Consider the following 181863-nt stretch of genomic DNA (forward strand, 5'->3'; position numbering starts at 1 on the left):
CGCCGCTGGTGTGCTGGAGCAGCATTCGTACGGTGATCCGCGGATCGAGGTCGAACTGGGTGAGCCGGTCGGCGACTTGGTCGTCCAGGGCGATCAGTCCGTCGGCCACCAGTTGCAGCATCACGGTCGCGGTGAAGGTCTTGGTGTTGCTGCCGATGCGTACGTGCCCGTCGGCCGGCGGCTCGTCGCTGCCGCCCAGCTCGCCGAGCCCGGCTGTGCCGACCCACTCGCCGTGCTCGTCGTGCACGCGCAGCTGTACGCCGGTGAAGCCGGAGTCGACGATCTCCTGGATGACCTTCTGCAGCTCCGGACGGTTCGACATCGTGGGCTCCTTCATCTCGGTGCGTTGTTGTTTCTGATGATGGAAACGCTACGTTGCGTTCGATGATGAAGCAAGATTGTCAGTGGGTCAGAATCGCTTAAGTGCAGTTCAGTGGCGTGTAATTGGTGCAATGAGTCTGCAAGGTAATGCAATGATGGGTGGGTGAGTGTTGCAATGGAGTGGAGGTGAACGCCATCTCCCGGAGCGGAAATTCGCGTGCGTCCCCGTGCCCACCCCCACTACGGTCCCCGCATGGCCCATGGAGACGACGGAAAAGACGGCTACTTCCCGGAATCCATTGCTGCGGACTACGACCGGTCCGCCGCCCGCATGTTCACCCCCGAGGCCCTCGACCCCACCCTCGACCTCCTCGCCGAACTCGCGGGCAAGGGGCCCGCGTTGGAGTTCGGCATCGGCACCGGCCGGGTCGCGCTGCCGCTCCGCGCGCGCGGCGTCGACGTGCACGGGATCGACCTGTCCAGGGCGATGGTCGCGCGGCTGCGCGCCAAGCCGGGCGGCGAGCAAGTGCCCGTAGAGATCGGGGACTTCGCCACGACGCGGGTCGACGGGGGCGACGGGGCGGGCGGCTTCACGCTCGCCTACCTCGTCTTCAACACGATCGGCAACCTGCTCACCCAGGACGCGCAGGTCGACTGCTTCCGCAACGCGGCCGCGCATCTCGCCCCCGGCGGCACCTTCGTCGTGGAGCTGGAGGTGCCTGCACTGCGACTGCTGCCGTACGGGCAGGAGGCCGTGCCGTTCCAGGTCAGTGACACGCGCTGGGCGTTCGACCGGTACGACGTGGCGACCCAGGCCATGAGCTCGAACTACTTCACCGTGGACCCCGGGACCGGGCAGGGCTCCTGCTGGACCATCCCCTTCAGGTACGCATGGCCGTCCGAGCTGGACCTGATGGCGCGGATCGCCGGGCTGCGGCTGCGTGAACGGTGGGACGGATGGACCCGGGAGCCGTTCACGAGCGACAGTCGGCAGCACGTGTCCGTGTGGGAGAAGGCCGGCTGAGTCGCGGAGCGGCCGCTCACACCACCCGCGCCGCCCCCGCGAACGGCATCTGGTCGATCGGCGCGACCCGCACCGGCGCGCTCGGGTTCGGGGCGTGGATCATCTGGCCGTTGCCGATGTACAGACCGACGTGGCTGATCCCGGAGTAGAAGAACACCAGGTCACCCGGCTGGAGTTGGGAGCGTGACACGCGCTGCCCCGCGTTGATCTGCGCGTACGTGGTGCGGGGCAGCGAGACGCCCGCCGCCCGGTACGCCGCCTGGGTGAGGCCCGAGCAGTCGAAGGCGTTCGGCCCTGTCGCGCCCCAGACGTAGGGGCTGCCGAGGGCGTTGCGCGCGTACGCGATGGCGGCCTCGGCGCGGGAGTTGGGGGCCTTGGTCGTCAGACCCGCGCGGTCGGCCGTGGAGCGGGAGGCGCGGGAGGCGCCGTCGGCGTCCTGGAGCGCGGAGCGGTCCGCCGGGTCGAGCCGGCCGAGGAGGTCGCGGGCCTCGGCCAGCTTCCCCGTCACCGTCTTCTTCTGCTTCTCCAACTCGCGCTGTTTGACGCGGAGTTCGCGGACCTTCGTATCGGCCTCGTCGTGCAGCTGGTCGATCCCGCGCAGCGCGTTGCGGACCCGGGTGATCGTGGCGGCCTGACGGGTGCCGACCCGGTCGGTGAGGGCCGCCTCGTCGAGGTAGCGGTCCGGGGTGGAGGAGAGCAGGAGCTGCAGGGACGGATCGACGCCGCCGGTACGGTACTGCGCCGCCGCGGCCGAACCGAGGCTCTGCCGGGCGGAGTTGAGGGACTCCTCGCGCCGGGCCGCCTCGTCCTGCAGCGTCTTCATCTTCTTGCGGGCCCTCTTGGCGTCTTCCTTCGCGCCGTTGTACTTGTCGGTGGCGGCCTCGGCCTCCTGGTAGAGCCTGTCGACCTTCGCCTTCACCTGAGCGGGGGTGAGCCGCGGCTCCGCGTACGCCGTGCCGCTCTCGAAAGCGGTGGCGCTCGCCGCGGAGGCGAGAGCGATGGTGGCCGCGGTACGGACCGTATGGCCACTGAGCGAACGCTGCTTGGGCTTGCGATGCGCTGCCGGCACGAAGTGCCACGTCCTTCCGGGTCGTACTACCGCCTGCCGCGCTTCTTCGCGCGTCCGGCGGCGGCCCGCACAGGGGGAGCGGACCGCCGCCGGACCTTTCTCGGCGGTGGTGTCCGACTGCCGCCCCTGGCCCGGGCGGCGGTGGGGAGCCGGTCACCTGAGGAAGGACGCTAAACCTAGGCGTAACGGGTTGGTGCCGGATTGTTCGTAACTGGCCCCTTTGTTACGAGTGATGGCAGAGCGTGACCGATGGGCGTTCGCGGGGGATCGGTGACGGCGGGCGATGACCGTCCCGTTAGGCTCACAGATCATGGACGTACTCATCCATCTCTTCGTCGGCCTGCACATCATCGGCATCGCTTCGCTGCTCGGCGGCTTCCTCACGCAGATGTCGGCGATGGGGCAGGGCACCGCCCGCTTCAACAAGGCGATGCTGCACGGCGCCCTGACCATGCTGGTGACCGGTGTCGCCCTGGTCGGCCTCAATCAGGCCGACGGCGCCACCGTGAACAACATCAAGATCGGCATCAAGCTGGCGATCCTGATCGTGATCCTCGGCATCGTGTACGTGAAGCGGGACGAGGAGAAGGCGGAGAAGGGGCTGTTCGCGACGGTCGGGGCGCTCACCGTGGCCAACATCTTCATCGCGGTGCTCTGGACCTGACCGGTCACGCCCGGGCGGTGTCGCGCCGCCCGGACGGCCCCGGCCGCGGGTGGGATCAGGCCGGTCGCACCACGCTGTGGATCGACGACGTGCCGTCGTAGTAGATGGACTCCTCGCGGACGTACGCGCCCGGCTTCGGCGCGTGGATCATCATGCCGTCGCCGAGGTAGAGGCCGACGTGGCTGATGTCGTCGTAGAAGAAGACCAGGTCACCGGGCTGGATGTCGGAGAGCGGGACCGTCGTGCCGACCTCGACCTGGTCCCAGGTGGTGCGCGGCAGCGAGATGCCCGCGGCCTTCCACGCGGCCTGGGTCAGGCCCGAGCAGTCGTAGGAGTCGGGGCCCGTGGCGCCCCACACGTACGGCTTGCCGATCTGGGACTTCGCGAAGGCGAGGGCCTGGGCGGCCTTGGTGGCGTAACCGGAGGACGAACCGGAGGAACCCGACGATGAGCCGGACGAACCCGAGGACTCGTTCTCCTTGGCCGCCGCCTCGGCCTCCTGCCGCTTCTTCTCCTCCGCGGCCTTCTGCTTCTCGGCCAGCTCGGCGGCCTTCTTGCGGGCCGCCTCCTCCTTGGCCTTCTCGATCTTCGCGAGCCGCGCCTTCTCCTCGGCCGTGAGCTGGGAGAGCAGCCGGCGCGCGTCGCCCAGCTTCGTCTGCACGTCCTGCTTGGACGTCTGCAGCTCGGTCTGCGAGGAGGAGAGCTGGCGCAGCGTCTCCTGCGCCTCGGTGCGCTTCTTCGCGGTCCTGCGCTGCTGCTCCTGGAAGTCGTCGACCGCCTTCTTCTGCTCCGACGTCATCCGGTCGAGCAGCTGGTCCTGCGCGAAGTAGTCCTCGGGGTTGTCGGCGAGGAACATCGTCGCGGTGTTGCTGACCCCGCCCGAGCGGTACTGCTCGGCGGCGTACCGGCCCAGCTCCTGGCGGGCCTTGTTCATCTGCTCGGTGCGCTGCGCGATGTCGTCGAGCAGCTGGTCGACCTGCTTCTTCTTGCCGTCGGTCTGCTCCTTGGCCGCGTTGTACTTCTGCGTGGCGACCTCGGCCTGGCGGTACAGCGTGTCGACCTTCTTCTGCACCTCTTCGAGGCTCGGTTTGGCCGGGGCCGCGGGGGCGGCCTGCGCCGTCTGCGAGAGCAGGGCGACCGAGGTGAGCGCGGCGGTCGTGATGCCGAGCGCGGGGGTCGTGCGAAGGCCACCGGTCATCCGGGAGCGGGTACGCGGCTTGCGGTGCGACGCCAAGACAGGCGACTCCTTCCGTGGTCCGCCTACCGGGTTAGCTGTCGGGTTCGGGCGTACAGCTCGCGCTGCGTACGGAAGGTGCCCTACGGTCAACTGCCCGGTGCTGCCGGGCCGTCGGCCGATTCACCCCAAGGTCGGTGGGTCCCCGGTTCCCTGCCTCGCGGCGTACGGAACTCAGCGGGGGCTGCCCGCTCGCCGCGTTGTTCGCGGGCGGGGGGACGGGCTGCCCGCGCAGCACCGTAGCCAACTCGTGTTGCTGCTGTGAAGGTTGATGTTCGATATGCCCGATACATTTTCGTGACCTTGTCGCCGGGCGCCTTCCGTGTCGCTTTCTGTCCTCCGCCGTGCGCGATGAGTCACGTATGTGAAGACGGCGGCGGGTTGTCAGTGGGGCGGCCTAGACTCGTATGGCGATGAGCAGCCTCTTTGACGACAACTTCCTGGCCAGCCTCCAGAGCGGTGCGGAGCAGCCCCCGCCGCCGCCCGAGGACTCGGATCCCGCTGGGCACGACAGCCCCCCGGAGCCGATCCCGGACGACCTGTTCGGCGGGAAGTTCGACGTGCCCCCGGCCAGGGACGCGTACTACCGTGACGGAGCCCCGCGCCCGGCGATCGACCCGGCGACCCTCCTGGACGGGTTGAACGAGAACCAGCGGGCGGCCGTCGTGCACGGTGGCTCGCCCCTGCTCATCGTCGCGGGTGCCGGCTCCGGCAAGACCCGCGTCCTCACGCACCGCATCGCGTACCTGCTCGCCGAGCGCGGCGTGCACCCCGGCCAGATCCTCGCGATCACGTTCACGAACAAGGCCGCGGGCGAGATGAAGGAGCGCGTCGAGCAGCTGGTGGGCCCGCGGGCCAACGCCATGTGGGTCTCGACCTTCCACAGCGCGTGTGTGCGCATCCTGCGCCGCGAGTCGAAGAAGCTCGGCTTCACCTCGTCCTTCTCGATCTACGACGCCGCCGACAGCAAGCGCCTCATGGCCCTGGTCTGCCGCGACCTGGACCTGGACCCGAAGAAGTTCCCGCCGAAGTCCTTCAGCGCCAAGATCTCGAACCTGAAGAACGAGCTGATCGACGAGGAGGACTTCGCGGCCACCGCGGCCGACGGCTTCGAGAAGACCCTCGCCCAGGCCTACGCGATGTACCAGTCGCGGCTGCGCGAGGCCAACGCCCTCGACTTCGACGACCTGATCATGACGACGGTGAACCTGCTGCGCGCGTTCCCGGACGTCGCCGAGCACTACCGCCGCCGCTTCCGCCACGTCATGGTCGACGAGTACCAGGACACGAACCACGCGCAGTACGCGCTGGTGAAGGAGCTGGTCGGCCCGACCGAGGGCGAGGGCGCCGACCCGGCCGAGCTGTGCGTCGTCGGTGACGCCGACCAGTCGATCTACGCCTTCCGCGGCGCCACGATCCGCAACATCCTCGACTTCGAGGAGGACTACGCGGACGCGACGACGATCATGCTGGAGCAGAACTACCGCTCCACGCAGACCATCCTGTCGGCGGCCAACGCGGTCATCGAGCGCAACGAGTCGCGCCGCCCGAAGAACCTGTGGACGAACGCGGGAGCGGGCGCCCAGATCACCGGCTACGTCGCGGACACCGAGCACGACGAGGCCCAGTTCATCGCCGACGAGATCGACCGCCTCACGGACGGGGGTGACGCGAAGCCGGGCGACGTGGCCGTCTTCTACCGGACGAACGCCCAGTCCCGTGTCTTCGAAGAGATCTTCATCCGGGTCGGGCTCGCGTACAAGGTCGTCGGCGGCGTGCGCTTCTACGAGCGCAAGGAGGTCCGGGACGTCCTCGCCTACCTGAGGGTCCTGTCGAACCCCGAGGACTCCGTCCCGCTGCGCCGGATTCTGAACGTGCCGAAGCGTGGCATCGGCGACCGCGCCGAAGCGATGATCGACGCGCTGTCGCAGCGCGAGAAGATCTCGTTCCCGCAGGCGCTGCGCCGCGTCGACGAGGCGTACGGGATGGCGGCCCGCTCCACGAACGCCGTGAAGCGGTTCAACACGCTCATGGAGGACCTGCGCACGATCGTCGAGTCGGGCGCGGGCCCGGCGACGGTCCTGGAGGCGGTCCTCGAACGCACCGGATATCTCGCCGAGCTGCAGGCCTCCACCGACCCGCAGGACGAGACCCGCATCGAGAACCTGCAGGAACTCGCCGCCGTTGCCCTGGAGTTCGAGCAGGACTCCGCGCAGGGTTCCCAGGAGGAGGGCACTCAGGAGGTTCCGGAGGACGGCGCGGAGGCACCGGTCTCCGGTGGCACGCTCTCCGACTTCCTGGAGCGCGTCGCCCTCGTCGCCGACTCCGACCAGATCCCGGACGAGGACGAGGACGGCAGCGGCGTCATCACCCTGATGACGCTGCACACCGCCAAGGGCCTCGAATTCCCGGTCGTCTTCCTGACCGGCCTGGAGGACGGCGTCTTCCCGCACATGCGCTCCCTCGGCCAGGCCAAGGAGCTGGAGGAGGAGCGCCGGCTCGCGTACGTCGGCATCACGCGCGCGCGGGAGCGGCTCTACCTGACCCGTTCCACCATGCGCAGCGCCTGGGGCCAGCCCTCGTACAACCCGCCCTCCCGCTTCCTGGAGGAGATCCCGGCCGCGCACCTGGACTGGAAGCGGACCGGCCCTTCGACCCCGGCGGCCTCGACGAAGAGCATCGGCGGCGGCATCGCGGCCTCGCTCTCCTCGTCGCGCTCGCGCTCGGGCTCGACCCCCGCCTTCGCCACGCGCCGGGCGAACGAGAAGCCGGTGGTGTCCCTGGCGGTCGGCGACCGCGTCACGCACGACCAGTTCGGCCTCGGCACGGTGGTGGGTGTCAACGGCTCGGGGTCCAACGCGGAGGCGACGATCGACTTCGGAGACCCGAAGCCGAAGCGGCTGCTGCTGCGGTACGCGCCGGTGGAGAAGTTGTAGCGGTCTTTTCTCTACGTCGGGTCCAGGCCGTGGCTGCGCAGCCACGGCAGGGGGTCGATCGCCGAGCCGCCCCCGGGCCGTACCTCGAAGTGAAGGTGCGGCCCGGTCGAGTTGCCGGAGTTGCCGGACCGCGCGATGACGTCCCCGGCCTTGACCGGGCCGCTCATCACGGTGTGCGCGGAAAGGTGGCAGTACCAGGTCTCGGTACCGTCCTTGGCGGTCACTATCGCCATGTTCCCGTACGCGGTGTTGTACTGCGTGCGCACGGTCCCGTCCGTCGCGGCCATGACCTCGGTCCCGTACGACACGGGGAAGTCGATGCCGGAGTGCACGGACATCCAGTTGATTCCGGCCTGCCCGTAGTACGCGCTCAGCCCGTGCTGCTTCACCGGCAGCGCGAACTTCGGCCGCAGGGCCTCCTTGCGGCGGGCCTCCTCGGCGGCCTTCTTGCGGTCCGCCTCCTGCTTGGCCTTCAGGTCGATGCGTTCCTGGGTGCGGCTCGCCCGGTCGGCGAAGTCACCGGCGTCCTGGGAGAGATCGGCGAGCTGGGTGTCCAGCTTGTTGTTGGCCGCGGCCGGCTTCACGGCGCTCGCGTCGGGCGCCGACGCGGCCTGCGTCTCCTTGGCGTCGTCGCCTCCGCCGACCCCGACCGAGGCCGCCGCGATCCCGGCGACTCCGACCACGCACACCGACGGCACGGCGACGGTCAGCAGCGCGGAGCGCTTGGCGGGGGTGCGGCGCCGGGACCGGCCGCGGGACGCCGCACGCGGGGTGAACTCCCGCTCGTCGAGCGCGGGTTCGTGCTGGGGCTCGGGTTCGGTCTCGGGTTCGGCTTCGGCTTCGGGCTGAGGCTCTGACCCCGGTTGCGGCTCCGGCTCGGCCGGGCTGAACTGATCCGGTACGTGGACGTGCTCGTGCACGGCTTCCGGGTCGAGGGGGTCGCCGCCCGCGGAGTTCCACTGCGTCGCGTCGTAGGCGCCCGTGTCGTACGCCGCCAGGTCCCACTGCCCGGTGTGCTGCTCGGGGTGCGTCCCGAGTTGTGCTCCGAGCTGCGGTCCGGCCTGTGTCCCGGCCTGCGCCGGGATGTCCGCGAACTGCTCGTAGCCGGGGGCCCCGGGCGCCGCGGTCGGCCAGGCGGCGGTCGTGTCGTAGCCGCCGGTGTCGTACGAGGACGCGTACGGGTCGGCGTACTGCTGCTGGAAGCCGGGATCGCTGTACCAGTGGCCGGTGTCGTAGGACCCCGTGTCGTAGGACCCGGTCTCGTAACTACCGGTGTCGTAACTGCCGGTGTCGTAGGTGCCCGTGTGGTGGGCGGGTTCGGCGACCGCCGTGTACGAACCGGTGCTGTACGCGTCGTCGCCAGGCAGGTCACCGAAGAGCGGATCGGCGGCGAAGCTGGTCGTGGAGTAACCGTCGTACGCCGCGTAGTGCGCGGTCCCCGACGGATGACGGTCGTTCACCAACTTCTCTTTCGCCTCGACAACAGGGGCTGCCAGAGCAGTGCGGTGACTGTACCCGGCGGTACGAGGGCACGACAATCTTCAACAGGTTTCATGCCTTGCGGAATCGGGCAATCGGCCGCCTTTCGGTGAACTGTGGGCAGAGCTTTGGCGCTGAGTTCGAGATGTGTTCGACCTCAGCGCCGTCCCAGGGGCCTCGTGGAGCCTCCCAGGCCCCCTCAGTGTGTGGTCACGCCACCGTCAGGCCGCCGACCGAGTCGGCGGCATGCGCTCCTTCCCCCGCGGGGTCGGCGTCCAGCGCCTGCCGGACGCCGGTCGCGACGGCGGGGTGCACCGGCAGCGCCAGGTGTCCGATGCCCGTCACCCGCACGTTCTGCACGAGCAGGTCGGGGTGGTCGACGCAGGCCGTCTCCAGCGGAACCATCAACTGGTCGAGGTCGCTCCAGAAACTCACGAAACGCGTACGGCAGCCGGGGGCGGGCGCCTTCAGTTCCTCCATCACCGCGGAGTCCGGGCGCATCTGCCGCACGATCGGGTGCGCGTCCGCGAGCGGCGCGATCCGGGTGCCCGCGTGCGGCGTGCCGAGCGTGACGAGCGTGCGCACCCGTGCGTCGCCGCCGAGCCTCTGCACGTAGTAGCGGGCTATGAGGCCGCCCAGGCTGTGCCCCACGATGTCGATCCGGTCCTGGCCCGTGCGCTCGCACAGCTGCGTCACATGCCGGGCCAGCAGCGTGGCCGCGGTGCGGATGTCGCACGTCAGGGGTGAGTAGTTGAGGGACTCGACCTGGTTCCTGCCGTGCTGGGCCAGTGAACGGCGCAGCAGGACGAAGACGGAGCGGTTGTCGATGAAGCCGTGCAGCAGCAGAACCGGAGGCTTCGTCGGAGCCGGCAGCCGGGGTGCCTCGGCCAGCTCCTCCAGATCCTCGGCGACCGGGCCGGCGTCCGGCGCAGTGGCGGCCGGGAGGGGGTGCGGGTGCCGTCGTTCCGGGAGGATGCCCGAGGGATAGAGGAGCAGATGCCCGGCCAGGATGGCCAGTTCGAGCGCGGTCGCCTTCAGCAGGGTGAGGGAGAGACCGGCCAGTCTCGTGGGCAGCAGGTGGCAGCGCGGACGAAAGGGCAGCGCCCTTGTGACCTTCATCGGTCGACCTCCCGTCGGCACAGGGAGGGCGCCTCTGTCCCCCGTGTGCACTCATGGAGAGCCGGTCGAGCGGGCGGTGCCAGGTGGTCCGGCGTGCCGACCCACGGGTCCGAGCGAATCGGCCCGTGCGAGCCGGCCCGTACGAGTCGGTCCGCGCGACGACGAGAACACCGTGCCACCGTGCCGTGCGGCTGTCGGCGCGGTGGCGCGGCGATCTCGTAGCGGCTCCCCTCGCGCCTGCCCCGGGTGTGGCGGATGAGCCACCCAAGAGGGGTACGGCGCGCAGCGAACGTGTCCCACCGTGTGATTTCCCCCTCGGTACGCACCGTGAAACGGCTCGTTGCGGGATGCTGTCGATAACGTTCGTTCACTTCGGTTATCCGCGATGGGATATCCGGAACCCCGGGAGGTGCCGGGTACCAGGTACCGGGTACGAAGGCTCCGGGGTCAGTCACTTCAGGGAGGCAGTGATGGGTGTGGCAGCCGGACCGATCCGCGTGGTCGTCGCGAAGCCGGGACTCGACGGCCACGATCGCGGGGCCAAGGTGATCGCGCGGGCACTGCGCGACGCCGGTATGGAGGTCATCTACACAGGGCTGCACCAGACCCCCGAGCAGATCGTGGACACGGCGATCCAGGAGGACGCCGACGCGATCGGTCTCTCCATCCTCTCCGGCGCGCACAACACCCTCTTCGCGCGCGTCATCGAGCTGCTGGGCGAGCGCGACGCCGCGGACATCAAGGTCTTCGGCGGAGGCATCATTCCCGAGGCCGACATCCTGCCCCTGAAGGAGAAGGGCGTCGCGGAGATCTTCACGCCGGGTGCGACGACCGCGTCGATCGTGGACTGGGTGCGGGCCAACGTCCGTCAGCCTGCCGGGGCGTAGCCCCTCCGGGGGTTCCGCGGTGGGGAGTTCGTGGTCGGGTGCGGCTTTCGTCGTGGCTGGTCGCGCAGTTCCCCGCGCCCCTTACGGGGCCCGTGCGAGCCTTGGGCAGTCTGCCGCCATGGGCGGCAGGGTGGGCAAGGCGGCACCCCGGCGCGGGGTGAGCGCTCCGGCAGGCCCCCGGCGCGGCGCCGCCTACCCGGCATCCGGCGCCAGTTCGTCGCGCATCGCCCGGCGCAGCCGCAACGTGCCGGACAGGCGCTGGAACGCCTCCGCCCAGTACCCTCCGGCCCCGGGCGCCGCTCCTTCCGGATCCTCCACGGTGGCCGTCAGCCCTTCCAGGCGTATCGCCTCCGCCGGATCCAGGCACCGCTCCGCCAGCCCCATCACCCCGCTGAAACTCCACGGATAACTCCCCGCGTCCCGCGCGATGTTCAGCGCGTCGACGACGGCCCGCCCGAGCGGCACCGCCCACGGCGTGGCACACACCCCGAGCAACTGGAACGCCTCGGACAGACCGTGCGCCGCGATGAACTCGCCGACCCACGCAGCCCGTTCGTCCCCCGGAAGCGCCGCGAGCAGCTTGGCCCGCTCCGCCAGTGACACCGCGCCGGGACCCGCCGCCCCGGCCGCCGTCGCGGATCCGAGCAGCGCCCGGGACCATCCGGTGTCGCCCTGCCGCACCGCGGCCCGGCACCAGGCCGCGTGCAGCTCGCCCTGCCAGTCGTCGGCCACCGGCAGGCCCACGATCTCCTGCGGCGTGCGACCGCCGAGTCTGGCGGGCCAGCGGTCCAGGGGAGCAGCCTCCACCAACTGGCCCAGCCACCACGACCGTTCGCCCCGGCCCGCCGGGGGCTTGGGCACGACCCCGTCGCGCTCCATCGCCGCGTCGCACTCGTGCGGCGCCTCGATGGTGATCGTCCCCGTCGCACGGTCGAGCGCCACGCAGGACAGGGCCCGGTCGGCCATGCGCGCGGCGAGCGCGGAGTGCGGCAGGGTGGAGAGCAGTTCGGCCGCCGTCGCCCGTACGTTCCTGCTGCGGTCGGTGAGGGCCTGCTCCAGGAACGGCTCGTCCGCGTCGCCGAGTCCGGCGCGCAGGGAGTCGAGGAACATCAGGCGGTCCTCGGCGCGCTCCGTGCTCCAGGTGCCGGCCAGGAGCGTGCGGGCCACCTCCGCGTCGTACGCGCGGACCGTGGCGAGCAGCGCCACCCGCTCCGCGAACAGGCCCTCCTCCCACAGGAGTCGCACCTTCTCCGTGTCCTGCGGCGCGGGCAGCGCGGTGCCCGCGCCGGGAGTGGCCCGCAGTGCGAACTTCCAGTCCGGGTTGAGCCGGGCCAGCCACAGGGCGCGCGGACCGGCGAAGGTGAGGGCCTGGGGGCGCAGGTCGGTGCGGCCACGGGCGGCGTCGAGCAGGGCGGGCAGCAGCTCGGGCGGCGGCGCGTAACCGTACGCGTTCGCGGTGGCCAGCCACTGCGGGAGCAGTTCGAGGAGGTCGGGCGTGGAGCCGCGGCGGGTGTTCCCGGTGCCGGGGCGGTCCGTGAGCAGCGTCGCCAGGCGGCTGCGGGCGGCCGCGGGCAGCGGCGGGCGCGGGTCGGCGGCGGCGGGCTCGGGCTGGGACGCGGCCGGGGCCGGGCGCAGGCCCGCGCGGCGGCGGACGGTCTGTACGGCGGCCTCGTCGAGCAGGGCGCGCGGGGTGGTGGACGAGCGCCGCTCGGTGCCGAGCAGCGCCGTGCTGACGAGGTCGTCCCAGGTGGTTGCCGTCATGCCGGGTCCCTTCCGAAGGGCTTGGTCGTGCCGGACGCCGTGATCGCGTTCGCTCGGCACAGCGGTGTTCAGCACGGTGGTGTTCAGCACGGTGGTGTTCAGCACAGAGGTATGAGGTCGTTCGACCCGCCGGCCCATGTCGACAGCGGGCGGAATCCCTGGTGCCCGCATTCCCCGAACACCGTCACCGGTGCCCCGCCCGACACCGAGGCCAGCCGCCACACCCCGGAGGATGCCGCCGCGCGCTCGGTGAGCGGGAGTGCCGACTTTCCTTCCGCGTCCGCCAGTTGCCAGCCTCCGCCGTCGGCGTCCTGCGCCGGTACGACGTCCACCAGCGTCACCGGCCACGACTCCAGCCACGGGTCGTCCGCCAGCGCCTCCCCGTACGCGGACAGCGCGGTCGGCACGTCGACTCCCGCGGGGCGTACGCCTCTTCGGGACGGTGCCCCGAACTGCTCGCCCAGGTCCACCCGCAGCGCCCGCGCCCCGGGATGAGCCGAGACCGCGGCGTCCAGGGTCAGGCCCGCGGGCAGGGCCAGGGACGGGGCGCGGCCCGCCGCCCCGTAGGAGAGGAGCAGCGCGGTGCGGCGCGACTCCGTGCCGTACAGCCATATGCGGCGCGTGGTGAGGTGGCCGTCCGCCGTGTCGTACTGGGAGAGCACCAGCCAGTCGTCGCGCAGCGGCGGCTCCGTGGCCGGCGTGGGCAGGCCGATGCGGGAGCGGACCGTCGCCGCCAGGTCGTCGGGCAGCTCGGAGCGGTGCAGCCAGCCCTGGTCGAGGAGATGGAGCAGGGCGCACTCCTCCAGGAGTCGCACCGGCCAGCCGGGTCCGGAACCGGGGATGGCCCCCAACTCCCTTACGCGCGCGGCGAGTCCCGGCGCCTGCGCGTCGACCATGCGGGCCGCCGTCTCCTCCCACAGCCCGTACCCCGACTGCTCCGCCTGGGCCAGGCCGCCGCGCAGCAGGTCGGTCAGGCGCTGCTCAAGCTCCGTGGCGCCCGCGGTGATGCGCTGCGCGCGTCGCTCGGCTCTGCGCCGCGCCGCCTCCGGATCCGCCGGCGCGGCGCCGGTGTCGGCAGGGGACCGCGCCGCACCCTTCGCCTCCGACCGCTGTCTGCGGCCGGCCAGCCACTGCTCCGCCCAGTCCGGCGGCGTCTGCCCGGCGGGCACCTGCTGGTCCCCGCCCGCCCAGAGCAGCAGCAGTCCCAGCGCGTGCTTGCACGGGAACTTGCGGCTCGGGCAGCTGCATTTGTACGCGGGCCCGCTCGCGCTCCCGGCGCCGGTCGCCCCGATGTCGACGAGCGTCTGGTACGGCTTGCTGCCGCTTCCCTTGCACAGTCCCCACACCGCCCCCTCGTTCGAACTCCCGCTCAGGGACCAGGGTCCCGCTGTCCCGAGCTTGCTTCCCGCCTTGCGTGACGCTGCGTCAGGCGCGAGTGCAAGCACCTGATCCGACGTCCAGCGCACCCCCTGCTGAGTCATGTCTCCGACGGTAGGTCCCGCCACTGACAATCCGTTGGGAGACCATCCTGACCTGCGGTGATCGAGAGCGCGAGGGTGATTGTCAGTGGCGTGGTGCACCGTGGAACACATCACGCGGCGAGAGCGGACACCGTCTCGTCGTGCTGGTTCGAGCTGGGCGAATCGAAGCGATTCAGCGTGCGCTGGACGTGAGTTGGAGGGGGACAGCCATGACCGTTTCTGTCGAGGAGCAGGCCGGGGTCGGGTCCGCGGACGAGGCGCTGCGGCCGCACGCGGAGCACGCGTTCGCGGACGAGCTCGCCGCGCTGGCCGCGCAGGACGACCGGCCGCGGCCGGCCCGCTGGCGCCTGTCGCCGTGGGCGGTCGCCACGTATCTGCTCGGCGGCACGCTGCCGGACGGCACGGTGATCACGCCGAAGTACGTGGGACCGCGGCGCATCGTCGAGGTCGCCGTGACGACGCTGGCCACCGACCGGGCCCTGTTGCTGCTCGGCGTTCCCGGGACGGCGAAGACCTGGGTGTCCGAGCATCTCGCCGCCGCGGTGAGCGGCGACTCCACGCTGCTGGTGCAGGGCACGGCCGGCACGCCGGAGGAGGCGATCCGGTACGGGTGGAACTACGCGCAGCTGCTGGCGCACGGTCCCAGCCGGGACGCCCTCGTGCCGAGCCCCGTCATGCGGGCGATGGCGGAGGGGATGACGGCGCGGGTCGAGGAGCTCACCCGCATTCCCGCGGACGTGCAGGACACGCTGATCACGATCCTGTCCGAGAAGACCCTGCCCATACCGGAGTTGGGGCAGGAGGTGCAGGCGGTGCGCGGGTTCAACCTCATCGCGACCGCCAACGACCGGGACCGGGGTGTCAACGACCTGTCGAGCGCACTGCGCCGACGCTTCAACACGGTGGTGCTGCCGCTGCCCGCGAGCGTGGAGGCGGAGGTCGACATCGTGTCGCGGCGGGTGGAACAGATGGGCCGGTCCCTGGAGTTGCCCACCACCCCGGACGGCATCGACGAGATCCGCCGCGTCGTCACCGTCTTCCGCGAGCTGCGCGACGGCGTCACCGCCGACGGGCGGACGAAGGTGAAGTCCCCGAGCGGGACGCTGTCGACCGCCGAGGCGATCTCCGTCGTCACGAGCGGGCTCGCGCTGTCCGCGCACTTCGGCGACGGCGTGCTGCGGCCCTCCGACATCGCCGCCGGGATCCTCGGCGCGGTGGTGCGCGATCCCGCCGCGGACCGGGTGGTCTGGCAGGAGTACCTGGAGGCCGTGGTCCGTGAGCGCGACGGCTGGAAGGACTTCTACCGGGCCTGCCGCGAGGTGAGCGCATGAGGGGACCACTGCTGTTGGGGGTGCGCCATCACGGGCCCGGATCCGCACGGGCCGTGCGGCGCGCGCTGGACGCGGCGAACCCGGCGGCCGTACTCATCGAGGGGCCGCCGGAGGCCGACGGGCTCGTGCCGCTGGCCGCCGAGCCGGACATGCGGCCACCGGTCGCGCTGCTCGCCCATGTCGTGGACGAGCCGGGGAAGTCGACGTTCTGGCCGTTCGCCGAGTTCTCGCCCGAGTGGGTCGCGATCCGCTGGGCCCTGGAGCACGGGGCGCCCGTCCGCTTCATCGACCTGCCGGCCGCGCACACGCTGGCGATGCGCACCGAAGACCGCACCGAGGCGGAGGGAGTGCCCGAGGACGCGGAGGACGCCGACGCCGTACGCATCGACCCTCTCGGAGTGCTCGCCGAGACCGCCGGGTACGACGACGCGGAGCGCTGGTGGGAGGACGTCGTCGAGCACCGCGAGGGCGACGCCTTCGCCGCGCTCGCCGAGGCGATGGGCGCGCTGCGGGAGTCGTACGGGGACGGCGGGCACAGCCGTGACCTGGTGCGCGAGGCATACATGAGGCTTCAAATCCGGTCCGCCGAGCGTGAGTTCGGGTCCGGGGGAGAGGTCGCGGTGGTGTGCGGGGCGTGGCATGTGCCCGCGCTGCGGCAGAAGACGACCGTCACCGCCGACCGCGCCCTCCTCAAGGGCCTGCCGAAGGCGAAGGTCGACCTGACCTGGGTGCCCTGGACCCACCGGCGCCTGGCGCGCACGAGCGGCTACGGAGCGGGGATCGAGTCACCGGGGTGGTACGGGCATCTGTTCAGCGCCCCCGACCGGCCCGTGGAGCGGTGGCTGACCAAGGTCGCGGGCCTGCTCCGCGACGAGGACCGCATCGTGTCGTCCGCCCACGTCATCGAGGCCGTACGGCTCGCGGAGACGCTCGCCGTGATGCGCGGGCGGCCGCTCGCGGGCCTCACCGAGACCACCGACGCCGTGCGGGCCGTGCTGTGCGAGGGCTCGGACGTTCCGCTGTCCCTCATCCACGACCGGCTGGTGGTCGGCGACGTGCTGGGGGAGGTTCCGGAGGGAGCGCCCGCCGTGCCGCTGCAGCGCGACCTCACCAAGCTGCAGCGCAGCCTCCGGCTCAAACCGGCCGCTCTGGAGAAGGAGTTGGACCTCGATCTGCGGGGCGACACCGACGCCGCGCGCAGCCGCCTGCTGCACCGGCTGCGCCTGCTCGGCATCGCCTGGGGCGAGCCGGCGGGGTCCGCGCGCGGCTCCACCGGCACCTTCCGCGAGAGCTGGCGGCTGCGCTGGGAGCCGGAGCTGTCGGTGCGGGTCGCCGAGGCCGGGGTGTGGGGCACCACCGTGCTCGGCGCCGCGACCGCCAAGGCAGAGTCCGACGCCGTCGGCGCGTCCGCGCTCGCCGACGTCACCGCGCTCGCCGAGCACTGTCTGCTCGCCGGCCTCGGGGACGCGCTGCCCACCGTCATGCAGGTCCTCGCCGACCGCGCCGCCCTGGACACGGACGTCGGCCATCTCGCCCAGGCCCTGCCCGCCCTGGTCCGCGCCCTGCGCTACGGCGACGTGCGCGGCACCGACACCGCGGCCCTCGCCGGGGTCGCGACGGGCCTCGCCGGGCGGGTCTTCGTCGGGCTGCCCCCGGCGTGCGCGGGCCTCGACGCGGACGCCGCCGCCGAGCTGCGCGGGCATGTCGACGCCGTGCACGCGGCGGTCGCCCTCCTGGAGGACACCGGGCTGCGTGACCGCTGGCGGACCGTGCTGCGCACCCTTGCCGGGCGCGACAGCGTGGCCGGGGTGATCCGTGGCCGCTGCGCCCGGATCCTGCTCGACGAGGGCGAGCTGACCGACGACGACACGGCCCGCCTGATGGGCCTCGCCCTCTCCCGGGGCACTCCGCCCGGGGAGGCCGCCGCCTGGGTCGAGGGCTTCGTCGGGGGCGGCGCGGGCGGCGGACTGCTCCTCGTCCACGACGAGCGGCTCCTCGCGCTGGTGGACGGCTGGCTGACGGGGGTGTCGGGCGACGCGTTCACCGACGTACTGCCGTTGCTGCGGCGCACGTTCTCGGCGTACGAGCCCGGGGTGCGGCGCGCTCTGGGGGAGCTGGTCCGGCGTGGCCCGACGGTGTCGGCGTCCGCCGGGGCCGGGGTGGTGTCCGGGTTCGCCGAGGAGCTCGATGCCGAGCGGGCGGACGCGGTGGTGCCGGTTGTCCGATTGCTGCTCGGGGCCGGGGCCGGGGCCGGGGCCGGGGTTGGGGTCGGGGGCGGGGGCGGCGGATGAGGGGTGGGGTGGTGGGCGTGCGGTGCCGGGTGCGAGTCCGGTGGGGGCTGGTCGCGCAGTTCCCCGCGCCCCTGAAGGCATGCGCTGCGCGCAGCCTTCCCCGAGGGAGGCCGCGCACGAAGTGCGCACCTCCAGGGGCGCGGGGAACCGCGCGAGCAGCCACCCACGACCTTCAGCCGCCCGACAAGGAACCCCGGCGGACGCGAAGGCGAAAGGGGCCCGGGGAACCGCACGACCAGCCACGACGGGGGCCGCACACGCCGGACGTGCGCACCCGGCAGACGACACGGATCACCAACGACCAAGCGGAGGCGGCGAGATGACGGACACGACCACCGGCGACGATGAGCGGCTGCGGCGCTGGCGCATGGTGCTGGGCGGGGACAGCGCGGACGGCACCGGCCACCAACTCACCGGCCAGGACGCCGCGATGGACGGTGCGCTGGCCGCGCTGTACGGCTCGGGGCAGGGCAAGGACCGGTCGTCCGGCGGCAGCCGAAGCGCGGGGCTCGGAGGTTCGGCTCCGTCGGTCGCCCGCTGGCTCGGCGACATCCGCACGTACTTCCCGTCGTCCGTCGTCCAGGTCATGCAGCGCGACGCGATCGACCGCCTCGGCCTGTCCACGCTGCTGCTCGAACCGGAGATGCTGGAGGCCGTCGAGGCGGACGTCCACCTCGTGGGCACCCTGCTCTCCCTCAACAAGGCGATGCCCGAGACGACCAAGGAGACGGCGCGGGCCGTCGTCCGCAAGGTCGTCGAGGACCTGGAGAAGAGGCTCGCCACCCGCACCCGCGCCACCCTCACCGGCGCCCTCGACCGCAGCGCCCGCGTCAGCCGGCCGCGCCACCACGACATCGACTGGAACCGCACGATCGCGGCCAACCTCAAGCACTACCTGCCCGAGTACCGCACGATCGTGCCCGAGCGGCTGATCGGGTACGGCCGGGCCGCGCAGTCGGTGAAGAAGGAGGTCATCCTCTGCATCGACCAGTCCGGCTCGATGGCCGCGTCGGTCGTCTACGCCTCCGTGTTCGGCGCGGTGCTCGCCTCCATGCGCTCGATCCAGACCCGCCTCGTCGTCTTCGACACGGCCGTGGTCGACCTCACCGACCAGCTCGACGACCCGGTCGACGTCCTCTTCGGCACCCAGCTCGGCGGCGGCACCGACATCAACCGGGCGCTCGCGTACTGCCAGTCGCAGATCACCCGCCCCGCCGAGACGGTCGTCGTCCTCATCTCCGACCTCTACGAAGGAGGCATCCGCAACGAGATGCTGAAGAGGGTCGCCGCGATGAAGGCGTCCGGGGTCCAGTTCGTGACGCTGCTCGCGCTCTCCGACGAGGGCGCGCCCGCCTACGACCGGGAGCACGCGGCGGCCCTCGCCGCCCTCGGCACGCCGGCCTTCGCCTGCACTCCCGATCTGTTCCCCGACGTCATGGCCGCGGCCATCGAGAAGAGGCCCCTGCCGATACCGGACGCCTCAGCGGAAACCGGAGGAAGCGGGGGAGGAGCGGCGAACCGGATATGAGTACCCATCGGTAACAAGGGTGTACACGGGGCTTGCGCAGCCTCCCGCGTCCCGTGCGAGGATCGCCCGACCGTGACGTCTGCCATCGCTCCTTCCGCCCCCGCCGCCCGCCTGTTGCGCGCGGCGGCCGGGCGGCGTGCGCTCCAACTGGCGCTGCTGTGCGGTGGGTTGCTCGCCCTCGGTCTCCTGTGCGGAGGCCGGGCCCACGCGGCCGACTCGTCCGACGGCCCCCTTCCGGCCGCGCGGGCCACCGCGGGACCGCTCGAGCGGGTCTCCGGCGGGCTGCGTCTGCCGACTTCGGGCAGCACGGGCGACCGGGTCGCGCACGGGGACGGCGTCGGTTCCGCACAGAAGTCCGCACAGAAGTCCGTACGGAAGTCCACGCAGGAGCCCGCACAGGAGCCCGCGAGGGAACCCGTGCGGGAGTCCCCACAGCGGCCCGCGCGGGAATCCCTGCAGCAGTCCGCACGCAAGCCCGTTGAGGGGTCAGCACAGAAGCCTGTACAGAAGCCCGTAGAGAAGTCCGGAGAGAAGTCCGGAGAGAAGTCCGTACGCACGTCCGTGCAGAGGGCGGACGCCGTGGTCTCCGAGGGCGTGAACCGCGTACAGGGCGGGGCTGTTGAGTCCGTGTCCCGCCGAGCCGCCGGATCTGCCGTCACGTCCGTACGCGGGCACCTCGTGCGGCCGCTCGCCGACACGGTGCGCTACACGGTGCGCCAAGTCGTCGAGCCGGTCGTCGAACCGGTCGTCGCGCCGGTCCGGGTGTTGGTCGGGCAGGTGCGGGAGGCCGGTGGCGAGGTCGTCACCGCGGTGGTGCGGCCGTTGCCGTCGGGGGACGCGGTGCTGCCGCGACTGCCTGGGGTGCCCGGGCTGTCCGGCGATGCCGAGGCCGAGGTGCCGCCCGCGTCCGCCGGGCCCGCCGCGCCGCGGCCCGCGGAGCACGAGGCGTCGGAGCACGCCGAGGGGCCGCGGTCCGGCGAGGCCGCGGTGTGCGGCCCCGTCTGGTTCGGCGACGCGGCCGGAGCGGGCGCGAACCGGGAAGCCGCCGCGCGGCACAGCGCGGTGCGGCCCTCGGCGCCCTCCGCCCCGGCCCGCCCCGACGGCGTACCCGCGGCGAACGCCTCCGTGAGCGACGGCGGTTCGACGCGTCACGGTGATCTGCACGCGGCGGCGTTCGGCAGCCGCGTGCCCGTACTGCTGCCGCCCGGCGCCACGGCGTCCGGTGGCGGCGCGCCGGTGGCCGACCGGCAGCGCGAGATTCCTGAGTTCCCCGGCTAGGGCAGCCCTTTCCCCGCTCGCGACCTGCCGCGCGGGGGCGGAACAGGTCTGCCCGACTCCCGGAACCCACCCGGCCATCGCCGGAATTCGAAGGAATCACGTACGCATGAACAAGAACATCCGCCGTTCCATCGTCATAGCCGCCGGCGTCTCCGGTGCCTGGGCCCTCGGCTCCGCCGTGGCGAGCGCCGACGAGCTGCCCGCGCACTCGGTCTCCGTACCGGACGTGGCCGCCGACAGCGTCTCGGACACCGTTTCCGACACCGTCGGCGATGTGCGGGACACCGCGTCGCAGGTGACGCACGTCGCCCAGGCGACGGACAAGGCGGGCGACACCGTCAAGGACGCCAAGGCCCACGCCACGACCGAGACCCGGACCGCGACGAAGGCCGCGACCAAGGCCGCGACCAAGGCCGTGACCAAGACGGCCGCCGCGACGACGGCTGCCACCAAGGCCGACGCCGCCAAGACGACCGCCGCGCACCTGAGCGCCCCGGCCACGTCCGTCGACGGCGCCCAGGCCCGCCAGTACATCGAGGGCGCGCACGCCGCGGCCGCCGACGCCGGAACCCAGGCGCAGGCCCGGACCCGGGCCCAGGCCGAGGACACCGTCGACTACCTCTTCGGCCCGCTCTCCGCCTTCGCGCCCGAGCTCCAGGAGCAGCTGCGCGACCAGGTGACCACCACCGAGCAGTTCGTCCAGGTGTACGCGGAGCACCCCGAGAACGTGCTCGGCCTCGTGGGCGGGCTCGAGGGGCAGCACGCCCAGCAGGCCACCGCGTACGCGCGGACCACCGCGACCGGCGCGGCCCCCGTCGTCGACGAGACGGCGACGGCCGTCCTGCCGCCCGTCGCCGCGACCGCGGTGCACGGCGTGCTGCCGGTCGCGGGCCAGGCCGTCGGCGACGTGACGGTGCTCGCGGACGGCGCGGTCGTCGGCGATGTCGCGCCGTTCGCGACCACGCTCGTCGGTGACGACGTCGCACCCTTCGCCACCGGCGTCACCGGCCGGGTCCAGCCGCTGGCCGGCGGGGTCGTCGGCGAGGTGTCCCCGCTCGCGCAGGGGCTGGTCGGCGACGACGTGGCGCCGTTCGCGGGCGGCGTGGTCGGCGCCGTGCAGCCGCTCGTCGAGACGGTCGCCGAGCACGTGCGGCCGGTCGTCGGCGGCGTCGCCACCAGCGCGCACGGCCTGACCCAGGGCGTCACCGGTGACGTGACCCCGTTCGCGTACGGAGTCGTCGGCGAGAACGTGGCGCCCTTCGCGCGCACCGTCGTCGGCGACGACGTGGCGCCGCTCGCCGCCGGGGCCACCGGCCAGGTCGCCCCGTTCGCCCAGGACCTGACCGGCACCGTCGCCGCAGACGCCCAGCCGCTCGCGGGCAACGCCGTCACCGGCGTCCAGGGCGTCACGGACTCCGTCGCTCCCAGCTACGTGACGGGCATCTGACCGACCGAACGAACAGCACCGACAGCACCGACAGCACCGACAGCACTGACAGCACTGACAGCACCGACAGCACCAACAGAACCAACAGAACCAACAGAACCAACAGAACCAACCGAACCGACGGGATCGGCGGACCCGTCACCCCGAAAAGGGTGAACCAGAAGACCGACGCCGCACTGGACCCGGACGGCCGAAAGCCATCGGCCGGGCCGGGTTCGCAGCCGGCGGACAGGCGGGCGCCCCGTGGGGACGGGACGCCCGTCGTGGGCCCGGGCCGGCACCACCGGGCCCTTCGGGTGGTCTCACCGTGCGTACCCCCGCACGGTGAGACCGCGAAGAAAGCCGCGACACCGAGAAAAACGGCCCGTGAGGGCCGACCGGGAACGCGCTCTGTGACAGGTATCACCGCTCAGGTGTGATCTGCGATTTAGAAGGCATCGCTGAGCGGCGATAACCTGCGAGACGGACATGCCGCGTACCCGGCCACTGTGTACGCCTCGTACGCCTCCCTTGTGACAGCGGAGTCACGTTGCCCTTCGCGGCACGCCCACGCAGATAGACAGACCGCAGAGCGGCGAGATCACTGATAGGGACGGACGCGCGTGGACCTGTTCGAGTACCAGGCGAGGGACCTCTTCGCCAAGCACGGTGTACCGGTGCTGGCCGGTGAAGTCATCGACACGCCTGAGGCGGCGCGCGAGGCCACCGAGAAGCTGGGCGGCAAGTCGGTCGTCAAGGCGCAGGTGAAGGTCGGCGGCCGCGGCAAGGCCGGCGGCGTGAAGCTGGCTGCCTCCACCGACGAGGCCGTCGAGCACGCGACCAACATTCTCGGGATGGACATCAAGGGCCACACGGTCCACAAGGTGATGATCGCCGAGACGGCTCCGGAGATCGTGGAGGAGTACTACGTCTCCTTCCTCCTGGACCGCACCAACCGCACTTTCCTCTCCATCGCCTCCGTCGAGGGCGGCATGGAGATCGAGGAGGTGGCGGCCACCCGTCCGGAGGCCGTCGCCAAGACGCCGATCGACGCCAACGAGGGCGTGACCCCCGAGGTCGCCCGCAAGATCGTCGCGGACGCCAAGTTCCCGGCCGAGGTCGCGGACCAGGTCGCCGAGATCCTCCAGACGCTGTGGAAGACCTTCGTCGCCGAGGACGCCCTCCTCGTCGAGGTCAACCCCCTCGCCAAGGTGAAGTCCGGCAAGGTCCTCGCCCTCGACGGCAAGGTGTCGCTGGACGAGAACGCCGAGTTCCGTCACGCGGACCACGAGGAGCTCCAGGACAAGGCGGCGGCCAACCCGCTCGAGGCCGCTGCCAAGGAGAAGGGCCTCAACTACGTCAAGCTCGACGGCGAGGTCGGCATCATCGGTAACGGTGCCGGTCTGGTCATGTCGACGCTGGACGTCGTCGCGTACGCCGGTGAGAACCACGGCGGCGTGAAGCCGGCCAACTTCCTCGACATCGGCGGTGGCGCCTCCGCCGCCGTCATGGCGAACGGCCTGGAGATCATCCTCGGCGACCCGGACGTCAAGTCCGTGTTCGTCAACGTCTTCGGTGGCATCACCGCCTGCGACGAGGTCGCCAACGGCATCGTCCAGGCGCTGGCGCTCCTCGAGGAGAAGGGCGAGAAGGTCGAGAAGCCGCTCGTCGTCCGCCTCGACGGCAACAACGCCGAGCTGGGTCGCAAGATCCTCTCCGACGCCAACCACCCGCTGGTGCAGCGCGTGGACACCATGGACGGCGCGGCCGACAAGGCCGCCGAGCTCGCGGCCGCGAAGTAAGGGACGAGGGACAGAACAGCCATGGCTATCTTCCTCAACAAGGACAGCAAGGTCATCGTCCAGGGCATGACCGGTGCCACGGGCATGAAGCACACCAAGCTCATGCTGGCCGACGGCACGAACATCGTCGGTGGCGTGAACCCGCGCAAGGCGGGCACGTCGGTCGACTTCGACGGCACGGACATCCCGGTCTTCGGCTCGGTCGCCGAGGCGATCGAGAAGACGGGCGCCAACGTGTCCGTCCTCTTCGTCCCGCCGGCCTTCTCCAAGGCCGCGGTCGTCGAGGCCATCGACGCCGAGATCCCCCTCGCCGTCGTGATCACCGAGGGCATCGCCGTCCACGACTCCGCCGCGTTCTACGCGTACGCGAAGTCCAAGGGCGACAAGACCCGCATCATCGGCCCGAACTGCCCCGGTCTCATCACCCCGGGCCAGTCGAACGCCGGCATCATCCCGGGCGACATCACGAAGCCGGGCCGCATCGGCCTGGTCTCGAAGTCCGGCACGCTGACGTACCAGATGATGTACGAGCTCCGTGACATCGGCTTCTCGTCGGCCGTCGGCATCGGTGGCGACCCGGTCATCGGCACCACGCACATCGACGCGCTCGCCGCGTTCGAGGCCGACCCCGAGACCGACCTCATCGTGATGATCGGCGAGATCGGCGGCGACGCCGAGGAGCGTGCGGCCGACTTCATCAAGGCCAACGTCACCAAGCCGGTCGTCGGTTACGTCGCGGGCTTCACCGCCCCCGAGGGCAAGACCATGGGCCACGCCGGCGCCATCGTCTCCGGTTCGTCGGGCACCGCCCAGGCGAAGAAGGAGGCCCTGGAGGCCGCGGGCGTCAAGGTCGGCAAGACCCCGACCGAGACCGCCAAGCTGGCGCGCGAGCTGCTTTCGTAGTTCGTCCCACGCTGCTGAAGAGGGCCCGCACCGAGCACGGTGCGGGCCCTCTTCGGTGCTCGCGTCACTCCGCGACCGGTGCCAGCCGCTCCGGTCCGCCGCTCAACCGCTCCCGCAGCTCCCTGCGCAGCTGCAGGTCGTGCTCCGTCAGATGCGCGGGCCCGGTCAGCGGAGGGACGCCGCTGATGGGCGACCCGGGCGCGGGCGTCGGCTCGTAGTGGGTGGGCGCCACCCGTACGGTCAGCGCCGTCACGCCGACGATCAGGGCGGTGACGGCGATCGCGGTCCGGGTCCAGAAGCGGATGCGCTTCTCGCCGACGTTGCGCACGAGCGTGGACTTCGGGGCGTCCAGCTTCTCGGCGCTCGCGAGCTCGGTGAGGCGCCGGTGCAGCTGCTCGGGCACCGCCAGGTCGGGCAGCTCTTCGGCGACGGCCGCGCGCGCGTGCAGGATGCGGTTGGCGGCGGCCGGGGTGCTGGCCTCCGTCTCGGCCGCGGTCTCCGGCAGATCGAGGCCCACGCCGTCGTAGAGCAGCAGCGTGCGCCGGTAGGCGGGCGGCAGGCTCTGCAGGACGTCCATCAGCTTGCGGTCGTCCGCGTCGGCGGGCGGCGCGTCCGGCTCCCGGTGGCTGGGCCGCAGCCGGTGCCAGGGCGACATCGCGTACTCGTACGCGGCCGCGCGCACCCAGCCCGCCGGGTCCGGGTCGACCGCGACCTCCGGCCACCGCTGCCAGGCCAGCTGGAAGGCGCGCTCCACGGACTCGCGGGCGAGCGTGCGGCGACCGGTGAGCAGGTAGGTCTGGCGGACGAGGTGCGGGGCGCAGTGCGTGTACAGGGCGTCGAAGGCCTGCGCCGGGGTCAGTGCCCGGTCCTGGTCCTCCGGGTCCTGGTCGTGATCCTGGTCCTGGCCGTCCCTGGGTTCGGGCTTCTCCAGTACGGCCACGGCCGCGGGCCGCTCCTTCTTCGGCGGCTCTTTCGCGGCGCTCCGGGCGGCGCCCTTCGGGGCGCTCTTCGCCAGGTCCACCGCGGGCTGCTCGCCGGTGGGCTCCGGTTTCGGCAGCTCCGCCCTCAGCTCGGCGAGGAGCCGGGCGTACACCTCCCGCTTACGGCCTCTCGGGGCCGTGCGGCCGGTCTCCCAGGAGCGGACCGTTTCGCGTGTCACGCCGACGCGATCGGCGATCTGGGTCTGTGTCAACGACCTCGCCACGCGGAGCCTGCGGCGCTCGGTGGGCGTCGGCAGCGGTGTCGCAGGGCTCTGCGTCATGGGGAACTCCACACACCCTTTCGCGCGAAAAAGTACATAAACGTATCTTGAGCGACACATCCGTAGTTCGCCTGTTACGCAGGGAAAGCGCGTGTCGTTGGGAGCATGGTCCGGTGACCCAAATGACCGGCCGTGGACTGTCGTTGCCCCTGCTCCTCACCCGGGCGCGGGAACGGGCGCCGGGGCCCGCCGCCGGGGTGTTCGGTGGGGCCCTCGCGGCGGGGCTCGGGCTCGGGGCCTGCGCCGTCCTGGTGATGGTGCTGTGGATCAGCTCGCCCTACCCCGACAGCGGCCCCGGCGCCGCGCTGCACACCGCCGCCGCGCTGTGGCTGCTCGCGCACGGCGCCGAGCTCGTCCGCACGGACACGCTGTCGGGGGTGCCGGCCCCCATGGGGCTCACACCCCTGCTGCTGCTCGCGCTGCCGGTGTGGCTGGTCCACCGGGCGGCGCGGGACGCCACCGAGGACACCGAGGGGGCGGAGGCGGCCGGCGTCTGGGGCGGGGCGGTGGCCGGGTATCTGCTGGTGGGGGCCGCGGCGGCGTACTACGCCGCGGGCGGCGAGATGCGGCCCTCCTGGGTGAGCTGCGGGGTGCATCTGGCCCTGGTCGCGGCGGTGGCGGCCGCGACCGGCGTGTGGACGGCGCACGGGCGGCCGCGCGGGCCGCTGCCGGGCGGGCTGCGGCGGTGCGCGGACGTGCTGCCTCAGACGTTCCTACGAGAAGTGCTGCCGGTCGCCGCGCGGGCGGCGGCCGCCGGGCTCCTGGTCCTGGTGGCCGGGGGCGCGCTGGTGGTGGCCGCGGGGCTGGTGTGGCACGGCGGGGACGTACGGGAGTCGTTCCTCCGGCTGACGGGGGCGTGGTCGGGCCGGTTCGCGGTGCTGCTGCTCTGCGTCGCCCTGGTGCCGAACGCCGTGATCTGGGGCGCCGCGTACGCGCTCGGTCCCGGTGTCGTGCTCGGGGCGGGCCAGACGGTGGGGCCGCTCGGCAGCTCGGGCGGTGCTCTGCTGCCCGCGTTCCCGCTGCTGGCGGCGGTGCCGGAGGCGGGGCCCGGGACGCCGTTCACCTGGGCCGTGGCGGCGGTGCCCGTGGTGGCGGCGGCGACCGTGGCGTGGTTCGTGGTGGGCGCGGAGTCGCAGACGCGCGGCCGGGTCGCGTACGGGGTGCTGACGGCGGCCGGCCTGTGCGGTGCGGCGATGGCGTGTCTTGCGGTCGTCTCCGGCGGGGCGCTCGGTGTCGCGGCGCTCTCCGCGTTCGGGCCGGCGGGGTGGCTGACCGGGGTGGCCGCGGTGGTCTGGATCGTGGGGGCCGGGCTGCCGATGGCGCTGACGGTGCGGTGGTGGCGGGGGCGTGAGCCGGTGCTCCGGGGCCGGGTGTCGGAGTGGGCGTCGTCCGTGGTGGCGGCCCGGCGCCGGGGGAGTACGGCGCCGGCGCCCGAGCCCGTCCGGGAGGACCCGGCGGCTTTCGAGCCGTACGACTTCTTCGACGAGACGTCCCGGGACGAACGCTGGGCCCTCCTGAAGCAACTCTCCACGGACCCGAAACCGGAGACCCCCGACCGGGACTGAGCCCCGTAAGGGCGCGGCCCCGTCAGGGGCGCGGGGAACTGCGCGCTCAGCCCCACCGGGCGATCACCCGCGAACGGCGCCGTACCGGCCGCCCGCTGAAGCGCTCACCCCGCGCCGGGGTGCCGCGGGACTACTTGGTGCCCAGGAGCGGCCTGAGTTCCTTCGGGAGGAGGGTCTCGCAGGACTGCTCCGCCGCGTTCGTCAGGGCGTCCGCGCGGCACTCGTAGTAGTCGCTGTAGACCAGCTTCGCCGTGAACATCGCCGCCACCATCCCCAGCGCGAGCACGCCCGTGACCAGGCCGCTGATCGCCGCGGTCGTCTGCGGGCGGCCGACCGGCTCGGGGGTCGCGGGCGCCGGGGCGTCCGGGTTCGGTGTGCGGGGCTTGGCGCGCAGGGCGCTGACGGCCCAGTACAGGGCGAGCGCGCCGAGCAGCAGTGCCACGTACGGCCAGCTGAACAGGGCGAAGAAGAAACCCCACATGCCGGAGAGCAGGGCGTAGCGCGCGCGGCGCTGGGCCGGGTCGGTCGGGTCCCAGCGCATGCCGCCGGGGCCGGGGCCGCCCTGGCCCTCGGGTCCACCCTGGCCGGGCCCGACGCCGGGGCGCTCGCCGAAGCGGCCGCCCGGGGCGCGGCCCGGCTGGCGGTCGCTCCACTGATTGCCCCAGGGGGCGTCGCCCGAGGGCTCCTCGGAGGAACCCTCCGGACGGCGCGGCTGCCACGGGCGGTCCGGCGCGTCCTCGGGCGGCGGCGCGAACGGGTTGTCGGCCTTGGGTTCGGTCGTCTCCCCGGACGGGGATTCCTTGGAAGGAGATTCCTGGGAGGGCGGCGGCGTGGGGCGGCCTTCGCGGAGCAGGACGGCGCCGACGGGCAGCGTGTGGCGAAGGCTTCGGTCCGGCATCAGGTGTGCGTCTTCCCCTAGGTCGATGGCCAGGTTCGTTCTCGGTGGCTTGGTTCGTTCTTTACGTCAACGTCCCATGGCCGCTCAGCGTTCCGCCGCTGACGCTACCCGCCTCCTGATCCCCCGTCCCGAGGGGGCCGCCGGGCGTGCCGGTATCGTTGCTGGCGGTCGGCCGCTTCGTAGGGTTCCCCGTATCGGGGACGGCGAAGCCTTTGTACGACCGCACAAAGACATGCAGGACATGCAAGCCGCGCAAGACGCACAGCTCTCCCAGAAAGGCCCCCGCCGTGGCCAAGGCCAAGCGCCTCGTCGTGCTGGTCTCCGGATCAGGTACGAATCTGCAGGCACTGCTCGACACCATCGAGGAGCGGGGAGCGCAGGCCTACGGCGCCGAGATCGTCGCCGTCGGGGCCGACCGCGACGGCATCGCGGGCCTGGAGCGCGCCGAGCGTGCGGGCCTGCCCACCTTCGTGTGCCGCGTGAAGGACCACGCCGCGCGCGAGGACTGGGACCGGGCGCTGGCCGAGGCGACCGCCGCGTACGAGCCGGACCTGGTGGTCTCCGCGGGCTTCATGAAGATCGTGGGCAAGGAGTTCCTGGCCCACTTCGGCGGGCGGTTCGTGAACACGCACCCGGCCCTGCTGCCCAGCTTTCCCGGTGCGCACGGCGTGCGCGACGCTCTCGCGTACGGCGCCAAGGTCACCGGATGCACCGTCCACTTCGTCGACGACGGCGTCGACACCGGCCCGATCATCGCTCAGGGCGTGGTCGAGATCCGTGATGAGGACGACGAGGGCGCTCTGCACGAGCGCATCAAGGAAGTCGAGCGCACGCTGCTCGTCGATGTCGTGGGGCGTCTGGCCCGTAACGGCTTCAGCATTGAGGGACGAAAGGTAGTCATCCCGTGACCGCGGAAAACACCGCCGGAAGCAACAAGCGGCCCATTCGCCGGGCGCTGGTCAGCGTCTACGACAAGACCGGTCTGGAGGAGCTGGCGCGCGGGCTCCACGAGGCGGGCGTCGAGCTCGTGTCGACGGGCTCCACCGCCGGGAAGATCGCCTCCGCCGGGGTGCCGGTCACCAAGGTCGAGGAGCTCACCGGGTTCCCGGAGTGCCTCGACGGGCGGGTGAAGACCCTGCACCCGAAGGTGCACGCGGGCATCCTCGCCGACCTGCGTCTGGAGGACCACCAGAAGCAGCTGCGGGACCTCGGCGTCGCGCCGTTCGACCTCGTGATCGTGAACCTGTACCCGTTCAAGGAGACCGTCGCCTCCGGCGCGACCCCCGACGAGTGCGTGGAGCAGATCGACATCGGCGGCCCCTCCATGGTGCGCGCCGCCGCCAAGAACCACCCTTCGGTCTCGGTGGTCGTGAACCCGGCCGCGTACGCGGACGTGCTGAAGGCCGTCGTGGACGGCGGGTTCGACCTGACCGCCCGTAAGCGCCTGGCCGCCGAGGCGTTCCAGCACACCGCCTCGTACGACGTGGCCGTGGCCTCCTGGTTCGCCGCCGACTACGCGGCCGCCGACGACAGCGGTCACCCCGACTTCCTCGGTGCCACGTACGAGCGCAAGAACGTCCTGCGCTACGGCGAGAACCCGCACCAGGGCGCCGCCCTCTACGTCGACGGCACCGGCGGTCTGGCCGAGGCGGAGCAGCTGCACGGCAAGGAGATGTCGTACAACAACTTCACGGACACGGACGCCGCGCGCCGTGCCGCGTACGACCACGACGACCCGTGCGTCGCGATCATCAAGCACGCGAACCCGTGCGGTATCGCCGTCGCCTCGGATGTCGCCACGGCCCACCGCAAGGCGCACGCCTGTGACCCGGTCTCCGCGTACGGCGGTGTCATCGCGGTGAACCGTCCGGTCACCAAGGAGATGGCGGAGCAGGTCGCCGACATCTTCACCGAGGTCATCGTCGCGCCGGACTACGAGGACGGCGCCCTCGAAGCCCTCACCAAGAAGAAGAACATCCGCGTGCTGCGCGCCCCGAACGGGCCGTCCGCGCGCGTGGAGACGAAGCAGATCGACGGCGGCGCCCTCCTCCAGGTCACCGACCGTCTCCAGGCCGACGGCGACAACCCGGCGACCTGGACCCTCGCCACCGGCGACGCCCTCTCCCAGGGCGAGTTGGACGAGCTGGCGTTCGCCTGGAAGGCGTGCCGCGCGGTCAAGTCCAACGCCATCCTGCTCGCCAAGGACGGCGCCTCGGTCGGCGTCGGCATGGGCCAGGTCAACCGCGTCGACTCCTGCAAGCTCGCCGTCGAGCGGGCCGGTGAGGAGCGGGCACGGGGTTCGTTCGCCGCGTCGGACGCGTTCTTCCCGTTCCCCGACGGGCCGCAGATCCTGATCGACGCCGGCGTGCGGGCGATCGTGCAGCCGGGCGGCTCGATCCGTGACGAGCAGGTCGTCGAGGCCGCCAAGAAGGCGGGCGTGACGATGTACTTCACCGGGACGCGGCACTTCTTCCACTGACCCCGGACGGCACAACGGGCGAGGGCCCGCCGGTCAATGACCGGCGGGCCCTCGCTGCGTGCGGGTCAGCCCTTGACGTTGACGGCGATGGTGCCCGCCGCCTTGTCGTGCCAGCCCTGCTGGCGGCCGGAGTTGTCGAAGAACGGCGACAGGTAGACCAGGAGCATGCCGATACCGCAAGCGAGGTAGCCGGCGTACGGAATGACCCAGCGCAGCAGTCCCTTGCCGAGACCGGGCTTCTGGCCGTTCTCCAGGCGCAGCACGCGGATGCCGACGGCCAGCTTGCCGAGCGTGGCGCCCACGAAGGAGATCATCAGGACCTCGTACAGGAGCGTCACGGCCAGCATGCCGAGCGCGATCGGGATGATCTTGCCGATCATGTCCGAGCTTGCGTTGTTGACGCAGGTGTCGTACGTGCTCGACGCCGGGTCGCAGTCGGTGGCGGACTTGACGCTGTCCACGAACATCGGGCCGATCAGCACGAAGTAGATGATCGAGTACAGGACACCGTCGATCGCGCGGGCGCCGAGCCGGCGGCCCATGCCGGCGATCGGCGGCATACCGGGCTGCATCCCGCCCTGCGGATACGGCGGCATGCCGCCCTGCGGGGGGTAGGCCCCGGGCTGGCCGGGAGCCTGCGGGTAGCCGTAGCCCTGCGGCGGGACACCCTGCGGCGCGCCCTGGGGCGCCTGCGGGTAGCCGTAGCCGGGCTGGCCCTGGGGCTGGCCGTACGGATTGCCGCCTTGCGGAGGCTGCTGGCCGTACGGATTGTTGGGTTCGCCGAAACTCATGGCGGGATCCTCCGGTGACGGAATCGGGGACGTCGCGGACCTGCGGAGGATCACCACGGCTTTGCGGTCGCACGACCGGCAGTCCCCCCTGCCGCCGATCCGCGGCACTGCGGAGATCATGGTCGTGAACCAGCCACGCTTTTGTCCAGCGGGCGTTCAGGGCTGTTGTGCAAGTGCAACTTGGGTGAATCCCGGCCGCCCTGAAACAATGGCTCCATGACCGCCCAGATTCTCGATGGCAAGGCCACCGCAGCCGCGATCAAGTCCGATCTGACCGCCCGCGTGGCGGCGCTGAAGGAGAAGGGGGTCACGCCGGGACTCGGCACGGTCCTCGTCGGGGAGGACCCCGGCAGCCAGAAGTACGTCGCGGGCAAGCACCGCGACTGCGCGCAGGTGGGCATCGCCTCCATCCAGCGCGAACTGCCCGCCACGGCCTCCCAGGAGGAGATCGAGGCGGTCGTCCGCGAGCTGAACGAGGACCCGGCCTGCACCGGCTACATCGTGCAGCTGCCGCTGCCCAAGGGCATCGACGAGAACCGCATCCTGGAGCTGATGGACCCGGCCAAGGACGCGGACGGCCTGCACCCCATGAACCTCGGCCGCCTCGTCCTGAACGAGCCGGCGCCGCTGCCCTGCACCCCGTTCGGCATCATCACGCTGCTGCGCGAGCACGGCGTGGAGATCAAGGGCGCCGAGGTCGTCGTGGTCGGCCGCGGCGTCACCATCGGCCGCCCGATGCCGCTGCTGCTCACCCGCAAGTCGGAGAATGCGACCGTCACGCAGTGTCACACCGGCACCCGTGACCTCTCCGCCCACCTCAAGCGCGCCGACATCATCGTCGCCGCGGCCGGTGTGCCCCACCTGATCAAGCCCGAGGACATCAAGCCGGGCGCCGCCGTGCTCGACGTCGGTGTCTCGCGCGACGAGAACGGCAAGATCGTCGGCGATGTCCACCCGGGCGTCACCGAGGTGGCCGGCTGGATCTCCCCGAACCCGGGCGGTGTGGGCCCGATGACCCGCGCCCAGCTCCTGGTGAACGTGGTGGAGGCCGCGGAGCGCGCGAGCCGGAACGCCGACGGTGTTCGCTGAGGCCTCGGGGGGCACGGCGGGCGGCGCCTCCGACGCGGCGTCCGGCGGGACCCCCGACGACGCCTCCGCCGCCCCGGACGACGCCCAGCGGGGCGGCAGGAAGCGCGGGACGCGGCGGTTCCCGCTGTGGACCCGCGACACCGCGCGCCCCGAGGGCGGGGGCCGTGCCGCCCCCGGTGACGCCCCGGCCCCCGCACGCCAGTGGCCGCTGATCTCCGTCCTCGCGCTGACCGGCCTCGGCCTGCTGCTCACCGCGTTCGACGTGTTCCGCGTCGGCACGATGCTGGTCGGCGTGGCCCTGCTCGCGGGCGCCGTCATGCGCTGGGTGCTGCCGGGCGTCGGCATGCTCGCCGTGCGCTCCCGCTTCACGGACATGCTCACGTACGGGATCCTCGGCCTCGCCATCGTGCTGCTCGCGATGATGGCGCAGCCCGATCCGTGGCTCACGATCCCGTTCCTTCAGGACACCTTGCACTTCACCGTGAGGTGAGCGGCGACGGACGTCGCTTCGAGTGACGGGCGGGGCTCCGGTGCCGGAGCCCCGCCGTCCTTGTGTGGTGATGTGCGGGCAGGTTGAAGGATTTTGTCGTACGAGGGTGGACAGCGCACATAGCCTGGGAAATCGGGACCGACCCGGAGAACCGGAGAAGTCGGGTCGTCCCGGGCCCGGAGTTGTGCGAGGGGGCACATTCCGGAGCCTCTTGCCTGTCGAACGCTGTCGAATGCCCCCGTGCGCCCCTGCCCGGGGAACTGACATCCTGGCTACTCGCATCCCATTGGGTAACCAGTGGGGGGCCGATGCGCGGGCGCAGCGCAGGGGAATTCAGGCACGTATGGGGGGAATAGGGGGAAGGCAATGCCTCGTTGGAGGGCGCTACCGGACGAACTCGACCCGCAGGTCAAGGAGTTCGCCAGCCAGTTGCGTCGGCTGGTGGACCGCAGCGGGCTCGGGATCGCCGCGTTGGCGGACCGCACCGGGTACAGCAAGACCTCGTGGGAGCGATATCTGAACGGACGACTGCTCGCGCCCAAGGGCGCGATCGTCGCGCTCGCCGAGGTCACCGGAACCAATCCCGTCCACCTGACCACGATGTGGGAGCTCGCGGAGCGCGCCTGGAGCCGTTCCGAGATGCGCCACGACATGACCATGGAGGCGATACGGATATCCCAGGCGCGCGCGGCGCTCGGGGAGTTCGGCTCGCCCGCCACCCAGACCAAACCGGCCAAGAACGGCAGCGCCGCCGCTCAGTCGCCGCCCCGGCCCACCGGGGTGGCGGGTCCCGCCGGAGTCTCCCCGACCGTGCCGCCGCAGGGCGGGGCGCCGAGCCTGGACCAGTTCGGTCCGCCGCCCACCCCGTCGACGTCGGGCCCGCAGGGCTCCGGCGGCAGACGGCGTCTGTTCATGTTCCTCGCGGGCGTCGTCGGCGCCGCCCTCGTCGTCCTCATCGCCTACGTCATGACCAGCGGCGGCGGTGACAAGGGCGACCGGGCCGAACCGTCGAAGTCGCCGACCACCAGCGCGCCCCAGCTGCCCGCGGGCGTGCAGTGCGTGGGCGCGAGCTGCACCGGCAAGGACCCGGAGGCCATGGGCTGCGGCGGCGACCTCGCGGACAGCCCCGTGAAGACCGCCCTCGGCACGGCCAACGTCGAGATCCGCTACAGCAAGACGTGCAAGGCGGCCTGGGCGCGGATCCAGTTCGCGACGCCCGGCGACAGCGTGACGCTCGCCGTCGGGTCCAAGAAGTCGAAGAAGGGCCTGGTCGGCGACGCGGACACGGACGCGTACACCCCGATGATCGCCGTGGGCTCGGCCGCCGAGGCGAAGGCCTGCGGCACGCTCGTGTCCGGGCAGAAGGGCTGCACCGAGTAGCCGCGCCGAGCGCTCCCCGAGGTCGTGTGCATAAGGCGGTGACTTCGGGGAAGCCGACTGAGTACCCCCACGGGAGTGGTCACACAGTGGCACCCCCGGCGGCCGCCGCCCCCTTCTCTCCCGGGGCGGCGGCCGCCGTCGTGTTCGGGTGGCTCGCCCCTCCTTCCGCTCTGTGGGGTGAGCCACACGAACCCGGGGGTCCGGTGCGGGCGAGAGGCGATAGCCTGACGAGCGGATCTCTTGATGCCAAGAGATCGATCAAAAGCCTCGCTGTCATACGGAGAACGCCATGACCCGCACTCCCGTGAACGTCACCGTCACCGGCGCCGCCGGCCAGATCGGCTACGCACTGCTCTTCCGCATCGCCTCCGGCCAGCTGCTCGGCGCGGACGTGCCGGTCAAGCTGCGCCTCCTGGAGATCACCCCCGCGCTCAAGGCCGCCGAGGGCACCGCGATGGAGCTGGACGACTGCGCGTTCCCGCTCCTCCAGGGCATCGACATCACCGACGACCCGAACGTCGCCTTCTCCGGCGCCAACGTCGGTCTCCTCGTCGGCGCCCGCCCGCGCACCAAGGGCATGGAGCGCGGTGACCTCCTGGAGGCCAACGGCGGCATCTTCAAGCCGCAGGGCAAGGCCATCAACGACAACGCCGCGGACGACATCAAGGTCCTCGTCGTCGGCAACCCGGCCAACACCAACGCCCTCATCGCCCAGGCCTCGGCCCCGGACGTACCGGCCGAGCGCTTCACCGCGATGACCCGCCTCGACCACAACCGCGCGCTGACGCAGCTCGCGAAGAAGTCGGGCGCGACCGTCGCCGACATCCAGCGTCTGACGATCTGGGGCAACCACTCGGCCACCCAGTACCCGGACATCTTCCAGGCCACCGTCGCCGGCAAGCCCGCGATCGAGGCCATCGGCAACGACGAGAAGTGGCTGGGCGAGGAGTTCATCCCGACCGTCGCCAAGCGCGGTGCCGCGATCATCGAGGCCCGTGGCGCCTCGTCGGCCGCCTCCGCCGCGAACGCCGCGATCGACCACGTCCACACCTGGGTCAACGGCACCGCCGAGGGCGACTGGACCTCGATGGGCATCCCGTCCGACGGTTCGTACGGCGTGCCGGAGGGCCTCATCTCCTCCTTCCCCGTCACCTGCAAGGACGGCAAGTACGAGATCGTCCAGGGCCTGGAGATCAACGAGTTCTCGCGTACGCGCATCGACGCGTCCGTCGCCGAGCTCGCGGAGGAGCGCGAGGCCGTGCGCGGTCTCGGCCTCATCTAGGTCCCGGCTCAGGCAGTCAGCTCTCCGCCCGCGGCGGGTCGTTTCCCGACCCGCCGCGGGCGGTTTGTCGTCCGGCGGCCCCGACCCCCGCTCCGGCGGCAGTATCCGCTTTCTCCTTGCAGCCCCGGCGCCCTATGCTGCTTCTTTCGCAACTGCCCCACCAGTGACGGCAGTTCGAACAAGCATCATCGATGGGAACGTCGGGGGAGTGGTGTGAGCACCGCCTATGTACCGCAGCAGTCGTCATCGGAGACCGGCGGCGGTGGCGTGGGCCCACCGTCGTCGGCGAAGCCGCCGTACGCCAGTGAGGCCACCCGGCTGCTGTGCGCCGGCACCTATCTCGACCAGGACTACCGGAACCGGGTCATCGAGCAGCTGCACCTGCACGAGCAGCGCATCGTGGCCCCGTCGCTCGGCTTCGACGCGGCCCGTGTCCTCGCGCACGCCTTGCGCGCCCGGCGCATCGAAGTGGCGTGGGCCTGGGCCGTGCTCGGCCTGTGGGTGGTGGCCCTGCCGCTGACCGACTACTGGATCGTCGTGTTCCTGCTGCCGTCCGCGCTGCTCGCGCTCGGCGTCTGGATCCGCGGCCCGCAGAAGCGGCCGCCGGTCTACCGCCGGGTGTTCGCCTGGTACGTGCGCTGGTGGGCGCGGCTCCTGCTGGCCTTGCTGCTGCTCTCCACCGTGGCCATGGTCACCGGTGACGGCGAGGACTACGACAGCCCCTCCTACGAGATGCGTTCGGGCCTGCGGGACGGCCTGCCCGACGTGGTGAGCTGGATGATCCCCGAGGGCTCCGGGTCCGGCGACGCCCTGCACGGCTGGCTCACCCTGCTCCTGCTCGTCCTGATCGCCGTGTGCGTGGGCGCCCAGCGCAGCCAGTTCGCCCGCGCGCTCGGGGACGAACTCTGCGAGGCACGGTTCGCGAACGCCGCCACCGACCCGGCGGAGAGCGCCGAGGGGGCCCGCTTCCAGCGGGTGATGCGGCGGATCAGGACCGAGCAGCACGCGCCGCTGATCATGTATCACGCGCTCCGCCCGTTCTGCGGCGCGGGCGAACCGGTCGACACCTGGACCCTGGCCGTCGAGCTGCGGCCCGACCGGTCGAAGAAGCAGCAGCCGCTCAACAACCGGGGCATCCTGGAGAAGATCCGGCCGCTGCTCGAACAGCTGCGGCTGCCCGCCGAGTTCGCGGGCACCACCGTGCGCGACCGGCTGCGCTGGCTGGAGATCGACGAGTGCGTCTTCCTGCCCGCCGAGGGCCTCGCCGAGCGGGCGGACGCCCCCTACCGGGCGGAGGCGTTCGAGGAACACCGGGAGCGGTCCGTCGAGGAGGGCGCCGAGAAGCGGCGGCACTTCCTGCGGATCCGGGTCGGCGGCTGGGAGGAGGAACTGGTCGTCACCGTCTTCGTCCGGGTCCACACCCAGGGCCGGATGCTGATGCTGGAGATCGCGCCGCACGTCCTCGCCCCGGTGCTGGAGCCGTTCCGCGACGCGGAGCGCACCGCCCACCAGTTCCGCCACAACAACCCGTTCGGCAAGGCCGTCTGGGCCGTCGCGCGCGTGCCGGGATCTCCCGCGCGTTCCCTGGTCACCATCGGCCGCTGGGTCGGCTACGGCTGGCAGGTGCTCACCGGCGGGCACAGCGGCGCGCTGCCCGACGGCCCCGCCCTGTCGGTGCGCGAGCTCGGCTCGGAAGGACCGGGTTCGCTGTTCCAGCGGATGGACGTCGAGCGGTACCTCAAGTCGGTCCAGGACCGCATCGCGGGCGGGGTGAGCCAGGCGCTCGCCGAATCCGGCTACCAGACCGGCGAGTTCGTCCAGAAGATCGTGAACATCAGCAGTGGTGGCGTGAACATCGACCGGGTCGAGGACTCCACCTTCGCCGTCGGCAGCCACGCCAGCGCGACGTCGGGCAAGGCCGACGACGCTCCGGCCAAGAAGGGATCGGACGATCATGGCAGCGAATGACGAGCCCTCGGTCAGCATCGGCGACGTCCACGGCAGCACCTTCGCCATCGGCAGCCACGCCCGCGCGGAGAGCCACACGCACAGCGCGCCGCAGCGCGACGAGGCGATGCGGGAACTTCTGGAGGCGGTGCGCGAACTGCGTGCCGACCTGACCCGGCTGCGCGACGACGGGCAGCTGCGCGTCCTCGACGCCGAACTCGCCGAGACGGAGGGCGAGCTCGTCCGCACCGGCAGCGCCCCGGCGACCCGGCTCGACCGGCTGCGGGCGCTGCTCGGCGACTCGCAGGCGGTCGTCTCGCTGCTCGCGTCGGCCGGCACGGTGGCCGGGATGCTGGGGAACCTGAGATGAGCGGGCGCCAGTGGAACGAGGAGACCCAGCGCTGGGAGGCGGCGGGTTCGGGCCCCGCGACGCTGTCGTCGCCGCCCCCGCCGCGGCCCGATTTCGCGCCGCCGACGCCCTGGCCGGAGCCGGAGCTGCCGGGACCGGCCTCGCCGCCGCCCGGCCGCGGCCGGCGCTTCGCCGTCGTGGTGGTGGCCGCGGCCGTGCTCGGCGCCGCCGTCGCGTCAGCGGTGGTGCTGGTCGGCCGCGGGGACGACCCGCGGCCGGACCCGAAGCCGACCGGCACATCCGCCTCTCCCACCGCCACCCCCACGTCCACTCCTACGCCCACGCCCACTGCGACCCCCTCGCCGACCGGCGGTGAACTCCCCTCGGACTACCGGGAGGTGACGGACGTGGCGGGCTTCACGATCGCTGTGCCCGACGGCTGGGACCGCAGCGAGAGCGAACAGGGTGTCTTCTACAAGTCCTCCGACGAGTCCTCGCTCATCCAGGTCTTCACCATCACGGAGCCGGACACCGCACCGCTCGCCTCGCTCCGGGCCGCGTCCAAGACCCTTTCGGGCAAGAACCCCGGGTACGAGGAGGTCTCCCTCGCGGAGACGACCGCGCCCGACGGGGCCTCGGAAGCGGTCACCGACGACGCGGCCGAACTCGTCTACGCGTACGACAGCGAGAAGCTCGGCGCCCGCAGGAAGGTGATCGACTTCGCGTTCACCGCGCAGGACGGAACGCAGTACGCGGTGCTCGTCGCGGGCCCGGACGCCGAGTGGCCCGCCCAGCGGGACCGGCTCACCACCGTCCTGTCCCGGTTCCGCCCTTCGGGCTGAAGCTCTCGACATGCTCAAGTGCCGTTTCGCCGTCTCCGGGCGCGCGCATCATGGAGGAATGATCTTCAAGTCGAAACCGCCGCGGGAACTGGGTGTCGTCGTCGTGCGTGACGTCGACCGCATCGCCGAGGCCGTGGACGCGGCGCTCGCGCGGGCGACCGATGCCGAACGGCCGGGTCTCGAGCGGGCCGCCGCGCTGATCGCCGAGACGCCGCGGCCGAGCGAGGCGGAGCTGCGCGTGCGATGGGTGCGGGAGCGGTTCGCCGCGGCGGGCTACGAGGGTCCTGCGGAATCGGCGCGCGCGGTCAAGGTGCTGCGGGACGCCGAGCCGTCACTCTCCCTGGTCGCGGCGGTACGGCTCGTCAAGGAGGCGGCGGCGGCCCCGGAGGCGTAGGGGCCGGGTGACGCAGCGCACTTTTAGGTCCTGCTTACGCATGCTTTCCGGACCCCAGGGCAGGGGCTTGCGACATCACCGCGGAGATTGCCGAGAGGCTGCCGCGGTGCTCGGGGGACAGATCCGGAACGGAAGGCAAACCAGGACGTGTCAGCGCAACAGACCATCCATGTCGGCGGAGAGTGGCGCGGTGCCGCCTCCGGCGCGAGCCGCGAGATCCTCGACCCCGCGGACGCCGCACCGTTCGCCGTGATCGCCGAGGGCGGCGCCGAGGACGCGGACGCCGCGATAGCCGCCGCCCGCGCGGCCTTCGACCAGGGCCCGTGGCCGCACACCCCCGTCGCCGAGCGCGCCGCGCTGCTGCGCCGGGTCGCCGACCTCCTCGTACGGGACCGGGAGAAGATCGGCCTCCTGGAGAGCCGGGACGCGGGCAAGACCGTCGAGGAGGGCCGGGTCGACGTCGACTGCGTCGCCGACGCCTTCCGCTACTTCGCCGACCTCGTGGTCGGGGAGGGCGCGGGCCGGGTCGTCGACGCCGGTTCCGACGAGATCCACAGCGTCGTCGTGCACGAGCCGGTCGGCGTCTGCACGATGATCACGCCCTGGAACTACCCTCTCCTGCAGGCGAGTTGGAAGGTCGCCCCGGCGCTCGCCGCGGGCAACACCTTCGTGATCAAGCCGAGCGAGATCACCCCGCTGACGACCGTCGTGCTCGTCGAGCTCCTGGTGGAGGCCGGGCTGCCGGAAGGTGTCGCCAACCTCGTGACCGGTCCGGGCGCCACCGTCGGCGCGCGCCTCGCCGACCACCCCGACGTCGACCTCGTCTCCTTCACCGGCGGCCTGGTCAGCGGAACCTTGGTCGCGCAGGCCGCGGCCGCGACCGTGAAGAAGGTCGCCCTCGAACTCGGCGGCAAGAACCCGAACGTCGTCTTCGCCGACGCCTGCGAGACGGAGGAAGGCTTCGACACCGCCGTCGACCAGGCGCTGAACGCCGCGTTCATCCACAGCGGCCAGGTCTGCTCCGCCGGTTCGCGGCTCATCATCGAGGAGTCGGTGCGCGAGCGCTTCGTCGCCGAGCTCGCCCGCCGCGCCGAGAGGATCCGCCTCGGCCGCGGCACCGAGAAGGGCGTCGAGTGCGGCCCGCTGGTCAGCGAGCAGCAGCGCGACAAGACCGAGTCCTACGTCGCCTCGGCCCTGGCCGAGGGCGCCGTGCTGCGCAGCGGCGGCAAGCGCCCCGCGGCGAGCGACGTGCGCCCCGCCACCGGCTGGTTCTACGAGCCGACCGTCCTCGACCAGTGCCACCGCGAGATGCGGGTCGTGCGCGAGGAGACCTTCGGGCCGATCCTCACCGTCGAGACGTTCCGCACCGAGGACGAGGCCGTCGCCCTCGCCAACGACACCGAGTACGGCCTCGCCGGCGCCGTCTGGACCGCCGACGCGGGCCGCGCCCGCCGCGTCGCCGGACGCCTGCGCCACGGCACCGTCTGGATCAACGACTTCCACCCCTACCTTCCGCAGGCCGAGTGGGGCGGCTTCGGGAAGAGCGGCGTCGGCCGGGAGCTCGGCCCCGCCGGGCTCGCCGAGTACCGCGAGACCAAGCACGTGTACCAGAACCTCGCGCCGAAGCCGGTGCGCTGGTTCGCGGGCTGAGCCCGCCCCGTACCCGCACGCACCCCCCACTCATTACGCGAAGTACCTTGCGACACCTTGGAGTTGACGCATGCCTGAACACGACAGCGCCCTCTACGACTACGTCATCGTCGGCGGCGGCACCGCAGGATCGGTGATCGCCTCCCGGCTCACCGAGAACCCGGACGTCACCGTCGCCGTCATCGAGGGCGGCCCCAGCGACATCGACCGCGACGACGTGCTCACCCTGCGCCGCTGGCTCGGTCTGCTCGGCGGCGACCTCGACTACGGCTACACCACCACCGAGCAGCCGCGCGGCAACTCGCACATCCTGCACAGCCGCGCCAAGGTCCTCGGCGGCTGCTCCTCGCACAACACCCTGATCTCCTTCAAGCCGCTGCCCGGCGACTGGGACGAGTGGGCCGCGGCCGGCGCCACCGGCTGGGACCACAAGGCGATGGACCCGTACTTCGGCAAGCTGCGCAACAACATCGTGGCCGTCGACGAGAAGGACCGGAACGCCATCGCCCGCGACTTCGTCGAGGCCGCGCAGGCCGCGACCGGCGTCCCGCGCGTCGAGGGCTTCAACAAGGCGCCGTTCAAGGACGGTGTCGGCTTCTTCGACCTCGCGTACCACCCGGAGAACAACAAGCGGTCGTCCGCCTCGGTCGCGTACCTGCACCCCCACATGGAGGCGGGCGACCGCCCCAATCTCGCGCTGTTCCTGGAGACGTGGGCGCACAAGCTGGAGTTCGTCGACGGCACCCGCGCCAGTGGCGTGCACGTGCGCGGCAAGGACGGCGCGGAGCGGCTGATATCCGCGCGCCGCGAGGTCATCGTGTGCGCGGGCGCCGTCGACACGCCCCGCCTGCTGCTGCACTCCGGCATCGGCCCCAGGGCCGACCTGGAGAAGCTCGGCATCCCCGTCCTGCACGACCTGCCGGGCGTCGGTGAGAACCTGCTCGACCACCCCGAGTCGGTCATCGTCTGGGAGACGGACGGGCCGATCCCCGACAACAGCGCCATGGACAGCGACGCGGGCCTGTTCGTCCAGCGCGACCCCGAGGCCGCGGGCCCGGACCTGATGTTCCACTTCTACCAAATACCGTTCACGGACAACCCGGAGCGGCTCGGCTACGAGAAGCCCGAGCACGGGGTGTCCATGACGCCGAACATCCCCAAGCCGAAGAGCCGTGGGCGGTTGTACCTGACCAGCGCCGACCCCGAGGTCAAGCCCGCCCTCGACTTCCGCTACTTCACCGACGAGGACGACCACGACGGGCGGACCCTCGTCGACGGCATCCGCATCGCGCGCGAGATCGCGAAGACCCAGCCGCTGGCCGGCTGGCTGAAGCGTGAGGTGTGTCCGGGCCCCGACGTCACCGGCGACGAGGAGCTCAGCGAGTACGCCCGCAAGGTCGCGCACACCGTCTACCACCCGGCGGGCACTTGCCGAATGGGTGCGGTTGACGATGAACTCGCCGTGGTCGACCCCGAGTTGAGGGTCCGCGGGCTGCAGTCCATCCGTATCGCCGACGCGTCCGTCTTCCCGACGATGCCCGCGGTGAACCCGATGATCGGGGTGCTCATGGTCGGGGAGAAGTGCGCCGAGATGCTGGGTGGTGATGCGTGATGAGTACGCAGACTGTGACGCCGGAGAAGCCGGGCCGGGAGACCGCCGACGAGCCGGTCTTCTCCGTGCGCAACCTGTGGAAGGTCTTCGGGCCGAAGGCCGAACGTGTGCCGGACCAGGCCGAGTTGGCGGACCTGAGCGCCGCCGAACTGCGCGCCCGCACCGGCTGCACCGCCGCCGTGCGCGACGTCTCCTTCGATGTGAAGCGCGGCGAGGTCTTCGTCGTCATGGGCCTGTCCGGCTCCGGCAAGTCCACGCTCGTACGGTGTCTGACCCGCCTCATCGAACCGACCTCCGGGTCCCTGTCCATCGACGGCGAGGACGTCCTCGCCATGGACCGCTCCCGGCTGCGCTCGCTGCGCAGACAGCGCGCCGCGATGGTCTTCCAGCACTTCGGCCTGCTGCCGCACCGCACGGTCCTCGACAACGTCGCGTACGGCCTGGAGATCCAGGGCGTGGGCCGCGCCGAGCGCCGCGCGAAGGCGGCCGAGGTCGTGGCGAAGGTCGGCCTGGAGGGCCTGGAGTCACGCCGCCCCGGCCAGCTCTCCGGCGGCCAGCAGCAACGCGTGGGCCTGGCAAGGGCGTTGGCGGTCGACCCCGAGGTCCTGCTCTTCGACGAGCCGTTCAGCGCGCTCGACCCGCTGATCCGGCGCGACATGCAGGAGGAGGTCGTGCGGCTGCACCAGGAGGAGGGCCGCACGATGGTCTTCATCACCCACGACCTGAGCGAGGCACTGCGCCTCGGTGACCGCATCGCCCTGATGCGCGACGGGAAGATCGTCCAGCTCGGCACGCCCGAGGAGATCGTGGGCGAGCCCGCCGACGACTACGTCCGCGAGTTCGTCCGCGACGTGCCCCGTGAACAGGTCATGACCGTGCGCCGCGCCATGCGCCCGGCCGACGCCGACGAGGCCGAGCGCGGCGCGGCGATCGCGCCGGACGCGACGGTCTCGGAGGCGATCGAGGCCGTGGCCCGCACCGGGTTCGCGGTGCGCGTGATGGAGGACGGCCGCTGCCTGGGCATCGTCGACCACGAACGGCTGATCGCCGCCGTGGGCGGCACCGTAGGCACCGCAGGCGCCACCGGCGCCACCGCCACCGGCACCGGCGCCCCGAGTGCTCCCGCGCCGCGCGCCTCCGCGAGCAGTGAGGAGGCGGTATAGATGACCGCCGCCGTCTCCACCGCCCCGCTCGACCAGGACGGCGCGGGCACCCTGAGAACCCTGCACCGGCGCCACCGCGTCCTCGGCAAGCTCCTGCTGCTCGCCGTCGTCGCGGGAGTGCTCGTCCCGCTCGTCACCGCACGCTGGTCCGGCGCCGCCTGGCCGCACGCGCTCACCGTCGACGTGTCCGAACCGCTCGGCAAGGCCAGCGACTGGATCATCGACAACCGTGACACGTCCCCGCTGTTCCTGTACTTCCTCGGCTACGTCAGCGGCGCCGTCATCGCCGCCATCCACGTTGTGTACGTGGTGCTGCTCGCCGCCGGCTGGGCGGGCGTCACCGCCGGTGCCGGACTGATCGCCTGGCGGGTGGCCGGAGCGCGCCTCGCCGCGTTCGCCGTCGTCGCCCTGCTGGCCTGCGGCGCGCTCGGCATGTGGGTGCCGACCATGCAGACGCTGGCGCTGATGGTCGTCGCCGTCCTCGTCTCGGTCGTGGTCGGCGCGCTGCTCGGCCTCGCCGCGGGCCTGAGCGACCGCATGTTCCGCGTCCTGCGCCCGGTCCTCGACACCATGCAGGTGCTGCCCGCGTACGCGTACCTGCTGCCCGTCGTGCTGATCTTCGGCATGGGCGTACCGGCCGCGGTCCTCGCCACCGTCGTCTACGCGGCCCCGCCGATGGCCCGGCTCACCGCGCTCGGCCTGCGTTCCGCCGACGGCGGCGTCATGGAGGCCGTCACCTCGCTCGGCGCCACGTTCCGCCAGCGCCTGTTCTCGGCGCGCCTGCCGCTGGCCCGCAAGGAACTGCTCCTCGGCCTCAACCAGACGATCATGATGGCCCTGTCCATGGCCGTCATCGCCTCCGTCATCGGCGCCGCCGGTCTCGGTGACCGCGTGTACCAGGCGCTCGCCTCCGTCGACGTCGGTGCCGCGCTCGCGGCCGGCATCCCGATCGTGCTGCTCGCCGTCGTCCTCGACCGGGTCACCGGCGCGGCGGGCGAGCGGGTCGGCGCCCACGAGGCCCCGGCCCGCTGGAAGTGGGGCGTCGTCGTGGTGGGCACCGTCGTCGTCGCGCTCGCGGCCCGCTTCGCCGACCGCCTCGACTGGCCGGACGCCTGGGTGGTCAACATCGCGACGCCCGTCAACGACGCCGTCGACTGGATGACCGACCACCTCTACACCGGCGTCCCGGTCGTCGGCGGCACCGCCGACTGGGCCGCGCACTTCACCACCTGGATCCTCGACCCGGTCCGCTCGGGCCTGACCTGGCTGCCCTGGTGGTCGGTGCTGCTGATCGTCGCCGCGCTCGCCTGGCTGATCGGCACCTGGCGCACCGCGCTGACCGCCACCGCCGCGATGGCCGCGATCGGCGTCCTCGGCGTGTGGAAGGCGTCCCTCGACACCCTCTCCCAGGTCCTCGCCGCGGTAGCGGTGACCCTCGTCCTCGGCTTCGCGACCGGCATCGCCGCCGCCCGCAGCAGCCGCTTCGAACGCCTGCTCCGCCCGGTCCTGGACGTCTTCCAGACGATGCCGCAGTTCGTGTACCTGATCCCGGTCGTCGCCCTGTTCGGCGTCGGCCGCGCCCCGGCCGTCGCCGCGGCGGTCGTCTACGCGCTGCCCGCCGTCGTCCGCATCACCACGCAGGGTCTGCGCCAGGTCGACCCGGCCGCTCTGGAGGCGTCGAGGTCCATGGGCGCGACGGCGGGCCAGCAACTGCGCCAGGTCCAACTCCCGCTCGCCCGCCCGGCGTTGCTCCTCGCCGTCAACCAGGGCGTCGTCCTCGTCCTCGCCGTCGTCATCATCGGCGGCCTGGTCGGCGGTGGCGCGCTCGGCTACGACGTCGTGTTCGGCCTCGCCCAGGGCGACCTGGCCACCGGCCTGGTCGCGGGCGCCGCGATCGTCTGCCTCGGTCTGATGCTGGACCGGGTGACGCAGCCGACGCAGCGCCGTACTCGTACGGGAAAGGAGGCCTGACATGACGCGCACTCGTAAGTCCTACGCGGCTGTCGCGGCCGCCGGGGCCCTGCTCGCGGTCACCGGCTGCGGCGCGGCCGACATGACCAAGCAGGCCTCGCCGTTCGCCAACGCGCGCGGCGCCAAGACGGTGACGCTCTCCGTCCAGTCCTGGGTCGGCGCACAGGCGAACGTGGCCGTCGCCCAGTACCTCCTGGAGCACGAACTCGGCTACCGCGTCGACACCGTCCAGGTCGACGAGGTGCCCGCCTGGGACGCCCTCAGCCAGGGCCGCGTCGACGCGATCCTGGAGGACTGGGGCCACCCCGACCAGGAGGCCCGCTACATCAAGGACAAGAGGACGATCGTGAACGGCGGCGGCCTCGGCGTCACCGGTCACATCGGCTGGTTCGTCCCGACGTACTTCGCGAAGCAGCACCCGGACGTCACGAACTGGAAGAACCTCAACAAGTACGCGGATCAGCTCAAGACCGCCGAGAGCGGCGGCAAGGGCCAACTCCTCGACGGCTCCCCGTCGTACGTAACGAACGACAAGGCCCTCGTGAAGAACCTGGACCTGGACTACCAGGTCGTCTTCTCGGGGTCCGAGGCCGCGCAGATCACGCAGATGAAGCAGTTCGCCAAGAAGAAGAAGCCGTTCCTGAGCTACTGGTACACCCCGCAGTGGCTCACCGAGCAGGTGCCGATGACGGAGGTGAAGCTGCCGCCCTACAAGGAGGGCTGCGACGCCGACCCGAAGAAGGTCGCCTGCGCCTACCCGAAGACGCCGCTGCAGAAGTACCTCAACGCGGACTTCGCGAAGTCGGGCGGTGAGGCGGCCCGGTTCCTGAAGAAGTTCCAGTGGACGACGGAGGACCAGAACGAGGTCTCCCTCCTGATCGCCGACCAGAAGCTGTCGCCGGAGGCGGCGGCGAAGAAGTGGGTCGACGGCCACCGGTCCGAGTGGAAGGCGTGGCTGGGGGAGTAGCGGCCCGGCTCAGCCACTGCCCCGGCAGCCCCGGCACAGCCCGCCCGGCAGCGCCTCGGCCCGCCCCGGGCGCCCGCAGTCCGTGCACTCCATGAGTGTCCGGGGTGCGGGCGCCTGTGTGCGTGTGACCGGGATGCGTTGTGGCGGGAGCTTGTCGCGCAGGCGGCCGGCGAGGAAGGCGCGGGGTGAGTGGACGACCGCGGGCAGGCCGGTGGTCATCGCCCGGGTGAAGACCTGGGGATCGGGTTCGCGGGCCAGCCATTCCGCGGCGGCCGCTTCCAGCGTGGCGCAGTCGGCCGCCGAGAGGGTCAACCGGGGTTCTCGGAGACCGAGTTGGGCGAGGCGGTGGTACGCGTCGGAGCGGGTCCTCGGCCGCTCCGGGGCTTCCTGTTCGAGCTCCGGTACGTCACCGTCGAGGAACCGGGCCCACCAGTCGTCCCCGCGTGCGATGCGGGACCAGTAGGTGTGGAACACCCAGCGGGTCGTGCCGTTCCCGGTGCCGAGGTCGCGGAGCCGCCGTACGCGGCGCAGGTGCCCGGCGGCGGACAGCTCGTTGAGCGCGCTGCGCACGGCCGCCTGCCCGTAGAGCGGCTGGGCCTTGGCGAGCGTCTTCGCGTCTATGGCGGCGTGCTCGGGGAGCGCGTCGATGAACCCGGCGAGGTAGCGGGCCCGCAGCGGGAGATGCGCGAAGGAGTCGCGGCGCAGGGGGCCTTGGTCGGGTGTGCCGCGTTTTCCGTAGCCGGGACTGGCCATGGGGTGTGCGGGGGAGGGCAGGGCGAAGCTAAGGTCTTCGGTAGCCATGGGATCGCCGTTTCGATCTTGTTGGTGAGACCTCGGTTCGGGTGTTCCAGCACCCGGCCGAGGTCGCTTCTTGTCGCGAACGGTAAGGGTTCGCAACGGTGCGTCGCAACCTGATCGCGGAAGGTCATGTCGCCTGGCAGTGGCGGCAGTTGAGCGCGCCGAGTCTGCGCGGTGGGCAGGGTGGGAGGGTGGGTCGAGACCCGACCACCCATTCCTTGAAAGCAGCGCTCGGGTTTCGGGGCTCGAAGCTCAGGCGGTGCGGGTGGCGCGGCGAGAGGCGCTGGGGGCGGCGCTGCGGGCGTGCGCCAGGAAGGCGTTCCAGGCGGGCGCGGCGGCACTGAAGCTGGGACTTTGGGACCCGAGCTTCGAGTCGCGGATGTGGATGAGGGTGGGGCAGGCGGCGACTTCGAGGCAGTTGCTGCCCTCGCTGTCGCTGTAGCTGGACTTCCGCCACTCCAGGGCGACTTCGAGGCAGTTACTGCCCTGGCTGTCGCTGTAGCTGGACTTCCGCCACTCCAGGGCGACTTCGAGGCAGTTGCCGCCCTGGTCGTCGCTGTAGCTGGACTTGAACCACATCAGGCTGGCGTTCACGGTTCCTGCGCCACCTTTCTGATGAACTCGGCCGAATCCTCGGGGCTGAGAGCGTGCATGAGGATCATGCCATGGGCCCGGGTGAGCGCACTGACCTTGTCCGCGTCGGCGTACAGGGTGCTGGTCTCCGGCCCTTCCACGTACGCGTAGCGCTCATGGTCGACCGTCTCCACAAGGGCAACGGCGCCTCGGAGCGCGACACCGTAGGCCCGCCCGAAGGGCAGTACCTGAATCAACACGTTCCGCAACTCACCGACATTCAGTAGATGTTGGAGCTGCCGCCCCATCACCTCGGGCCCGCCCACCTGTGACCGCAACGCCGCCTCGAACATCACGAAGCTGAACATGACGCCCGTACGCGCGCTCAACGCCTCCTGCCGCTTCAGTCGCCCGGCAACGCGCTCCTGGACGGTCTCGTCGTCGAGCGGCGGGGAACTGGCGCTGATCAGCGCGGTCGCGTACTCCGGCGCCTGGAGCAGCCCGGGGACGAGCAGCGGCTCGTACGAACTGACGGCGATGGCGTCCTTCTCCAGCGCCATGAACTCCTGCGACCGCTGCGGATGCGGCTCGGGCTTCAGGTACTCCTGCGCGGCGACGATCTTCCCGCCCGCGCCGCAGAGTTGGTCGGCGATCTGGAGGAGCCGGAGGGTCGGCTTGCGCCGCCCGTTCTCCATGGACTTCACGTACTCGCAGCCGTACCCGGCTTCCTTGGCGAGTATCTCGCGGTCGACCCCCGCCTCGGTGCGCCACAGCTTGATCTGGCTACCGCAGTAGCGCCACGCGGGATTCATCTCGGTCGACATCGGCACGCACACCTCCACCAAGGGCCACGACGGGTACAACTACCCCGAGTACATGCGCCGTTACTCCCGAGCGTACGCGCGAACCGGGACGGTGAACGCATGCAGACGAAACCGCCGACGCAACTCCCCCGGGACATCGAGTGGCGCCTGCCGCGTCACGCACGAAGCGTGGGCCGGGCACGCCACCTGTTCCGGGAGCAGGCCGCATCCTGGGCGCTGCCCCAAGAGGTCGCGGAAACGGCGGAGTTGCTGCTCAGCGAACTGATGACGAACGCCTACCGCCACGCGAAGACCCCGGCCGGCCGGGAGATCTGGGCCCGAGCGATCCTGACGCGGGACCGCCTACGGGTGCAGGTGACGGACGCGAGCGACGTACTCCCGGCGCCGCGCACGGCGTCGTCGGAGGAGGAGTCGGGGCGGGGGCTGGCGCTGGTGGAGATGCTGGCGGGGGAGTGGGGCGCGGAGCCCCGGCAGGAGGGGGTGGGCAAGGTGGTCTGGTTCGAGCTGGGACTCGGATCGCCGAAGTCCCCTACGGCCCCGGCCGGAACTTGGGCCGCCCCCAGGAAGCCGTGAGGAAGTAGGCCCACCACACCGGATTGATGAGCTTGAGCCACTTCCCCCGATCGGACAAGTACCGCTCCCAGTAGGCATCCTGCTCCTCGACGGAGCCGACGAGGCCGGGCTCACAGTGGTCGAAGGTGGGAACCAGGTCCCGCACGGTAACCGGCCGCCACCGGTGCAGGACGTAGATCATCCAGGATCCGTACGAGGAGGCGAACCCGGACGGCCGGACATTGGCCCGTGCCCCGTTGCAGCAGATCTTCACGGCCCGGGGCGCGAGTTCCGCACGCAGGACGCGCAGGACGTCGAAGACGTCGTCCCCCTGAGCGGAACACTCGTTCCCCGCCGGGGACCGCAGAGTGAGGACCCACGGCCCGTCCCCTTCGACAAGCAGCTTCCACTCGACGAGCCGTCCGTCGACCTGTACGCGGACGGGCAGTTCCTCGTTCAAGTGTCACAGCTCGATGGGGCAGTAGGCGAGAGCCTGCTGCACCACTTGCTCGGCGGTGAGTTCAGGGGTGTTGTAGTAGATCAGGTCGGTGATGCGTGGATGCGGGACGCTAGATCTCAGCTCCTCGACGAGCCGGTCCTCGCGGCCCTCGGGGAGGCGTGCGTCGATGAGCAGTTGGACCATGCTCACCAGTTCCTCGCGCGACTTGCTCACGTCAGAGGGTCCGGTCGGGAGAACGCCTCGGCCAACGCCAGCCCTTCCCGCGCGGCAACGACCTGCCGCGCCCGCAGATCGGCTCGTGTGCGCGGGCGGTACCGGGGCTCCCGATCGCACCCGCAGGCCGACCGCCCTTCGTAACGCAGCCCCGCCGCCAGCACGGCGGCCACTACGGACCAGCCACGCACGTCACGTCTGCGCGGCGGCGCGAAGTCATGACCGGCGCACACGAGGGGCCGGGCGCAGTTCGGGCACGGGTGCTCCTGATGCGCGTAGGCGTGCTGCTTGAAGCTGACGCGACACGAGACGCACACGTAGTGGAGCTTGTAGGAGACCTCCGCGTAGAAGCACACGCCGTCACCGTACTGAGCCTTCGCGCGACGGTCCATGCAATTTCACGCGGAGGAGCATCGGCGGAGGAGCGCGTCAGCACGCCGTTTCAAAATTTGGGCGACCGTGTTGGCCAAGTGGATGAATGTCAGTCTGATGACACACGCCAACGGTCAACAGCTTTCTGGCTGACATTCAGTGCGTATGTTCCAAAATTCTGGCCCAATACTTCACTGTCGTTCAGGTCTGTGTCTCCCGGGTTCCAGACGCGAATGGGATACTCGCCTTCGGTGTCCCTACTCGAAGTGTCGAGAACAATCAGACCTCCCATTCCATCGAACATTACGACGATGAACGCTGTGGGTAGGCCATGGCTTCGTGCATCCAGTGTTTCAGACACCGAACCCAGAAGCTTCTCACCCATGCCTGGGGTCTGATAGAGGCCGATAAATTCCTCTCCCGCAATATCACAGGTTCCGACGACTGAGAGGAATTTGCGATATGAAGGCGGGAAATTCAGGCCGATCTGCTCTTCTGCTGTCGTGATCATCTCCTCGCTGCATCCGTCGGCGAAGTGTGCAATGTCATCGTTCTCGCGCATCAAGGCGATGAGCCGTTCGGTTGCTTCAGGTCCATTCATTGATCCGTGAATCCTTTTGCGCGCGTGACCATGGCTGTCCGGCTCTGCTTGGTCCTGCTCTCGATTCTCGGACCGGTCGTCGCGATCAGGCTGAGCGCTCCATTTTCCGCCCCGGGTGGATGTGAGATGGGGAATCTCGGTGATACTCAGGCAAATTCATGTGTCACCACCCAGTATTCATCCTCTTCCAAGGTGACGGCGCACAGGCGGCGCCCATCGGTCGAGATGGCAACGAAATCCGTATTGCCGGTTGCTGCAAAAATGCGAGACGGTAGACTGTGTCCGACTGGATCCTTTACTTTGACCCAACCGAAGGAGCTTCCGCCACTTCCAGGTGGGATAATTAGGAACGACTGGTCATCTGCATACAGTGAGTGGTGAAGCGCTTGCTCGTGCCATTCTTGATCTAGCTCCTCCGGTGGGCGAGAAGAAGTCGCGGGGATTCTTGCGGTTGGTTTAACGTCGACCCCGGTGGCAGCGTAAATGGCTGTCATTGTAGAGGTGCGCACCTGGGTTTCGAATTCGGATACGAGTTGGAGTCCACAATGCGTGATCGTGTCACGCCAGCCTTCCGTGGGTGATTTGTGAGCCATGCCTGCACTCCCTTCCTTCTTTTATGTTCATGAGCCCCATCCGTCGCGATAGAAGAGATGGTGATCGCCGCCGGGCTTATTTATCTTGGCGTACCGTTCCATATCTTCCGGATAGCCTGCCGATCCGTCGGATCGAAATACTCTCTGGTTATCCCATCCAAAGTTGACGAAGCTGCGACTGTCGTCGACCTTAGGTTTTCCTGCGTGGAAATGTGGTCCAGCCTTGTCGAATGTGTGCTCGACGATTACGCGGGATCCCTGGTCGGTCTCAAATTGGCGAAAGTGGCCCCAGTGCTGCCATTGGCTCGAATAAGTGTATCCCGGCACGTGTTTGAGCTGTTCATTTCCAGTGACAGTCCATTCTGCCACTGGCTTCTCGCCATACGGAACCCCAGCAAGGTCGTAAGCCGCCCTTTCTGCGTCTTGGCGATTCTGGAAGGGGTTGCTGCGCTCGCCCAGAGGGCACGGGGTGAGCCCGTGCGGATCGGCCGAGGTGTGCGGGTTGCGGACGTACGTGCTGGGGTTCGGTGCGGGCGTCAGTCCCAGCGGATCAGGCGTGAGGTATCGGGCAGTCGCAGGGTCGTAATGACGGAATAGGTTGTAGTGGAGCTGAGTTTCAGGATCGAAATACTGCCCTGGGTAGCGTATAGGCGTGTGGGTGGTCGCGGTTCGCGTCCAGACCGTGGCCCCCCAGAGCGTATTTCGGGTGCGTGCGGCAATAGTGCCGCCCTCGTCCAAGAGCTCGGTGGGGGCACCGACTAGATCGGTGACAATCGTGAAGAAGCGTTCGTCGATTTCATGCTGAGCGGCACGGGGCGCATATATTCGCTCTCGCTGCAGGAGAGGCTCGAGAGCGTTGTAGTCCCAGGTGGTTGCAAGCCCGGTGTTGCTGTCCGAGCCATGCGTAGTCTGCTCGCACAGAGTCGTACCGTCCCACGCGAACTCCACCCGCTCCAGAACCACTTCGCCGTCCCCGGCCAACCGCAGCTTCGCGATCCGCCGCCCCAGCGGGTCGTACAGATACCGCCACACCACGCCGTCAGGCGTCACGCACGCGACGAGTCGGTCCTCCGCGTCCCACGTGTAGCACCACGTGTCCGGCTTGCGGGACAAGCGCGTCTTCTGGCGGAGCGTGGTGCGGCCCGCCGCGTCGTACTCGTAGCGGATGGCGCCCGCGCGGGTGATCCGGGTGCCGATGTACTCGCGGGCGCCCGTCGCCTCCTGGCCCGGCATCGACTCCGGCCAAGTGGCCTGTGTCTGGTTGCCGGCGGCGTCGTACGCGTAGGACTCGGACCAGTTGTGGGCCGTCACCGCCGTCACGCGACCCCGTGCGTCGAGGGTGAAGCGGCGCGGGCCGTTGAGCGCGTCGTCGATCGCGGTGAGGTTGCCGTCGGCGCGGTAGGTGTACGCGCGGTGCTGGAGGGGTTGCGCGGCGGGGCCCGTGACCTGGTGGGTCGTGAGGCGGCCCAGGGGGTCCCAGGTGCTGGTCAGGGTCAGGGCGGGGCCGAGCGTGCGCGTCAGTTCCTGGCCGAGGGCGTCGTGCGTGAAGGAAAGTGTGCGGCCGGACGCGGTCAGGGCGGTGCGGTTGCCCGCCGCGTCGTAGGACCAGGCGCTCCCGGCGCCCGTGGGCGTGGTGCGAGAGGTGCGGCGGCCGAGGGCGTCGTACGTGTAGGAGACCGTGCGGCCGTTCGTCGACTCGGAGAGTGTGCGGCCCGCCGTGTCGTACGTGTACGTGAGGACGGCGTCCGGGCCGCTGATGCGGGTGGGGCGGCCGGCCAGGTCGTACGAGTACTGGGTGACGGCCCCCGCCGCCGTCTTGGCCGTGAGGTTGCCGAGCGGGTCGTGGGTGAACTCGATCGTGTCGCCGAGCGGGGTGGTGCGGGTCGTGAGGCGGCCGGACGCGTCGTGGGCGTAGTGCTGCGTGCGGCTGTCGAAGTCCGTCTCCGCGATCAGGCGGCCCGCCGGGTCGTAGGAGTAACTGATCGTTTCAGAATGAACGCTTGGCCAGGCGGTTGTTCGCTGCGAATATGCGCTTTCGACTCGGCGGTGATGGGCAGGACGCATGATGACGCGGTGGCATCTCTTGCGAGGGGACATCCTGATCGGCGAACTCAGTGAGTACGGTTGCGATCAGCCGTTCTTCCTGGCGCGCTTCACTCCGGGGCCAGGCTGGGAGAGTGTTACTGATCGTTTCAGAATGAGTTGAGCCGCGGGTCTTGCACTGGACGATCTTGGTCGGCAGGGTGTCCGGGTGCGTACTGATCTCGTTTCGGACGACATGTGGGAGCGGGTGGCCCCGCTGCTGCCACCCACTCCCGAGCGGCGCCGCCGGTATCCCGGGCGGTTGCGTGTTCCTGACCGAACAGCGCTTGCCGGAGTCCTGTTCGTGCTGCGGACCGGTGTCGCTTGGCGGGACGTCCCGGCGGAGACCGTGGGCTGTTCCGGGGTGACGGCCTGGCGTCGGTTGCGGGACTGGACGGAGGCTGGCGTGTGGCCGCGCCTGCACGCAGCCCTGCTGACCGAACTGCGCCGCGCCAATCTGCTGGACCTGGACGACTGCTCCGTGGACGGGTCGCACATCCGGGCACTCAAAGGGGGGACCACGTAGGCCCCTCGCCCGTCGACCGCGCCCGCCCTGGCTCCAAGCACCACCTGATCGTCGACCGCCACGGAATCCCACTCGCCGTCACACTCACCGGCGGCAATCGGCACGACGTAACCCAGCTTCTGCCCCTGCTCGACGCGGTCCCGCCAATTCGGGGCCGGCGGGGACGTCCCCGCCGCAAGCCACGGCGTCTGTATGGCGACCGGGGCTACGACTTCGACAAATACCGTCGCCTGCTGTGGAAGCGTGGCATCAAGCCGTTGATCGCGCGACGCGGCGTCGCCCACGGGTCCGGACTGGGCAAGGTGCGCTGGGTGGTTGAGCGCGCCTTCGCCTGGCTGCACCAGTTCAAACGGCTCCGCATCCGCTACGAACGACGCGCCGACCTCCATCGCGGACTGCTTCAACTGGCTTGCAGTCTCATCTGTCTGCGGCGGCTCCTGCAGGCGCGCCAACCACCGCGTCAGTAGCGGAGGCGAGCTTCGAACCCGTCGATGCGCAGCATGCAGTTCTTGAGAACCTGCAACGAGGGCTGGTGGCCATCAACCGGAACGAGTCTGAGCTCCAGATCCTGCAACGGCTTGAGCACAGCGAAAGTTCGAGCCCCGTCCGGGTCCGGCCCGCTGAGGGCCGCCGATGCCTCGAACAACGCCCTAACACTCTCCCAGCCTGGCCCCGGAGTGAAGCGCGCCAGGAAGAACGGCTGATCGCAACCGTACTCACTGAGTTCGCCGATCAGGATGTCCCCTCGCAAGAGATGCCACCGCGTCATCATGCGTCCTGCCCATCACCGCCGAGTCGAAAGCGCATATTCGCAGCGAACAACCGCCTGGCCAAGCGTTCATTCTGAAACGATCAGTTATCAGCCGTTCTTCGGGCCCATGGCGGAGGGGTCACCCCGGACCCGTTCAGTGACGCCCGCGCGACCAACCGCGGCCGGAGATCAGCCCGTCGCGCCGGAACTCCTGCGTCGGCCGACCTGGAAGCGGGCCTTCCGGCCCGGCACGGTGACCGATCCGATCTCCCGGCGCCGGGCTCCGGGCGCCGGGCTCCGGGCGCCGGGCCCCGGAAGAGCGGGTGGCTCCGCTGCTCGCCGCTACAGCAACCCCTCCGCGATCTCCCGCACCGCCGCGACCGCCCGCCGCTGAAGCCCCGGTCCGAACGTGATCCGGGTCGCCCCCGCCTCGCCCCACTCCCGCAGTGAAGGACCGTTCGGCGGTGCGCCCACGTTGATCGGGCCGGTGATCTCGGCGCGCAGGCGGGGGAGGGCCTCGATGGGGGCGCCGATCGGGTACACGCAGTCCGCGCCCGCCGCCACGTACAGGCGGGCCCGCTCGATCGCCGCCGTGATCGGGTCGGCGGCGGTCCTGATGAACGTATCGATACGCGCGTTCAGGACGACGGCGCCGCCCGCCTCCGCCCGCACCTCCGACAGCCAATCGGCGTGCGCGCGGGGGTCCTTGAGGCCGCCGTCGCGGGTGGAGTCCTCCAGATTGCAGCCCACCGCGCCCGTCTCCAGGAGGCGCTCCACGAGTTCCTTCGGGGCCAGGCCGTAGCCGTCCTCGATGTCCGCGCTGACCGGCACCGACACGGACCGCACGATGCGGCGCACCGCCGCGAACATCTCGTCGGCGGGCGTGGCCCCGTCCTCGTAGCCGAGCGACGCCGCGACCCCCGCGCTCGGCGTCGCGAGCGCCGGGAAGCCGGTCTCCTCGAAGACGCGGGCGCTCGCCGCGTCCCACGGGCCCGGCAGGACGAGCGCATCGCCCGGGGAACGGTCGTGGTGCAGGGCGCGGAACGCGTCGGCCTCGGTGTTCACCACGCGGGTCCTCCCGGTGCGATGCGGCGGCTGACCATCAGCCGGTTCCAGCTGTTGATGACGGTGATCACGCCGATGAGATGGGCGAGCTCGGTCTCATTGAACTCCTTGGCGGCGGCCGCGTACACGTCGTCCGGCACGAATCCGTCCGTGAGGACCGTGATCGCCTCGGTCAGCGCGAGCGCCGCCCGCTCCCGCGCGCTGTACAGGTCGCCGGCCTCGCGCCAGGCATTGAGCAGGGCGATCCGCTTCGCGCTCTCGCCGTTCTTCTCGACCGCCACGTCCACGTGCATGTCGAGGCAGAACGCGCACTCGTTGATCTGCGACGCCCGGATCATCACCAACTCGGCGAGGACCGGATCGTCGAGGCCCTTCTTGGCGGCGGCGGCCAGTCCGCTCATCGCCTTGAGGACCCCGGCGTCCAAGTAGCTGGTCCTGGCGCTCACTTGGCACCGACCGGCTTGTAGTGGCCCGCGACCATGCGCGCGGTCACGCCGAACCGGTTCCAGGCGTTGATCGTCGTGATCGCAGCGATGAGCTGGGTCAGCTCCTTCTCGTCGTACAGCCGCGCCGCCTCCTCGTACACGTCGTCCGGCACGAAACCGTCCGTGAGGACCGTGATCGCCTCGGTCAGCGCGAGCGCCGCGACCTCCTTCTCCGTGTAGAAGTGCTTGCTCTCGTCCCAGGCGGCCAGCTGCACGATCCGCTCCACGCTCTCACCGGCCGCCAGCGCGTCCTTGGAGTGCATGTCCACGCAGAACGCGCAGTGGTTGATCTGCGAGGCCCGGATCTTCACCAGCTCGTACGTCACCGGGTCCACACCCTGCCGCGCCGCCGCGTCGAGCCGGACCATCGCCTTGTAGACGTCGGGGGCGTGCCGCGCCCAGTCGAGGCGGGGCGTGTGTTCGTGCACGTACTCCGGGGTGCCGCTGTTCGTGTTCGTCGTCATGCTTCGAGACTACGAAGGCATTAGCCCAGGAGTATGGTCCATTTCCATGTCAGGATCTTGGGCCACTTCACCGTCCGGGCAGGCGCTCGGCATCGACCTGCACATCGCGCCCGCAGACGGCTCCGGCCTGCGGCGCGGCCTGACCGACGCGCTGCGCGAGGCGGTACGCGGCGGGCGCCTCGCCCCCGGAACCCGGCTGCCCTCCTCGCGCACCCTCGCCGCCGATCTGGGCATCGCCCGCAACACCGTCGCCGACGCCTACGGCGACCTCGTCGCCGAGGGCTGGCTCACCGCGCGGCAGGGCTCCGGTACGCGCGTCGCCGAACGGCCGGTCGACGCCCCGTGTCCGGCCTCCGCCCCGGCCCGCCGCGCCACCGGTGCCCCGGCGCACGACCTGCGGCCGGGCAGCCCCGACCTCGCCTCCTTCCCCCGCGCCGCCTGGCTCAAGGCCGCCCGCCGCGCCCTGGCCGCCGCCCCGAACGACGCCCTCGGCTACGGCGACCCGCGCGGCCGCCCCGAACTGCGCACCGCGCTCGCCGGGTACCTCGCCCGCGCCCGCGGTGTGCACGCAGACCCCGACCGCATCGTGATCTGCTCCGGGTTCGCGCACGGCCTGCAACTCCTCGGCGACGTGCTGCGCGCGCGGGGCGGGAGCCGTGACGTGGCCGTCGACTCCCTCGGCCTGCCGCCCCACTGGGACATCCTGACCCGCGCGGGCCTGCGCACCCGCCCGCTCCCGTACGACGAACTCGGCACGTGTGTCGGCGAGTTGGGTGACGCGGGCGCCGTACTCCTCACTCCCGCGCACCAGTTCCCGATGGGCGTCCCGCTCCATCCCGACCGGCGCGCGGCCGTCGTCGACTGGGCCCGGCGCACCGGCGGCCTGGTCCTGGAGGACGACTACGACGGGGAGTTCCGCTACGACCGCCAGCCCGTCGGCGCGCTCCAGGGCCTCGACCCCGAACGCGTCGTCCACCTCGGCACGACCAGCAAGTCCCTGGCCCCGGGGCTCCGGCTCGGCTGGATGGTGCTGCCGGCCGGGCTCGTACCCGAGGTCGTCGCCGCGAAGGGGGTCAGCGACTGGTCCTGCGGCGTCCTGGACCAGCTCACCCTCGCCGAGTTCCTCGCGTCCGGCGCCTACGACCGTCATCTGCGCGCCGCCCGCCTGCGCTACCGGCACCGCCGCGACCAGCTCATCGCCGCGCTCGCGGAGCGGGCACCTTCGGTGCGGGTCACCGGCATTGCGGCCGGTCTGCACGCGGTGCTCCGGCTGCCGCCCGGCACCGAGCAGTCGGTGGTGCGGGCGGCCGCCTGGCAGGGTCTGTCGCTGGTGGGGTTGTCGTCCTACCGGCACGGTGACGCGGGGGGCGCTCCGCTCGATGCCCTGGTAGTGGGGTACGGGACGCCCGCGGATCATGGGTGGGTGGGGGCGCTGGACGCGTTGTGCCGGGTGCTGCCTTGACGTGTTTCGGCTGCGGGCCGGTGGGGGCTTCTCGCGCCCCGCGGCGGAGCGGCTGAGCGATACAGCCCCGCGCCCCTGAGGCATGCGCTGCGCGCAGCCTCCCCTGAGTGAGCGGAGCTCACTTCAGGGGCGCGGGGAACTGCGCGACCAGCCACGACGCAACCCGCACCCGGCAACGCACCCCCAAGCCACCCCGAGCCCCCAAGCCCCCCGCACCAACTCACCCCGAACCGACGGAGTCAGGCGGGGCCTCTCCGAAGCGGGCCAGTGCCAACGCCCCCGCCACCGCCACCACGAACCCCAGCACCGCCAGCCACCCGAGCCCCTCCCGCGTACGGTCCCCGAGCCACACCACCCCCACCAGCGCGGGCCCGACCGTCTCCCCGACCACCATCCCCGCCGTCGCCACGGTCACCGACCCGCGCTGCAACGCCGACGTCAGCAGCAGGAACGCCGCCCCGCCACCCACCAGCAGCGCGTACACCGCCGGATTGGCGAACAGCGCCCCCGGCGACACGTCGTCGACCAGCCGCACGCTCACCTCCACCACCCCGAACCCGAACCCCGCCCCGAGCCCCAGCGCGAGCGCCCGCGCCCGCCCCGGCAACCGGCCCGCCACCACCCCGACGAGCAGCACCCCCACCGCCACCCCGAGCATCGCGAACCGCAGCGCGTCCGACCCGGCCCGGTCCCCCTCCGCCCCCGACGCGAGACCCAGCATCGCGAGCCCGGCGCACACGGCCCCCACCGCACCCCACTCGACCCCGCTCAACCGCACCCGCAACAGCCGCGCAGCGACCACCGCGGTCACCGCGAGACTCGCGGCGAGGGCCGCCCCCACCGCGTAGATCGGCAACGACCGCAACGCCACGACCTGCAGCACGAAACCGACCCCGTCGAGCCCGAGCCCCACGACATAACGCCACTGCCCGAGCGCCCGCACCAGCAGCGCCGGATCGACCCCCGACCCCGTACCCGGCTCGGCCGCCCGCGCTGCCATCGCCTGGAGCACGGACGCCGTGCCGAAGCAGACGGCGGAACCCAGTGCGCAGAGCATTCCAAGAGTCACAAAGGGAATCTTGGGGTACTCGGGTCTACGGCCGTGGAAGGCGCTCTCTACGCTGGGCGCCGACACACGCACCACTCACGCCACATCACACATCACACATCACGGGACACACGGGGGAACACCAATGACGGACAGCACTGTCCAACGACGCCTGCGCTCCGGCACCGTCGTGCTCGGCGGCGTCGGACTCCTCGCCGCCACGCTCACGGCCTGCGACTCCGACCCGGACAAGCGCTGCGTCGACCGCGACAGCTACACCACGAGCAAGGGCTACAAGGTCGTCGACGACAAGTACTGCAAGAGCGGCTCGTCGGGCGGCAACGCCGGCTGGTACTACGGCGGCTCGAAGAGCGGCAGCCGGGTCAAGAGCGGCTCGTTCACGAAGTCGTCCGGCGGCTCCGGCGGTTCGGGTGTCTCGCGCGGCGGCTTCGGCGGCGGCAAGGGCAGCTCGGGCGGCTGAGGCATGCGCAGACACGTCATCGCCCCGCGCCCCGGCTGGCAGCGGACCGTCGAGGAACAAGGCCTCATCTACCCCCTGACCCGCTACCCGGACGACTCGCTGCGCCCGTACTGGGACGAGAGCGCCTACTACGAGTTCTCGCTGCCCGAGGTGGAGGCCCTGGAGGAGGTCGTCGAGGAGCTCCACGCCATGTGCCTGGCCGCGGCCGCGCACATCGTGGACGATAACCGCTTCGCCGACCTCGGCATCACCGACCCGCGCGTCGTGCGGGCGGTCACCGAATCCTGGCGCCGCCGGGACGAACTCCCCTCCCTCTACGGCCGGTTCGACCTCCGGTACGACGGCACGGGCCCGGCGAAACTCCTGGAGTACAACGCCGACACCCCCACCTCCCTCGTCGAGGCGGCGAGCCCCCAGTGGTTCTGGATGGAAGAACGCTTCCCCGGCGCCGACCAGTGGAACTCCCTCCACGAACGCCTCGTCGACGCCTGGAAGAAGCAGGCGCCCCTGCTGCCGCCCGGCAGCCCCCTGTACTTCGCGCACTCCTCCGCCGACGAACTCGGCGAGGACCTCATGACGGTCGGCTACCTGAAGGAGACCGCGGAACAGGCGGGCCTTCCCACCGACTGGATCTCCATGGAGGAGATCGGCTGGGACCACCTCGCGGGCCGCTTCGTCGACAACCAACTCCGCTTCATCCGCAGCTGCTTCAAGCTGTACCCGTGGGAGTGGCTGACCACCGACGAGTTCGCCGAGCACGTCCTCGACACCCTCGACAACGGCGGCGGCACCGGCAGCACCCTGTGGATCGAGCCCGCCTGGAAGATGCTGCTCAGCAACAAGGCGCTGCTCGCCGTCCTGTGGGAGCTGTACCCGGACCACCCGAACCTGCTGGCCGCCTACGTCGACGGCCCGCGCGACCTCGCCACCACCACCGGCTACGTCGCCAAGCCCCTCCTGGGACGCGAGGGCGAGGGCGTCACCCTGCACGAACCGGGTTCACCACTCGTCGCGGCGGGTGAAGAACCGTGCTGCTACCAGGAGTTGGCGCCCCTGCCCGACTTCGACGGCAACCGCACGGTCCTCGGCGCCTGGGTCGTCGACGGCGAGTCGGCGGGCCTCGGCATCCGGGAGTCCGCGGGGCCGGTCACGGACGAGTACGCCCGCTTCCTGCCCCACGTCATCCTCTGAACTTGCTCAGTCCGCCGCTGCCCGGGGCTCAGGCCCCGAGCACGGCCCGCAACTGGTCGAGCCCCCAGTCCAGATCCTCCTTGCTGATCACGAGCGGCGGCGCGATCCGGATCGTCGACCCATGGGTGTCCTTCACCAGCACCCCCCGCGCCATCAGCTTCTCGGAGATCTCCCGGCCCGTCCCGAGCGCGGGATCGATGTCGACGCCCGCCCACAGCCCACGGCCGCGCACGGCGCTCACCTTCCCCGTCCCCACCAACAGCCCCAGTTCGGCGTGCAGATGCTCGCCGAGTTCGGTGGCGTGCTGCTGGAACTCCCCGCTCCGCAGCATCGCGACGACCTCCAGCGCCACCGCGCAGGCGAGCGGGTTCCCGCCGAACGTCGACCCGTGCTCACCCGGCCGGAACACCCCGAGCACGTCCCGGTCGGCCACCACCGCCGACACCGGCACGACGCCGCCGCCGAGCGCCTTGCCCAGCACGTACACATCGGGCACCACGCCCTCGTGCTCGCACGCGAACGTCCGCCCGGTGCGCCCCAGCCCCGACTGGATCTCGTCCGCGATGAACAGCACCCCGCGCTCGCGCGTCAACTCCCTCACGCCCGCGAGGTATCCGGGCGGCGGAACCAGCACCCCCGCCTCGCCCTGAATGGGTTCGAGCAGCACCGCCACCGTCTCGTCCGTGACCGCGGCCCGCAGCGCGTCCAGATCCCCGTACGGAACGATGTCGAACCCCGGCGTGTACGGTCCGAAGTCGGCCCGCGCCTCCGGGTCGGTGGAGAAGCTGACGATGGTCGTCGTCCGCCCGTGGAAGTTGTCGCTCGCCACCACGATCCTGGCCCGCCCGTCCGGCACGCCCTTGACCCGGTACCCCCACTTCCGGGCGGTCTTCACAGCGGTCTCCACCGCCTCCGCCCCGGTGTTCATCGGCAGCACCATGTCCTTGCCGCAGAGCTCCGCGAGCTGCGTGCAGAACTCGGCGAACCGGTCATGGTGGAAGGCTCGCGAGGTCAGCGTGACCCGCTCCAGCTGAGCCTTCGCGGCGTCGATGAGCCGCCGGTTGCCGTGCCCGAAATTGAGCGCGGAGTACCCGGCGAGCATGTCCAGATAGCGCCGCCCCTCGACATCCGTCATCCACGCCCCCTCGGCCGTGGCGACGACCACCGGCAGCGGATGGTAGTTGTGCGCGCTGTGCGCGTCGGAGGCGGTGATGAAGTCCTGCGTGGCGTGGGCGGGAGTCACAGAAGTCACGGGATCTCCGTTCGTACGGCTCTGTCCGGGACGGGCTTGTGGCCCGTTCCTATCGTGGCTTGCATCGTGGACAGGGAAACCTCGCCCGTCGACGCGCCCGGTAATGTGAGAACCGAGCCGTGACTGGCGCGCTGGGATGGGACCGACCATCGGGGAGCGGCTCGTGAACTGTGTGCCGTGCGCCTGGGCCGACCGAGAACCGACCGCTCATCAAGCGACGACCGCGTCCGGAGGCAGCCCCCATGTCCCAGCACGACCTCACCCCCGAATCCACCGCGTACCGCGCGGCCCTCGACGTCGTACGCAGCGTCGAGCCCCGCATCGCCGACGCCATCGGGCAGGAGCTCACCGACCAGCGCGAGATGCTCAAGCTGATCGCCTCCGAGAACTACGCGTCCCCGGCCACGCTGCTCGCCATGGGCAACTGGTTCAGCGACAAGTACGCCGAAGGCACCGTCGGCCGCCGCTTCTACGCCGGCTGCCGCAACGTCGACACCGTCGAGTCGATCGCCGCCGAGCACGCCCGCGAGCTCTTCGGCGCCCGCCACGCCTACGTCCAGCCGCACTCCGGCATCGACGCCAACCTGGTCGCCTTCTGGGCCGTCCTCGCCGACCGCGTCGAGGTCCCCTTCCTCGCGAAGACCGGGGTCCGGCAGATCAACGACCTCACCGACGCCGACTGGGCCGAGCTTCGCCAGGCCTTCGGCAACCAGCGCATGCTCGGCATGTCCCTCGACGCGGGCGGCCACCTCACCCACGGCTTCCGCCCGAACATCTCCGGAAAGATGTTCGACCAGCGTTCCTACGGCACCGACCCCGTCACCGGTCTCGTGGACTACGAGGCGCTGCGCGCGCAGGCCCGCGAGTTCAAGCCGGCCATCATCGTCGCCGGCTACTCCGCCTACCCCCGTCTGGTGAACTTCCGGATCATGCGCGAGATCGCCGACGAGGTCGGTGCCACGCTCATGGTCGACATGGCGCACTTCGCCGGTCTCGTCGCCGGCAAGGTGCTGACGGGCGACTTCGACCCGGTACCGCACGCGCAGATCGTCACGACCACCACCCACAAGTCGCTGCGCGGCCCCCGCGGCGGCATGGTCCTGTGCGACGACTCCCTCAAGGACCAGGTCGACCGCGGCTGCCCGATGGTGCTCGGCGGCCCGCTGCCGCACGTCATGGCCGCCAAGGCAGTCGCCCTCGCCGAGGCCCGGCAGCCCGCCTTCCAGGACTACGCGCAGCGCATCGTCGACAACGCCCGCGCCCTGGCCGAGGGGCTGACGCGCCGCGGCGCGACGCTGGTCACGGGCGGCACGGACAACCACCTGAACCTGATCGATGTCGCCACCTCCTATGGTCTGACCGGCCGCCAGGCCGAGTCCGCGCTGCTCGACTCCGGTGTCGTCACCAACCGCAACGCCATCCCGGCCGACCCGAACGGCGCCTGGTACACGTCCGGCATCCGCATCGGCACCCCCGCCCTCACCACGCGTGGCCTGGGCGTCGCCGAGATGGACGAGATCGCCGCCCTCATCGACCGGGTCCTGACCTCCGCCGAGCCGGGCACCACCAAGTCCGGCGCCCCCTCCAAGGCGAGCCACGTCCTGGAGCCGAAGGTCGCCGACGAGGTCGCCCACCGCGCCACCGACCTGCTGGCCGGCTTCCCGCTGTACCCGACGATCGACCTCGGCTGAGATCCCGGCCCCGACCGAGATCCCGCCCGGCCCGCGACGCGCGTGGGCCGGGCGTTCGGCTCTCGCCCTCCGTTCACAGGTCCCGCAGTTCCTGTCGCGGGCCGGGCTCCCGGTGGCGCAGCCGCATCGACGCCACGGCCCGCGGCACCCGTGCCACCAGCGGCCGCACCAGCAGGGCGAGCGCCGCCCCCGCGACCAGCCCGGGTATCGCCCACCACCAGTCGACGCCGTCGTGGTCGCGGGCCGGTACCGCGCTTCCGTCGGTCACGCTGCCGGCGGCGGCCGGTGCCGGGTAGACGGGAGCCGCACCGCCGGGCGACGTCCTGCCCATCACACCCAGCTTGTGCAGCAGGGTCCGCAACTGGTCCGGGTGCCGGGCCCGGTGCCAGTAGCCCTCCGTCTTCGGGAGGTCCGTGGCCGTGTGGATCCAGACCTCCTTGCTCTTCGGGGTGTCCGGATAGACGCGGTCCACCCGCCATTCCTGTATGTCGTGGATCAGCCACGTCACGCTCAGCTGCCGGCCCGCTCCGACGCTCAGGCCAGGCGGCAGCTCGCTCTGTCCCGGTGCCGTGTCGCCGAGCTGTTCGCTCAGCTCCCCGTACTCCTTGTCCGTGAAGTAGAGAGCCCTGCTCTCCTTGCTCTCCGGCGACACGACGAGGGCGCTCGTGGGCCCGCCGGCCAGCGCTTGCGGCGCGCCGAGCAGGAGCAGGGCGAGGGCCGCCACCGGTGCCGTGACCAGTGCGGCCATCCTGCGAACCGTACGCATCCGAACCGTACGCATCCGAACCCCCAGCCGATCCTCGGTGCGGCCTCTCCGCACCGACTCACCTCTGGTACACCGCCCGGGCCGCCCGGGTTCCCACTTCACCGGGCCCACTTCACCGGCCCCACGTCAACGGGGGTCACCTTCGGGCACCGACCGCGCGATGCGCAGCGCCTCGGCCTCCGAGCCGACGCCTTCGAGGCGCAGGGTGAAATCACCGTGCGGCCACAGCAGCGTGGGGCCCGCGGTGCGCTCCGACCGGGTCCAGCGGTCTCCGTCGTCGCCCAGCATCCAGAAGCTCAGCCGGTGGTCCCGCACGAACCACAGCCCGGTCTCCCGCCCGACCTCGACCCAACGCGGCGGCACCGGGACCGTCTTGGCGAAACCGACGTCGAGCCGCGCCGGGAACTCGTCGAGCCGGATCGTGCGGCCCTCGTCCCGCCAGCACAGGCTGAGCAGGGTGCGGTCGTGCGGCTCGCGCGCGACCGAGACCGTGTCCGGCGGCCCCAGCCCGGTCGGGATCAACGGCTCGAAACCGGCCCGGCGCGCGGCTTCCTCCAGGGACAGGGACGTGCCGCAGCCGGGCACCCGGGCACCTGCCGAAGGGGCGCTCGACGGGTCGTGACGCACCTCGACCCCGCCGAAGCCGAACCAGTCCGCGACGGCCGCCCGCACCGGTGACGTCAGCACGGCGACCGCCGCCACCCCGCACACCACCGCGGCGAGCACCCGCCGGCGCATCCGCGCCCAGCACCCCGCCCGGCGCAGCCACGCGCGCGGCCCTCGTGGCTCGGCCACGGGGGTGGGCACCCGCTCGGCGACGATCTGGGCGAGGACCCGCTCCGCCATGGTCGGGCCCGCGCCGTCGGGGCCCTCCATGAGGCGGCCCAGCGCCCGCAGCTCGTCGGGCAGGCCGCGCTCCTCACCGTCCCGCTCGCGCTCACTCATGTCCGGCACCCCCTCTCCCGAGCCTGCCGGACGCGCCGAGCCGCTGGGCCGGCATCGGCGCGGGCCCCTGCGCCGCGGGCAGCAGCTGCCCCAGCTTGCGCAGTGCGCGGCTCAGCCGGGACTTGACCGTCCCGCGCGGCCAGCCGAGTGCCTGTGCCGTCTCCACCTCGTCCATCTCCAGCAGATAGCGGCACGTGACGACGAGCCGATGGTCCTCGCTGAGCAGTTCGAGTGCGGCGAGCAGCTCGGCCCGGCGCTCCACCGCGAGCGCCGCGACCGCGGGATCCGCCGACTCGGGTATCCGTGGCTCCGCCTCCACCAGCGCGGCCTCTCGGCCGGCGAGGGCGCGTCGCCGACCCGCCGATCTGATTGTGTTCCTCGTCTCATTGGCGACGATCCGCAGCAGCCACGGCTTGAACGCCGAGCCGTCCCTGAAGCGTCCGAGCCCGCAGTACGCCTTGAAGAACGACTGCTGCACCACGTCTTCCGCGTCCGCCCCCGCGCCCAGGGCGCGCGCCGCGCGCAGAGCGATGCCGGTGAAGGCGCGGACCAACTCCGCGTACGCCTCCGGCTCTCCGGCGCGCACACGGGCGATCACCGCCCCCTCGTCGACGACGCGGCCCCCCTCCAGGCCCTCTGCCCCGGCGTCCCGCAGGCCTTCCCCCTGTGCCCTCACACCCTTGATACACCGGTCGTCAGCGATCGGTTCCCACCCGTCACCAGCCGATTCCACACTTGTCGTGGACGCGTCCCGATCCTGTCCACGGTCCATGAGGGACACCTGAGACAATGAGGAACATGGCCTCTGAACGTCCCCGTGTGCTTTCCGGAATCCAGCCCACCGCAGGCTCGTTCCACCTCGGCAACTACCTCGGCGCGGTCCGCCAGTGGGTGGCGCTGCAGGAGTCCCACGACGCCTTCTACATGGTGGTGGACCTGCACGCGATCACCGTGCCGCAGGACCCGAAGGACCTGCGGGCGAACACCCGGCTCGCCGCCGCCCAGCTGCTCGCCGCGGGTCTGGACCCGGACCGGTGCACGCTGTTCGTCCAGAGCCATGTGCCCGAGCACGCGCAGCTCGCCTGGGTCATGAACTGCCTCACCGGTTTCGGCGAGGCGTCCCGCATGACGCAGTTCAAGGACAAGTCCGCCAAGCAGGGTGCCGACCGCGCGAGCGTCGGCCTGTTCACGTACCCGATCCTGCAGGTCGCGGACATCCTCCTGTACCAGGCCCACGAGGTTCCGGTCGGTGAGGACCAGCGTCAGCACATCGAGCTGACCCGTGACCTCGCCGAGCGCTTCAACGGCCGGTTCGGTGAGGCGTTCACGATCCCGAAGCCGTACATCCTCAAGGAGACGGCGAAGATCTTCGACCTTCAGGACCCGTCGATCAAGATGAGCAAGTCGGCGTCGACGCCGAAGGGGCTCATCAACCTGCTCGACGAGCCGAAGACGACGGCCAAGAAGGTCAAGAGCGCGGTCACCGACACCGACACCGTGATCCGTTACGACGCGGTGAACAAGCCGGGTGTCAGCAACCTCCTCACCATCTACTCCACCCTCACCGGCACCGGTATCCCGGAACTGGAGCAGAAGTACGAGGGCAAGATGTACGGTGCGCTCAAGACGGACCTGGCCGAGGTCATGGTCGACTTCGTGACGCCGTTCCGGACCCGCACCCAGGAGTACCTGGACGACCCGGAGACGCTCGACGCGATCCTGGCCAAGGGCGCGGAGAAGGCGCGGGCCGTGGCCGCGGAGACCCTGGCCCAGACGTACGAGAAGGTCGGCTTCTTGCCCGCCAAGCACTGAGGCCGCTCGCGCTTCCCGTGGCCCGTACGACCGCCCGCCCACCACTCGACGACAGGAGTACGACGTGGGGACCGTAACGATCGGTGTCTCGATCGCGGTCCCGGAGCCTCACGGCAGCCTGCTCCAGGAGCGGCGCGCGGGCTTCGGCGACGCCGCGGCGCACGGTATCCCCACGCACATCACGCTGCTCCCGCCGACCGAGGTGGACGGCGGGCAGCTGCCCGCGATCGAGGAGCACCTCGCCGAAGTCGCCGCCTCCGGGCGGCCCTTCGCGATGCGTCTTTCGGGTACCGGCACGTTCCGCCCGCTGTCACCGGTCGTGTTCGTGCAGGTCGTGGAGGGCGCCGAGGCCTGCACCTGGCTGCAGAAGCAGGTCCGCGACGCGTCGGGGCCGGTCTCGCGCGAGCTGCAGTTCCCGTACCACCCGCATGTGACGGTCGCGCACGGCATCGACGAAGAGGCGATGGACCGTGCCTTCGAGGCGCTCGCCGACTACGAGGCGGCGTGGCCGTGCACCGGTTTCGCGCTGTACGAGCAGGGCGCCGACGGGGTGTGGCGCAGGCTGCGCGACTTCACCTTCGGCACCCCGCCCCTTCCGGCGCAGCCGAGAGGGCGGGGAGCCGCGCGCGCGGCCACCCGCACCGACCGGACGGACACCTAGAACCGCTACACCGGCAGGCGCCGGAACAGCGGTCGCGGCACGTGCCGCAGCCCCGCCATCACCACGCGGAGCGCTCCCGGCACCCACACCGTCTCCGAGCGGCGTCGCAGCCCGGTCTCGATGGCGACGGCCACCGCGTCCGGAGTGGTGGCCATCGGCGCCTCGGCCATCCCGGCGGTCATCTTCGAGCGTACGAATCCGGGACGTACGACCATGACGTGCACGCCCGTGCCGTGCAGCGCGTCGCCGAGGCCCTGCGCGAAGGCGTCGAGGCCCGCCTTGCTCGACCCGTAGATGAAGTTGGAGCGGCGGGCCCGCTCGCCCGCGACCGACGAGAGCACGACCAGTGAGCCGTGGCCCTGGGACTGCAGGGCCCGCGCGCAGACGAGTCCGGCGGAGACGGCGCCCGTGTAGTTGGTCTGCGCGACGCGGACCGCGGCCATCGGGTCGCCCTCGTCGTGGGCCTGGTCGCCGAGGACGCCGAAGGCGAGCAGCACCATGTCGATGTCGCCCTCGGTGAAGACCTTGCCGAGCGCCTCCTCGTGGGACTCGGCGTCCAGGGCGTCGAAAGCGACGGTGCGCACGTCGGCGCCGATGTCGCGCAGCCCGGCCGCGGCCTTGTCGAGCGCGGGGGAGGGGCGGCCCGCCAGCCACACCGTGCGGGTGCGGCGGGTGACGAGGCGGCGGGCCGTCGCGAGGGCGATCTCCGAGGTGCCGCCGAGGATGAGCAGGGACTGGGGGATGCCGAAGGCGTCCTTCATGGGAAGCGAACTCCAGGGAGAGGTCAGAGGGAGAGGCGGCGCGACAGGTCCGAGCGGAACACGCCTTCGGGGTCGAGGCGGGCCCGCAGGGAGCGGAAGTCGGCCAGGCGCGGGTACATCGCGTCGAGCAGTTCGGGGCGCAGCCGGGAGTCCTTCGCGAGGTAGACGCGCCCGTCGGCGGCGGCGACCTCCCCGTCGAGTTCGTCGAGGAACGGGCCGAGCCCCGGCAGGTTCGCGGGGATGTCGAGCGCGAGGGTCCAGCCCGGCATCGGGAACGAGAGCCAGCCCGGGTCGCCGTCGCCGAACCGCTTGAGGACGGCGAGGAAGGAGGGGCAGCCGCGCTCCGAGATCCGCCGCACGACCCTGCGCAGGGCCTCCTCCTTCCCGTGACCGACGACGAACTGGTACTGCACGAAGCCGCCGCGGCCGTAGACGCGGTTCCAGTGCGGGACGCCGTCGAGGGGGTGGAAGAACGTGGACAGTTTCTGGATCTCGCCGGTGCGGGACCTGGGGGCCTTGCGGTACCAGAGCTCGTTGAAGAGGCCGACCGTGGTGCGGCCGAGGAGCCCCTCGGGGACGAAGGAGGGGGCCGCGGGCAGTCGGCCGGGGCGGAAGGCGAGCGGGGCGCGGCGGGTCCTGCGGGGCAGGGCGTCGAGCGGGGCGTGGTCGCCGCGGGTCAGGACGGAGCGGCCCGTCGCGGCGCCGCGCGCGAGCAGGTCGATCCAGGCGACCGAGTAGCGGTAGCGGTGATCGGTGGCGGTGAGGCGGGCCATCAGGTCGTCGAGGTCCGTGGCGCGTTCGGTGTCGACCGTCATCAACGACGTCTCCACGCGGTGCAGTCGGATCGTGGCGGTGAGGATGACGCCGGTCAGGCCCATGCCGCCCGCGGTGGCGTCGAAGAGCTCGGTGCCCTGTTCGACGATGCGTACCTCGCCGTCGGCGGTGAGGAGTTCGAGGGCGCGGACATGCCGGGAGAAGGATCCGGCGACGTGGTGGTTCTTGCCGTGGATGTCGGCGCCGATCGCGCCGCCGACCGTGACGTAGCGGGTGCCGGGGGTCACCGGGACGAACCAGCCGAGCGGCAGCAGTACTTCCATCAGGCGGTGCAGGGAGACGCCCGCGTCGCACAGGACGGTGCCGCCGGCGACGTCGATGGCGTGGATGCGGTCGAGGCCGGTCATGTCGAGGACCGCGCCGCCCGCGTTCTGCGCGGCGTCTCCGTAGGCCCGGCCGAGGCCCCGGGCGATGCCGCCGCGTCGGCCGGTGACGGCGCACTCCCTGACCGCCGCCACCGTCTCCTCGTAGGACCGGGGGCGCACCAGATGCGCGGAGGTCGGAGCGGTGCGGCCCCACCCGGTGACCGGCACGGTGTCGTAGCCGGGGCCCGGGCGGACGGAGGGCGATGCGGTGGGTGACGCGGCGGGCGGTGCGGGGGTCTGTGCGGGGGACTGTGAAGGGGCGGCAGGCATGAATGCGACCGTATCGCCCCATGAAGGGCGGTTTGCCCTGAATCTCATATCTCCTCACCGAAATGGGTGATTGATGGGGTGTCATCCGAAATGGTGCGAGCTGCTGGCGCATCGGCCCCCAGAGTGAGGCCACATGGACGACATGGACCGCCGACTTCTCTCGGCACTGCGCGACTGCGGCGACGCCCCGCGCGTGGCCGCCGCCGCCCGTGCGCTGTCCTGGGCCGGGGAGCACGGGGCGCTCTGGCTGGCGGCCGGGCTCGTGGGGGCCGCCGCCGACCGGGAGCGCCGCTCGGCCTGGCTGCGCGCCACGGCGCTGACCGCCGGGGCGCATCTGGCGAGCATGGGCGTGAAACGGGCGGTGCGCAGGCCCCGGCCCGCGCAAGGACTCGGCGTCGAACCCCTGGTGCGCACCGCCGGCCGGCACTCCTTCCCCAGCTCGCACGCGACGTCGGCGGCCGCCGCCGCGGTCGCGTACGGGGCGGTGCGGCCCGTCGGCGCCCATCTGGTGCCGCCCCTAGCCGCCGCGGTGTGCGTCTCCCGGATGGTCGTCGGCGTGCACTACCCGTCCGACGTCGCGGCGGGCGCGGCCCTCGGCGCGCTGACCGCGCGGCTCGGGGCGCGCTGGGCGAGCGGGGGAGCGGCGCGATGACGGAGGGCACCGAGAGCACGGCCGTACTGGACCGCCCGCGCGAGGAGCGGCGCGGGCCCACCCCGCTCGGGCTGCCCGCCGGACTGCTGCGCACGGCGCGCCCCCGGCAGTGGGTGAAGAACGTCCTCGTGGTGGCCGCCCCCGCGGCGGCGGGCGAGCTGTTCTCGCGGCACGCGCTGACCCAAGTGGCGCTGGTCTTCTGCCTGTTCACGGCCGCCGCGTCGGCGGTGTACCTGATCAACGACGCGCGGGACGCCGAGGCCGACCGCGCGCACCCCGTGAAGCGGAACCGTCCGGTCGCCGCGGGGCAGGTCCCCGTACCGGTCGCCTACGCGGTCGGAGCGGTCCTCGCCGCGCTCGCGCCCACCGCCGCCGCGGCGCTGTGCAACCCGATGACCGCGGCGCTGCTCACCGCGTACGTCGGCATGCAACTGGCGTACTGCGTCAGCCTCAAGCACGTCCTCGTCGTCGACCTGGTCGTGGTGACCACCGGCTTCCTGATGCGGGCGATGATCGGCGGAGTCGCGCTCGGGATCCCGCTGTCGCGCTGGTTCCTGATCACCACCGGGTTCGGGGCGCTGTTCATGGTCTCGGCGAAGCGGTACTCCGAGGCCGTGCAGATGGCGGACAGGGACGGCGCCACGCGGGCCCTGCTGTCCGAGTACACGACCGGGTACCTGCGCTTCGTCTGGCAGTTGGCGGCCGGGGTCGCCGTGCTCGCCTACTGCCTGTGGGCGATGGAGGAGGGCGGCGTCGCCCGCAGCAGCCTGCTGCCCTGGCGGCAGCTGTCGGTGGTGGCGTTCGTCCTGGCCGTCCTGCGCTACGCCGTCTTCGCCGACCGGGGCACGGCCGGCGAGCCGGAGGACGTGGTGCTCAGGGACCGGGCGCTCGCCGTCATCGGCCTGATGTGGCTCGCCATGTACGGGCTCGCGGTCGCCGACTGGTGAGGCGCGCACGGGAGCTGGCGCCCGAGCTGGCCGGGTTCGCGGCCGTCGGGATCTGCGCGTACGCCGCCGACCTCGGACTGTTCGTGTGGCTGCGCGGACCGGTGGGGCTCGACCCGCTCACCGCCAAGTCGCTGTCCTTCGTGGCGGGCTGCTCGGTGGCGTACGCGGGCAACGCGCTCGGTACGTACCGCCGCAAGGCCGCGGAGGTCTCGCGGCTGCGGCAGTACGGGGTGTTCTTCGCGGTGAACGTGGCGGGGGCGGTGGTCCAGCTGTTGTGCATCGCCGTGTCGCACTACGGACTTGGGCTGACCTCGCGGCGCGCGGACACCGTATCCGGGGCGGGAGTCGGCATGGCACTGGCCACGGTGCTGCGGTTCTGGGGTACCCGGACTCTGGTCTTCGGAGCGGGTGCGATCCGTACGAGAACGGTTGAAACGGCCGAACAGGGCAGGCTTGGATCATGGACTGGCTGAAGAAGCTCCCCGTTGTCGGCCCCTGGGCGAGCCGGCTGATGCAGACGCACGCCTGGCGGGCGTACGAGCAGCTCGACGCGGTGCACTGGGCGCGGCTCGCCGCGGCGATGACGTTCATCAGTTTCCTCGCGCTGTTCCCGCTGCTCACCGTGGCCGCGGCGATCGCGGCCGGCACGCTCTCCACCGCCCAGCAGCACACACTGCAGGACAAGATCAGCGATCAGGTGCCCGGCATCTCCGACCAGCTGGACATCCAGGCGCTGGTCGACAACGCGGGCACGATCGGCCTCGTGGCCGGTGCGCTGCTGCTGTTCACGGGCATCGGCTGGGTCGGATCGATGCGGGAGTGCCTGCGGGCCGTGTGGGAGCTGCCGGACCAGGAGGAGAACCCGGTCCTGCGCAAGCTCAAGGACGCCGGGGTGCTCGTCGGCCTCGGCGGAGCGGGGCTCGCCTCGCTCGCGGCGTCCACGGTCGCGTCCACCGCGGTGGGAGCGACCGCGGACCAGCTCGGGATCGACAAGGAGGGCTGGGGCGGCTTCCTGCTCCAGGCACTGGCCTTCGCGATCGCGGTGCTCGCGGACTTCCTGCTGCTGCTCTACGTACTGACGCTGCTGCCCGGGGTGGCACCGGAGCGCCGCGACCTTGTGATCGCGGCGCTCATCGGGGCCGTCGGCTTCGAGCTGCTGAAGCTGCTGCTCGGCGGCTACATGAAGGGCGTCGCCGCGAAGAGCATGTACGGCGCGTTCGGTACGCCCGTCGCGCTGCTGCTGTGGATCAACTTCACGGCGAAGCTGCTGCTGTTCTGCTCGGCCTGGACGGCGACCGGGGTCAACTCCGCTTCTGAACGGGCCACTTCTTACGAACAACGAACACCGCACCAGCCAGCACCACCAGCACACCGCCAATGATGGCGAGCGCGATGCCCATGCCGCTGGAACCGCCGGACGTGGAGACCGCCGCGTGGGCGGCCGGCTTCGCGGGGCCCGCGTCACCCTTCGGGCTCGTCGTGGCGCTCGGGGCGGTCTGCGACTTCGGCAGGACGAGGTGGCCGACCGGCGTCACCTTCCCGTCGGCGGCGAACCCCCAGTCCAGGAGGCGGGCGGTCTCCTTGTAGACCGCGTGGGACTCCTTGGCCTCGGGGTTCATGACGGTGACGAGCAGCACCTTGCCGTCGCGCTCGGCGACACCCGTGAAGGTCGCGCCCGCGTTCGTGGTGTTGCCGTTCTTGACGCCCGCGATGCCCTTGTACGGGGACAGGTCGCCCTCGCCGGTGAAGAGCCGGTTGGTGTTCTGGATCTCGAAGGTCTCGGTCGTCTTCCCCTTCTTCTGCTTCTTGGGCAGCTTCGCGGTGACCGTCGAGCAGTACTCGCGGAAGTCGTCGTTCTGCAGCCCCGCGCGGGCGAAGAGGGTCAGGTCGTACGCGGACGAGTGCTGGCCCTTCTCGTCGTAGCCGTCGGGGGTCACCACGTGCGTGTCCTCGGCCTGCAGCTCGTCGGCGTGGGCCTGCATGTCCTGGACGGTCTGCGGCACTCCGCCGTTCATCGCGGACAGCACGTGCACCGCGTCGTTGCCCGAGCGCAGGAACACACCGAGCCACAGGTCGCGGACGGTGTACGTGTAGTTCTCCTTGATGCCCGCGATGCTGGAGCCCTGGCCGACGCCCTGGAGGTCGGAGAGCTCCACCTTGTGCTTCTGCGTCTTGAGGAACTTGTGCAGCAGCGTGTCCGCGAACAGCATCTTCAGGGTGCTCGCGGGCGGCAGCTCCCAGTGGGCGTTGTGCGAGGCGAGCACGTCACCGGACTCGGCGTCCGTGACGATCCACGACTTGCCCGTCAGCTTCTCGGGGAGCACCGGGGCCCCCGCCCCCAGATTGACCTGGGTTCCCGGCTTGGCGAGCTGGTCGCCACCGATGTTCGACATCTTCGCCGGCGGCTTGTCGTCGCCCGCCCCGTCCGCCGCCACCGCGGGGGTGATCCCCACGAGCGACAGCGAGCAGGCCGCGAGGAGCAGCGCGGATTTCTTCACGTACGACGTCAAGTACGACTCATGGGTGGCAGGCACGGACGAGAACGTACATGTACCGGGCCCGTAAGTCTCCGCCGAGGTGTTCTGTGTCTCCCCGGCCCCACCCCGGCGGCGGTGCGGGAGAAGCGCTGGCGATACTGAACGTATGAAGCTCAGTCGCCCCGTCTCCTGGTTCCTGCTCGCCTTCGGGGTGTGGTCCTGGATCATCTGGGTCACTTTCGCCAAGAATCTGTGGAAGGACGGCAGCGGCCTCGCCTTCGACGACGCCGGGGATCCGACCGCGTACTTCTGGGTGCACCTGACCCTCGCCGTCGTCTCCTTTGTCTTGGGGACGGTGGTAGGGGCCATCGGGTTCCGTGGCGTCCGGGCCCTGCGCGGGAACGCATAGCGGCCGCGGGCATGGTCGTCGTCCTCGTACTGATCGCCGTCGCCGTGCTCGCGGCGTTCGCCGGACTGCACCACTACGCCTGGCGGCGCCTCGTCCGGGACACGACGGCCGGGCCCGGGTGGCCCAGACGGCTGGGTACCGCCGTGTTCGTGGCGGGCCCGGTGCTGATGTTCGCGGCGCTGATCGCGGAGCGGGCCGGTGCGCCGTTCCCGCTGCAGCAGGTGCTGGCGTGGCCGGGGTTCCTGTGGATGGCGTTCGCCCTCTACCTGCTGCTCGCGCTGCTGGTGGGGGAGGTCGTACGGCCGCTGCTGCGACGTGTGCTCGACCGGCGCACGCCCCCCGAGCCGAAGCCTGAGCCAGAGTCAGACCCTGAGGCGGAACCGGAACCGGAACCGGAACCGGAAACGGAACCCGAGCCCGCCCCCGTGGCGGCCCCCACCCGTCGCCTCGTCCTCGCCCGCACCGTGGGCGCCGCCTCCGCCGTCGCCGCGGCGGGCATCGTGGGCAACGGCGCGTACGGCGTGCTGCGCGGTCCGAAGGTGAAGCGGGTCACCGTCCCGCTGGCCAAACTGCCGCGCTCCGCCCACGGGTTCAGGATCGCGGTGGTCAGCGACGTCCACCTCGGGCCCGTGCTCGGCCGGGGCTTCGCCGAGCGCGTCGTCGACATCGTCAACGGCACGCAGCCCGACCTGATCGCGGTCGTCGGCGACCTCGTCGACGGAAGCGTCGAGGACCTCGCCCCGGCGGTCGCCCCGCTGGCCCGGCTGCGTTCCCGGCACGGCACCTACTTCGTCACCGGCAACCACGAGTACTTCTCCGGCGCCGACCCGTGGGTCGAGCACGTCCGCGAGATCGGCATGCGGCCGCTGGCCAACGCCCGGGTGGAACTCGGGGCGTTCGACCTCGCGGGCGTCAACGACATCACCGGCGAGAACCACGGTGAGGGACCGGACTACGCCAAGGCGCTCGGCGGCCGCGACACCTCCCGCGCGGCCGTGCTTCTCGCCCACCAGCCCGTGATGATCCACCAAGCCGTCGAACACGGTGTCGACCTCCAGCTTTCCGGCCATACACACGGCGGCCAGCTGTGGCCCGGCAACTTCGTCGCGGACGCGGCCAACCCGACCCTCGCAGGTCTGGACCGCTACGGCGACACCCAGCTCTACGTCAGCCGCGGCGCCGGCGCCTGGGGTCCTCCGGTGCGGGTCGGCGCGCCCTCCGACGTCACCGTGGTCGAGCTGGCCTCCCGCAAGGCCTGACCGGATACCGCCCTACCTCCCGTGACGACTGTGACACGCACGGTGTCCGTGCCGCAGCATCATGTGACGGACTTGTGTTCGCGATGTGTGCGAACAGGGTTCGAGACCCCGACGAAACGGATGAGGAGGTGGCTACGTGTGTTGCGGCGCAGTGCGTTCCGACTGCCCCGGCACCCGGCCTCGGTGGGGCTCGCGCGGCTGCGGGTGCGCGATCACCTGGCGGTCTGGGGGCACGTGGGACCGGCCGATGCGCTCGACATCGCCGTGCTGCTCGTGTCCGAGCTGGCGACGAACGCGATCCGGCATGGTCCCGTGCGTGAGCGGGAGTTCGAGGTCGCGGTGACGGTCCTCGCGGACGGCTCGTGCTTCATCGAGGTGTCCGACGAGTCGTCCGCGGACCCCGAACTCAGACCCCCGCGCACGGTCGACGACGAGAACGGCCGCGGCCTCCACCTGGTCGACGCGCTCTCCGAGGCGTGGGGGGTGTGGCACCGGGGTCGTTACGGCAAGACGGTCTGGGCGCTGGTGCGTTCCTGACCGGGATCAGCAGCTTGTCCGAAGGAGTCGGGCCCTGTCCCCGCCCTCTCCGAAGTCCCGCACCCGGGCTCAGGCCCGCCGCCGCCCCGACGGCCGTGCCCGGCGCCGCAGCGCGACCAGGCCGCCGCCCGCGAGTGCCGCGAGCGCCGCCGAACCGCCGAGCGCCCAGCCCTCCCGGTGTTCGGTGCTCCCGGAGACCGCGGACATGGCCGCCGCCCCCGCCGCCCCCGCCGCCGGAGAGGCGGACGACTTCGGCCGCTCGCTCAGCGGCACGACCAGTTCACCGACCGCGCTCACTTTGCTCCCTGCCCGGAAGCCCCAGTCGAGCAGCGCGGCCGTCTCCTGGTAGACCGCCTCGTAACCGGACTTGGGGTGCATGACGGTGACGAGGAGAGTGCGTCCGTCGCGGGTGGCGGCGCCGGTGAAGGTGTTGCCCGCGTGCGAGGTGTAGCCGTTCTTGACGCCGATCAGGCCCTCGTACGGCGTGACGCCCTGACCGGTGAGCAGGCGGTCGGTGTTCTGGATCTGGAAGGTCTTGGAGCCGCCCGCCGGGAAGTCGGCGGTCTTCGTGGCGCAGTAGCCGCGGAAGTCGGCGTTCTTCAGCCCGGCCCGCGCGAAGAGCGTGAGGTCGTACGCGGACGAGACCTGGCCCTTGTGGTCGAAGCCGTCCGGGCTGACGACATGGGTGTCGTTCGCCTGGAGGTCCTTCGCGCGGGCCTGCATCTGCGCGACGGTCTCGTCGACACCGCCGTTCATGTGCGCGAGGACGTGCACCGCGTCGTTGCCCGAGCGCAGGAAGACGCCCTGCCACAGCTGGTGCACGGTGTACGTCGTGCCGGCCTGGATGCCGACGAGGCTGGAGCCGAGCGGGATCCCGGCCAGGTCCTCCGCCGTCACCCTGTGCTTCTCGGCGCTGTCGAACTTCGGCAGGACCGTGTCCGCGAACAGCATCTTCAGCGTGGAGGCGGGCGGCAGCGCCTTGTGCGCGTTGTAGGAGGCCAGCACCTCGCCGCTGTCGTTGTCGGCGACGACCCACGCCCTGGCGTTGAGGCCCGGCAGCTGGGGCGCCCCCGAGCCGCGGCGCACCTGCACCCCGGACGCGCCGAGCCGGGCACCGCCCACGGCGGTCGCCGCGGAGGCCGACTGTGCGGGCAGGGCGAGAGCGGCGGCCGCACCCATGCCGAGGCCGAGGGCCGCACGGCGGCTCAATCGAGGGAGCTGCTGCGACTGCGGGGGCTGCGGGGACTGCGGGGACGAGGCTGTGCCGGGCATCCCGCGAACGTACAGGCCCAAGCTGAGGCAAAGGTAAGAGGGGCCCGGCTTACGCGTCCCTGGGCCGGGTCATCCCCGGCAGGAAGTCGGTGAACAGTTCGTGCACCTCCAGGACGAGCGGCCGCAGCACCCGGAACCGGGCGAGCGAGACGCCCCGCGTCGTCAGCCTGGCCCCGCGCTCGGCGAGCCGCCGGCTGCGCTCGCGCCCCTCCGACGAGTCGAAGACCCAGTACAGGACGAGCCCCATCTGCGACAGCCACATCAACTCCGGGAGGATCTCGGCGAGTTCGGCCGGCACCTTCGCCTTCGACCCGGCGAGCACCTCCCGGTGCACGGAGATCGCGGCCTCCCGGGCGTGCTCCGACTCGGGCGAGAAGGGGCTGAGCGGCGACTCGGGGTCGGCCGCGTTCTTGAAGAACTGGGCCGCGAACTCGTGGTACGGCGTCGCGATGTCCAGCCACACCCGCAGCACGCCCGCGATCCGCGCCTCCAGATCGGTCTCCGTGTCGAGCACCGGCCGGACCGCTGCCTGGTGCTCGGCGGCGATCCGGTCGTAGAACCCCTGGATGAGGTGTTCCTTCCCGGCGAAGTAGTAGTACGCGTTGCCGACCGAGACCCCGGCCTCCTGGGCGATGGCCCGCATCGTGGTCTTGTCGTAGCCCCGTTCCCGGAACAGCCGCATCGCGGTCTCCAGGATCAGCGCCCGCGTCTGCTCGCTCTTCACGGTCTTGTCTGCTGCCACGCCGTCGAGCCTAATCGGCCGCCCGGCAGCCGCCGTCACAGGCGGCATCCCGCGCCGGGGCCCCGCCTCGGGAGGCGGCGCCCCCGTACCCGTACGCCTCGTGGAACCAGCCGTGCTTCGGGTCGTACGTCCAGCCGTCCGCCCGCCGGTACGCCCCGCCGCCGGCCCGTGCGCCCCACTGGGCCTCGCGGTACTTGGCCGCGCCGAGCACCACCTGCTTGGCGATCTTCATCCCGGCGGGCGTGGCCATCCGGTGGGCGGTGGGCCGGTACTCGCGCAGCGCCCACATGCACACGACCCAGGCTGCCTGGCCGCGGTAGATCTGCCCGCCGTCCGCGATCACGGTGATCTCGCTGAGCGTCGCCGAGTGATCGAGGTCCGGGAAGAGCGCCCGGGCCCGGGAGTGCCCGGCGGGCACGAGGTCGAGCGGCACCAGCTGGCGCTGCTTGACCAGCCAGTTCCGTACGAACGTGCACAGCGAGCACTCCGCGTCGTACAGGACGGTGAGCCGGCGGACCGGGGCCACCCCCGTGCCCCGGTCCGCTTCCCTCGTGACTCCCACCGCTGTCACGCCCCGGCCACCGGAGCGGCCCAGCCCTGCGGCGGGACCGGCGGCTGCAGCTCGCGTTCCATGACGCCGCGCCGCCGGATCTTGTTGAGGACGTAGACGTTGCCCAGGTGCATCACACCGAGCACGAGGAGCACGACGCCGAGCTTGGTGGAGAGCGCCTCGAAGATCTCGCGCGTGCTGCCGATGGTCTCGTCGCCGCTCAGGTACAGGGCCACGAAGCCGAGGTTCACCAGGTAGAACCCCACCACCAGGAGGTGGTTGACGGCGTCGGCGAGCTTCTCGTTCCCGTGCAGCACGTCGGCCAGGAAGATCCGGCCGTTACGGCTCAGGGTGCGCGCCACCCAGATGGTCAGCCCGATGCTGACGACGAGGTAGACGGCGTATGCGACGACTGTGAGGTCCATGCCCCACCCTCCTTGAACGCGTTCAAAAACGCTGACAGGGGTGAATCTAGCCCTGTTTTTGAACGCGTTCAAGCGAGAGTCGTCGTGCGGGGCCGAAGGTGACGCGGGTCTCAAGTGCGGGCGAGTTCGGGCCTCTTGAGGTAGTCGGTGAAGCCGATGACATTGCCCCACGGGTCGGCGAACTCCACGACGTACCCGGTGGAGGTGGAGAAGGGCGGGTCGAGCGGCTCGATCCCCGCGGCCCGCAGTGCCCCGGCCGCGGCCTTCGCGTCCGGCACCTCCAGCCACAGCCGCACCGCGGGCCACGCGGGCGGCCGCTGCCCGAAGCCGTCCTCGGCGCGCAGCAGCAGCCCCGGCGTCTCTTTCCCCACTCCGAGCAGGGCGATCCCGGCCTCGTCGAGCCGGAACGTCACGGGGAACCCGGCGCGCTCGTAGAAGGCGACGGCCTCGGGCAGGTCCCCGACGGGGAGCAGGGCGTTGTCGAACCCGCGGATGTCCAGCTGGTCAGATGACATACCGTCAGATTAGGCGTGCATCAGGCAAATACGGCTCATTCCGGCCCGTCCGCGACGGTGTCAGATCCGTGGCGCCCCGGTCACCGCGGTCATCAGGCAGTACAGGGACGTCGACGCGGCGAGGAACATGAGGTTGTTCTTGGGGCCGCCCCAGGCGATGTTGGCTACCGGTTCCGGGGTGAGCATGCGTCCGAGGAGCGTGCCGTCGGGGTCGTAGCAGTGCACGCCGCCGTCCATGGCCGCCGCCCACAGCCGCCCGTCGTCGTCGAAGCGGATGTTGTCGAACCGGCCGAGCCCGTCCCGCGTCTCGGCGAACACCTTGCCGTCGGAGAGCGTCCCGTCCTCCCGTACGTCGAAGACGCGCAGGACGCCGCCGCGCGTGTCGGACACGTACAGCTGACGCTCGTCGGGCGAGAACACGAGCCCGTTCGGCGCCCCGAACCCGTCGGCGGCCAGCCGCACTTCACCGCTACCGGGGTCGATCCGGTAGACGTGGTTCGCCCCGATCTCGGACTCGGCGCGAAAACCCTCGTAGTCGCTGGTGATCCCGAAGTCCGGGTCCGAGAACCACACCGAGCCGTCCGAGCGCACCACGGCGTCGTTCGGGCTGTTGAACCGCTTGCCCTGCCAGCGGTCGGCGAGCACGGTGATCCGCCCGTCGTGCTCGGTCCTGGTCACCCGCCGGTTGCCCTGCTCGCAACTGATGAGCCGGCCCTGGCGGTCGAGGGTGTTGCCGTTGACGTGCCCGGCGGGGGAGCGGAAGACGCCGACGGCGCCGGTGGCCTCGTCCCAGCGCAGCAGCCGGTCGTTGGGGATGTCGCTCCAGATCAGCTGGCGCCAGGCGGGCAGATAGACCGGCCCCTCCACCCAGCGGCCCTCGTTGTGCAGCACCTGGAAGAAGTGGTCGCCGCTCGCGCAGCGTTCGGTGCGGAAGCGGTCGTCCAGGATGTCGTACGAGACGGGGACGCGCTCGATGGACACGGTCAGCCTCCAGAAGTTCGATGCCGAATCTCATTCGCCTGAACTCGACTATGGCAGAACGAGATACGGTTGCGCCATGGAGATCGTGGACGACATCGACCGGAAGCTGATCGCGGCGCTGCAGCGCGACGCGACGACGGCCTACGCGGCGCTCGGCAAGGAGGCCGGCCTCTCGGCGGGCGCGGCCCACGAGCGCGTACGCAAGCTGCGTGAGCGGGGCGTCATCCGGCGCACGACCGTCGACGTGGACCCGGCGGCGCTCGGCCAGGACGTCCTCGCGTACGTGATGGTCGAGTCCTCGGCCTGGATGGGCGAATCGGCGGCGGCCTTCGCGGCGATCCCGGAGATCGTGGAGGCCCACGTCATCGCGGGCAGCGCGTCGCTCCTGCTGAAGGTGCGATCGGCGACGCCCGGCCGACTCCAGGACGTGCTGCGGCGGTTGTACGCGATCGAGGGCGTGAGCGGGACGCAGGCGACGGTGGTCCTGGAGACGTTCTTCGAGCGGGGTGTGGCGGTGGAGGGCGGCCTGTCCGGCTGAGGGTCCCGGCCGATTGTCAGTGGTGGCCCGTACCGTCTTCGGCATGGGGATGGTGACGTTCGTCGACGAGACGACATCAGGGGACAGGGGCGCGGCCTTCGGGCTGGAGATCGCCGAGGAGCGGCTCACCGTGCGGGAGTTGATCCGGCGGCGGGTCTTCCAGGAGGTCGCGGAGTTCAACGCGCGACCGGCTTCGCAGGTGTTCCAGGGCCTCGTGCGGCCCGAGGACACGGAGCGCGTGCTGAACGGGTACGCGCTGCGCACACCGCGCCGGATCGACCCGGAGGCGCAGACCGAGCGAGCCCTGGCGGCGTTCGCGGGGAACGGCTTCCTGGTGCTCGTCGGCGACCGCCAGGTGACGGAGCCGGACGAGGAGATCGAGCTGGCGCTCGGCGTCGAGGTGACGTTCCTCAAGCTCGTGGCGCTGGTGGGTGGCTGACCATGGAGATGCTGATCAGTCCGGACAAGGTGCAGGGCCACGTCGCCGCGCGGGAGGCCGGTCCGCTCGCCTACGAGGCGCTGCGCGCGGCGATGAACCAGGAGGGGTTCCGGGGGTATGTGTGGGGCCAGGTCCTCGTCGTGCTGGAGAGACTCGATCCCGCGCTGCGCGCGGACGTCGCGGGGGAGTTGGGCCGGCTGTACGCCGCGTCGCGCTCCGACCGGCCGGTGAGGGTGGAGGTGCTGCGGTTGCTGCAGGAGGTGGGCGCCGATCTGCCGGGTGATCCGCTCGCGGCCGAGCGGATCACCGAGCTGGAGAAGCTCGGACTGGAGGACTCCATCTGGTGGGCCGCCGGCCTGGAGGCCGTCGCCGAGCACGAACTGGCCGCCGGCCGCCCGCTGTCCGCGCCGGTGGTGGCGTTCCTGCGCCGGTGCGCCCTGGAGGCGTACCGACGTCCGGAGATGGCGGCCCTGGCCAAGCGGCTGACGGACCCCGTGCTGAACGTGGGAGAGGCCTGGGCCGAGCGGGCCATGGAGGAGGCCGCCGAGGAGCCGTGGCGGGCCCTGCTCGCACACGCCGCGACCGCGACGGCGGCCAAGCCCACGGCGAAGTGGGACAAGGCCGCCCTCGCGCTCATCGACCCCCTCGGCCCCGACGCCGTGCGGGCGGCGGTGCTCGGCTGGCTCCCGCTCGTCGGCCGGCCCCGCACCTTCGAGTTCACCACCGCGCGGCACGGGCCCGACGCGAACCGCACCTTCGACCCGTACAACGCCAACGCGCTGCGCGGTCTGACCTGGATCCTCGCCCTGCTCCCCGCCCACCCGGAGACCGCCCGCACGCTCGGCGCCCTCGTCGAGACGGCGCTGAAGAAGGTCGCCGGGCTCGGCCCGGTCAACCCCAAGGTGGCCAACGCGGGGGTGAACGCGCTGGCGAGGATCGACGGCGATGCCGCGCTCGCCGAGCTGGCCCGGCTCACCACCCGCGTCACCTACAAGGCGACCGCCAAGCTGCTCGGCGCCGCCCTCGACGCCCACGCGCGGGCCCTCGGGCTGACCCGCGAGGAGGTGGAGGAACTGGCAGTGCCCGCCTACGGACTGACCGAGGTGGGTGGCGCGACCCTCCAACTGGGCGACACCACAGCTCTGTTGGAGGTCCACGGCACCGCGGCGGTCCTGCGCTGGCGCACCGCGGCGGGCAAGGAGATCAAGTCGGTCCCGGCCGCCGTCAAGCGCGACCACGCCGACGAGCTCAAGGAACTCAAGGCCGCCGTCAAGGACATCGGCAAGATGCTCGGCGCCCAGGTCGAGCGCCTGGACCGGCAGTTCCTCGCCCGGCGCGTCTGGACGTACGACGCCTGGCGCGAGCGCTACCTCGACCATCCGCTGGTCGGCACTCTCGCCCGCCGCCTGCTGTGGGTCGTCGACGGCACCCCGGCCGGGTACGCGGACGGCGCGCTGCGCACCCTGACGGACGACCCGGTCGAGGCGGGCCGGGAGGTCACCCTCTGGCACCCCGTCGGCCGCGAGCCCGCCGAGGTGGTCGCCTGGCGCGACTGGCTGGAGCGGCACCAGGTCACCCAGCCGTTCAAACAGGCCCACCGCGAGGTGTACCTGCTCACCGACGCGGAGCGGGCGACGGGCACGTACTCGAACCGGTTCGCCGCGCACGTCGTGCGCCAGCACCAGTTCCACTCCCTCGCGGCGGTCCGCGGCTGGCGCAACAAGCTGCGGCTCTGCGTCGACGACGAGGCGCCGCCCGCGACGCGCGAACTGTCGCAGTGGGGCCTGCGCGCCGAGTACTGGATCGAGGGCGACGGCGAGGAGTACGGCGTCGACACCACCGAGTCCGGCAGCTATCTGCGGCTGCGCACCGACCAGGTCCGCTTCTACCCGATCGACGCCCCGCAGAACTCGGCGCACTGCTACGGCGGCGAGTACCGCATGTGGCTGCGCGACGGCGCGGACCCCGTCGAGCCGCTGCCCCTGGAGGACATCCCGCCGCTCGTCCTCTCCGAAGTCCTGCGCGACGTCGACCTGTTCGTCGGCGTGGCCAGCGTCGGCAACGACCCGACGTGGCAGGACGGCGGCCCCGGCGGCCGCTTCCAGGCGTACTGGTCCTCGTACAGTTTCGGCGAGCTGAACCAGAGCGCCGAGACCCGCCGCGTCCTGCTGGAGCGCCTCGTCCCGCGCCTGGCGATCGCCGACCGCTGCACCATCGAGGGCCGCTTCCTGCACGTCAAGGGCGAGCTGCACACGTACAAGATCCACCTGGGCTCGGGGAACATCCTGATGACGCCGAACGACCAGTACCTGTGCATCGTCCCGAAGTCGGGCACCGGCGCGGGACCGCAGACCGGCTACCTGCCCTTCGAGGGCGACCGCACCCTGGCCGTCGTCCTCAGCAAGGCGACGCTGCTCGCCGACGACACGAGGATCACCGACCCGACGATCCTGAGCCAGATACGCCGGTGAACGCACGTGGGCCCCGCTCCCTCGTGCGGAACACGAGGGAGCGGGGCCCACGGACAGGCGTGACCCGGAAGGTCAGAAGCGGCGCGTGATCAGCGCGCGCTTCACTTCCTGGATCGCCTTGGTGACCTCGATGCCGCGCGGGCAGGCGTCCGTGCAGTTGAACGTCGTGCGGCAACGCCACACACCGTCACGGTCGTTGAGGATCTCCAGGCGCTGCTCCCCGGCCTCGTCGCGCGAGTCGAAGATGAAGCGGTGGGCGTTCACGATGGCGGCCGGACCGAAGTACTGGCCGTCGTTCCAGAACACCGGGCAGGACGACGTGCACGCGGCGCACAGGATGCACTTGGTGGTGTCGTCGAAGCGGGCCCGGTCCTTGTCGGACTGGAGGCGCTCACGCGTCGGCTCGTTGCCGTTCGTGACGAGGAACGGCATGACGTCGCGGTACGCCTGGAAGAACGGGTCCATGTCCACGACCAGGTCCTTCAGGACCGTCAGGCCCTTGATGGCCTCGACCGTGATCGGCTTCTCGGGGTTGATGTCCTTGAGAAGCGTCTTGCAGGCCAGACGGTTCTTGCCGTTGATCCGCATCGCGTCGGAGCCGCAGATGCCGTGCGCGCAGGAGCGACGGAACGTCAGCGTGCCGTCCTGCTCCCACTTGATCTTGTGCAGCGCGTCGAGAACCCGCTCCTTGGGGTCCATCTCCAGCTGGAAGTCCTGCCAGGTCGACTCGTCGGAGACCTCCGAGTTGAACCGGCGCACGCGCAGCGTGATCGTGATGTACGGGGAGTCGGCGAAGCCGGGCTCGGGTGCGCCTGCCGCTTCCGCCTTGTCCATGGTCGGGGTAGCCATCAGTACTTACGCTCCATCGGCTGGTAGCGGGTCTGGACGACCGGCTTGTAGTCGAGACGGATCGACTCGGAGCCGTCGTCGCCGACCTCGCGGTACGCCATGGTGTGGCGCATGAAGTTGACGTCGTCCCGGGTCGGGAAGTCCTCGCGGTAGTGACCGCCGCGGGACTCCTTGCGGGCCAGGGCGGAGGTCGCCATGACCTCGGCCAGGTCGAGCAGGTTGCCCAGCTCGATGGCCTCAAGCAGGTCCGTGTTGAACCGCCGGCCCTTGTCCTGGATCGAGACGTTCTTGTAGCGGGCGCGCAGCTCGGCGATCTTCTCGACGGCCGTCTTGATCGTCTGCTCGGTGCGGAACACCATCACGTTGGCGTCCATGCACTCCTGCAGCTCGTTGCGGATGACCGCGACGCGCTCGGTACCCGTCGAGTTGCGCAGCCGCTCGACCTGCTCGACGACCAGCGACGCCGGGTCCTCGGGCAGCTCGACATAGCCGGCCTTGTGGGAGTACTCGGCGGCCGCGATGCCCGCACGACGCCCGAAGACGTTGATGTCGAGCAGCGAGTTGGTGCCGAGGCGGTTGGCGCCGTGCACCGAGACGCAGGCGACCTCACCGGCGGCGTACAGACCGGGGACGACGGTGGTGTTGTCCGCGAGGACCTCACCCTCGACGTTCGTCGGGATGCCGCCCATGGCGTAGTGCGCGGTCGGCTGGATCGGGATCGGGTCCGTGTAGGGCTCGATGCCGAGGTACGTGCGCGCGAACTCGGTGATGTCCGGAAGCTTGGCGTCGAGCTGCTCCGGCGGGAGGTGCGTGAGGTCGAGGTAGACGTGGTCGCCCTCGGGACCGCAGCCGCGGCCCTCACGGATCTCCGTGTAGATGGAGCGGGACACGACGTCACGGGACGCGAGGTCCTTCATGACCGGCGCGTACTTCTCCATGAAGCGCTCGCCGTCCTTGTTACGGAGGATGCCGCCCTCACCACGGGCGCCTTCCGTAAGGAGGATGCCCATGCGCCAGATGCCGGTCGGGTGGAACTGGAAGAACTCCATGTCCTCCAGCGGGATCCCGCGCCGGTAGCAGGCGGCCTGACCGTCGCCGGTCAGGGTGTGCGCGTTCGACGTCACCTTGAAGAACTTGCCGGTGCCGCCGGAGGCGTAGATGACCGCCTTGGCCTGGAAGACGTGGATCTCACCGGTCGCGAGCTCGTAGGCCACGACACCGGCGGACTTCTTGACGCCGTCTTCCTCGACGATCAGCTGGTCAAGGACGTAGAACTCGTTGAAGAACTCCACGCCCTCCTTGACGCAGTTCTGGTACAGCGTCTGGAGGATCATGTGGCCGGTGCGGTCCGCGGCGTAGCAGGACCGGCGGACCGGGGCCTCACCGTGGTTGCGCGAGTGGCCACCGAAACGGCGCTGGTCGATCGTGCCGTCGGGCGTCCGGTTGAACGGCAGGCCCATCTTCTCCAGGTCGAGGACCGAGTCGATGGCCTCCTTCGCCAGGATCTCGGCGGCGTCCTGGTCGACCAGGTAGTCGCCGCCCTTGATCGTGTCGAAGGTGTGCCACTCCCAGTTGTCCTCCTCCACGTTGGCCAGCGCGGCGGCCATGCCGCCCTGCGCGGCGCCCGTGTGGGAGCGGGTGGGGTAGAGCTTGGTCAGCACGGCGGTGCGGCTGCGCTTCGTCGACTCGATGGCCGCGCGCATGCCCGCGCCACCGGCGCCGACGATGACGGTGTCGTACTTGTGAATCTTCACGGTTTCGCTCGCCTCGGCTTTAACGGATGTTGGGGTCGAAGGTGAAGATCACCAGCGTGCCCAGCAGGACGGTGAAGACCGTCGCGGCGTACAGCAGGCCCTTCAGCCACATACGGGTGGTGGGGCGCTCGGCGTAGTCGTTGATCACGGTACGCAGGCCGTTGGCGCCGTGCAGCATCGCGAGCCACAGCATCAGCAGGTCCCAGCCCTGCCAGAACGGGGACGCCCAGCGGCCGGCCACGAAGGCGAAGCCGATCTTGGAGACGCCGCCGTCGAGCACGAGCTGGATCAGCAGGTGGCCGAGGACCAGGACGACGAGGACGACACCCGACAGGCGCATGAACAGCCAGGCGGCCATCTCGAAGTTGCCGCGCGTGGAGCGCGGGGTCTTCGAGGTGCGCTTGCGCGGGGCCTCGATGTACGGCGCGGGGTTGTCGACGTCGTAGAGGGCGACGCCCTCGACGGGGCCGACGCCGCTCGTCTTGGAGAGGTTGGTGTCAGCGGTCATGTCTGGCCTCAGCTCCCGAAGAGTTCACGGACGGCGTGGCCGAGGACGGGGTACAGGGCCCCGACCATCAGGACGACCCAGATGCCCACGACGGACCAGAGCATCTGCTTCTGGTAGCGCGGGCCCTTCGACCAGAAGTCGACGGCGATGACACGCAGGCCGTTGAGCGCGTGGAAGAGGATGGCGGCGACGAGGCCGTACTCCAGCAGCGCGACGATCGGCGTCTTGTAGGTGGAGACAACATCGTCGTACGACTCGGGCGAGACGCGGACGAGAGCGGTGTCCAGGACGTGTACGAACAGGAAGAAGAAAATGAGGACACCGGTGACTCGATGAGCCACCCACGACCACATGCCTTCCCGGCCGCGGTACAGCGTTCCAGCCGGCACGGAAGAACCCTCCGGGAGCGGGGACTGAGGGCCGCGCCGGCTTCACTGTCGGTCGGGCCCGGCCGGGTACGGTCCACCGGCCGCTCGTCATCGTATCGACGAGTTGTCGGGACACCCGCACGGGGGCCTTATGTGTGATCAAACAGGCAATCAAACAGGCACGTACGGGCTATTGCCGACGGTTTCCCGGGGTGCGGCGTCCGGGGTTCCGGTTCTGCTCGCCGGAAGATTCCGGACAAGTCGCGCGATCCGGCCCCGGGCGAGTCGCCGCAGTTCCTCGGCGGCGAGCACCCGCTCCTCTTCCTGGTCGTTGCCGAGGCGGTCGCGCAGGGCGCCGAGCACGTGGTTGAGCGCCTCGCCGGGTGCCGTCTCGTCCAGGCAGACGACGAAGTCGCGGCCGAAGCGGGACCGGTAGGCGGCGTGCGCCGCGGCGAGGGCGGTGTACGCGGCGGTGTAGGCGGCCGCGTCCGGCAGCAGCGGCAGCTCTTCCCGGGTCAGGGCCTCGACGGTGTCGTCCAGCGCGAGGTCGTACGACGCCTCGTCCGCGGCCGCGAGCAGCGCGTCCAGGTCCGGGTACGGGCGGTGCGCGGCGAGCCGGTGCGCCCAGGCGTGACTGCCGCAACAGGTGAGCAGCGCCTTCACGGCGAAGTCCTGCGGCAGTGCGTTGAAGTGGGTGAGTCCCCCGTGCGGTCCGGACTGGACCGGTATGGCCTGGTGTCCGGGTGCGTGAGGGGGGTGGTGCGCGGGCAGCGGATGCCTCCGGCGGCTGGTGGATGTTGTGCGGAGTTTGTGTGGTGCGGCGTTTTGTTTGTGGCGTAACGCTAGCGAGGGCTGATTGCGGGTGTCCGACGGATGCGCGAATTTCACCCGCACGGGGAGTTTGGCGGCCCGGGGTGGACAGGTGTGGGTGGGTGTCGTTGCGGGGTGCGCCTTTGCGGCGTAGCGATGATGAGCGTCGGCGGGTGCGGGTTTCGTCGTGGTAGCTCGCGCAGTTCCCCGCGCCCCTAGGGAGTTGAGGTGTACGTGGAGCGAGAGCGGAAGGTCCTTCTCGGTGGGGCCCTGGTCGTCGCCGGTGGAGCCGTGGTGCTCACGGCCGTGCTGTGGCCCGATGGTGAGGGCGGCTCGACGGGGGAGGCGCCCTCCGACGGGAAGTCGGCGGCGTCGGCCACGCCGTCGCCCAGCCGGTCGTACCCGCTGTCCTCGCCCCCGCGCACGATCCCCTCGGTGCGGGACTTCGCACCGGCGCACGGCCCCGGCTGGAAGCCGGGCGAGGGCGGGCGGGTCGTGGTGCGGGACGGGGAGCTCGACGACGAGGGGCGGCTGATCGCCGACGAACTGGGGCTCGCCTATGAAGGGGAGTCCGGCCGGGAGAGGGAGGCCGGGCCCGGGGACGTGGAGCTGGCGCTCGGCGGCGCGGACGGCGGGAACGGTGAGGACCCCGAGTCGTACCGGCTGACCGTCGGCGACGGGCGGGTGCGGATCGTCGCGCCGAGCGACAGCGGGGTGTTCTACGGGACGCGGACCCTCAAGCAGGAGGTGCACGGCGGGGCCACCGCGCCCGAGGGCGTCGTCGAGGACGAGCCCGCCAAGCCGCAGCGCGGGTTCAACCTCGACATCGCGCGCAAGCACTTCACGGCCGACTGGATCAAGGACCGGATCCGGGAGATCGGCGACCTCAAGTACAACCAGCTGGGTCTGCACTTCTCCGACGACCAGGCGTTCCGGATCGAGTCCGACACGCATCCCGAGATCGTCTCCGCCGACCGGCTGAGCAAGGCGCAGGTCCGGGAGATCCTGTCGCTCGCCGCGCAGCGGCACATCACCGTCGTGCCGGAGATCGACTCGCCCGGGCACCTGGGCGCCGTCATCAAGGCCCACCCCGATCTGCAGCTGCGCGACGCGGGCGGACTGCCGGCCCGCGGTGCCGTCGACATCTCGAAGCCGGCCGCCGCGGACATCGTCGACGACCTGCTGAAGGAGTACGCGCAGCTGTTCAAGGGCGCGTACTGGCATCTGGGCGCCGACGAGTACCGGGCCCTGATGAAGACGAACCCGGAGGCGTCCTACCCGCAGCTGGCGCGCGCCGCGCGGCAGAGGTACGGGGCGAACGCGCGGGTGCAGGACCTCGCCACGGGATGGCTCAACGACCGGGCGAAGACCATGGCCCCGTACGACCGGAAGCTGAAGGCCTGGAACGACGGGTTCTTCACGGGCGGGGTCGTCGACGCGGACAAGGATGTCGAGGTCGCGTACTGGACCGGCAAGGAGTACAGCGCGCGGGAGCCGGTCTCGTACCTGAGCGCGGGCCGCAAGGTCACCAACTACAACGACGAGTACCTCTACTACGTGCTCGGGCAGCCCAACACCTTCGTCTATCCGACCGGGCAGCGGATCTACGAGAGCTGGACGCCGCTCGTCCTGCGCGGCACGACGCCGGTCCCCGCCAAGTACGACGACCAGATCCTGGGCGGCTCCTTCGCCGTGTGGTGCGATCTCGCGCAGTCACAGACCGCGGAGCAGGTCGCGCGGGGGATCCGGATGCCGCTGCGGGCCACCGTGCAGAAGCTGTGGGACGCGCGTGAGCCCGAGCCGACGTGGGCGCAGTTCGTGGACCTCGCGGACCGCCTGGGCTGAGGTAAAGTCCGCAGGTCGCGCGGCCGGGGGGCCGGAGGGAACGCGGCGGTCCCTGGGGAGGGTGCGCGGCCGTGCTGTGCAGAAGATGCGGGAAGAATCGGGCGCTGGTCGAGGACGGGCTGTGCTCGCGGTGCGCGGACGCCGCGTTCGCGGAGCTGACGCCCGCGCCGGGGCGCGAGCCGGTCGCGGACGCGCCGCTGCCGCCGCCGGTGCCGTCCGCGCCGTACGACCCGACGGCCCGGTGGGCGCTGCTGCGCTCGCCGAACCGGCTCGCCACGGTGGCCGTCGCGCTGCTGTGCCTGGTCGTCGCGGCCGATCTGGTGGCCGTCGCCGCGGGCATCGGGGAGTACCGGCTGGCGTCCGACGCGACGGCCGGTGACTGGTCGGTCCTCTACGACAGCGACGCGCGGCGCCTCGACGACCTGTACGTGTGGTCGGGCCGGATCCAGCTGCTGACGCTGGTCGCCTCGGCGGTCGGCTTCATCGCCTGGTTCCTGCGGGTGCGGGACAACGCCCATGTGTTCGTCCCGTCCGGGCAGAGCAAGGCACGGGCGTGGGTGATCTTCGGGTTCGTCGTGCCGATCGTCAGCCTCTGGTTCCCGCGCCGCATCGCGCTCGACACCTGGCACGCCAGCGCCGGCGAGCCCGAACTCGGCCGCGCGCGGACCTGGATGGTCGAGCTGTGGTGGTTCCTGTGGCTCGGGGACCTGTTCGTGGGGCGGTTCGCGAGCCGTATGGACGGCCGTGCCGAGACCCCCGACGAGATCATGTCGGGCATCGGGCTGCTGGTCTTCAGCGACGTGCTCGACATCGTGGCCGCCATCGCCGCCATCGCCTTCGTGCGGTCCCTGACGCGGCTGCAGAACGAAAAGGTGCAGGGGTCGACCGTGCCCGGTCCGGTCGCCGCCTAGTTCGGGCCTTTTGGTGGCGAAGTCCCGTACAGCTGTGGTCTATTCGGCCTGAGTCGCGAAGAAGTACGGGGACGGGGGCACGGGCATGGGCTACTGGGGCTATTACGTGGTGGCCAGAAGCGAGCACCCACTGAAGGGGCTCGACGCGCTGGGCGGCGTACGGGACGAGCTGGCGCTCCTGGAGGAGCGGGCCGACAGATGGCAGGTGTGGGAGTGCCCCGGCGGTGGCGGCGAGGGGCAGCAGACGCCGGACGTGGGGAGCATGAACACCCTTGCGGCGGAGACGGGTTCGCCCGCGCTGTTCGCCTACGTCATGGACAGCCGCTGCGCCGTCGTCGAGGCGGCCGCGCCGCACAGCGGGGCCTGGACGACGTGTCTGGGCCGCGCCGAGATGGCCGGATACCTCGGCGGGGACGAGATCGCCCTGGAGGACTACTTCCTGCCGCCGGGCGACGCCGCCGAGCGTGCTGTCGCCTGGGCCGCCGAGGGTGGGCGGACGGTCGGCGGGGCGCCGCTGCTCGACGTGCTGCGGGCCCGGCCGGAGCCGTCGGCGGAGGAGCTGTTCTTCCGCTTCCTCGACCGGCTGGGCGTGGTCGCGAGGTGAGGAGCTGTGTCACGACCCCGTGTGGTGACACAGCTGCTGATCGCCGCCCCGTGACCGGCCGCGCACGTGGCCCGGACCCGGCCGCCCCCTCCTGCGACCGGGGCCGTGCCCGTGGGAGGTAGTGAGTAACCCATGCGCGGGCGCCGGCGCAAGCGGGGGCGCAAATCGGGCGGGCGGGCCGGTCAGCCGATCCAGCGGGCCAGTGCCTCCGGCAGCCCGTCGCAGGTGTCGGTGTCCGCCGCCCACGCCACACATCCGTCGGGCCGCACGAGCAGGGCGGCCGGCGTCGGGTGACCGGGGCTCGTCGTCGTCACGACGGTGAGGCGGCCGGGGTCGTGGTCGGCCGCGTGCTTCCGTACGGCCGCCGAGTCCGCGAGGTCGAGCAGGAGCGCGCGGCCGGTGTGCAGGTGGTCGGCGAGCCGGGTGCCGTCGGCGAGTTCGAGGTCGGGGGCGCTGCGGCCGACGAGGGGATGGTCGACCGCGTCCGGCAGGGGGCAGCGCTGCTCGACACCGGAGATCTTCTTGACGAAGTACGTGGTGCCGGTGACGGTGCCGAGCAGGTCGCCGACGACGGCGCGCAGCGCGCGGGCGTGCCGGTCCGGGCGCATGACCGCGATCTGGGCGCGGGTCCACTCCAGGACCCAGGCGCCGATGGGGTGCCGTTCGGCGGTGTACGTGTCGAGGAGGCCGGCCGGGGCGGTGCCGCGGACCGTGGCCGCCAGCTTCCAGCCCAGGTTCATGGCGTCGCCGATGCCGAGGTTGAGGCCCTGCCCGCCGAACGGGGAGTGGACGTGCGCGGCGTCGCCCGCGAGCAGGACGCGGCCCTTGCGGTAGGTGGTGGCCTGACGGGCGTTGTCGGTGAAGCGGGTCGCGGAGCGGATGGCGGTGACGGTCACGTCGACGCCGGTGACGCCCCGGATGCTCGCGGTCAACTCGGTCTCGGTGACGGGGGATTCGCGGTCGGCGGGCGGTCCGTCGAACTCGACGGTGAGGATGCGGCCCGGCATCGGGCCGTACGCGTACACGCCGGTGCAGGTGGTGTTCCAGCCGGGCCGCAGGGCCTCGCCGCCGGTCATCTCCACGAGTGCCTGGTGGCCGGTGATCTCGGGTGGGGTGCCGGGGAAGTCGAACCCGGCGAGCTTGCGCACCCGGCTGCGGCCGCCGTCGCAGCCCACGAGCCAGGACGCGCGCAGGACGGATCCGTCGGAGACGCGCACGGTGATCCCGTCGGCGGTCTCCTGAAACTCCGTCAATTCCCTTCCCCTGTACATCAGTACGCCCAGTTCACCGGCCCGGCGCTCCAGCAGCTCCTCCAGCTGGGCCTGGGCGAGGAAGCCGACGTCGGCCGCGGGTCCCTTGCCCTGGAACTCCGGGTCGCCCTCGTCGAGGAGCGCGCCGTCCAGCGGGAGCCCCGCGAAGTGTCCGGCGAACTTGGGCGGCACCTTGCGGCCGTGCTGGCCGTGCCGGTCGGAGGCGCCCCCGCTCTCGCGCAGGAACGCCCGGAAGCGCTCCATCGCGGCGTGCTGCACGCGCTCCATCTCGGGCAGGAAGCCGCGCCGGTAAAGGGCCTCGGCGGACGGGGAGTTGATGGCCCCGGCCTTGATCGTGTGATCGATCGCGGTGAGGCGTTCCAGTACGGCGACGCTCGCGCCGCCGAGCCTCAGTTCACAGGCGAGCAGCAGGCCGACCGGCCCGCCGCCGCACACGACTACGTCCACAGGTGCGTCCGTGATGGCGTCCATGCATTTCACTATAGTCACTAAAACTTTGTAGTGGCTATAGTGAACTCCGTGAGCGGCTTGAGAGAGCAGAAGAAGGCACGGACCCGGCAGCACATCACCGACACGGCGACCCTGCTGTTCAGGGAGCGCGGGTTCGACGAGGTGACCGTCGCGGAGGTGGCCCGGGAGGCCGGCGTCTCCACGATGACGGTCTTCAACCACTTCCCGCGCAAGGAGGACCTGCTGCTCGACCGCATCCCGGAGACGGTCGACCTCGTGACGCGGGCCGTCGAGGAGCGCGCCGAGGGCGAGACCCCGCTCGCCGCGCTGCGCCGCCTGATGCTCGAACTCGTCGACCAGCGGCACCCGTTGGGCGCGATCGGCGACACGTTCGTCTGGCTGTGGCGCGTCGTGCTCGGCTCGGCGGCGCTGCGGGCGAGGGCGCGGGAGGGCGTGGAGGAGGTCGAGGCCGCGCTGGCGGGCGCCCTCGACCGGGCCGGTGAGCCGCGGGCGCGGCTGACGGCCGCGCTGGTCGTCGCGGGGTGCCGGGTGGCGTACGTGGAATCCGCCGGGCGGCAGCTGGCGGGGGAGCGGGCCGATGACGTGGTCGCGGACCACAGGGCGGCGGTCGGTGAGCTCTTCGACGTACTGCAGGGGGTACACGACAGGGCCGCGGGGGACTGAGCGGCCCCCACGGCCCTGTCGGTCGATCGGTGTGAACTGCCGGGTTACGGCGCCAGGTTGGTGCCCAGGCGGGCGCCGGCCTTTGTGCCGAGCTGGGTGACGCCGTAGTACTTGGACGTCGACAGGCCCAGGCCGCTGCTGTTGCTCGGCACGTACAGCAGCGTGCCGTTGCCCGTGTCCTCGCCCGCGGCGCCGATCACCAGGTCGGCCCGGCCGTAGCCGGACAGGTCGGCGAGAGCCACCGAGGAGCCGAAGTTGTCGTCCGTCTCGGTCGAGCCGGGGACGCCCGGCTCGTCCTGCGAGATCGCGATCGCGCCGGTGCCGGTCAGGCCGCCGGACGAGCCCTTCAGAAGCAGCGACGTTCCGGCGTTGGAGCGGTTCGAGGTGCGGGTGATGTCCTCGTTCGGGGCGCCGGTCAGGACGTCCGCGTAACCATCGTTGTTGTAGTCGCCGACCGCGACCGAGGCGCCCATGGCGTCGCCGGCCTCGGACGCGCCGGGGACGCCGCTCGTGGACTGGTGGACCGTCGTGACGCTGGTGCCGAGGCCCGTGCCGGCCACGCCGTAGACCGCGGTGACCTGGCCGCCGGAGTGGGCGGCGGACTCGGAGGTGTAGGGCTGGCCGATGACGATGTCGTCGACGCCGTTGCCGTTGATGTCGCCGGCGGCGATGGAGCGGCCGCCCTTGACCGACAGGGTGGCCACCTTGCGCAGGCCGCCCGCGCCGCCCTTGTACCAGACGACCTTGCCGAGGCCGGCGCCGTCGCGGTAGTTGAGGGCGACGTCCGCGTAGCCGTCCTGGTTGAAGTCGCCGGACGCGGCGTCCGCGTAGGACAGGTTGTCCTCGCTGGTGGTGAGCATGCCGTCGCTGTCCCAGCCGTCGCCGTAGCGGGCGCTCCACGTGCCGCCGACGCCGGTGGACGCGGCGAACACGTCGGCCTTGCCGTCGGCGTTGAAGTCGCCGACCGCGACGGCCGAGCCGAAGCGGGCGTTCGTCAGGTCGTAGCTGCCGTCGAGGTTCACGCCGGTGCCGGTGGTGAAGTCCGGGCCGTACACGATGGTGTAGGCGCCGCGGTTCGTGTGGCCGGTGGTGTCGTCCTCGCCGGGCTGGCCGATGGCGATGTCGGCGTAGCCGTCACCGTTGATGTCGCCGGTCGCGGTGGACGCGCCGAACTCGTCGCCGCTCTCGCCCGCGCCGGGGATGTCCCCGCTGGACTGCGAGATCAGCTTCTTGCCGGTGGTCGTCGGACCGGACGCGCTGCCCGGGACGAGGGCGACCTGGCCGCCGCTGGAGCCCTTCGGGATGCCGGCGACGATGTCGGAGGTGGCGTCGCCGACGACGTTCTGGGAGGGCAGGGCGTGCGAGATGCCGGGGGTGGCGGCGAGCGTGGCGACGCGGCTCAGCTTCGGGTACAGGTTCGCGCCGGGGCACAGCGTGGAGTTGGTGTCCTTGTGGCCGAAGACGCGGGGCAGCGTGATGGACTTGCCCAGGGCGACCTTGTTGCCGTCGACGCCGAGGTCACCGTTGGACTGGAGGGTCACCGTGCCGGCCGGCGAGACGCCGTACTGGCCGAACTTCCAGGCGACGACCCGCGCGATGGCGTCGAGCGCGGCCTTGGTCGGCTTGGCCGACTCGAAGTTGCCGATGTAGGAGATGCCGACCGTGTCGGTGTTGAACCCGTAGTCGTGGGCGCCGTGCACCGGCAGGTCCATGCCGCCGCTGCGGCCTTCGAAGATCTGGCCGCAGCGGTCGACCACGAAGTTGTAGCCGATGTCGTAGTAGCCCTTGGATATGTGGTCCTGCTGGATCTCGCGCAGTCGCTTGGCGGACTGGGAGCAGGGCACCTGGTTGTCGGAGTCGACACCCGTGTGGTGGACGACGGCGGCCTTGATCTCCGTGTCGTACGAGGGCGTGCCGTCGTAGTTGGTGCCCGCGCCCCACTGGGCCTGCGTGATGATCCTCGGCTTGACGACCGTCGACGGGCGGGGCTCGGGGACCGTCTCGGTCGGGGTGGGCGAGGCGGTGTCCGCGGGCGCTGAGGACGCCGGTGCGGAGCTCGCCGGTGCGGTGGTCTCCGGCGCGGTGGTCTCCGCATCCGTCGTGGCCGAGGCCGTGGCCGTGGCGGAGCCGGTGGTGGCCGGGGCCGTCGTCTCCTCGGAGTACGCGGCCGGCTCGATGCCGGTGCTCTTTCCCTTGGCGGAGCCGGTGCCCGGGTCGATCAGCTTGACGTCCATGCCGGACGGCAGGTCGGACGCCTTGCCGTCGGCGTCGACCACCCGCACCTCGACGCCGTCCGCGTCGGCCTTGGTCGGCACGGACGCGGTACCACCGCGGATCGCGGAGCGCTCGCGCTCGGCGCCGTCGGTGTCGTTGGTCTCCTTCGGCAGCGTCGTCCACGCGCTCCAGTCGCCCGACTCCGCGTCGCGCGAGCGGAACTGGGCCGTGCCGTCGATCTGGTCCTTGGGGTCGGCCCACGTCACCGACACGGCGCTGAAGAGCTCCGTCGACTTCTGCGGTACGACCTTGCGGTCACTCTTCGTCCGCAGGCTCACCGAGTGCACGGCCGCTGCGCGGGCCTCGGCGGGGTGGCCCGCCGAGCTGCCCGGGTCGGCCATCGCGTACGTCACCACGCCCGCCCCACCGAGCGCGACCGCGCCGACCGTGATCCATGCCCTCCGCTTGAGACTCAGCGGCTTGTACGCATGCGTAGCGCGTGCGTCCTGCGCTTTTCCTCGCGAATGTCGCGGGCTCAAATGCCCCACCCCTTGAAGAAGTTCACAAATGCCCCCCGCGTCACGCGGGTCGTTGTCCTATTCAGCGAAAGACCTTCGAAGAACGTCACACGTTGTGCGGATGTGCTGTAGGTCACTGGGTGAGCTCCGAGCCGAGTCCGGTGCCGGATGTGGTGCCCGTGGCGAAGGAACGACGGTGGTGGTCGGGCACGGGTTCTGGTCGGGGGCGTGAGATTCGCCTTCATGGGTGTCCGTTGCGTCCGCGTGGGGGCTGGCGTGGGGGCTGGCGTGCGGGCGTCTCGCGGGGCGGAGCGTGTGGGGCGCCGTCGGTGTCGCAGTGGTGGCGACCTTCGGATGCTGGTGGGTGGCGGTGGCTGTGTGCGGTGCCCCTGCGGGCTATCCCGTGAGCGTTCCGGAGTGCGCTCCGGACAACGTGCCGGGGTGGTGGCCTGCGTGGCTGCCGGTGTGACTCGGATGCGGGGCGTCGCAGCGTCACCCTTGTGCGGGATGTTCCGGGGAACCCTCATAGTTCTCGTGGCTGCATCGCTAGCTTTGCAGCCATGGAGATGAAGACGGTCACGATAAGGCTCCGTGCGGATGAGCTCGATGCGGTGCGGCGGCGGGCGGAGGCACAGGGGAAGAGCCTTCAGGCGCACATGCATGACACCTTGCTCGCCGAGTCCGTGGAGGCTGACCGGTTGCTGCGGAGGTCGGTGCGGGATGGTGTGGCTCGGTACGCGGAGGCGTTCGCGGAGGCCGATCGTGAGAACGACCGCCGTCTCGCCGCGCGGCGGGCGGCGGACTGCGATGCGGAGTTGGAGCCCGGCGAGTGGTGATCCGCATGGAACTGCCCCAGCTGCTGACCGTCGCCGAGACGCTCCCGCGCGACCCGCAGATCGACGATCTCGGCATCCTGACAGCTGCCTGCGACCGGGCGTTCGCCGTTGCGCTGGAGCGCGAGGTCTACCCCACGCTTCGCTATAAGGCGGCCGCGCTGCTGGAGCAGTTGGCACGTCACGACGCGTTGGAGCACAGCAATCTGCAGTTCGCCTGGCTGGCCGTGTGCGAGTTCGCTCGGTTGAACGGGTACCGGCTGGACGCGGAGCCCAAGGATGCCCGGGATCTGGTGGTGGGGATCCGCGCCTACGAGGTTGATGTTCGGGACGCGGCCAGGGCGATCTCCTCCTGGTGGGAGCCAGTCGGCTGAGTCCCTGGCGGCACGTCAGGCCGGGGCGTTTCATCCGGAATGTGTCGAGGGTCGCGGGCGCATCGCGGCCCGTTGTATAACCGGGCCGCTGCCGGACGCCCTGGTCCGGTGTGCCCCCGGTCCTGTCGAAGGGATGCTTCGTGCTGCCCGAAATACCCTGCCCCGTGGATCCGGTGGTGCGGCCCGTCGTCGAGGCGATCGTCGCGGGTGCGCCGGACGGCTGGACGGACGCCGTGCTGCACGGTCGTACGGGGCGCGGCGGGACGTCCCTACAGGGTGGTTACAGCGCCCGGGGTACGCGACTGACGGGTGCCTTCCTGCCCAACTCCTTCGCGGAACTGATGCGGTTGGGGGAGGTGTTGCGGTCCGCGTACGGCTGGGAGCCGGTCAGCTTCGAGCTCCGCTGCACGCCGTCCGGCACGTACCGCTTCGTCGCCTTCGACGAATCGGTGACGTACGAGAACGGGGACGGGTTCCAGGTGGTGCTCGACCCGGAGTACCGGCTGCCGCAGCCGGGGGAGCGGCAGGAGGCCGGGACCGCCGGGCCCGCGGGTGACCCGGGGCTCGCCGTGGCCCGGATGCGGGAGCTGCTCGCGCGGCGGGCCGCCCTCCTCGGGCGCCCCGACCAACTGCCGCCGCCCGCAACGGAGTCCGCGCTCCTCGACGCCGAACGCCGCATCGGGCGGCCGCTGCCCGCCGACCTGCGTGCGCTGTACGGGCAGGTCGCCGACGGGGACGACCATGCCGGGGTGTTCCGTGACGGCGACTGGCTGCCGCTCAGGAGCCTTGTCGCCGACTCCCAGGAGGGTGTGTGGGAGGGCGAACGCCCTTGGTTCGGCTGGGATTTGGAGTGGAACGCGGTCGTCCTGGACGCCGTTCCCACGGACACCGTGCGCCGCTGCGGGCACCACCGGGGCTGGCTGCCCTTCCTGACCCACTACGACGGCAACTTCGTCTCCGCCGACACCGTCCCCGCCCGCGACGGCCGCCCCGGCCAGCTCATCGGCACCGGCCGTGACCACGACGGCGGGCCCGCCTACATCGCCGACTCGGTCACCTCGCTCCTCGGCCACTATCTGGAACTCCTCGACCAGGGCGCGTACGAGCACGAAGCGGCCGGAGCGGACGGTACGGGCGGGCGGCTGACTCTGCGGCACCCGCACCACGAGGAGAGCCCGGTGCAGCACATCGGCGGCGGCATACCGGCCGAGGTGCCGGCCGGCCTCCAGGCGATCCACATCAACGACCAGGCCGAGCCCGTCGACCTCGCCCCGCTCGCCGCAGCCCCGGCCCTGCGCCTGCTGCACCTCAACCGTTCCACCGCGCTCGGTCTGACGCCCGTACGCGCCCTGCCGGTCGAGTCCCTGCGGGTCACCCTCGCCGACGGCGATCTGAGCGCGCTCGCGGGGCATCCGTGGCTCGCCGCGCTGGAGGTGACCTGCGCGGCCCCGACGGACGTGGCGGTGCTGCGCACGCTGCCCGAGCTGCGCGGACTCGACCTGTCCGGCGCTGACGTACGGCAGTTGCCCGCCCTCGGTGAGCTGTCCGGCCTGCGCTATCTCGCCCTCGGCGCGGAGCAGTGGGCGGCCCTTCTCGACGAGGGGAAGGCACCGGCCGGGCTCGCCGCCGCTCAACTGGTCGGTGCGGACGTCACGTTCGAGGAGGCGCTGCGCTGGGCCGCGCGGCTCGGACACGACACCGGCGCCGCGCTCGTGGCGGTGTCCGAGGGCTGAGGGACCGGCGCCGCGTTCTTGGAAGCGTACTTCTGGGAAGTGCACTTCTGGGAATGACGGTGGCGGTGGTCGGGGCACGGGCTCCGGCCGGGGAACGTGGGACTCGCCTTCCTGGATGTCCGTTGTGTTCGGGTGGTGGCGGCTGATCGAGCGGTGCGCTCAACTCGCCGGTCAGGACGGTCGTGGGTGGGGAGGGGCTGCGGTGCTGGGGCTTTCGTCGGCGGGTGGTGATCTGAGCCCTCGCCGCCCGTTGATGGTCCGCTGGTGTGGGGCGGCTCGATAGACGGGGACGCGTTCTTTTTTTAGCCGTACGGGTTGAGTGCCCAGAAGCGAACGGTGTCGCTGCGACGGTCGAACCACAGTTTGGTGAGGTGGCCGCTGTCGGCGCGGTCGAGTTCGTGTGACCGGACCCATTGAGGGTTCTCCGGTCCCTCGCCCTGGAGCGGTTTCTCGAACCACGAAGAGAAGCCATCGGCCTCCTCGGAGAAGAAGGCGTGGGCCGCCGTCAGCTCGGCGAGTTTCCCCGGTCTCAGCCGGGCGAAGCCCGAGATCACCAGTTCCGACGACGGGACGCCCCGGTCATTGTCGCGGCTGCTCACCCACTGGGCGTCGGTGAGCGGGCCCAGCAGCGGGAACGCCCGCTCCAGTGGAGTGGTGTCGGTGTGCCAGTCCCCCTCGTCGTGGGTCGTCGCCCTACGCAGGGCCCACCAGGCGGGCAGGACCGCCAGCCCCGCCCCGATCCCGAGCAGCTTCCGCCGCGTCGACCCGGCCCCGGCCACGTACATGCCCTACGCCGCGTCGCTCGTGACCGCCGCCACGAACGCCGTCCACGCCCCGGCCCCGAACACGATCGCCGGACCGGTCGCGTGCTTGCTGTCGCGGACGGGGACGTGGGTGGGGCGGGCGGTGTCGTTGACCTCAAGGCAGTCGCCGCTGTCGCCGCCGCTGTACGTGGACTTGCGCCAGGCGTCGCTGACTTCGAGGCAGTCGCCGCTGCTGCCGCCGCTGTAACTGGACTTGCGCCACATCGTCAGGGCGGAGGCGTCCGGGATCGTCGCGGGCTGCTCACTCACGTTGCTCATGCTCGTAATCCTTTGCGATGGAACGGATCAGCGCCAGGGACTTCTGGTGCGACAGGGCGTCGCCCATGGCGTGATCGTAGGCCGCCTGGCATTGCCGTACCACGGACGGGACTTCGAGCACCCGGCCCGTCTTCAGTCCCTCCACGTACGCGACGGGTGGCAGGTCCTCGAACCACATCAAGGAGACGAAGCCTTCCATCAGCGCGTGGTAGCCCACGGAGAAGGGCAGTACGTGCACGCGGATGCGGTGGCTTTCGCCCAATCCGACGATGTGACAGAGCTGCTCGCACATCACTCCCGGGCCACCGACCGGGCGGCGCAGTACGGCCTCGTCGAGGAGTGTCCACACCACCGGGCTCTCGAAGTCGTCGAGAACGCGTGCGCGGCGGAGGCGTGTGACAAGGAGCTTGTCACGTGCCTCCGGGGTCTTGGGCGGGAAGCCCGACGCCAGCACTTCCCCCGCGTAGGCGGGGGTTTGGAGGAGGCCCGGGACGAGCTTCGGCCCGTAGACCCTGATCGTCGTCGCCTGCTCCTCCAGGCGCAGCGCCTCCTCGAAGTGCTCCGCCACCGTGCCCTCGCCCTGCGTCGGCAGGAACGTCTCGAAGACGCCGCCCGTGTCGAGCACCTTGTCGAGGCGCCGGGCGTCGTCCAGGGCCGGTCTGCGCCGCCCCGCCTCGATGTGTGCGATGTGCGTGCGCGACATGACCGCGCGCACGCTCAGCTCCTCCTGCGTGAGTCCGGCCGCCTCGCGGCGCCGCCGCAGTTCCTCGCCGTAGCTGGTACGTGATCCGGGGTTGTCCTCGACAGCCATACGTAACTCCCGTATGTGACAGATCAGTTGTCACGCGCGAACCTCTGGCGAGCCTAGCTGCGACGACGCCACGCTGTGACCGTTTCCATGCGGAAAGTGAGGAGCGGTGCGATGGGAGTTCCGTACGGCGAGGGCGCGTACGTCGCCCATGCCGAGACCGATGTCTACGGGCCGGGCAGAGTGCTGGCCGTGGAGGGCGAGTTGAGGCGGGTGCGGTTCGTGTACTTCGTCGCCACGGTGGGGGTCGAGGTGCTGCGGGCCGCGAGTGACGGCGAGGAGGCGTGGGTGCGGGCCTGGATCGCGGAGCGGCGGCAGCGGTACGGCAACCAGTGGTGATTACGGTAAGTGGCCATCCCGTGACGGAAGTTGCGCTACGGTTGCCGAAACTTAAGCGGCCCAAGACGCCGGTAGCAGCCAGCGTCGAGGGCCTTCATCCTCAGTGGAAATGAGTCCACCGGAATGCTCCGCCATGCTATCCCTCCGACTGGTTCCTTCAGTCAGGTTCCGAACCACCTCATCCGGCATCCCCGGCTGAGCGCCGACGCGCTGCGGCTGCTCCTCTGGCAGCTCTCCCTTCCGGCCGACGCCCGTGACTCCCTCTCCAAGACCGCCGAGAAGGCCGGCCTCGGCAAGTGCGCCTTCCTGCGCGCCAAGCGGCAGTTGAAGGCCGAAGGGCATCTGCACGAGTGGCGCACGCAGGGGGACCGGGGGAGGTGGGAGACCGTGCAGCTCGTGTCCAGTACGCCGCTGAGCGCCGAGGAAGCCGTCGTCGTACGGGACGGGGAACCGGCGGGCGGCAACCCGGCGGGCGCCTCTCCGGCCGTCGGTGAGCCGACCCGCCGGGCCGTCGGCCGTCATCCAGGGCAAGATCCTGGGGACAACACCTCCAACCCTCCGGCGCCCGAAGCGGGCGAGGCGGGCGAGGTGGGCGACGGTGACCCGGCCGCTCAATTCGTCGCGGGGCTGCCGGAGTTGGACGCGCGCCTGCGCATCCCGCGCTCCATGGTCGCCGAACTCGCCGCCCGCGTGAGGGACTGGTTCGGGCGCGGGCACACGGCCGCCAGCCTGTGGCAGCACATCCGCCGCAACCTGCCGGGTCGGCTCGGCTGGATCGAGCGGCCCGGCGGACTGCTGAGGTACGTACTCGCGGACGTTCCTCCGGTCGCCGTCGCCGAGGCCGTCCATATCCCCGTACAGCGGCAGGCTCCCGTCCCGCGCGTCTCGCGGATGCGGGAGTGCGAGGGGGACGGGCATGTGCAGGCCACGCTGTTCCTGCCGGGCGGGGACGACGAGACGCTGTGCGGGGCCTGCCGCGCGTGAACGTGGCGCCTGGCGGGTGGGGCAGGGATCGGACATAAGGGCGGCGTAGGCATATGCCTATCGCGGGGTAAAGCACCTCAATCGATCAGCAAAGTATGTGTTTAACCTCGGTATTCCCTCCCTCGCATGGGTGAATTCGCGCAGGTCACGGGGGTGGTCGCCGCTCTAGGTTCGGCAGTGATCGGCTGATGCCGCCGTCCGCCCTGGAGAGGTCATGTCCTACACCTCCGTCCCCGTTCCCTCCGCTCCCGTTCCCTCCGCTCCCGCTCCCGTCGCTCCTCCCGCCGAGACCGCGTTCCCCCGCGACGAGTCCGCGCCTCGCGCCGTCTACGAAGCCATCCGCGACGAGCTGCTCCTCGACGGCCGCAGCCGCCTCAACCTCGCCACGTTCGGCACCACGTGGATGGAGGACGAGGCCCGGCTGCTGATGACCGAGACCGCCGACAAGAACCTCGTCGACACCGACGAGTACCCGCAGGTCGCCGACATGGAGGCGCGGTGCGTGCGGATGCTCGCCGACCTCTGGCACGCCCCGGACCCGGCCCGCGCCACCGGCTGCTCCACCACGGGGTCCAGCGAGGCCGCCATGCTCGCCGGGCTCGCGCTCAAGCGGCGCTGGGAGCAGCGGCGGCGCGCGGCCGGTCTCGACACCGAGCGCCCCAACATCGTCGCGGGCGCCAACGTCCAGGTCTGCTGGAAGAAGTTCTGCTCCTACTTCGACGTCGAGGCGCGACTCGTCCCGCTCGCGCCCGGACGGCTGCACCTCACCCCGGAGATGCTCGCCCAGTACTGCGACGACCGCACCGTCGGCGTCATCGGCATCCTCGGCTCCACCTTCGACGGGTCGTACGAGCCGATCGCCGACCTGTGCCTCGCCCTCGACGGCATCCAGGACGCCACGGGCCACGACATCCCGGTCCACGTCGACGGCGCGTCCGGCGCCCTGGTCGCCCCCTTCCTCGACCCCGACCTCCTCTGGGACTTCCAGCTCCCGCGCGTCGCCTCCATCAACACCTCGGGGCACAAGTACGGGCAGGTCTTCCCGGGGCTCGGCTGGGCGCTGTGGCGGGACGCGGCCGCGCTGCCCGCCGAACTCGTCCACCACGTCGACTACTTGGGCGGCGAGATGAACACCTTCTCGCTCACCTTCACCCGCCCCGCGTCCCACGTCGCCGCGCAGTACTACACCTTCCACCGCTACGGGTACGCGGGCCTGCGCCGCCTGCACCTGGAGTCACGGCGTACCGCGCGCGGACTCGCCGCCGGGATCGCCGACCTCGACCTCTTCGAACTGCTCACGGACGGCAGCGAGTTGCCCGCCTTCGCCTTCCGGCTGACCGACCGCGCACACGCCCTCGGGCTGCACGAGCGGGGCATCGCCCTCGCGATGCGGGCCCGCGGCTGGCAGGTCCCCGCGTACCCGCTGCCGACCGGCCTCACCGACACCTGGGTCCTGCGCGTCGTCGTCCGCACCGGCTTCACCCCGCGCCTGGCCGCCCTCTTCCTGGACGACCTGCGCAACGCGGCACGCGTGGTCGCCGGGGCCACCGTCTCCGTACCCGTCGAAGTGGAGGAGGTGCAGGTGCTGACCGTGGGGTGACGGCTTCCGCCTCGGCTGCGCTGCACCAGTGGGCCGTTCATGGCCCGGGACCACCCGTGCGAACCCGAGAGGTGCCTCCGTGTCCGTCTGCCTCAGCCTGCGCCGGTTCAGACCGGGCGACCCGCACCTGTGCGGGGACGTCGAGCTCCTCATCGGCGCCGTGCCCATCACGTCCCGCGTGGAGGAGGACGCGGGACTGCTGGTGAGCCTCGGGGAGGAGTGGGTCGTGGTCCTGGCGGCCCTGGCCGGGGACGACACCAGCACCGCCACCGTCGGCCACCGGGCCGTGCTCGGCGGGGAGTTCCTCGGACGCACGGAGACCGAGGTCGCCGTCCTCCTCACCCCGGACGCGGTCCGCCGCGTCGCCGCCGAACTGGCCTCGGACTCCGTCGGCGGCGACGGCGAGGCCCGGGTGCTCCGGCACCTGGACGCGGTGGAGGCCGCACACGGCGCGACGGCCGGCGACGGCCTGCGGCGCAGAGTGGCGGCCCAGGTGGAGGCCCTGGCGGGCTTCTACGCCGTCGCCGCCGCGCAGGGGGACGTGGTGGTGAAGGTGGCGTACTCGTGAGCCGGGGGAGGGGTGGAGGGGCGGAGGGGCGGAGGGGTGGCACCCGGCAGAGGGGGCGGACGCATCGGACAGCTGAAGCCCCGTCAAGGTTGTACGCCCGCATGCAACTAGTGATGTGAGAAGCGACATGTGAGAAACCCGTGACGGTGGCGTGTGTCCGTCCGCTGGTGAAGTGCCTAAGGAAAAGAGGGGGCTCACCATGCCTGAGGGCGGGAAACCAGCGGTCGCCGCCGAGATGCGGCAGCACGCGGCGGCGTTCGTCGCGAGGGTCGCCTCGTCGCGGCTGCCGCTGGACTACTCCGTGGCCAGCCTGCGCGTCGTCGACTTCCTCATCGACGGTCTGCGCAAGGGGAGTGCGGAGCGGGCCCGGATCGATGTCGTGCTCTTCGGGCTCGGCGCCTACGTCGGAGAGGTGCTGGCCCGCCGGGCCGGAGCCGTGTGGGTGGACCTGGACGAGGCACAGCGGGCGTACTTCGGGCAGCGGGTCGGCGTGCGCATGCCGGACGGCCGGGTGTGGAGCCCGCTGGGCAAGGTCGTCAACCGGTACGAGGTCGGCGCCGAGGAGTCGCTGCAGACCTTCTACCTGACGCTGCCGGGCCGGGTGGCGACGTCGCGGCCGGTCACCGAGCGAGGGAGCCGCGCGTGCGCCGCTCGGTGATCACCGGAGCCGCGGTCGCCGTGGCACTGCTCGCGGCGGGCGCTCTCACGCACCCCGTGACCGCTCCGGCCGGGGCGTCCCGCGTCGCCGCACGGGAGTCCGGCGGTGACTGGCTCCTGCGGATGGCCGAGCGCGCCGCGCAGCCGCCGCGCCCGGCCGAACAGGCCCGCGGGGAGCGCCTTCTGACGGAGGCGATCTCGCTGCTGCGCGCGACCCCCTCGGTGCGGATCGCGGAGGACATCACCGTCACGAAGGGGCAGCGGATCCGCGTCGACCTGCGCATGAACCGTCACGGCGACTGCGCCGGCACCTTGGACGCCGGGGTCGGCAAACGCGGCGACATCATCTTCATCGCCGCCCGCAAGGGGCACGAGGCCGAGGGCTACCTGAAGTACACCGACACCGCGCTGAACGAAATGCGTGCGCTGGCCCTGCGCGCCGACCCCGACACCACGGAGCGGGTCCTGCCGCGCCTGACGCAGGCGCGGGGCAAGTACGTGAAACTCCCTCAAGGACCCCGCGGCACCGACCCCTTCGCGAAGCAGTGCCGCATCGGGCAGACCCTCGGCTCCATGGCGAGCGACGTGGCGGGCACTCGCGCCCGGCCCGCCGTGCGCCGCGCCGGACACCGGCTGATCCCCCTCGTGCCGCCGGCGGACTCCGCGAACTCGAAGGACACCGGCACCGTGTACGTGGACGCCGACGGAAAGCCGTATCTGCGCTCCATGGAAGGGACTTCGGGCGGAAAGCCACTGTCCCTCACCTTCTCCGCGTACGGCGAACCGGTGCCCGCCCACCGCCCCGACCCCGCGCTCACCGTCGAGTTCCCGCCGGACGAGGACTCGGTGTTCGCGGTCTGAGGCGACGCGGTACCGGGGCCTGTGACGTTTCTGTGGGCCCGGGCGCAGATCACCTAGTAGGGAGTTCGGACGGCTGCGGATCCGCCGTCCCCGGTTACGTACACAGAGGACAGCGGTTGGGCCAGGGAGGGGAGCAACGTCGTACGCAGGTGTACGACGAGGAGTTGGGCGCGGCCGTCGCGCGGGCCCAGGAAGGCGACGAGGCCGCGTTCGCCGTGGCCTTCCGGCTGGTGCAGCCCGGACTGCTCGGCTATCTGCGCGGGATCGTCGGCGAGGAGGCCGAGGACGTCGCCGCCGACGCCTGGCTGGAGATCGCCCGGGACCTCGGGCGCTTCCGCGGCGACGGCGCGGGGTTCCGCGGCTGGACCGCGACCATCGCCCGGCACCGCGCGCTCGACCTGCTGCGCCGCCAGAAGGTACGGCCCCGCGCCAGCACCACGGATCTGGACGTGCTCGACCTGCCCGCCGCCCACAACACCGCCGAGCAGGCCTTGGAGACCCTCTCCACGGAACGCGCCCTCGCCCTCATCGCCGACCTTCCGCGCGACCAGGCCGAAGCGGTGCTGCTGCGCGTCGTCGTCGGGCTCGACGGGCCCGCCACCGCGCGCGTCCTCGGCAAGCGGTCCGGCGCCGTGCGCATGGCGGCGTACCGAGGCCTGAAACGGCTCGCCCGGCAGCTCGGTGTGACGGAAGACGGGCAGCACACGCTGGGGGAGTCGAGATGACTGACAACCACGTGCACGCCCTGGGTGAGGCGCTGGCCGAGGCGGTCCGGCAACCGGACGAGGCCGGGGAGCGCCGGGCGCTCGCCGCGTTCCGGGCCGCGCGCGACTCCGGCGCCCTCGTCGCGGAACCGCGGCGGCGGGACGACTGGCGGCCGCGCCGGCGCCGGGCGCGCTGGTCCGTGCGCACCATGGTGGGGGCGGCCGTCGGCGGCCTGATGGTGGGCGGCGTCGCCGTCGCCGGGATCGGCACCGTGGCCACGCCGGACGAGCCCGGCGAGCGGGTCAGGCCCACCCGTACGGTGTCGCCCCCGGAGTCCTCGGCGCCTCCGTCACCCGTACGGAACCCGGCGTCCGCGGCGCCGACCGGCACACCCACGCCCACGCCCACGCATCCGGAACAGGCCCGGGACGACGAGGCGCGGTGCAAGGCGTACGAGGACGGGCACGGGACGAACCGTTCGGAGCGGGCGGCACAAGGGTGCGAGTCGCCTTCGGCGGATGCCGCCGTGGGGTCCGGCGCCGCGAAGACGCCGCCCGGCACCGCGCACCGGCACGACGAGAAGTAGTCGCGACGAGAAGTAGTCACGACAAGCAGTAGTCCGGGGCCGGAAATACGGGACGGCCGAGGTCGCCACCCCCCACAGGAGAGACCCCGGCCGCCGCGCGGTACGGGTCGCGAGCGGCCCGTACTCCCTTCAGCGCCGTAGGTGCGTTTTCTGTCACACCCCGCTGTGTGACCCAGTAGTTGCCCGTTGTACAAACATGGACGCAGGGCGATTCAGGCCGTAGCGTGCTGATTCGCGCCAGGGGCGCGCCGGGGGCGCACGAGACCAAGTGGGCAGGGACTGGGAGTGCTGGGGGACGACGCGGAGTTGACCGCCGCGGTGCTTGCGGCACAGGACGGGAACGAGACCGCGTTCCGGACTGTGTACCGCGCCGTGCACCCGAGGCTGCTCGGATACGTACGCACGCTCGTCGGCGATCCCGAGGCCGAGGACGTCACGTCGGAGGCATGGCTGCAGATCGCCCGGGACATCGACCGGTTCGAGGGTGACGCCGACCGGTTCCGCGGCTGGGCCGCCCGGATCGCCCGCAACCGCGCCCTCGACCACATACGCATGCGGGGACGCCGGCCCGCCATAGGCGGTGACGAGACCGAACTCACCGGCCGACCCGCGCTCTCCGACACCGCCGACGAGGCGATGGAGTCCCTCGCCACCGGCGACACCCTGGCACTCATCTCCCAACTCCCGCAGGACCAGGCCGAGGCGGTCGTGCTGCGCGTCGTCGTCGGGCTCGACGCGAAGAGCGCCGCGCAGACCCTCGGCAAGCGGCCGGGCGCCGTCCGCACCGCCGCACACCGGGGCCTGAAGAAGCTCGCCGAACTGCTCGGCGCGGACCTCGTCGAGCCGCCGAACGACCCCGGACCCCTCGGCGCGGTGCCGCAGCCGAGGCAGCCGAGACCCCGCACGGTGACGTCCGCCGGTGTGACGCAATCGCGTACGCGGACGCAGAAGGACATGTGATGGCCGACGAGCACTACAGGTGGCTGGACCGCGACGCGGCGGAGCGTCTGCTGCGCGGGGAGCCGCTGGAGGCCGTCTCCGACGACGCCGCGCGCCAGGCACTGGAACTCGTCGCGGCGCTCGACGCGCTCACCGCGCTTTCCGCCGGACCCGAGGGTGAACTGCCGGGCGAGGACGTCGCGTTGAAGGCGTTCCGCGAGGCCAGGGCCGTCTCCGCGGTGGACGGCGCCGTGACCTCCATCGGCGCGACCGGCAGCACCGGCCGCTCCGGACGCCACCGCGTGGGCCCGCCCGCGGAACCGGACCGCCGCGGGCCGCGCTGGGGCCGCCCCGTGCGCTTCGGACTCGCCGCCGCCGTCGCCGCGTGCATGGTCGGCGGGGTCGCCGCCGCCGGGTCCGGGGTGCTCCCCTCGCCGTTCGGCGGCCGGGACGATCCGGCGCCCGCCTCCTCCGTGTCCGCCGTCGCCAGCCCCGACCGGCCGCTCGCCCCACCGTCGCCGAGCACCACGGCGGGCGGCGACGAGGCGCTGCCCGACGGCTCGGCGAGCCCCGACGACGGCACCGGCTCCACCACCCCCGACCGGAGCGGCTCCGCGGGGAACAAGGGCTCCCCGTCCGCGCCCGACTCCAAGGCGACCGGGAACGACCGGGGATCCGTACTGCTGCGCCGCGAGATCGCCGAGGCCTGCGCCAAGTACCGGGGCGGCCGCCTGTCCGCCGACGAGAAGCAGCGACTGCGGGACTCGGTGGAGGCGTCGGGGCGCAGCGCCTCCGACATCGCCCGCTTCTGCGACCGCGTCCTCGGCCGCTCGGACGGCTCCGACGGCCCCCGGGAATTCGGCGACTCCGACGGCTCCGGAGACTTCGGCGACGGCGACGGCCGCGGCGGCACTCAGGACGGCGACAGCGACGGGGACAGTGACGGGGACGGCCGGACCGGCGGCGCGAGCGGCAACGACACCAACGGGTTCGGCAACGGGAACGGCGACACCGTCGGCTTCCACACCCGCACGCCCGGCGTCTCCCCGAGCCGGACCTACAGCGCGTCCCCCGAGCTGCCGACCGCCGGGCCGTCGCCCTCCGCCACTGCCTCCGCCTCCGCCTCGCCTTCCGCCCCGACCTCTGCCTACTGATCGTCGATCAGTGGCCTGAACTGCGAAAACACCGCTGTCGGAAGGCGCGTAGAAGAATCTACGGAACGGGTGTGACGTTTTTGGAGCATGAGGCGCAGTACTGAGTGAGCCGACTGGTCATCGGCCGTGCACGAGCCGGGGTTCCCCCCGTACCTTCGGTTCAGTGCCACCGGCGTGGGTGGGACACGTTCCCCCGGTCCCACCCACGCCCCTAAAACACTCCGGTAAGCACTCCGGGTCACCAGTAGATGACGACCTTGTCGCCGTTGCGCACCTGGCCGAAGAGGCTCGCGATCTTCCCCTCGTCCTTCACGTTCACGCAGCCGTGCGAGGCACCGGCGTAACCGCGGGCCGCGAAGTCCGACGAGTAGTGCACCGCCTGGCCACCGCTGAAGAACATCGCGTACGGCATGGGCGTGTGGTAGATCGTCGAGACGTGGTGGCGGGACTTGAAGTAGACCTGGAAGACGCCCTCACGGGTGGGCGTGTACTGCGATCCGAACCGCACGTCCGTCGTCATCAGCCGCTTGCCGTCCACCATCCACGACAGGGTGCGGCTCGTCTTGCTGATGCACAGCACCCTCCCCTGCATGCAGCGCGGATCGGGCTTCGCCGGGGGCTGCCCACCGGACGCGTACAGCTCGTCCCGGTTCGGCTCGTGCGTCATCTTCAGCAGCCGCTGCCAGGTCACGGTGTCGGTCCTCCCGGTGCGCGGCAGCCCGCGCTTGCCCTGGAACCCCTTGACCGCCTCGGTGGTCGATTCCCCGTACGTGCCCGTCGGCCCGTCGAAGAGCCAGGCCACCTGACGCAGCCGCGCCTGCAGCTCCCGCACCTCCTCGCCCCGGTCGCCCGACGCCCACAACGTCTTCGGCGGCGCGGCCGTCGCCGACGCGGAAGGGGCGGTGGAATCGGCGGGAGCAGAGGGCTCGGCGGACCCGGAGGGCTTCGCGTCGTCCGGTGCGCCGGCGCTCGACGCGGGTGCCGACGGCGGCCGCGCCGAACCTCCCTCGACCGCCTGCGCCGTACAGCCACAGGCCAGCGCGAGCACCCCGAATGCCGCTACCGATCTCCTCATGACAGCTGTCCGCATGATGTCCCCCGTCCCTCGTGTCGTACCCCTTCTCTCTACTGATGCTTCCCGCGCCCGAAACGTTGCGAACTGCCGCAGCTCAGCGGGTAGGTCTGTGAGCAAGGTCCCAGCGTGGGCCCCTCCACTCACCGAACGGCCGCCGCTACAGTCCGTCGCGAGGGTCGATGACTACTGGCAAGTAATCGCTGGAGGCACAACCATGGCGCGCGAATCCGAGTCCGGACTGCCCATCGAGCCGGTGTACGGCCCATCGGCACTCGATGGCTGGGACCCGGATCAGAAGCTGGGCGAGCCCGGCGCGTATCCCTTCACGCGCGGTGTCTACCCGTCCATGTACACCGGCCGTCCGTGGACGATGCGCCAGTACGCCGGGTTCGGCACGGCCACCGAGTCCAACGCCCGCTACAAGCAGCTCATCGCCAACGGCACCATGGGCCTCTCGGTCGCCTTCGACCTGCCGACCCAGATGGGCCACGACTCCGACGCCCCGATCGCCTCCGGCGAGGTCGGCAAGGTCGGGGTCGCCATCGACTCGATCGACGACATGCGCGTCCTGTTCGGCGGCATCCCGCTGGGCAAGGTGTCGACGTCGATGACGATCAACGCCCCGGCCGCGCTGCTCCTGCTGATGTACCAACTGGTCGGCGAGGAGCAGGGCGTGCCCGCCGACCAGCTCACCGGCACGATCCAGAACGACGTGCTCAAGGAGTACATCGCCCGCGGCACCTACATCTTCCCGCCCAAGCCCTCCCTCCGGCTGATCGCGGACATCTTCAAGTACTGCAAGGCCGAGATCCCGAAGTGGAACACCATCTCGATCTCCGGCTACCACATGGCCGAGGCCGGTGCGTCCCCCGCGCAGGAGATCGCCTTCACGCTCGCCGACGGCATCGAGTACGTGCGCACCGCCGTCGCCGCCGGCATGGACGTCGACGACTTCGCCCCGCGGCTCTCCTTCTTCTTCGTGGCGCGCACGACGATCCTCGAGGAGGTCGCCAAGTTCCGTGCCGCGCGCCGGATCTGGGCCCGGGTGATGAAGGAGGAGTTCGGCGCGAAGAACCCCAAGTCGCTGATGCTGCGCTTCCACACCCAGACCGCGGGCGTGCAGCTCACCGCGCAGCAGCCCGAGGTGAACCTGGTCCGCGTCGCCGTCCAGGGCCTCGGCGCCGTGCTCGGCGGCACCCAGTCGCTGCACACCAACTCCTTCGACGAGGCGATCGCCCTCCCGACCGACAAGTCCGCGCGCCTCGCGCTGCGCACGCAGCAGGTCCTCGCGTACGAGACGGACGTGACCGCCACCGTCGACCCGTTCGCCGGGTCGTACGTCGTCGAGAAGATGACCGACGACGTGGAGGCCGCCGCCCTCGAACTCATGGAGAAGGTCGAGGAGCTGGGCGGCGCGGTCAACGCGATCGAGCACGGCTTCCAGAAGTCCGAGATCGAGCGCTCCGCCTACCGCATCGCGCAGGAGACCGACTCGGGCGAGCGTGTCGTGGTCGGCGTCAACCGCTACCAGCTCGACGCGGAGGAGCCCTACGAGCCGCTCCGCGTCGACCCCGCCATCGAGGCCCAGCAGGCCGAACGGCTCGCGAAGCTGCGTGCCGAGCGGGACCAGGAGGCCGTCGACGCGGCGCTCGCCGAGCTGAAGAAGGCCGCCGAGGCCGACTCGGACACCGCCAACGTCCTCTACCCGATGAAGGACGCCCTGCGCGCCCGCGCCACCGTCGGCGAGGTCTGCAACGCGCTGCGCGAGGTGTGGGGCACCTACGTCCCCTCCGACGCGTTCTGACCCGCTGACCTGCTCTTTCCGCCCTGTGGGGCCCCGGCGCGGAGTGTCGTACTCGTGTGCGACACTCCGGTCATGCTGGGTGTCATCGATCTTCCGACCTATCTCGCGGGTCTCGTCCTCATCATCCTTCTCCCGGGGCCGAACTCGCTGTACGTACTCTCCGTCGCCGCCCGCCGCGGCATACGCACCGGCTACAAGGCCGCAGCCGGTGTGTGGTGCGGCGACACCGTCCTGATGACCCTGTCCGCCGCCGGTGTCGCCTCCCTCCTCCAGGCCAACGCGGTGATCTTCGGGATCGTGAAGTACGCGGGCGCCGGATATCTCACCTGGCTCGCGATCGGCATGATGCGCGCCGCCTGGTCGATGTGGCGCACCCGGCGCGAGCGGCTCGCCGCCGAGCCCACCGGGGACGCGGCCGTCGAGGCCCAGGAGCGGCCGTTCCGCCGCGCCTTCGTGATCAGCCTCCTCAACCCCAAGGCGATCCTGTTCTTCATCGCCTTCTTCGTCCAGTTCGTCGACCCGTCCTACGCGTATCCCGCCCTTTCCTTCGTGGTCCTCGGCGCCTTCGCGCAGCTCGCGAGCGTGCTGTACCTGTCGGCCCTGATCTTCAGCGGCACGAAGCTGGCGGCCGCCTTCCGCCGCCGCAAGCGGCTGTCGGCCGGGGCGACCTCGGCGGCCGGCGTGCTGTTCCTCGGCTTCGCGGTGAAGCTGTCGCTGGCCAGCGTGTGAGGCTTCGGCGGGGCGGTACCGATCGGGTGACTCCGGGCGGAGCCGCTGCGGCGGTGGTTACGCTCTTGGAGAGTGCTCCCTGAAGGAGGATGCCGTGGCTGTTCTGCAACACGAGCTGACGTTGGGCGGGGCCGCCGAGATGCTCTCCCGTGCACTGCCGCCCGGGCACCGCGTGGAGATTCTCCAGGGGAGGCTCACTGTGACACCGCCGCCGGACGGCTCGCATGCGTTGTCGTTGACGAAACTGGGCCGCAGGTTCGACCGCGCCGGTATCGAGGACACGGACGCGGAATTCGTCCAGGGCATCGGCCTCTGGCTCCCCGCCCTGCCCGAGGACTACGCGATTCCTGACTTCTCCGTCGTCGACGAGGACTTCCGTGACGCCCGGGTCCAGAAGAACTGTTACGCGGCCAACGTCTTCCGCCTGGTCCTGGAAGTAACGTCGTCGAACTGGGCCGACGACCTCGGCCCCAAGGTCGAGTGCTACGCCGAAGCCGGTGTGCCCGTCTACATCGTCGTCGACCGCAAGCACGGTGAGGTGCTCCTGTACCAGGAACCGGTGGACGGGCGGTATCCCGCACCGGAGCGTTACAAGCGCGGCCAGACCGTGATCGTGCCCGAGTCGGTCGGGGTCACCCCGGAGCTGTCCGTCGACACCCTCCTCGACGGCGACTGACCTCAGGCCCCGACGACACCGGCCCGCGCCAGGTACTTCTCCACGCCCTCCGCCGTGTCCCCGGCCCACCCCACGTATCCGTCCGGCCGCACCAGGAAGACACCGGTGCCGTACGCCTCGTACGCGGGCACCGTGACCGTACGTATCGCCGTCTCGTCGAGCGACAGCAGCCCGGTGCCGGGTGAGGCCACCGCCCCCACCGTCAGCAGCGTCCAGTGCGGGCCCCGGAACGCGTCGAAGAGCCGGATCCCGCCCGGGTGGCCGTCCGGTGCCCGGTCGCCCGCGCGCAGGGCGTCCTCCGCCAGGTCCGTGCGGGTCTCCCCGGTCAGCGCCGACTCCCGGTAGCCGATGCCCAGTTGACGCAGCTCGCCGCCGCGCTTGACCGGGGTCTCGGAGCGGTGGATGCGGGTGCTGATGCCGAGGATGCCCGCCGCGACCGGCATCCGCTCCTCCTCGTACGTGTCCAGCAGCGATTCAGGGGCCCCGGCGAGCACCGCGGCCAGCTTCCACGCCAGGTTGTACGCGTCCTGCACGCTCGTGTTCAGGCCCTGTCCGCCCGCCGGGGAGTGGATGTGCGCCGCGTCGCCCGCGAGGAGGACCCGGCCGTCGCGGAAGCGGTCCGCCATCGCCGCCCGTGCCCGGAAGTCCGAGGCCCAGAGCACCTCGGCGACGTGCTCCTCGCGCAGGACGGTGCGGGCGGCGAGCAGCTCGGCCACGCCCGCCGGTGAGGTGTCGGGGGTCGCCGACTCGTCCGCGTACTGCGCGGCCAGCTGGAAGACCCGGCCGGTGTCCGAGGGCAGGGGGCAGAAGGCCACCATCCCCTCCTCGGCCTTCGGCCACACGTGCCAGTGCGTGTCGGGGAGCGGCGCGTCGTCCGTGATCCGGACGTCCGCGACCAGCATCGGCTTCGGGTCGACGGTCTCGCCGGTCATCCCGATGCCGAGTTCCCTGCGGACCGTGGACCGGCCGCCGTCCGCCGCCACCAGGTACCGCGCGCGGACCGTCGAGCCGTCCTCGAACGTGGCCGTCACCCCGGCCGCGTCCTGCGCCAGGCCGGTCAGCCCGGCGCCGAAGCGGACCTCGCCGCCGAGCTCCCGCAGGCGCGCGTACAGCACCTCCTGCGTGCGGGCCTGCGGTATCAACCACCCATTGGCGAACGGCACTTGCTCCGTCGGCTCGGCGCGCTCCATCATGTCCCACTCCGCGCCCGGCTCGTCGCCCTCCCACACGCGCATCGTCGGGTACTCGGTGCCCGCCGCGTGGATCGCGTCCAGCACCCCGAGGTCGTACAGGACCTCCTGGGTGCGCGGCTGGAGGCCCTTGCCCCGCGAGCCGGGGAAGAGCCCCTCCGCCCGCTCCACCAGCAGAGCCGGCACGCCGCGCCGCGCCAGGTCCGCCGCCAGCACCAGGCCGGTCGGGCCCGCGCCCACGATCAGCACCTCGGTATCGGTATCAGTAGCCATGACCATGATCCACCCGCTCCTTAACGTCGTTAAGTTCGATGTCCCGAGCATGGCCTTAATGGCGTTAAGCTGTCAAGCGTGGCCGAGAAGAAGACCCCGAAAGAAGCGGCGAGCCCGAAGAAGCCGAAGCTCGACAAGGCGTCCGTCGCCGACACCGCCCTCGACCTGCTGAACGACGTAGGTCTGGAGGGTCTGACGCTGCGCGCCATCGCCAAGGAGCTGAACGTGCAGGCGCCCGCCCTGTACTGGCACTTCAAGAACAAGCAGGCGCTGCTCGACGAGATGGCGACCGTGATGTTCCGGCGGATGGCGCGGGAGGGCCGCGACATCGGGTACGAGCCCTCCGGCCCCTGGCAGGAGTGGCTGCTGCTCGGGAACCGGCAGCTGCGCGCCACGCTTCTGCGCTACCGCGACGGCGCGAAGGTCTTCAGCGGGTCACAGTTCACCGGGGCCGACCACGGCCCCGAGATGGAGGCGAACCTGCGCTTCCTCACCGACGCGGGCTTCACCCCCGACCAGGCGGCCTGGGCGAGCTCCACCACGTTCATGTACACGCTCGGCTTCGTCACCGAGGAGCAGGGTGTGCAGCCGCTGCCCGGCGAGCGGCGCCCCGGCTACGACGTCGCCGAGCGCGCCGAGCTGCTCTCCGACTACCCGCTCGCCGCAGCCGCGGGGGAGCGGCTCTTCGAGGGGTACGACGAGCGGTTCGAGGAGGGGCTGCGGCTGATCGTGGCGGGGATCGAGGCGCGGTACGGGGTGAGCTGACGCCGCGGCGGGCGGCCCCGGGTCAGCCCAGCGCCCTGCGCAGGCGCGGCGTCGCCCACCGCTCCACGTACCGGTGCATCAGCCACGCGAGGGTCAGCATCACGATCACCGTCGCGGCGAACGTCACCGACGACGGCAGGCCGAGGCGGCGGTGCAGGAAGCCGATCGACACCCAGCCCAGGTGTTCGTGGACCAGGTAGAAGGGGTACGTCAGCGCCCCCGCCACGGTGAGCCAGCGCCAGTTCGCCCATCGCAGGCGGCCCATGGCGATCGCGGCGACGGCGGCGAAGCCGAGCGTGACCACCAGGGCGATGCCGAGCGAGGAGCGGTTCGAGAAGGCGTGCGGGTTCGGCGCGTGCCAGAGCCCCGCGACCGCGTAGTGCTGGCCGATCGCCCAGCCGACCGCCACGATCCCCCAGGCCAGGACGTCGCGCCGGTCGCGGTGGACCAGGTAGAGGCCGATGCCGCCGATGAAGAACGGCGCGTACTCGGGCATCAGGAGGACCGTGAGGAACGGTTCGCCGGAGGCCTGCGTCAGCGCCGCCGCCAGGGTCCACACCGCGCAGAACAGCACGACGCGCCCCCGGGTCGCGCCCGGCAGGACCACGCACAGCGCGAACAGGGCGTAGAAGCGCAGCTCGGCCCACAGGGTCCAGCACACGCCCAACACCCGGTCGGCGCCCAGGGGTTGCTGGAGCATGGTGAGGTTCACCAGCGCGTCGCTGGGCGAGACCGCCTCGTAGACCACCACCGGCAGCGCGAAGACCGCCGTCACCAGCACGACCGCCACCCAGTACGCGGGGAAGAGCCGGGCAACCCGGGACGCGAAGAACGAGCGCAGCGGACGGCCCCAGCCGCTCATGCAGATCACGAAGCCGCTGATGACGAAGAAGATCTGCACACCCAGGCAGCCGTACGCGAACAGGCCGTGCGTGGAAGGGAATTGATCGCGCGGAGAGGTGCCCCATGCTGTGGCCACGTCACCGCCCCTGCCGCCGTAGTGGTACGCCGCGACCATCAGGGCGGCGCCCAGACGTAGCCCGTCCAGGGCGCGCAGCCGGCCGTCCCCGCGGGCCCGGCCGGGCTCTCGCGACGGCGGCAGTGACGGGGCGTCGAGCACCGCGGCGCTCGACGAGGGGCCCGGCGTGCTGACGGCCGTCTCGGTCACGGATGCCACTCCCTGCTGTGTCGTTGCGCCCCGCGGCGTCCGGGAGGCGCGGCTCACGGGCCACACTAGGCAGGCCCGCACCAGGAGTCGCGGCCCCGCAGGGCCGGTTCGCCGAGTGCTCGCGAGAACGTCATCCGCCGGTCACCCGGGGGTCAGCCGAAGTAGCGGCGCAGGTTCAGCCGGCCCCACAGCAGGCTGGCGGCGAACGACAGGACCATGACCGCGGCGAGCAGACCGACCAGGAGCAGTGCCGCCACCGGGCCGCTCAGGTCCGGCGACACCAGGGGCCGCACGAGCTCCTCGACGAACAGCACGTGCACCATGTACGCGCCGAGCGCGGCACCGGCCAGCTTCTGCAGCAGCGGCCGCCACTTGTCGGGGACGCGGACCCTGCTGACCAGGAGCAGTACGGAGGCGGCCATGACGGCGACGAACAGGTGGGCGTTGGGGATCACGTAGTGGACCTGCGTGTTGTACCAGAGGCACGCCGCGATGGCGGCCGGAAGCAGCACGAGCAGCGTCTTGCGCCACCGGAAGGCGCCCGCCGGGAGGGCGAAGAGCATCGCTCCGCCGACCGCGTACACCACCGAGTAGGTGCTGAACCCCCAGGCCACGGTGGGCATTTCATGGCCGGTGGTCTCGGCGACGGTGCTCAGCACGCTCGGCAGGACGGCGATGCCGAGCAGCACCGCCCCGAGGCCCCACGGCCGCTGACCGGCCTTGATCAGCATCGCGAAGGCGAGGAGCACGATGATGGGGATGTAGGTGTACATGAACCACAGGTGGTAGGCGGGCTCGACGGAACCGACGAGGGAGTCCACCGCCAGCTCGGTCATGGGCCGGTCGTTGCGGTCGCGCAGCCAGGCCCAGAGCAGGTACACCGCCGTCCACGCGAACAGCGGGACCGTGTTGCGCACGATCCGCTTCCACATGCGGGCGCTGTCCTTCGGGGGCGCGCCCACGAGCACGGCCCACCCGGCTATCGCGAAGTACATCGGGACCGCGAACGGGTTGATGGCCTCCGCGACGTGCCCCACCCAGTACGAACCGGACCCGTTGGCCGGGTCGTTGCCGGTCGAGCGGATGAACTGGGAGCCGACGTGCCCCAGCATGATGATGGCGGAGCACAGCAGCCGCATCAGGTCGATGTCGAAGCGGTGCTCGCGCTTCCCGGCCCCGATCCCGGCGGGCTCCGCCGTCCGCGGCGCGCCGGTGGTTCTCGTCTCGGGCAGGCTGATCGTCGTCTCGGGTTGCACGGCGCACCTTTCGAAGGGCGAGGAGGCGGGGATGAGGGGATGCGGGCGGTGTCAGCGCCCGGAGTCGCGCCGGACGGCCTTCCTGACGACGCGCCTGGCCCGGCGCGCGCGGAGCTTCGCCCGTGCCTGCTGGCCGGCGCCGGGCAGGCCGAGTTCGGCCAGGCGCGGCTCGGGGAAGCAGTGGCCGGGCAGTGCGGCGAGGTGCTCGCGCAGCCAGGCCTCGACCGGCTCGCGCGCCTGCTCGTGCAGCGCGGGCTGCATGCAGAATCCGAGCGCCCGCACCAGCGGTGACAGCGAGGCGGGGGCCGCGCCCACGAGGGCGGCGGCCCTGCCGTCCTCCAGGTCGGGCACCACGTGGTCGACGATCGCCAGCGGTACGCGGTTGCTGTTCTGGAACGGCTTCAGCCGCTCCATCACCAGCGCCGTGCCGACCCGGCCGACCGGGACGTCGTAGTACGCGGAGGCGGTCACCATCGCCGTGGAGAAGCAGCCGACGACGAGCTCGGGACGGCAGTGGTGGTACAGCGTCTCGGCCAGCAGCGGCGCGTCGAGGACCGTGAGCCGGACGCCCGCGTCCGCGGCCGCCTTGCTCAGCGCCGCCGAGTAGCTGGGGGGCGCGGTCGGATGCGGCTTGAAGACCACCGTGCGGTGTCCGGCCCGCGCGGCGGAGGTGAGCATCCGCACGTGCAGCTCCTCCTCCTCGGCCGGCTCAAGGATGTTGATCGCCGCCAGGTACTGCCCCAACAGCACGGCCGTGGGCGCCTCTTCGCGTACGGGCGTCAGGCGCGGGTCGTCGGCGGCGTCGACGGCGATCTCGTCGAGCACCGCCCGGAACGCCTCGTCCGGGACGATCTCCGGCTCCACGTCGAACTCGGAGAGCAGCAGCGGCCGCAGCCCCGGCACCAGGTCGAGGTGGAGCAGCCGCTGGATGCGCGCCCCGATGGACAGCGGAAGGCGCTCGCGGGTCGGGCCGTAACTCATCAGGCCGTCCGCGTACACGTGCACGGCGCTCTCCGAGAAGATCGCCGCCAGCGCGCGGCCCGGGTTGACCTGGATCGACTCGACGGCGATCTCGACCCGCTCGCGCGGGTCGATGTCCCAGGCGAGCCGGAACGCCCGCTGCCACAGCGTCGCGTCGTCGCCGCGCGGGCCCCAGGTGCTGGGGTGGTGCGGGCGGATCGCCTCGTTCCAGCTGATCACCGAGTCGAAGCGGCGGGTGATCGGCGTGTAGCCGTGCATCTCGTCGAGGCGCAGCGCGGTCTCCGGCACGGCGGCGTTCTGGGAGACCAGCAGGATGCGGCGGGTCCCCTCGTGCTCGCCGAACAGGCCGGCGTCCAGAGCGGCGGCCAGGGTGGCCGCGCCGTACAGCGTCGAGACCTGGAAGATCTGGGTTCTGTTCCGGTGTCCGGGAAACATGGATCAGGCTGCCTTCCGCCCGTCACGCAGGCGGCTGAGAACGCGGCTCCGCTTGCTGTCGATCGTTCTGAGGGTCTCCTCCAGCACCTGCTCGGGCATGCGGTGGAGGGCGGCGCGGGCCTCGCGGCGCAGTCGCCGGGCCGCCGCGGTGTCGTACTGATCCGCCTTGTCGAGGTGGAAGGCGATCATGGCGCAGTAGGTCCGTACGGCCTTGGGGAGGAAGCGTTCGGCCTCGGGGTCGGCGCGCACGTCGTCGAGCAGCAGGTCGTAGGCCGGGATGAAGTCCAGCTGGCGGGAGTCCTTGATCTGGGTGAGCGAGGTCGCCACGCCCCGCCGGTAGAAGACGCCGTGGAGGCCGACAGCCGCGTACGTGTCCGCCTTCAGATGCAGGCGCCAGATCCACAACCGGTCCTCGGCGGTGCGCAGTCGGGTCGCGAAGCGCATCCCGCCGTCGGCGAAGAGGCGGCCGCTGTAGATGCCCGCCCAGACGAAGGGGTAGTCGACCATCGTCTCCCGGTGGGCCGGCGCGATCCCGTCGCGCGCCGCGAACACGGTGTCGCGGGCGCCGGCCGGGGGTCTGCGCAGGACCCGCTCCGTGCCGGTGGCCTGGACGTGGTCGGTCCGGGCGAAGTCGCAGCCCAACTCACGTATTCGGTCCACGAGTTCCGGCAGGTGGCCGGGGGCGTACCAGTCGTCCCCGTCGAGGAACGTGAGGTAGTCGCCGTGCGCCGCGTCGATCCCGGTGTTGCGCGCCTGCGCGATGCCCCGGTTCTCCTCGTGCCGCAGCACCCTGGCGTTGGGGAGCTTCTCCGCCCAGCGGTCGATGATCCGCGGTGTGGTGTCCGTGGAGCGGTCGTCGACGATCAGGAACTCGAAGTCGGGGTGCGCGTTGCCGACGAGACTTCGCAGGGTGCTCTCGGCGAAGGCCCCCACATTGTGCATGGGGACTATGACGGAAAGTATCGGCACGCGGGCCTCTCACAAAAGAAAAAGATCAACCGGGAACAAGTCGTGCACAGGTTACGAATGTTCCCGGTGTGAACGGTGACCGGAGAAGCGTCGTTGAGTGAACTCTGTTGCCTTGATCGGTGAATTGTCGGTACGTGAGGTGTGGGCGGGGCCTTTTCCGGTCAGCCGGGGCCGTCGGCGTCCGTCGGCGTCCGTCGGCGTCCGTCAGCCGAGTCCGAAGGTCGCGCGGAGTTCGCCGAGGTTCGCCTGCGTGGTCTTCCACAGGAACTCCTGGGCGGCGCGCACGTCCGCGACGGCCGCGTCGTGGTCGTCGAGGACCGCTGCCGCCCGTTCGGCGAGCCGAGGACCGAGGTCCCTGTCGTGCACCGACAGACCCCAGGAGCGGCGGTCGATGTCGGACAGGAAGTACGCGAGCTTCGGGTGCGAGACCAGGCTGAGGATCGGGGTGCCGCAGCCGAACGGGATCATGCCCGCGTGCCCGCGCATCCCGATCACCAGGCGCGCCCTGCGGTACAGGTCGCGGATGGCGTCGTTCGACAGGGCGTAGAGCCGGTCGACGGGCAGACTCAGGCCGTGCTCCCGGCGCAGGTCGTGCACGAACTTCTCGTCCGGCGGCATATGGGCCGCGTACCGGACCTCGGCCCGCTCGCTCAACTCCCTGAGCGCGCCCGCCATTTCGGCGAGGAAATGAGCGTAGTCGTGACCGAACCGCAGACCGGAACGGTCGTACGCGCAGTTGACGAGGACGGTGTCGGAGCGCGGCACCGCGCTCGCGGGCGGCGCGAGCCGGTCGGCGACCGTGGTCGGGCACGGCTGGTAGCGCACCCGGTCCCGCAGGTCCTCGGGCAGCAGTTCCCGCACCCGCTCGATCGAGCCGTGGTTGCGCAGCCCGAAGAACGCCGACCGCTCCACGAGCACCCGCAGGCTCTCGGCGAACCGGGTCCTGCGGTACTGCTGCCCGTCGAAGATGTTGTAGCCGACCGCGAACACCGCGAGCGGCGCCGTGATCCGGGCCAGCAGGGCGTCCGGCACGTTCCACTGCCAGTAACTGTTGCTGTTGGGGGAGGTGTCCGGGAGGAAGAGCCCGCCGCCGCCGACGACCACGCCGCGCCGCGCGTTCAGCTCCTCCAGCGTCTCCTCGTCGACGAGGCGGTGCGCCTGCTGCCGGTACCAGCGGCGCGGTCCCGTGTCGGGGCCGAAGCACTGCCGCACCGCTTCGGGCAGCACTTTGTCACCGGCGTTCTCGTCGCCCTCGGCGAACAGCGCCACGTGGGCCAGCTGCTCGGAGGCGGGCCCCGCCTCCGACTCCGTCTCGCCGCGGCCTTCACCGGTGCGTACGTACCAGCTGTGGCATCCGGCGTCGGTCGGGTCGGCGGCCAGGCCCTGGCGGGCGTAGTCGTGCGCGTCCTCCTCGCGGCCGCACAGCCAGGCCAGGCGGGCGAGCTGGGCGAAGGCGCGGGGCGCGTTGTCGGGGGACGCGGCGGCGAGCAGCAGATGGGTCTCGGCCTCGGCGTAGCGGGACAGCGCCATCAGGCACACGCCGAGCGTCTCGTGGCAGCGCGGCGCGTCCGGGCGGTCGTCGAGGACCGGGGCGAGCACCGCGACGGCCTCCTCGTAACGGCCCTGCTGCCGGTACACGTCGGCGACCGTGCGGGCCAGGTCGAGGGAGGGGCGGCTGTCGAGGAGCGGCGGGACGAGGTGCGCGACGAGCTCGGCGTGCTTGCCGCCGGGCAGCGCGCGGTAGGCGGCCCGGAAGTCCTCGTCGTCCAGCTCGAAGCGGCGCCGGGCCTCGTCGGCCGGGCCGTACCCGGGGGAGTCGAACGGGCCGCTGAAGTGCAGCACCGCGACCCGCTCGGGCACCGGCAGATCGTCGTGCAGGCGGCGCGTGAGGAAATCGTGGCGCGCGTCGACCGGGACGAGCAGGGAGCCGAGGAGACCGTCCAGGCTCTCCACGCCGTCCCAGCCGGCCAGGGCGTCGTCCACGTCGGCGCGCTGCACGACAAGCAGCCCGTCGGGCAGGACCGAGCGCCGCTCCACCCCCGCGTCGTCGCACCACACCTGCGGCACGGCGGCCACCCCGCGCCGCAGCCGCAGCAGTTCACCGAGGTCGCCGAGGACGACCATCGCCGTGTCCAGGGCGATGACCGTGTCGTAGCCGTCGAGCCGGAACACCTCCGCCCGCGAGCGCGCGCGGCGGGTGACGAGCCGCGGGTGCAGCCGGCGCGGCGCGTCGAACGAGGCGTCGTCGAGGCCCGGGTGGAGGACCACCACGTCCTCGCACACCTTCGGATTGGTCAGCACCAGGCTGCGCAGCAGCGTGGCCAGGGCGGGCAGCGACGCGGCGTCGACATGGACGGCGAACGCGATGCGCCGCCTGCCCGTGACGGTGCTGCGGTCGTCGGGCCGGTCGTCGGCGCGGGAGTGCGTCATCGCAGGGCGATCCTCATCGTGCTGTCGGCTCTGTCGGCTCTGTTGTCGATGTCGTCGATGCGGGTGGAGTGGTCCCTGACCCAGGCGGCCTCCGCCGGGCGCAGTCCTCCCGCGCCGGACGGCCCGAAGCCGATGAGGTCGAGGCGGGGGCTGACGTCCAGGAAGTCCAGGAGTCGCACGACGGAGAAGGCGGTACCGGCGTCCTCCCCCCAGCCGTCCTCCCCGATCAGCGCCGGGTCGCTCAGCGGGCGGCGCAGCGACACGTCGCCGACGTGCCGCTGGGCGCCGGGCACGAGGCGCTGCCGGACGGTCCGCCGCCAGCGCGGGACCTGTGCGTCGAACACGAGCCGGATGCCGGTCGGCAGGGTCCAGGCGGGGCCCTCCCACGGTGTGTCGCCGCGCGGCGAGACGGCGTGCAGATCGGTGCGAGCGCCGGTGCCGGGCGCGTCGATCCGGACCGCGTCGCAGCGCACGACCACGTCGTAGCGGTCGATCTCGGGGCCGAGCCCGCCGCGCGCCACCGCGTCGGTGCCCGCGACCACGCACACGCTTCTGCCGGTGAGCAGCGCGCGCAGTCCCGCGACGCCGACGGGCGTGGTGGTGTCGGGCAGCGCCTCGGGCACGGCGTCCCGTTCGACGAGCCGCCGGTACGTGCCGTACAGCTCGGCCAGGCGACGCACCCCGGGGTCGCCGGCGCCGTCCCGGGCCAGCCGCTGCCGGAGCAGTTCCGCGGTCTTCTCGACCCCGGCGCCGGTACCGGCGACCGCCTCCAGCGCGTCCCGGCACGCCCGCCGCTGTCGCAGGGTCTCGATCCGGCGGACCGTCCCCGCCGCACCGTCGCCGCCCTCGACCAGCGCGAGGTAGCGCTCGTACGACTCCAGCGCCTCGTCGTCGCGGCCCAGTCCGTCCAGGGCCGCGCCGTGCAGCCGCCAGGCCGCCCGGGAGCGCCGGCGCAGCCGGGTCGCGTTCTCGGCGACGTCCAGGGCGAGGCCGAGACCGTCGGCCCCGCCGGCCTCCAGCGCCCGCTCGCCGACCGTGAGGAGGGCGTCGAACGGATCGGCCGCCGGACTGTCCACGGAGGCCGTCAGGGTGCCGATCGCCCGGGTGAGCCGGGTCTGCCGCGGAATGGTGGGCGCGCTCTGCGTGGCGAGATAGGCACCGCACCGGTGGACGCTGCCCGCGTACAGGGCCGACCTGGCGGCGTCCCGCTGCCGCGCCTTGAAGAGTCCCGCCAGGGGGTTCGTCATGGGGTCACCGTTCTCGTCATCTCCCGGTCCGTGCGTCGGGCGCGGCCGGAGGCCCGAATGTGCCCCAACTCACGTGGGCCCGGGCGGCTTTCGGGCGGACGCTGAGTGAACTCTCAGCGCTTGACCGCCTTCCAGGTCCGGCGGGCCCGCCGCGCCATCCGCCGGGCGGTCGAGTTGCGCGGCAGGAACCCGAGCCGCTGCGGGAGGCCGCCGGGCAGTCCGAGCGAGGTGAGCCGGCGGCGCTTGAAGTAGCGCTGGACGCGGCTGTCGAAGTGCTGGGAGAGATACCGCTCGGCCGCCGGGCGCAGCGCGGGCAGGACCTGCGGCTGCATCGCGAAGCTCACCGCGCCGATCAGCCCTTCGAGCTGCTTGGGCGGCAGCGCGGCGGTGTCACGCCCGCCCGGCTCCAGGTCCGGGAGAAGCGCGTCGGCGAGGACGACGGGCACCCGGTTGCTGTTCTGGAACGGGGCGAGCCGCTCAAGGAGCGTCCCGGTCCCGATCCGGGCGACCGGAAGCCCGTAGAACGCGGACGCGGTGAACAGGGCGGTCGAGAAGCAGCCGACGACCAGCGCGGGCCGCGCCCTGGCGAACAGCACCTCGGCGAGCACGGGCGTGTCGACGACGGTGAGGTCGACGCCGAGCCGCTCCGCCTCGGCCTCCAGGGCCAGTTCGTAGTCGGCCGGGGCCATCGGGTGCGGCTTGAAGACGAGGGAGCGGTGGCCGCGCTCGACGGCCCCGCGCATCATCCGCAGATGCAGCTCCGTCTCCTCGGCGGCGGTGAGGATGCCCAGGGCGGACAGGTACTGGCCGAGCAGCAGCGCGGCCCCGTCCGGCACGGCGGGCAGCTCGCCGGAGGCGCCGGTCAGGCCCGCCATCACCTTCAGGAAGTTCTCGGTGGGCACGATCTGCGGCGGCACCCCGAACTCGGTCAGCAGCACCGGCTTCAGGCCCGGCACCAGATCCAGGTGGAGCAGCCGCCGCACGCGCGTACCGACCAGCGGGTCGATCTTGTTGCGGGTGGGGCCGTAACTCATCAGCCCGTCCGCGTAGGCGTGGATCGGCGCACCGGTGAAGATCTGGGCGAACGCGAGCGCCGGATTGACCTGGAGCGACTCCAGGATTAGTTCGAGGCGGTCGTCGTCGAGCCGCCACAGCATCCGGAAGTACCGCTCCAGGAGCGGGATGTCGTCCTGGCGCGGGCCCCAGGCCGACGGGTGCAGCGGGCTGATGGCGTCGTTGAAGACGAGCACCTCGTCGAAGTGCTTGCGCAGCGCGCCGAACCCGGGCATCTCGTGCACGCCCGGCGACGTCTCCGGCACGGCCGCGTTGTTGAACACCAGCAGGATGCGGCGGTCCGGTTCGCTGAAGCACTCGGCCTCGATCGCCGCGGCCAGCGTGGCCGCGCCGTAGAGCGTGGAGGCGCAGAAGATCTGGGTGGTACGGGGCATCAGGCGGCCGCCTTCGCTGAGGTGACCCGGCGCCGCAGCCGGCGCAGTCGCGCGGCGCGGTCGAGGTCCATGGTGTCGAGGACGTCGGCGAGCAGGGCCTGCGGCATCCGGTCGAGCGCCGCCGCGCTCATCGCCCGCAGCCGCTTGGCCACCGCGGGCTCGAACTTCTCGATCTCCGACAGATGGTGGGCGATGATCGCGCAGTAGGTGCGCACGGCCTTGGGCAGCAGCCGGTCGGCGTCCCGGTCGGCCGCCGTCTCCTCAAGTACCTCGTCGAAGGCGCGGATGAAGTCGAGCTGGCGCACGTCGCCGATCTGCGTGAGGGACGTGGTCACCCCGCGGCGGTAGAACACCCCCAGCAGGCCGACGGCGGCGAACGACTCGGCCTCCCGGTGCAGTTGCCAGATCCACGGCCGGTCCTCGGCGGTGCGCAGCCCGTCCGTGAAGTGCAGCAGCCCCCGGTCGAGCAGCCGCCGGTGGTAGATCCCGGCCCAGGCGTACGCGTAGTCGACGGAGGTGGTGCGGTCGGCGGGCAGGATCGCCTCGCGCGGCAGCAGGACCTCGTTCCTGACCCCGACCGGGACCCGGGACACCGAGCGGGCCCGGCCCTTGGCCTGTACGTGGTCGGTGCGCACGAAGTCGCAGTCCAACTCCTCGATGGAGCGGACCAGTTCGGCCAGGTAGCCCTCGGCGAGCCAGTCGTCGCCGTCGAGGAACGTCAGGTACTCGCCTCTGGCCGCGTCCAGGCCCGTGTTGCGGGCCGTGGCGAGACCTCCGTTCTTCTCGTGTCCGACCAGGACGGCACCGGGCAGGTCACGCTCGGCGCGCGCGAGTATCGCCGGGGTCTCGTCCTGGGAACAGTCGTCGACGAGAATGAATTCGAAATCGTCGCGCGCATTTGTGCGAAGACTTCGGAGGGTGTCGGGCGCATATTGCTGCACGTTGTAGAACGGCACGATGACGGAGAGCTTGACCACCCGTCGGACGCTACTGGGGCGGCCCGTCATGCGGCTTGGCCAGCGGCTTGATGCCGGATGAACGACGTGTGTCGGATTCGTGAACCGGCGCCGCCGCAGGGGAATTCCGGGGCCGATTCGCCATTCGGCGATCTGCTGTTAACCGTTTGTTGCGCTCCGGTTGGGCCGCGGCTCGGAATGGCTTTCTAACTTCGTCGACGTGCCAGCAAGGAACCAGAAGCAGTCACGGATCGCCGTGCTCGCGGACTCCGACACCCGATGGAAATGGGGGTCGCTCACCGCCTCCCGCATCGCCCCCGAGGGCGCCGCCCTCGACGGCTACCTGCTGCGCGGCCGCTCCACCCCGACCGCCCGGCAGCTCCGGGAGGTCGGCGTCCGCGCGGACAGCCTCCGCGAGGTCACCGCGGTCGAGTTCCTCCGTGACATGCAGCGTGCGCCCGGTGCGTACGACGTGGTCGTCCTCGCCCTCGTCGGCGGTGGCGTCCAGGCCGTACTGCACGGACTCGCCCACGCCTGGGCGGAGTCGGCCGACCGGCCCGTCGTCGTCACCGGATACGTCGGCGTCGTCTACGAGAAGCTCGCCGACGGACTGCTCCTGCGCCACGGCGCGGACGTCGTCCTCGCCAACTCGGCGTACGACGCGGACCGGTTCCGCGCCGTGTACGAGGGAGTGGGCGCCGACGCCTCGTCGGTCACGGAGTGCGCGCTGCCGTTCCTCGGCGGCGCGCGCTACACCGACGCGCACGACCCGTACACGGTCGTCTTCGCCGCCCAGCCGTCCGTCCCGGACACGGCCGCCGACCGGCTCTACCTCCTCGACCGCCTGGTCCGGCACGCCCGGTCGCACCCCGAGCGCGAGGTGCTCCTCAAGCTGCGCAGCAGGCCCGGGGAGCACACCACGCACATCGAGGAGATCCCCTACCAGAAGCTCGCGCAGCGCATCGACCTCCCCGCCAACTTCCGTCTCGTGTACGGGAACATGGGCGAGGTCCTCGACCGCACCGACCTGCTGGTCACGGTCAGCTCGACGGCGGCGCTCGAATCCCTGCACCGGCGCATCCCGACCGCGCTCCTCACCGACCTCGGTGTCCGGGAAGCGCTCGGCAACCACCACTTCACCGGCTCCAACTGCCTTGTTTCGTGGGACCAGTTGGACGCCGGACTGTGCCCCGAGGCCGACCCCGCCTGGGTCGCCCGGCAGGGCGTCGCCGCCGACGGCACGTACGAGAGCGCCTTCGACGGCGCGCGTGCCAAGGTCGCAGCCCTCCTGGCCCACGAGCGGCCGGCGCTCGCCCCCTACTACAGCCGCACCACCGCCCCCGGCTACCTGCCGCGCGTCCTCGCCCGGCACCACCTCGCGCCCGACGGCAGCCCGCTGCCCGGCGCGCCCGCCGGCGACAAGGATCCGGGCCCCGTGCGGCAGATCGTCCGCCGGGCCGCGCGCGGCGCCTACCGGCACGGCGTGCAGCGCGTCGCCCCCGTGATCCGGCGGATGGGGGAGCTGTGAGCACCCATCTCGACCAACTCCCCGAAGGAGAAGCGCACATGACCGAAACGGAAGCGGTCGACGCCGCCCCCGTACGCCGCGTGCTCGCGGTGATCCCCGCCCGTGGCGGCTCCAAGGGAGTGCCGGCCAAGAACCTCGCCCCGGTCGGCGGCGTGCCCCTGGTGGCGCGGGCCGTCCGCGAATGCCGGGCCACCCGGTTCGTCACCGACGTCGTGGTCTCCACGGACGACGCGGCGATCGCCGCCGCGGCCCGCGAGGCCGGCGCGGAGGTCGTGACCCGGCCCACCGCCATCGCGGGCGACAAGTCCAGCTCCGAGGCGGCCGTGCTGCACGCCATGGACGCGCACGAGGCGCTGCACGGCGCCGCCGTCGACATCGTCCTCCTCGTCCAGTGCACCAGCCCCTTCCTCGTACGCGACGACATCGACGGCGTCGTCCGGGCGGTCGCCGACGACGGCGCCGACAGCGCGCTGACCGTGGCGCCCTTCCACGGCTTCGTGTGGCGCGACGCGGCCGACGAGCCCGAGGCCGTCGCCGCGCGGCGTGCCCGCGCGGCCCGGTCCGGGGAGGGCGGCACCGTGGCCGTCCTCGCCGACCCGCTCACCGGCGGCGGCTACGGCGTCAACCACGACAAGTCCTTCCGCCAGATGCGCCAGGACCGCCCCCAGGACCTTCTGGAGACCGGCGCCGTGTACGCGATGGAGGCCACCGGCTTCCGCCGCCACGAGCACCGCTTCTTCGGCCGTACGGACCTCGTCCGCACCGACCCCGCCCGGGTCCTGGAGATCGACGACCCGCACGACCTGGCCCGCGCCCGCGCGCTGGCCCCCCTCCTCGACCAGCGCGTCCTTCCCTCGATGGAAGACATCGACGCGGTCGTCCTCGACTTCGACGGCACCCAGACCGACGACCGGGTGCTGATCGACTCCGACGGACGGGAGTTCGTCACCGTGCACCGCGGTGACGGCCTCGGCATCGCGGCCCTCCGCAGGAGCGGCCTGCACCTGCTGATCCTGTCCACGGAGGTGAACCCTGTGGTCGCCGCCCGGGCCCGGAAGCTCAAGATCCCGGTCCTGCACGGCATCGACCGCAAGGACCTCGCACTGAAGCAGTGGTGCGAGGAGCAGGGCATCGCGCCGGAGCGCGTGCTCTACGTCGGCAACGACGTCAACGACCTCCCCGTGTTCGGCCTCGTCGGCTGGCCCGTGGCGGTCGCCAGTGCCCATGACGTCGTGCGCGACGCCGCACGCGCCGTCACCACCGTCCCCGGTGGCGAAGGCGCGATCCGGGAGATCGCGGGCTGGCTCCTCGGCCCCTCTCTCGCCTCTCCCGACACCCTCAAGCCGCTCGACAAGTAAGGAACGTACTCACCATGTCTGTCCTCAACTCCCGCCTCCGCACCTTCGGTTCGCGCACCGCGGGCCCCGGCCGGCCCGTCTACATCACCGGTGAGATCGGCATCAACCACAACGGTGACCTGGAGAACGCGTTCAAGCTGATCGACGTCGCCGCCGAGGCCGGCTGCGACGCCGTCAAGTTCCAGAAGCGCACCCCGGAGATCTGCACCCCGCGCGACCAGTGGGACATCGAGCGGGACACCCCCTGGGGCCGGATGACGTACATCGACTACCGCCACCGCGTCGAGTTCGGCGAGGACGAGTACCGCCGGATCGACGAGCACTGCAAGAAGCGCGGCATCGACTGGTTCGCCTCCCCGTGGGACACCGAGGCCGTCGCCTTCCTGGAGAAGTTCGACGTCCCCGCCCACAAGGTCGCCTCCGCCTCCCTCACCGACGACGAGCTGCTGCGCGCCCTGCGCGCCACCGGCCGCACCGTCATCCTCTCCACCGGCATGTCGACGCCGAAGCAGATCCGGCACGCCGTCGAGGTCCTCGGCAGCGACAACATCCTGATGTGCCACGCCACGTCGACGTACCCCTCGGTCGCCGAGGAGCTCAACCTCCGCGTCATCAACACCCTCCAGGCCGAGTACCCGAACGTCCCGATCGGCTACTCCGGCCACGAGACCGGCCTGCAGACCACGCTCGCCGCCGTCGCCCTGGGCGCCACCTTCGTCGAGCGCCACATCACCCTCGACCGCGCCATGTGGGGCTCCGACCAGGCCGCCTCCGTCGAGCCGCAGGGCCTGCAGCGCCTCGTCCGCGACATCCGCACCATCGAGGCCTCCCTCGGTGACGGCGTCAAGAAGGTCTACGAGTCCGAGCTCGGCCCGATGAAGAAGCTGCGCCGCGTCGCGGGCGTCGTCGCCGAGTCGGAGATCGCCGTCGCCGCCGGTGAGCCGGTCGGCGTCTGATCCACCAAGTCCCAGGCGGTTCGGCGGAGTTCACGCGCCGGACCGCCACGGCGTCCCTCGGGAGGGTCGCAGCATGTCCGGCAGCAGTACGTTGTGCTTCGTCGAGAGTCCGGTCCAGCTCCTCAACGTCCTCGAATGGGCGCACATCGACGGTGGCGAGGTCACGATCGTCGTGCTCTCGCCCACCGACCCGATGACCCGCGGCCAACTGCGCCGGGTCGCCGAACTCGCGCGCGGGGAAGGCCACTCGGTGCGCTGGGAAGAGGCGCGCGGCGGCGCGGCCGCCCCGTTCCAGACGATCGGCGGCCTCGCGGGCCCGCTCCGCGCGGCGGACCGGATCGTGATCGGCGACCCGTTCTCCCGCTACGTACAGCTGCTCCTGACGATCACCCGGGCCCGCGACCTCGTCGTCGTCGACGACGGCACCGCCACCATGGAGTTCGTCACCCAACTCGCCCGCGGGGAACGGTTCGTGCGCTGGCACCGGCGCGGCGGCCGGCCCGGCCCGCGCGACATCGCCTTCGGCCCGGTCGCCTCCGCGGCCCGCCGCAGGCTCACCCCGCGGCCGGGCGGCCGCACGGTGTCCCTGTTCACGTCCATGCCGGTGGACGGGGTCCCGGACGGGGTGACCGTGGTGCCGAACGCGTACGCGTGGACGCGGGCCCGGTTCGGCCCGCCGCGCCTGACGCGCGGCGCCGACCTGGTCGGCACCTCCCTGGTGGAGACGGGAGTCGTGGACATGGACCGCTATGTGCAGGCGGTCCGCGAACTCTCCGCCGCCCACGGCGCCACCCGCTACTTCGCGCACCGCCGCGAGAGCGCCGACAAACTGCACCGCCTCGCCGTCGAGACCGGCCTGGAGATCGTCCGCCCGGACCTGCCCCTGGAGCTGATCGCCCGCCGGGGGCCCATAGGCCGTACGATCCTCAGCTTCCCGTCGACCGTGGTGCACACCCTGCCGATCGCCCTCGCCGGTACGGACGTCAAGGTCGCGGTCTGCGAGATCGACCCGGCCTGGCTGAGCGAGGGCGTGTCCGACCACGCGCAGGGGTTCCTGGCGGGGATCGCGGGGTCGGCGCGCGGGGTGCGGGCGGTGTGACGACGGGCGAGCAGCCGCCGCCCGCCTCGCATCCCCTTGCGTGCCGCTTCCCGGCGGGCGTCCGGCACGTCGCCTCACCTCTTCCGGCGAGAGGGATCAAACCGCTGGACGGCTCCGGCGGGCGCCGCCTAGCCTTCCTGCCCATGAGCAGCCCCGAGTCCGACAGACTCCGGCCACCGGCAGCCGTCCGGTGGCCCTTCTCCGCGCAGCGTTGAGGCGTCCCGCCTCCGCCGACGCCTGCCCTCGCCACCGCCCGGACTGCCGTACCGCGACCCTTCCCTCTCGCTCGTACGGTCACGGAGTCCGCTGTGCCCTTCGTCCTTCCCCTGCTCGCCCTTGCCGTCTTCGCGCAAGGCACCTCCGAGTTCATGCTGTCCGGGCTCGTCCCGGACATCGCCCATGACCTGGGCGTGTCCGTCCCCGCCGCCGGCTCGCTCACCTCGGCCTTCGCCCTCGGCATGATCGTCGGGGCACCGGCGACGGCGCTGCTCGCACGCCGCAGGCCACGCCGCGAAGCCCTGTGCGGGACGCTGCTCGTCTTCCTGCTGGCGCACGTCGTGGGGGCGCTCACCTCCGCCTACGGCGTCCTGCTCGCCACCCGGGTCGTGGCGGCCCTGGCCAACGCCGGATTCCTCGCCGTCGCCCTCGCCACCGCCGCGTCCCTGGCCGCCCCGGACGCCAAGGGCCGCGCCACCTCGATCCTCCTGGGCGGCACCACGCTCGCCTGCGTCGCCGGAGTGCCGGGCGGGGCGCTGCTCGGTCAACTCCTCGGCTGGCGGGTCGCGTTCTGGGCCGTGGCCGCGCTGTGCCTGCCCGCGCTCGTCGCGGTCGTGCGGTGGGTTCCGGCGGCCGACGACGCCCTCGACGAGGGGACCGCCCCCGGGAACGTACGCGACGAGGCCCGCGCCCTGCGCTCGCCGCGCCTGCTCACCGTCCTCGTGCTCGGCGCCCTCGTGAACGCGGCGACCTTCTGCACGTTCACGTACCTGGCGTCCCTGGCGACGGACGTGACCGGCATCGACCCGGGCCGGGTGCCGGTGCTCCTCGCGCTCTTCGGCCTCGGCTCCTTCGCGGGCGTCATGGCGGCGGGCCGCTGGTCGGACGCCCGGCCCACGCCGGTGCTCGTGGGCGGCGGGGCGGCACTGCTCGCGGGCTGGGTGCTGTTCGCGTACGCGGCGGACAGCGTCCCGGCCACCCTCCTGCTCGCCTTCGCCCAGGGCGCCCTGTCCTTCGCCGTCGGCTCCACACTGATCGCGCGGGCCCTGTACGCGGCGTCCGGCGCCCCGAACCTGGCGGGCGGCTGCGCGACGGCGGCGCTCAACGTCGGTGCGGCGCTGGGCCCTTGGGCCGGCGGCCTGGTCATCGACGGCGGGCTCGGGTACCGGGCCGTGGCGGGCGTGAGCGCGGTGCTCGTGGCGGCGGCGTTCGTGGTCGGGGGCGCGGGCGCGACGGCCCGTGCGGCACGTCGGCGTACGGCTTCGCGACCCGGCGCGTGAAAGGGGCGGCGTACTCCGACCTGGTGCCATGTCGGAGTACGCCGCCGGGGGCGTGGGCCGCGCGGCCGGTTCAGAGGCTGCGGGCGGTGATGTCGCCGTAGGCGGTGGTCGCGTGGACGGTCAGGTCGCTGCCGGCGCCCGCGCTGTTCTTGAGCGCGTTCTGGATCCGGCCGTAGCCGGTGCCGGCGTCGAGGGCGGCCGAGACGCCGGGGGCGGCGCCGACGTTCACGTCACCGGACTCGGTGCGCAGGGTGAGCGTGCCGCGCACCGCCTCGGTGACGGTCAGGTCGCCCTGCAGGGTGCTGATCTCGGCGTTCCCGCCCAGGCGGCCGACCGAGACGTCGCCGTCCTTGAGGGAGAGCCGGACGTCGGCGGCCTCGTCGAGCTTGACGGGGCCCTGCGCGCTCTCGAAGGTGACGTCGCCGAGGCGCCCGACGCCCCGGAGTTCGGCGGCGGCGGCCTTCGCCTCGACGTGCGAGCCGGCCGGCAGCTGCACCGTGACCTCGACGGCGCCCGAGGAGCCGAAGAGCTGGTTCTTGGCGGCGGGGGCGGCGATCCGCAGCACCCCGTCCGCGTAGCCGACCTCGATCCCCTCGGCGGCCTTCACGTCACGGCTCTTGGCGGGGTTGGCGGGGCGGATGTCGACGGTGGTGTCGGTCCGGTCGGCGGCGATGAACCGGATGCGTCCCGCGGGGATGTCGAGGACGGTGGAGATCGTGGCGGGGGTGGCGAACTTCTGCATCGTGGGCTCCTTGACTCGTTGTTTCCGATGAATGAAACGCTACGTTGCATTCGCGGAGCTGGCAACGAGTTCGTTGCGCTTGGATCAGGTAATGGCAGGTGAAAGGCATGAAATCGTTGCAACGATATCTCGCCTAACGCAACGGATCGCACCCCGTACGTTGCAATGGAATGAAGGTGAACGCTATAGTCGGCGCGGTCGGGAACAGTGATGGAGCAGTGCGAAGGAGACCGCGATGCCGGGAGGCAGGCTCAGCCAGCAGGAACGCCAGCAGATCGCGCTCGGCCTCGGCGACGGCCTGGCCTACGCGGAGATCGCGCGGCGCCTGGAGCGGCCCACGTCGACCATCACCCGCGAGGTGATGCGCAACGGCGGCCCGACCGGCTACCGCGCGGACCTCGCCCACCGCGCCACCGAGCAGCGCGCCCACCGGCGCAAGCAGGCGGCCGCACCCCGCGGCCCGCAGGCGGTGCCGCAGGCCCACGGGCGGGACGCGGAGGCGGTGCGCGCGTACGAGGAGGCGTTCACCACCGTGATGATGGCCCAGGGGCTGCCCGCGATGATGGCCCGGGTGATGGCCGCCCTCATGCTCACGGACTCCGGCAGCCTCACCGCCGCCGAACTGGTCCAGCGGCTCTCGGTCAGTCCGGCGTCCGTCTCCAAGGCGATCGCGTTCCTGGACAGCCAGGGACTGGTGCGCCGGGAGCGCGACGAGCGCCGCCGCGAGCGCTACACCGTCGACAACGACGTCTACTACCAGTCGATGATGGCCAGCGCGCGGTCCACCGCCCAGGTCGTCGCGACCGCGCGCGAGGGCGTCGGCGTGCTCGGCCCCGGCACCCCGGCCGCCGTGCGCCTGGAGAACGTCGCCCGCTTCCTCGACTTCGTCTCCGAGAACATGGTCCGCGCGGCGGAACAGGCCCGCGACATCCTGCACGTGAGCCCGGAGACACCGACAGACCACTGATGCGTGATCGTGACGGTCAGAACATGCCGCCCCCGGCATGGATCGTCTGCCCGGTGATCCACCGGCTCGCGTCGGAGGCCAGGAACCCCACGACGTCCGCGATGTCGTCGGGCCGCCCGATCCGCCCCAGCGGGGCCCGGGCCACCAGCTCGGCGCGGGCCTGCTCCGGCAGGCCCGCGGCGAAGGCCTCGGTGTCGGTGGCGCCGGGCAGCACGCTGTTCACCGTGATGCGGCGAGGCCCCAACTCCTGGGCGAGCGTGCGAACGAGTGCGTCGCCGGCCGCCTTCGACGCCCCGTAGACCCCGGATCCGGGCCGCGCGGTGACAGCGGTCCCACTGGACACGACGACGATCCGCCCGCCCTCGCGCACCCGGCGCGCCGCCTCCCGCAGCGCGAGGAACGTGCCGCGGGTGTTCGTACGGAAGATCGTGTCGAAGTCCTCGTCGCTGGTCTCGGCGATGGGCGCGAAGCGTGCGACGCCGACATTGCACACGACGGTGTCGATGCCCCCGTACTCTCGCTCCGCGACATCGAACAGCCCACGCAGCTCGTCCTGTTCGCCGGCGTCGGCCTGCGCGGCGACGGCCTGCCCGCCGGACCTCTCGATGGCCGTGACGACCTTGGCGGCGGCGTCCGCGTCCGACCGGTAGTTGACGACGACGGCCGCCCCGTCCGCGCCGAGGCGCTCGGCTATGGCGCGGCCGATCCCGCGGGAGGCTCCGGTGACGAGGGCGACGCGATCGGGCATGGGGTCCTCCTGGCCAAGTTCCGGTGGCTTGTCGATCGCCACCCTCGATCGCTCGCGCAACAGGTGTCAAACGATCGCGGCCCCGGCTCTTGCCGCCGACGAGCAGCGCACGGGGCGGTGGTGGCAAGGAGTCCTCACGCGCCCCGGCCGGGGCGCCTTCGTGGGGGCGCGCGTCTCCGTGGCGGTGATGCCACGGGTACGAGGGGGAGGGCCTCCGGGGCGCGGCCGAAGGGCGCGGCAGGTCCGGGGCGGTGCTCCGCCGTCTCGTGGCTCTGGTGGCGGCCCGCATCGGAGCCGCCGGAGGGCGCGGACGGAAAGAAACTTCATACCCGCCCCGCGCGATCCGTATGCGCAGCCCGGCCGACTTTCTTACCCCAATCTGGCTGAACTTTTGTTGATCGACCGTTAGTTGGCCCCCGCATCGCCCTACCCTTCAGAGGGTGAACCAGACGAAGTCCCGAGAGTCCGAGGCCGACAAGCCGGGAGAAGCCGCCGGGGAAGCAGCCCCCGGCGCCGAGCTCCCCGGCACGCTGCCCGACGCCCTGCGCACCGAACTCATCGCCTTCCGGCGCGACTTGCACATGCACCCCGAGCTGGGCAACCAGGAGTTCCGCACCACCGCCGCGCTCAAGGCCCGCCTGGAGAAGGCGGGGCTCACGCCACGGGTGCTCGGCATGGGGACCGGGCTCATCTGTGACATCGGGACCGAGACCGGGGAGTGGTCCGGCGGACGCGGCATGTTCGCGCTGCGGGCCGACATCGACGCGCTGCCCATCCCGGACACCAAGGTCAACTGCGCCTACCGGTCCACCGTTCCGGACCGCGCGCACGCCTGCGGCCACGACGTGCACACCACCGTCGTGCTCGGCGCCGGACTCGTCCTCGCCGAGCTGCACCGCAAGGGCCGGCTGCCGCACCCCGTGCGGCTGATCTTCCAGCCCGCCGAGGAGGTGCTGCCCGGCGGAGCGCCCGACGTCATCGAGTGCGGAGCCCTCGACGGCGTACGGAAGATCGTCGCCGTGCACTGCGACCCGAAGGTCGACGCCGGACGGATCGGGCTGCGGCAGGGCGCCATCACCTCCGCCTGCGACCGCCTGGAGGTCACCCTCGACGGGCCCGGCGGGCACACCGCGCGCCCGCACCTCACCACCGACCTCGTCGTCGCCGCCGCGAGGGTCGCCACCGACGTGCCGGCCCTGGTCGGACGCCGGGTCGACGCCCGCTCCGGGCTCTCCGTCACGTGGGGGCGCCTGGAGACCGGTCACGCGTGCAACGTGATCCCGCAGCACGCCGAACTCTCCGGCACCGTCCGCTGCCTGGACCTCGACGCCTGGCGGCAGGCGCCCGACCTGGTGCACGCGGCCATCCAGGAGATCGCCGACCTGTACCGGGCCAAGCCCGTCGTGAACTACGTGCGCGGAGTCCCGCCCGTCGTCAACGACCCGGCCGTGACCGACCTGCTGCGGGACGCCATGACCGCCCGGCTCGGGGCCGACTCCGTCGAGGACACCCCGCAGAGCCTGGGCGGCGAGGACTTCTCCTGGTACCTGGAGCACGTCCCGGGCGCCATGGCGCGGCTCGGCGTGAAGACGCCGGGGGACCGGGTCGGCCGCGATCTGCACCAGGGCGACTTCGACGCCGACGAGTACGCGATCACGGTGGGCGTGGAGCTGTTCACGGCGGCGGCCCTGCTGGACGCTGAGCTCGCTTGACCGGGTGCCGGGTGCGCTTGATGTGCGGCTGCGGCCCGGTGGGGCTTCTCGCGCAGTTCCCCGCGCCCCTGAAGCATGCGCTGCGCGCAGCTTCCCCTGAAGGCCGCAGGCCTTTCAGGGGCGCGGGGAACTGCGCGAGCAACCCATCACCGAGCCGCACCCGCCCGACTGCGGAACCCCGCAGACGCCCCCGCGAAATGCCCCCCTTCGCACCCCGCGTCCCTACCCGACACCCAGATGTAACCAACCCCCGGCACGATCCGGTAACGGCGGAGCCGAACCCGCTTCCCCGGCCCTTCTACGCGCGTTACGCTCCGCCGAACTCAGCGCCCTGCGCGGCGTGTTGACGAAGGAGCACTCCATCATGCGTCGTTCTCGTACAACCCGGGCCACGCGGATAGCCGTGGCCGTCACCGGTCTCGCGCTCGCCGCCACCGCTTGTGGTGGCACCAGCAGTGAGGCCGGCGACGACGACGGCTCCGCGAAGGAGAACCTGGGCCTCGCCATCGCGTACGACGTCGGTGGCAAGGGCGACCAGTCCTTCAACGACTCCGCCTACGAGGGCCTGGAGAAGGCCAAGACCGAGTTCGGGTACAAGACGGCCGACCAGGAGCCGAAGGACGGCGAGTCCGACGACGACAAGGCGCAGCGCCTGGGCAACCTGGCGAAGGCCGGCTACAACCCGGTCGTCGGCATCGGTTACGCCTACGGCCCGGCCCTGGAGAAGGTGGCGAAGAAGTACCCGAAGACCACCTTCGGCATCGTCGACTCCGTCGTCGAGGGCAAGAACGTCGCCTCCCTCGTCTTCGCCGAGAACGAGTCCTCCTACCTCGCCGGTGTCGCCGCCGCCAAGGCCACCAAGTCGAACCACGTCGGCTTCGTCGGCGGTGTCGACAACGAGCTGATCAACAAGTTCCAGGCCGGCTTCGAGCAGGGCATCAAGGACACCAAGAAGGGTGTCAAGGTCGACGTCCAGTACCTCGACGAGGACCCGGCGAAGGGCTTCGCCAGCCCCGACCTCGGTGAGGCCGCCGCCGACAAGCAGCTGGAGGACGGCGCCGACGTGATCTACCACGCGGCCGGTCTGTCCGGGCAGGGCGTCATCAAGGCCGCCGCCGAGAAGAAGAAGTGGGTCATCGGCGTCGACTCCGACCAGTACAAGCAGCAGACGCTCGCCAAGTACAAGGACTACATCCTCACCTCCGCGCTCAAGGAGGTCGGCGAGTCCGTCTACACGCTGGCCAAGTCGGTCGAGGACAAGAAGCCGCTGACCGGCGTCCAGACCTTCGACCTCAAGGTGAACGGCGTGGGCGCCTCCGAGTCCAACCCGAAGTTCAAGGAGATCTCCGGTCTCGCCGACGCGGTCGCCAAGGCGAAGAAGGGCATCGTCGACGGTTCGATCAAGGTCGCGGTCAAGCCGGCCAAGTGAGGCCGCGGGAGTGATCCCCGGACCCGTGCCGGGGTCACCCCCCGGCACACGTCATACGTACAACGCCAGGCGGCGTCAGGGCGGGCGCGGAACTCCTTCCGCGCCCGCCCTGCGTTGCGTTCGGGAAGGTCCGCCACAGGTGCGCCGGATGCTGTGCATCGCCCTGATAACGACTCGGACAGAAGGGGTTTTATGTTCTGTCTACGCGCGTTACTCTGCGGCGAACTCAGCGTCGGGCCCTGCTTTCCGGCGCTTGTACGAAGGAGCTCTTCCCATGCGCCGGGTTTCCCGCATAGCGGTCGCAGGCACCGCCACCGCCTCGCTCGCTCTCGCTCTCTCCGCCTGTGGCGGCACGTCGTCCGACGCCTCGTCGTCGGCCGGCGGCAAGGACAAGGGCCTCGCCATCGCGTACGACGTCGGTGGCAAGGGCGACCAGTCCTTCAACGACGCCGCCTACGAGGGCCTGAAGAAGGCCAAGAGCGAGTTCGGCTACGACGTCGCCGACCAGGAGCCGAAGGACGGCGAGTCCGACGACGACAAGGCGGCACGCCTGGTCAACCTGGCGAAGGCGGGCTACAACCCGGTCGTCGGCATCGGCTACTCCTACGCCCCGGCGGTGAAGGAGGCCGCGGCCAAGTTCCCGAAGACGACCTTCGGCATCGTCGACGACTCCTCGGTCCAGGGCAAGAACGTCGCCGACCTGGTCTTCCAGGAGAACGAGGTCTCCTACCTCGCCGGCGTCACCGCCGCCCTGAAGACCAAGTCGAACCACGTCGGCTTCGTCGGCGGCGTCGACAACGCGCTGATCAACAAGTTCCGGGCCGGCTTCGAGCAGGGCGTCAAGGACACCAAGAAGGGCGTCAAGGTCGACGTCCAGTTCCTCGACGAGGACCCGGCCAAGGGCTTCGCCTCGCCGGACCTCGGCAAGGCCGCCGCCGAGAAGCAGCTCGAGGACGGCGCCGACGTCGTCTACCACGCCGCCGGTCTGTCCGGTCAGGGCGTCATCGAGGCCGCCGCCGCCGAGAAGAAGTACGCGATCGGCGTCGACTCCGACCAGTACAGCCAGAAGCCGCTGGCGGCGTACAAGAAGTACATCATCACCTCCGCCACCAAGGGCGTCGCCGAGTCGATCTACAAGCTCGCGAAGTCGGTCGAGGACGGCAAGCCGGAGACCGGTGTCATCACCGGCAACCTGAAGTCGGGTGAGGTCTCCCTCGCCGACTCCAACCCGGAGTTCAAGAACGACAGCAAGCTCCAGGCCGCGCTGAAGAAGGCCGAGGCGGGCATCGTGGACGGCTCCATCACGGTCGCCGCCAAGTAACAGGCAGGCAAGCAGGCACAGCCGCAAGGCGAAGGGGGGCCCGGACCGCGTGTGCGACGCGGTCCGGGCCGACCCGGTCGGTGACCGGGGCCTCCGGGGCCGAAGCATCCCCGTCCGGACGCTTCTTCCCCGTAACACGTTCGTGGGATCCTGCTCGGACTCCGGCTCGAACACGAACTCACTTCTCGCACAACGCTGTTGGGGCGCTACGCGTGTAGGCGACCCCCCTTCCCAGGAGAGTGCGCCATCGCCACGTCAAGCTCCCCGCCGACCGCAGTCGCCGTAGAACTCCAAGGCATCACCAAGCGGTTCCCGGGCGTCGTCGCCAACCACGACATCTGCCTCACCGTCCGCAAGGGCACCGTGCACGCCCTGGTCGGCGAGAACGGGGCAGGCAAGTCCACACTGATGAAGATCCTCTACGGCATGCAGAAGCCGGACGAGGGCACCATCACCATCCACGGCGAGCAGGTCTCGTACTCCTCGCCCGCCGACGCGATCGTGCGCGGCATCGGCATGGTGCACCAGCACTTCATGCTCGCGGACAACCTCACGGTCCTGGAGAACGTCGTCCTCGGCAGCGAGAAGCTGTACGGGATCGGCGCGAAGGCCCGCAAGAAGATCCTCGAGATATCCGAGCGGTACGGGCTCGGGGTGCGCCCCGACGTCCTGGTCGAGGACCTCGGTGTCGCCGACCGGCAGCGCGTGGAGATCCTCAAGGTGCTGTACCGGGGCGCCACCACGCTGATCCTGGACGAGCCGACGGCCGTGCTCGTGCCGCAGGAGGTCGACGCGCTCTTCGACAACCTGCGCGGACTCAAGGCCGAGGGCCTGTCCGTCATCTTCATCTCGCACAAGCTCGGCGAGGTCCTCTCCGTCGCCGACGAGATCACCGTCATCCGGCGCGGCACGACGGTCGGCACCGCCGTCCCCGCCGAGACGACCCCCAAGCAGCTCGCCGAGCTGATGGTCGGCAGCGAACTGCCCACCCCCGAGACCGCCGAGTCCACCGTCACCGACCGACCGGTGGTCGAGGTCGACGACCTGCGGCTCGCGGCCCCCGGCGGCGGCAAGCCGCTCCTCGACGGCATCACGTTCACCATCCACGCCGGTGAGGTCCTGGGCCTCGCGGGCGTCGAGGGCAACGGACAGACCGAGCTGATCGAGGCCCTCATCGGCCTGGAGCACGCCGACAGCGGCGTCATCAAGATGCTCGGCGAGGACATCACCTCCTGGACGACCCGCAAGCGCCGCGAGTCAGGCGTCGGGTACATCCCCGAGGACCGTCACCGCCACGGCCTCCTCCTGGACGCGCCGCTGTGGGAGAACCGCATCCTCGGCCACGTCACCGAGAAGCCCAACAGCAAGGGCTTCTGGCTGGACCCGAAGGCCGCGCAGGCCGACACCGAGCGGATCGTGAAGGACTACGACGTCCGCACGCCCGGCATCGACGTCACCGCCGCCTCCCTGTCCGGCGGCAACCAGCAGAAGCTGATCGTCGGCCGCGAGATGAGCCACGCCCCCAAGTTCCTGATCGCCGCCCACCCCACCCGCGGTGTGGACGTCGGCGCGCAGGCGCAGATCTGGGACCAGATCCGCGAGGCCCGCCGCGAGGGCCTGGCCGTGCTCCTCATCTCCGCCGACCTCGACGAACTGATCGGCCTCTCCGACACCCTCCGGGTCATCTACGACGGCCGCCTGGTCGCCGACGCCGACCCGGCCTCCATCACCCCGGAAGAGCTGGGATCCGCCATGACCGGTGCCGCCTCGGGCCACCTGGAGCACACGGAAGACGGTGCCTGACCATGAACATCCTCAAGCGCTGGAATTCCGAGCGGATCCTCCTCGCGGCGGCCGGCCCCGTCATCGCCCTCGTCGTGGCGTTCGCCCTGACCGCGATCGTGCTGCTCGCCTCGGGCGAGAACCCGGTCGAGCCGTTCTCGATCATGTTCGAGCAGGCGACGTTCTCCGACGTCCAGGTGCTGATCATCAATGACGCCGCCGGTCTCTACATCGGCGCGCTCGCGGTGGCCATCGGCTTCCGGATGAACCTCTTCAACATCGGTGTCGAGGGCCAGTACCGGCTCGCCGCCTGTGTCGCCGCCATCGTCGGCGCGCACATCGCGTTCCCGGCCTTCCTGCAGATCCCGCTGCTGATGCTGTCGGCCGCCGTGACCGGTGCGATCTGGTCCGGCATCGCCGGTGTGCTCAAGGTGACCCGCGGCGTCAGCGAGGTCGTCTCCACGATCATGCTCAACTCGATCGCGGCGTCGGTCATCGCGTACCTGACGCTGGAGGACGCCTTCGGTGTCGCGGTCGGCAACAACCGCACCACCGGCGAGATGGACAAGGCGGGCTGGTTCCCCGGCATCAACATGGGCGACCAGATCGGCACCGTCTACGGCTTCGTGATCGTCGCCGTCGTCCTCGGCGCCGTCTACTGGGTGATGCTCAACCGCACCCGCTTCGGCTTCGACCTGCGCGCCTCGGGCGCCTCCGAGACCGCGGCCGCCGCCTCCGGTGTCTCCGCCAAGAAGATGGTCCTCACCGCGATGCTCCTGTCGGGCGCCGTCGCGGGCCTCGCCGGTCTGCCGACGCTGCTCGGCTCGACGCACACCTTCTCCGACTCCTTCCCGGCCTCGCTCGGCTTCAACGCCATCACCGTGGCGCTGCTCGGCCGCAACAGCCCGGCCGGCATGGCGCTGGCCTCGCTCCTGCTCTCCTGGCTCTTCAACGCGGCCGACCCGCTCGACCTGAAGGGCTACAGCTCCGAGATCGCCACGATCATGCAGGGCCTGATCGTGATCGCCGTCGTCGTCTCCTACGAGGCCGTCCGTGTCTGGGGCACCCGCCGCCAGCAGCAGCGGGTCGGCGCCGAACTCGCCGCGGGCCACGTCCTCGGCACCTCCGACTCCCACGAGAAGAAGCAGGAGGTGGCCGCCTGATGAGTACGGCACCCGTCCTCGACAAGACGCCCGCCGCGACCTCCGCGGCACGGCGCAAGCTCAGCCTCCCCGTCCTGCTCCTGCTCATCGCGGGCCTGCTCTGCCTGGTCTCCGCGGTCCGCCTCATCACCGACGCCAACGGCCTGACGTCCGTCAGCCAGATGTCGACGGCCCTCCAACTCGCCGTCCCCATCGGCATGGCGGGCCTCGGCGGCCTGTGGGCCGAGCGCGCGGGCGTGGTCAACATCGGCCTCGAAGGCATGCTGATCCTCGGCACCTGGTTCGGCGCCTGGGCCGGCTACCAGTGGGGCCCCTGGGTCGGCATCCTCGCCGCACTGATCGGCGGCGCGCTCGGCGGCCTGGTGCACGCCATCGCCACCGTCACCTTCAACGTGAACCACATCGTCTCCGGTGTGGCCATCAACATCCTGGCCCTGGGCGCGACCCGCTACCTGTCGGCCATGATCTACGACGGCATGGACAACGCCACCACCCGGCAGTCCCCGCCCGTCTCCAGCCTCGGCGAGTTCACCGTCCCCGGCCTCGCGGACGCGCTCGCCGACCTCAACAAGCAGGGCTGGTTCCTGATCTCCGACATCGCGGGCCTGCTCGGCGGCGTGATGACCGGTGTCTCCTGGCTGACCCTGATCGCGGTGCTGCTGATCCCGGCGTCCTGGTGGATCCTGTGGCGCACCTCGTTCGGCCTGCGCCTGCGCTCCTGCGGCGAGAACCCGGTCGCGGCCGAGTCGCTCGGCGTCAACGTCATCAAGTACAAGTACATCGCCGTGCTGGCGTCCGGCGCCCTCGCGGGCCTCGGCGGCGCCTTCCTCTCGATGGTCTCCTCCAACTACTACCTGGAGGGCCAGACCGGCGGTCGCGGCTACATCGGTCTCGCCGCGATGATCTTCGGCAACTGGATGCCGGGCGGACTCGCCCTCGGTGCGGGCCTGTTCGGCTACAGCGACACCCTCAAGGTCCGCGGCGGCACGGAGAACACCCACGCGCTGCTCCTGCTGATCGCGCTCCTCGCGCTCCTCGCCGTCGCGTGGCTGATCTGGAAGAAGAAGTACGTCGGCGGAGTCGTCACGCTCGCCGTCTCCGTCCTCCTCTTCTTCTGGTACGCCTCCACCGACTCGGTCCCGAGCCAGGTCGCCACGGCCATGCCGTACGTCATCACCCTGATCGTGCTGGCGCTCTCGGCACAGCGCCTGAGGATGCCGAAGGCGGACGGACAGCCGTACCGGAAGGGCCAGGGCACGTGACGGACGTGACGGTCGCCGACTGGGAGGCACTGCGGCAGGCGGCGCGCGCGGCCATGTCCCGCGCGTACGCCCCGTACTCGGGCTTCCCGGTCGGCGCGGCCGCCCGCGTCGACGACGGCCGCACCGTCACCGGCTGCAACGTCGAGAACGCGTCGTACGGGCTCGGCCTGTGCGCCGAGTGCGGTCTGGTCTCGCAGCTGGTGTCCACCGGCGGCGGCCGCCTCACGCACTTCACGTGCGTGGACGGCAAGGGCGAGATCCTCATGCCGTGCGGCCGCTGCCGTCAGCTGTTGTACGAGTTCGGGGGCCGGGAGCTCCTGCTGGAGACGTCCGCCGGGATACGCACGCTCGGCGACATGCTCCCGGACGCGTTCGGCCCGGAGCAGCTGGGCTGATTGTTCGGGGCGGGTGCGTGGGGGCTTCTCGCGCAGTCCCACCGGCCCTGAAGGCCACAGGCCTTCCAGGGGCGCGGGGAACTGCGCGAGAAGCCCCCACCGGCCCGCACCCGACAACGCACCGACGAAATGGCGCCCAACGCTTGGCAAAGCGTGGGCCGCGTCCCCGCGCCGGGCCGGATCATCACCCCATGACGACCAGCACGCAGGGCCTGGCCTTCGAGCAGGCCGCAGCCGACTACGCAGCCAACCGCCCCTCGTACCCACCCGCACTGATCGACGCGGTGGAAGACCTCGCGGGCCGCCCCGTCGCGGGAGCCCGCGTCGCCGACGTAGGAGCCGGCACCGGCCTCGGCACCGCCCTGCTGCACGCCCGCGGCGCGCACGTCGTCGCCGTCGAACCGGGCCCGATGATGGCCGCCCAGCTCCGCCGCACCCTGCCCGGCGTGTCCCTGGTCCGCGGCGACGGCAACCGGCTGCCGCTGGCCTCCGCCTCCGTCGACCTGGTGACCTACGCCCAGGCCTGGCACTGGACCGACCCGGCCCGCTCCGTCCCGGAGGCCAGGCGCGTCCTGCGCCCGGGCGGCGCGCTCGCCCTGTGGTGGAACGACCAGGACTCCACCGACGGCTGGGCCGCCGCCCAACTCGCCCGCGTGCGGCGCTTCCTCGGGGCTGAGGACGACGCGAACCAGGGCCCGCCCGACTTGATGGTCCGGTTCCGCCGGCTGCCGCCCGGCCTGGACTTCGGCCGCCGGCAGGTGGCGTGGACCCGCCGCGTCACCGTCGGCACCCACCTGGCCAACCTCGCCAGTTACTCCGACTTCCTCGTACGCGACGCGGACACCGTCGCCGCGTTCCTGGCCGCCGAACGGGACCACCTGAGCGCACTCTTCCCCGGCGGCACGCTGGAGGAGAAGTACGTGGTGAGCCTGGCCGTGGCCCGACCCTGAGCGGCGGCTACCGCAGGCCGCGCGCCGCGAGTTCGTCCGCGCATTCCTCCGGCACCGTCATGGCCGAGAGGGTGCCCTTGACCTGAAAGGTGGGGCTCGCGGACGGATCCAGCAGCCTCTCCCGCTCCTCCCGCCGCTCCCGCGCGGCGGCGGCGCGGCCCCGCTCGACGCGGTCGGCGATCTCGTGGCAGTCGACCGAGGTGGTCGCGCCATGGCCGTCGGGCCGCGCGTCACCCTCGTACGAACCGGATTCGAGGATGGCCGTCGCGCCGAGCCCGGCCAGGCAGAGCCCGGCCCACACTCCGACGAGTCGTCTGGCACTCGGCATTGTCACTACTCCACAAATCTCGTGAGCCGAATCGCTCGCCTTCCCGGCTTCTTCGCCAGCAGTTCGCCGTGATGGTCTCAGAGGAGATCGCGATCTGTCTTGTGAACTGTCTATAAGGCCTGGAGGAGAGCGGAATGCCCAAGAACGCCAGGGGAGCGGGTGCGGTGCTGGTGACCGGGGTCGGTGCGACGACCCCCCTGGGCGCCGACGCCGCGACGACCTGGGCGGGCCTGCTGGCCGGGAGGTCCGGGGTGCGCGCACTGACGGAGGAGTGGGCCGAGGGGCTTCCGGTGCATGTCGCCGCCGGGCTCGCCCAGGACCCGGCGGCGGAACTGTCCCGCGTGGAGGCCCGGAAGCTCGACCGGGTCGAGCGGGTCGCGCTGGTCGCCTCCCGCGAGGCGTGGCGGGACGCGGGCGCGCCCGAGGTCGACCCGGTGCGGCTCGCCGTGGTGATCGGCACCGGCACCGGCGGCGTCCTCACCACGCTCGGCCAGGACGACGTCCTGGAGCGGTCCGGGCCGCGCAGGCTCTCCCCGCACACCGTGCCGATGCTCATGCCCAACGGCCCCGCGGCCCACGTCAGCATGGACCTGGGGGCGAAGGGCGGTGCCCGCACCCCGGTCAGCGCCTGTGCCTCCGGCGCCGAGGCGCTCGCCGTGGGCCTCGACCTGATCAGGGCGGGCCGGGCCGACGTGGTCGTGGCCGGGGGAGTGGAGGCGTGCCTGCACCCGTTCACGCTCGCCGCGTTCGCGCAGATGAAGGCGCTGTCGCCGAGCTCGGAGCACCCCGAGTCGGTCTCCCGCCCCTTCGACGCCGCGCGCAACGGCTTCGTCATGGGCGAGGGCGGCTGCGTCATGGTCCTGGAACGCGCCGGCTTCGCCCGGGCCCGCGGCGCCCGCGCCCTCGGCACCCTGGCCGGCGCCGGGATCGGGTCCAGCGCCGACCACATCACGGCGTCGGACGTCGCCGGGCAGGTGGCCGCCATCGAACTCGCCCTGCGTGACGCCGGGTTGAGCCCGTCCGACATCGGTCACGTGCACGCCCACGCGACCTCCACCCCGTCCGGCGACCTCGCCGAGGCCGAGGCCGTGCGGAAGGCCGTCGGCGACCACGCCCCGGTCAGCGCGACCAAGTCGATGACCGGCCACATGCTCGGCGCGTCCGGCGCGCTCGGCGCCCTGTCGGCGCTCCTGACCCTGCGCGACGGCATCGCCCCCGCGGTACGCAACCTGGACGACCCGGACCCGCGGGTCGACCTCGACGTCGTACGCGGCGAGAACCGCGCCGGCCACTGGGACGCGGCCCTCGCCAACTCCTTCGGGTTCGGCGGGCACAACGTGAGCCTGGTCCTCACGGCCGAGCAGTGACCCCGCGCCACCGCCTTGCCCGCCCAGCTCTCTTCACGCGCGGCATCTATGCGCGTAGAGTCGCGGCATCGCGTCGAGCCGAACCGTTGGAGGATTTGCCATGGACGTCATCTCCGTCATCCGCACGAAGCGGGACCGGGGCCGGCTGAGTGACGAGCAGATCGACTGGGTCGTCGACGCGTACACGCGCGGCACGGTCGCCGACGAGCAGATGTCGGCGCTCGCCATGGCGATCTTCCTGAACGGCATGGACCGCGCGGAGATCGCCCGCTGGACCGCCGCGATGATCGACTCCGGTGAGCGGATGGACTTCTCGGTCCTGCCCCGCCCCGCCGCCGACAAGCACTCCACGGGCGGCGTCGGCGACAAGATCACGCTGCCGCTCGCCCCGCTGGTGGCGGCCTGCGGCGCGGCCGTCCCGCAGTTGTCCGGCCGCGGCCTCGGCCACACCGGCGGCACCCTCGACAAGCTGGAGTCGATCCCCGGCTGGCGCGCGGACATCACCAATGAGGAGATGATGCGCACCCTGGAGGACGTCGGCGCCGTCATCTGCGCGCCCGGCAGCGGACTCGCCCCCGCCGACAAGAAGCTCTACGCGCTGCGCGACGTCACCGCCACCGTGGACTGCATCCCGCTCATCGCCTCCTCGATCATGTCGAAGAAGATCGCGGAGGGGACCGGCTCGCTCGTCCTCGACGTGAAGGTCGGCACCGGGGCCTTCATGCGGCAGCTCGACCAGGCTCGTGAACTCGCCCGCACCATGGTCGGGTTGGGCAAGGACCACGGTCTGCCGACGGTGGCGCTGGTGACGGACATGAACACCCCGCTCGGCCTGACCGCGGGCAACGCGCTCGAAGTACGGGAATCCGTCGAGGTGCTGGCGGGCGGCGGCCCCGCCGACGTCGTCGAGCTGACCCTCGCGCTCGCCCGCGAGATGCTCGACGCGGCGGGCCTGAAGGACGCCGACCCCGCCAAGGCCCTCGCCGACGGCTCGGCGATGGACGCCTGGCGGCGCATGATCGCGGCGCAGGGCGGCGACCCGGACGCGGCGCTGCCCACGGCCCGCGAGACCCATGTCGTCACCGCCACGGAGTCGGGCGTCCTCACCCGCCTCGACGCCCTCTCGGTGGGCCTCGCCGCGTGGCGGCTCGGCGCCGGGCGCGCCCGCAAGGAGGACCCGGTGCAGGCCGCCGCCGGCGTCGAACTCCATGCCAAGCCCGGCGACTCCGTCTTCGCGGGCCAGGTCCTGATGACGCTGCACACCGACACCCCGGAGCGGTTCGCGTACGCCCTCGAAGCACTGGCGGGCGCGTACGACATCGCACCGGCCGGCACGGACTTCACGGCAGGGCCCATCGTGCTGGAACGTATCGGCTGACCTGGGGTTTCTTCTTTCGCGTGAACGGGATCGGTGGACCGCCACCGGTCCCGTTCGGCATGCTGGTATCGGTGACGACCGAGGGGAGCACCGCCATGAGCCCACTCGCCGTCGAGCCCGGGCCCGCCCGCGGCTCGGACTGGGACGAGCTCGTCCGTGTCTGGGAGGAGACGGACGCCCCCGAGGGCTGCAAGGTGGAGATCATCGAGGGGATCGTCACCTTGGCGCCGCCGCCTTCCGAAGAGCACAACGACGCCGCTGAACTTGTCACCGAGATCCTCTGGCCCGCACGGCCCGAGGGCTGTGGGATTTACCAGGCCCTCGGCCTGATCGCCGCCGACGCCGGAGGCCTCTACATCCCCGATCTCTGCGTCGTCCCCCGCGCCGCACTGCGTGAGCGCCGCCGCGTCCAGGCCGCTGAGGCGGAACTGGTCGTCGAGATCACCTCGCAGGACAACGCCAACCACGACCGGGTCAAGAAGGCCCACGGATACGCGAAGGCCGGCGTTCCGCTCTACCTGCTCCTGGACCCCTGGCACTCAGGGCGACCGACGGCGACGCTGTACGGCGAACCCGCGGGCGGGACCTACCGGGTGCTGGACTCGGTGGAGTACGGCGAGGAACTGAGGCTGCCCGCCCCGTTCGCCATCACCCTCGACATCAATGTGCTGCCTCTCAACGACTGAGTCACCCCAACAACGCCGCCACCACCACCAACACCGGCACCGCCACCATCGTCGACAAGAGAATCGACTCCCGGGCCAACCGCTCGCCCACCCGGTACCGGCTCGCGTACGTGAACAGGTTCTGCGCCGCCGGAAGCGCCGACGTCACCACCACGTCGAGCAGCCGCGCCCCGTGCAGCCCGAACACGGACGTCGCCAGCGCCCACGCCGCCACCGGCTGGCCCACCGACTTCAGCGCCGTCGACAGCAGCACCGGCACCCGGTCCGCGCCGCGCCCGCCCGGCCACGAACTCCCGCACAGCGAGATGCCGAACGCGATCAGGATCGCGGGCACCGACATGTTCGCGATCAGTTCCAGCGGGTCGAAGACCGGGGACGGCACCGTCCAGCCGGTCGCCGACACCGCCACCCCGGACAGCGAGCCGATCGCGATCGGATTGCGGAACGGCGTCAACAGCCGCTGCCCCCACGTCAGTCGCGCCCCCGACGACGCCTCCGCCAGATCGAGGATCGTCAGCGCGATCGGCGTCACGAACAGCTGCTGGAAGAGGAGGACCGGGGCCACGAGCGAGGCGTCGCCGAGGACGTACACCGCGATCGGGATGCCGAGGTTGCCCGAGTTCACGTACGAGGAGCAGAGCGCGCCGATCGTGGTGCGGCCGACGCCCCAGCCGCGTACCGCACCCACCGCGACGAAGATTCCGGCCGTCACCGCCGTGGACAGGGCCGTCACCAGCAGGCTCGGCGAGAGGATCAGGGACAGGTCCGCCTTGGCGAGCATCGTGAAGAGCAGGGCCGGGGTCGCCACATGGAAGGCCAGCTTGGTGAGCACCTCGCGGCCGCCCTCGCCCAAGTAGCCGCGCCGGCCGATGACATAGCCGACCGCGATGACGATCGCGATGACCGCGAACCCGTTGAGTACCCCCTGCACGTACTCCACCCTCGGACGCGGAAGAACCGCAGGTCAACGTTGATCAGGATCAACGTGATCCAGCCCACGCCGAATCCACGGCGGGGCACCGGCGCATGCCGATGAGTTTCGGCGCGCCGTCCGGTCTCGTCTACGTGGCTGATTCTGTGTTCTCCGGGTCCTCTCCGTCCTCTCCGTCTCCCGTCGTGGTCGTCGCCGGGCCGATCGGGCCTGCCGACGTGCAGGGGCTGTGCGACCGCGTCCGCCGCGCCGCCCACCAGTGCGCCCCGGACGGCGATGTCGTCTGCGACGTCGCCGGCGTGACCGGCACCGGTCTCGCCACCGTCGACGCGCTCGCCCGGATGCAGCTCGCCGCCCGGCGGGCCGGGGGCCGGATCAGATTGCGCGACCCGTCCCCGAAGCTCGCCCTGCTCATCCGACTCGCCGGGCTCGAAAGCCCTTTGGGACTAGGCGTCGAGATGCTCGGGGACGCCGAACAGCGGGAACCACCGCTTGCCGAGGTCCAGGAAGCAGTGGAAACCCGCGATGCGCCCCTCTGAGATCTCCAGGACCTGGATGGCCCAGGGCGTGAAGCCGCCGTTGTCCGGGTCGGGCTTGTAGTGGGCGAACGCCGGCGTCCCGTTCGCCGAGACCGGCAGCAGGCGGGAGTTCTCGCACTCGCTGCCGATCGTGAGCATGAAGCCCGTGATGTCGTCCGTGCCGCGCAGCCACAGGTCGAACGGCGGCATCGTCATGACCGCGTCCTCGGCCAGCAGCTCGGTGAGCGCCTTCATGTCGTAGCCCTCGAACGCCGTGACGTAGCGCTCCAGGAGCTTCTGCTGCTCGTCGTCCAGCGGGTTCGCCGTCGCCGAGTCCGCCGGGGGCGCCTCCGCGAGCGTCGCCCGCGCCCGCTGCAGCGCGCTGTTCACCGACGCCACCGACGTGTCGAGCAGCTCGGCGACCTCGCTCGCCTTCCACGCCAGCACCTCGCGCAGGATCAGCACCGCCCGCTGCTTGGACGGCAGCTGCTGCAGGGCCGCCACGAAGGCGAGCCGCACCGACTCGCGCGCCACGGCCGCCTCCGCCGGGTCGTGCACCGTCGGCAGAACACGGGCGTCGGGCATCGGCTCCAGCCACACATTGTCGGGACGGGGGGTCAGCGCCGCCTGGGCCAGCGGGGCCGCCGCCGTCAGGTCCATCGGACGGGCCCGCTTGTTGCCCGCGTTCAACGAGTCCAGGCACACGTTCGTCGCGATGCGGTACAGCCACGAGCGCAGCGAGGAGCGGCCCTCGAACTTGTCGAAGCTGCGCCAGGCCCGGACCATCGTGTCCTGCACGGCGTCCTCCGCCTCGAACGCGGAGCCCAGCATCCGGTAGCAGTAGCCGGTCAGCTCGACCCGGTATTTCTCCAGGTCTTCGAGCCCGGCCTTCGTCGCGGTGTCACTCATGGTCCTACGCCCCCATCGCGGCTGTGATTCCCAGCACATCCCCAGTACTTCGCAAGCTACCGCAGCCCACTGACAACGGCCCCCGGACCGGCGAAAAGCGCAGGTCGGGAGGCCGTCGACGAAAGCCGTGGGACGGGTGTGGAAGCCGGGTGAGGGCCTAGTGGGGGCGTGACCGTCAGTGCGCGGCGGCCAGCTTCCCGCCGCGCCGCTCCCGGGACCGTGCCGCGTACGTCCCCCACAGCGTCAGCGAGACGACACCGAGCACGGCGGCGAAACCGAGCCCCACCGTGCCGCCCCAGCCCGCCGCGTGGAACGCCATGGCGCCCACCGCCGAGCCGACGCTGGAGCCGATGTAGTACGCGGACTGGTACAGCGCCGACGCCTGCGCGCGCCCGTGCGTCGCGGTGCGGCTGACGGACGAGGACGCGGTCGCGTGCCCGGCGAAGAACCCCGCCGTGATCAGCACGAGGCCGAGCAGGACGACCGGCAGCCGGGGCATCAGGACGAGCACCAGGCCCGCCGCCGTCGTGCCCGCGCCCAGGTACAGCGTGCCGCGCCGCCCGAGCCGCGCGACCAGCCTGCCGGCCGCCGACGAGGAGACCGTGCCCACCAGATAGACCAGGAAGATCGAGCCGACGAAGCCCTGGGAGAGCGAGAAGGGCGCCGCCGTGAGCCGGTAGCCGATGACCGTGTACGTCGCGCCGAACACCATCATGAACAGCGCGCCGATCACGTACAGGCGGCGCAGCAGCGGGTTGGCCAGGTGGTCGCCGACCGTGCGGACCAGCGCGCGCGGGTGCAGCGACCCGGGCGTGAAGTGGCGCGGCGCCGGCAGCAGGAGACGGAACGCGATCGCGCACGCCACGGCGATGACGCCGACGGTGCCCACGGCCGCCCGCCAGCCCCACGCCTCGGCGATCCAGCCGCCGATGATGCGGCCGCTCATGCCCCCGATGGAGTTGCCCGCGACGAACAGGCCGATCGCCGTGACCAGCGCCTTCGGCCGGACCTCCTCCGCCAGGTACGCCATCGCTGAGGCCGGGAGCCCGGCCAGCGCGGCACCCTGGAGCACCCGCAGCGCGACCAGGACCTCCAGGGTCGGCGCGAACGGGACCAGCAGACCCACCGAGACGGCGACCGCCAGCGACGCCGTCATCACCGTGCGCCGCCCGAACCGCTCCGACAGCGCGCTCAGCGGCAGCACGCACACCGCGAGCGCGAAGGTCGCGCCGGACACCGTCCAGCTCGCCGCGCTCGCGCTCGCGCCGAAGCCGGCCGAGACGAGGGGGAGCAGGGCCTGCGTGGAGTAGAGCAGCGCGAAGGTGGCGATCCCGGCGAGGAAGAGGGCGAAGCTCATCCGGCGGTAGCCGGGGCCGCCCGGGGTCATCCGGGTGTCGGATTGCTCGACGGCGGTGTGCTCGACGGCGGGGGCGGCGACCGCAGGGGTGACGGCCGCCTGACTACTGGCAGGAGACATGCCATGAACGTAGGACCGTCCGACTCATGCGTCCAATGCATGGACAGCCCATAATCGTTCCCATGGAGCATGAGCACAGGTCACAGCGGCGGATGTCACCGGCCGGTGACACGGAAGACATGGTCACCCTGCTCGCGCCGCGGCTCTCCTACTTCGCCGCCGTGGCCCGCGCCGAGCACGTCACGCGCGCCGCCCACGAGCTGCAGGTACCCCAGTCCACGCTCTCGCGCGCCATGGTCCGTCTCGAACAGGACCTGGGCGTCGACCTGTTCGCCCGCCACGGCCGCACGGTCTCCCTCACCCCCGCGGGCCGTACGTTCCTCACCTCCGTCGAACGGGCCCTCGGCGAGGTCGAGAAGGCCGCCGAGTCCGTGCGCGCCGACGCCGACCCGGCCTCCGGCAAGGTCGCCTTCGGGTTCCTGCACACCATGGGCGTGGAGACGGTGCCAGGACTGATCCGGGCCTTCCGCGCCGACCATCCCCGGATCCGCTTCAGCCTCGTACAGAACTATGGCGAGGCGATGCTGGAGCGGCTGCGCGCGGGCGAGCTCGACCTGTGCCTCACCTCGCCCGTGCCCGACGAGCCCGGACTGGTCGCCCGCCGCCTCGACGAGCAGCGGCTGCGCCTGGTCGTCCCCGAGGACCATCGGCTCGCCGCCCGCAAGCGCGTCCGTCTCCCCGAGCTCGCCGACGAAACGTTCGTCACCCTCGAACCCGGCTACGGCCTGCGCCGCATCTTCGACGACCTCTGCGCGGAAGCGGGATTCAAACCCCGGGTCGCGTTCGAGGGCGAGGAGGCCGAGACGCTGCGCGGCCTGGTCGCGGCGGGCCTCGGCGTGGCGCTCCTGCCGCCACCGACCGTGCCGCGCCCCGGAGTCGTGGAGCTGACCGTCACCGGCCAGCGCGCCGTCCGCGAGATCGGCGTGGCCTGGCTGGACGGCCACCCGGACACACCGCCGGTGGCGGCGTTCAAGAACTTCCTGCTGTCCCGGCGCGGGCGACTGCTGCCGGAGCAGGCGGACGTGGAGCAGGGGGAGCAGTGAGGGGGCTCCCGCGGGGAACCGTTCGCGACCGCCGGACGTGGAGGTGAGCGACGAGAGGGAGTGGTGGGGATGACGGGCAGCGCGAGACAGGACCCGCCGGGGGTGGCGCGGGGCAGCCTGCGAGAGGTGTCGCTGCGACGGCAGCGGGCCACGACGTACACCGCCGTGATCATGGTGCTGGTCTCCGCGGTCCTGTTCGCGCTGATCCCGCTCGCCGAGGCCGACAACCGCGCCTACGCGGCGGCGCCGCGCTGCCCCGCCGGGACCCGGGCCGACGACTGCCGGGCACGCGTCCCGGCGATGGTCCTCGGCACGGAGGACGAGGCGAACGGCAGAAGCAGCGCCTACTTCCTCCGCCTCACCGACCTGAAGACGCACTCCGTGTACCGGCTGCGGATGCCCGGCAAGCGCCCCCTCTACGCCGTCGCACGCCCGGCCGACCGGGTCACCGTGACGTACTGGAAGACCGAGGCCCGACAGGTCCGGCTCGGCTCGCTGACCCAGGACACCTGGCGCTCGCCGCTCGCCGACGGACGGCTCCCCGGCGGCTTCGCGCTCCTCCTGCTGCCCCTGGGGCTCGGGCTGCTCTGGCTCTGCTGGTGGCAGCGGTACCGGGGGAGGGCGAAGGAGCACTCCTGGGTGTCCGCCGTCGGGATCGTCGCGGGGGTCTTCGTCGGCTCCACCGCGCTCACCCTCTGCTTCGCCGGAGATCTGTTCGGCGGCCCGGGCGTCTGGTGGATCGCGAGGATCTGCGCCCTCGCCGCCGTCCCGAGCATCCTGCTCTCCGCCCTCCTGTGCTGGTCGCTGATGCGGCGGATGCGCGGCGTGGCCCGCAACGTCGTCCCGGTCGAGCCGGACGGACACCGCTGCGTGCTCGCGATCGTCCACGGCGACGTCCCCTACAGCGTCCCCGGTTACCCCTACCTGGTCGTGGGCGCGGGACCGCCGGCCGCGACCCCGGACCCGACGGGACGCTTCGCCCTCGTCCCGCTCCCGCCGACGCTGACGGTGCGCGAAGTGCGGGCGCTGGACGCCGACGACCCCGCGGGCTGGCACGGCAACCCCAAGGACCTCGGCATCGTCATCGACTGCGTCGACACCGACGGCGATCACCGGGTCCGGATCGCGGCGGGCCGCAAGACCGCGCCGCTCGTGCTCGGGGCGTTGCTCGAAGCCGCCGCAGGCACCGTGCGCTGACCCCGCCTACAGGGGGAGCGTCTGACCGAACCCCGCGGCCAGCGGCATCCGCAGACCGATCGGCGGCGGCGCCGCGAGCGCGTCCTGCAACGGCCGGGAGAAGGGGCGGCCGAAGAGCGTGCCGAGCGTGAAGTCCACGGCCAGCGCGGTGACTTCGGCCCGGTGCTGGGACAGGCTGTGCCCGTCCGAGTGCACCTCGAAGCGGCACACGTCACGGTTCGCCTTCTTCGCCCGCCCGGCGAGCCGGAACGACAGCTCCGGATCCGTGCGCCGGTCGTCCGTGCCGTGCACGATCAGCACCCGTCGGCCCGCGAGCTGTTTCACCGGTTCGGGCGGTGCCGCGACATCGTCCTCCGGCAACCAAGGGGCGAGCGCGAGAACGGAGTTGACGGCGTCGTGGCCGCCCGCGTGCAGCGCCGCGCGTCCGCCCATGTCCGTGCCCGCGAGACAGATCGGCACGTCCCCGTAGCGGCGCACCACCTCGTCGGCGGCCCACTCGGCGTCCCGTGCGAGCCCGGCCTGCGCGCCGTTCCAGCCGCGGCACCGGTACTGCACGACATGGGTGACCAGGCCCTTGTCGCGGCCCGCGCGCGTGAGTCCGCGCGCCAGCGGACGCAGCAGCGTGGCCGCCAGCCGCGAGGGTCCGCGGGTGGACGTCTGCTCGCCCGCGGGCAGCAGCAGCACCACGCCGCCGACCGCCCCGGGCACCGGCCCGACCGCCTTGCCGAGCCTGGCCTCGCGGGCCGGCATCGCTCGCTGCTGCATGACAGAACAGTGTCAGAAGCCAGGATGTACGCCACCCGTCCGCAGGGTCACTGTTGCGTATCGGCGGATCACGTTCTCCTCACTTTCTCCCGTCGACCCGGAGTGATCTACGCGCGTAGGAGTTAGAGTGCGGAAATGACGAGCCAGACACCGAACGTGCCGACCGCAGAGCAGATCCGCCGCGCCCCCAAGGTGCTCCTCCACGACCACCTCGACGGCGGCCTGCGCCCCGGCACCATCGTCGACCTGGCCCGCGAGCAGGGGTACGCGAACCTGCCGGAGACCGACCCGGACAAGCTCGGCGTCTGGTTCCGCGAGGCGGCCGACTCCGGTTCCCTGGAGCGGTACTTGGAGACGTTCGCCCACACCTGCGCCGTCATGCAGACGCGCGAGGCCCTCGTCCGGGTCGCCGCCGAATGCGCCGAGGACCTCGCCGAGGACGGCGTCGTCTACGCCGAGATCCGCTACGCCCCCGAGCAGCACCTGGAGCAGGGGCTCAGCCTCGAAGAGGTCGTCGAGGCGGTCAACGAGGGCTTCAGGGAAGGCGAGCGCCGCGCGAAGGAGAACGGCCACCGCATCCGCGTGGGCGCGCTGCTCACCGCCATGCGGCACGCGGCCCGCGCCCTGGAGATCGCCGAACTCGCCAACCGCTACCGCGACCTGGGCGTCGTCGGCTTCGACATCGCGGGCGCGGAAGCCGGCTTCCCTCCCACCCGCCACCTCGACGCGTTCGAGTACCTCAAGCGCGAGAACAACCACTTCACGATCCACGCCGGTGAGGCCTTCGGTCTGCCGTCCATCTGGCAGGCCCTGCAGTGGTGCGGCGCCGACCGCCTCGGTCACGGCGTGCGCATCATCGACGACATCAAGGTCGCCGAGGACGGCACGGTCGAACTCGGCCGCCTGGCTTCCTACGTACGCGACAAGCGCGTCCCGCTGGAGATGTGCCCGTCCTCGAACCTGCAGACGGGCGCGGCGACCTCGCTCGCCGAGCACCCCATCGCCCTGCTGCGCAAGCTGCGCTTCCGCGTCACGGTCAACACCGACAACCGGCTGATGTCCGGCACGTCGATGAGCCGCGAGTTCGGCCTGCTCGCCGAGACGTTCGGCTACACCCTCACCGACTTCGAGTGGTTCACGACGAACGCGCTCAAGTCAGCCTTCATCCCGTTCGACGAGCGGCTCGCGATGATCAACGACGTGATCAAGCCGCGCTACGCCGAGCTGCGCGCGGAGTGGCTGTTCCAGTAGGCGGACCGGCCGCCCGGTCAACCAGGGGTTGACGGCGACCGGCGTATTGCTGTCCCACCTCGGCCGGGGCGGCCGCGCGCCTCTGACCTGCTGTTTCGCCCTGAGGTGCGAGGGCCTGCGGGGCGTGCGGGACGGGGAGCGGCAGTAACTCCTCGGCGGCGTGTGGTGTTTGCCGATCAGAACCCGTCGTCAAGGAACCAGGAACAAGGGACCCATGAAGCAGTCTGCTGCCAAGACCCTCGGTGTCGCCGCCCTCGGCGTCGCCTTCGCCGCCGCCGGTGCCGGGGCCGCGAATGCCGCCCCGGGCGTTCCCGACGCCGCCGCGGCGCTCGACTCCGTGACCCAGAACCTGCCCACCGAGTCGGTCACGAAGGCGCTGCCCGCCGGCGCCCCGGAGTCCCTGGCCGCCGGGCAGAACGCCCTGGGCAGCTCCCTGAACACCGCCAAGCCCATCGTCGACCACGCCGCCCCGTCGATGCTCCCCACCGACGGTGCCGACCCGGTCTCCGGCCTGCTCGGCGGTCTTCCCCTGGCGCAGACGCTGCCGGCCGGCGGTCTCGCCGGCGGTCTGCCGATCGGCTGACCCGGAGCAACACCGAAGGGGCGCACCCGCGATCCGCGGGTGCGCCCCTTCGCGCGTACGTACGTCACCAGGCCTGGCGGACCTTGCCCTCGCTCGGGAACAGGATCCACAGCGCGATGTACAGCAGGAACTGCGGACCGGGCAGCAGGCACGAGACGAGGAAGATCACGCGCATCGTGGTCGCGGAGGTGCCGAAGCGCCGTGCCAGCGCTGCGCACACTCCGCCGATCATCCGTCCGTTGGTGGGGCGGGCAAGGGCGGTCATGGTGGGCTCCTTCGCGAACCGTAGGTCTTCGATGTGGCTGCTGACGTCTTCCGCGTCAGCGTTCATACCTACGAAGTTACGGTCACGAAGAGGGCAAAGCGTCAGCTCACGGGGCGATGCCGACCCTGGTAATCGTCGGGGTGCGACCCTGAGCCGCCTCCTCCAGGGGGAGGGGCGCACGCTCGGACCAGCGACGGAGACGGGCCCGCAGGGCGGGGACCACCGCGAGATGCGCGAGGGCCACCCCCACCGTGTTCAGGAGCAGCGAGTCGACGTCCACGACCTGGCCGGGCACCCCGGTCTGCAACAGCTCGATGCCGAGCGAGATCAGAGCGCCCGCCGCGACCGTACGCACCAGCGAACCCCACACCGACACGTACAGGCGTCCGCCCGCGAGCGGCAGCAGGACGCCCAGCGGCGCGAGCAGCAGGAGCCCCTCACCGATGCGCCGGGCCCCCTCGCGCCAGCCGAGCGCGAGATCGGCGCGGATCCCGGCCAGCGGATGCAGGTTCGCGGCACTGACCCACGGCACGTCCAGGGGGCGCAGCGTGAACCATGCGACGAGGAAGAGGTGTACGGCGAGGAGGGCGAACCCTGCCGTACGGAAACTGAAGGCGGCCCTGTGGCCGCCCGGGCGATGGCGCTGCACGCCCCCCTAGACGCCGGGGGTGCGACGATCGGTTCCGGGCGGTTCGTGATGACGTGGGTCACGCCCCGCGGGATGCGGGGAAAGGCCCTACCCCACGGTGGTGGCCGGGGCGGGAATGGTTCCCGGCCGCGCCTTCACCGCGTCCGTGCACTCGTAGTCCCGCAGCGGATCGCTGCCCGGACCGCCGAGCACCATGTGGTCCCCGTCGCCCGTCGTCATCTTGCTGTTCGCGAAGGTGCAGACGATCTGCGCGAGGGCGTACGGGGAGAGGTCGTCCGGCGGGGTGCTCAGGCGCAGCGCGTTCGCGGGGTCGCCCTCGCGCGGGCCCGAGACCTTCATCCCGGCGTCCACGTCCGTCGAGTAACCGGCCTGCGCCTCCTCGGCCGACGGCTTCCGCTCCAGCTGCTCCAGGAGCTGCTGGGCGACGACGGCGCGCTCGGAGGCCCGGCCGCGCTCCAGGGTGACCGTCCGGTCGACCGTCACGAGCTGCGACGTACAGACGAGGTAGATCTGCGCGGGGAACTGGCCGCCCGCGCTCGCCTGCGCCCGGTCCGTGCCCGACAGCGAGCAGCCGACCCGGGTGGGGGCCGCGCCGAACTCGGTGGGCACCTCGGTCGGCCGGATCCCGCATCCGGCGAGCACGAGCGCCGACAGGGCGAGCATCACCGACAGCCTGGTACGCGGCCTCACGTGACGACACCACCTTCCTGGGAGTCCTTGGTGTCGTCCGGGCCGTCCGTGTCGTCCGCGTCGTCCGCGTCGTCCTCGCCGTCCCGGGTGTCGCGCGGCAGGCGCAGCGTGAACACGGCCCCGCCGTCGGGGGAGTTGGCGGCGGTGATCTCGCCACCGTGGATGTGGGCGTTCTCCATCGCGATGGAGAGGCCGAGCCCGCTGCCCTCCGAACGCGGCCGTGACGCGCTCGCCTTGTAGAACCGGTCGAAGACGTGCGGCAGTACGTCCTCGGGGATGCCGGGGCCGTGGTCGCGTACGTCGATGACCAGGTCGCTGTCCTCCGTGCGCACGGAGACCCGTACCGGGGAGCCGCCGTGCTTGAGGGCGTTGCCGATGAGGTTGGCGAGGATGACGTCCAGGCGGCGCGGGTCGAGGCGGGCCATGATGCCGCGCTCGGCGTCGAGTTCGACGGCGTCCAGCCAGGCGCGGGCGTCGATGCAGGCGGTGATCTGGTCGGCGATGTCGACGTCGTCGAGGACGAGCCGGGCGGTGCCCGCGTCGAAGCGGGTCACCTCCATGAGGTTCTCGACGAGGTCGCCCAGGCGCCGCGTCTCGCTCACCACGAGCCGCACGGCGGGCTCGATCATCGGGTCCACCGACCCGGTCTCCGCGTCGAGTTCCTCCTCCAGGACCTCGGTCACGGCCGTGATCGCGGTCAGCGGCGTGCGCAGCTCGTGCGACATGTCGGCGACGAACCGGCGCGAGGACTCGTCGCGCGAGCGCATGTCGGCGACCTGCTTCTCCAGGTTCTCCGCCGTCTTGTTGAACGTCCTTGACAGCTCGGCGAGTTCATCGGTGCCGGACACCCGCAGCCGGGTGTCGAGCTTGCCCTCGCCGAGCCTGCGCGCCGCGACACCCAGCCGGTGCACGGGCTTGAGGACGGTCGTCGCCGCGGCCTGCGCGAGCAGCGCCGAGCCGATCAGCGCGAGCCCGGTGGCGATGCCCAGGGACCAGGCGAGGGAGTTGAGGTCCTTCGCCTCCGGTTCCAGGGACTTGAGCATGTAACCGGTCGGCCCGTCGGCCACCTTCGCGCCGCCCACCAGGTACGGCTCGTCGTCCTGCATGGTGCGCTGCCAGTACAGGTGGTACGCGTGCTTGTTGCCGGAGGTGACCGGCTGCTCGCGGTTCACCGCGTCCTGCAGCGACTGCGGCACGTCGGCCGGGGTGAAGGCGTCGAGCGCCGAATTGCCCACCACCTGGCGGCCGTTCTCGTCCGTGGCCACGAGCAGCACGCTGAAGTGCTGGCTGCTGTCCGCCATCAGGTTCGCCGCGTGCTGCAGTTCGCCCTGCGTGGGGTGCTCGGGCAGCACGGCCGCCCGGTTCTGCATCTCCTGCTGGAAGTCGCTGAGCGCCGCGTCCTGGGTCCGGGTGAGGACCGCCTCGCGGTTGAGCCAGTACGCGATCCCGGACGCGGAGACCGCGGCCGTCAGGGCCACGAGCGCGAACACGACGACGAGCCGCAGGCGCAGGCTGGTGAAGCGCAGCCCGGCCAGTATCGCCTTCTTGGCCCCGGCGAACGCGCGTAGCCTGCCGCGGCGTTGCCCGCTCTTCGCGTCGTCCTCATCGGGGGCCGGCCGCTCGTCGTGCCCTTGCGTGTCGTGCGGTTCGGTCACTGAGGCGTGTCCAGCCGGTAGCCCACGCCGCGCACGGTACGGATCAGGGTCGGCGACGACGGCACGTCCTCGACCTTCGCGCGCAGCCGCTGCACACAGGCGTCCACGAGCCGCGAGTCACCCAGGTAGTCGTGCTCCCACACCAGGCGCAGCAACTGCTGCCGGGACAGCGCCTGTCCGGGCCGCCGGCTCAGTTCGAGCAGCAGACGCAGCTCGGTGGGCGTCAGCTGCAGGTCCTCGCCGTTCTTGGTGACGGTCATCGCGGCGCGGTCGATGACCAGCGAGCCGAACGCCGCCGAGTCGTTGGCCTCGCGCTCGCCGCGGCGCAGCACGGCGCGGATCCGGGCGTCGAGGACACGGCCCTGGACGGGCTTCACGACATAGTCGTCGGCCCCGGACTCGAGCCCGACGACCACGTCGATGTCGTCACTGCGCGCGGTGAGCAGGATGATCGGCAGCTGGTCGGTGCGCCGGATGCGGCGGCACACCTCGAAACCGTCGATGCCCGGCAGCATCACATCGAGCACGATCAGATCCGGCCGCTGCTCGCGCAGCAGCTTCAGACCGTCCTCGCCGGTGGCAGCGGTGGCCACCCGATGACCCTGGCGCGTCAGAGACAGCTCCAGTGCCGTACGGATGGCGTCGTCGTCCTCGATCAGCAACAGGGAAGGCACGAGCGCCATTCTGGCCCATGACGGGCCCTTAGTTCGACCGCTGAAGCGCTCCCACACCCGACCCGCACAGGCTGAGCCGCTGTGACAGGTCTGTGACAGTCGACGGACACCGTCATGAAGTCCCCCGGGCAAGCTTTTGGACATCGCAAGGAACCACCGCGATGAGCAGGCGAACGACCGCAGGAAGAACCGGACTCCACGACGGGGGGCGCGAGATGAACACGCTGCACAGCACCAGCTCAAGCGCAGTTGTCACGCGCCTGCACGATGTGGTGGTCCGGGCTGAGAAGTCCGGTGCCGTGAGCGGGCGGGGGTGCGCTCGCGGCACCGGACGTCAGCACACGCCGTTCATGACGGTGCTCGACGCACCAGGGACGGTGGCTGACGGGGGTCACGGGGGTGGCCACGGGGGAGCCGCGTACAGGGAGGAATCGGGGGAGCAGCGTCGTACTTCTTTGTCGGAGGCCGAGTTCACGGCCTACGTCCAGGAGCGCCGCGCCTCCCTGTACGCAACCGCCTATCACCTGACCGGTGACCGGTTCGAGGCCGAGGACCTGCTCCAGAGCGCCCTCTTCTCGACGTACCGGGCCTGGGACAGGATCAGCGACAAGGCGGCGGTCGGGGGATACCTGCGCCGCACCATGACCAATCTGCACATCAGCGCGTGGCGCCGCCGCAAGCTGAGCGAGTACCCGACCGAGGAGCTGCCGGAGACGGCCGGCGACACGGACGCGATGCGCGGCACCGAACTGCGGGCGGTTCTCTGGCAGGCCCTGGCCCGCCTTCCCGAACTGCAGCGCACGATGCTGGTGCTGCGCTACTACGAGGGCCGTACCGACCCGGAGATCGCCGAGATCCTCGACATCAGCGTCGGCACGGTGAAGTCCAGCATCTGGCGGTCGCTGCGGCGGCTTCGCGAGGACGAGGTGCTGAGCTTCGGGCGCGACCAGGAGGAGTCCTTCGGCGAGCTCGTCGCGTAGGCCCTCCGGGGGGAACGGGGGACTGGGTCCGGGGGGATCACGGGGGATCGCCGCGGGGGGAGTGGAGCGGGACCGGAAGGCCGGGGGGTCTTTCCGGTCCCGCTCCGTTTTTTGCGTCGTGGGTCGGCCGCGGGCCGGTGGGGGCTTCTCGCGCAGTTCCCCGCGCCCCTGAGAGGCCTGCGGCCTTCAGGGGAGGCTGCGCGAAGCGCATGCCTCAGGGGCGCGGGGAACTGCGCGAGCAACCACCCACGCACCCGCACCCGCGAACGAATCGGTCACCCGGCAGGCGAAGAGGCGACGCAGCGACCCGCCGCGGCCGACGCCAGCCGGCCCAGCGCCTCGTCCGCCCCGCAGGGATACGCCCCGAGTGCCACCTGCCGCGCCACGATCGAGCGTTCCGCCCGCATCAGGCGCCAGCCCCGGCGCAGCAGGAACGGAACCGACTTGCGCCCCTCCCTGAGATCCCGCAGCAGCCGGCGGCGGAACGTCGTCGAGGGGCGGCCGCGCAGACACAGCGCGTCGGCCAGCACCCCGATTTCACGGCACCGCTCCACGATGTCCGCCGCGAAGATCCCCTCCGCGATGAACAGGGGCGTGCGCTCGATGTCGAGCGACTCCTCGCCCACCCGCGAGCTGGTCGCGATGTCGTACACCGGTACCTGCGTTCGCCCCTTCGCGCACAGCGCGCCGATCGCGGCGAGCGCCGCCTCCGTGTCCCAGGAGTCCGGCGAGTCCCAGTCGATGTCCGAGGTGCCCGGCACCAGCGGCAGCGTCGGGTCGTCGTGCTCCTTGTAGAAGTCGTCGAGGCAGAGCACGGGAAGCCCGGAGCGGGTGGCGAACGACGACTTGCCGGACCCGGAAGGGCCGGACAGCAGAACGACCCGGGTCGGTATCGGAGGATGCGAACTCACGAGAGACCAGTGTGAGGCATCCCGGCCCCGGTGCCGACCCCGCGTCGCAGCCCTGTGGCACGCGCCACGTCAACTACGCTACGTGGCCACGCGGTTACCCGTGCCGCGCGTCGAACCCCGAACCTCGAAAGACTCAGGCGGAAACACCATGGCCCGACACGCAGCTTCCAACTCCCCTTCCCGCGCGCGCCGTACGCTCCTGCGCGCCGGCCTCACCGTGACCGCCGCAGGCGCGGTCATCGGCGCGGGCGGCGCCGCCGCGAGCGCCGCCCCGTCGGCGGCCGCACCGGCGGCCGGTTCCGACACCGCGACGCCGGCGCAGGCCGTGGCGAACGCGCTGGGCGGGTCGACGGCGAGCGGCCTCGGCACGGTCAAGCACCTGCAGCTGAACCCGCTGGCCGGGACCGGCGTCGACCCCCTGGACAACTCGCTCGGCACCCAGGTCGCCGACTTCAAGCCGGTCAGCACGGCCGCGGCCACGGCCCCGCTGACGTCCGGGGGATCGCTGGACGACCTGCCGCTGGTGGGCCCCGCGACGAGCGTGCTGCCGGGCTGACCCTCAGGCCTGCCGGGCCCGCAGCGGAACCTCCCGCACCCACCAGGCCGCCGTGAACGCCGCCGCGCACAGCAGCGCCGTCCCCACCGCCACCCCGTGCAGCCCGGCGACGATGTCCGTCGGGGCCGCCGTCCCGCCCGCCCGGTCCGCGAACACCGAGCCGAGCACGGCGACCCCGAGGGAGCCGCCGACGGTGCGCAGCAGGGTCTGGGTGCCGCTCGCCGCGCCGATGTCCCGGGGCGCGGCGCTGTTCAAGGTGATCAGCAGCGCGGGCTGCATCAGGCAGCCGAGGCCGACGCCCAGGAGCAGGGTGAGCGCGGAGGCCGCCCAGGTCGCGGTGGCGGTGCCGAGCAGGAGCAGGGCGAGGGCGCCGAGGGTGGCGAGCGCCCCGCCCGCGATCGGGTAGCGCCGATAGCGGCCACCGGCGCCCACTCGCCGCCCGATGGCCAGTTGGGCGCCCATCATGCCGAGCATCAGGGGGAGCAGCAGCAGTCCGCTCCCGGTCGACGACATGCCCCGTACGCGCTGCATGTACTGCGGCAGATAGGTGGCGGCCGCGAGCATCGCCGCCCCCGAGGTGAAGCTGAGCAGCTGCGCGAGGCCGAAGTTGCGGTCGCGGAACAGCCGGGGCGGGATCACCGGCTCGGCCGCGCGCCGCTCCACCGCCACGAAGGCGCTCACGGCCGCCACCGCGACGACCGTGAGCGCCCCGGTCTGCGGCGACGTCCAGGCGTACGTCGTGCCCGCCCAGGACGACAGGAGCGTCAGGGTGAGGATCGCGGCGGTGAGCAGCGCGGCCCCCGCGATGTCGATGCGGGCCTTCAGGCGCTCGCCGGTCGCGCGCACCCCCGCGCCGACGCCGATGAGCGCGACGGCGCCGACGGGGACATTCACGTAGAACACCCACCGCCAGTCCAGCTGGTCGGTGAGGAAGCCGCCGATCAGCGGGCCGCCGATCATCGCGGCGGGCAGCAGCACGCCGACGACGGACTGCGAGCGGCCCGCCTCGGCGGGGCTGAGCAGGGTGCCGATGAGCGAGAGCGCGCCCACGAACAGGCCGCCCGCGCCGACGCCCTGCAGCGCCCGGAAGGCGATCAACTGGCCCATGTCCTGGGCGAGTCCGCACAGGACGGAGCCGACGAGGAAGACCGCGATCGAGGCGAGGTAGCAGCCCTTGCGGCCGTACAGGTCGCCGATCTTGCCCCACAGAGGGGTGGTGACGGCCGTGGTCAGCAGGTACGCCGTCACGACCCAGGACAGCCGGGCCGGGCCGCCCAGGTCCTCGACGATGACCGGCAGCGCGGTGCCGACGATCGTGCCGTCCAGCGTGGCGAGCACGATGCCGAGCAGCAGGCAGCCGATGACGAGTCGGGAGGGCGGTGGTGCGGCGGCCACCGCGGCGCCCTCTTGGTCGCGTGCATGTGTACGCATCGTGCCCCCTCGGTGTGATGACGACGGGTCAAGCCGCGTACGGGCGGACCGACTTGGCGTCACGCAGTGCGTGCGCCCACCACGTCAGCTGGTCGATCATGGCCTTCGCCGCGGTGTCCACCGCCGGGTCGTCCACCCGGGCGCTCTCGTCGAACGCGCCCCAGGCGTTGTGGAAGCTGACCGTGTTGCGGATGGTCGTGGCGTTCAGCTCGGCCATGACGACCCGGAGTTGTTCGACGGCGCGCAGGCCGCCGGACAGGCCGCCGTACGAGACGAAAGCGACCGGCTTGCCGTGCCATTCCGTGTTGTGCCAGTCGATCGCGTTCTTCAGGGCCGCCGGGAAGCTGTGGTTGTACTCGGGCGTGACGAAGACGAACGCGTCGGCGGCGGCCAGGCGTGGCGACACCGTGGCGAGCGCTTCCGCGGTGCCGGGCGGCGGCTCCTGGCCGAACGCCGGCAGCACGGTGGGCAGTGGCGTCTCGGCGAGGTCGACGATGTCGGCGCGCAGGTCGTCGCGCTGCCCGAGGTGGCCGGTGAGCCACTTGACGACCACGGGTGCGAAGCGGCCCTCGCGGGTGGAGCCGACGAGGACGGCGACGCGGAGCGGAGTGCTGGTGGGCGCGGTCACGGTGAACCCCCTGTTTGTGTACGGCGTATTCATCTGCGTACAACGTACACATCAATGTGTACAGCGTCTACTGTGGATACGCTGTACACGAAAGCGATCGAGAGGGGTCCGAGCCGTGGCGGTACAGAAGAAGACCGAGGGCGAGGAAGGGCGGCTGGTCGAGCCCTCGCTCTGGGAGCGTCTGGAGCGGCCCGCGCCCACCCGGCGTGCCTCCCTGACCCTTGACCGGATCGCGGCGACGGCCGTGGAGCTGGCCGACGAGGAGGGCGGGGCCGCCGTCACCATGCGGCGCCTCGCCACGAAGCTCGGGGTCGCGCCCATGGCCGCGTACCGGCACGTCTCGGGCAAGGAGGATCTGTGGGCGCTCATGTTCGACCGCGTGTCGGCCGAGCTCTCCGTCCCCGACGGCGTGACCGACTGGCGTGAGGTGCTGCGCTCCTTCGCGCTGCAGACACGGGAGTTGATGCACCGTCACCCGTGGCTCGGGCAGGCGCCGCTGCCGCTGGTCCAGCTCACCCCTGCCCGGATGGCCGTCGCGGAGCGGCAGTTGAGAGCGCTGGACGGCCGTGAGCTGGACGCCGACTCGATGATGGCCGCGTTCCGCGCGGTCGGCGCGTTCGTCCACGGCTCCACGCAGGTCGAGCTCGCGCTGAGCCAGTACAAGCGGGATCACGGCTGGCAGAGCGGCGACGAGACCCGTCAGGCGCTCGCACCGCAGATGAACTACCTGATGGGCAGCGGCCGTTACCCCACCTACGAGAAGTACGCCCTGTCCGCGACGCGCAAGGACGACCCGGCCTGGGAGTTCGCGTTCGGCCTCGACTGCGTGCTCGACGGGATCGCGCGGCGCCTGGAGATCTGACCGGGGTACGGCAGAGGCCCCGGCCCCTCCTGGACGGAGAAGGGACCGGGGCCTCCGGCTCTCGCGGCGTGCGGGCCAGTGGCGGGCTAGTACGAGGAGCCGGACGCGCCCAGCGAGCCCGTCGGGTGCCAGACCGTCTTGGTCTCCAGGAAGTACGTCAGGCGGTCCGTGCCCGGGTCCGCCGTGAAGTCCTCCACAGGCTGGGGACGGCGCACCCGCTTCAGATTGTCGGCGGCCGCGATCTCCAGCTCCTTGGCCAGCTCGGCGTCCGTGCCCGTCAGGTCGATGCCGTTCACGTCCTGGTGCGCGGCGAGCGAGGGGGCGATCTCCGCCGCCCTGCCGGACAGGATGTTGACGACGCCGCCGGGCAGGTCGGAGGTGGCGAGCACCTCGCCGAGCGAGAGCGCCGGGAGCGGGGACTTCTCGGACGCGATCACGACGACCGTGTTGCCGGTCGCGATGACCGGCGCGATCACCGAGACCAGGCCCAGGAAGGACGACTCCTGCGGCGCGACGACCGTGACGACACCGGTCGGCTCGGGCGTGGAGAGGTTGAAGAAAGGACCGGCGACGGGGTTCGCGCCCCCGACGACCTGCCCGATCTTGTCGGTCCAGCCCGCGTACCAGACCCAGCGGTCGATCGCCGCGTCCACCACCGCGGCGGCCTTCGACTTGCTCAGCCCCTCCGCCTCGGCGACCTCGCGCACGTACTGCTCGCGGCGGCCCTCCAGCATCTCGGCGACGCGGTACAGGATCTGCCCGCGGTTGTACGCGGTCGCGCCGGACCAGCCGCCGAACGCCTTGCGGGCGGCGACGACCGCGTCACGGCCGTCCTTGCGGGACGACAGCGGCGCGTTCGCCAGCCATGCACCCTTGCTGGAGGTCACTTCGTACACCCGGCCGCTCTCGGAACGCGGGAACTTCCCGCCCACGTACAGCTTGTAGGTCTTGAAGACGCTCAGTCGGTCAGTGCGCTCAGACATCGAGGTAGGCCTCCAGACCGTGGCGGCCGCCCTCGCGGCCGAAGCCCGACTCCTTGTAGCCGCCGAAGGGCGAGGTCGGGTCGAACTTGTTGAACGTGTTGGCCCAGACGACGCCCGCGCGCAGCTTGTTCGCCACGGCCAGGATCCGCGAGCCCTTCTCGGTCCAGATGCCCGCCGAGAGCCCGTACTGCGTGTTGTTGGCCTTGGCGACGGCCTCCTCCGGCGTACGGAAGGAGAGCACCGAAAGGACCGGGCCGAAGATCTCGTCGCGGGCGACGGTGTGCGCCTGCGTGACGTTCGTGAAGAGCGTCGGCGCGAACCAGTAGCCGGCGGAGGGGAGTTCGCAGGGCGCGCTCCAGCGCTCGGCACCCTCCGCCTCGCCCGTCTCGGTGAGCGCGGTGATACGGGCCAGCTGCTCGGCCGAGTTGATCGCGCCGATGTCCGTGTTCTTGTCGAGCGGGTCGCCCAGGCGCAGGGTCGACAGACGGCGCTTGAGCGCGTCGAGCAGCTCGTCCTGGATCGACTCCTGGACCAGGAGGCGGGAGCCCGCGCAGCAGACCTGGCCCTGGTTGAAGAAGATGCCGGTGACGATGCCCTCGACGGCCTGGTCGATCGGGGCGTCGTCGAAGACGATGTTCGCGCCCTTGCCGCCCAGTTCGAGGGTCAGCTTCTTGTCCGTGCCCGCGACCGTGCGGGCGATCTGCTTGCCGACGGCCGTGGAGCCGGTGAAGGCGACCTTGTCCACGTCGGGGTGGGCGGTGAGGGCCGCGCCCGCGTCGCCGTATCCCGGAAGGATGTTGACGACGCCCTTGGGCAGGCCCGCCTGGCGGCAGATGTCCGCGAAGAACAGGGCACTCAGGGGAGTGGTCTCGGCGGGCTTCAGGACGACCGTGTTGCCGGTCGCGAGCGCCGGGGCGATCTTCCACGCGAGCATGAGCAGCGGGAAGTTCCACGGGATGACCTGGCCCGCGACGCCGAGCGGCGCCGGGTTCGGCCCGTACCCCGCGTGGCCGAGCTTGTCGGCCCAGCCCGCGTAGTAGAAGAAGTGCGCGGCAACCAGGGGGAGGTCGGCGTCGCGCGTCTCCTTGATGGGCTTGCCGTTGTCCAGCGTCTCCAGGACGGCCAGCTCGCGGCTGCGCTCCTGGATGATGCGGGCGATGCGGAACAGGTACTTGCCGCGCTCCGCGCCCGGCAGCGCCGACCACTTCGCGAACGCCTTGCGGGCGGCCTGCACGGCCCGGTCCACGTCGGCCTCGCCGGCCCGCGCGACCTCGGAGAGGACCTCCTCGGTGGACGGGGAGACCGTCTTGAAGACCTTGCCGTCGGCGGCGTCGGTGAACTCGCCGTCGATGAACAGGCCGTAGGACGGCGCGATGTCGACGACGGAGCGGGACTCGGGCGCCGGGGCGTACTCGAACAGGTTTGCCATGGTGATCAGTCCACCGTCACGTAGTCGGGACCGGAGTAGCGGCCGGTGGCCAGCTTCTGGCGCTGCATCAGGAGGTCGTTGAGGAGGGACGAGGCGCCGAACCGGAACCAGTGGTTGTCGAGCCAGTCCTCGCCCGCCGTCTCGTTCACGATGACCAGGAACTTGACCGCGTCCTTCGAGGTGCGGATGCCACCGGCCGGCTTCACGCCGATCTGCACGCCGGTGGCCTCGCGGAAGTCGCGGACGGCCTCCAGCATCAGCAGGGTGTTCGCGGGCGTCGCGTTCACCCCGACCTTGCCGGTCGACGTCTTGATGAAGTCGGCCCCGGCCAGCATGCCGATCCAGCTCGCGCGCCGGATGTTGTCGTACGTCGACAGCTCCCCGGTCTCGAAGATGACCTTGAGCCGGGCGGCCCCCGAGGCCTCCTTCACGGCGCGGATCTCCTCGTAGACCTTCATGTACTTGCCGGCCAGGAAGGCGCCGCGGTCGATGACCATGTCGATCTCGTCGGCGCCCGCCGCGACGGCGTCGCGCACGTCGGCCAGCTTCACGTCGAGGGCGGCGCGGCCGGCCGGGAACGCGGTCGCGACCGAGGCGACCTTCACGTCCGTGCCCGCGACGGCGGCCTTCGCGGTGGCGACCATGTCCGGGTAGACGCAGACGGCCGCGGTGCGGGGCGTCGTCCGGTCGGTCGGGTCGGGGTTGATCGCCTTCGCACCGAGGGCCCGGACCTTGCCCGGGGTGTCGGCGCCCTCCAGGGTCGTCAGGTCGATCATCGAGATGGCCAGGTCGATGGCGTACGCCTTCGCCGTGGTCTTGATGGAACGGGTCCCGAGCGCGGCGGCCCTGGCTTCCAGGCCCACCGCGTCGACGCCGGGCAGTCCCTGGAGGAACCGGCGCAGGGTGGCCTCGGACGCGGTGGCGTCGGCCAGCGCGTGTTCTTTGGCGGGTGCGGATGCGGGTGCAGTGGACATGGTCACGAGGGGAGCATATCTACGCGCGTAGCGGCTGTACAGGGGGTCGGTCTCGCAGAGCGGCCGCGGGCCGGTGGGGCTTCTCGCGCCCCTGAAAGGCCTGCGGCCTTCAGGGGAGGCTGCGCGCAGCGCATGCCTCAGGGGCGCGGGGAACTGCGCGAGAAGCCCCACCGGGGGAAAGCCGCGAACGAGCGGCGACCCGGCAGACGCGAAGGCGACCAGGGGCGCGGGGAACTGCGCGACCAGCCGCCCACCACCCGCACCCGCGAGACGGACAGAACCGGGCAGACGTGAAGGCGAAAAGGTGCGGGCCCGCACCACCCCGCTCAAGCTCAGCGCAGCGTCAGGCACAATCGAGCCATGACGAGCGAACCCACGCCCCTGAAGGACCGCGTATACCGGTCACCGGCCGGCATCGCGGGCGGCGTGGTGCTGCTCGCCCTCGGCGCCTGGCTCGGCGTCGACGCCGTGGTCGGCGGAGAGGGTCGCACGCCGTGGCTCGCCCTCGCGGGGCTGCTGCTCGTGGTGCCGCTGGTGGTCGCGTTCACCATCCGCCCGGCCGTCTTCGGCAGCGACGACCGGCTGCGCATCCGCAACCCGTTCCGCCTGATCACCCTGCCGTGGGCGGCGGTGTCGGGCTTCCGCTCCGGTTACTCGAACGAGGTCTTCGACCAGGCCGGCACCAAGTACCAGCTCTGGGCCATCCCGGTCTCGCTGCGCGCCCGCAAGAAGGCCCAGCGCAACCTGGCCCGCGCCGCCGCGGCCGACGACCCGGGCCGCGCCTCGATCGTCGGCACGGGCCGGATCCAGAGCCGCCCCACCCGCGCCTCCACCGACCAGGTCATGGACGAGCTGCGGGACCTGGGCGAGGCCCGCGCGGCGGAGCCCACCGCGCAGGGCGAGCCCACGGTCCGCTGGGCCTACGAGATCATCGCCCCGGCCGCCGTCGGCGCCGTACTGCTCGCCGTGCTCCTCGCGACCGGCTGATCGGCTGGTCGGCCGAGAGCAGGCCCTACGGCGCGCTGGGCCACACCAGCGCCATGTACGCACCGCAGTACGCGGCCCCGAGCACCGCCCCCGTCACCCCGAGCATCCGTGCCCGGGGTGATGTCGTACGGGCCAGCGCGAGCGCGAGCGGCAGCAGCAGCGGGAAGGCGGGCAGCAGGAAGCGGGCCCGCGAGAAGTAGACGCCGCCGCTGCCGAGGACGATCACCAGCAGCACCCCGGTGAAGACCAGCAGGGGCAGTGGCTGGCGGTCCAGGAGCGAGAGCAGCCACAGCACCGCCGCCGCGATCAGCGTCAGCGTGACCACGACCAGGAACAGCTCGGGCGTCGAGTCGTACGCGAGGTACTCCCGCATCCGGCGCAGGGTCTCGGCCCCGCCGTCCAACTGGTTGTGCCACAGGCGCTGTACGGCGAAGTAGCCGTCCCAGCGGCCGAGTCTGAGGCCCACCCAGCCGACGTACGCGCACCAGCCGAGCGGCGCGAGCAGGCCGCCGGCCAGGACCTGCCAGGAGAAGTGGCGGCGCAGCGAGAGCACGGCGGTGAGCGAGACGGCCGCGGCGAGCGCGACGCCGGTCGGGCGGGTCAGCCCCGCGAGCGCGGCCAGCGTGCCCGCCCACACCCAGCGGCCGGTGAGGACCGCGTACAGGGACCAGGCCACGAACGCCGTGAACAGCGACTCGGTGTAGCCCATCCACTGGACCAGACCGACCGGCAGGCACGCCCAGAGGAAAGTGAGGTAGGCGCCGGCCCGACGCCCGTACAGGCGGTCGCCGACGGCGAAGATCCCCCACGCGGCGACGAACGAGCAGAGCACCGCGACGATCAGGCCGACGCTGGCCCGCGAGCCCGGGGTGACGGCGGCGACGGCCTTCACCAGGACCGGGTAGAGCGGGAAGAACGCGAGGTTGTTGGCGTCGTACTGGGTGCCGAGCGTGCGCGTGTAGCCGTGGTCGGCGATGCCCAGGTACCACTTGGAGTCCCAGTCCGCGGCGAGCGTCGGCCAGATGCCGTGGCCCTCCTTGTGCGCCCAGAGACCGAGGACGAGGAGGCACAGGACGCGGACGGTCGCGTAGGCGAACAGGGCGGGGGCCGCGCGCCGCAGGGAACGGGTGGCGCGGGTCCGGAATGTGGTGATCGCCGCGGGGGCGGGGCGGCTCCGTCTGGCCTTCGGGAGGAGAGTCGGGGCCTCGGTGGCGGCGGTCGGGGGCACGTGGGCGGCTCCTGCGGGACGGGGACGAGCGGTGGCGGGGGCAACGTTCCCGTCGCCCCCGCCACCTGTTGCCGCACATTCCGTCAACTGCCCGGAAGGAATCACCCGGTCGAGGGACCTATCGGCCCCCGACCGCCCACTCAAGCCGGGTCCGCCCACTCAAGCCGGGTCCGCCCACTCAAGCCCCTCCGGCGATTGAGGAGCGGGGCCCGGGGCGGAGCCCCGTGACCTCAGCTAGATCCCGGCCGCACGAGAAAGATCCCGCTTGAGAGCCGAGAGAAGCTCGACCCCCCGCTCCCGGGCGGAGCCCAACGCGTCCCGGTCCGCCACCGGCACCACGACCTCCAGGTAGCACTTCAGCTTCGGCTCCGTGCCGGACGGGCGCACGATGACCCGCGCCCCGTCGAGCGTGTACCGCAGCCCGTCGGTCGGCGGCAGACCACCGGCGCCCTGCGACAGGTCCTCGGCCGACGTCACCGCGAGACCGGCAAGGACCGCCGGAGGCTCCTCGCGCAGGCGGCGCATCGCGTCGGCGATCACCGACAGGTCCTCGACGCGCACGCTCAACTGGTCGGTGGCGTGCAGCCCGTGGGCGAGCGCCAGATCGTCCAGCGCGTCCAGCAACGTACGGCCCTGCTCCTTGAGCGCGCTCGCCAGCTCGGTGACGAGCAGCGCGGCCGTGATGCCGTCCTTGTCGCGCACGCCCTCGGGGTCGACGCAGTAGCCCAGCGCCTCCTCGTAGCCGTAGCGCAGGCCCTCGACGCGGGCGATCCACTTGAAGCCGGTCAGCGTCTCCTCGTACGGGAGCCCCGCGGACTCGGCGATCCGGCCGAGCAGCGACGACGACACGATCGACTCGGCGAGCACGCCGCTCACCCCCCGGCGCACCAGGTGCGCGGCGAGCAGCGCGCCGACCTCGTCGCCGCGCAGCATCCGCCACCCGGAACCGTCCGCGACCGCCACCGCGCAGCGGTCCGCGTCCGGGTCGTTGGCGATGATCAGGTCCGGCCGCGCGGTACGGGCCGTCGCGAACGACAGGTCCATCGCGCCCGGCTCCTCCGGGTTCGGGAACGCGACCGTCGGGAAGTCCGGGTCGGGCTCGGCCTGTTCGGCGACGAGCACCGGCTCGGGGAAGCCCGCGCGGGCGAAGGCGGCCAGCAGGGTGTCCTTGCCGACGCCGTGCAGGGCCGTGTAGACGGTGCGGGCGGTACGCGCGGAGCCGGGTGCCAGCACGGCGTCCGTACGCGCCAGATAGGCGTCCAGGACCTCGTCGCCGAGCGTCTCCCAGCCGCTGTCCGGGCGCGCCACGTCGTCGAGCGAGGCGACCGCCGCGATCTCGGCGGCGATCTCCGCGTCGGCGGGCGGCACGATCTGGGAGCCGTCGCCGAGGTAGACCTTGTAGCCGTTGTCGCGCGGCGGGTTGTGCGAGGCCGTGACCTCGACGCCGGCCACCGCGCCCAAGTGCCGTATGGCGAAGGCCAGTACGGGGGTGGGCAGCGGGCGGGGGAGCACCGCGGCACGCAGCCCGGCGCCGACCATCACCGCCGCCGTGTCGCGCGCGAAGTCCGCCGACTTGTGGCGCGCGTCGTAGCCGATGACGACCAGCCCGTCGCCGTCGCCCCGCGCCTTCAGGTACGCGGCCAGGCCCGCCGCCGCGCGGATCACGACCGCGCGGTTCATCCGCATCGGGCCCGCGCCCAGCTCGCCGCGCAGACCGGCCGTGCCGAACTGCAGCGTCCCGGCGAAGCGCTCCCCGAGAGCGTCGAGATCCCCGCGGTCGATGAGCTCGGCCAGCTCCTCGCGGGTCTCCGGGTCGGGGTCCTCCGCCAGCCAGGTCTTCGCCCGGTCGAGCAGTTCGCTGCCAGTTACGGTCACGGTTCGTTTCCTTTGGACGTCGGTCGTACGGGTGCGGCTCAGAGCCGGTCGAGTACCCGGGTCAGCAGCTCGCCCATGCGGACGGCGGAGTCACGGCCGGCCTGGAGGACCTCTTCGTGGTTGAGCGGCTCGCCGGACAGGCCCGCCGCCAGGTTCGTCACCAGGGAGATGCCGAGCACCTCCGCGCCCGCCTCACGGGCCGCGATGGCCTCGAGGGTGGTGGACATGCCGACCAGGTCCGCGCCGAGGATGCCGGCCATGCGGACCTCGGCCGGGGTCTCGTAGTGCGGGCCGGGGAACTGGGCGTACACGCCCTCCTCCAGCGTCGGGTCGATCTCCTGGCACAGCTGGCGCAGCCGCGGCGAGTACAGGTCGGTGAGGTCGACGAAGTTCGCGCCGACGATCGGCGACGTCGCCGTCAGGTTGAGGTGGTCGGAGATGAGGACCGGCTGGCCCGGGCGCATGCCCTGGCGCAGGCCGCCGCAGCCGTTGGTCAGCACGATGGTCTTGCAGCCCGCGGCGGCGGCGGTGCGCACGCCGTGCGCGACGGCGGCGACGCCGCGGCCCTCGTAGTAGTGGGTGCGGCCCAGGAAGACCAGGGCGCGCTTCTGGCCCACCTGGTACGAGCGCACCTTGCCGCCGTGGCCCGCCACCGCGGCGCCGGTGAACCCGGGCAGCTCGGTGAAGGGGAACTCGGCGGCGGGCGCGCCGAGCGCCTCCGCGGCGGGCGCCCAGCCGGAGCCCATCACGAGGGCGACGTCGTGGGTCTCGGCACCGGTCAGCTCGCGCAGGCGCGCGGCGGCGGTGTCGGCGGCGGCGTAAGGGTCGCCCTGGATGTGGTCCGGAGTAACAGATGCGTTCACGCGCTTGAGAGTAGCCGCTCACGTCCTACGCGCGTAGATGTCGATGGTCCCGGGATTGCGATCGTTGTCTTGTCGTTTCCGACGAAGCCGCTCCGCTCGGGGTGCGGGACATTCGCGCTGCGGGCCGGTGGGGCTTCTCGCGCAGTTCCCCGCGCCCCTGAAGCGAGCTTCGCTCGCCCAGGGGCCCGACGGCTCAGCAGGGGCGCTTGCGGAGCTCCATCACATAGTCGTGCGGGGCACCCGCGGATTCCGCCGCGTCGGCGATCTCGCCGAGGTAGCGCGCGGAGGGGAGGCCGCCCTCGTACCCGTTCAGTACGTACACCCAGGCGGGCTCCTCGCCCTCCAGGGTGTCGATGCGGACCCGCATCCGCCGGTATATGTCGAGGCCGACACCCTCCCAGCGGTCCATCGAGTCCTCGTCCATGGGAGCGATGTCGTACAGCGCGACGAAGACCTGTGAACGCGGCGCCTCCACGATGGTGGCGAGCGAGCCCTCCCAGCCCATCTGCTCGCCCCCGAACGTCAGTCGCCAGCCGTTCAGCCAGCCGGTCGCGCGCAGCGGCGAGTGCGGGGCGCGGCGGGTCATCAGCCGCGCGTCGAGGTTGCCGGCGTACGCGGCGTAGAGCGACATGGGTCCGAGGGTACGACAGGGACGGCAGAGGGCCGGGGCAAAGCCCGTACCAGGTGCGACCCGGAGCGCCCACCCCGGCAGGGCGCCGGATTGTTGGGTGCGGGACAATGGGGCATGTGACTCGGATCGTGATCATCGGTGGCGGACCTGGCGGATACGAGGCGGCACTGGTGGCCGCCCAGCTCGGCGCGGAGGTGACCGTCGTCGACTGCGACGGTCTCGGCGGGGCGTCGGTGCTCACCGACTGCGTGCCGTCGAAGACTCTGATCGCCACGGCCGAGGTGATGACCACCTTCGACTCTTCGTACGAGGAGTTGGGGATCATCGTCGAGGACGACACCCCGGACCCGGACTCCCCGGCCCGTGTCGTCGGCGTCGACCTCGGCAAGGTCAACCGCCGTGTGAAGCGCCTCGCGCTCGCCCAGTCCCACGACATCACCGCCTCCGTCACGCGCGCGGGCGCCCGCGTCCTGCGCGGCCGGGGCCGTCTGGAGGGCCAGCAGGACCTCGACGGCTCCCGGAAGGTCGTCGTCACCGCCGCCGACGGCAAGGAGGAGACCCTCACCGCCGACGCCGTCCTCCTCGCGACCGGCGGCCACCCCCGCGAGGTCCCCGACGCGCAGCCCGACGGCGAGCGGATCCTCAACTGGACGCAGGTGTACGACCTGGACGAGCTCCCCGAGGAGCTCATCGTGGTCGGTTCCGGTGTCACCGGCGCCGAGTTCGCCGGCGCGTACCAGGCGCTCGGCTCGAAGGTCACCCTCGTCTCGTCCCGCGACCGCGTGCTGCCCGGCGAGGACCCGGACGCCGCCGCCGTCCTGGAGGACGTCTTCCGGCGCCGCGGCATGAACGTGATGGCCCGCTCCCGCGCCGCCTCCGCCAAGCGCGTCGGCGACCGCGTCGAGGTCACCCTCTCCGACGGCCGCACCATCTCCGGCACGCACTGCCTGATGGCGGTCGGCGCGATCCCCAACAGCGAGGGGCTCGGCCTGGAGGGCGCCGGGGTCCGCGTGAAGGAGTCCGGTCACATCTGGACCGACAAGGTCTCGCGCACGACCGCTCCTGGTGTGTACGCGGCCGGGGACGTGACCGGAGTCTTCGCTCTCGCCTCCGTGGCCGCGATGCAGGGGCGCATCGCGATGTACCACTTCCTGGGTGACGCGGTGGCGCCGCTCAACCTGAAGACGGTGTCGTCGAACGTCTTCACCGACCCCGAGATCGCGACCGTCGGCGTCTCGCAGGCCGACGTCGACAGCGGCAAGTTCGACGCCCGTGTCGTGAAACTGCCGCTGCTGCGCAACCCGCGCGCCAAGATGCAGGGCATCCGGGACGGCTTCGTCAAGATCTTCTGCCGGCCGGGTACGGGCATCGTGGTCGGCGGAGTGGTCGTCGCACCGCGCGCTTCGGAACTGATCCACCCCATCTCGATCGCGGTCGACAACAATCTGACGGTCGAGCAGATCGCGAACGCGTTCACCGTGTACCCCTCGCTGTCCGGATCGATCGCCGAGGTGGCGCGCCAGCTGCACACGCGGAAGATCGCCGAAGAGGGCTGACCTCGGTCGTTCGGAAGCCCAACTCCCTTGTGGTGACGGTGAGTTGCGGACCATGCGGGGGGCATAGGCGCGGCGGGTAGGCACCCGGTCCGCGCCTATACCACTTCCAGGGGTCCTGCATGAACAGAATCTGTAATTCGGCGCAAACTGCTGAAAGCAGACGGTCGTTGGGGTTACTGTCAGTTTCGTGTTCGCTGCAGAACGTCGTCAATTGATCCTCGAAATGGTGCGAGCCAACGGGGCGGTATCGCTCCGGGAACTCGCCCGCGTCGTCCAGACCTCTGAAGTGACCGTACGGCGGGACGTGCGCGCACTGGAGGCAGAAGGACTCCTCGACCGCCGACACGGCGGTGCGGTATTGCCGGGCGGATTCACGCGGGAGTCCGGCTTTCCGCAGAAGTCACATCTCGCGACCGCAGAGAAGACGGCCATCGCCGATCTCGCCGCGGGTCTCGTCGAAGAGGGCGAGGCCATCGTGGTGGGCGCGGGGACGACCACGCAAGAGCTGGCCCGCCGGCTCGCGCGTGTGCCGGGCCTGACCGTCGTCACCAATTCCCTTCTGGTGGCCCAGGCGCTGGCGCATGCCAACCGCGTCGAGGTCGTCATGACCGGTGGCACGCTGCGGGGTTCCAACTACGCGCTGGTGGGCAGCGGGGCCGAGCAGTCCCTTCAGGGCCTGAGAGTCTCGCGGGCGTTCTTGTCCGGGAGCGGTCTCACGGCCGAGCGGGGTCTGTCCACGTCCAACATGCTCTCGGCGTCCGTCGACCGGGCCCTGGTGCAGGCCGCCGCCGAGGTGGTGGTCCTCGCCGATCACTCCAAGCTAGGTACGGACACCATGTTCCAGACAGTGCCCACGGATGTGATCACGCGCCTCGTCACCGACGAGCCGCCCGCCCATGACGACCGCGCCGCGACCGAGTTGCAGGCGCTGGCCGACCAGGGTGTGCAGATCGCCGTCGCGGGCGCGGGGGCGGCGTCCGCCGGGGGCGGTGATTCCGTCCCGGCGCGGCAGTCGCGCCGGGATGTTCCCCTCCCCGGGCAGCGCCGAGGCCAACTTCCCGGCAACGGTCACCCGTTGCGGAGCGCGGCTTCCATGGACCCCGGCCCCGAGCGTTCCGCGAGGGTGGCGGATCTGCGGCGCCGCTGAGTCCCTCCGGCGTTTGAGGAGCGGGGTCCGGGGCGGGGCCCCGGGGCCGGTTGCCGGGTGCGCGTCTCGTCGTGGCTGGTCGCGCAGTTCCCCGCGCCCCTAGGGCGCGGTGATTCCCCGGAGAGTCAAGCGCAGCAGACGGTCCGCCAGATCCGGGTCAGACGGAGTCTCCTCCGCGGCGAGCGCGATCGCGTTCGTCAGCTGCAGCAGGTCCGTGATGGAGACGTCCCCGCGCACCGCGCCGGACTCCTGGGCCCGCGACAACAGCGCCTGCCCCGCCTCACGCATCGGTGTGCTGCACCGGGCGAGCGCCGAACTCGTGTCCTGGGACGCCGTCATGAGGGCGCGCGACAGGCCCCGGTACTCGCTCGCGTGCGTGATGATGTCGCGCAGCCACGCCACGAGCGCGGAACACGGCTGGGGAGCGTCGAGCAACGCCCGGGAGCGGGCGAGCAGTTCGGCCACGGCCTCCTCGAAGACGGCGCTGAGCAGAGCGTGCCGGTTCGGGAAGTGCCGGTACAGCGTGCCGATGCCGACTCCGGCGCCCCGGGCCACATCCTCCAGGGACGCCCCCGTGCCGTGCTCGGCGAACGCCTTGCGGGCCTGGACGAGCAGCCGCTCGTAGTTGCGGCGCGCGTCCGCCCGCATGGGACGGGCACGATCGAGCTCGGTCTCGGACGACAACGGGCCTCCCTGGGTGGACGACAGGACCGCGGGCGCTTCAAGGATGCCTGATCGCTCCGGAGCGGCGGTGCGGGTGGTGGCGTGTGTGCGGGTCCGGTGGAGGCTGGTCGCACGGTTCCCCGCGCCCCTGCTTTCTCAGCGATGCGCGAGGGCCCGCCGACCATTCGGGTCGGCGGGCCCTCGGTGCAGCTCGGGGCAGGACGTCAGATGTCAGACGTCAGTCCTTGATGTCGCAGATCGCGGCGCCGGAGGTCAGGGAGCCGCCGACTTCGGCGGACAGGCCCTTGATGGTGCCGGACTTGTGTGCGTTCAGGGGCTGTTCCATCTTCATGGCTTCGAGGACGACGATGAGGTCGCCTTCCTTGACGTCCTGGCCTTCCTCGACGGCGACCTTGACGATGGTGCCCTGCATCGGGGAGGCGAGGGTGTCGCCGGAGGCGGCCGGTCCGGACTTCTTGGCGGCGCGGCGCTTGGGCTTGGCGCCCGCGGACAGTCCGGTGCGTGCCAGGGACATGCCCATNCCGGCGGGCAGGGAGACCTCCAGGCGCTTGCCGCCGACCTCGACGACGATGGTCTCGCGGTCGCCGTCCTCGTCCTCGCCGTCGGCGCCGGCCGGGGTGAACGGCGCGATGTCGTTGACGAACTCGGTCTCGATCCACCGGGTGAAGATGGTGAAC

At 71.5% G+C, this 181863-nt stretch carries 173 protein-coding genes, 1 pseudogene and 2 riboswitches (1 of these 176 running past the window's edge); of the genes and pseudogenes, 94 read left to right on the forward strand and 80 right to left on the reverse strand.

Features of this window, described 5'->3' with window-relative positions; translation table 11 throughout:
• On the reverse strand, positions 1 to 322 hold the start of the coding sequence (locus tag B072_RS0103025) for a serine hydrolase domain-containing protein (RefSeq protein WP_018528446.1). 740 nt of this gene lie to the left of the window's left edge; only the first 322 of its 1062 coding nucleotides appear in the window; the start codon lies at positions 320 to 322; the stop codon falls past the left edge of the window.
• A gap of 252 nt (positions 323 to 574) precedes the next feature.
• Between B072_RS0103025 and B072_RS0103030 the strand changes: the two genes are divergently transcribed.
• A complete protein-coding gene (locus B072_RS0103030; RefSeq protein ID WP_026245392.1) occupies positions 575 to 1345 on the forward strand; it encodes a class I SAM-dependent DNA methyltransferase in 771 nt (256 codons plus the stop codon).
• A gap of 16 nt (positions 1346 to 1361) precedes the next feature.
• Here the strand turns inward: B072_RS0103030 and B072_RS0103035 are convergent, their stop codons facing one another.
• Complete coding sequence (locus tag B072_RS0103035; protein ID WP_018528448.1) at positions 1362 to 2414, reverse strand: C40 family peptidase; 1053 nt, start codon at positions 2412 to 2414, stop codon at positions 1362 to 1364.
• A gap of 310 nt (positions 2415 to 2724) precedes the next feature.
• Between B072_RS0103035 and B072_RS0103040 the strand changes: the two genes are divergently transcribed.
• Positions 2725 to 3078, forward strand: coding sequence for a hypothetical protein (locus B072_RS0103040; RefSeq protein ID WP_018528449.1), 354 nt, complete (start codon positions 2725 to 2727; stop codon positions 3076 to 3078).
• Between the two features lie 55 nt (positions 3079 to 3133).
• On the opposite strand, the gene B072_RS0103045 is transcribed toward B072_RS0103040, so the two are convergent.
• Positions 3134 to 4312, reverse strand: coding sequence for an NlpC/P60 family protein (locus B072_RS0103045; RefSeq protein WP_018528450.1), 1179 nt, complete (start codon positions 4310 to 4312; stop codon positions 3134 to 3136).
• 7 nt (positions 4313 to 4319) lie between these two features.
• Positions 4320 to 4502, reverse strand: a riboswitch (cyclic di-AMP (ydaO/yuaA leader).
• A gap of 223 nt (positions 4503 to 4725) precedes the next feature.
• Here B072_RS0103045 and pcrA point away from each other — a divergent pair.
• Complete coding sequence (pcrA, locus tag B072_RS0103050; RefSeq protein WP_026245393.1) at positions 4726 to 7248, forward strand: DNA helicase PcrA; 2523 nt, start codon at positions 4726 to 4728, stop codon at positions 7246 to 7248.
• Positions 7249 to 7259: 11 nt separating this feature from the next.
• Here pcrA and B072_RS0103055 read toward each other — a convergent pair whose 3' ends face one another.
• Both B072_RS0103055 and B072_RS0103060 read right to left on the reverse strand, forming a co-directional pair.
• Positions 7260 to 8708, reverse strand: coding sequence for a M23 family metallopeptidase (locus B072_RS0103055; protein WP_018528452.1), 1449 nt, complete (start codon positions 8706 to 8708; stop codon positions 7260 to 7262).
• 229 nt (positions 8709 to 8937) lie between these two features.
• Entirely contained in the window at positions 8938 to 9846 is a 909-nt protein-coding gene (locus B072_RS0103060) for a lipase family alpha/beta hydrolase (protein ID WP_018528453.1), read from the reverse strand.
• A 470-nt stretch (positions 9847 to 10316) separates the two neighbouring features.
• Here B072_RS0103060 and B072_RS0103065 point away from each other — a divergent pair, with 470 nt between their 5' ends.
• Positions 10317 to 10733 carry a cobalamin B12-binding domain-containing protein gene (locus tag B072_RS0103065; RefSeq protein WP_018528454.1) on the forward strand — a complete coding sequence of 139 codons (417 nt, stop codon included), beginning with the start codon at positions 10317 to 10319 and terminating at the stop codon, positions 10731 to 10733.
• Between the two features lie 192 nt (positions 10734 to 10925).
• Here B072_RS0103065 and B072_RS0103070 read toward each other — a convergent pair whose 3' ends face one another.
• Together B072_RS0103070 and B072_RS0103075 are read right to left on the reverse strand one after the other, a co-directional pair.
• A complete protein-coding gene (locus B072_RS0103070; RefSeq protein ID WP_026245394.1) occupies positions 10926 to 12494 on the reverse strand; it encodes a DUF5691 domain-containing protein in 1569 nt (522 codons plus the stop codon).
• 98 nt (positions 12495 to 12592) lie between these two features.
• Positions 12593 to 13975 (reverse strand): SWIM zinc finger family protein, encoded by a 1383-nt coding sequence (locus B072_RS0103075; protein ID WP_043243096.1) that lies wholly within the window; start codon positions 13973 to 13975, stop codon positions 12593 to 12595.
• Between the two features lie 209 nt (positions 13976 to 14184).
• Here B072_RS0103075 and B072_RS0103080 point away from each other — a divergent pair, with 209 nt between their 5' ends.
• From B072_RS0103080 to sucD, 7 genes are all read left to right on the forward strand, one after another.
• Positions 14185 to 15306, forward strand: a complete 1122-nt coding sequence (locus B072_RS0103080; RefSeq protein ID WP_018528457.1) for an ATP-binding protein — start codon at positions 14185 to 14187, stop codon at positions 15304 to 15306.
• The gene (locus B072_RS42230; protein ID WP_051127063.1) at positions 15303 to 17597 is read left to right on the forward strand and encodes a DUF5682 family protein; all 2295 of its coding nucleotides are present in this window, start codon (positions 15303 to 15305) and stop codon (positions 17595 to 17597) included. Before B072_RS0103080 ends, B072_RS42230 begins: the two co-directional genes overlap by 4 nt.
• Before the next feature lie 319 nt (positions 17598 to 17916).
• Entirely contained in the window at positions 17917 to 19125 is a 1209-nt protein-coding gene (locus tag B072_RS42235; protein WP_018528459.1) for a vWA domain-containing protein, read from the forward strand.
• Between the two features lie 72 nt (positions 19126 to 19197).
• Positions 19198 to 20403, forward strand: a complete 1206-nt coding sequence (locus B072_RS0103095; protein WP_018528460.1) for a hypothetical protein — start codon at positions 19198 to 19200, stop codon at positions 20401 to 20403.
• A gap of 106 nt (positions 20404 to 20509) precedes the next feature.
• Positions 20510 to 21850, forward strand: a complete 1341-nt coding sequence (locus B072_RS0103100; RefSeq protein ID WP_018528461.1) for a hypothetical protein — start codon at positions 20510 to 20512, stop codon at positions 21848 to 21850.
• A gap of 602 nt (positions 21851 to 22452) precedes the next feature.
• Positions 22453 to 23631 carry an ADP-forming succinate--CoA ligase subunit beta gene (gene sucC, locus B072_RS0103105; RefSeq protein ID WP_018528462.1) on the forward strand — a complete coding sequence of 393 codons (1179 nt, stop codon included), beginning with the start codon at positions 22453 to 22455 and terminating at the stop codon, positions 23629 to 23631.
• A 21-nt stretch (positions 23632 to 23652) separates the two neighbouring features.
• Positions 23653 to 24534, forward strand: coding sequence for a succinate--CoA ligase subunit alpha (gene sucD / locus B072_RS0103110; protein WP_018528463.1), 882 nt, complete (start codon positions 23653 to 23655; stop codon positions 24532 to 24534).
• Between the two features lie 64 nt (positions 24535 to 24598).
• On the opposite strand, the gene B072_RS0103115 is transcribed toward sucD, so the two are convergent.
• Positions 24599 to 25795 carry a helix-turn-helix domain-containing protein gene (locus B072_RS0103115; protein ID WP_018528464.1) on the reverse strand — a complete coding sequence of 399 codons (1197 nt, stop codon included), beginning with the start codon at positions 25793 to 25795 and terminating at the stop codon, positions 24599 to 24601.
• A 122-nt stretch (positions 25796 to 25917) separates the two neighbouring features.
• Between B072_RS0103115 and B072_RS0103120 the strand changes: the two genes are divergently transcribed.
• Positions 25918 to 27360, forward strand: coding sequence for a DUF6350 family protein (locus B072_RS0103120; protein WP_018528465.1), 1443 nt, complete (start codon positions 25918 to 25920; stop codon positions 27358 to 27360).
• A 130-nt stretch (positions 27361 to 27490) separates the two neighbouring features.
• Here the strand turns inward: B072_RS0103120 and B072_RS0103125 are convergent, their stop codons facing one another.
• The gene (locus tag B072_RS0103125; RefSeq protein WP_018528466.1) at positions 27491 to 28258 is read right to left on the reverse strand and encodes a hypothetical protein; all 768 of its coding nucleotides are present in this window, start codon (positions 28256 to 28258) and stop codon (positions 27491 to 27493) included.
• Positions 28259 to 28545: 287 nt separating this feature from the next.
• Between B072_RS0103125 and purN the strand changes: the two genes are divergently transcribed.
• A complete protein-coding gene (gene purN / locus B072_RS0103135; RefSeq protein WP_018528468.1) occupies positions 28546 to 29166 on the forward strand; it encodes a phosphoribosylglycinamide formyltransferase in 621 nt (206 codons plus the stop codon).
• A complete protein-coding gene (purH, locus tag B072_RS0103140) occupies positions 29163 to 30737 on the forward strand; it encodes a bifunctional phosphoribosylaminoimidazolecarboxamide formyltransferase/IMP cyclohydrolase (RefSeq protein ID WP_018528469.1) in 1575 nt (524 codons plus the stop codon). The genes purN and purH overlap by 4 nt, the downstream gene beginning before the upstream one ends.
• Before the next feature lie 65 nt (positions 30738 to 30802).
• On the opposite strand, the gene B072_RS0103145 is transcribed toward purH, so the two are convergent.
• Positions 30803 to 31528: an RDD family protein gene (locus B072_RS0103145; protein WP_018528470.1), complete on the reverse strand. Its 726-nt coding sequence runs from the start codon at positions 31526 to 31528 to the stop codon at positions 30803 to 30805.
• 216 nt (positions 31529 to 31744) lie between these two features.
• Between B072_RS0103145 and B072_RS0103150 the strand changes: the two genes are divergently transcribed.
• The 13 genes from B072_RS0103150 to B072_RS0103210 all read left to right on the forward strand — a co-directional run bounded on the left by B072_RS0103150 (position 31745) and on the right by B072_RS0103210 (position 46664).
• Positions 31745 to 32617, forward strand: coding sequence for a bifunctional methylenetetrahydrofolate dehydrogenase/methenyltetrahydrofolate cyclohydrolase (locus tag B072_RS0103150; RefSeq protein ID WP_018528471.1), 873 nt, complete (start codon positions 31745 to 31747; stop codon positions 32615 to 32617).
• Positions 32607 to 33107 carry a DUF3017 domain-containing protein gene (locus B072_RS0103155; protein ID WP_018528472.1) on the forward strand — a complete coding sequence of 167 codons (501 nt, stop codon included), beginning with the start codon at positions 32607 to 32609 and terminating at the stop codon, positions 33105 to 33107. The genes B072_RS0103150 and B072_RS0103155 overlap by 11 nt, the downstream gene beginning before the upstream one ends.
• A 366-nt stretch (positions 33108 to 33473) precedes the next feature.
• A complete protein-coding gene (locus B072_RS0103160; protein ID WP_063746422.1) occupies positions 33474 to 34487 on the forward strand; it encodes an XRE family transcriptional regulator in 1014 nt (337 codons plus the stop codon).
• Between the two features lie 289 nt (positions 34488 to 34776).
• Entirely contained in the window at positions 34777 to 35769 is a 993-nt protein-coding gene (locus B072_RS0103165) for a malate dehydrogenase (RefSeq protein ID WP_018528474.1), read from the forward strand.
• Between the two features lie 213 nt (positions 35770 to 35982).
• Positions 35983 to 37737 carry a hypothetical protein gene (locus B072_RS0103170; RefSeq protein WP_018528475.1) on the forward strand — a complete coding sequence of 585 codons (1755 nt, stop codon included), beginning with the start codon at positions 35983 to 35985 and terminating at the stop codon, positions 37735 to 37737.
• On the forward strand, positions 37724 to 38086 hold the full coding sequence (locus B072_RS0103175; RefSeq protein ID WP_018528476.1) for a hypothetical protein: 363 nt from the start codon (positions 37724 to 37726) through the stop codon (positions 38084 to 38086). The genes B072_RS0103170 and B072_RS0103175 overlap by 14 nt, the downstream gene beginning before the upstream one ends.
• Complete coding sequence (locus tag B072_RS45350; RefSeq protein WP_018528477.1) at positions 38083 to 38907, forward strand: hypothetical protein; 825 nt, start codon at positions 38083 to 38085, stop codon at positions 38905 to 38907. Before B072_RS0103175 ends, B072_RS45350 begins: the two co-directional genes overlap by 4 nt.
• 58 nt (positions 38908 to 38965) lie before the next feature.
• Positions 38966 to 39301 (forward strand): hypothetical protein, encoded by a 336-nt coding sequence (locus B072_RS0103185; RefSeq protein ID WP_018528478.1) that lies wholly within the window; start codon positions 38966 to 38968, stop codon positions 39299 to 39301.
• Positions 39302 to 39448: 147 nt separating this feature from the next.
• On the forward strand, positions 39449 to 40951 hold the full coding sequence (locus B072_RS0103190) for an aldehyde dehydrogenase family protein (protein ID WP_018528479.1): 1503 nt from the start codon (positions 39449 to 39451) through the stop codon (positions 40949 to 40951).
• Between the two features lie 70 nt (positions 40952 to 41021).
• Positions 41022 to 42563, forward strand: a complete 1542-nt coding sequence (locus B072_RS0103195) for a GMC family oxidoreductase (protein WP_018528480.1) — start codon at positions 41022 to 41024, stop codon at positions 42561 to 42563.
• The gene (locus tag B072_RS42245; protein WP_051127064.1) at positions 42563 to 43726 is read left to right on the forward strand and encodes a quaternary amine ABC transporter ATP-binding protein; all 1164 of its coding nucleotides are present in this window, start codon (positions 42563 to 42565) and stop codon (positions 43724 to 43726) included. The genes B072_RS0103195 and B072_RS42245 overlap by 1 nt, the downstream gene beginning before the upstream one ends.
• Positions 43727 to 45697 (forward strand): ABC transporter permease, encoded by a 1971-nt coding sequence (locus B072_RS0103205; RefSeq protein WP_018528482.1) that lies wholly within the window; start codon positions 43727 to 43729, stop codon positions 45695 to 45697.
• Between the two features lies 1 nt (position 45698).
• Positions 45699 to 46664, forward strand: a complete 966-nt coding sequence (locus B072_RS0103210) for an ABC transporter substrate-binding protein (RefSeq protein ID WP_018528483.1) — start codon at positions 45699 to 45701, stop codon at positions 46662 to 46664.
• A 9-nt stretch (positions 46665 to 46673) separates the two neighbouring features.
• On the opposite strand, the gene B072_RS42250 is transcribed toward B072_RS0103210, so the two are convergent.
• The 3 genes from B072_RS42250 to B072_RS0103225 form a co-directional block, all read right to left on the reverse strand.
• Positions 46674 to 47465 carry a hypothetical protein gene (locus B072_RS42250; RefSeq protein ID WP_158689134.1) on the reverse strand — a complete coding sequence of 264 codons (792 nt, stop codon included), beginning with the start codon at positions 47463 to 47465 and terminating at the stop codon, positions 46674 to 46676.
• A 249-nt stretch (positions 47466 to 47714) separates the two neighbouring features.
• Positions 47715 to 48056 carry a DUF397 domain-containing protein gene (locus B072_RS0103220; RefSeq protein WP_018528485.1) on the reverse strand — a complete coding sequence of 114 codons (342 nt, stop codon included), beginning with the start codon at positions 48054 to 48056 and terminating at the stop codon, positions 47715 to 47717.
• A complete protein-coding gene (locus B072_RS0103225; protein ID WP_018528486.1) occupies positions 48053 to 48859 on the reverse strand; it encodes a helix-turn-helix domain-containing protein in 807 nt (268 codons plus the stop codon). The genes B072_RS0103220 and B072_RS0103225 overlap by 4 nt, the downstream gene beginning before the upstream one ends.
• A 99-nt stretch (positions 48860 to 48958) precedes the next feature.
• Between B072_RS0103225 and B072_RS0103230 the strand changes: the two genes are divergently transcribed.
• A complete protein-coding gene (locus tag B072_RS0103230; RefSeq protein WP_018528487.1) occupies positions 48959 to 49432 on the forward strand; it encodes an ATP-binding protein in 474 nt (157 codons plus the stop codon).
• Here B072_RS0103230 and B072_RS0103235 read toward each other — a convergent pair.
• The 5 genes and pseudogenes from B072_RS0103235 to B072_RS42255 form a co-directional block, all read right to left on the reverse strand.
• Positions 49389 to 49871 carry a hypothetical protein gene (locus B072_RS0103235; protein WP_018528488.1) on the reverse strand — a complete coding sequence of 161 codons (483 nt, stop codon included), beginning with the start codon at positions 49869 to 49871 and terminating at the stop codon, positions 49389 to 49391. The genes B072_RS0103230 and B072_RS0103235 overlap by 44 nt on opposite strands.
• Before the next feature lie 3 nt (positions 49872 to 49874).
• Complete coding sequence (locus B072_RS0103240; protein WP_018528489.1) at positions 49875 to 50084, reverse strand: bacteriocin immunity protein; 210 nt, start codon at positions 50082 to 50084, stop codon at positions 49875 to 49877.
• Between the two features lie 481 nt (positions 50085 to 50565).
• On the reverse strand, positions 50566 to 51057 hold the full coding sequence (locus tag B072_RS46160; protein WP_078506256.1) for an SMI1/KNR4 family protein: 492 nt from the start codon (positions 51055 to 51057) through the stop codon (positions 50566 to 50568).
• 146 nt (positions 51058 to 51203) lie between these two features.
• The gene (locus B072_RS46165; RefSeq protein WP_078506257.1) at positions 51204 to 51650 is read right to left on the reverse strand and encodes a hypothetical protein; all 447 of its coding nucleotides are present in this window, start codon (positions 51648 to 51650) and stop codon (positions 51204 to 51206) included.
• Between the two features lie 27 nt (positions 51651 to 51677).
• Positions 51678 to 53630, reverse strand: a pseudogene (locus B072_RS42255) (RHS repeat-associated core domain-containing protein); the annotation flags it as partial.
• A 298-nt stretch (positions 53631 to 53928) separates the two neighbouring features.
• On the opposite strand from B072_RS42255, the gene B072_RS46170 reads away from it, so the two are divergent.
• A protein-coding gene (locus tag B072_RS46170) for an IS5 family transposase (protein WP_237500060.1) occupies positions 53929 to 54725 on the forward strand; the annotation gives its coding sequence in 2 pieces (ribosomal slippage) (positions 53929 to 54241 and positions 54241 to 54725; 798 coding nt in all).
• On the opposite strand, the gene B072_RS0103260 is transcribed toward B072_RS46170, so the two are convergent.
• The 4 genes from B072_RS0103260 to B072_RS0103275 form a co-directional block, all read right to left on the reverse strand.
• On the reverse strand, positions 54719 to 55030 hold the full coding sequence (locus B072_RS0103260; protein ID WP_018528493.1) for a hypothetical protein: 312 nt from the start codon (positions 55028 to 55030) through the stop codon (positions 54719 to 54721). The genes B072_RS46170 and B072_RS0103260 overlap by 7 nt on opposite strands.
• Before the next feature lie 321 nt (positions 55031 to 55351).
• Positions 55352 to 56077, reverse strand: a complete 726-nt coding sequence (locus tag B072_RS0103265; protein WP_018528494.1) for an isocitrate lyase/PEP mutase family protein — start codon at positions 56075 to 56077, stop codon at positions 55352 to 55354.
• The gene (locus tag B072_RS0103270; RefSeq protein ID WP_026245398.1) at positions 56071 to 56520 is read right to left on the reverse strand and encodes a carboxymuconolactone decarboxylase family protein; all 450 of its coding nucleotides are present in this window, start codon (positions 56518 to 56520) and stop codon (positions 56071 to 56073) included. The genes B072_RS0103265 and B072_RS0103270 overlap by 7 nt, the downstream gene beginning before the upstream one ends.
• Positions 56517 to 57023: a carboxymuconolactone decarboxylase family protein gene (locus tag B072_RS0103275; protein WP_018528496.1), complete on the reverse strand. Its 507-nt coding sequence runs from the start codon at positions 57021 to 57023 to the stop codon at positions 56517 to 56519. Before B072_RS0103275 ends, B072_RS0103270 begins: the two co-directional genes overlap by 4 nt.
• 46 nt (positions 57024 to 57069) lie before the next feature.
• On the opposite strand from B072_RS0103275, the gene B072_RS0103280 reads away from it, so the two are divergent.
• Positions 57070 to 58485 (forward strand): PLP-dependent aminotransferase family protein, encoded by a 1416-nt coding sequence (locus B072_RS0103280; protein WP_018528497.1) that lies wholly within the window; start codon positions 57070 to 57072, stop codon positions 58483 to 58485.
• 220 nt (positions 58486 to 58705) lie between these two features.
• On the opposite strand, the gene B072_RS0103285 is transcribed toward B072_RS0103280, so the two are convergent.
• Positions 58706 to 59542, reverse strand: a complete 837-nt coding sequence (locus B072_RS0103285; RefSeq protein ID WP_018528498.1) for a hypothetical protein — start codon at positions 59540 to 59542, stop codon at positions 58706 to 58708.
• A 136-nt stretch (positions 59543 to 59678) separates the two neighbouring features.
• Between B072_RS0103285 and B072_RS0103290 the strand changes: the two genes are divergently transcribed.
• The gene (locus B072_RS0103290) at positions 59679 to 60014 is read left to right on the forward strand and encodes a hypothetical protein (RefSeq protein ID WP_018528499.1); all 336 of its coding nucleotides are present in this window, start codon (positions 59679 to 59681) and stop codon (positions 60012 to 60014) included.
• A gap of 3 nt (positions 60015 to 60017) precedes the next feature.
• Positions 60018 to 61205, forward strand: a complete 1188-nt coding sequence (locus B072_RS0103295) for a glutathionylspermidine synthase family protein (RefSeq protein WP_018528500.1) — start codon at positions 60018 to 60020, stop codon at positions 61203 to 61205.
• A gap of 28 nt (positions 61206 to 61233) precedes the next feature.
• Here B072_RS0103295 and rocD read toward each other — a convergent pair whose 3' ends face one another.
• Positions 61234 to 62448, reverse strand: coding sequence for an ornithine--oxo-acid transaminase (gene rocD / locus B072_RS0103300; protein ID WP_018528501.1), 1215 nt, complete (start codon positions 62446 to 62448; stop codon positions 61234 to 61236).
• 118 nt (positions 62449 to 62566) lie between these two features.
• Positions 62567 to 62653, forward strand: a riboswitch (ZMP/ZTP riboswitch).
• A gap of 46 nt (positions 62654 to 62699) precedes the next feature.
• On the opposite strand from rocD, the gene B072_RS0103305 reads away from it, so the two are divergent.
• Entirely contained in the window at positions 62700 to 64148 is a 1449-nt protein-coding gene (locus tag B072_RS0103305) for a glycine hydroxymethyltransferase (protein WP_018528502.1), read from the forward strand.
• Between the two features lie 73 nt (positions 64149 to 64221).
• On the opposite strand, the gene B072_RS0103310 is transcribed toward B072_RS0103305, so the two are convergent.
• From B072_RS0103310 to B072_RS0103320, 3 genes are all read right to left on the reverse strand, one after another.
• Positions 64222 to 64896 carry a hypothetical protein gene (locus B072_RS0103310; RefSeq protein WP_018528503.1) on the reverse strand — a complete coding sequence of 225 codons (675 nt, stop codon included), beginning with the start codon at positions 64894 to 64896 and terminating at the stop codon, positions 64222 to 64224.
• 144 nt (positions 64897 to 65040) lie between these two features.
• Positions 65041 to 65859, reverse strand: a complete 819-nt coding sequence (locus B072_RS0103315) for a hypothetical protein (RefSeq protein WP_043243240.1) — start codon at positions 65857 to 65859, stop codon at positions 65041 to 65043.
• The gene (locus B072_RS0103320; protein WP_018528505.1) at positions 65852 to 66535 is read right to left on the reverse strand and encodes a sigma-70 family RNA polymerase sigma factor; all 684 of its coding nucleotides are present in this window, start codon (positions 66533 to 66535) and stop codon (positions 65852 to 65854) included. Before B072_RS0103320 ends, B072_RS0103315 begins: the two co-directional genes overlap by 8 nt.
• 122 nt (positions 66536 to 66657) lie before the next feature.
• Here B072_RS0103320 and trpS point away from each other — a divergent pair, with 122 nt between their 5' ends.
• Positions 66658 to 67671, forward strand: coding sequence for a tryptophan--tRNA ligase (trpS, locus tag B072_RS0103325; protein ID WP_043243105.1), 1014 nt, complete (start codon positions 66658 to 66660; stop codon positions 67669 to 67671).
• A gap of 64 nt (positions 67672 to 67735) precedes the next feature.
• A complete protein-coding gene (locus B072_RS0103330; protein WP_018528507.1) occupies positions 67736 to 68332 on the forward strand; it encodes a 2'-5' RNA ligase family protein in 597 nt (198 codons plus the stop codon).
• Between the two features lie 5 nt (positions 68333 to 68337).
• Here B072_RS0103330 and B072_RS0103335 read toward each other — a convergent pair whose 3' ends face one another.
• Together B072_RS0103335 and B072_RS0103340 are read right to left on the reverse strand one after the other, a co-directional pair.
• Entirely contained in the window at positions 68338 to 69093 is a 756-nt protein-coding gene (locus tag B072_RS0103335) for a decaprenylphospho-beta-D-erythro-pentofuranosid-2-ulose 2-reductase (protein WP_018528508.1), read from the reverse strand.
• 23 nt (positions 69094 to 69116) lie between these two features.
• Positions 69117 to 70562: an FAD-binding oxidoreductase gene (locus B072_RS0103340; protein WP_078506260.1), complete on the reverse strand. Its 1446-nt coding sequence runs from the start codon at positions 70560 to 70562 to the stop codon at positions 69117 to 69119.
• A 133-nt stretch (positions 70563 to 70695) separates the two neighbouring features.
• Here B072_RS0103340 and B072_RS0103345 point away from each other — a divergent pair, with 133 nt between their 5' ends.
• From B072_RS0103345 to B072_RS42265, 4 genes are read left to right on the forward strand one after another with little or no spacing between them, the layout of a single operon-like run.
• On the forward strand, positions 70696 to 71214 hold the full coding sequence (locus tag B072_RS0103345) for a phosphatase PAP2 family protein (protein WP_018528510.1): 519 nt from the start codon (positions 70696 to 70698) through the stop codon (positions 71212 to 71214).
• A complete protein-coding gene (locus B072_RS0103350) occupies positions 71211 to 72161 on the forward strand; it encodes a decaprenyl-phosphate phosphoribosyltransferase (RefSeq protein ID WP_018528511.1) in 951 nt (316 codons plus the stop codon). The genes B072_RS0103345 and B072_RS0103350 overlap by 4 nt, the downstream gene beginning before the upstream one ends.
• Positions 72158 to 72634, forward strand: a complete 477-nt coding sequence (locus B072_RS0103355; protein WP_018528512.1) for a GtrA family protein — start codon at positions 72158 to 72160, stop codon at positions 72632 to 72634. The genes B072_RS0103350 and B072_RS0103355 overlap by 4 nt, the downstream gene beginning before the upstream one ends.
• Entirely contained in the window at positions 72622 to 73542 is a 921-nt protein-coding gene (locus B072_RS42265) for a YihY/virulence factor BrkB family protein (protein WP_018528513.1), read from the forward strand. The genes B072_RS0103355 and B072_RS42265 overlap by 13 nt, the downstream gene beginning before the upstream one ends.
• On the opposite strand, the gene B072_RS0103365 is transcribed toward B072_RS42265, so the two are convergent.
• Positions 73463 to 74695 (reverse strand): D-alanyl-D-alanine carboxypeptidase, encoded by a 1233-nt coding sequence (locus B072_RS0103365; protein WP_324603814.1) that lies wholly within the window; start codon positions 74693 to 74695, stop codon positions 73463 to 73465. The genes B072_RS42265 and B072_RS0103365 overlap by 80 nt on opposite strands.
• A 109-nt stretch (positions 74696 to 74804) precedes the next feature.
• Here B072_RS0103365 and B072_RS48955 point away from each other — a divergent pair, with 109 nt between their 5' ends.
• The 3 genes from B072_RS48955 (at position 74805) to B072_RS0103380 (ending at position 76843) form a co-directional block, all read left to right on the forward strand.
• On the forward strand, positions 74805 to 75047 hold the full coding sequence (locus tag B072_RS48955; protein WP_018528515.1) for an SCO4848 family membrane protein: 243 nt from the start codon (positions 74805 to 74807) through the stop codon (positions 75045 to 75047).
• 11 nt (positions 75048 to 75058) lie between these two features.
• Positions 75059 to 76306: a metallophosphoesterase gene (locus tag B072_RS0103375; RefSeq protein ID WP_018528516.1), complete on the forward strand. Its 1248-nt coding sequence runs from the start codon at positions 75059 to 75061 to the stop codon at positions 76304 to 76306.
• 138 nt (positions 76307 to 76444) lie between these two features.
• Entirely contained in the window at positions 76445 to 76843 is a 399-nt protein-coding gene (locus tag B072_RS0103380) for an ATP-binding protein (protein WP_018528517.1), read from the forward strand.
• A gap of 69 nt (positions 76844 to 76912) precedes the next feature.
• Here the strand turns inward: B072_RS0103380 and B072_RS42270 are convergent, their stop codons facing one another.
• The 6 genes from B072_RS42270 to B072_RS0103410 all read right to left on the reverse strand — a co-directional run bounded on the left by B072_RS42270 (position 76913) and on the right by B072_RS0103410 (position 81328).
• Positions 76913 to 78115 (reverse strand): D-alanyl-D-alanine carboxypeptidase family protein, encoded by a 1203-nt coding sequence (locus tag B072_RS42270; RefSeq protein ID WP_051127066.1) that lies wholly within the window; start codon positions 78113 to 78115, stop codon positions 76913 to 76915.
• Positions 78116 to 78164: 49 nt separating this feature from the next.
• Positions 78165 to 78905, reverse strand: a complete 741-nt coding sequence (locus B072_RS0103390) for a TetR family transcriptional regulator (RefSeq protein WP_043243110.1) — start codon at positions 78903 to 78905, stop codon at positions 78165 to 78167.
• Entirely contained in the window at positions 78868 to 79428 is a 561-nt protein-coding gene (locus B072_RS0103395; RefSeq protein ID WP_051127067.1) for a thiol-disulfide oxidoreductase DCC family protein, read from the reverse strand. The genes B072_RS0103390 and B072_RS0103395 overlap by 38 nt, the downstream gene beginning before the upstream one ends.
• The gene (locus B072_RS0103400; RefSeq protein WP_018528521.1) at positions 79425 to 79832 is read right to left on the reverse strand and encodes a hypothetical protein; all 408 of its coding nucleotides are present in this window, start codon (positions 79830 to 79832) and stop codon (positions 79425 to 79427) included. The genes B072_RS0103395 and B072_RS0103400 overlap by 4 nt, the downstream gene beginning before the upstream one ends.
• A 110-nt stretch (positions 79833 to 79942) precedes the next feature.
• On the reverse strand, positions 79943 to 80347 hold the full coding sequence (locus B072_RS0103405) for a VOC family protein (protein WP_018528522.1): 405 nt from the start codon (positions 80345 to 80347) through the stop codon (positions 79943 to 79945).
• 60 nt (positions 80348 to 80407) lie between these two features.
• Positions 80408 to 81328 carry an SMP-30/gluconolactonase/LRE family protein gene (locus B072_RS0103410; protein ID WP_018528523.1) on the reverse strand — a complete coding sequence of 307 codons (921 nt, stop codon included), beginning with the start codon at positions 81326 to 81328 and terminating at the stop codon, positions 80408 to 80410.
• Between the two features lie 76 nt (positions 81329 to 81404).
• Here B072_RS0103410 and B072_RS0103415 point away from each other — a divergent pair, with 76 nt between their 5' ends.
• Genes B072_RS0103415 through B072_RS0103425 form a run of 3 tightly spaced genes read left to right on the forward strand, consistent with a single transcriptional unit; the run spans position 81405 to position 84776 of the window.
• A complete protein-coding gene (locus B072_RS0103415) occupies positions 81405 to 81866 on the forward strand; it encodes an Lrp/AsnC family transcriptional regulator (RefSeq protein WP_018528524.1) in 462 nt (153 codons plus the stop codon).
• Positions 81867 to 81909: 43 nt separating this feature from the next.
• Positions 81910 to 82305 (forward strand): hypothetical protein, encoded by a 396-nt coding sequence (locus B072_RS0103420; RefSeq protein WP_026245403.1) that lies wholly within the window; start codon positions 81910 to 81912, stop codon positions 82303 to 82305.
• A gap of 2 nt (positions 82306 to 82307) precedes the next feature.
• Complete coding sequence (locus B072_RS0103425; protein WP_018528526.1) at positions 82308 to 84776, forward strand: DUF4132 domain-containing protein; 2469 nt, start codon at positions 82308 to 82310, stop codon at positions 84774 to 84776.
• A gap of 72 nt (positions 84777 to 84848) precedes the next feature.
• Here B072_RS0103425 and B072_RS0103430 read toward each other — a convergent pair whose 3' ends face one another.
• The 5 genes from B072_RS0103430 to B072_RS42275 all read right to left on the reverse strand — a co-directional run bounded on the left by B072_RS0103430 (position 84849) and on the right by B072_RS42275 (position 88984).
• Positions 84849 to 85625, reverse strand: a complete 777-nt coding sequence (locus B072_RS0103430; protein ID WP_026245405.1) for a succinate dehydrogenase iron-sulfur subunit — start codon at positions 85623 to 85625, stop codon at positions 84849 to 84851.
• A complete protein-coding gene (gene sdhA / locus B072_RS0103435) occupies positions 85625 to 87379 on the reverse strand; it encodes a succinate dehydrogenase flavoprotein subunit (protein ID WP_018528528.1) in 1755 nt (584 codons plus the stop codon). Before sdhA ends, B072_RS0103430 begins: the two co-directional genes overlap by 1 nt.
• Positions 87380 to 87398: 19 nt before the next feature.
• Positions 87399 to 87887, reverse strand: coding sequence for a succinate dehydrogenase hydrophobic membrane anchor subunit (locus B072_RS0103440; protein WP_018528529.1), 489 nt, complete (start codon positions 87885 to 87887; stop codon positions 87399 to 87401).
• Positions 87888 to 87895: 8 nt separating this feature from the next.
• On the reverse strand, positions 87896 to 88276 hold the full coding sequence (gene sdhC / locus B072_RS0103445; RefSeq protein WP_078506261.1) for a succinate dehydrogenase, cytochrome b556 subunit: 381 nt from the start codon (positions 88274 to 88276) through the stop codon (positions 87896 to 87898).
• A gap of 150 nt (positions 88277 to 88426) precedes the next feature.
• Positions 88427 to 88984, reverse strand: coding sequence for a 2-oxo-4-hydroxy-4-carboxy-5-ureidoimidazoline decarboxylase (locus B072_RS42275; protein ID WP_086020326.1), 558 nt, complete (start codon positions 88982 to 88984; stop codon positions 88427 to 88429).
• 309 nt (positions 88985 to 89293) lie between these two features.
• On the opposite strand from B072_RS42275, the gene B072_RS0103455 reads away from it, so the two are divergent.
• The 3 genes from B072_RS0103455 (at position 89294) to B072_RS0103465 (ending at position 92425) form a co-directional block, all read left to right on the forward strand.
• Positions 89294 to 90910 (forward strand): beta-N-acetylhexosaminidase, encoded by a 1617-nt coding sequence (locus B072_RS0103455; protein ID WP_018528532.1) that lies wholly within the window; start codon positions 89294 to 89296, stop codon positions 90908 to 90910.
• A 71-nt stretch (positions 90911 to 90981) separates the two neighbouring features.
• The gene (locus B072_RS0103460; protein WP_018528533.1) at positions 90982 to 91821 is read left to right on the forward strand and encodes a DUF4328 domain-containing protein; all 840 of its coding nucleotides are present in this window, start codon (positions 90982 to 90984) and stop codon (positions 91819 to 91821) included.
• 85 nt (positions 91822 to 91906) lie between these two features.
• A complete protein-coding gene (locus tag B072_RS0103465; protein ID WP_018528534.1) occupies positions 91907 to 92425 on the forward strand; it encodes a hypothetical protein in 519 nt (172 codons plus the stop codon).
• A 182-nt stretch (positions 92426 to 92607) separates the two neighbouring features.
• Here B072_RS0103465 and B072_RS0103470 read toward each other — a convergent pair whose 3' ends face one another.
• A complete protein-coding gene (locus B072_RS0103470) occupies positions 92608 to 94167 on the reverse strand; it encodes an FAD-dependent oxidoreductase (protein ID WP_018528535.1) in 1560 nt (519 codons plus the stop codon).
• Between the two features lie 57 nt (positions 94168 to 94224).
• Here B072_RS0103470 and B072_RS42280 point away from each other — a divergent pair, with 57 nt between their 5' ends.
• On the forward strand, positions 94225 to 94830 hold the full coding sequence (locus tag B072_RS42280) for a TetR/AcrR family transcriptional regulator (protein WP_018528536.1): 606 nt from the start codon (positions 94225 to 94227) through the stop codon (positions 94828 to 94830).
• Positions 94831 to 94874: 44 nt separating this feature from the next.
• Here the strand turns inward: B072_RS42280 and B072_RS0103480 are convergent, their stop codons facing one another.
• Positions 94875 to 97460 carry an N-acetylmuramoyl-L-alanine amidase gene (locus tag B072_RS0103480; protein WP_324603816.1) on the reverse strand — a complete coding sequence of 862 codons (2586 nt, stop codon included), beginning with the start codon at positions 97458 to 97460 and terminating at the stop codon, positions 94875 to 94877.
• 662 nt (positions 97461 to 98122) lie between these two features.
• Here B072_RS0103480 and B072_RS42285 point away from each other — a divergent pair.
• The 3 genes from B072_RS42285 (at position 98123) to B072_RS0103495 (ending at position 100502) form a co-directional block, all read left to right on the forward strand.
• Positions 98123 to 98398, forward strand: coding sequence for a hypothetical protein (locus tag B072_RS42285; protein ID WP_158689135.1), 276 nt, complete (start codon positions 98123 to 98125; stop codon positions 98396 to 98398).
• 5 nt (positions 98399 to 98403) lie between these two features.
• The gene (locus B072_RS0103490; protein WP_158689136.1) at positions 98404 to 98769 is read left to right on the forward strand and encodes a fic family toxin-antitoxin system, toxin component; all 366 of its coding nucleotides are present in this window, start codon (positions 98404 to 98406) and stop codon (positions 98767 to 98769) included.
• 164 nt (positions 98770 to 98933) lie between these two features.
• On the forward strand, positions 98934 to 100502 hold the full coding sequence (locus B072_RS0103495) for an SMI1/KNR4 family protein (protein ID WP_018528539.1): 1569 nt from the start codon (positions 98934 to 98936) through the stop codon (positions 100500 to 100502).
• A gap of 302 nt (positions 100503 to 100804) precedes the next feature.
• Here the strand turns inward: B072_RS0103495 and B072_RS0103500 are convergent, their stop codons facing one another.
• From B072_RS0103500 to B072_RS0103510, 3 genes are read right to left on the reverse strand one after another with little or no spacing between them, the layout of a single operon-like run.
• The gene (locus B072_RS0103500) at positions 100805 to 101287 is read right to left on the reverse strand and encodes a hypothetical protein (RefSeq protein WP_018528540.1); all 483 of its coding nucleotides are present in this window, start codon (positions 101285 to 101287) and stop codon (positions 100805 to 100807) included.
• 3 nt (positions 101288 to 101290) lie between these two features.
• Entirely contained in the window at positions 101291 to 101584 is a 294-nt protein-coding gene (locus B072_RS0103505; protein WP_018528541.1) for a DUF397 domain-containing protein, read from the reverse strand.
• On the reverse strand, positions 101568 to 102395 hold the full coding sequence (locus tag B072_RS0103510; RefSeq protein ID WP_018528542.1) for a helix-turn-helix domain-containing protein: 828 nt from the start codon (positions 102393 to 102395) through the stop codon (positions 101568 to 101570). Before B072_RS0103510 ends, B072_RS0103505 begins: the two co-directional genes overlap by 17 nt.
• Positions 102396 to 102506: 111 nt before the next feature.
• On the opposite strand from B072_RS0103510, the gene B072_RS0103515 reads away from it, so the two are divergent.
• From B072_RS0103515 to B072_RS42305, 10 genes are all read left to right on the forward strand, one after another.
• A complete protein-coding gene (locus tag B072_RS0103515; protein ID WP_018528543.1) occupies positions 102507 to 102731 on the forward strand; it encodes a hypothetical protein in 225 nt (74 codons plus the stop codon).
• Between the two features lie 123 nt (positions 102732 to 102854).
• A complete protein-coding gene (locus B072_RS42290) occupies positions 102855 to 103715 on the forward strand; it encodes a hypothetical protein (protein WP_018528544.1) in 861 nt (286 codons plus the stop codon).
• 214 nt (positions 103716 to 103929) lie between these two features.
• Positions 103930 to 105315: a glutamate decarboxylase gene (locus B072_RS0103525; protein WP_018528545.1), complete on the forward strand. Its 1386-nt coding sequence runs from the start codon at positions 103930 to 103932 to the stop codon at positions 105313 to 105315.
• A 79-nt stretch (positions 105316 to 105394) separates the two neighbouring features.
• Complete coding sequence (locus tag B072_RS0103530; RefSeq protein ID WP_018528546.1) at positions 105395 to 105883, forward strand: DUF1877 family protein; 489 nt, start codon at positions 105395 to 105397, stop codon at positions 105881 to 105883.
• A 199-nt stretch (positions 105884 to 106082) separates the two neighbouring features.
• Positions 106083 to 106541 carry a hypothetical protein gene (locus B072_RS42295; protein WP_051127069.1) on the forward strand — a complete coding sequence of 153 codons (459 nt, stop codon included), beginning with the start codon at positions 106083 to 106085 and terminating at the stop codon, positions 106539 to 106541.
• Positions 106526 to 107401, forward strand: a complete 876-nt coding sequence (locus B072_RS0103540) for a hypothetical protein (RefSeq protein ID WP_018528548.1) — start codon at positions 106526 to 106528, stop codon at positions 107399 to 107401. The genes B072_RS42295 and B072_RS0103540 overlap by 16 nt, the downstream gene beginning before the upstream one ends.
• 116 nt (positions 107402 to 107517) lie before the next feature.
• Positions 107518 to 108126, forward strand: coding sequence for an RNA polymerase sigma factor (locus B072_RS0103545; protein WP_043243117.1), 609 nt, complete (start codon positions 107518 to 107520; stop codon positions 108124 to 108126).
• Positions 108123 to 108692 (forward strand): hypothetical protein, encoded by a 570-nt coding sequence (locus B072_RS45355; protein WP_018528550.1) that lies wholly within the window; start codon positions 108123 to 108125, stop codon positions 108690 to 108692. The genes B072_RS0103545 and B072_RS45355 overlap by 4 nt, the downstream gene beginning before the upstream one ends.
• A 285-nt stretch (positions 108693 to 108977) precedes the next feature.
• Positions 108978 to 109652, forward strand: a complete 675-nt coding sequence (locus tag B072_RS0103555; protein WP_018528551.1) for an RNA polymerase sigma factor — start codon at positions 108978 to 108980, stop codon at positions 109650 to 109652.
• Positions 109652 to 110785 carry a hypothetical protein gene (locus tag B072_RS42305; protein ID WP_018528552.1) on the forward strand — a complete coding sequence of 378 codons (1134 nt, stop codon included), beginning with the start codon at positions 109652 to 109654 and terminating at the stop codon, positions 110783 to 110785. The genes B072_RS0103555 and B072_RS42305 overlap by 1 nt, the downstream gene beginning before the upstream one ends.
• A gap of 238 nt (positions 110786 to 111023) precedes the next feature.
• Here the strand turns inward: B072_RS42305 and B072_RS0103565 are convergent, their stop codons facing one another.
• Complete coding sequence (locus B072_RS0103565; RefSeq protein ID WP_026245408.1) at positions 111024 to 111860, reverse strand: L,D-transpeptidase family protein; 837 nt, start codon at positions 111858 to 111860, stop codon at positions 111024 to 111026.
• A 214-nt stretch (positions 111861 to 112074) separates the two neighbouring features.
• On the opposite strand from B072_RS0103565, the gene B072_RS0103570 reads away from it, so the two are divergent.
• The 3 genes from B072_RS0103570 to B072_RS0103580 all read left to right on the forward strand — a co-directional run bounded on the left by B072_RS0103570 (position 112075) and on the right by B072_RS0103580 (position 115069).
• Positions 112075 to 113664, forward strand: coding sequence for an acyl-CoA mutase large subunit family protein (locus B072_RS0103570; protein WP_018528554.1), 1590 nt, complete (start codon positions 112075 to 112077; stop codon positions 113662 to 113664).
• A 72-nt stretch (positions 113665 to 113736) separates the two neighbouring features.
• Positions 113737 to 114393, forward strand: a complete 657-nt coding sequence (gene leuE, locus B072_RS0103575) for a leucine efflux protein LeuE (protein ID WP_026245409.1) — start codon at positions 113737 to 113739, stop codon at positions 114391 to 114393.
• 94 nt (positions 114394 to 114487) lie between these two features.
• Positions 114488 to 115069, forward strand: coding sequence for a Uma2 family endonuclease (locus B072_RS0103580; protein WP_018528556.1), 582 nt, complete (start codon positions 114488 to 114490; stop codon positions 115067 to 115069).
• A 2-nt stretch (positions 115070 to 115071) separates the two neighbouring features.
• Here the strand turns inward: B072_RS0103580 and B072_RS0103585 are convergent, their stop codons facing one another.
• A complete protein-coding gene (locus tag B072_RS0103585; protein WP_018528557.1) occupies positions 115072 to 116538 on the reverse strand; it encodes an FAD-dependent monooxygenase in 1467 nt (488 codons plus the stop codon).
• A gap of 72 nt (positions 116539 to 116610) precedes the next feature.
• Here B072_RS0103585 and B072_RS0103590 point away from each other — a divergent pair, with 72 nt between their 5' ends.
• Complete coding sequence (locus B072_RS0103590) at positions 116611 to 117297, forward strand: TetR/AcrR family transcriptional regulator C-terminal domain-containing protein (RefSeq protein ID WP_018528558.1); 687 nt, start codon at positions 116611 to 116613, stop codon at positions 117295 to 117297.
• A gap of 22 nt (positions 117298 to 117319) precedes the next feature.
• Here B072_RS0103590 and B072_RS0103595 read toward each other — a convergent pair whose 3' ends face one another.
• The 8 genes from B072_RS0103595 to B072_RS0103630 form a co-directional block, all read right to left on the reverse strand.
• The gene (locus B072_RS0103595; RefSeq protein WP_018528559.1) at positions 117320 to 118465 is read right to left on the reverse strand and encodes an acyltransferase family protein; all 1146 of its coding nucleotides are present in this window, start codon (positions 118463 to 118465) and stop codon (positions 117320 to 117322) included.
• A 152-nt stretch (positions 118466 to 118617) separates the two neighbouring features.
• A complete protein-coding gene (locus tag B072_RS0103600) occupies positions 118618 to 119721 on the reverse strand; it encodes an acyltransferase (RefSeq protein ID WP_018528560.1) in 1104 nt (367 codons plus the stop codon).
• Between the two features lie 51 nt (positions 119722 to 119772).
• On the reverse strand, positions 119773 to 121137 hold the full coding sequence (locus tag B072_RS0103605) for a polysialyltransferase family glycosyltransferase (protein ID WP_018528561.1): 1365 nt from the start codon (positions 121135 to 121137) through the stop codon (positions 119773 to 119775).
• A 3-nt stretch (positions 121138 to 121140) separates the two neighbouring features.
• Positions 121141 to 122106 carry a glycosyltransferase family 2 protein gene (locus B072_RS0103610; protein WP_026245411.1) on the reverse strand — a complete coding sequence of 322 codons (966 nt, stop codon included), beginning with the start codon at positions 122104 to 122106 and terminating at the stop codon, positions 121141 to 121143.
• Between the two features lie 204 nt (positions 122107 to 122310).
• Complete coding sequence (locus tag B072_RS0103615; RefSeq protein ID WP_018528563.1) at positions 122311 to 124536, reverse strand: tetratricopeptide repeat protein; 2226 nt, start codon at positions 124534 to 124536, stop codon at positions 122311 to 122313.
• A complete protein-coding gene (locus B072_RS0103620; protein ID WP_018528564.1) occupies positions 124533 to 125783 on the reverse strand; it encodes a hypothetical protein in 1251 nt (416 codons plus the stop codon). The genes B072_RS0103615 and B072_RS0103620 overlap by 4 nt, the downstream gene beginning before the upstream one ends.
• A 113-nt stretch (positions 125784 to 125896) precedes the next feature.
• Positions 125897 to 127231, reverse strand: a complete 1335-nt coding sequence (locus B072_RS0103625) for an alpha-2,8-polysialyltransferase family protein (protein ID WP_018528565.1) — start codon at positions 127229 to 127231, stop codon at positions 125897 to 125899.
• Entirely contained in the window at positions 127231 to 128208 is a 978-nt protein-coding gene (locus B072_RS0103630) for a glycosyltransferase family 2 protein (protein WP_018528566.1), read from the reverse strand. Before B072_RS0103630 ends, B072_RS0103625 begins: the two co-directional genes overlap by 1 nt.
• A 199-nt stretch (positions 128209 to 128407) precedes the next feature.
• Here B072_RS0103630 and B072_RS0103635 point away from each other — a divergent pair, with 199 nt between their 5' ends.
• From B072_RS0103635 to B072_RS0103655, 5 genes are all read left to right on the forward strand, one after another.
• Positions 128408 to 129715, forward strand: coding sequence for a DUF6716 putative glycosyltransferase (locus B072_RS0103635; protein WP_026245412.1), 1308 nt, complete (start codon positions 128408 to 128410; stop codon positions 129713 to 129715).
• Positions 129716 to 129753: 38 nt separating this feature from the next.
• Positions 129754 to 131073, forward strand: a complete 1320-nt coding sequence (locus B072_RS0103640; protein ID WP_018528568.1) for an N-acylneuraminate cytidylyltransferase — start codon at positions 129754 to 129756, stop codon at positions 131071 to 131073.
• Positions 131074 to 131087: 14 nt separating this feature from the next.
• Positions 131088 to 132029, forward strand: a complete 942-nt coding sequence (locus tag B072_RS0103645) for an N-acetylneuraminate synthase family protein (protein ID WP_018528569.1) — start codon at positions 131088 to 131090, stop codon at positions 132027 to 132029.
• Positions 132030 to 132102: 73 nt separating this feature from the next.
• Positions 132103 to 133128 (forward strand): hypothetical protein, encoded by a 1026-nt coding sequence (locus B072_RS0103650; protein ID WP_018528570.1) that lies wholly within the window; start codon positions 132103 to 132105, stop codon positions 133126 to 133128.
• Between the two features lie 308 nt (positions 133129 to 133436).
• Positions 133437 to 134624, forward strand: coding sequence for a Cmx/CmrA family chloramphenicol efflux MFS transporter (locus B072_RS0103655; RefSeq protein ID WP_018528571.1), 1188 nt, complete (start codon positions 133437 to 133439; stop codon positions 134622 to 134624).
• Positions 134625 to 134694: 70 nt separating this feature from the next.
• Here the strand turns inward: B072_RS0103655 and B072_RS0103660 are convergent, their stop codons facing one another.
• A complete protein-coding gene (locus tag B072_RS0103660) occupies positions 134695 to 135366 on the reverse strand; it encodes a DUF4097 family beta strand repeat-containing protein (RefSeq protein WP_018528572.1) in 672 nt (223 codons plus the stop codon).
• A gap of 235 nt (positions 135367 to 135601) precedes the next feature.
• On the opposite strand from B072_RS0103660, the gene B072_RS0103665 reads away from it, so the two are divergent.
• Positions 135602 to 136333 carry a MarR family transcriptional regulator gene (locus tag B072_RS0103665; protein WP_018528573.1) on the forward strand — a complete coding sequence of 244 codons (732 nt, stop codon included), beginning with the start codon at positions 135602 to 135604 and terminating at the stop codon, positions 136331 to 136333.
• A 16-nt stretch (positions 136334 to 136349) separates the two neighbouring features.
• Here the strand turns inward: B072_RS0103665 and B072_RS0103670 are convergent, their stop codons facing one another.
• Positions 136350 to 137081 carry a glucose 1-dehydrogenase gene (locus B072_RS0103670; protein ID WP_018528574.1) on the reverse strand — a complete coding sequence of 244 codons (732 nt, stop codon included), beginning with the start codon at positions 137079 to 137081 and terminating at the stop codon, positions 136350 to 136352.
• Positions 137082 to 137521: 440 nt separating this feature from the next.
• On the opposite strand from B072_RS0103670, the gene B072_RS0103675 reads away from it, so the two are divergent.
• From B072_RS0103675 to B072_RS0103710, 8 genes are all read left to right on the forward strand, one after another.
• Positions 137522 to 138793 carry an amidohydrolase gene (locus B072_RS0103675; protein WP_018528575.1) on the forward strand — a complete coding sequence of 424 codons (1272 nt, stop codon included), beginning with the start codon at positions 137522 to 137524 and terminating at the stop codon, positions 138791 to 138793.
• Positions 138794 to 139157: 364 nt separating this feature from the next.
• On the forward strand, positions 139158 to 140222 hold the full coding sequence (locus B072_RS0103680; RefSeq protein ID WP_043243123.1) for a BMP family lipoprotein: 1065 nt from the start codon (positions 139158 to 139160) through the stop codon (positions 140220 to 140222).
• A 274-nt stretch (positions 140223 to 140496) separates the two neighbouring features.
• Positions 140497 to 141543 carry a BMP family lipoprotein gene (locus B072_RS0103685; RefSeq protein WP_018528577.1) on the forward strand — a complete coding sequence of 349 codons (1047 nt, stop codon included), beginning with the start codon at positions 140497 to 140499 and terminating at the stop codon, positions 141541 to 141543.
• Between the two features lie 246 nt (positions 141544 to 141789).
• The gene (locus B072_RS0103690; protein ID WP_026245413.1) at positions 141790 to 143346 is read left to right on the forward strand and encodes an ABC transporter ATP-binding protein; all 1557 of its coding nucleotides are present in this window, start codon (positions 141790 to 141792) and stop codon (positions 143344 to 143346) included.
• A 2-nt stretch (positions 143347 to 143348) separates the two neighbouring features.
• Complete coding sequence (locus B072_RS0103695) at positions 143349 to 144488, forward strand: ABC transporter permease (protein WP_018528579.1); 1140 nt, start codon at positions 143349 to 143351, stop codon at positions 144486 to 144488.
• A complete protein-coding gene (locus B072_RS0103700; protein WP_018528580.1) occupies positions 144488 to 145750 on the forward strand; it encodes an ABC transporter permease in 1263 nt (420 codons plus the stop codon). The genes B072_RS0103695 and B072_RS0103700 overlap by 1 nt, the downstream gene beginning before the upstream one ends.
• Complete coding sequence (locus B072_RS0103705) at positions 145747 to 146145, forward strand: cytidine deaminase (protein ID WP_018528581.1); 399 nt, start codon at positions 145747 to 145749, stop codon at positions 146143 to 146145. The genes B072_RS0103700 and B072_RS0103705 overlap by 4 nt, the downstream gene beginning before the upstream one ends.
• Positions 146146 to 146336: 191 nt before the next feature.
• Positions 146337 to 147095, forward strand: coding sequence for a class I SAM-dependent methyltransferase (locus B072_RS0103710; RefSeq protein ID WP_018528582.1), 759 nt, complete (start codon positions 146337 to 146339; stop codon positions 147093 to 147095).
• Positions 147096 to 147102: 7 nt separating this feature from the next.
• On the opposite strand, the gene B072_RS0103715 is transcribed toward B072_RS0103710, so the two are convergent.
• The gene (locus B072_RS0103715) at positions 147103 to 147423 is read right to left on the reverse strand and encodes a hypothetical protein (protein ID WP_158689137.1); all 321 of its coding nucleotides are present in this window, start codon (positions 147421 to 147423) and stop codon (positions 147103 to 147105) included.
• Between the two features lie 134 nt (positions 147424 to 147557).
• Between B072_RS0103715 and B072_RS0103720 the strand changes: the two genes are divergently transcribed.
• From B072_RS0103720 to B072_RS0103730, 3 genes are all read left to right on the forward strand, one after another.
• Positions 147558 to 148790, forward strand: a complete 1233-nt coding sequence (locus tag B072_RS0103720) for a beta-ketoacyl-[acyl-carrier-protein] synthase family protein (RefSeq protein ID WP_018528584.1) — start codon at positions 147558 to 147560, stop codon at positions 148788 to 148790.
• A 100-nt stretch (positions 148791 to 148890) separates the two neighbouring features.
• On the forward strand, positions 148891 to 150168 hold the full coding sequence (locus B072_RS0103725; protein ID WP_018528585.1) for a thymidine phosphorylase: 1278 nt from the start codon (positions 148891 to 148893) through the stop codon (positions 150166 to 150168).
• 95 nt (positions 150169 to 150263) lie between these two features.
• Positions 150264 to 150854 (forward strand): Uma2 family endonuclease, encoded by a 591-nt coding sequence (locus B072_RS0103730; protein WP_026245416.1) that lies wholly within the window; start codon positions 150264 to 150266, stop codon positions 150852 to 150854.
• A gap of 1 nt (position 150855) precedes the next feature.
• On the opposite strand, the gene B072_RS0103735 is transcribed toward B072_RS0103730, so the two are convergent.
• On the reverse strand, positions 150856 to 151785 hold the full coding sequence (locus B072_RS0103735) for an AEC family transporter (protein WP_026245417.1): 930 nt from the start codon (positions 151783 to 151785) through the stop codon (positions 150856 to 150858).
• Between the two features lie 134 nt (positions 151786 to 151919).
• Here B072_RS0103735 and B072_RS0103740 point away from each other — a divergent pair, with 134 nt between their 5' ends.
• Positions 151920 to 152324 (forward strand): STAS domain-containing protein, encoded by a 405-nt coding sequence (locus B072_RS0103740; RefSeq protein ID WP_234018778.1) that lies wholly within the window; start codon positions 151920 to 151922, stop codon positions 152322 to 152324.
• Here B072_RS0103740 and B072_RS0103745 read toward each other — a convergent pair.
• Together B072_RS0103745 and B072_RS0103750 are read right to left on the reverse strand one after the other, a co-directional pair.
• Complete coding sequence (locus tag B072_RS0103745; protein ID WP_018528588.1) at positions 152232 to 153212, reverse strand: sigma-70 family RNA polymerase sigma factor; 981 nt, start codon at positions 153210 to 153212, stop codon at positions 152232 to 152234. The two genes, B072_RS0103740 and B072_RS0103745, sit on opposite strands and share 93 nt — an antisense overlap.
• 175 nt (positions 153213 to 153387) lie before the next feature.
• A complete protein-coding gene (locus B072_RS0103750; protein ID WP_018528589.1) occupies positions 153388 to 154689 on the reverse strand; it encodes an MFS transporter in 1302 nt (433 codons plus the stop codon).
• Positions 154690 to 154751: 62 nt separating this feature from the next.
• Here B072_RS0103750 and B072_RS0103755 point away from each other — a divergent pair, with 62 nt between their 5' ends.
• Complete coding sequence (locus B072_RS0103755) at positions 154752 to 155732, forward strand: LysR family transcriptional regulator (RefSeq protein ID WP_026245419.1); 981 nt, start codon at positions 154752 to 154754, stop codon at positions 155730 to 155732.
• A gap of 69 nt (positions 155733 to 155801) precedes the next feature.
• Complete coding sequence (locus B072_RS42310; RefSeq protein ID WP_158689138.1) at positions 155802 to 156929, forward strand: hypothetical protein; 1128 nt, start codon at positions 155802 to 155804, stop codon at positions 156927 to 156929.
• Positions 156930 to 156935: 6 nt separating this feature from the next.
• Here the strand turns inward: B072_RS42310 and B072_RS0103765 are convergent, their stop codons facing one another.
• Positions 156936 to 157694: an alpha/beta hydrolase gene (locus tag B072_RS0103765; protein WP_026245420.1), complete on the reverse strand. Its 759-nt coding sequence runs from the start codon at positions 157692 to 157694 to the stop codon at positions 156936 to 156938.
• Between the two features lie 135 nt (positions 157695 to 157829).
• Between B072_RS0103765 and B072_RS0103770 the strand changes: the two genes are divergently transcribed.
• Together B072_RS0103770 and B072_RS0103775 are read left to right on the forward strand one after the other, a co-directional pair.
• Positions 157830 to 158945 (forward strand): adenosine deaminase, encoded by a 1116-nt coding sequence (locus B072_RS0103770; protein ID WP_018528593.1) that lies wholly within the window; start codon positions 157830 to 157832, stop codon positions 158943 to 158945.
• Positions 158946 to 159159: 214 nt separating this feature from the next.
• Positions 159160 to 159528 carry a hypothetical protein gene (locus tag B072_RS0103775; RefSeq protein WP_018528594.1) on the forward strand — a complete coding sequence of 123 codons (369 nt, stop codon included), beginning with the start codon at positions 159160 to 159162 and terminating at the stop codon, positions 159526 to 159528.
• Positions 159529 to 159592: 64 nt separating this feature from the next.
• Here B072_RS0103775 and B072_RS0103780 read toward each other — a convergent pair whose 3' ends face one another.
• From B072_RS0103780 to afsQ1, 5 genes are all read right to left on the reverse strand, one after another.
• Positions 159593 to 159793 (reverse strand): PspC domain-containing protein, encoded by a 201-nt coding sequence (locus B072_RS0103780; protein ID WP_026245421.1) that lies wholly within the window; start codon positions 159791 to 159793, stop codon positions 159593 to 159595.
• Between the two features lie 106 nt (positions 159794 to 159899).
• Positions 159900 to 160442 (reverse strand): VanZ family protein, encoded by a 543-nt coding sequence (locus B072_RS0103785; protein WP_018528596.1) that lies wholly within the window; start codon positions 160440 to 160442, stop codon positions 159900 to 159902.
• Between the two features lie 87 nt (positions 160443 to 160529).
• A complete protein-coding gene (locus tag B072_RS0103790; RefSeq protein WP_018528597.1) occupies positions 160530 to 161105 on the reverse strand; it encodes a hypothetical protein in 576 nt (191 codons plus the stop codon).
• Between the two features lie 23 nt (positions 161106 to 161128).
• Positions 161129 to 162787: an ATP-binding protein gene (locus B072_RS0103795; RefSeq protein ID WP_018528598.1), complete on the reverse strand. Its 1659-nt coding sequence runs from the start codon at positions 162785 to 162787 to the stop codon at positions 161129 to 161131.
• Complete coding sequence (gene afsQ1, locus B072_RS0103800; protein ID WP_043243260.1) at positions 162784 to 163461, reverse strand: two-component system response regulator AfsQ1; 678 nt, start codon at positions 163459 to 163461, stop codon at positions 162784 to 162786. Before afsQ1 ends, B072_RS0103795 begins: the two co-directional genes overlap by 4 nt.
• Positions 163462 to 163676: 215 nt before the next feature.
• Here afsQ1 and B072_RS42315 point away from each other — a divergent pair, with 215 nt between their 5' ends.
• Complete coding sequence (locus tag B072_RS42315) at positions 163677 to 164441, forward strand: SigE family RNA polymerase sigma factor (RefSeq protein ID WP_026245422.1); 765 nt, start codon at positions 163677 to 163679, stop codon at positions 164439 to 164441.
• 275 nt (positions 164442 to 164716) lie between these two features.
• On the opposite strand, the gene B072_RS0103810 is transcribed toward B072_RS42315, so the two are convergent.
• Positions 164717 to 165352: a uridine kinase gene (locus B072_RS0103810; protein ID WP_018528601.1), complete on the reverse strand. Its 636-nt coding sequence runs from the start codon at positions 165350 to 165352 to the stop codon at positions 164717 to 164719.
• Positions 165353 to 165500: 148 nt separating this feature from the next.
• Here B072_RS0103810 and B072_RS0103815 point away from each other — a divergent pair, with 148 nt between their 5' ends.
• Complete coding sequence (locus B072_RS0103815) at positions 165501 to 165908, forward strand: hypothetical protein (RefSeq protein WP_018528602.1); 408 nt, start codon at positions 165501 to 165503, stop codon at positions 165906 to 165908.
• A gap of 3 nt (positions 165909 to 165911) precedes the next feature.
• On the opposite strand, the gene B072_RS0103820 is transcribed toward B072_RS0103815, so the two are convergent.
• Positions 165912 to 167339 (reverse strand): DHA2 family efflux MFS transporter permease subunit, encoded by a 1428-nt coding sequence (locus tag B072_RS0103820; protein WP_106432785.1) that lies wholly within the window; start codon positions 167337 to 167339, stop codon positions 165912 to 165914.
• A 28-nt stretch (positions 167340 to 167367) separates the two neighbouring features.
• Positions 167368 to 168000 (reverse strand): NADPH-dependent FMN reductase, encoded by a 633-nt coding sequence (locus tag B072_RS0103825; RefSeq protein ID WP_051127071.1) that lies wholly within the window; start codon positions 167998 to 168000, stop codon positions 167368 to 167370.
• Positions 168001 to 168082: 82 nt separating this feature from the next.
• Here B072_RS0103825 and B072_RS0103830 point away from each other — a divergent pair, with 82 nt between their 5' ends.
• Complete coding sequence (locus tag B072_RS0103830; RefSeq protein WP_018528605.1) at positions 168083 to 168829, forward strand: TetR/AcrR family transcriptional regulator; 747 nt, start codon at positions 168083 to 168085, stop codon at positions 168827 to 168829.
• Between the two features lie 86 nt (positions 168830 to 168915).
• Here the strand turns inward: B072_RS0103830 and B072_RS0103835 are convergent, their stop codons facing one another.
• From B072_RS0103835 to deoC, 3 genes are read right to left on the reverse strand one after another with little or no spacing between them, the layout of a single operon-like run.
• Positions 168916 to 169812: an aldehyde dehydrogenase family protein gene (locus B072_RS0103835; protein WP_018528606.1), complete on the reverse strand. Its 897-nt coding sequence runs from the start codon at positions 169810 to 169812 to the stop codon at positions 168916 to 168918.
• The gene (locus tag B072_RS0103840; RefSeq protein ID WP_018528607.1) at positions 169805 to 171241 is read right to left on the reverse strand and encodes an aldehyde dehydrogenase family protein; all 1437 of its coding nucleotides are present in this window, start codon (positions 171239 to 171241) and stop codon (positions 169805 to 169807) included. The genes B072_RS0103835 and B072_RS0103840 overlap by 8 nt, the downstream gene beginning before the upstream one ends.
• Before the next feature lie 5 nt (positions 171242 to 171246).
• Positions 171247 to 172215 carry a deoxyribose-phosphate aldolase gene (gene deoC / locus B072_RS0103845; protein ID WP_018528608.1) on the reverse strand — a complete coding sequence of 323 codons (969 nt, stop codon included), beginning with the start codon at positions 172213 to 172215 and terminating at the stop codon, positions 171247 to 171249.
• A 360-nt stretch (positions 172216 to 172575) separates the two neighbouring features.
• On the opposite strand from deoC, the gene B072_RS0103850 reads away from it, so the two are divergent.
• Positions 172576 to 173202 carry a PH domain-containing protein gene (locus B072_RS0103850; protein ID WP_018528609.1) on the forward strand — a complete coding sequence of 209 codons (627 nt, stop codon included), beginning with the start codon at positions 172576 to 172578 and terminating at the stop codon, positions 173200 to 173202.
• A 25-nt stretch (positions 173203 to 173227) separates the two neighbouring features.
• On the opposite strand, the gene B072_RS0103855 is transcribed toward B072_RS0103850, so the two are convergent.
• From B072_RS0103855 to B072_RS0103870, 4 genes are all read right to left on the reverse strand, one after another.
• Complete coding sequence (locus B072_RS0103855) at positions 173228 to 174430, reverse strand: glycosyltransferase family 39 protein (RefSeq protein WP_018528610.1); 1203 nt, start codon at positions 174428 to 174430, stop codon at positions 173228 to 173230.
• A gap of 234 nt (positions 174431 to 174664) precedes the next feature.
• On the reverse strand, positions 174665 to 176305 hold the full coding sequence (locus tag B072_RS0103860) for a phospho-sugar mutase (protein ID WP_018528611.1): 1641 nt from the start codon (positions 176303 to 176305) through the stop codon (positions 174665 to 174667).
• A gap of 38 nt (positions 176306 to 176343) precedes the next feature.
• On the reverse strand, positions 176344 to 177168 hold the full coding sequence (locus B072_RS0103865) for a purine-nucleoside phosphorylase (RefSeq protein ID WP_018528612.1): 825 nt from the start codon (positions 177166 to 177168) through the stop codon (positions 176344 to 176346).
• A 193-nt stretch (positions 177169 to 177361) separates the two neighbouring features.
• Positions 177362 to 177799 carry a gamma-glutamylcyclotransferase gene (locus tag B072_RS0103870; protein WP_018528613.1) on the reverse strand — a complete coding sequence of 146 codons (438 nt, stop codon included), beginning with the start codon at positions 177797 to 177799 and terminating at the stop codon, positions 177362 to 177364.
• A 107-nt stretch (positions 177800 to 177906) separates the two neighbouring features.
• Here B072_RS0103870 and B072_RS0103875 point away from each other — a divergent pair, with 107 nt between their 5' ends.
• Positions 177907 to 179355, forward strand: coding sequence for an NAD(P)H-quinone dehydrogenase (locus tag B072_RS0103875; protein ID WP_026245423.1), 1449 nt, complete (start codon positions 177907 to 177909; stop codon positions 179353 to 179355).
• A 223-nt stretch (positions 179356 to 179578) separates the two neighbouring features.
• Positions 179579 to 180502 (forward strand): DeoR/GlpR family DNA-binding transcription regulator, encoded by a 924-nt coding sequence (locus tag B072_RS0103880; RefSeq protein WP_018528615.1) that lies wholly within the window; start codon positions 179579 to 179581, stop codon positions 180500 to 180502.
• A gap of 99 nt (positions 180503 to 180601) precedes the next feature.
• Here B072_RS0103880 and B072_RS0103885 read toward each other — a convergent pair whose 3' ends face one another.
• The gene (locus B072_RS0103885; RefSeq protein WP_051127088.1) at positions 180602 to 181150 is read right to left on the reverse strand and encodes a TetR/AcrR family transcriptional regulator; all 549 of its coding nucleotides are present in this window, start codon (positions 181148 to 181150) and stop codon (positions 180602 to 180604) included.
• 253 nt (positions 181151 to 181403) lie between these two features.
• A partial coding sequence (locus B072_RS0103890) for a biotin/lipoyl-containing protein (protein WP_026245424.1) occupies positions 181404 to 181863 on the reverse strand: 460 nt, incomplete at its 5' end.

Origin of the sequence: Streptomyces sp. HmicA12 (assembly GCF_000373565.1) — a bacterium.
Classification (GTDB): Bacteria; Actinomycetota; Actinomycetes; order Streptomycetales; family Streptomycetaceae; genus Streptomyces.

Bases quoted from the DNA above. Each gene is read 5' to 3' on its own strand.
- B072_RS0103825 (WP_051127071.1), bottom strand. From the start codon at position 168,000: ATGAATACGCCGTACACAAACAGGGGGTTCACCGTGACCGCGCCCACC.
- B072_RS0103850 (WP_018528609.1), top strand. From the start codon at position 172,576: ATGACGAGCGAACCCACGCCCCTGAAGGACCGCGTATACCGGTCACCG.
- B072_RS42315 (WP_026245422.1), top strand. From the start codon at position 163,677: ATGAACACGCTGCACAGCACCAGCTCAAGCGCAGTTGTCACGCGCCTG.
- leuE (WP_026245409.1), top strand. From the start codon at position 113,737: ATGCTGGGTGTCATCGATCTTCCGACCTATCTCGCGGGTCTCGTCCTC.
- B072_RS0103260 (WP_018528493.1), bottom strand. From the start codon at position 55,030: ATGATGACGCGGTGGCATCTCTTGCGAGGGGACATCCTGATCGGCGAA.
- B072_RS0103345 (WP_018528510.1), top strand. From the start codon at position 70,696: ATGGACGACATGGACCGCCGACTTCTCTCGGCACTGCGCGACTGCGGC.
- B072_RS0103640 (WP_018528568.1), top strand. From the start codon at position 129,754: ATGACCGAAACGGAAGCGGTCGACGCCGCCCCCGTACGCCGCGTGCTC.
- B072_RS46160 (WP_078506256.1), bottom strand. From the start codon at position 51,057: ATGAATGGACCTGAAGCAACCGAACGGCTCATCGCCTTGATGCGCGAG.
- B072_RS0103230 (WP_018528487.1), top strand. From the start codon at position 48,959: ATGCAGACGAAACCGCCGACGCAACTCCCCCGGGACATCGAGTGGCGC.
- B072_RS0103195 (WP_018528480.1), top strand. From the start codon at position 41,022: ATGCCTGAACACGACAGCGCCCTCTACGACTACGTCATCGTCGGCGGC.
- B072_RS0103100 (WP_018528461.1), top strand. From the start codon at position 20,510: ATGAACAAGAACATCCGCCGTTCCATCGTCATAGCCGCCGGCGTCTCC.
- B072_RS42235 (WP_018528459.1), top strand. From the start codon at position 17,917: ATGACGGACACGACCACCGGCGACGATGAGCGGCTGCGGCGCTGGCGC.
- B072_RS0103275 (WP_018528496.1), bottom strand. From the start codon at position 57,023: ATGACGACGAACACGAACAGCGGCACCCCGGAGTACGTGCACGAACAC.
- B072_RS0103405 (WP_018528522.1), bottom strand. From the start codon at position 80,347: ATGTCATCTGACCAGCTGGACATCCGCGGGTTCGACAACGCCCTGCTC.
- B072_RS0103430 (WP_026245405.1), bottom strand. From the start codon at position 85,625: ATGGCTACCCCGACCATGGACAAGGCGGAAGCGGCAGGCGCACCCGAG.
- B072_RS0103465 (WP_018528534.1), top strand. From the start codon at position 91,907: ATGGGCTACTGGGGCTATTACGTGGTGGCCAGAAGCGAGCACCCACTG.
- B072_RS0103295 (WP_018528500.1), top strand. From the start codon at position 60,018: ATGCGCAGACACGTCATCGCCCCGCGCCCCGGCTGGCAGCGGACCGTC.
- B072_RS0103305 (WP_018528502.1), top strand. From the start codon at position 62,700: ATGTCCCAGCACGACCTCACCCCCGAATCCACCGCGTACCGCGCGGCC.
- B072_RS0103730 (WP_026245416.1), top strand. From the start codon at position 150,264: ATGAGCCCACTCGCCGTCGAGCCCGGGCCCGCCCGCGGCTCGGACTGG.
- B072_RS0103650 (WP_018528570.1), top strand. From the start codon at position 132,103: ATGTCCGGCAGCAGTACGTTGTGCTTCGTCGAGAGTCCGGTCCAGCTC.
- B072_RS0103145 (WP_018528470.1), bottom strand. From the start codon at position 31,528: ATGAGTTTCGGCGAACCCAACAATCCGTACGGCCAGCAGCCTCCGCAA.
- B072_RS0103205 (WP_018528482.1), top strand. From the start codon at position 43,727: ATGACCGCCGCCGTCTCCACCGCCCCGCTCGACCAGGACGGCGCGGGC.
- B072_RS0103720 (WP_018528584.1), top strand. From the start codon at position 147,558: ATGCCCAAGAACGCCAGGGGAGCGGGTGCGGTGCTGGTGACCGGGGTC.
- B072_RS0103375 (WP_018528516.1), top strand. From the start codon at position 75,059: ATGGTCGTCGTCCTCGTACTGATCGCCGTCGCCGTGCTCGCGGCGTTC.
- B072_RS0103840 (WP_018528607.1), bottom strand. From the start codon at position 171,241: ATGGCAAACCTGTTCGAGTACGCCCCGGCGCCCGAGTCCCGCTCCGTC.
- B072_RS0103750 (WP_018528589.1), bottom strand. From the start codon at position 154,689: ATGTCTCCTGCCAGTAGTCAGGCGGCCGTCACCCCTGCGGTCGCCGCC.
- sucD (WP_018528463.1), top strand. From the start codon at position 23,653: ATGGCTATCTTCCTCAACAAGGACAGCAAGGTCATCGTCCAGGGCATG.
- B072_RS42270 (WP_051127066.1), bottom strand. From the start codon at position 78,115: ATGCCCGGCACAGCCTCGTCCCCGCAGTCCCCGCAGCCCCCGCAGTCG.
- B072_RS42230 (WP_051127063.1), top strand. From the start codon at position 15,303: ATGAGGGGACCACTGCTGTTGGGGGTGCGCCATCACGGGCCCGGATCC.
- B072_RS0103080 (WP_018528457.1), top strand. From the start codon at position 14,185: ATGACCGTTTCTGTCGAGGAGCAGGCCGGGGTCGGGTCCGCGGACGAG.
- B072_RS0103075 (WP_043243096.1), bottom strand. From the start codon at position 13,975: ATGACTCAGCAGGGGGTGCGCTGGACGTCGGATCAGGTGCTTGCACTC.
- B072_RS0103510 (WP_018528542.1), bottom strand. From the start codon at position 102,395: ATGGCTGTCGAGGACAACCCCGGATCACGTACCAGCTACGGCGAGGAA.
- B072_RS0103225 (WP_018528486.1), bottom strand. From the start codon at position 48,859: ATGTCGACCGAGATGAATCCCGCGTGGCGCTACTGCGGTAGCCAGATC.
- B072_RS0103515 (WP_018528543.1), top strand. From the start codon at position 102,507: ATGGGAGTTCCGTACGGCGAGGGCGCGTACGTCGCCCATGCCGAGACC.
- B072_RS0103790 (WP_018528597.1), bottom strand. From the start codon at position 161,105: ATGCTCGCCCTGTCGGCGCTCGTGCTCGCCGGATGCGGGATCCGGCCG.
- B072_RS0103875 (WP_026245423.1), top strand. From the start codon at position 177,907: ATGGGGCATGTGACTCGGATCGTGATCATCGGTGGCGGACCTGGCGGA.
- B072_RS0103500 (WP_018528540.1), bottom strand. From the start codon at position 101,287: ATGTACGTGGCCGGGGCCGGGTCGACGCGGCGGAAGCTGCTCGGGATC.
- B072_RS0103525 (WP_018528545.1), top strand. From the start codon at position 103,930: ATGTCCTACACCTCCGTCCCCGTTCCCTCCGCTCCCGTTCCCTCCGCT.
- B072_RS0103710 (WP_018528582.1), top strand. From the start codon at position 146,337: ATGACGACCAGCACGCAGGGCCTGGCCTTCGAGCAGGCCGCAGCCGAC.
- B072_RS0103350 (WP_018528511.1), top strand. From the start codon at position 71,211: ATGACGGAGGGCACCGAGAGCACGGCCGTACTGGACCGCCCGCGCGAG.
- B072_RS45350 (WP_018528477.1), top strand. From the start codon at position 38,083: ATGAGCGGGCGCCAGTGGAACGAGGAGACCCAGCGCTGGGAGGCGGCG.
- B072_RS0103335 (WP_018528508.1), bottom strand. From the start codon at position 69,093: ATGAAGGACGCCTTCGGCATCCCCCAGTCCCTGCTCATCCTCGGCGGC.
- B072_RS0103665 (WP_018528573.1), top strand. From the start codon at position 135,602: ATGCCGGGAGGCAGGCTCAGCCAGCAGGAACGCCAGCAGATCGCGCTC.
- B072_RS42265 (WP_018528513.1), top strand. From the start codon at position 72,622: ATGGACTGGCTGAAGAAGCTCCCCGTTGTCGGCCCCTGGGCGAGCCGG.
- B072_RS0103120 (WP_018528465.1), top strand. From the start codon at position 25,918: ATGACCGGCCGTGGACTGTCGTTGCCCCTGCTCCTCACCCGGGCGCGG.
- B072_RS0103820 (WP_106432785.1), bottom strand. From the start codon at position 167,339: ATGCGTACACATGCACGCGACCAAGAGGGCGCCGCGGTGGCCGCCGCA.
- B072_RS0103680 (WP_043243123.1), top strand. From the start codon at position 139,158: ATGCGTCGTTCTCGTACAACCCGGGCCACGCGGATAGCCGTGGCCGTC.
- B072_RS0103725 (WP_018528585.1), top strand. From the start codon at position 148,891: ATGGACGTCATCTCCGTCATCCGCACGAAGCGGGACCGGGGCCGGCTG.
- B072_RS0103315 (WP_043243240.1), bottom strand. From the start codon at position 65,859: ATGAGTGAGCGCGAGCGGGACGGTGAGGAGCGCGGCCTGCCCGACGAG.
- B072_RS0103070 (WP_026245394.1), bottom strand. From the start codon at position 12,494: ATGACGGCAACCACCTGGGACGACCTCGTCAGCACGGCGCTGCTCGGC.
- B072_RS0103065 (WP_018528454.1), top strand. From the start codon at position 10,317: ATGGGTGTGGCAGCCGGACCGATCCGCGTGGTCGTCGCGAAGCCGGGA.
- B072_RS0103470 (WP_018528535.1), bottom strand. From the start codon at position 94,167: ATGGACGCCATCACGGACGCACCTGTGGACGTAGTCGTGTGCGGCGGC.
- B072_RS0103780 (WP_026245421.1), bottom strand. From the start codon at position 159,793: ATGACCGCCCTTGCCCGCCCCACCAACGGACGGATGATCGGCGGAGTG.
- B072_RS0103880 (WP_018528615.1), top strand. From the start codon at position 179,579: ATGGTGCGAGCCAACGGGGCGGTATCGCTCCGGGAACTCGCCCGCGTC.
- B072_RS0103490 (WP_158689136.1), top strand. From the start codon at position 98,404: ATGGAACTGCCCCAGCTGCTGACCGTCGCCGAGACGCTCCCGCGCGAC.
- B072_RS0103390 (WP_043243110.1), bottom strand. From the start codon at position 78,905: ATGCCGCCTGTGACGGCGGCTGCCGGGCGGCCGATTAGGCTCGACGGC.
- B072_RS0103290 (WP_018528499.1), top strand. From the start codon at position 59,679: ATGACGGACAGCACTGTCCAACGACGCCTGCGCTCCGGCACCGTCGTG.
- B072_RS0103645 (WP_018528569.1), top strand. From the start codon at position 131,088: ATGTCTGTCCTCAACTCCCGCCTCCGCACCTTCGGTTCGCGCACCGCG.
- B072_RS0103755 (WP_026245419.1), top strand. From the start codon at position 154,752: ATGGAGCATGAGCACAGGTCACAGCGGCGGATGTCACCGGCCGGTGAC.
- B072_RS0103615 (WP_018528563.1), bottom strand. From the start codon at position 124,536: ATGACGCACTCCCGCGCCGACGACCGGCCCGACGACCGCAGCACCGTC.
- B072_RS0103150 (WP_018528471.1), top strand. From the start codon at position 31,745: ATGACCGCCCAGATTCTCGATGGCAAGGCCACCGCAGCCGCGATCAAG.
- B072_RS0103415 (WP_018528524.1), top strand. From the start codon at position 81,405: ATGGAGATCGTGGACGACATCGACCGGAAGCTGATCGCGGCGCTGCAG.
- B072_RS0103125 (WP_018528466.1), bottom strand. From the start codon at position 28,258: ATGCCGGACCGAAGCCTTCGCCACACGCTGCCCGTCGGCGCCGTCCTG.
- B072_RS0103695 (WP_018528579.1), top strand. From the start codon at position 143,349: ATGAACATCCTCAAGCGCTGGAATTCCGAGCGGATCCTCCTCGCGGCG.
- B072_RS0103620 (WP_018528564.1), bottom strand. From the start codon at position 125,783: ATGACGAACCCCCTGGCGGGACTCTTCAAGGCGCGGCAGCGGGACGCC.
- B072_RS0103585 (WP_018528557.1), bottom strand. From the start codon at position 116,538: ATGGTCATGGCTACTGATACCGATACCGAGGTGCTGATCGTGGGCGCG.
- B072_RS46165 (WP_078506257.1), bottom strand. From the start codon at position 51,650: ATGGCTCACAAATCACCCACGGAAGGCTGGCGTGACACGATCACGCAT.
- B072_RS0103280 (WP_018528497.1), top strand. From the start codon at position 57,070: ATGTCAGGATCTTGGGCCACTTCACCGTCCGGGCAGGCGCTCGGCATC.
- B072_RS0103440 (WP_018528529.1), bottom strand. From the start codon at position 87,887: ATGACCGCTGACACCAACCTCTCCAAGACGAGCGGCGTCGGCCCCGTC.
- trpS (WP_043243105.1), top strand. From the start codon at position 66,658: ATGGCCTCTGAACGTCCCCGTGTGCTTTCCGGAATCCAGCCCACCGCA.
- B072_RS0103775 (WP_018528594.1), top strand. From the start codon at position 159,160: ATGAAGCAGTCTGCTGCCAAGACCCTCGGTGTCGCCGCCCTCGGCGTC.
- B072_RS42295 (WP_051127069.1), top strand. From the start codon at position 106,083: ATGCCTGAGGGCGGGAAACCAGCGGTCGCCGCCGAGATGCGGCAGCAC.
- B072_RS0103670 (WP_018528574.1), bottom strand. From the start codon at position 137,081: ATGCCCGATCGCGTCGCCCTCGTCACCGGAGCCTCCCGCGGGATCGGC.
- B072_RS0103165 (WP_018528474.1), top strand. From the start codon at position 34,777: ATGACCCGCACTCCCGTGAACGTCACCGTCACCGGCGCCGCCGGCCAG.
- B072_RS0103625 (WP_018528565.1), bottom strand. From the start codon at position 127,231: ATGCCCCGTACCACCCAGATCTTCTGCGCCTCCACGCTCTACGGCGCG.
- B072_RS0103715 (WP_158689137.1), bottom strand. From the start codon at position 147,423: ATGCCGAGTGCCAGACGACTCGTCGGAGTGTGGGCCGGGCTCTGCCTG.
- B072_RS48955 (WP_018528515.1), top strand. From the start codon at position 74,805: ATGAAGCTCAGTCGCCCCGTCTCCTGGTTCCTGCTCGCCTTCGGGGTG.
- B072_RS0103565 (WP_026245408.1), bottom strand. From the start codon at position 111,860: ATGAGGAGATCGGTAGCGGCATTCGGGGTGCTCGCGCTGGCCTGTGGC.
- B072_RS42305 (WP_018528552.1), top strand. From the start codon at position 109,652: ATGGCCGACGAGCACTACAGGTGGCTGGACCGCGACGCGGCGGAGCGT.
- B072_RS0103210 (WP_018528483.1), top strand. From the start codon at position 45,699: ATGACGCGCACTCGTAAGTCCTACGCGGCTGTCGCGGCCGCCGGGGCC.
- B072_RS0103605 (WP_018528561.1), bottom strand. From the start codon at position 121,137: ATGTTTCCCGGACACCGGAACAGAACCCAGATCTTCCAGGTCTCGACG.
- B072_RS0103660 (WP_018528572.1), bottom strand. From the start codon at position 135,366: ATGCAGAAGTTCGCCACCCCCGCCACGATCTCCACCGTCCTCGACATC.
- deoC (WP_018528608.1), bottom strand. From the start codon at position 172,215: ATGTCCACTGCACCCGCATCCGCACCCGCCAAAGAACACGCGCTGGCC.
- B072_RS0103060 (WP_018528453.1), bottom strand. From the start codon at position 9,846: ATGAAGGTCACAAGGGCGCTGCCCTTTCGTCCGCGCTGCCACCTGCTG.
- B072_RS42290 (WP_018528544.1), top strand. From the start codon at position 102,855: ATGCTCCGCCATGCTATCCCTCCGACTGGTTCCTTCAGTCAGGTTCCG.
- B072_RS42285 (WP_158689135.1), top strand. From the start codon at position 98,123: ATGGAGATGAAGACGGTCACGATAAGGCTCCGTGCGGATGAGCTCGAT.
- B072_RS0103160 (WP_063746422.1), top strand. From the start codon at position 33,474: ATGCCTCGTTGGAGGGCGCTACCGGACGAACTCGACCCGCAGGTCAAG.
- B072_RS0103870 (WP_018528613.1), bottom strand. From the start codon at position 177,799: ATGTCGCTCTACGCCGCGTACGCCGGCAACCTCGACGCGCGGCTGATG.
- B072_RS0103420 (WP_026245403.1), top strand. From the start codon at position 81,910: ATGGGGATGGTGACGTTCGTCGACGAGACGACATCAGGGGACAGGGGC.
- B072_RS0103185 (WP_018528478.1), top strand. From the start codon at position 38,966: ATGATCTTCAAGTCGAAACCGCCGCGGGAACTGGGTGTCGTCGTCGTG.
- B072_RS0103570 (WP_018528554.1), top strand. From the start codon at position 112,075: ATGGCGCGCGAATCCGAGTCCGGACTGCCCATCGAGCCGGTGTACGGC.
- B072_RS0103310 (WP_018528503.1), bottom strand. From the start codon at position 64,896: ATGGCCGCACTGGTCACGGCACCGGTGGCGGCCCTCGCCCTGCTCCTG.
- B072_RS0103505 (WP_018528541.1), bottom strand. From the start codon at position 101,584: ATGAGCAACGTGAGTGAGCAGCCCGCGACGATCCCGGACGCCTCCGCC.
- B072_RS42310 (WP_158689138.1), top strand. From the start codon at position 155,802: ATGACGGGCAGCGCGAGACAGGACCCGCCGGGGGTGGCGCGGGGCAGC.
- B072_RS45355 (WP_018528550.1), top strand. From the start codon at position 108,123: ATGACTGACAACCACGTGCACGCCCTGGGTGAGGCGCTGGCCGAGGCG.
- B072_RS0103835 (WP_018528606.1), bottom strand. From the start codon at position 169,812: ATGTCTGAGCGCACTGACCGACTGAGCGTCTTCAAGACCTACAAGCTG.
- B072_RS0103815 (WP_018528602.1), top strand. From the start codon at position 165,501: ATGGCCCGACACGCAGCTTCCAACTCCCCTTCCCGCGCGCGCCGTACG.
- B072_RS0103175 (WP_018528476.1), top strand. From the start codon at position 37,724: ATGGCAGCGAATGACGAGCCCTCGGTCAGCATCGGCGACGTCCACGGC.
- B072_RS0103885 (WP_051127088.1), bottom strand. From the start codon at position 181,150: ATGCGGGCGGACGCGCGCCGCAACTACGAGCGGCTGCTCGTCCAGGCC.
- B072_RS0103040 (WP_018528449.1), top strand. From the start codon at position 2,725: ATGGACGTACTCATCCATCTCTTCGTCGGCCTGCACATCATCGGCATC.
- B072_RS0103400 (WP_018528521.1), bottom strand. From the start codon at position 79,832: ATGGACCTCACAGTCGTCGCATACGCCGTCTACCTCGTCGTCAGCATC.
- B072_RS0103700 (WP_018528580.1), top strand. From the start codon at position 144,488: ATGAGTACGGCACCCGTCCTCGACAAGACGCCCGCCGCGACCTCCGCG.
- B072_RS0103770 (WP_018528593.1), top strand. From the start codon at position 157,830: ATGACGAGCCAGACACCGAACGTGCCGACCGCAGAGCAGATCCGCCGC.
- B072_RS0103685 (WP_018528577.1), top strand. From the start codon at position 140,497: ATGCGCCGGGTTTCCCGCATAGCGGTCGCAGGCACCGCCACCGCCTCG.
- B072_RS0103030 (WP_026245392.1), top strand. From the start codon at position 575: ATGGCCCATGGAGACGACGGAAAAGACGGCTACTTCCCGGAATCCATT.
- B072_RS0103285 (WP_018528498.1), bottom strand. From the start codon at position 59,542: ATGCTCTGCGCACTGGGTTCCGCCGTCTGCTTCGGCACGGCGTCCGTG.
- B072_RS0103115 (WP_018528464.1), bottom strand. From the start codon at position 25,795: ATGACGCAGAGCCCTGCGACACCGCTGCCGACGCCCACCGAGCGCCGC.
- B072_RS42245 (WP_051127064.1), top strand. From the start codon at position 42,563: ATGAGTACGCAGACTGTGACGCCGGAGAAGCCGGGCCGGGAGACCGCC.
- B072_RS0103425 (WP_018528526.1), top strand. From the start codon at position 82,308: ATGGAGATGCTGATCAGTCCGGACAAGGTGCAGGGCCACGTCGCCGCG.
- B072_RS0103340 (WP_078506260.1), bottom strand. From the start codon at position 70,562: ATGCCTGCCGCCCCTTCACAGTCCCCCGCACAGACCCCCGCACCGCCC.
- B072_RS0103765 (WP_026245420.1), bottom strand. From the start codon at position 157,694: ATGCAGCAGCGAGCGATGCCGGCCCGCGAGGCCAGGCTCGGCAAGGCG.
- pcrA (WP_026245393.1), top strand. From the start codon at position 4,726: ATGAGCAGCCTCTTTGACGACAACTTCCTGGCCAGCCTCCAGAGCGGT.
- B072_RS42250 (WP_158689134.1), bottom strand. From the start codon at position 47,465: ATGGCTACCGAAGACCTTAGCTTCGCCCTGCCCTCCCCCGCACACCCC.
- B072_RS0103745 (WP_018528588.1), bottom strand. From the start codon at position 153,212: ATGAGTGACACCGCGACGAAGGCCGGGCTCGAAGACCTGGAGAAATAC.